181 protein-coding genes, 1 tRNA gene and 17 pseudogenes (1 of these 199 running past the window's edge) are annotated in these 193713 nt (G+C 70.3%); 97 read left to right on the forward strand and 102 right to left on the reverse strand.

What is annotated here, in order from left to right; translation table 11 throughout:
- Both ACZ41I_RS26870 and ACZ41I_RS26875 read left to right on the forward strand, forming a co-directional pair.
- Window positions 1–91, forward strand: the 3' portion of a protein-coding gene (locus ACZ41I_RS26870; RefSeq protein WP_468515235.1) for a dihydrolipoamide acetyltransferase family protein. It extends 1397 nt beyond the left edge of the window; only the last 91 of its 1488 coding nucleotides appear in the window; its start codon lies beyond the left edge, outside the window; its stop codon occupies window positions 89–91.
- Between the two features lie 5 nt (window positions 92–96).
- Window positions 97–360: an acyl carrier protein gene (locus ACZ41I_RS26875; protein ID WP_468515236.1), complete on the forward strand. Its 264-nt coding sequence runs from the start codon at window positions 97–99 to the stop codon at window positions 358–360.
- Here the strand turns inward: ACZ41I_RS26875 and ACZ41I_RS26880 are convergent.
- The 3 genes from ACZ41I_RS26880 to ACZ41I_RS26890 all read right to left on the reverse strand — a co-directional run bounded on the left by ACZ41I_RS26880 (window position 355) and on the right by ACZ41I_RS26890 (window position 3897).
- Window positions 355–1389 carry an alcohol dehydrogenase catalytic domain-containing protein gene (locus tag ACZ41I_RS26880; protein WP_468515237.1) on the reverse strand — a complete coding sequence of 345 codons (1035 nt, stop codon included), beginning with the start codon at window positions 1387–1389 and terminating at the stop codon, window positions 355–357. The two genes, ACZ41I_RS26875 and ACZ41I_RS26880, sit on opposite strands and share 6 nt — an antisense overlap.
- Window positions 1390–1466: 77 nt before the next feature.
- The gene (locus tag ACZ41I_RS26885) at window positions 1467–2942 is read right to left on the reverse strand and encodes a bifunctional aminoglycoside phosphotransferase/ATP-binding protein (RefSeq protein WP_468515351.1); all 1476 of its coding nucleotides are present in this window, start codon (window positions 2940–2942) and stop codon (window positions 1467–1469) included.
- An 85-nt stretch (window positions 2943–3027) separates the two neighbouring features.
- Window positions 3028–3897, reverse strand: a complete 870-nt coding sequence (locus tag ACZ41I_RS26890) for a universal stress protein (RefSeq protein ID WP_468515238.1) — start codon at window positions 3895–3897, stop codon at window positions 3028–3030.
- A 196-nt stretch (window positions 3898–4093) separates the two neighbouring features.
- Here ACZ41I_RS26890 and ACZ41I_RS26895 point away from each other — a divergent pair, with 196 nt between their 5' ends.
- Both ACZ41I_RS26895 and ACZ41I_RS26900 read left to right on the forward strand, forming a co-directional pair.
- A complete protein-coding gene (locus tag ACZ41I_RS26895; protein WP_468318051.1) occupies window positions 4094–4912 on the forward strand; it encodes a universal stress protein in 819 nt (272 codons plus the stop codon).
- A 126-nt stretch (window positions 4913–5038) separates the two neighbouring features.
- A complete protein-coding gene (locus ACZ41I_RS26900; RefSeq protein ID WP_468318048.1) occupies window positions 5039–5323 on the forward strand; it encodes a DUF1876 domain-containing protein in 285 nt (94 codons plus the stop codon).
- 12 nt (window positions 5324–5335) lie between these two features.
- Here the strand turns inward: ACZ41I_RS26900 and ACZ41I_RS26905 are convergent, their stop codons facing one another.
- Entirely contained in the window at window positions 5336–6013 is a 678-nt protein-coding gene (locus ACZ41I_RS26905) for a CBS domain-containing protein (RefSeq protein ID WP_365331988.1), read from the reverse strand.
- A 116-nt stretch (window positions 6014–6129) separates the two neighbouring features.
- Here ACZ41I_RS26905 and ACZ41I_RS26910 point away from each other — a divergent pair, with 116 nt between their 5' ends.
- On the forward strand, window positions 6130–7050 hold the full coding sequence (locus ACZ41I_RS26910; RefSeq protein WP_468515239.1) for a pyridoxamine 5'-phosphate oxidase family protein: 921 nt from the start codon (window positions 6130–6132) through the stop codon (window positions 7048–7050).
- Window positions 7051–7070: 20 nt separating this feature from the next.
- Here the strand turns inward: ACZ41I_RS26910 and ACZ41I_RS26915 are convergent.
- Window positions 7071–7429 (reverse strand): annotated as a pseudogene (locus ACZ41I_RS26915) (CBS domain-containing protein); the annotation flags it as partial.
- Window positions 7430–7661: 232 nt separating this feature from the next.
- Here ACZ41I_RS26915 and ACZ41I_RS26920 point away from each other — a divergent pair.
- From ACZ41I_RS26920 to ACZ41I_RS26945, 6 genes and pseudogenes are all read left to right on the forward strand, one after another.
- Entirely contained in the window at window positions 7662–8537 is an 876-nt protein-coding gene (locus tag ACZ41I_RS26920) for a universal stress protein (RefSeq protein WP_468515240.1), read from the forward strand.
- A 57-nt stretch (window positions 8538–8594) separates the two neighbouring features.
- Window positions 8595–10997, forward strand: coding sequence for a glycoside hydrolase family 65 protein (locus ACZ41I_RS26925; protein ID WP_468515241.1), 2403 nt, complete (start codon window positions 8595–8597; stop codon window positions 10995–10997).
- 395 nt (window positions 10998–11392) lie between these two features.
- Window positions 11393–12223, forward strand: a complete 831-nt coding sequence (locus ACZ41I_RS26930; RefSeq protein WP_468318034.1) for a hypothetical protein — start codon at window positions 11393–11395, stop codon at window positions 12221–12223.
- On the forward strand, window positions 12220–13701 hold the full coding sequence (locus ACZ41I_RS26935; RefSeq protein WP_468515242.1) for an NADH-ubiquinone oxidoreductase-F iron-sulfur binding region domain-containing protein: 1482 nt from the start codon (window positions 12220–12222) through the stop codon (window positions 13699–13701). The genes ACZ41I_RS26930 and ACZ41I_RS26935 overlap by 4 nt, the downstream gene beginning before the upstream one ends.
- Window positions 13702–13965: 264 nt before the next feature.
- Window positions 13966–15249, forward strand: a complete 1284-nt coding sequence (locus ACZ41I_RS26940) for an FAD-dependent oxidoreductase (protein ID WP_468515243.1) — start codon at window positions 13966–13968, stop codon at window positions 15247–15249.
- 92 nt (window positions 15250–15341) lie between these two features.
- Window positions 15342–15431 (forward strand): annotated as a pseudogene (locus ACZ41I_RS26945) (IS5/IS1182 family transposase); the annotation flags it as partial.
- Between the two features lie 426 nt (window positions 15432–15857).
- Here ACZ41I_RS26945 and ACZ41I_RS26950 read toward each other — a convergent pair.
- On the reverse strand, window positions 15858–16037 hold the full coding sequence (locus ACZ41I_RS26950; RefSeq protein ID WP_363219719.1) for a hypothetical protein: 180 nt from the start codon (window positions 16035–16037) through the stop codon (window positions 15858–15860).
- A 47-nt stretch (window positions 16038–16084) separates the two neighbouring features.
- Window positions 16085–16507, reverse strand: coding sequence for an Hsp20/alpha crystallin family protein (locus ACZ41I_RS26955; RefSeq protein WP_468515244.1), 423 nt, complete (start codon window positions 16505–16507; stop codon window positions 16085–16087).
- 232 nt (window positions 16508–16739) lie between these two features.
- Between ACZ41I_RS26955 and ACZ41I_RS26960 the strand changes: the two genes are divergently transcribed.
- From ACZ41I_RS26960 to ACZ41I_RS26980, 5 genes and pseudogenes are all read left to right on the forward strand, one after another.
- On the forward strand, window positions 16740–17315 hold the full coding sequence (locus ACZ41I_RS26960; protein ID WP_468515245.1) for an HdeD family acid-resistance protein: 576 nt from the start codon (window positions 16740–16742) through the stop codon (window positions 17313–17315).
- An 82-nt stretch (window positions 17316–17397) separates the two neighbouring features.
- Window positions 17398–17787 carry a hypothetical protein gene (locus tag ACZ41I_RS26965; protein WP_468515246.1) on the forward strand — a complete coding sequence of 130 codons (390 nt, stop codon included), beginning with the start codon at window positions 17398–17400 and terminating at the stop codon, window positions 17785–17787.
- A gap of 82 nt (window positions 17788–17869) precedes the next feature.
- Entirely contained in the window at window positions 17870–18292 is a 423-nt protein-coding gene (locus ACZ41I_RS26970) for an Hsp20/alpha crystallin family protein (protein WP_399774970.1), read from the forward strand.
- A gap of 203 nt (window positions 18293–18495) precedes the next feature.
- A pseudogene (locus ACZ41I_RS26975) lies at window positions 18496–18690 on the forward strand (IS256 family transposase); the annotation flags it as partial.
- A gap of 195 nt (window positions 18691–18885) precedes the next feature.
- Window positions 18886–19926, forward strand: coding sequence for a hypothetical protein (locus ACZ41I_RS26980; RefSeq protein ID WP_468515247.1), 1041 nt, complete (start codon window positions 18886–18888; stop codon window positions 19924–19926).
- On the opposite strand, the gene ACZ41I_RS26985 is transcribed toward ACZ41I_RS26980, so the two are convergent.
- The 3 genes from ACZ41I_RS26985 to ACZ41I_RS26995 form a co-directional block, all read right to left on the reverse strand.
- A complete protein-coding gene (locus ACZ41I_RS26985; RefSeq protein WP_208030453.1) occupies window positions 19912–20064 on the reverse strand; it encodes a hypothetical protein in 153 nt (50 codons plus the stop codon). The two genes, ACZ41I_RS26980 and ACZ41I_RS26985, sit on opposite strands and share 15 nt — an antisense overlap.
- Before the next feature lie 204 nt (window positions 20065–20268).
- Entirely contained in the window at window positions 20269–20658 is a 390-nt protein-coding gene (locus ACZ41I_RS26990) for a hypothetical protein (protein WP_468515248.1), read from the reverse strand.
- Window positions 20655–21035 carry an STAS domain-containing protein gene (locus ACZ41I_RS26995; RefSeq protein ID WP_399774962.1) on the reverse strand — a complete coding sequence of 127 codons (381 nt, stop codon included), beginning with the start codon at window positions 21033–21035 and terminating at the stop codon, window positions 20655–20657. The genes ACZ41I_RS26990 and ACZ41I_RS26995 overlap by 4 nt, the downstream gene beginning before the upstream one ends.
- 273 nt (window positions 21036–21308) lie before the next feature.
- Between ACZ41I_RS26995 and dnaK the strand changes: the two genes are divergently transcribed.
- The 7 genes and pseudogenes from dnaK to ACZ41I_RS27030 all read left to right on the forward strand — a co-directional run bounded on the left by dnaK (window position 21309) and on the right by ACZ41I_RS27030 (window position 25666).
- Complete coding sequence (gene dnaK / locus ACZ41I_RS27000; RefSeq protein WP_468515249.1) at window positions 21309–23174, forward strand: molecular chaperone DnaK; 1866 nt, start codon at window positions 21309–21311, stop codon at window positions 23172–23174.
- Between the two features lie 2 nt (window positions 23175–23176).
- Window positions 23177–23722 carry a nucleotide exchange factor GrpE gene (gene grpE, locus ACZ41I_RS27005; protein WP_468318639.1) on the forward strand — a complete coding sequence of 182 codons (546 nt, stop codon included), beginning with the start codon at window positions 23177–23179 and terminating at the stop codon, window positions 23720–23722.
- Window positions 23723–23807: 85 nt separating this feature from the next.
- Window positions 23808–23972, forward strand: coding sequence for a hypothetical protein (locus ACZ41I_RS27010; protein ID WP_468318641.1), 165 nt, complete (start codon window positions 23808–23810; stop codon window positions 23970–23972).
- Between the two features lie 15 nt (window positions 23973–23987).
- A pseudogene (locus ACZ41I_RS27015) lies at window positions 23988–24242 on the forward strand (hypothetical protein); the annotation flags it as partial.
- Window positions 24239–24634, forward strand: coding sequence for a DUF2267 domain-containing protein (locus ACZ41I_RS27020; protein WP_399774953.1), 396 nt, complete (start codon window positions 24239–24241; stop codon window positions 24632–24634). The pseudogene ACZ41I_RS27015 and the gene ACZ41I_RS27020, both read left to right, overlap by 4 nt.
- Before the next feature lie 449 nt (window positions 24635–25083).
- Window positions 25084–25302: an ANTAR domain-containing protein gene (locus ACZ41I_RS27025; RefSeq protein ID WP_468515250.1), complete on the forward strand. Its 219-nt coding sequence runs from the start codon at window positions 25084–25086 to the stop codon at window positions 25300–25302.
- A 52-nt stretch (window positions 25303–25354) separates the two neighbouring features.
- Window positions 25355–25666 (forward strand): hypothetical protein, encoded by a 312-nt coding sequence (locus tag ACZ41I_RS27030; RefSeq protein WP_363217255.1) that lies wholly within the window; start codon window positions 25355–25357, stop codon window positions 25664–25666.
- 373 nt (window positions 25667–26039) lie between these two features.
- Here ACZ41I_RS27030 and ACZ41I_RS27035 read toward each other — a convergent pair whose 3' ends face one another.
- The 5 genes and pseudogenes from ACZ41I_RS27035 to ACZ41I_RS27055 form a co-directional block, all read right to left on the reverse strand.
- Entirely contained in the window at window positions 26040–28118 is a 2079-nt protein-coding gene (locus ACZ41I_RS27035) for a SpoIIE family protein phosphatase (RefSeq protein ID WP_399774945.1), read from the reverse strand.
- A gap of 921 nt (window positions 28119–29039) precedes the next feature.
- A pseudogene (locus ACZ41I_RS27040) lies at window positions 29040–29305 on the reverse strand (DUF4235 domain-containing protein).
- Window positions 29306–29308: 3 nt separating this feature from the next.
- On the reverse strand, window positions 29309–29797 hold the full coding sequence (locus ACZ41I_RS27045) for a DUF3618 domain-containing protein (RefSeq protein ID WP_468515251.1): 489 nt from the start codon (window positions 29795–29797) through the stop codon (window positions 29309–29311).
- Window positions 29794–30225 carry a phage holin family protein gene (locus ACZ41I_RS27050; protein WP_468515252.1) on the reverse strand — a complete coding sequence of 144 codons (432 nt, stop codon included), beginning with the start codon at window positions 30223–30225 and terminating at the stop codon, window positions 29794–29796. Before ACZ41I_RS27050 ends, ACZ41I_RS27045 begins: the two co-directional genes overlap by 4 nt.
- A gap of 458 nt (window positions 30226–30683) precedes the next feature.
- Window positions 30684–30932, reverse strand: coding sequence for a hypothetical protein (locus ACZ41I_RS27055; protein WP_468515253.1), 249 nt, complete (start codon window positions 30930–30932; stop codon window positions 30684–30686).
- Window positions 30933–31537: 605 nt separating this feature from the next.
- On the opposite strand from ACZ41I_RS27055, the gene ACZ41I_RS27060 reads away from it, so the two are divergent.
- On the forward strand, window positions 31538–32005 hold the full coding sequence (locus tag ACZ41I_RS27060; protein WP_468515254.1) for a transposase: 468 nt from the start codon (window positions 31538–31540) through the stop codon (window positions 32003–32005).
- Between the two features lie 82 nt (window positions 32006–32087).
- On the opposite strand, the gene ACZ41I_RS27065 is transcribed toward ACZ41I_RS27060, so the two are convergent.
- Window positions 32088–32996 carry an NmrA/HSCARG family protein gene (locus ACZ41I_RS27065; RefSeq protein WP_468515255.1) on the reverse strand — a complete coding sequence of 303 codons (909 nt, stop codon included), beginning with the start codon at window positions 32994–32996 and terminating at the stop codon, window positions 32088–32090.
- 127 nt (window positions 32997–33123) lie between these two features.
- Between ACZ41I_RS27065 and ACZ41I_RS27070 the strand changes: the two genes are divergently transcribed.
- On the forward strand, window positions 33124–33708 hold the full coding sequence (locus ACZ41I_RS27070) for a TetR/AcrR family transcriptional regulator (RefSeq protein WP_468318669.1): 585 nt from the start codon (window positions 33124–33126) through the stop codon (window positions 33706–33708).
- Window positions 33709–34434: 726 nt separating this feature from the next.
- Here the strand turns inward: ACZ41I_RS27070 and ACZ41I_RS27075 are convergent.
- The 6 genes and pseudogenes from ACZ41I_RS27075 to ACZ41I_RS27100 all read right to left on the reverse strand — a co-directional run.
- Window positions 34435–35055, reverse strand: a complete 621-nt coding sequence (locus tag ACZ41I_RS27075) for a LysE family translocator (protein ID WP_399774908.1) — start codon at window positions 35053–35055, stop codon at window positions 34435–34437.
- A 127-nt stretch (window positions 35056–35182) separates the two neighbouring features.
- Window positions 35183–35392, reverse strand: a complete 210-nt coding sequence (locus ACZ41I_RS27080; protein WP_468515355.1) for a hypothetical protein — start codon at window positions 35390–35392, stop codon at window positions 35183–35185.
- Window positions 35388–35657, reverse strand: a pseudogene (locus ACZ41I_RS27085) (transposase); the annotation flags it as partial. The gene ACZ41I_RS27080 and the pseudogene ACZ41I_RS27085, both read right to left, overlap by 5 nt.
- 212 nt (window positions 35658–35869) lie before the next feature.
- A complete protein-coding gene (locus ACZ41I_RS27090) occupies window positions 35870–36373 on the reverse strand; it encodes a hypothetical protein (protein WP_468318675.1) in 504 nt (167 codons plus the stop codon).
- A gap of 141 nt (window positions 36374–36514) precedes the next feature.
- Window positions 36515–37654 (reverse strand): NUDIX hydrolase, encoded by a 1140-nt coding sequence (locus ACZ41I_RS27095; protein WP_468515256.1) that lies wholly within the window; start codon window positions 37652–37654, stop codon window positions 36515–36517.
- 309 nt (window positions 37655–37963) lie between these two features.
- Window positions 37964–38095, reverse strand: a pseudogene (locus ACZ41I_RS27100) (transposase); the annotation flags it as partial.
- Between the two features lie 84 nt (window positions 38096–38179).
- Between ACZ41I_RS27100 and ACZ41I_RS27105 the strand changes: the two are divergent.
- Window positions 38180–38686: an NUDIX hydrolase gene (locus ACZ41I_RS27105; RefSeq protein WP_363217270.1), complete on the forward strand. Its 507-nt coding sequence runs from the start codon at window positions 38180–38182 to the stop codon at window positions 38684–38686.
- Between the two features lie 73 nt (window positions 38687–38759).
- Window positions 38760–39008, forward strand: a complete 249-nt coding sequence (locus ACZ41I_RS27110; RefSeq protein WP_468515257.1) for a DoxX family protein — start codon at window positions 38760–38762, stop codon at window positions 39006–39008.
- Between the two features lie 242 nt (window positions 39009–39250).
- Here ACZ41I_RS27110 and ACZ41I_RS27115 read toward each other — a convergent pair whose 3' ends face one another.
- The gene (locus tag ACZ41I_RS27115) at window positions 39251–39355 is read right to left on the reverse strand and encodes a DUF397 domain-containing protein (RefSeq protein WP_468515352.1); all 105 of its coding nucleotides are present in this window, start codon (window positions 39353–39355) and stop codon (window positions 39251–39253) included.
- A 106-nt stretch (window positions 39356–39461) separates the two neighbouring features.
- On the opposite strand from ACZ41I_RS27115, the gene ACZ41I_RS27120 reads away from it, so the two are divergent.
- A complete protein-coding gene (locus ACZ41I_RS27120; RefSeq protein WP_468515258.1) occupies window positions 39462–39860 on the forward strand; it encodes a transposase in 399 nt (132 codons plus the stop codon).
- Here ACZ41I_RS27120 and ACZ41I_RS27125 read toward each other — a convergent pair.
- On the reverse strand, window positions 39848–40315 hold the full coding sequence (locus ACZ41I_RS27125; RefSeq protein ID WP_468515259.1) for an SUKH-3 domain-containing protein: 468 nt from the start codon (window positions 40313–40315) through the stop codon (window positions 39848–39850). The genes ACZ41I_RS27120 and ACZ41I_RS27125 overlap by 13 nt on opposite strands.
- Before the next feature lie 409 nt (window positions 40316–40724).
- On the opposite strand from ACZ41I_RS27125, the gene ACZ41I_RS27130 reads away from it, so the two are divergent.
- The gene (locus ACZ41I_RS27130; protein ID WP_363217277.1) at window positions 40725–41369 is read left to right on the forward strand and encodes a LysE family translocator; all 645 of its coding nucleotides are present in this window, start codon (window positions 40725–40727) and stop codon (window positions 41367–41369) included.
- A 144-nt stretch (window positions 41370–41513) separates the two neighbouring features.
- Here ACZ41I_RS27130 and ACZ41I_RS27135 read toward each other — a convergent pair whose 3' ends face one another.
- Both ACZ41I_RS27135 and ACZ41I_RS27140 read right to left on the reverse strand, forming a co-directional pair.
- Entirely contained in the window at window positions 41514–41972 is a 459-nt protein-coding gene (locus ACZ41I_RS27135) for a hypothetical protein (RefSeq protein WP_399764914.1), read from the reverse strand.
- Between the two features lie 79 nt (window positions 41973–42051).
- A complete protein-coding gene (locus tag ACZ41I_RS27140; protein ID WP_468515260.1) occupies window positions 42052–42438 on the reverse strand; it encodes a hypothetical protein in 387 nt (128 codons plus the stop codon).
- Window positions 42439–42810: 372 nt separating this feature from the next.
- On the opposite strand from ACZ41I_RS27140, the pseudogene ACZ41I_RS27145 reads away from it, so the two are divergent.
- A pseudogene (locus tag ACZ41I_RS27145) lies at window positions 42811–43599 on the forward strand (IS5 family transposase); the annotation flags it as partial.
- A 32-nt stretch (window positions 43600–43631) separates the two neighbouring features.
- On the opposite strand, the gene ACZ41I_RS27150 reads toward ACZ41I_RS27145, so the two are convergent.
- From ACZ41I_RS27150 to ACZ41I_RS27180, 7 genes and pseudogenes are all read right to left on the reverse strand, one after another.
- Window positions 43632–44063: a hypothetical protein gene (locus ACZ41I_RS27150; protein WP_399775575.1), complete on the reverse strand. Its 432-nt coding sequence runs from the start codon at window positions 44061–44063 to the stop codon at window positions 43632–43634.
- A gap of 142 nt (window positions 44064–44205) precedes the next feature.
- A pseudogene (locus ACZ41I_RS27155) lies at window positions 44206–44295 on the reverse strand (IS5/IS1182 family transposase); the annotation flags it as partial.
- A pseudogene (locus ACZ41I_RS27160) lies at window positions 44289–44417 on the reverse strand (IS5/IS1182 family transposase); the annotation flags it as partial. The pseudogenes ACZ41I_RS27160 and ACZ41I_RS27155, both read right to left, overlap by 7 nt.
- A gap of 72 nt (window positions 44418–44489) precedes the next feature.
- A pseudogene (locus ACZ41I_RS27165) lies at window positions 44490–44573 on the reverse strand (NucA/NucB deoxyribonuclease domain-containing protein); the annotation flags it as partial.
- 399 nt (window positions 44574–44972) lie between these two features.
- Window positions 44973–47636, reverse strand: coding sequence for an FxSxx-COOH system tetratricopeptide repeat protein (gene fxsT, locus ACZ41I_RS27170; RefSeq protein WP_468515261.1), 2664 nt, complete (start codon window positions 47634–47636; stop codon window positions 44973–44975).
- Between the two features lie 128 nt (window positions 47637–47764).
- A complete protein-coding gene (locus tag ACZ41I_RS27175) occupies window positions 47765–48241 on the reverse strand; it encodes a hypothetical protein (protein ID WP_468515262.1) in 477 nt (158 codons plus the stop codon).
- An 82-nt stretch (window positions 48242–48323) separates the two neighbouring features.
- Window positions 48324–49033: pseudogene (locus ACZ41I_RS27180) on the reverse strand (IS5 family transposase).
- A gap of 777 nt (window positions 49034–49810) precedes the next feature.
- Between ACZ41I_RS27180 and ACZ41I_RS27185 the strand changes: the two are divergent.
- Window positions 49811–50689, forward strand: coding sequence for a sterol desaturase family protein (locus tag ACZ41I_RS27185; protein WP_468515263.1), 879 nt, complete (start codon window positions 49811–49813; stop codon window positions 50687–50689).
- A gap of 119 nt (window positions 50690–50808) precedes the next feature.
- Here the strand turns inward: ACZ41I_RS27185 and ACZ41I_RS27190 are convergent, their stop codons facing one another.
- The 3 genes from ACZ41I_RS27190 to ACZ41I_RS27200 all read right to left on the reverse strand — a co-directional run bounded on the left by ACZ41I_RS27190 (window position 50809) and on the right by ACZ41I_RS27200 (window position 54811).
- Window positions 50809–51648: a helix-turn-helix domain-containing protein gene (locus tag ACZ41I_RS27190; protein ID WP_399764927.1), complete on the reverse strand. Its 840-nt coding sequence runs from the start codon at window positions 51646–51648 to the stop codon at window positions 50809–50811.
- Between the two features lie 941 nt (window positions 51649–52589).
- Complete coding sequence (locus ACZ41I_RS27195) at window positions 52590–53315, reverse strand: SDR family NAD(P)-dependent oxidoreductase (RefSeq protein ID WP_468515264.1); 726 nt, start codon at window positions 53313–53315, stop codon at window positions 52590–52592.
- On the reverse strand, window positions 53315–54811 hold the full coding sequence (locus ACZ41I_RS27200; RefSeq protein ID WP_468515265.1) for an FAD-dependent oxidoreductase: 1497 nt from the start codon (window positions 54809–54811) through the stop codon (window positions 53315–53317). The genes ACZ41I_RS27195 and ACZ41I_RS27200 overlap by 1 nt, the downstream gene beginning before the upstream one ends.
- Window positions 54812–55836: 1025 nt before the next feature.
- Here ACZ41I_RS27200 and ACZ41I_RS27205 point away from each other — a divergent pair.
- The 13 genes and pseudogenes from ACZ41I_RS27205 to ACZ41I_RS27265 all read left to right on the forward strand — a co-directional run.
- Window positions 55837–56268 (forward strand): VOC family protein, encoded by a 432-nt coding sequence (locus ACZ41I_RS27205; protein WP_399764935.1) that lies wholly within the window; start codon window positions 55837–55839, stop codon window positions 56266–56268.
- Window positions 56265–58382 (forward strand): PfkB family carbohydrate kinase, encoded by a 2118-nt coding sequence (locus ACZ41I_RS27210; RefSeq protein WP_468515266.1) that lies wholly within the window; start codon window positions 56265–56267, stop codon window positions 58380–58382. The genes ACZ41I_RS27205 and ACZ41I_RS27210 overlap by 4 nt, the downstream gene beginning before the upstream one ends.
- Window positions 58363–59427, forward strand: coding sequence for an NAD-dependent epimerase/dehydratase family protein (locus tag ACZ41I_RS27215; protein ID WP_468515267.1), 1065 nt, complete (start codon window positions 58363–58365; stop codon window positions 59425–59427). The genes ACZ41I_RS27210 and ACZ41I_RS27215 overlap by 20 nt, the downstream gene beginning before the upstream one ends.
- A gap of 65 nt (window positions 59428–59492) precedes the next feature.
- The gene (locus tag ACZ41I_RS27220; protein ID WP_399764944.1) at window positions 59493–60059 is read left to right on the forward strand and encodes a GNAT family N-acetyltransferase; all 567 of its coding nucleotides are present in this window, start codon (window positions 59493–59495) and stop codon (window positions 60057–60059) included.
- Entirely contained in the window at window positions 60060–61082 is a 1023-nt protein-coding gene (locus ACZ41I_RS27225; RefSeq protein WP_468515268.1) for a glycosyltransferase family 9 protein, read from the forward strand.
- Window positions 61079–62161 carry a GNAT family N-acetyltransferase gene (locus ACZ41I_RS27230; protein ID WP_468515269.1) on the forward strand — a complete coding sequence of 361 codons (1083 nt, stop codon included), beginning with the start codon at window positions 61079–61081 and terminating at the stop codon, window positions 62159–62161. The genes ACZ41I_RS27225 and ACZ41I_RS27230 overlap by 4 nt, the downstream gene beginning before the upstream one ends.
- Window positions 62162–62193: 32 nt before the next feature.
- On the forward strand, window positions 62194–63432 hold the full coding sequence (locus ACZ41I_RS27235) for a DegT/DnrJ/EryC1/StrS family aminotransferase (RefSeq protein ID WP_468515270.1): 1239 nt from the start codon (window positions 62194–62196) through the stop codon (window positions 63430–63432).
- Window positions 63433–63505: 73 nt separating this feature from the next.
- Window positions 63506–64501 (forward strand): GNAT family N-acetyltransferase, encoded by a 996-nt coding sequence (locus ACZ41I_RS27240; protein WP_399764956.1) that lies wholly within the window; start codon window positions 63506–63508, stop codon window positions 64499–64501.
- 67 nt (window positions 64502–64568) lie between these two features.
- On the forward strand, window positions 64569–65999 hold the full coding sequence (locus tag ACZ41I_RS27245; RefSeq protein ID WP_468515271.1) for an FAD-dependent oxidoreductase: 1431 nt from the start codon (window positions 64569–64571) through the stop codon (window positions 65997–65999).
- A 27-nt stretch (window positions 66000–66026) separates the two neighbouring features.
- Window positions 66027–66905 carry a sugar phosphate isomerase/epimerase family protein gene (locus tag ACZ41I_RS27250; RefSeq protein WP_468515272.1) on the forward strand — a complete coding sequence of 293 codons (879 nt, stop codon included), beginning with the start codon at window positions 66027–66029 and terminating at the stop codon, window positions 66903–66905.
- A gap of 260 nt (window positions 66906–67165) precedes the next feature.
- The gene (locus tag ACZ41I_RS27255) at window positions 67166–67345 is read left to right on the forward strand and encodes a hypothetical protein (RefSeq protein ID WP_468515273.1); all 180 of its coding nucleotides are present in this window, start codon (window positions 67166–67168) and stop codon (window positions 67343–67345) included.
- 43 nt (window positions 67346–67388) lie between these two features.
- Window positions 67389–67982, forward strand: coding sequence for a D-glycero-alpha-D-manno-heptose-1,7-bisphosphate 7-phosphatase (locus ACZ41I_RS27260; protein ID WP_468515274.1), 594 nt, complete (start codon window positions 67389–67391; stop codon window positions 67980–67982).
- Between the two features lie 116 nt (window positions 67983–68098).
- A pseudogene (locus ACZ41I_RS27265) lies at window positions 68099–68403 on the forward strand (transposase); the annotation flags it as partial.
- A 459-nt stretch (window positions 68404–68862) separates the two neighbouring features.
- Here the strand turns inward: ACZ41I_RS27265 and ACZ41I_RS27270 are convergent.
- Both ACZ41I_RS27270 and ACZ41I_RS27275 read right to left on the reverse strand, forming a co-directional pair.
- The gene (locus ACZ41I_RS27270; protein ID WP_399764970.1) at window positions 68863–70104 is read right to left on the reverse strand and encodes a cytochrome P450; all 1242 of its coding nucleotides are present in this window, start codon (window positions 70102–70104) and stop codon (window positions 68863–68865) included.
- A gap of 449 nt (window positions 70105–70553) precedes the next feature.
- Entirely contained in the window at window positions 70554–70946 is a 393-nt protein-coding gene (locus tag ACZ41I_RS27275) for a hypothetical protein (RefSeq protein ID WP_399764974.1), read from the reverse strand.
- A gap of 579 nt (window positions 70947–71525) precedes the next feature.
- Between ACZ41I_RS27275 and ACZ41I_RS27280 the strand changes: the two genes are divergently transcribed.
- Window positions 71526–71747 carry a hypothetical protein gene (locus tag ACZ41I_RS27280; protein WP_468515275.1) on the forward strand — a complete coding sequence of 74 codons (222 nt, stop codon included), beginning with the start codon at window positions 71526–71528 and terminating at the stop codon, window positions 71745–71747.
- A gap of 175 nt (window positions 71748–71922) precedes the next feature.
- Here the strand turns inward: ACZ41I_RS27280 and ACZ41I_RS27285 are convergent, their stop codons facing one another.
- Window positions 71923–73104, reverse strand: a complete 1182-nt coding sequence (locus ACZ41I_RS27285; RefSeq protein WP_468515276.1) for an acyltransferase family protein — start codon at window positions 73102–73104, stop codon at window positions 71923–71925.
- 207 nt (window positions 73105–73311) lie between these two features.
- A complete protein-coding gene (locus tag ACZ41I_RS27290) occupies window positions 73312–73596 on the reverse strand; it encodes a hypothetical protein (RefSeq protein ID WP_468318725.1) in 285 nt (94 codons plus the stop codon).
- 201 nt (window positions 73597–73797) lie between these two features.
- On the opposite strand from ACZ41I_RS27290, the gene ACZ41I_RS27295 reads away from it, so the two are divergent.
- Window positions 73798–75051 (forward strand): L,D-transpeptidase, encoded by a 1254-nt coding sequence (locus tag ACZ41I_RS27295; protein WP_468515277.1) that lies wholly within the window; start codon window positions 73798–73800, stop codon window positions 75049–75051.
- Window positions 75052–75373: 322 nt separating this feature from the next.
- On the opposite strand, the gene ACZ41I_RS27300 is transcribed toward ACZ41I_RS27295, so the two are convergent.
- Window positions 75374–76081 (reverse strand): AAA family ATPase, encoded by a 708-nt coding sequence (locus ACZ41I_RS27300; protein WP_468515278.1) that lies wholly within the window; start codon window positions 76079–76081, stop codon window positions 75374–75376.
- A 171-nt stretch (window positions 76082–76252) separates the two neighbouring features.
- Here ACZ41I_RS27300 and ACZ41I_RS27305 point away from each other — a divergent pair, with 171 nt between their 5' ends.
- The 4 genes from ACZ41I_RS27305 (at window position 76253) to ACZ41I_RS27320 (ending at window position 80513) form a co-directional block, all read left to right on the forward strand.
- Window positions 76253–77602: a glycoside hydrolase family 5 protein gene (locus ACZ41I_RS27305; protein ID WP_468515353.1), complete on the forward strand. Its 1350-nt coding sequence runs from the start codon at window positions 76253–76255 to the stop codon at window positions 77600–77602.
- Between the two features lie 134 nt (window positions 77603–77736).
- On the forward strand, window positions 77737–78414 hold the full coding sequence (locus ACZ41I_RS27310) for an SGNH/GDSL hydrolase family protein (RefSeq protein WP_468318731.1): 678 nt from the start codon (window positions 77737–77739) through the stop codon (window positions 78412–78414).
- Between the two features lie 30 nt (window positions 78415–78444).
- Window positions 78445–79899 (forward strand): MFS transporter, encoded by a 1455-nt coding sequence (locus ACZ41I_RS27315; RefSeq protein WP_468515279.1) that lies wholly within the window; start codon window positions 78445–78447, stop codon window positions 79897–79899.
- Window positions 79900–80165: 266 nt separating this feature from the next.
- On the forward strand, window positions 80166–80513 hold the full coding sequence (locus ACZ41I_RS27320) for a tetratricopeptide repeat protein (protein ID WP_363219298.1): 348 nt from the start codon (window positions 80166–80168) through the stop codon (window positions 80511–80513).
- Between the two features lie 82 nt (window positions 80514–80595).
- Here ACZ41I_RS27320 and ACZ41I_RS27325 read toward each other — a convergent pair whose 3' ends face one another.
- From ACZ41I_RS27325 to ACZ41I_RS27335, 3 genes are read right to left on the reverse strand one after another with little or no spacing between them, the layout of a single operon-like run.
- On the reverse strand, window positions 80596–81525 hold the full coding sequence (locus ACZ41I_RS27325; protein ID WP_468515280.1) for a M56 family metallopeptidase: 930 nt from the start codon (window positions 81523–81525) through the stop codon (window positions 80596–80598).
- Window positions 81526–81531: 6 nt separating this feature from the next.
- Window positions 81532–81930 (reverse strand): BlaI/MecI/CopY family transcriptional regulator, encoded by a 399-nt coding sequence (locus ACZ41I_RS27330; RefSeq protein WP_468515281.1) that lies wholly within the window; start codon window positions 81928–81930, stop codon window positions 81532–81534.
- Window positions 81931–81966: 36 nt separating this feature from the next.
- Window positions 81967–82167 carry a hypothetical protein gene (locus ACZ41I_RS27335; protein WP_468515356.1) on the reverse strand — a complete coding sequence of 67 codons (201 nt, stop codon included), beginning with the start codon at window positions 82165–82167 and terminating at the stop codon, window positions 81967–81969.
- Between the two features lie 34 nt (window positions 82168–82201).
- On the opposite strand from ACZ41I_RS27335, the gene ACZ41I_RS27340 reads away from it, so the two are divergent.
- Entirely contained in the window at window positions 82202–82846 is a 645-nt protein-coding gene (locus ACZ41I_RS27340) for a peptide deformylase (protein WP_468515282.1), read from the forward strand.
- Between the two features lie 8 nt (window positions 82847–82854).
- On the opposite strand, the gene ACZ41I_RS27345 is transcribed toward ACZ41I_RS27340, so the two are convergent.
- Window positions 82855–84285 (reverse strand): dihydrolipoyl dehydrogenase family protein, encoded by a 1431-nt coding sequence (locus tag ACZ41I_RS27345; RefSeq protein ID WP_363219292.1) that lies wholly within the window; start codon window positions 84283–84285, stop codon window positions 82855–82857.
- Window positions 84286–84416: 131 nt separating this feature from the next.
- On the opposite strand from ACZ41I_RS27345, the gene trxA reads away from it, so the two are divergent.
- Window positions 84417–84791 carry a thioredoxin gene (gene trxA, locus ACZ41I_RS27350; RefSeq protein ID WP_363219293.1) on the forward strand — a complete coding sequence of 125 codons (375 nt, stop codon included), beginning with the start codon at window positions 84417–84419 and terminating at the stop codon, window positions 84789–84791.
- 40 nt (window positions 84792–84831) lie between these two features.
- On the opposite strand, the gene ACZ41I_RS27355 is transcribed toward trxA, so the two are convergent.
- A complete protein-coding gene (locus tag ACZ41I_RS27355) occupies window positions 84832–85833 on the reverse strand; it encodes a LacI family DNA-binding transcriptional regulator (protein WP_468318738.1) in 1002 nt (333 codons plus the stop codon).
- A gap of 794 nt (window positions 85834–86627) precedes the next feature.
- Window positions 86628–87308: a TetR/AcrR family transcriptional regulator gene (locus ACZ41I_RS27360; RefSeq protein WP_399765012.1), complete on the reverse strand. Its 681-nt coding sequence runs from the start codon at window positions 87306–87308 to the stop codon at window positions 86628–86630.
- Window positions 87309–87407: 99 nt separating this feature from the next.
- On the opposite strand from ACZ41I_RS27360, the gene ACZ41I_RS27365 reads away from it, so the two are divergent.
- The 3 genes from ACZ41I_RS27365 to ACZ41I_RS27375 all read left to right on the forward strand — a co-directional run bounded on the left by ACZ41I_RS27365 (window position 87408) and on the right by ACZ41I_RS27375 (window position 91055).
- Window positions 87408–87971 carry an NADPH-dependent FMN reductase gene (locus tag ACZ41I_RS27365; RefSeq protein ID WP_363219296.1) on the forward strand — a complete coding sequence of 188 codons (564 nt, stop codon included), beginning with the start codon at window positions 87408–87410 and terminating at the stop codon, window positions 87969–87971.
- 535 nt (window positions 87972–88506) lie between these two features.
- On the forward strand, window positions 88507–89481 hold the full coding sequence (locus ACZ41I_RS27370) for an alpha/beta hydrolase (protein ID WP_468515283.1): 975 nt from the start codon (window positions 88507–88509) through the stop codon (window positions 89479–89481).
- Window positions 89482–89630: 149 nt separating this feature from the next.
- Window positions 89631–91055, forward strand: coding sequence for an amidase (locus ACZ41I_RS27375; RefSeq protein WP_468515284.1), 1425 nt, complete (start codon window positions 89631–89633; stop codon window positions 91053–91055).
- 330 nt (window positions 91056–91385) lie between these two features.
- Here the strand turns inward: ACZ41I_RS27375 and ACZ41I_RS27380 are convergent, their stop codons facing one another.
- Together ACZ41I_RS27380 and ACZ41I_RS27385 are read right to left on the reverse strand one after the other, a co-directional pair.
- Window positions 91386–91814, reverse strand: a complete 429-nt coding sequence (locus ACZ41I_RS27380; protein WP_468515285.1) for a hypothetical protein — start codon at window positions 91812–91814, stop codon at window positions 91386–91388.
- 126 nt (window positions 91815–91940) lie between these two features.
- Window positions 91941–92612, reverse strand: coding sequence for a helix-turn-helix transcriptional regulator (locus tag ACZ41I_RS27385; RefSeq protein ID WP_468515286.1), 672 nt, complete (start codon window positions 92610–92612; stop codon window positions 91941–91943).
- A gap of 167 nt (window positions 92613–92779) precedes the next feature.
- Here ACZ41I_RS27385 and ACZ41I_RS27390 point away from each other — a divergent pair, with 167 nt between their 5' ends.
- Together ACZ41I_RS27390 and ACZ41I_RS27395 are read left to right on the forward strand one after the other, a co-directional pair.
- Entirely contained in the window at window positions 92780–93193 is a 414-nt protein-coding gene (locus ACZ41I_RS27390; RefSeq protein ID WP_468515287.1) for a hypothetical protein, read from the forward strand.
- 191 nt (window positions 93194–93384) lie between these two features.
- Window positions 93385–93831 (forward strand): type II toxin-antitoxin system PemK/MazF family toxin, encoded by a 447-nt coding sequence (locus ACZ41I_RS27395; protein ID WP_363215568.1) that lies wholly within the window; start codon window positions 93385–93387, stop codon window positions 93829–93831.
- Between the two features lie 27 nt (window positions 93832–93858).
- On the opposite strand, the gene ACZ41I_RS27400 is transcribed toward ACZ41I_RS27395, so the two are convergent.
- Entirely contained in the window at window positions 93859–94722 is an 864-nt protein-coding gene (locus tag ACZ41I_RS27400; protein WP_468515288.1) for a TIGR02452 family protein, read from the reverse strand.
- A 287-nt stretch (window positions 94723–95009) separates the two neighbouring features.
- On the opposite strand from ACZ41I_RS27400, the gene egtA reads away from it, so the two are divergent.
- From egtA to ACZ41I_RS27425, 5 genes are all read left to right on the forward strand, one after another.
- The gene (gene egtA / locus ACZ41I_RS27405; RefSeq protein ID WP_468515289.1) at window positions 95010–96359 is read left to right on the forward strand and encodes an ergothioneine biosynthesis glutamate--cysteine ligase EgtA; all 1350 of its coding nucleotides are present in this window, start codon (window positions 95010–95012) and stop codon (window positions 96357–96359) included.
- The gene (gene egtB / locus ACZ41I_RS27410; RefSeq protein ID WP_468515290.1) at window positions 96356–97702 is read left to right on the forward strand and encodes an ergothioneine biosynthesis protein EgtB; all 1347 of its coding nucleotides are present in this window, start codon (window positions 96356–96358) and stop codon (window positions 97700–97702) included. The genes egtA and egtB overlap by 4 nt, the downstream gene beginning before the upstream one ends.
- A complete protein-coding gene (gene egtC / locus ACZ41I_RS27415) occupies window positions 97702–98517 on the forward strand; it encodes an ergothioneine biosynthesis protein EgtC (RefSeq protein WP_399765036.1) in 816 nt (271 codons plus the stop codon). The genes egtB and egtC overlap by 1 nt, the downstream gene beginning before the upstream one ends.
- A complete protein-coding gene (gene egtD, locus ACZ41I_RS27420) occupies window positions 98514–99473 on the forward strand; it encodes an L-histidine N(alpha)-methyltransferase (RefSeq protein ID WP_468515291.1) in 960 nt (319 codons plus the stop codon). Before egtC ends, egtD begins: the two co-directional genes overlap by 4 nt.
- 104 nt (window positions 99474–99577) lie before the next feature.
- Window positions 99578–99793 carry a dodecin gene (locus tag ACZ41I_RS27425; protein WP_363215562.1) on the forward strand — a complete coding sequence of 72 codons (216 nt, stop codon included), beginning with the start codon at window positions 99578–99580 and terminating at the stop codon, window positions 99791–99793.
- A 16-nt stretch (window positions 99794–99809) separates the two neighbouring features.
- On the opposite strand, the gene ACZ41I_RS27430 is transcribed toward ACZ41I_RS27425, so the two are convergent.
- Window positions 99810–100298, reverse strand: a complete 489-nt coding sequence (locus ACZ41I_RS27430) for a phosphatase domain-containing protein (RefSeq protein ID WP_399765040.1) — start codon at window positions 100296–100298, stop codon at window positions 99810–99812.
- An 81-nt stretch (window positions 100299–100379) separates the two neighbouring features.
- Between ACZ41I_RS27430 and ACZ41I_RS27435 the strand changes: the two genes are divergently transcribed.
- The 3 genes from ACZ41I_RS27435 (at window position 100380) to ACZ41I_RS27445 (ending at window position 104042) form a co-directional block, all read left to right on the forward strand.
- Window positions 100380–101387 (forward strand): LLM class flavin-dependent oxidoreductase, encoded by a 1008-nt coding sequence (locus ACZ41I_RS27435; RefSeq protein ID WP_468515292.1) that lies wholly within the window; start codon window positions 100380–100382, stop codon window positions 101385–101387.
- An 81-nt stretch (window positions 101388–101468) separates the two neighbouring features.
- Entirely contained in the window at window positions 101469–101663 is a 195-nt protein-coding gene (locus tag ACZ41I_RS27440) for an antitoxin (protein ID WP_363215559.1), read from the forward strand.
- Between the two features lie 27 nt (window positions 101664–101690).
- Entirely contained in the window at window positions 101691–104042 is a 2352-nt protein-coding gene (locus tag ACZ41I_RS27445) for an ATP-binding cassette domain-containing protein (RefSeq protein WP_399765046.1), read from the forward strand.
- Window positions 104043–104051: 9 nt separating this feature from the next.
- Here the strand turns inward: ACZ41I_RS27445 and ACZ41I_RS27450 are convergent, their stop codons facing one another.
- The 7 genes from ACZ41I_RS27450 to ACZ41I_RS27480 all read right to left on the reverse strand — a co-directional run bounded on the left by ACZ41I_RS27450 (window position 104052) and on the right by ACZ41I_RS27480 (window position 110305).
- The gene (locus ACZ41I_RS27450) at window positions 104052–104537 is read right to left on the reverse strand and encodes a hypothetical protein (RefSeq protein WP_468515293.1); all 486 of its coding nucleotides are present in this window, start codon (window positions 104535–104537) and stop codon (window positions 104052–104054) included.
- A gap of 31 nt (window positions 104538–104568) precedes the next feature.
- The gene (locus ACZ41I_RS27455; RefSeq protein WP_363215556.1) at window positions 104569–105129 is read right to left on the reverse strand and encodes a hypothetical protein; all 561 of its coding nucleotides are present in this window, start codon (window positions 105127–105129) and stop codon (window positions 104569–104571) included.
- A gap of 80 nt (window positions 105130–105209) precedes the next feature.
- A complete protein-coding gene (locus ACZ41I_RS27460) occupies window positions 105210–106019 on the reverse strand; it encodes a lysophospholipid acyltransferase family protein (RefSeq protein ID WP_468515294.1) in 810 nt (269 codons plus the stop codon).
- Window positions 106019–106789 (reverse strand): GNAT family N-acetyltransferase, encoded by a 771-nt coding sequence (locus ACZ41I_RS27465; RefSeq protein WP_363215554.1) that lies wholly within the window; start codon window positions 106787–106789, stop codon window positions 106019–106021. Before ACZ41I_RS27465 ends, ACZ41I_RS27460 begins: the two co-directional genes overlap by 1 nt.
- 147 nt (window positions 106790–106936) lie before the next feature.
- Entirely contained in the window at window positions 106937–107686 is a 750-nt protein-coding gene (locus tag ACZ41I_RS27470; protein ID WP_468515295.1) for a succinate dehydrogenase/fumarate reductase iron-sulfur subunit, read from the reverse strand.
- On the reverse strand, window positions 107683–109632 hold the full coding sequence (locus tag ACZ41I_RS27475) for a fumarate reductase/succinate dehydrogenase flavoprotein subunit (protein WP_363215552.1): 1950 nt from the start codon (window positions 109630–109632) through the stop codon (window positions 107683–107685). The genes ACZ41I_RS27470 and ACZ41I_RS27475 overlap by 4 nt, the downstream gene beginning before the upstream one ends.
- 1 nt (window position 109633) lies before the next feature.
- Window positions 109634–110305 carry a succinate dehydrogenase gene (locus ACZ41I_RS27480; protein ID WP_468515354.1) on the reverse strand — a complete coding sequence of 224 codons (672 nt, stop codon included), beginning with the start codon at window positions 110303–110305 and terminating at the stop codon, window positions 109634–109636.
- A 119-nt stretch (window positions 110306–110424) separates the two neighbouring features.
- Between ACZ41I_RS27480 and ACZ41I_RS27485 the strand changes: the two genes are divergently transcribed.
- Window positions 110425–111309: a LysR family transcriptional regulator gene (locus tag ACZ41I_RS27485; protein WP_468515296.1), complete on the forward strand. Its 885-nt coding sequence runs from the start codon at window positions 110425–110427 to the stop codon at window positions 111307–111309.
- A 115-nt stretch (window positions 111310–111424) separates the two neighbouring features.
- On the opposite strand, the gene ACZ41I_RS27490 is transcribed toward ACZ41I_RS27485, so the two are convergent.
- From ACZ41I_RS27490 to ACZ41I_RS27505, 4 genes are all read right to left on the reverse strand, one after another.
- A complete protein-coding gene (locus tag ACZ41I_RS27490; protein WP_399765061.1) occupies window positions 111425–113569 on the reverse strand; it encodes a putative bifunctional diguanylate cyclase/phosphodiesterase in 2145 nt (714 codons plus the stop codon).
- A complete protein-coding gene (locus tag ACZ41I_RS27495; RefSeq protein WP_399765064.1) occupies window positions 113566–114378 on the reverse strand; it encodes an SAM-dependent methyltransferase in 813 nt (270 codons plus the stop codon). The genes ACZ41I_RS27490 and ACZ41I_RS27495 overlap by 4 nt, the downstream gene beginning before the upstream one ends.
- A 309-nt stretch (window positions 114379–114687) precedes the next feature.
- Window positions 114688–115644 carry an SCO0930 family lipoprotein gene (locus ACZ41I_RS27500; RefSeq protein WP_399765067.1) on the reverse strand — a complete coding sequence of 319 codons (957 nt, stop codon included), beginning with the start codon at window positions 115642–115644 and terminating at the stop codon, window positions 114688–114690.
- Between the two features lie 465 nt (window positions 115645–116109).
- Complete coding sequence (locus tag ACZ41I_RS27505) at window positions 116110–116367, reverse strand: hypothetical protein (protein WP_399765070.1); 258 nt, start codon at window positions 116365–116367, stop codon at window positions 116110–116112.
- A gap of 46 nt (window positions 116368–116413) precedes the next feature.
- Here ACZ41I_RS27505 and ACZ41I_RS27510 point away from each other — a divergent pair, with 46 nt between their 5' ends.
- Window positions 116414–116542 (forward strand): hypothetical protein, encoded by a 129-nt coding sequence (locus ACZ41I_RS27510; RefSeq protein WP_399765073.1) that lies wholly within the window; start codon window positions 116414–116416, stop codon window positions 116540–116542.
- A 31-nt stretch (window positions 116543–116573) separates the two neighbouring features.
- A complete protein-coding gene (locus ACZ41I_RS27515; protein ID WP_399765076.1) occupies window positions 116574–117338 on the forward strand; it encodes a bestrophin-like domain in 765 nt (254 codons plus the stop codon).
- A 120-nt stretch (window positions 117339–117458) separates the two neighbouring features.
- Here the strand turns inward: ACZ41I_RS27515 and ACZ41I_RS27520 are convergent, their stop codons facing one another.
- Window positions 117459–118262: a hypothetical protein gene (locus tag ACZ41I_RS27520; RefSeq protein WP_468515297.1), complete on the reverse strand. Its 804-nt coding sequence runs from the start codon at window positions 118260–118262 to the stop codon at window positions 117459–117461.
- A gap of 333 nt (window positions 118263–118595) precedes the next feature.
- Here ACZ41I_RS27520 and ACZ41I_RS27525 point away from each other — a divergent pair, with 333 nt between their 5' ends.
- Window positions 118596–119267, forward strand: coding sequence for a class F sortase (locus ACZ41I_RS27525; RefSeq protein WP_363215544.1), 672 nt, complete (start codon window positions 118596–118598; stop codon window positions 119265–119267).
- Between the two features lie 32 nt (window positions 119268–119299).
- Here ACZ41I_RS27525 and ACZ41I_RS27530 read toward each other — a convergent pair whose 3' ends face one another.
- On the reverse strand, window positions 119300–120136 hold the full coding sequence (locus tag ACZ41I_RS27530) for a polysaccharide deacetylase family protein (RefSeq protein ID WP_363215543.1): 837 nt from the start codon (window positions 120134–120136) through the stop codon (window positions 119300–119302).
- Window positions 120137–120555: 419 nt separating this feature from the next.
- Window positions 120556–123837, reverse strand: coding sequence for a bifunctional lysylphosphatidylglycerol synthetase/lysine--tRNA ligase LysX (gene lysX / locus ACZ41I_RS27535; RefSeq protein ID WP_468515298.1), 3282 nt, complete (start codon window positions 123835–123837; stop codon window positions 120556–120558).
- A 230-nt stretch (window positions 123838–124067) separates the two neighbouring features.
- On the opposite strand from lysX, the gene ACZ41I_RS27540 reads away from it, so the two are divergent.
- Window positions 124068–124544, forward strand: coding sequence for a universal stress protein (locus ACZ41I_RS27540; protein ID WP_363215541.1), 477 nt, complete (start codon window positions 124068–124070; stop codon window positions 124542–124544).
- On the opposite strand, the gene ACZ41I_RS27545 is transcribed toward ACZ41I_RS27540, so the two are convergent.
- Window positions 124480–125721 carry an MFS transporter gene (locus ACZ41I_RS27545; protein ID WP_468515299.1) on the reverse strand — a complete coding sequence of 414 codons (1242 nt, stop codon included), beginning with the start codon at window positions 125719–125721 and terminating at the stop codon, window positions 124480–124482. The two genes, ACZ41I_RS27540 and ACZ41I_RS27545, sit on opposite strands and share 65 nt — an antisense overlap.
- 108 nt (window positions 125722–125829) lie before the next feature.
- On the opposite strand from ACZ41I_RS27545, the gene ACZ41I_RS27550 reads away from it, so the two are divergent.
- Together ACZ41I_RS27550 and ACZ41I_RS27555 are read left to right on the forward strand one after the other, a co-directional pair.
- Window positions 125830–126777 carry a LysR family transcriptional regulator gene (locus ACZ41I_RS27550; RefSeq protein WP_468515300.1) on the forward strand — a complete coding sequence of 316 codons (948 nt, stop codon included), beginning with the start codon at window positions 125830–125832 and terminating at the stop codon, window positions 126775–126777.
- A 50-nt stretch (window positions 126778–126827) separates the two neighbouring features.
- The gene (locus ACZ41I_RS27555) at window positions 126828–128252 is read left to right on the forward strand and encodes an amino acid permease (protein ID WP_363215538.1); all 1425 of its coding nucleotides are present in this window, start codon (window positions 126828–126830) and stop codon (window positions 128250–128252) included.
- An 11-nt stretch (window positions 128253–128263) separates the two neighbouring features.
- Here the strand turns inward: ACZ41I_RS27555 and ACZ41I_RS27560 are convergent, their stop codons facing one another.
- On the reverse strand, window positions 128264–129409 hold the full coding sequence (locus tag ACZ41I_RS27560) for a CapA family protein (RefSeq protein ID WP_363215537.1): 1146 nt from the start codon (window positions 129407–129409) through the stop codon (window positions 128264–128266).
- 216 nt (window positions 129410–129625) lie between these two features.
- Between ACZ41I_RS27560 and ACZ41I_RS27565 the strand changes: the two genes are divergently transcribed.
- The 3 genes from ACZ41I_RS27565 (at window position 129626) to ACZ41I_RS27575 (ending at window position 131687) form a co-directional block, all read left to right on the forward strand.
- The gene (locus ACZ41I_RS27565; protein WP_468515301.1) at window positions 129626–130195 is read left to right on the forward strand and encodes a sigma-70 family RNA polymerase sigma factor; all 570 of its coding nucleotides are present in this window, start codon (window positions 129626–129628) and stop codon (window positions 130193–130195) included.
- A gap of 145 nt (window positions 130196–130340) precedes the next feature.
- Window positions 130341–130856, forward strand: coding sequence for a hypothetical protein (locus ACZ41I_RS27570; protein ID WP_363215535.1), 516 nt, complete (start codon window positions 130341–130343; stop codon window positions 130854–130856).
- 174 nt (window positions 130857–131030) lie between these two features.
- Window positions 131031–131687, forward strand: coding sequence for a zf-HC2 domain-containing protein (locus ACZ41I_RS27575; protein WP_468515302.1), 657 nt, complete (start codon window positions 131031–131033; stop codon window positions 131685–131687).
- Window positions 131688–131696: 9 nt separating this feature from the next.
- Here ACZ41I_RS27575 and ACZ41I_RS27580 read toward each other — a convergent pair whose 3' ends face one another.
- Window positions 131697–132560 carry an Fpg/Nei family DNA glycosylase gene (locus ACZ41I_RS27580; protein ID WP_468318776.1) on the reverse strand — a complete coding sequence of 288 codons (864 nt, stop codon included), beginning with the start codon at window positions 132558–132560 and terminating at the stop codon, window positions 131697–131699.
- A gap of 34 nt (window positions 132561–132594) precedes the next feature.
- Entirely contained in the window at window positions 132595–134676 is a 2082-nt protein-coding gene (locus tag ACZ41I_RS27585; RefSeq protein ID WP_468515303.1) for a SpoIIE family protein phosphatase, read from the reverse strand.
- 199 nt (window positions 134677–134875) lie between these two features.
- Between ACZ41I_RS27585 and ACZ41I_RS27590 the strand changes: the two genes are divergently transcribed.
- On the forward strand, window positions 134876–136297 hold the full coding sequence (locus tag ACZ41I_RS27590; RefSeq protein ID WP_468515304.1) for a lipase maturation factor family protein: 1422 nt from the start codon (window positions 134876–134878) through the stop codon (window positions 136295–136297).
- Here the strand turns inward: ACZ41I_RS27590 and ACZ41I_RS27595 are convergent.
- Window positions 136292–136771 carry a cupin domain-containing protein gene (locus tag ACZ41I_RS27595; protein ID WP_363215530.1) on the reverse strand — a complete coding sequence of 160 codons (480 nt, stop codon included), beginning with the start codon at window positions 136769–136771 and terminating at the stop codon, window positions 136292–136294. The genes ACZ41I_RS27590 and ACZ41I_RS27595 overlap by 6 nt on opposite strands.
- Window positions 136772–136835: 64 nt before the next feature.
- Between ACZ41I_RS27595 and ACZ41I_RS27600 the strand changes: the two are divergent.
- Window positions 136836–137239: pseudogene (locus ACZ41I_RS27600) on the forward strand (FadR/GntR family transcriptional regulator); the annotation flags it as partial.
- Window position 137240: 1 nt separating this feature from the next.
- Here ACZ41I_RS27600 and ACZ41I_RS27605 read toward each other — a convergent pair.
- Complete coding sequence (locus ACZ41I_RS27605) at window positions 137241–138155, reverse strand: DMT family transporter (protein WP_468515305.1); 915 nt, start codon at window positions 138153–138155, stop codon at window positions 137241–137243.
- A gap of 63 nt (window positions 138156–138218) precedes the next feature.
- Here ACZ41I_RS27605 and ACZ41I_RS27610 point away from each other — a divergent pair, with 63 nt between their 5' ends.
- Window positions 138219–139178, forward strand: a complete 960-nt coding sequence (locus ACZ41I_RS27610) for a LysR family transcriptional regulator (RefSeq protein ID WP_468515306.1) — start codon at window positions 138219–138221, stop codon at window positions 139176–139178.
- Between the two features lie 24 nt (window positions 139179–139202).
- On the opposite strand, the gene ACZ41I_RS27615 is transcribed toward ACZ41I_RS27610, so the two are convergent.
- Genes ACZ41I_RS27615 through ACZ41I_RS27640 form a run of 6 tightly spaced genes read right to left on the reverse strand, consistent with a single transcriptional unit; the run spans window position 139203 to window position 148655 of the window.
- Complete coding sequence (locus ACZ41I_RS27615; RefSeq protein WP_468515307.1) at window positions 139203–142223, reverse strand: alpha-mannosidase; 3021 nt, start codon at window positions 142221–142223, stop codon at window positions 139203–139205.
- A gap of 38 nt (window positions 142224–142261) precedes the next feature.
- Window positions 142262–144286, reverse strand: a complete 2025-nt coding sequence (locus ACZ41I_RS27620) for an endo-beta-N-acetylglucosaminidase (RefSeq protein ID WP_468515308.1) — start codon at window positions 144284–144286, stop codon at window positions 142262–142264.
- On the reverse strand, window positions 144283–145539 hold the full coding sequence (locus ACZ41I_RS27625; RefSeq protein ID WP_468515309.1) for a glycoside hydrolase 5 family protein: 1257 nt from the start codon (window positions 145537–145539) through the stop codon (window positions 144283–144285). The genes ACZ41I_RS27620 and ACZ41I_RS27625 overlap by 4 nt, the downstream gene beginning before the upstream one ends.
- A 30-nt stretch (window positions 145540–145569) precedes the next feature.
- The gene (locus ACZ41I_RS27630) at window positions 145570–146475 is read right to left on the reverse strand and encodes a carbohydrate ABC transporter permease (RefSeq protein WP_363215524.1); all 906 of its coding nucleotides are present in this window, start codon (window positions 146473–146475) and stop codon (window positions 145570–145572) included.
- On the reverse strand, window positions 146472–147359 hold the full coding sequence (locus ACZ41I_RS27635; RefSeq protein ID WP_468515310.1) for a carbohydrate ABC transporter permease: 888 nt from the start codon (window positions 147357–147359) through the stop codon (window positions 146472–146474). Before ACZ41I_RS27635 ends, ACZ41I_RS27630 begins: the two co-directional genes overlap by 4 nt.
- Before the next feature lie 6 nt (window positions 147360–147365).
- The gene (locus ACZ41I_RS27640) at window positions 147366–148655 is read right to left on the reverse strand and encodes an ABC transporter substrate-binding protein (RefSeq protein ID WP_468515311.1); all 1290 of its coding nucleotides are present in this window, start codon (window positions 148653–148655) and stop codon (window positions 147366–147368) included.
- 213 nt (window positions 148656–148868) lie between these two features.
- Between ACZ41I_RS27640 and ACZ41I_RS27645 the strand changes: the two genes are divergently transcribed.
- The 3 genes from ACZ41I_RS27645 to ACZ41I_RS27655 all read left to right on the forward strand — a co-directional run bounded on the left by ACZ41I_RS27645 (window position 148869) and on the right by ACZ41I_RS27655 (window position 152779).
- Entirely contained in the window at window positions 148869–149915 is a 1047-nt protein-coding gene (locus tag ACZ41I_RS27645) for a LacI family DNA-binding transcriptional regulator (RefSeq protein WP_399765127.1), read from the forward strand.
- Between the two features lie 199 nt (window positions 149916–150114).
- Window positions 150115–151173 (forward strand): M12 family metallopeptidase, encoded by a 1059-nt coding sequence (locus tag ACZ41I_RS27650; RefSeq protein WP_468515312.1) that lies wholly within the window; start codon window positions 150115–150117, stop codon window positions 151171–151173.
- A gap of 256 nt (window positions 151174–151429) precedes the next feature.
- On the forward strand, window positions 151430–152779 hold the full coding sequence (locus tag ACZ41I_RS27655) for an amidase (RefSeq protein ID WP_468515313.1): 1350 nt from the start codon (window positions 151430–151432) through the stop codon (window positions 152777–152779).
- A gap of 7 nt (window positions 152780–152786) precedes the next feature.
- Here ACZ41I_RS27655 and ACZ41I_RS27660 read toward each other — a convergent pair whose 3' ends face one another.
- Both ACZ41I_RS27660 and ACZ41I_RS27665 read right to left on the reverse strand, forming a co-directional pair.
- Window positions 152787–153272 carry a GNAT family N-acetyltransferase gene (locus tag ACZ41I_RS27660; protein WP_468515314.1) on the reverse strand — a complete coding sequence of 162 codons (486 nt, stop codon included), beginning with the start codon at window positions 153270–153272 and terminating at the stop codon, window positions 152787–152789.
- A gap of 61 nt (window positions 153273–153333) precedes the next feature.
- Window positions 153334–153507 carry a hypothetical protein gene (locus ACZ41I_RS27665; protein WP_351240678.1) on the reverse strand — a complete coding sequence of 58 codons (174 nt, stop codon included), beginning with the start codon at window positions 153505–153507 and terminating at the stop codon, window positions 153334–153336.
- Window positions 153508–154001: 494 nt separating this feature from the next.
- Here ACZ41I_RS27665 and ACZ41I_RS27670 point away from each other — a divergent pair, with 494 nt between their 5' ends.
- Window positions 154002–154364 carry a hypothetical protein gene (locus ACZ41I_RS27670; RefSeq protein ID WP_399765137.1) on the forward strand — a complete coding sequence of 121 codons (363 nt, stop codon included), beginning with the start codon at window positions 154002–154004 and terminating at the stop codon, window positions 154362–154364.
- A gap of 60 nt (window positions 154365–154424) precedes the next feature.
- Here ACZ41I_RS27670 and ACZ41I_RS27675 read toward each other — a convergent pair whose 3' ends face one another.
- The 7 genes from ACZ41I_RS27675 to ACZ41I_RS27705 form a co-directional block, all read right to left on the reverse strand.
- Window positions 154425–155927, reverse strand: a complete 1503-nt coding sequence (locus ACZ41I_RS27675) for an SDR family NAD(P)-dependent oxidoreductase (protein WP_363215516.1) — start codon at window positions 155925–155927, stop codon at window positions 154425–154427.
- 384 nt (window positions 155928–156311) lie between these two features.
- Entirely contained in the window at window positions 156312–157643 is a 1332-nt protein-coding gene (locus tag ACZ41I_RS27680) for a wax ester/triacylglycerol synthase family O-acyltransferase (protein ID WP_468515315.1), read from the reverse strand.
- 155 nt (window positions 157644–157798) lie between these two features.
- Complete coding sequence (locus ACZ41I_RS27685; protein ID WP_468515316.1) at window positions 157799–160120, reverse strand: GH92 family glycosyl hydrolase; 2322 nt, start codon at window positions 160118–160120, stop codon at window positions 157799–157801.
- A 133-nt stretch (window positions 160121–160253) separates the two neighbouring features.
- Window positions 160254–160721 (reverse strand): GNAT family N-acetyltransferase, encoded by a 468-nt coding sequence (locus ACZ41I_RS27690; RefSeq protein ID WP_399765147.1) that lies wholly within the window; start codon window positions 160719–160721, stop codon window positions 160254–160256.
- Between the two features lie 42 nt (window positions 160722–160763).
- The gene (gene glgC / locus ACZ41I_RS27695) at window positions 160764–161984 is read right to left on the reverse strand and encodes a glucose-1-phosphate adenylyltransferase (protein ID WP_468515317.1); all 1221 of its coding nucleotides are present in this window, start codon (window positions 161982–161984) and stop codon (window positions 160764–160766) included.
- A 50-nt stretch (window positions 161985–162034) separates the two neighbouring features.
- Window positions 162035–163186, reverse strand: a complete 1152-nt coding sequence (gene glgA / locus ACZ41I_RS27700; RefSeq protein ID WP_468515318.1) for a glycogen synthase — start codon at window positions 163184–163186, stop codon at window positions 162035–162037.
- A 41-nt stretch (window positions 163187–163227) separates the two neighbouring features.
- Window positions 163228–164043 (reverse strand): (2Fe-2S)-binding protein, encoded by an 816-nt coding sequence (locus ACZ41I_RS27705; RefSeq protein ID WP_468515319.1) that lies wholly within the window; start codon window positions 164041–164043, stop codon window positions 163228–163230.
- A 173-nt stretch (window positions 164044–164216) separates the two neighbouring features.
- On the opposite strand from ACZ41I_RS27705, the gene ACZ41I_RS27710 reads away from it, so the two are divergent.
- Entirely contained in the window at window positions 164217–165383 is a 1167-nt protein-coding gene (locus tag ACZ41I_RS27710) for a DMT family transporter (protein WP_468515320.1), read from the forward strand.
- Here the strand turns inward: ACZ41I_RS27710 and ACZ41I_RS27715 are convergent.
- Window positions 165373–166536, reverse strand: coding sequence for a transglycosylase family protein (locus ACZ41I_RS27715; protein ID WP_468515321.1), 1164 nt, complete (start codon window positions 166534–166536; stop codon window positions 165373–165375). The genes ACZ41I_RS27710 and ACZ41I_RS27715 overlap by 11 nt on opposite strands.
- Before the next feature lie 293 nt (window positions 166537–166829).
- On the opposite strand from ACZ41I_RS27715, the gene gndA reads away from it, so the two are divergent.
- Window positions 166830–168269, forward strand: coding sequence for an NADP-dependent phosphogluconate dehydrogenase (gene gndA / locus ACZ41I_RS27720; protein ID WP_468515322.1), 1440 nt, complete (start codon window positions 166830–166832; stop codon window positions 168267–168269).
- Between the two features lie 472 nt (window positions 168270–168741).
- On the opposite strand, the gene ACZ41I_RS27725 is transcribed toward gndA, so the two are convergent.
- Together ACZ41I_RS27725 and panD are read right to left on the reverse strand one after the other, a co-directional pair.
- Complete coding sequence (locus tag ACZ41I_RS27725) at window positions 168742–169086, reverse strand: GNAT family N-acetyltransferase (RefSeq protein ID WP_363216056.1); 345 nt, start codon at window positions 169084–169086, stop codon at window positions 168742–168744.
- Between the two features lie 42 nt (window positions 169087–169128).
- Window positions 169129–169548 (reverse strand): aspartate 1-decarboxylase, encoded by a 420-nt coding sequence (panD, locus tag ACZ41I_RS27730; protein WP_399765163.1) that lies wholly within the window; start codon window positions 169546–169548, stop codon window positions 169129–169131.
- Window positions 169549–170404: 856 nt separating this feature from the next.
- Here panD and ACZ41I_RS27735 point away from each other — a divergent pair.
- The 3 genes from ACZ41I_RS27735 to ACZ41I_RS27745 all read left to right on the forward strand — a co-directional run bounded on the left by ACZ41I_RS27735 (window position 170405) and on the right by ACZ41I_RS27745 (window position 172530).
- A complete protein-coding gene (locus ACZ41I_RS27735) occupies window positions 170405–171793 on the forward strand; it encodes an HNH endonuclease (RefSeq protein WP_468515323.1) in 1389 nt (462 codons plus the stop codon).
- 290 nt (window positions 171794–172083) lie between these two features.
- On the forward strand, window positions 172084–172296 hold the full coding sequence (locus ACZ41I_RS27740) for a hypothetical protein (protein ID WP_468515324.1): 213 nt from the start codon (window positions 172084–172086) through the stop codon (window positions 172294–172296).
- Between the two features lie 102 nt (window positions 172297–172398).
- Window positions 172399–172530 (forward strand): hypothetical protein, encoded by a 132-nt coding sequence (locus tag ACZ41I_RS27745; RefSeq protein WP_468515325.1) that lies wholly within the window; start codon window positions 172399–172401, stop codon window positions 172528–172530.
- A 99-nt stretch (window positions 172531–172629) separates the two neighbouring features.
- On the opposite strand, the gene ACZ41I_RS27750 is transcribed toward ACZ41I_RS27745, so the two are convergent.
- Complete coding sequence (locus ACZ41I_RS27750) at window positions 172630–173382, reverse strand: hypothetical protein (protein ID WP_468515326.1); 753 nt, start codon at window positions 173380–173382, stop codon at window positions 172630–172632.
- A gap of 552 nt (window positions 173383–173934) precedes the next feature.
- The gene (locus ACZ41I_RS27755; protein ID WP_468515327.1) at window positions 173935–174849 is read right to left on the reverse strand and encodes a transposase family protein; all 915 of its coding nucleotides are present in this window, start codon (window positions 174847–174849) and stop codon (window positions 173935–173937) included.
- A 251-nt stretch (window positions 174850–175100) separates the two neighbouring features.
- On the opposite strand from ACZ41I_RS27755, the gene ACZ41I_RS27760 reads away from it, so the two are divergent.
- Entirely contained in the window at window positions 175101–175757 is a 657-nt protein-coding gene (locus ACZ41I_RS27760) for a hypothetical protein (protein ID WP_468515328.1), read from the forward strand.
- Window positions 175758–176025: 268 nt separating this feature from the next.
- Here the strand turns inward: ACZ41I_RS27760 and ACZ41I_RS27765 are convergent, their stop codons facing one another.
- Together ACZ41I_RS27765 and ACZ41I_RS27770 are read right to left on the reverse strand one after the other, a co-directional pair.
- Window positions 176026–176685, reverse strand: a complete 660-nt coding sequence (locus tag ACZ41I_RS27765; RefSeq protein ID WP_468515329.1) for a nucleotidyl transferase AbiEii/AbiGii toxin family protein — start codon at window positions 176683–176685, stop codon at window positions 176026–176028.
- Window positions 176682–177044, reverse strand: a complete 363-nt coding sequence (locus ACZ41I_RS27770; protein WP_468515330.1) for a hypothetical protein — start codon at window positions 177042–177044, stop codon at window positions 176682–176684. Before ACZ41I_RS27770 ends, ACZ41I_RS27765 begins: the two co-directional genes overlap by 4 nt.
- Before the next feature lie 283 nt (window positions 177045–177327).
- On the opposite strand from ACZ41I_RS27770, the pseudogene ACZ41I_RS27775 reads away from it, so the two are divergent.
- The 6 genes and pseudogenes from ACZ41I_RS27775 to ACZ41I_RS27800 all read left to right on the forward strand — a co-directional run.
- A pseudogene (locus tag ACZ41I_RS27775) lies at window positions 177328–177652 on the forward strand (transposase); the annotation flags it as partial.
- 176 nt (window positions 177653–177828) lie between these two features.
- Complete coding sequence (locus ACZ41I_RS27780; protein ID WP_468515331.1) at window positions 177829–179121, forward strand: helix-turn-helix domain-containing protein; 1293 nt, start codon at window positions 177829–177831, stop codon at window positions 179119–179121.
- 13 nt (window positions 179122–179134) lie between these two features.
- Window positions 179135–179893, forward strand: a complete 759-nt coding sequence (locus ACZ41I_RS27785) for a toll/interleukin-1 receptor domain-containing protein (RefSeq protein ID WP_468515332.1) — start codon at window positions 179135–179137, stop codon at window positions 179891–179893.
- A 173-nt stretch (window positions 179894–180066) separates the two neighbouring features.
- Window positions 180067–181905: a hypothetical protein gene (locus ACZ41I_RS27790; RefSeq protein ID WP_468515333.1), complete on the forward strand. Its 1839-nt coding sequence runs from the start codon at window positions 180067–180069 to the stop codon at window positions 181903–181905.
- Window positions 181902–182978: a hypothetical protein gene (locus ACZ41I_RS27795; protein ID WP_468515334.1), complete on the forward strand. Its 1077-nt coding sequence runs from the start codon at window positions 181902–181904 to the stop codon at window positions 182976–182978. Before ACZ41I_RS27790 ends, ACZ41I_RS27795 begins: the two co-directional genes overlap by 4 nt.
- Window positions 182979–183022: 44 nt before the next feature.
- Entirely contained in the window at window positions 183023–183463 is a 441-nt protein-coding gene (locus ACZ41I_RS27800; RefSeq protein WP_468515335.1) for a hypothetical protein, read from the forward strand.
- A gap of 145 nt (window positions 183464–183608) precedes the next feature.
- Here ACZ41I_RS27800 and ACZ41I_RS27805 read toward each other — a convergent pair whose 3' ends face one another.
- The 4 genes from ACZ41I_RS27805 to ACZ41I_RS27820 all read right to left on the reverse strand — a co-directional run bounded on the left by ACZ41I_RS27805 (window position 183609) and on the right by ACZ41I_RS27820 (window position 185988).
- The gene (locus tag ACZ41I_RS27805) at window positions 183609–183938 is read right to left on the reverse strand and encodes a hypothetical protein (RefSeq protein WP_468515336.1); all 330 of its coding nucleotides are present in this window, start codon (window positions 183936–183938) and stop codon (window positions 183609–183611) included.
- Entirely contained in the window at window positions 183917–184357 is a 441-nt protein-coding gene (locus ACZ41I_RS27810; RefSeq protein ID WP_468515337.1) for a tyrosine-type recombinase/integrase, read from the reverse strand. The genes ACZ41I_RS27805 and ACZ41I_RS27810 overlap by 22 nt, the downstream gene beginning before the upstream one ends.
- Before the next feature lie 612 nt (window positions 184358–184969).
- Window positions 184970–185043: transfer RNA gene (locus ACZ41I_RS27815), tRNA-Met, on the reverse strand.
- 474 nt (window positions 185044–185517) lie between these two features.
- Complete coding sequence (locus tag ACZ41I_RS27820; protein WP_468515338.1) at window positions 185518–185988, reverse strand: ATP-binding protein; 471 nt, start codon at window positions 185986–185988, stop codon at window positions 185518–185520.
- A 528-nt stretch (window positions 185989–186516) separates the two neighbouring features.
- On the opposite strand from ACZ41I_RS27820, the pseudogene ACZ41I_RS27825 reads away from it, so the two are divergent.
- Window positions 186517–186570: pseudogene (locus ACZ41I_RS27825) on the forward strand (hypothetical protein); the annotation flags it as partial.
- 138 nt (window positions 186571–186708) lie between these two features.
- Here ACZ41I_RS27825 and ACZ41I_RS27830 read toward each other — a convergent pair.
- The 5 genes from ACZ41I_RS27830 to ACZ41I_RS27850 form a co-directional block, all read right to left on the reverse strand.
- The gene (locus ACZ41I_RS27830; protein WP_468515339.1) at window positions 186709–187113 is read right to left on the reverse strand and encodes an STAS domain-containing protein; all 405 of its coding nucleotides are present in this window, start codon (window positions 187111–187113) and stop codon (window positions 186709–186711) included.
- Between the two features lie 371 nt (window positions 187114–187484).
- Entirely contained in the window at window positions 187485–188663 is a 1179-nt protein-coding gene (locus ACZ41I_RS27835) for a PP2C family protein-serine/threonine phosphatase (protein ID WP_399765174.1), read from the reverse strand.
- A 206-nt stretch (window positions 188664–188869) separates the two neighbouring features.
- Window positions 188870–189214 (reverse strand): MerR family transcriptional regulator, encoded by a 345-nt coding sequence (locus tag ACZ41I_RS27840; RefSeq protein WP_399765177.1) that lies wholly within the window; start codon window positions 189212–189214, stop codon window positions 188870–188872.
- A 955-nt stretch (window positions 189215–190169) separates the two neighbouring features.
- Window positions 190170–191009: an RNA polymerase sigma factor SigF gene (locus ACZ41I_RS27845; protein WP_399765180.1), complete on the reverse strand. Its 840-nt coding sequence runs from the start codon at window positions 191007–191009 to the stop codon at window positions 190170–190172.
- A 1059-nt stretch (window positions 191010–192068) separates the two neighbouring features.
- Entirely contained in the window at window positions 192069–192239 is a 171-nt protein-coding gene (locus ACZ41I_RS27850) for a hydrophobic protein (protein ID WP_399765183.1), read from the reverse strand.
- A 125-nt stretch (window positions 192240–192364) separates the two neighbouring features.
- Between ACZ41I_RS27850 and ACZ41I_RS27855 the strand changes: the two are divergent.
- Window positions 192365–192472: pseudogene (locus tag ACZ41I_RS27855) on the forward strand (CsbD family protein); the annotation flags it as partial.
- A gap of 566 nt (window positions 192473–193038) precedes the next feature.
- A partial coding sequence (locus ACZ41I_RS27860) for a ribonuclease J (protein WP_468515340.1) occupies window positions 193039–193713 on the forward strand: 675 nt, incomplete at its 3' end.

Here is a 193713-nt window from a genome sequence, read left to right on the forward strand (position 1 = left end):
GGCCGCCGACCACCGGGCCACGGACGGCGCCGTGGGGGCGCGCTATCTCACGGCGGTCGGCCGACTTCTGCAGAGACCGGAGGAGCTGTGAGTCAGATGAAGCCACTGAACAGCGCGGAGGCTCTGTCGCTGATCAAGGAGTCGATCACGCGGATCATCCCCGACGCCGACTTCACTCTGATCGAACCGGACGACAAGTTCCGCGATGTGCTCGAACTGGATTCGCTCGATTTCCTCAGCCTGGTCGAGCTGCTGTCCGAGCGTGCGGGCGTCCGTATCTACGAAGAGGACTACCCGGACCTGACCACGCTGTCCGACACGACGCGGTTCCTGGTCGAAAGGACCGCCCAGGGGTCATGACGACTCCCGGTGCAGCACGACTTTGAGGGCGCCTGTGCTGGTGCCGCGCGCGAACGCCTCATAGGCGTCTTCCATCCGGTCGAGTCCGAACGTGTGGGTGACCAACGGGGAGACGGGCAGATGGCCGAACCGCAACAGCTCCAGCAGCCACGGTGTGGAGGACGTGTCGACCTGGCCCGTGCTGATCGTCACGTTCTTGCGCCAGAGGGACTCCAGATGCAGTGACACCGGTTTGCCGTGCGTGCCGATGTTGGCGATGTGCCCTCCCGTGCGGACGGCCCGCGTGCAGAGCACGAAACCGTCCGGGTCGCCGGACGCCTCGATGACCACGTCGGCCCCCGGCCCCTCGGACAGGTCGGCGATCATGGTGCCTGGCGATTCGGCGGCATCCGCCCCCACGCGCTTGGCGTTCTCCAGCCGAGCGCCGGCCAGGTCGACGACGATGATCCTGCGGGGCGAGTAGAGCCGCGCAAGGACCACCGTGGCGAGACCGACGGGGCCGGCGCCCACCACGACGACGGTGTGTCCGGGTCCGACGTGTCCGTTGCGGACCCCGACCTCGTAGGCGGTGGGGAGGAGTTCGGCGAGCAAGACCGCGTCGGCGAGCGGGAGGTCGGGGGGCCGTCGGGTGGTGGAGTGATCCGCGAACGGCACGCGCACCAGTTCGGCCTGGGTGCCGTTGATCAGACTGCCCAGGATCCATCCGCCACCCCCACGGCACTGTCCGTACCTGCCGTCGCGGCAATCCGCGCAGTCACCGCAGGCCGAGACGGACGACACGATCACCTGATCGCCGGGGCGCAGGTGGTGGACCTGCTCACCGACGTCGACGACCTCGCCGACGGCCTCGTGGCCGAGGACCGTCCCCGGCTTCACCTCGGGGAAGTCGCCCCGCCGGATGTGCAGATCAGTGCCGCAGACGGTGGTGGCGTCGATCCGCACGATCGCGTCGGTCGCCTCCTCGATCACCGGATCGGGGACGGTGTCCCAGGAGGTGTGTGCCGGGCCGTGGTAGACGAGCGCTCGCACCGCTTTCACTCCCTCGCTCCCCCACCTCCACGGTCACCCCCGCACTGCACCCGGGCAACACGGCCGCTCGCAACACCTCAGTCCGGCTCCATGTACGGGCGGCGGAAGACCGGTGCCTGACCGGTGCCCCACGGGCGTACGGCCGCCAGCGCCTGGGTGACCGCGGACTCCAGCGCACCACTGGTGTCGACCGGGACGGCCTCGGGCCACGGCGGCTCCCTGGCAGCCATGGCGGTGGCGATGTCGGGACTGGCGTCGGAGATGCCCGGGGCGCGCGTGCTCAGGCGGGCCGCCGACAGTTCGCCCGGCACCTGGCAGTGGAGGGCCACCAGGTCGGCGCTGGTTCGGTCGGCCAGGCTCAGAGCAGCTTCGCGCTGTGCGGCGTCGGACCAGGTGGCGTCGAGCACCACCGATTCACCGGAGGAGAGCAGTGCGGCTGCGCGCTCGAGCAGGGCGGCGTAGGTCCTGGCCGTCCACTCGGGCGTGTACAGCCCTTCGCCGTAGCCCGCCGCGGCGGTCTGCTCCGGCGGGATGCCCGCCAGTTCCTTGCGCATGCGGTCACTGCTGAGCAGGGTGACCCCCAGCCGGTCGGCCAGCGCTCCGGAGAGTGTGGACTTCCCGCTGCCCGGCAGCCCACCGACGAGGGTGAGGCCGACGGCGGAGGTGCGCAGGTGGCGCAGTGCCATGGAGGCGAGCCGCCGCGCCGCCGCTTCGGCACCCGGCGCGCCCTGCCGGGCCTGGATCACCGAGACCTTGGCCCGGACGAAGGCGCGGTAGGCGACGTAGTGGTGCCACAGGGAAGGGGGCGCGGGATCCCCGGAGTATTCGCCGTACCGGGCGAGGAAGTAGGTCGCGGCCTCCGGGGCTCCGAGCTGTTCCAGGTCCATGGCGAGGAAGGCGGCGTCGTCCAGGCCGTCGACATAGCGGAGGCGGTCGTCGAACTCCATGCAGTCCAGGACGCGGGGGCCGTCGTCGAGGCAGAAGACGTCCTCGGCGAGCAGGTCGCCGTGGCCGTCGACGACCCGTCCCTGCTCGATGCGGGTGTCGAACAGCCGCTTGCGACCGGCGAGATAGCGGCGCACCAGCCCCTCGATCTCCGTCAGGCAGTCGGGCACGGCGCCCTCCACGCCCAGCGCGTGAACCTGCGCGAAGCTCGCCTCCCACCGTGCCGACAGCGCGTCCCGCGTGCCCTGCTCGTCCACGTCGCGGCCACGGGGTGCGTGCGCGTGCCATGCCGCCAGTTGCCGGGCGACGGTGCGAAGGACGTCGTCCACGACAGCCCCCGCCCGGACGAGGTGGGAGAGGCGGCGCTCCTCCGGCATGCGACGCATCACCACGAGTGGTTCAGGTGACTCCCCGTCGGGACTGCGGAACTCACCGAGTCCCACGTAGACGTCGGGGGCGAACCGGCGGTTGAGGGCTATTTCGCGCTCGCATCCGGCTCGGCGCGCAGCGACCGTGGTGTAGTCCAGGAACCCCAGATCGACCGGTTTCTTGAGCTTGTAGGCTCGGTCGCCGACGAAGAACAGCGTCGCGGTGTGGGTCTCGCACACCGCAGCACGCGACAGGGGCTCCCCGTCGCGCGGGACGCTCGACCGCAGAGCGGACACGTCGGCACGCGGCTCGCGGAGACCGGGCTCAGTCATGAGGAACCACGGCGACCGGGCAGCGTCCATGATGGACGGCGGCCTGCGCCACCGGACCGAGGTGAGGCGCCAGACCGGTACGGTGCCGGCGTCGGCCCACGACCAGCAGTGAGGCGCCCTCCGCGGCTCGTACGACGGCCTTGGCGGGGCTTTCGAGGCGGATGCTGTCGGCCACGTCCACCCGCGGGTACTTCTCCCGCCACGGCTGCAGCGCTTTGCTCACCTGCTCGTGCGTGACCCGGGTCGTCTCCTCGCTGAAGCCGTGGTCCACTCCCCAGGGCGTACGTGCGCGAAGCGGCACGCTGCGTCCATGGACCGCGAGGACGGGAACATCCCTGGCCGCAGCGGTATGAAAGGCGAAATCCAGTAGGTCGTCCGGCGATCCGCGCAGTTTCAGGGCCACAACGACACGGCTCGCGGCCAGGGCCGGCCTCCCCTGGTCCCGGGGCTCGGCGCGCACCAGCACCACGGGCCGCTCGGCCCGCGCCACGACGGGCATGCTGACGTCCCCCAGGAAGTAGCTCTCGACGGACTCGAGTCCTCGGGAGCCCAGGACGACCATCTCCGATTCGGAGGCCGCTTGGAGCAGGGCGTGCTGGGCGTCGTCGGCGACGAGGCTCTTGTCGATGGCCAGGCCCGGGTGGCGGGCCCGGAGTTCCGCCTGCGCCGTGTCGACGAGTCGTTTCGCCCAGTAGTTCTGATCGACTTCCGCGGGGAGACGAGCCGGTTCCGGGGCAAGCGTCGGCCACGCGTGCAGCAGCCGGAGAGCGAGCTTGCGCCTCCCGGCCTCGTCGGCGGCCCAACGGGCGGCGGCCAGACTCTCGGGCGAGCCGTCGAGGCCCACGGTGACGACTGGTTGCATGGCGGCGGTCTCCGTCTCGTAAGAAGCTGGAGGGGACGGCGAAGGAGTCCGATCGTGTGGACGGTCCGGACATGGCCTGCATACGGGAGCGACGAGTTTCTCCCCTTCGAGGATCTCCCGGTCCTCTCCACGGCGCATATGGACCCCGGGGGCGGACGCGAAAGCGGGGCGCGCGGCAGGAGAGGAGACGGACGCGGTGACGATTCCCCTGGTGGTGGGCGTCGACGGATCGGAGGCGAGCCTTGAGGCCGTCGACTGGGCCGCCGACGAGGCGGCCCGGCACGGGATCCCGCTCCACCTGCTGCACGCGGCCACCGGTGAGCAGGAGGCGTCCGCCGTGATCAGCGCTGCCTCGGCGCGCGCCAGGGAGGGCGCTCCGGCGGTGCGGTTGTCCAGCGAGGTGTCGCACGATGACGCGGCCTCCGCCTTGGTCGACAAGGGGCGTAATGCCTTCGCGCTGGTGCTGGGGAACAGGGGACTCGGAGATCTTTCCGGCATGCTCCTCGGCTCGGTCAGCCTCGCCGTGGCCGCACGCGCCGACTGCCCGGTGGTCGTGGTCCGCGGCAGATCGGAGCACCGCACTGGCCGGTTCGGAAGCGTCGTCGTGGGTGTCGAGGACGGGGAGGGCAGCGGCACAGCCGTGGACTTCGCGGTGCGCGAGGCCCAGGTGCGGCGCTGCCGACTCGAGGCCGTGCACGCCTGGAGCGCACCGTCCGGTGCGTGTACGACATCGCAGGCACCCTCATGGCAGTTGGAGGCCCACCGGCGTCCCCCGGCGCAGGTGCTCGACGACGCTCTGCGCCGGCCTGTGGAAAGGTACGGCGACGCCGCGGTGAGTCGGCACTTGATCGAGAAACCGGCCCGCCAGGCGCTGTTGGAGGCCGCGTCGACCGCGGATCTGCTGATCGTGGGTGCTCGGCGACGACTTGGGCATCCGGGGCTGCAACTCGGCCTGGTCAACCATGCGCTGCTGCATCACGCGCCGTGCCCCGTGGCCGTCGTACCCCAGATGTGACCGCCGCAGGACCGGGCCGCACGACCGGCTTCCAGGGCCGGTTGCCGGTGCCCCGGGGACCTTCGGCCCCGTGATCCAGGGCGGCTGTCGTCGGATCGTGGAGAAGCGCCAGGCAAGGAGAGAACGATGTCGCACACAGGACAGTGGAAGGTACGTCTCGACCTCTTCGAGGATGACGACGGAACGACGAAGGCCCATCTGGTGCTGGACACCGGCACCACCTCGCTCACCGGCCACGGAACCGCGCACTGCCATCCGGCGGACATGAACGTGCCGGAGATCGGCGACGAGCTGGCGGCAGGCAGGGCGCTGGTCGATCTGGCTCATCAGCTGCTGGAGACCGCCGAACGCGACGTCCAGTCCAACGCCCCACAACCCAGCACCCGTCAGACAGCCGGACAACCCCTCTGATGCCCAGCCGCTTCACAGGGTCCCGGTAGGTGTGTCCCGGGCGTCATCCGTCCGGAAAGAGATCTGCGCGGTGACCGAGACCACGCCGTCGACGCCCCGGCACAACTGCTCGATGACGGGGATCAGACTCCTGTGCTCCACGGTGCCTGCCAGGGCGACCCGCCCATCGCGCACCTCCGCGGTCACGTCCCTCGGATCGAGCCCCAACGTGCGCCGCAGAACGTCTCCGGTGATCTCCTCGCGGATGGCGTCGTCGCGGCGGAGGAAGACCCTCAGCAGATCACCACGGCTGACGATGCCCAGCAGCCGATCGGCTTCGTCGACCACGGGCAGGCGTTTGACGTTCTGGGCTTCCATGAGGCGGGCCGCCTCGACCACGGTCCACTCGGGCCGGGCGCACACCGCGGGAGCGGACATCAGTTCCTCGGCCCGGGATCCCTCGGCCTTGGCGCGTTCCCAGGCCTCCAGATGCGGAATGGGGGTCCTGCCGGACGGGTCGGCCTGGTCGGCGCTCTTGCGCAGCAGGTCGGCCTCGGACACCACGCCCATCGGACGGTCGAGCTCGTCCACCACGGGTACGGCGGTGACGTCGTTCTCTTCCAGCAGCCTGACGAGCTCCTTGAACGGCGTGTCGGGCCGGGCCCGGACGACGTCCCGGGACATGAGCTCCTCGACTGTTCGGTGATGCATGGTGCCTCCCGGGTGCGGGACACCCACCGCACGGATACGAGGCCGCCGCCTCGTGCGGCGGTGCGGCCCGCGTGGCAGGTTGGATACAGCACCATTCTGAGGAGAGGGCGGCGACCATGCGAGCTCACCTCGGCGACCAACTCGTCATCGAGAGTCCGGCGACCGGCGCAGCCAGGCGCGACGGCGAGATCGTCGGGCTCCACCACGACGACGGAACACCCCCCTACGACGTGCGCTGGTCGGACACGAACGATGTGACGCTCGTGTTTCCCGGCCCGGACGCCCACATACGCCATCTCGAGCACGAGCAGCCCCCGGGGGTGGGCGAGGCGCCGCCGACAACCGGCGAGGCGGCGGCCGCGTCCACGCTGACCAGGCCGGCCGGGACGGGCAATCCCGGTGACATCGGCCGGCGGGTGGCCGTCGAACGCCGAAGGCGTGGGCTCAGCCGAGAGGAGACGGCCGGCCGCGCGCGAATGTCGCCCTACTATCTGGCCTACCTGGAGGAACAGCCCGCCGATCCGACCTTGGCGACGCTCATCAGACTGGCCGACGCGCTGGGCACCTCGGTCGCCGCACTGCGTGGCGGAGGCATCGATCTCCCGCCCGGTCAGGGCCACGCACTGCTGCACCCTCAGCTTCGGGACCTCAGCCTGGAGGAGTGCCGCACCCTGCTCTCCACGCACGGGGTGGGGCGGGTCGCGGTGGTGACGTCCGAGGGCCGCCCGGCGGTCGTCCCGGTCAACTACGAATTCGTCGATGACGCCATCGTCTTCCGGACCGCGCCCGACTCCGTGACGGCGGCGGCAGCGGAGACGGAGGTCGCCTTCGAGGTCGACCACGTGGACGACGCCCTGAGCCAGGGCTGGAGCGTGCTCGCCGTCGGACCGGCACGGGTGGTGACGGACCCCGAGGCAGTACGCGAGCTCGCCCAACGCGCGCACACCACGCCGTGGGCGGGCGGCGCGCGCGAGATGTGGGTGTCGATCGAGCCCACCAACCTCACGGGCCGCCGGATCACGCCTGCCGATCAGTAGAGGGTCATGGCTCGGACGCGCTGGACCTCCTCGTCCGACCGCAGGAAGACCCGCAACAGGTCGCCACGGCTGACGATGCCGCGCAATCCGGCCTCGGCATCGACGACAGGGAGCCGTTTGACGTGGTGCACGGCCATGAGGCGCGCTGCCCGGGCCAGGGTGTCGTCGGGGCGGACCGTGACAACGGCGCGCTGATCACCTCCTCAGCACTCACACCTTCCGCCTTGGCCAGGCCGGACGGCAGTCGCATCCGCTCGGAGCGGGTGGGCCGGCGATCCCGGAACTCCTCCTTCGGCAGCAGGTCGGCCTCGGACACCACGCCGACGACCCGCCCTTCGCCGCTCAGGACCGGCGCGGCACTCACGTGCCGCTCGTCCATGACCCGCACGATGTCCTAGAACGGCGCGTCGCGCCCGACGGCGACCGCGGGTGTGGTCATCACATCGCTCGGCCGATGCCTGAAGTCAAGCATCACCATGACCTGACAGGTCGCAAACCGGCCGGAGAGCCACCCTGGCCCGGGACCCGGTGGCGTGTCGCGGCGCCGGGCAGGCAGTGCGACGGTATTCACAGGAGGACCTCGACAGCCGGGCGAGAAGGCGGTGACGGCTATGGAACTCCCACTGGTCGTGGGCGTCGACGGATCGGACTCCAGTCTGGCAGCGGTCGACTGGGCCGTGGACGAGGCGGCACGGCACGGTCTGCCCCTCCATCTCGTCCATGCCTCCCTCTGGGAGCTGTACGAGGGAGCCCAACCGTCCTTCAGCACCGAACGTCCGGCCGAGGAGGTCATGGCCGAGCACATCGTCGCGTCGTGCGTGGAACGGGCCCGGCGACGCAATCCCGAGGTCAAGGTGTCCGGAAAGGCGCTGCCGGAGGACGCCGTGTCCGCGCTGCTGCGGACGGCGCCCGAGGCGTTCGCCCTGGTCACGGGGTCACGTGGGCGCGGCGAGACCGCCGGGATGCTGCTGGGATCCGTCAGCCTCGCGGTCGCGGCCCGCGCCGTCTGCCCGGTCGTCGTCATCCGGGGCGCGGAGGCCAACCGCCGGGGAGCCCACGGCCGCGTGGTGGTGGGGGTCGGTGACGCGTCCGGTGGTGCGGGGGCCGTACGGTTCGCCGTCCGGGAAGCCGAGGTGCGCGGCTGCGCCCTGACAGCCGTACGGGCCTGGCGCAATCCGTCACAGGAACCCGTGGACCACATGCTGATCGCTGACGACGCCGCCCGGCTCCGCGAGGAGCGGGCCGCGACCAGCCTCGAAGACGCCCTGCGCGAGGCGGTACGAGAGCACCCTCAGGTGGACGTCCGTCGCAAGGCGGTCGAGGGCACCGCCCACCGGGTCCTCCTGCGGGAATCGGCCGAAGCGGACCTGATCGTCGTCGGCGCTCAGCGCCGGCACGGCCACTTCGGTCTGCAGCTCGGCCGGGTCGGCCACACCCTGCTGCACCACTCGGACTGCCCGGTCGCCGTCGTCCCCCAGCCGGTCTGAGGCCTGCCGCGGGCACCTGGGCCGGCACAGCCTGCGAAGGAGAGGGAAAGGTGGCGGATGTCGGAGTGGACATGGGAGTGGACGGGTTACGACCCCGCCGCCGAGCAACTGCGTGAGTCCCTCTGCACACTGGGCAACGGCTACTTCGCCACACGCGGCGCACTGCCGGAACACCGGGCCGGCCTGGTGCACTATCCAGGCACCTATGTAGCGGGGTGCTACAACCGCCTGGAGTCGACCGTGGCGGGGCGGCAGGTCGTGAACGAAGACGTGGTCAACCTTCCCAACTGGCTCTTTCTCCGGTTCCGGGTGCGCCGCACAGGCGGGACGTGGAGCCCGTGGTTCTCCCCCGGCATGCACACCCTCCTGGACCACCGGCACACCCTGGATCTGCGCCGCGGCACACTCGCACGGTCCTCCCGCCACCGGAACGACGAGCTGGGTGTGCTCAGCGTCGAGCAGATCCGCCTGGTGCACATGGAGGACCCGCACCTGGCCGCACTGCGGACGGTACTCACCGCCGAGGACTGGACCGGACAGATCGAAATCGAAAGCTCTCTGGACGGGGATGTCATCAACGGCAATGTGCACCGCTACCGCGCACTCGACCGCCACCACTTGAACCACGTGCGAACCGGTGCGCAGGAACCCCACACCACCTGGCTGTGCTGCCGCACCAGCACTTCGGACATCGCCGTCGCCCTGGCCGCCCGGACGACGGTCCGCGCGGACGAGGCTGCGGTCTCATCAGTGCTTCGGCCCACCCGCCACCGCGCCGTCCACCGTCTGGTCGTCCCGATCACCCGCGGCAGGTCTGTCATCGTGGACAAGACGGTGGCAGTGCACACCTCGCGGGACAAAGCGATCAGCGATGCCCTCGGCGAGGCCGTCGAGCGGGTGTCCGTGGCGGCGGACTTTCCGGCCTTGCTCGACTCCCATGTCGCGGCCTGGGAGCGGCTGTGGCGACGCACGGACGTACAAGTGCCCGGAGAAGCCGGCCGCATCCTGCGCTTCCATCTCTTCCATGTCCTGCAGACGCTGTCACCGCACACGGCGGAGCTGGATGTGGGCGTCCCGGCCCGGGGTCTGCACGGCGAGGCGTACCGGGGTCATGTGTTCTGGGACGAGCTCTTCGTCCTCCCCTATCTCAACCTGCATCTTCCGGAGGTGTCCCGGGCGCTGCTGAACTATCGCCACCGACGCCTCCCTCGGGCCTGCGCGGCGGCGAGCGCGGTCGGCAGGGCCGGGGCGATGTATCCGTGGCAGAGCGGCAGCAACGGGCGTGAGGAGTCCCAGGAATGGCATCTCAACCCCGCCTCGGGCCGCTGGCTGCCGGACCACTCGCGCCTTCAGCACCACGTGGGTTCGGCGATCGCCTACAACGTCTGGCAGTACTGCGAGGCCACCGGTGACACGGAGTACCTGCACACCAAAGGCGCGGAAATGCTGCTGCAGATCGCCCGCTTCTGGGCCGACTTGGCAGTCTTCGACCATGACACGCGCCGCTACCGGATCCGCGGTGTCGTCGGCCCCGACGAGTACCACGACGGCTATCCCGGTGCCGCGAAGCCCGGGCTCGACGACAACGCGTACACCAACGTCATGGCCGCCTGGGTCCTCACCCGCACTCTGGAGCTCGTGCGGCGCCTTCCCGCATGGCGGCGCGAGGAACTGTTCCAGCGGGTCCGGCTGAGCGCCGGCGCGCTGCCGGAGTGGGAGGAGGTCTCCAGACGCCTGCGGGTGCCCTTCCACCAAGGCGTCATCAGCCAGTTCGAGGGCTACGACGACCTCGCCGAACTCGACTGGGACGCCTACCGCGCACGCTACGGCACCATCCGGCGGCTGGACCGCGTGCTGGAGGCCGAGGGCGACACGGTCAACCGGTACAAGGCGTCCAAGCAGGCCGATGCCCTCATGCTCGGCTACCTGTTCTCGCCCACGGAACTGCGCGCTCTGTTCCGGCGTCTCGGATACCACCTGGACGACGAGATCTGGCGCAGCACCGTCGACTACTACCTCCAGCGCACCAGCCACGGCTCGACCCTCAGCGAACTCGTCCACGGCCTGGTCCTCGCCAGAGCCAGACGGGCCGACGCATGGCAGTACGTCCACGAAGCCCTGGAGGCAGATATCGCCGACATCCAGGGCGGCACCACGGGCGAAGGCATCCACCTCGGCGCCATGGCCGGAACCCTCGACCTGATCCAGCGCGGCCTGACGGGACTGGAGACACGCGAGGACGCCCTCTGGCTGGACCCGGTCCCACTTCCGGCGCTCTCCGAGTACGGCTTCACACTGCACTATCGCGGTCACTGGGGCATCGGCATGCGGCGCCGGAGCGGGCAGCTGGAGATCGCCGTACCCGCCTCGGAGGAATCGCCGATCCGCGTAGTGCTGGCCGACCGCGCGGTGACCATCGCCCCAGGGGAGACGTGCCCGCTCCTTCTGCCGAAGGACTGACGCTGCGGCGGTCGCCGGCTCGGCCACCCTCCACTCACAGGTCGCTCTCCGATGGCTACGGCCCGGGGCTGCCCCGTCGTGCCGAGTGTCGTGGCGGGGTATGGCTGCACGCGTGAACCTGGTCACGCCGCTCTCGGCATCTACTAGGCACGGTCGTGGAGCACAACCGCGCACCTGCGCCCGGGAAACCGGCTTCGTTGCCCCGCTCGCTACGGTCATGGGCCGTAACAGAGCGGTTGGCACCCAGCTGGGGTCCGAGCTAACGATGAGCTCTGCCTGCAGTGCCGCCGGCGCCACACCCCCCGGCAGTGCCCTCCGACGTGGGCATGCGAAAAGCCCGATCCGGCCTTCCACGGCCTGGCTGCGCGACCCGAGCGCAAGGAAGAAGGTCCCACATGTCCAGCGTCGCCCTGCTCGCCCAACCCGGGCACGGCGCCGTGTCGGCCGCAGCAGTCGGCCGGGTGATGGCCTTCCTGGACTATTTCGCCGGCGTCTTCACCCTGCTCTCGCTGACCGCCGTGGTGGCATGCGGGCTCGCGGCCACCGATCGGCTGGTGCTGACCCCCCGGCTGCGGGTGGCCGTGCAGTCCGTGCACCGGGCGAGCGCCGTCGCGGCGCTCGGCTTCCTGGGCACTCACATCGCGGTCAAGGTCGTCGAGCGGCACGCCGCTCCGCAGACCGCGGTGGTCCCCTTCACCGGCGGCACCGCCCTCGCGGTGAGTCTGGGCACCATCGCCTCCGACCTACTCGTTCTGATCACGGCCACCGGCGTGTTCCGCGGCCGGTTCGCCGGCTGCCGCCCCTGGCTGTGGCGGGTGCTGCACTCGACGGCGTACGTCTGCTGGCCGGTCTCCCTGGCGCACGGGCTGACGGCGGGGCGCAAGGCACACGCATGGGTGTTCTGGGGCTACGGCCTGTGCGCGGCCCTGGTGGCGCTCGCACTGCTGGTTCGCTCCCTTTCCTACCTGGGCCGCCGCCGGACCTTGCGCAGGCGTCAGCGCGGCGCCAAGGCGTATCGGCCCGCCGCCGTCCGCCCGGCCGCGCTAGCCGCCCTGTCGACGCGGTCTCCCCGGCCCGCGACCGGCGTCCGCCCGATCGCCCGGCCCGCGGCACCGACGACGGCTCGCCGGTACGCACCGATCGCCGGCGTACCCAAACGACCGAGGCACGCCATGAGACCAGGGCCCCGGCCGCTCCGCCTCGCCCAGCCCAGGAGCAGCGAATGAAGGACGCCCCGCTGGAGCTGCCCGAGGTGGGTTGGCTGGAGGCCGCCCGGTTGACCGCCGGCCTGGACCGCCACCAGCGCCTGGACCTCGCCGCCCACACTCGTGTCCACCGGCCCCTGCGCCCATTGGGCCGGGACGGTCTGCTCGCCCTCGCCGAGGCGGTCGCCCTGTCCGGCCGTGGCGGTGCCGGCTTCCCGTTCGCCCGCAAGGCCCGGGCCGCGCTCGCCACCACCGACCGCACGGGCGCGTCACCGGTCATCGTGGTGAACGGCGCCGAGGGCGAACCGGCCAGCGCCAAGGACAAGATGCTGCTGGCCCGCGTGCCCCATCTGGTGCTGGACGGCGCCTGTCTGGCCGCGGCCGCGTTCGGCGCCGAGGAGATCGTGATCGGTGTCGCCGCGGGCAGCCCCGGAGAGATATCGGTCCCGGCCGCCCTCGCCGAGCGCGAACTTCCCTGCCCGGCCCGGACCGTATCCCTGCCCGAGCGCTTCGTCTCCGGCGAATCCGGGGCCCTGATCCGTGGCGTCAACGGTCTGCCGGTGATACCGGCACCTCTGAAGGCCCGCGCGGCCGGCGGCGCAGCGGGCGGGGTGCGTCGTCGGCCGACGCTGCTCTCCAACGCCGAGACCTGGGCCCAAATCGCCGTCGCGGCCCGACTCGGACCCGACGCCTACGCCTCCGTCGGCACCCCAGAGGAACCCGGCACGGCCCTGCTCACCGTCAACCGGTCAGGCGCCGATCCGCTGGTGGTCGAGGTTCCGACCGGCACCCGGCTGGGCCCGGTACTGGATGCCTGCGGACTCCAGCCGGGCGCGGGAGTGCTGGTGGGCGGATACCACGGCGCCTGGCTGCCGCCGTCGGACGCCATCGACGCGCCGCTCTCCCGTGCCGGGCTCGCCGCCCTCGGCGGGACCCTTGGCGCGGGCGCGATCGTCGCTCTCCCCGACGACACCTGCCCGCTCGGCGAGAGCGCCCAGGTCGCGGCTTGGCTGGCGGTCGAGTCCACCGGCCAGTGCGGACCGTGCAAACGTGGCCTGCCCGAGGCCGCCGAGGCCCTGGCCATGCTGGCCGCTGGTGCCGCCGAGCCCACAGTGCTGGAGGACGCCCGGCGTGCCCTCGGTGCGGCCCAGGCCGGTGGCGTCTGCTCGCACCCGGACGGCACGGCCCGCTTCCTGCTCAGCGCGCTGGACGTCTTCGCCGAGGACGTCGACGCCCACCTGTCCGGCCCCGGCTGCGGCCGCCCCGTACGTGGCGTACTGCCCCTCCCGCCCGCCAAGGGCGCCCGGCTGGAGGTCGACTGGTCCCGCTGCACCGGCCACGGCCTGTGCGCCGTGCTGGCCCCCGACCTCATTCGCCTCGGCCCGCACGGCTACCCCACCTCCGCCACGATCCGGGTCGCCCCGTGGCAGGAGCACGGCGCCCGCCGCGCCGTCAACCAGTGCCCGGCCCTGGCCATACGTCTCCAGCACCGCGTGTGACTCCTCCCGTGAAGGCAACCTGCGCGTACCTGCCGCGCGGGGCAGGCGAGGCCGAACTCGTGATGATGCTGCGCATGGTGAAAAAGCGCGGTTCTGCCAATTGCCCGCCTCTTGGTCAATGTGGTCGATATCGTCGACCGATACCGGCCTATACGTCACACTGAGCGGCGGAGGGGGGACGGGCGCGGCGGCGGTGCGGCAGCGTGCCATCCCGAAGTACGCGCTGCCTTGGGGAAGGCGGTGTCGGGATCAGCAGGGGGATGCGTGACACAGTCGCTGCCGGGACAACGTCCTGCCCGCGAGCAGGGGTTCACCGGCCGTACGGGGCTTCCGGTCGTCGTGGTCGGGGCGGGTCCGTACGGTCTGTCGGTGGCCGCGCATCTTCGGGCGGCCGGGATACCGGTCCGCATCTTCGGTGAGGTGATGGGCAGTTGGCGGCACGCCATGGCCACCGGCATGTTCTTGAAATCGACCCCGGACGCGACCGACCTCTCCGCACCGGAGCCCGGCGGGCGCCTGGCAGACTTCCGCCGGATGCACGGTGAGCCGGAGCTGACAGAGCTGACGCCGATCCCGTGCGACGTGTTCGTGCGGTACGGGATGTGGTTCCAGAAACGGTACGTCGGCGAGGTGGACCCGCGCCGGGTCGTGACCGTCGAACGGGCCCCGGCAGGCCGAGGGTTCCTCGTCCGGCTGAATGACGGACAGGAGCTGCCGGCCGCCGCCGTCGTGGTGGCGACCGGCCTGAACGGGCTCGCCGACATCCCCGAGGAACTGCGGCGTCTCGCCCCCGAGGGACCTGGTCCGGCTGCCCTGGTCTCGCACACCAGCCACCACACCGACCTGTCTCCTTATGCCGGTCAGCGCGTCGCCGTGGTCGGCGGTGGCCAGTCCGCCCTGGAGAGCGCCGCGTTGCTGCACGAGGCCGGCGCCGAGGTACAGGTGCTGGTTCGGGAACCACGCGTGCTGTGGGGGACGAAACCGGCTTTGGCCCGGCCCTGGACACAGCGGGTGGCCAGGCCCGCTTCGCCCCTGGGAACGGGATGGGCCCTGGCCGCCGTCTGCAAGGCCCCGGGAGGAGTGCGCAGGCTTCCCGCGGCCGCGCGCATGCTGCTGTTCCGCCGCGCGCTGGGACCGTCGGGCGGATGGTGGCTGCGGGACCGGGTCGAGAACATCGTGCCGGTCCGTACGTCCACCCGCGTCACCCGGGCGGTAGTGGAGGGTACCGGAGTACGCCTGGAACTCTCCGGGCAGGGCGGGGCGGAGACGACGCTCACCGTGGATCACGTTCTCGCGGCCACTGGCTATCGCCTCGACCTGGACGCGGTCCCGTTCCTGTCGCCCGCGGTGCGCGTCACCCTGGCCTGCGTCCGCGGCTCGAAGGCACCCCAGCTGTCCGCATGGTTCGAGTCGTCGGTGCCGGGCCTGTACTTCACCGGTTCGCTCGCCGCCCCGATGTTCGGCCCGATGATGCGGTTCGTGGCAGGGACGGAGTTCGCCGCCAGGCGCATCACCCGGCACGCCTCCCGGCTCTCCGTACCCGGCTGATCGACGGCGCCGAGAGCGAGACACGGTGAGGCGTCGGCGTACGCCGTAGGCCGCCGCTCCGAGGGCGATCGCCGCCGCGCCCCACGCCACCCACGGTCTGCCGGGCTCATCAGCATGCAGCTGGGGCCCGCAAACGGGCTCCCCGATTCCCCGGCCGACGCCGCCCACCGGCTCAGCACCGCCCGAATGTGCGGAGTCAGGGCCGCCGGCTACGCCTCGCCACTGCATTACTCGCCATGACAAGAGCACCCCAGCGGCCCGCCGCAGTGACCCATGCATCGTTCGAACACCATGGCCTGGCCGTGACTGTTGGGATGCTCCGAGCGGAGCCGGAAGGACTCCCGGCGACATCCCGATCATGGCCTACGTCACGAGCGAGCCGGGCGGAGAGACTGTGAGCCAGCGCGTGGTCGCCGGGCGCGCACGGTCCTGGAAGTGTGCAGGCCCAGAAGAGGCGCTGAAGCGCGACACGGTTCCGGCGGCCGTCAATCGCCCGCGATGGCGCGCCGGTTGCGACCCTGGCGTCGCATGTCGACGCCGGTAACCTCGCCCGCAGTGAGGAGCCCCGCGGCGCGCATGCGTCCGGCTCGATCCCGCGATCACCTGGCTCACGCCGCCTTGCAGTGCTCGTTGGCGCTTAGGACGGTCCGCAGTCGCTGGTAGCGGTCGAGGTCTTCCCAGGTGTCGTGGTCGGGCGGGCTGGGGTTGCGGTGTCCGGTGCTCCAGGCCCAGATGCTGGCGGCGATGCCGACGACGAGCGGGATGAGCAGCCACAGCAGGGCGCCCACGGTTTCAGCCTCCTTCGATGCGATGGGACGGGCGGGCCAGGCAGCTCTCAGGCGGTCAGCTGCTTGGGTCCGCCGCCGGAGATGGCGATCTTGCGGGGCTTGGCGTGTGCGGCCAGGGGGATGCGCAGGGTGAGGACGCCGTTGTCGTACGCGGCCTCGGCGGCAGCCGTGTCCAGGGCGTCGGACAGGGCCAGGCGGCGGGTGAACCGGCCGGTGGGCCGCTCGGTCAGTACGGCACGGGCGTCGGCCGGGATCGGGGAGGGCCGCTCGGCGGTCAGGGTCAGCGCGTGCTGTTCCGTGGTCAGCTCAATGGTGGAGCGGTCCATGCCGGGCAGGTCGAATTGCAGGTAGAGCGCTTCGTCATCGCGCCAGGCATCCACCGGGACGACGGTGCCGGCCGGGGCGGCGGCATGCGCGAGCTGATGGGTGAGCCGTTCGAGATCGCCCAGACCGCCCGTACGCGCAAGCATGTCCAACTTCTCCCTCCCTGAAGGCAGGCCGCAGGGGCTGCGGCCCGACGATCGAGTACCGGCTATTCGTATAACCGACAAGAGATTCACTGACAAGTTCCGACTGCATGAAGTTGACACTGAGCGACTCAATTCACTATCACGGGCAGTGAGTGTTCGGTTGCGCCGATGGCCTTGGCTGCCGGGGCGGCCTGGGCGGTCGGCGCACGGGAAGGCCGGAAGGGAGGAGCTGGTGACCGAAGAGATGAAGAGTGTCCGGCTGCTGGGGGCCCGCGGCGTTTCGGCGGTCGTTTTCGGCGCGCTGACGCTGCTCTGGCCGCAGTTGACGGTGCTGGCCCTGGCCTGGGTGTTCGGCGCGTACGCCCTGGTGGACGGCGCGATGCTCATCGCTACGGCGTGGCGGCACCGGCATGAACGCCGGCCTGCCGCGGCCTGTGCGGCGGCCGGCGCACTGGGGGTGGTGGCCGGACTGGTCACGGCCCTGTGGCCGGGCCTGACGGCCTTGGCGCTGGTAGTCATGGCGGGCGCCTGGGCCATCGTGACGGGATGCCTGGAGTTGTGGGTCGCCACACGGATGCGGCACGCGAGGTGGTTGCGGGCCTCCGCCGTCGTGTCAGTGGCGGCGGGTGTGCTGCTCTGGCTGCGCCCGGATGCCGGCGCCGTTGCCATCGCCCTGGTTCTGGGCGTGTACGCGCTGATCGCGGGCGGCCTGTGGCTGATCGCGGCCTGGCGGGAGTACCGCACCCTTGCCGAGCACGGTTCGCGGTCGTGGACCAGGCCGGCGTCCGGTGCCCGCGTGGCTCACTGACCACTCTGCTCCCCGCGCCCCCAAGGGCGCCGCACCGCAGGCCCGCAGGTGCCTGCGGTGCGCCACGTTTACCGAAAGGCAGGTGAGCATCGTGACGCGGCTGCACACCAACGGCGGCGATCTGGTGGTGCGTCTGCCGTGGCGGTGGGCGCTGGCGGCGCGGCGCCGCAGCGTGCGCCTGCCGCTTGAGTGCGTGGACGAGGTCCGCGTGGAGCCGCACTGGTGGCGCGCGGTCCGCCCGCACCCCGGGCCCCGCTACCGCTTCCGCCCGGGGCGCTGGTGCGTGGGCGAGCTGGAGCACAGTCGTGGCCGGGACTTCGCCGCCTTGAGCACCCAGGGCCCAGTGCTCGTAGTGACGACCTTCGGTCACGACGCCCCCTACGCCCGTCTGGCTGTGTCCACCCCCGATCCGGAGGCCGACGCAGCCTGGCTGCGGCAGACCGCCGCCAACAATTGCCCGAAAAAAAGTTGAGCCGACTGTTGTCAACTTTTCGGCGCAGTGGTACATCGGAAGAGAGCGAAGGACGCGAGATGGACGACAAGGAGGGATGAAGATGCTGATGCGTACAGATCCCTTCCGCGAGCTTGACCGGCTCGTCGAGCGGGTCTGGGGTACGGCCGCGCACCCGGCGGGCATGCCGTTGGACGCCTGGCGTGAGGGCGAGATGTTCTTCGTGGAGATGGACCTGCCGGGCGTGGACCCCGAGTCGATCGACCTCGATGTCGAGCGCAACGTCCTGACCGTGAAGGCCGAACGCAAGCCGGCGTACGGCGAGAACAGTGACACAGTGATCACCGAGCGGCCCGCGGGGACGTTCAGCCGGCAGCTGTTCCTCGGTGAGACCCTCGACACCGACAAGATCGAAGCCTCCTACGAGGCCGGTGTGCTGAGGCTGCAGATCCCGGTCGCCGAGCAGGCCAAGCCCCGCAAGATCGCCGTCAGCGGCGGCAGCGATCGCAAGGAACTGGGCAGCTGACGCGACAGCAACACCACTGCTTCAGGGCTTCGGGCATCAGTCCGGAGCCCTGACGCCGTCCCTGCCTCTCGGGGCATACCGGCCGTCAGACATCGGGGGGCCGACGGCGGGTGACGGTCTTTCTGGCCGTGGCATGGCCAAGCCATGCACGGCAGAGCCCGACGCCGAGGGCAGGTGAGTAGTCCGGTGGGCGCGGTACGCCGTTCTCCACCGTCCGGCTGCGGACCAAGGTCACCCGCGGCGCCGGCTCCCGCACCGCCGCCCTGGCCATGGTCGTCAAACTCGTCGAGTCCGCCCAGCAGCGGTGGCGGGTGGTTGACGCACCCCACCTCGTTGACCTGGTCCGTGCCGGAGCCCGCTTCGAACGCGGCCAGATCGTCGAGCGAACCAGCGCCCTCGTGGCACGAGTGACCCCAGCGCCGCTGAATCTGCATGTGCTGGTGAGCGTTCGTCAGGGCAGGTCGCATGCCCTGGTCCGTCTGAATGACGAGATCGGTCTCCGCCACCCGACGGAGACGCACGCTCCCCGTGGCGGATGTACTTGGGCAGGGGATGTCCGAGGCTGGAGTTCCCGCTGAGGAAGGGCTGTCCAGGTGGAACGCTGGGACCGGGTCGGACGGTGCGCAGGATACGGGGCGGCGCTGGCTGTGTCGCCCTATTTGTTGATCAAAGTGTCGTGGGTCGTCGGCTCGCTACTGGGACTGGCGCCGATCGGCGAGGGGTTCAACCTGGCCGGTTGGGTCCTCCTCAATACCGTGACCATCGGCATGGCGGGCACTGGGATGGCTCTGGCGCTCGCCCTGGCGCGGCCTTGGGGCATGCGGATACCGGGGCGACTGGTGGCCTTCTGCGCCTGGACGGGGGCAGGGTTCCTCGTGTCAATCCTGCCGTACGCCGTACTCAGTACGGTGCTGGATACTGCGCGCGGCGGCGAAAAGAGCGGGAGCGACGACTCCGCCATGCCTGGCTGGGAAGGCGCACTGATCCAGTTTGGCTTCATCGGGATGGGGCTGGGGCTGGCCCTCGCTCTCCCCGCCTACCTGCGGCGACGCTGGCCGGAAGTTTTCACCGCGAGAGTCGGGGACGGTACCCGTACCGCTGCGCCGTGGGCCGCTGCTGTCGCAGCCGTCGTCGGTCTTGCCTGGCTGTACTGGGCAGTTGGCGGCACCCTCGGAGTCACGCACCCGGCCGAGCGGGATACCAATGGGTGCCTGCTGACGGCTGTGGGTGCATTCTGGGCGCTTGCCGGATCCGCCGCCGTCTGGATGCTCGCCCGACAACACCCTGCCCGAGTGCCCCACCGCCTCCTGCTGGCGCTCGGCTGGCTCGGGTCAGGCTCGCTCTTCGCGTGGAGCGGCTGGAAACTGCCCCTCACGCTATTCGTGGCACTGGCCCACCCCCGTGACGTCACCTTGCCGGAAAACCTCGCCGTCGCTGCGGTGCTGCACGCCGCCGCCGTCGTGGCGGGGGTCGGCATGCTGAGAACACTTGTCGGCTCACGCCCACGCACCCCCGCATACAGCCGACGCGAACGGGAACGCCAGGCCCGCGGCCGAGCCACTACCGCTGCCCAGTCTGAGACATCCGAGCACACCGGCCGCACGGCGGCGGGGCCGGCATCAGGAGCCGGGTAGGCGTTCCGGTTCCCCGCCGTCGGCGTCGAACACCTTGGTGAAGGTGGCCCCGCATCGGCAGCGGGAGTGTTCGATCAGCTCGCCGTCGGCCGACACGCTCAGCCCCTGGCTGAGCCGCACGTGTACATGATCACCCATGAGGAGCTGCCTTCCTTGACGTCTCTGATCCCGTCATCGTGGAGGCCGTCCGCGCGGATCGGCAATGCTGCAGCTCACACCTGACAGTCAACCGGGACGTCCATCCTCCATCCGCAGGCTCCCGCCGTAGCGTCCTGGAAGTCGGCGCGCCAGCGTGCCTGGCATACAGTGCGCGCCCGCCTTCAAGAGGGGGCGCGCACGGGGTCACCCTGAGGGCTTCGTGGACGGCGGGGCTGGTTGTGCGCCGGGTTGCGGCTGCGGGTGACCGGCGGCGTGCAGCATCGGCGCGGTGTGCCGCTCGGGGCGATCGGCACCCTGGGCCGGGACTTGGCTGCGCGGCGCCTCGGCGTCACCGGGCAGCGGCACGGGCCGGCGCGCCACCAGGCGACCGACCCAGCGGCGGCCGCAGTGCTCGCAGGGCGGGGCGCCATGCGGCGTATACGGGGAAGGAACGGCGGTGTTGTCGCGGTAGAAGACCTCCCACTCGGCGTCGAGGGCGTCTCGGTAGCGCTGCACGTCGTAGTCGACGCTCCAGCGGTGCCAGCACGAGCCGCAGGTGAACTCCACACGTTCGACAGCAAGTTCGGTGATCACTGCACTGCACCTCCCATCCGGTGTGCGGGAACGATCCGGGGTGCTGACAGGGCCGCGTCGAGGGAGGGATACACGGGCAGGTCTGAAGCGGCGCCGCTGCTGTGCAGCAGCCGCTCGGTCCGCCCTTGCGGGCATACCAGGCGGAGCTCCTCCTGGTCTTGGTCCAGCAGCGTCCGCACGGACATCAGAGCGTCGAGGCCGTCGGCGTCGGCATGGGTCAGTTCGGACAGGTCCAGGATCAGATGACGGTGCCGGTGCCGCGCGTGGACGGGCGCCGCGAAGTCACGCAGTTCCCTGGCCGTGGCCGTGTCCAGGGCGCCGTTGATCTCTCTCACGGCCCAGCCGTTGTGCCAGTGCGCCGCGAGGAACAGTGCCATGATCCGCACCCCGCTCTCTGGGTATCGGGAGTACCGCGGACACCTCCCCTATACCTCGCCCGAACTTGACAACACAAGACTCAAGTTTTATTTCAGGAAGGTAGGCAAGTGGGTATGAAACCGCAGTTCAGGATGGCGAGGAGGTGGCCGGACGTGCGGGTTCGGAGGAGCGGGGGATGCGCGTCCCGAGCCGCCGCTGCGTGCAGGTCCGGTCCGGTGGATGCCCTGCCGGTGAGGCGAAGAACGAGGTGAGGACGAGGAGGGAGAGCACAGATGGCACGTGCGGTTGGTATCGACCTGGGTACGACGAACTCGGTGGTCTCGGTCCTTGAGGGCGGCGAGCCCACCGTCATCACCAACACCGAGGGTGCCCGGACCACCCCGTCGGTGGTGGCGTTCTCCAAGAACGGTGAGGTCCTCGTCGGCGAGGTCGCCAAGCGGCAGGCCGTGACGAACGTGGAGCGCACCGCGCGCTCGGTCAAGCGGCACATGGGTGACCATGCCTGGCGTTTTCCCGAGCACGGAGACGTCGACGGCAAGCGCTACACCGCGCAGGAGATCTCCGCGCGCGTGCTGCAGAAGCTGAAGCGGGACGCGGAGGCGTATCTGGGCGAGGACGTCACGGACGCGGTGATCACCGTGCCCGCGTACTTCGACGACGCCCAGCGGCAGGCGACCAAGGAGGCCGGTGAGATCGCGGGGCTGAACGTGCTGCGGATCATCAACGAGCCGACGGCCGCCGCGCTGGCGTACGGGCTGGACAAGGAGAACGACCAGACGGTCCTCGTCTTCGACCTGGGCGGCGGGACCTTCGACGTGTCGCTGCTGGAGATGGGCGAGGGCGTCATCGAGGTCAAGGCCACCAACGGCGACACCCACCTCGGCGGTGACGACTGGGACCAGCGGATCGTCGACCACCTGGTCAAGCAGTTCAAAAACCATTACGGCGTCGACCTGGCCAAGGACAAGATGGCCGTGCAGCGCCTGAGGGAGGCGGCGGAGAAGGCGAAGGTCGAGCTGTCCTCGTCCACCGAGACGACCATCAACCTGCCCTACATCACCGCCTCGGCCGAGGGCCCGCTGCACCTGGACGAGAAACTGACCCGCGCCCAGTTCCAGCAGCTCACTGCCGACCTGCTGGAGCGGTGCAAGGCCCCGTTCCACAACGCGATCAAGGACGCCGGGATCAAGGTGTCCGACATCGACCACGTCGTCCTGGTGGGCGGCTCCACCCGGATGCCCGCGGTGACCGAGCTGGTGAAGGAGCTGACCGGCAAGGATCCGCACAAGGGCGTGAACCCGGACGAGGTCGTGGCCGTGGGTGCCTCGCTGCAGGCCGGTGTCCTCAAGGGTGAGGTCAAGGACGTCCTGCTGCTCGATGTCACCCCGCTGTCCCTCGGTATCGAGACCAAGGGCGGCATCATGACCAAGCTGATCGAGCGCAACACGACGATCCCGACCCGGCGTTCGGAGATCTTCACCACCGCCGAGGACAACCAGCCCTCGGTGACGATCCAGGTCTTCCAGGGCGAACGGGAGATCGCGGCGTACAACAAGAAGCTCGGCATGTTCGAGCTGACCGGTATCGCTCCGGCGCCGCGCGGGGTGCCGCAAATCGAGGTGGCCTTCGACATCGACGCCAACGGCATCATGCACGTCTCCGCCAAGGACCTGGGCACCGGCAGGGAACAGAAGATGACGGTGACCGGCGGCTCGGCGCTGCCCAGGGACGACATCGACCGCATGGTCCGCGAGGCCGAGCAGCACGCCGAGGAGGACCGTCGGCGCCGTGAGGCGGCCGAGACCCGCAACCAGGGCGAGCAGCTCGTCTACTCCACCGAGAAGCTCCTGAAGGACAACGCCGAGAACATCCCGGCCGACGCCAAGTCCGAGACGGAGACGGCGCTGGCCGAGCTGAAGGAGAAGCTGAAGGACGAGAGCGCGGACACGGCCGCGATCCGGCAGGCGATCGACCGCACCGCGCAGGCCGCGCAGAAGATCGGCACCGCCCTGTATGAGAAGTCCCGGGCCGAGCAGCCGGCCGGCGCGTCCGCGGGCGGTGGTACGAGCGGTGGTTCGTCCGATGATGACGTGGTGGACGCCGAGATCGTGGACGACGACAAGCCGGAGGCTGGCTGACGATGACCGGGAGCGGTCCGCGGAGCACCGACCTGGAACAGCTGCGGCGCCTGGTGGAGGAGCGGACCGCCGACCTGCAGCGGGTGAAGGCCGAGTACGACAACTACCGCAAGCGGGTCCGGCGGGACCGCCTGGCCGTACGCGAGATAGCGGTGGCCAACGTGGTGCGGGCGCTGCTGCCCGTGCTGGACGCCGTCGACCGGGCGTTGGCGCACGAGCCGCTGACGCCCGGCCTGAAGGACATCACTGACAGCCTGCAGGAGCAGCTCGGCTCGTTGGGCGTCACGTCGTTCGGTGAGGTGGGCGATCCGTTCGACCCCGCGTGCCACGACGCTCTCACCCACCATGTCTGCGCCGCTGCGGACCGCCTGGTGTGCTCGGCGGTTCTGCGTCCCGGCTACCGTCTGGGCGAGAACCTGCTGCGCCCGGCGACTGTGGAGGTCACCGGACCGGCCCCGCCGGCGAGGAGTGCACCGCGGCGGGAGTGGGGCGTCCGGGAGTCATCCGCCCCGGCAGACAAGCCGCCCTGGCCTGTCGCGCGTAGCTGACAGGCTTGCCCCTACTTGAGTACCGAGGGAAGCGGGCATCGCCTTCGATGCCCTGAGATCGCTGGCAGGCGGAGGTGACGAAACGATGCAGCACCATGAGTTCCTCGCGCGCGTGCGTGAGCTCGGCGAATACGACAGCATCCTGACCACCCTGGCCGGCGCCGTCTCCGGCGGTGAGCTGAACCAGATCATCAGCCAGCTCCCCTCCGGCTACGCCGTCCTGTTCGGCAAAGCCGATCTGGCCGGCTGAAACCAGGCCCCGGCGCACCCCGAGCACGGCCACACCGCTGGCGTGCCGACCACCACCGGTCCGCTCGGCCAGGGCATGACCAACACAGCCTGCGCTCCGGGCGCCAAACCCCGCAAGATCGCCATAAGCGGTCCCGTGAGGAGATCTCCGGCTGGTCGATGGCGGCCGGGGCCGACAAACCGGCGGAGGACGGGCATCCGATCTCCCCCTCACCCGCCCTCCGCCCCCCACCGGAGCAAAGAAGCCGAAGAAGGGTGGCGGCCGACATGACCCTGCGACGCGAAGCCTTCCTCGACCAGGTGAAGGAACGCGGCGAGTACGAAACAGATCGGGAAGCAGAACGCGCGGCGCGCGTGGTCCTCGCCCTGCTGGGTGCCCACCTGGTCGGCGAGGTACGCGCCCAGCTGGCGGCGCGCCTGCCGGAAGACTTCGCCCTGATCCTGCTCAACCCCCTGCAGAGCGCCGAGCCGCTGCCTCCGGAGAGGTTCGTGCGGGCGACGGCAGCCTGGATCGAGGGGGCCACCGAGCAGACCGCGGCCTGGGACGTCAGCGCCGTTCTCAGCACCGTCGCCGACGCTGCGGGCCACGATCTCCTGGGCCAGATCCTGCTCCAGCTCCCCGCAGGCTACGACCTGCTCTTCGGCCGCCCCCAGCCCACCTGACCAAGCCCCCAACCCGGTGCCGCACACCCGCCGCTCACGGGATACCAGCGACAGAAGGACAAACGCCCGAGTCCCGTACCGACCAGGCGGACGGCTTCTTCGACCCCCTTCCCAGGTATTCCTAGCGGCTCTTCTCCAGCATCTGCGGGAAGTGCCGCTACGGGCGGCGAGGTTGCTACGCGCTGATGTTCGGCCGCGCCGACTCGCCCAGCCGCCTGAGCGGGCTGCGCGCCAACTGTGCGACCAACTTCTGTACCGGGTCGCGCACATGACCCAGCCCCGGCCGGCCTCCCTGCGTTTCACCGCCGGCGCCCGAGAGCTGGGAGTGGGCAGCATGAGCGGAGTCCTGCTCTGCACCGACCGGGAAGACTTCGGCGCGCTGAGTCTCTGCTCTCACCTTCACCAAGGAGTTCGAAACCGCCGGCCGGCTGCCGGCCTCCCACGCGGCCGTGGCCCTGGCCAGCACCCACACCATCAATCAACTCCAACACGCCATCGATTCCCGGCACGCCATCGGCGAGGCCATGGGCATCCTCATGGAACGCCACCACCTCGGCGAGGGCGACGCCTTAGACGTGCTGCGCCGGATCTCCCAGCACCACAACACCAAACTGCGCGACGTGGTCCAGCAGGTCCGGCTCAGTAGTCGGCCGTCTTCCCTGGCCTGAAGCAGGCCGATTCAGTTGAAGCCCTCCACGCCGGCTTGTGTAGATTTCGTGCATGGCTGACGGGGTTGCTCTGCAGGAGCTGTTCACGGATGTGTGCAGCACGCTCGCCCGTGCGGGGTTCGATGTCGCGTCCGCGAGTGCCGCAGAGGGGACGGGCCTGAAGGTCCGCCAGGAGCAGGATGCAGTGGTCGTCGGCTGGCTGCCGTCACCGGAGCTGGATCCGGTGGGGCGGCAGGTCGCGGAGTACGAGGGGATCCGTGCCGCACTGCGACAGGCGTTGCTGGAGATTCTCACGCAGGCCGGCTACGCGGTGCAGGCCGACCGGCACAGCGGAGAGGTGCGGATCAAACCGGTAGAAAGCTGAAGCGGCCGGTGTGCAGATCTGGTGGGATATCCGGCCACCGGCACTGCGGGGGGCGTGCACGCGGCAGGAGTTGTGGCGACTCCGGGGTGTTGCTGGCGTCCGTGCGGGGTGGCGCATCGAACTGGACGGTGATCTTCTCGAAGCCTTTGAAGCTCCGTTGCCGCGTAGGAACGGTAGGCCGTGATGACGTAGACCAGGGCGCCGAGACAGAGCCAGGCGAGCAGGCCGAGACGTCGCTGGTAACCATCCAGCCGCCCCAGCACGCCCACAGCACCCTGCCCGCCCGTCCCTGCTGGGCCCACCTGCACCACGCCACGCATCGCCTCCGTGTGCCCGCGCCTGGCGTCCTCCATACCGCCACTGGCGCCCATGGCTACCGAATCACGGGTTGGGCACGAGCGATGAGCAGGGCGATGTCGTCGTGTCCGGCCGAGTGCTGCAGCCGCTGCAGAAGCCGGTCGCAGGTCTCCTCCACCGTGTTACACGGTTGCGCCAGCAGGCGCAGGAGGGCGTCGAGACGTTGGTCGATGGCGTGCTCGCGGGTCTCGATGAGTCCGTCGGTATAGAGAACGAGCTGGTCACCGGGCTCGAAGGAGAGGGTGGTGGTATCGAAGGGCAGACCGCCGACGCCCAGGGGCGTGCCGGTCGGCAAATCCAGCAGCTCGGGCGCTCGGCGGGACCGGATGAGGACGGGGGGCAGGTGGCCGGCGCAGGCCACGTGCAGCCGGGTGCGGTGGGGGTCGTACAGCGCGTACAGGCAGGTGGCGATGTAGGGGTCGAGACTGTTGGTGATCTTGTCGAGGTGGGTGAGGACCTGGGAGGGGTCCAGTTCGAGCTGGGCGAGGGTGGAGGTGGCGGTGCGCAGCCGACCCATGGTGGTGGCGGCGTCGATACCGCTGCCCATGACGTCGCCGACCGTGAGCGCGGTGCGGTCGCCGTCGAGCGGGAGGACGTCGTACCAGTCGCCGCCCACCTGGCTGATGGCCTGCGCGGGCAGGTAGCGGGCGGCGATCTCCAGACCGGGATGGCGGGGCGGCAGCTGCGGCAGCAGGCTGCGCTGGAGGGTCTCGGCGGACTTGCGGATGTGCTGGTGCAGGACGGCGTTGTCGATGCTCAACGCGGCGGTCGAGGCCAGCTCGCAGGCCAGGGCGAGGTCGTCCTCGTCGAACGGCTGGGGGGTGCGGGCGCGGGCCAGGCCCATGACACCGATGACCTCATTGCGGGCGATGAGAGGGATGGCCATGTCGCTGTGGACCCCGGCCCGGGCGAGCAGGTCGGCGCCCTCGGCGTCGGCGGCGATCCGGGCGTGCTCGCCGCCGCCGATGTGGGTCAGCAGCTGGGGTGTGCGGGTGCGGATGCAGTGGGCCGCCGGGTGGTCGGCGTGGTAGGTGGTGAGCCGGCCGGGCGGGACGATCGCCCTTGCGGCGTCAGTGGGGTAGGCGGTCTTGACCGCCAGGGCGCGAAACAGCGGCGGGCCCTCGCCGGGGTCGGTGCGGCCCGTCTGCAGCACGGAGTCCAACAAGTCGACCGCGACCATGTCGGCGAGGCCGGGCACGACGACGTCGGCGAGTTCCCGCGCGGTGCGCTCCACCTCCAGGGTGGTGCCGATGCGGGATGAGCCCTCCGCGATCAGGCGCAGGCGCTGCTGGGCCCGGTCGGCGCGCAGTGCCGCCTGGTAGCGGTCGGTGACGTCGACGACCACCATGGCGATGCCCAGCACGTGGCCGCGGTGGTCCTCAAGACGGTAGATCGATGCCGTCCAGGCGTGCTCGTGGTCGGGGTCAGCGGGGGTGCGCCCTATGACCTGGTTGTCCACCACAGGGACACCGGTGTCAAGGACCTTGCGCATCGCCGCTGCCGCGGCCCGAAACGGCGCGGCGGGAAGGATTTCTTGGAAGCGGCGGCCGATGTGGTCGGCCTCGTCGGTACCGTGCATGGCGGCCAGGGCGGGGTTGACGACCAGGTAGCGCAGGTCGGTGTCCAGGACGGCCAGCCCGATGGGGGCCTGGGTGACCAGCCGGGTGGACAGGGCCACGTCGCGTTCGACTTGGCGGAGCGTGGTCCGGTCGGTGGCCAGCCCGAGCGCGTAGTGGTCACCGACGTTGTCCGTCAGCCGCATGTTGCGGAACTCCACCATCCGGGTGGAGCCGTCCTTGTGCCGGATGGGAAACGCCCCCGCCCAGCTGCGGCCGGTGGCCATCACCTCCGCAAAGAGCCTGATCGCCGCGTCCCGGTGTTCGGGGTGCAGCAGCAGCGGCGCCGCATACCGGCCGACCGCTTCCTCACGGCTGTAGCCGAACAGGTCCTCGGCCTGCGGACTCCACATGTCGATGCGTCCGTCGGCCTCCACCAGCACCGCGGCGACCGCGAGGAGATCCATCAACCCGCTCGGGTCCGACGGCTCCGTCTCAGGAGGTTCCACGTGCTGCGGGCGCTGCCTGGCTCGGCTCATCGAACTCGCCTCCTTTCTGTGTGGGCAGCATCCCCGCCCGAAGCGGTGCCTCCACTGCGCGGCGCCAACGTCGGGACAGGGCACGCGCCAGGCATTTCCGGTGGTTTCCCTCACCATGCGGAAGCCACCGAAAGACCCATAGTCCACCTCACCACAGGCTGGTCACCACTTCCTGCCTGCCTCATCTGCGCGCCGTGAGGTCCGCGTACAGGTGCATGGCCGGTGGGCTGGCGGGGCAGCGCCAGCGTGCATGATGATTCACCTGCGGGATCGAGGATCAAAGGAAACTCGCAGGTCACCTTGATGGACGCCAGCGGGATCAACACCCTTCTCGCCGCTCACCGCAACCTGGTCCAAGCCAGCGGCTCGCTGCGCCCGGCCGGCCTCGCGGCCTCGGTCATGCGCACGGTGCAGTCGTGGGCGTCGAGACCGTCATCCCAGGCTATGGCAGTCTGCGCGACGCCCTCGCGGCCTGACCCGCAAAACGGCCAGGAACGCTGCGCGGCTCGCTGCGCAGCGGCCGCCGCCGGTGCCAGCCGGCTGTCCCGGCTGTGCTCGCGTCCGGTTCACTCGGGCGGGTCAGTGCGTGCTTACAACTGCTGCCGGCAGCGGTAGATGTGCTGTTCGGCCTCTCGCACGGCGCGCAGAGCAACGTCGTCCGGCGGTGCGGCGGCACGTGGTGCAGTCGTATCGGCGTGGGATGCAGTGTCACGCTGCGGCGGTCGCGCCGTGCAGGGGGCGCGCTGTCGACCCGTGTGGTGCAGGACCGCTGCCCGGGTGATCAGGATCCTGGCGATGACTGCTGCGGCTGTCAGCGTGACCGCCGCGTTCTGACCAGACATCTGTAACGGGCCTTCGTGGGATTTCACGGGCGGACGCGGGGCCGGTATCTGGTCACCGGCCCCGCATCCTTATAGCGGATCAGCCGGGCCAGGTGCCGGTCAGGCTGCGGGCGGCGGCTGCGCCGGCACGGTCCACGACCGCCTTCGTCCCGGCGAAGATCGCGCCCTGCAGGACCGCGGACGTCACCACTTCCCCCAGCCGCGCTCTTCATCGGTGGCATCGGGTGCGTCGTCATCGTGCCCCAGCATCTTCCACGCCTGCTTGAACAGGGCACCGGCGAGCATGCCGCTGGCCGCACCAAGGACGAGACCGACCGGCTTATAGGCGATCTTGGACGCTTTCATCGCTCATCCCTTCCGCCGGCGGCACACCAGCCAGACCAGCACGGCCGCACCGGCGGCCGCCAGCAGCAGGCTGTTGTCCCGAGCCGCCTGAGTGGCCTGGGACGTCTTGACCCGTACCGGCTCGGGTGCCTCCGGGGCCTTGTCCTGCCACAGCTGACCGGCCATAGCTGCCTTCGCGCGGGCCTGCCCGGCGGCCTGGGCGGCCTTGTCCCTGACCGGCCCGGGCGCCCTGTCCGCCGCCAGGGACGCGGCCTCGGCCGCCTTTTCCATCAACTGACCGGCCTTCAAGGCGGCTTGTTCCTTCAGTTCACCGGCCTTGGCGGCGGCCTGGTCCTTCACCTCGGCGGCCTTCCGCTGGGCGCGGGCCTTCAGGTCGGTCTCGGCCGCGAGCGCCTCCACCGTTCCCCCGAGCTCGTGGCGGGTCTGCTCGACCTGCTCGCGCAGCTCCTGCGGGGTCTGGGCGGTCGGCTCGTCGTGAGGCGGCTGGGTCATCGGTGCGCACGCTCCTTGATCTCGGCCACGTCGGCCTTCACGTTCTCCATCGACTCTTTCGGGGCGGGCGGCGCTGCCTGGGCGACCTCTTTCTTCCCCGTCAACGCCATCACCGCGGCGATCGCACCGAGGACGGCGGTCACGATGAGGGCTGCGGCCCACACCGGCAGCACCACCGCGAGTGCGGCGATCAAGGTGGCCACCAGGGCCTGAAGCATCAGGAACCCGACCAGGCCGGCGCCGCCGAACAGGCCGCCTCCCTTGCTGTAACGCCTGCCCTTCTCCTTCATCTCCGCCTGGACCAGGCGCATTTCCCCGCGCACCAGTTGTGTCAGCTGCTGCGAGGCACGCTGCACCAGCTCGCCCACCGGTTCCGTGCCCTGCAACTGCCGGCCCGGGCCCTGGGGCTGCTGCGGACCCGACGACATGAACATCACCTCCCGTCACTTGGCTTGCGACGGCGCGAGTACCCCGAGCAGACCAGTTCAGGACACCTGCCTGCGCCTGCCGGTGCGTCCGGCGTCACTGTGCCCGTCCCGCCGGCCGAGCCGGCACGACGGCTGGCACGCTCATGCCGACGCCGGGGTGAGAGCAAAGCGCGCTCCTACTGGGGCAGGCACAGGCCCTCGGGCGGGAGGGGTCTACCGGACCGAGGGCCCTACCCAGCCACTCCGACTGGGAGCGCTTGGAGTGAACGCGCCAACTGTGCCCTGCGCAAGATCCTGACGCCCGTAGGCGACGCCCACCGCCACGGTGGCCGCCAGCGTGGAGCGCTCCCTGCCCCGCCCTCCCTTCTTCGGACAGGGCGCACCGCCAGGCCCATGCAGCTGGCGGTGACGAGCCTGCGCGCAGTGCGCCACTACGGCGGCCGCCACAGCAGCAGCACTCAGGCGGTGCCCACTTTCCCAGCGATGTCGCTGCCGGGGCCGGGATCGGCCTGGCCGCCGCCCGGCTCGTCCGCCACAGGCCCCGAGAGTTCCTGCTGGGCGGTCGAGCAGCGGACGTACCCGATCCGGATCGGCTTGGCGGCCGGCGCTGCCGGGACGGCCTCGACGGGCGGGCCCGGCTTCCACGGCCGTCGCGGGCCGCGGTCCTCGGGTACGAGGATGTCGAGTTTCTCGCGGAGTGCGGGCACGAGGACTCACGGTTGCACCCTGCCCGGCCGTGATGCGATGTTCGCCGTCCTCACGCGGTGACGCGACGAAGGTATACGCAGCGACTAGCAGGCCCACTACCGCCCCGGCGATGCTCGCGATTCGGCCTCCGGTGTCTAGATCGACCAGGACCGCAACCCCGACAAGAGCGATGGAGACGCCTCCAGCGGCCCACATCACAGCCGTCCCCCCCAATGTCCCCACCCCGTTTGCGAGTCAGCCAACAGGCGCTAACCGCAGGCCAGATGAGCCCCCGCCATGCGTCTGTATTCCCACTCGTGCCCGGCTGGACACCGCCACCACACCGCGACCTGCATCTCGGCGTCGCCGTCTGCTGCGTCAGATCCCCGTTGCGCTTCTGCACTCACATCGCCGCGACCCGCGGATATGCCTCCGCCAGCGACACGCCTGACGAACGCGCCCGGCCGGGAAGAGCAGGACTTCAGCCGGGAGTAGATGCAGACGTTCTTCCGCTCCACGTGCCAGTAGGTCATCACCCGTTGCCGCCGTAGCGGGCGTTCTTCCGCCTCGGCAGCAGGCGGAATTTCAGCAGCTCGGTGAAGGCGAACCCGACCATCGAGGCGCCGTGGGTGTCGACGTCGACACGATCGGCGTTCTCCTGGCGGTGCTGGTCACCACGGCCAGTGTCCAGGACTCCGTGGCCGGCACCCAGCTGCTCGACCGGGTCGCCCCCGACCATCCCGGCATCCGCAAGGTGTGGGTGGACGGCGGCTACCGCCAGCACCTCGTCGAGCATGCCGCCACTTTGGGTATCGACATGGAAATCGTCACCCGCACCCTGGGACCAGGGGGTTCACCCCGATACCGAAACGGTGGGCGGTCGGAGCGGACCTACGGCTGGCTGATGCTCCGCCGCCGCCTGGTCCGCGACTACGAGACCCTCCCGGCCCGCTCCGAAGCCATGGTCCACCTGGCCATGACCGACCTGATGGCTCGCCGCCTCACCGGCGAAGCCCCATCTCCTGACGTGACCCGACATCACCGGATCAAATCCGCATCACAGGATGAAACAACGGGAGAAAACGACCGCTAAGGGCTGACGCAGGCACAAGTACGCAGAGCCGCTGATCACCGGTGCGTGAAGACAGAAGGCCGTTCGGTGGCAGCAGGTCGCGTCAGGCGGGCCGATCACGGAACAGCGCGTCGAACTGCGCCTTACCTTCCTTGCGCAGCCAGGTGTCGAAGTCCATCAGAGCCGGGTGCAGGCTTCGCAGCTTGGGAATGTCAGCCTGCCAGCCGCCCTTGTGATTGGCGAAGTCGTAGCCGGCGCGGGCGTCCGGATCGAGCCCCGTGAGGGCCTCGCGAGGGATCGCCCGGTAGGTGATGGCAACTCCGGTGGTGCGGCTGATCGCGTCGACGATCTGCGGGAGCGTCAGTTCATCACCGGCGATCTCGAGTGCCTGGCCGATGTACTGGTCAGGGTTGGTGAATGCCAGGGCCGCGAAAGCACCGATATCCGTGCCGGCGATGAGTTGGACGGGCACCTCCGGCTTGATCACATCGGCGAGTACGCCATCGCGAACCCCCAGGGTCGGGTCGAAGTGGTTTTCCATGAACCGGACGGGACGCAGGATGGTGGCGGGCAGACCCAGGGCACCGATGCGCCCCTCGATGTGCCATTTACTCTCCCAGCGGCGGATACCCGTTGAGCGCTCGGCGCCGGCGACCGAGGCGTAGACGAGGTGCCGGACATCGGCGTCGATTGCCGCTTCGATCACATTCATGCCCAAATGGATCTCATCTTCCACGGTGAAGCCGGCCGGGGTGCCGGGATAGCCGACGGTCGGTTGAACACTGAAGACGCCGTGCACGCCCCGCATCGCCGAATCGAGCGAAGGGCGGTTTCCCATGTCTCCCGGGACGGTCTCGGCGCCGGCCTGCACCAGCGCTTGTGCCCGGGGGGCGGCCGGGTCGCGGACGAGGGCTCGCACCTGCCAGCCGGCGGCCAGCAACTGCCGCGCCGTGGCGCCGCCCTGCAGGCCGGTAGCCCCGGTCACCAGCACGGTGGGATTCGGTGTCGTCATTTCTACCTCCGGAAGAGCGCCGGACGTTGCCGGGCTCGGAAGCGAGAGCCGCTTCAACTGGGGAGTGTCCCCAGTTACGTATTGGTACTATATGGGGAGTCTCCCCAGTTCGTAAACAGAGGGCGCCATGACCACACCTCCACCCCAGCCCGCGCTCCGGGCCGACGCACGGCGCAACTACGAACGACTGGTCAGCGCCGCTCGCGAAGTCTTCGCCGCGCGGGGAGTCGACGTCCCCATGGACGACATCGCCCGCCACGCCGGCGTCGGGAACGCCACTCTCTACCGCCGCTTCCCCACCCGGGAGGCATTGCTGCAGGCCGTGCACCGAGACCAGATCGAGGCCCTGTACGCACGGTCGCAAGAACTGCTCGCCGCACGGTCCCCGGATGAGGGGCTGGCGACCTGGCTTCGGGAACTCGTCATGCAGGGGAGCACATCACGCAGCCTGGCCACGGCACTGGTGATTGCCCTGCGCGACGAGGGCTCCGACGTGTCCTGGTGCCGGGAGACGATGTACGCCGCTGCGGCGGCCCTGCTCGACCGGGCCCAGCAGGCCGATACGATCCGCACCGACGTCACAGTGGGCCAGGTACTCAAGCTCGTCAACGCCGTGGCCTTCGTCGCCGAAGGCGAATCCGACAGCGAACAGCAGGCCGATCAACTTCTGGCCGTGGTGATGGACGGCTTGCGGCATCGGCAGCGCCCTTAGACCATGTAGGACACGGTCTCGGCTTGTCGTTCGGACACCGGTTCCTGTGGCTGCCGGGAGCTGGCCGAAGGCGGTTGTGGGTGCCGTGTGAGAACCTCCGGGCCTGAGCTACGACCTGGCCGTTTGGGAGGGCGAGAGGCCGGCGGACGACAAGACCACTGGCCGGGTCTTCAACGACCTCTACGACCGGTACATCGAAGCGGACACCGACCAGCCGCCGACCGAGCGCATCGCCGGCTACGTCGCCGCGCTTCTTGAACGGTGCTGTGACGCGACTGGGGACGAGAACGACGCCTCTCCCTGGCCTGCCGGCCTGTTGATCCGCGAGGCCAGGGGGCCGCTGATCCACTTCCCGATGAGCTGGAGGATGGCTGAGGAAGCCTCCGCTTTCGCCGCTTCCCTGGCCCCGTCCATGGAGCAGGTGTGCTTCGACCCGCAGCAGAACAGGCTCAGGCCCTGACGGTCTTCGTCAGGCGCCTGTACCCGATACAGGGATTGCTGCAAGGCCAACGAAGCCGAGGAAATGCTCGGCCCTGCGCGCGTAGCGGCGATGCAGGCGACGGCACCCGGCGATGCGATGACGAATGCCACGCTCGCACAGCCAGCGCCGCAGGTAGGCATTGCCGTATGCCTCAGAGCCTTCGCCAGTAGGTAGTGGCAGGAAGAACGGTTGAGCACGTTACGCCTCGGCGGTCCGGTCGGACTTGACCACGGTGTCAGCCGTCGTCAGCTCTCGATGGCCATCCGAACACCAAGGAGGACCAGCACACTGCCGGAGACCCGCTCGAGGCGCTGGCGTACCTTGGCCCGGGAGATGATCTTCTTCATTCGGCCGACGAACCATACATACAGTCCGTAGTAGCCGACCTCGAAGACGGCCCAGATGGCCGCCAGGCCGATCATGGTGGGCAGATGAGGGGCGCCTGCGGGCACGAACTGTGGCAGGAAGGACATCGCGAACACTGCGGCCTTGGGGTTGGCGAGGTTCAGCAGGAGGCCCGAGCGGTACGAAGCCCAGCCCGAGCGCAGAGCCTGTGCATCCTGGCTCTCCTCTTCTCCCTGCTCGCCACGGGCGTCCAGCAGCGTCTTGATACCGAAGCCGACCAGCGTCACGGCACCGACGATCCGCATGATGTCGTACGCCAACTGGGAGGCCGCGAGCAGTGCGGTGAGCCCGAGTGCCGCAATGACACCCCAAATGAAGACGCCAGTCTCATTGCCCAGCACAGTGAGGAAACCGGCACGCCGGCTGCGCAGGGACTGTCGGATGATCAGCATCGTGCTCGGGCCGGGCGAGGCCGCGATCAGGGTGCAGGCGCCGATAAAGGCGAAGAGGGTGCTCAGCATGCGCCCCATCGTGGAGTCCCGCTGCCGATCATGTCCATCCGCCCCCTTGGCGGACGGGGGTGAGACCATCGGATGCGGTGGCTGCGGGAGCGGGTATGCCGGCGGTGAGTGAACCAGGCGCGGCGGATCAGGCTGCGGACGGTGATGACGGCGGCGGCGAGGGCGAGGAGATGCCACGCATCGCCGGCGGCGTGCGCTCCACCAACCAGCGGTTGTTGGCCTGGATGGGCGTCTTGGCGCCTCGTTCGGCGATCTGGGCGACTACTTTCCGGGAGGCCAGGTCATCGTGGACGACGCGGTAGTCGTAGCCCGCACCCGGGCTCAGCCGGGCCCCCATTGAGGGCGCGGACGCAGACGGAGTCGATCGCGCACCGTGACCAGTCCAGCCCGCCCCGGGGTCCGAGTTCGTCCAGGACCAGGCGGTGGAGCTTGGCCCACAACCGGGCCTCGGTCCACTCAGTGAATCGACGGAAGGCTGTCACGCCTGACAGCCCGAAGCCCGGTGGTAGTTGGTTCCAGGTGCAGCCCGAGGTGGCCACGAAGATGATCGCAGCCAGCACCTCGCGGTCCCCTCGCCGACGATGCCCTCCACCCTGCGGACGCGCCGACCGCTGCCGCGTCGCACCGGACGAGCGGCTGCGGGACGGGGCTGCGCTCGTCAGGACCTGCGAGGAACTCGTGACCGTCATCGACCTCCGCGGCGGGACTTCCCCCGCTGTTCCCCCCGCAGCGGGCCGTCCTCGCGCACACGCGTGCGGTCCGGCCGACCGGGCGCGGCAGGACAAGCTCGCGCATCGCCCGGCTCTGCCGGACTCTAATTGCGTGTCCGCTTCTCGATCTCCCGCTGTACGTGGACGATCGCGGTGCGCGCGGCTTCGAGCCTGATGCCCTGCACGCGGGCGAGAGCGAGGTGGTCGTCGAGCAGGCTCCCGTCCGCGGCGAGCTTGTCTGCGTGGTTCCGCGGCAGCACGTTCGCTCGGTAGCCCTCCAGCTCCGCGACGACCACACCGAACGGAAGGTCCGGGGAGCGCTGTTCGGCGATCCTGAGCCGGCTGACCACATCGACCAGCTCGCGCAACTCGTCCGTGAGGCCATCGACGGCCGTCGTGAGCGACAGCCGGTTCAGCACGAGGAGCGCATCGCTCGCCGTGTCGTAGTCGGGCTGGTGCCACTGGAGGATCTGGTCGCGGCGGCGGTGGTTGACGACGAGCCAGGTGCTGACGACCAGGGCGACGAGGGCGATCACCGCCCCCCAGGTCCAGGAGGAGGAGAAATCGCCGGCGCCGGAAGAAGAACTGGAAGAAGAAAGCGGCAGCATGGTGTTGTCCTTCCTGAGGATGGATGCTCACCAGGTCGCCTCTTCCACAGGATCTGGTGAGCGTCGGTGTTCTCCACACCGGTGCAACGGTGTGTTCCGGCCGCGGCCTCGGTCTCTCGCACAGTCCGGGGCCGCGGTGTTCTAGGGGATGCGGCGGCCGCGCAGATACGGCGGGTACAGCAGGTCCGCCGTGCCCCGGCGGAACAGGGCAGGCGGTTTCCCGGGCCCTGACCTGCGCACCTTGCCGGTCTTGAGCACGAAACCCTGAGTCTCGTCCACGACCTTGCGGTAGAAGTTCCCCGCGTTGAGCTCGCAGCCCCACACGGCCTCGTAGACCTTGCGCAGGTCAGTGATGGTGAAGAGGTCGTCGCAGAAGGCGGTGGCGACGGTGGTGTGTTCCAGCCGGGTCCGGAGGTGTTCAAGCCCGTGCCGGAGAATCTCGCCATGGTCGAAGGCGAGGCTGCTGTTGGGGCCCCACAGCGATTCCTCGACCTCGACCCAGTCAGCCTCGCGGGCGTCGCTCGCGCCGGTCACTTCCGGAGGATCCGGCATGACCGCCAGAAAGGCGGTCGAGATGATCCGGCCCCGGGGGTCACGCTCCGGGTGCGAGTACGTGTGCAGTTGTTCCAACCGGATCCCGGAGCCGTTCAGCCCGGTCTCCTCCCGGAGTTCCCGCTTCGCCGTGTCCTCCAGGGACTCTCCCGGCCGGACGAATCCGCCGGGCAGGGCGAGCATCCCGCGATACGGCTTCTTGCCGCGCCTCACGAGCAGGACCCGCAGCTGCTCCGAGCGGATCGTGAAGATCACGATGTCGGCCGTCGGCTGCGCCGCGACCCGTGGCCGCCTGACCGGAGCGGGTCCCGGATCGCTCCCGGCGATGATCTCCACCAAGCGGCGCGCATCGACGACGGTTCCCTCCGGGACGTCGATGGGCAGGTCCTTCGGCGGCTCCGCGTAGTAGACGGCCATGCCGCGTTCGTGGACGCGCCCCAGTTCGTACGCGGTGGTGCGACCGATGTATCCGCCGGGATTCACGACGTACACCAGGTCCGAGGTGAAGATCTTCGCAAGGGTCGCCGCCTGGAGGTCGTGGTTCGAGGACTCGGGCGGGTCGGAGGCGAAGCGCACGAACTCGTCCTCGTGGTTGACGATCTGGCAGTCCGGCGGGCTCTTCACGGTCAGCCCGGCTTTCGCGAAGGTCCGGGCGGCTGCCAAGACTTCGGGGTAGTGCTGGCGGAAGCTCCCGATGAGAGCGACGGAGCCCTTGGTGGAGATACGCATAACGAGACTGTGCCAGCCGAACACCGCCGATCCGAACTCCCAATAGAGCCTCCCTGACAAGAACCCGGCCGTTGTCCGAGGTGAGAGCCGGTTTTCCGACAATGTCTCAGAACGAAAAGAACCAGCGGAGGTTGACGGCCACGCCTGTCGCGACACCAGGGCCCTTTGATCGGGATGCACCATTCGAACGACCAACGACCGAGCCGCCCCGGGCCATCCGCCAAGCTGCGGACGAGGTTTGACGGCATGACTTGCGGCCCGCGGGTGACACAGCGCTGAACGCCCCGCAGCCGGCCTCACGGAGCAGCTACGTTCCGGCAGGTCCCGCCACGGCACCCCGGTCCGTATCCGGTGCAGTATCCCGTTGATCACCTGCCGGTGGTCGCGCCAGCGGCCGCACCGGCCGTTGTTCACCGGCAGCAGCGGCTCAAGCCGCTCCCACTGGCCGTCCGACCACTTGCCTCACCCCTCCCTGCTCCGGTCAACGCGCCAGGAGGGTGATCGGTACGCCCCTACAGTGGGGCCATGGCAGCAGACCAGCACCCGGATGTCGTCATCAGCAGCGGCGTCGAGATGCCCGTCCCCTCCGACGGCGAGCTGTGGGCGGTGGGAGCGGTGATCCTCGACGAGCAGGGCCGGGCCTTCGCCCAGAAACGCAGCCCCGACCGGCGGCTCTTCCCTGACTGCTGGGACATCGTGGGCGGCCACGTCGAGTCCGGCGAGACCCTGCTGGACACGCTCGTGCGGGAGGTCCGGGAAGAGACGGGGTGGCGTCTGCGCCGGGTCCGGTGCCTGCTCAGCGTCACTACCTGGACCGGCGACGACGGCGACGGGCTGCGGCACGAGGCCGACTACCTCGTTGAGGTCGACGGGGATCTTGGCCACCCCGCCCTGGAATGGTCCAAGCACACCGCCTATGACTGGTTCGGCCCCGAAGACCTGCACCGGCTCAAGGAGAACCGCGCCCCCGGGGAGTTCCTCATCCACGACCTGGTCGCCGCGGCGCTACAAGACCGCCCGGACATGCTCTAGTGCTCTGCGCGGCCAGGGTGCCTGACTGCCCGACTTCATCGGCCACGAGTACCCCAGGAGCCAGGCGGACAAGTTGCGCGTGCCCCGGTCCTGGATGCGCCCGCTGGGCACACTGTTGGCGGCGGGCGCGCTGGGACTGCTGGCCGGGTTCGCCGTGCCGGTCCTCGGCACGCTCGCCGCCGCCGGTCTCGTGCTGTACTTCCTCGGTGCGCTCTGCGTCCACCTGCGGGTCCATGACTACCGGTTGGCGCCCTGGGCCGCGTTCTTCTGCCTGCCTGCGGCAGCCCTGGTCGTGAACCTGGCCTACCACGGCTCCTGGTGACCCAGTGGTGAATCGGGACCCGTCCCTCAGGAGGAGCTGCACCGGCAGGAAGGGCCGCAGCCGTTCCCATTCCGCGTCAGACGCCACGCTGATCGCGCCCCGTGCCCCGTGCCCAGTGCAACGGACCCGGATCCAAACCACGTCACATGATCGCCCGGCCAGCTCCTGGTGGTTGCTGTGTGACGAACCTTGATCAGGCAGAACGGGTCAGACGGCGCCGAAGGTTCCTTCCTTGACACCCATCAGGAAAGACGAGAAAGAGCCGGCGGGAAGCTCAGCACCGGGCCGCTCGGAACCTTGGAATCACGGACGGGGACCAGGCACGTTGGATTGTGGGAGGAGATCAGAAAGCAGGACTGCCCTGACGGCTACGGCAACGTTCGCACCTACGTGAGCAGGACTCTGCGCGGCAAACCCCAGCCGGTCGGACCCCGGCCGCCATGGGTCCGCGCCGTGACCCGCTGGCTCCTGACCCACACGGACGCCCTGGTCGAAAGCGACCGGATCCAGCTCAAGGCCGTGCTGGCCAACTGCCCCCAGCTGGACGTCCTCGCCAAGCACGTGCGGGCCTTCGCCCCCATGGTCACCGACCTGCAAGGCGACCAACTGCCGGAGTGGATCGAATCCGCCAGAGCAGCTACCGGCCTGCCCAGTCTCAGCCGGTTCGCCCAGCACCTCGAACGCGACCTTGATGCCGTCGTCGCCGGACTCTCCCAACCGTGGAACTCCGGTGTCGTCGAGGGCCATGTCAACCGGATCAAGATGCTCAAGCGCCAGATGTTCGGTCGCGCAGGATTCGAGCTCCTGCGCAAGCGAGTGCTGCCCGCCAAATCACCATATCAGTGGGCCTGATCCGACTGTCTGTGATCGTCATCGATCCTGCGGGGCATCACGCCGAGGATCAGATTTTCGAGGGCGTGCGGCATCGGCCCGAAGCTGGCGACCCAGGTCTCGACAAGGTAGATCTCACTGTCCTCATCGATACCGAGAAAGAATCGGCCGTGATCGAGCTCGCCGAGCGGAAAGAGACGTCTCCCCAACGAGTCGCTCCATTCGGAGAACCGGTCATCCTCTCCCCAAGCCAGCTCCGGCTCCAGCTCGAACGGTTCCCGGGCGCGGTTGATTCCCGGGCCGCCGATGCTCACGGTCAGCCCTCCGAACTCCTGGAGGAACCTCTCGGCAGCGTCGTGCATGACGATCCCGACCGCTTCGAACCTGGACCGCCAGCCCGTCGTGTCGACCCGCCTGCCCGCCGTCCATCCAGAAGCCTCCAGGACTTCCAGCACCTCCGGCGACCACTCGTTCATGACAGGCTCAGCCCCATGGCTCGAAGCATGAGGTGATCATCCCAGTAGACGACCCAAGGGAACAGCGTGTGACCGCACCACAAGAAGTGGGCCAGAGCCGGTTCGCGGATGTCGTTTCGACGTGGTCCGGGGAGTCACTCGCGGGGGTTAGCCATGATCAATGCCGCTCTGCCCGCTAGGACCTGTCCGGCCGATCACGCGGAGAGCGTCGACGTGAGCGTGGGTGATCCGGTTGCAGTCGTTGATGTCGTCGGCCGGCTGGAGTCAGGGTGCACAGAGACACCGAACGGCAGGGCCGTATCCTGAGGCAGGCGATGCAGGCACCGCCGATGCGTCGCAGCCGCCCGTCGAGCCGGGCGCCGCCCCACTCCGGGTACCTGGTACCCGGCAAACGATCAGGAGTTGACCGGTGATCAGTCTGGCCGCAGTAGGGGGAGTGGCCCTGGTCGAACTGGGCATGGCTCTGACTCCGGGACCGAACATGATCCACCTCGCCTCTCGCGCGATCACTCAAGGCCGCAGGGCGGGTCTGGTCAGCCTGAGCGGGACCGCCGTGGGATTCCTGTGCTACCTGCTGGCCGCGGCCGCGGGCCTGTCCGCGTTGTTCGCCGCCGTGCCGCTGGCGTTCACGGTGGTCAAGCTCGCCGGGGCCGCCTACCTGGCCCACCTGGCCTGGGCCATGCTCAAGCCCGGTGGCCGCTCACCCTTCGCCCCGGCTCAGGACCTGCCTCCGGTCTCTGACGCCCGCCTGTTCTCGATGGGGCTCCTGACCAACCTGCTCAACCCCAAGATCGCTCTCATGTACGCCGCTCTTCTGCCCCAGTTCATGGATCCGCAGGCGGGCCCGGACTGGGCGCAACTGCTCCAGCTCGGTGGTGTGCAGATCATCGTGGGGATCTCCGTGAACGCTCTGATCATGCTGGGCGCAGCACGGGTGTCGGGGTTTCTGGCCGCCCGGCCCCGCGTGATGACCGCTCAGAGGTTCGCGTCAGGCGGCTTGCTCGGCGTCTTCGCGCTGCGCACCGCCCTGTCCCGTACGCCTGTCTCGGCCTGAGCCATACCCGCGCCCCTGACGCCGGTAATGCTGGGGTCAGCCGAACATGTCACAGTCCGCCCGCTGCCTGGAGTGACGAACACGGAGAGCGGGCGGCAGTGCCCGTCCACGCTCGGGGCGGGCGTGCGCAGGGCGCTGTGGCGGTCAGGTCTGGCACTGGGAGGTCGCGGCGCCGGTCCAGTTGCTCCAGGCGCCTCCTGCGGGTTTGACGTGGACGCGGATCTCGACTTTGGCGTTGACGACGAAGCAGACGCGGGTGGTGCTGCCGATTTCGGTGGGGCCGGTGGTGGTGCGGCGGGGGACGAGGGTGCGTCCGTTGCCGATTTTGACCCAGTGGCCGCCGGAGACGACGCGGAAGAAGGCTTCGTAGTCGACGTAGGCAGCGTGGGGGCGGGTGTTGGTCAAGACGACGTGGGCTGTGATCTCGCGGGTGTAGATACGTCCTTCCTTGCCCTTTTCGGCGCTGATGCAGCCGTTGGCGGCGATGCCCTGGGTGGAGACGGATCCGCCGCAGGCGATGGCGGCGGCGTGGGCGTTGGCGGCGGGAAGCAGCAGGGCGAGCGCGGTGGCGGTGGTCAGGGCTGCGGTGCGCGTCAGGCGCATGGGGAGGTCCTTCCGGCGGAGGGAGGTCTCACACCACGAGATCTTTTCACGCACCGCACCCGTGCCGGCCTGCTGGTGGTTAGGAGGAGTATCTCTGCGGCTCAATAGCCTTGAGCAGGCACTCGCGGTCGGCCCCGCTGATCAGCCCGCCCGGAAGAGTCTCGTCCGCCAACAAGGCGCGCAGCGCGGAAGCGTGTGCAGCGAAGGCGGCCCTGCACCATTCGCGTTCGGGGTGATCGCATTCGTTGCCGAGCAGCAGGACCTGGCGTTCGTTGTCCGCGTCGACAAGTTGAGACAGCTCCGCGGCAACGACCAAAAGGTCGACCAGGCCGGAGCGCACCGCGATGTCAGGAAGGGCTGCCAGGCGGATCAGGAAGGGCAGGGCGGCCGACATCGCGGGGCTCACGTGAAAGACGCTGTTCAGCAAGACGTTGTCCAGAACGCGCAGGGCCTCGGGGCCGGCCACCTGATCGAGGAGACCACGGAGCAGGGCCGGGAGCCCGGCAGGGCACCCGGGGATCTGTGACCAAGCGACATCGGTGCAGCCCAGAAGCGCGGGGTGGTCGTCAACTTGCCCTGTCTGCGGGTATTCGCGGAGGAACCGAGCGACGGCAGCCTCCTTGGCCGCCGTATCCACTACGCACATCCTCTGCCCCTGCCCTAGCTCGCACGACATCGCCCCGAACGGCGTCCACCGGATGAAACTCTTCCCAGGGCGAGCGCCGAAGGCAAGCGCCGAGGTCACATCCGATGCCTCCTCCTCTGGGGATGGTGCCGTGACACCGCATTTCGGGACAGTCCTGACAACGGCTAACAAAATGAGATGGATCGGCATTGGTTGCCGTGTCCGAGGCGGGAGTTGAACGTTCGGCTCGGCGTGGGGACATCGCCGTGGATCGTGTCGGATGAGCTGTGGGACCGCCTGGAGCCGCTGCTGCCGCAGCGTGAGCGCCGCTTCCGGTATCCCGACCGCAAGGCATTACCGGACCGGGAGGTGCTGTGCGGGATCCTGTACGTGCTGCACACCGGCGTCGCGACGGCTGCGGGACTGGAACGAGGCCGGCGTGTGGCAACCGCTCCACGAGGTCCTGCTGACCGAACCGAACGCAGCCTCGCGGCTGGACTGGTCCCGCTGAGTGGTCGGCTCTTCCCATGTCAGGGCGCTAAAAGGGGGAGCCACACGGGCCCCTCGCCGGTCGACCGGGGCCGGGCAGGATCGAAACACCACCTCATCACCGACGGACACGGCACCCCGCTCGCCGTCCTGCTGACCGGTGGCAACCGCAACGACGTCACCCAGCTCCTGGCCTTGCTCGATGCGATCCCGCCGGTCCGCGGCCGGGTCGGACGACCGCGCCGCAAACCCGACTCGCTCTTCGCCGACCGTGGCTACGACCACGACATCTACCGAGACCAGGTCCGCGCTCGCGGCATCGTGCCGGCCATTGCCCGCCGCGGAACACGACACGGCACCGGACTGGGTACCTACCGCTGGGTGATCGAGAGAAGCTTCGCGTGGCTGCACGGCTTCCGACGTCTGCGGATCCGATGGGAACGCAGAGCCGACATCCACGAAGCGTTCCTCAAACTCGCCTGCTGCCTGATCACACACCGACAACTCAGCTCAGTGCGTCAGCCGTTGCAAAGGAGAGGGAGCGGCTACCCCGGAGGCAGCGCGCGCTCCCTGCGGTTGCGCTTCTCCATAGCCGCGCCCACCCAGATGCACCAGGCGACGCAGCTGGCCAGGAGGAGGAAATAGGTCATGAATCCGTTGGTGTCGCCGAAGAGCCACAGCACCAGTGCGGGGGGCCCAAAAACGATCAGCGGGCCGATGACCCACCAGGTCAGATATGTGCGCAGTATCTCCCCGCCGACGAGCGGCGTCTCCTCGTGCACCGCGTAGTGGGTGACCGAGGTACTGCCGTTCCCGTACTGTGTGTAGGACGAGTCGCCGACGGTCAGGCGATGCCGACGCAAGGGGATCACCGGCAGAAAAAGCAGCACGGCCCACTGGGTGGCGTGGTGGCTGCCGTCACGATTCGGGTAGCTGAAGCCCCGATACGTGGTGCCGAATCCGTTCCACGTCGACATTCTTCGCATCCTCCTCGTCGTCTCCGGCCTGAACTGTCTCACGTCTGGTGGGATTGGGGGTCGGATCAGCCGTGATCCGTACGTCGTAGGGCCTGTCCAAGCAGCCGAACCCTCTGGAGACCGAGGGCAAGGCCAAGTACGCCGGCGGGATCGCGTCGAGCAGGGGCAGCAGTTGGGTGCCGTCGCTGCAGTTGCCGCCGGTCAGCAAGATCGCGAACGGGGTGCGTCCGGCAACGGCTTACGGCCCGGACAACGGAAGCGGCGCTCACACTGCCGCAGCAGCGGCTCCAGGCGGTCCCACAGCTCATCCGACACGATCCACGGTGACGCCCCCACGCCAGACCGAACGCACATCTGGCCGCGCCATGCGGTGATACGTCCGCCCTGGGCCTTATTCTCGCTGACCTTTGCCCAGGTGATTTCCCGTGGGTTGGCGGGGAGGTGGGTGCCACCTTCGTAGGTGGAGGCGAACGGGTGCTCGTCGCACGAGGTACGGCCGGCGCGCTGCATGTCCGGTGGTGCGGCACACGGGCACACCGCTTCCGGTTCTTGTCCTCCTGCGTCTTGTTGATCACCCAGTGCAGGGGCTGAGAATTGTCAATTCCTGTGGATCAGTTGCCTCGCTTGCGCCCTGGGGGCGGCGGGGTGCTCGACGAGCTTGACGACTATGGTGACGACGATGCCATGACAGCGGAGCTTCAAGGTGTACACCCGAAGCCCGCGTCGGGATCCTGCATCGTGATCCAGTTCCTTCCATTGTGTGGCTTTACAACCGCTAACACAATGAGGTGGATGGCTGGGACCGCCCGCCTGAAGCGTCTGCTACTGCGGCGTGAACGACGCACCTGGGATCGGCGACCCTGAGACGCCTGACCGCCAGGCACCTGTCTATCAAAGACCAGGTGATCTTCATGTTCTTCCCCACCGAGCGAGGAAATTCCGGAGGGTGAGGGTGTCGGGGTGGTCGGGCCCCAACACTCGTTCCATGTCTGCAAGCAGCCGCTCGAACGCAACAACCGCTCCGGCCGCATCCCCAGCCTCCCACCGCGCACGGGCGAGGAGATCCCGGAGGGTGAGCGTGTTGGGGTGGTCGGGCCCCAACACTCGTTCCATGTCTGCAAGCAGCCGCTCGAACGCAACAACCGCTCCGGCCGCATCCCCAGACCGCCCCCGCCAGTACGTCAGGAGTGTACGAGCGGTGAGGGTGTCGCGATGGTCGGCGCCCAGCACACGCTCTCGGCCTGAAAGAAGGTGCTCCAAGGCAGCAACGAGGCCGGCCATGTCCCCAGCCTCCCTGCGCAGACGTGCGATGTTGTCCCAGGTGTCGAGGGTGTCAGGGTGGTCGCGTCCGAGCGCACGCTCCTGGTCTTTGAGTAGCTCTTCGAAGGCGGTGAGGGCGCCAGCCGCATCCCCAGCCTCCGCTAGCCAGTAAGCGAGGTGGTTCCGCGTGTTGAGCGTGTCGGGATGGTCAGGCCCCAGCACACGCTCCTGGTCGGGCAGCACTTCCTTCGAGGCGCGGATGGCACCAGCCACGTCCCCCGCCCACGCTCGGCAACGGGCAAGGCTGAACCGGGCGGTGAGGGTGTAGGGATGGTCGGGCCCCAGCACACGCTCCTGGTCCGTGAGTAGCTGCTCGAATGCGGCAGCGGCACCGGCCGCATCTCCAGCCGCCCCTCGCCAGTACGCAAGATTATGCCGAGCAGTGAGGGTGTCAGGGTGGTCGGGCCCGAGCAACCGCTCCTTGTCTGCCAGCAGGTGCCCCAAGGCGGCAGCGGCACCGGCCGCATCCCCGGCCTCCCCCCGCCAACAGGCTAGAAGGCCCTGAGTACTGAGGGTGTCAGGGTGGTTGGGTCCGAGCAACCGCTCCCGGTCTTTAAGTAGTTGCTCGAATGCGGCAGCAGCGCCAGCCGCATCTCCAGCCGCCCCTCGCCAGTACGCAAGATTATGCCGAGCAGTGAGGGTGGCTGGACGGTCCGATCCCAGCACCCGCTCTAGACTTGGGAGCAGTTGCTCCAAGGCACTGACGGCGCCGACCGCATCCCCCGCTACCCCGCGCCAGTTGGCGAGGGAGGCCCGCGTGACGAGGACGATGGCGTCATCCGAACCCAGCACCCGCTCCTCGTCGGGAAGCAACTGTTCCAGAGCGATGGCCGCGCCGGCCGGATCCCCGGCCTCCCCCCTGATGGAGGCAAGGTGGTGCCTGGTGCGAAGGGTGTCAGGATGATCGGGCCCCAGATACCGCTGGATGGTGTCGCTCATGCGCTGGTAGTAGCCATGTGCGGCCGTGGCCTGGCCACACTCCCGGAGACTCCTACCAATACGGAAAAGCACTCGGTGGGCATCGGACTGGTACAAGGCATCTTTCGCATGGAGAATGAGCGCCTCGGTGTTGGCGCGGAGGCTCTGAGCAAGCGAGGCGTCGCGTTCGATCTCGGGCCAGGCAGCGATCAGGGCGTCAGCGGCCGTGCGAGCGAGTTGGCCATGCTGGTCAGCGAGGAGATTTTCTCGAATGGCACGCTGGACCAGCTGGTGGATGCGGACTGCTTGACAGGTGCTGCCAGGAGTGTGGTCGACCAGGCTGAGCCGATGCAGGGCCCGCAGCGCCTGAATAGCGTCCTGGGCGGTGACCTCTACGACATGTGCTTGCCCCAGGGTCGCGATGGTGCGGTCCTGGCTGAGGTAAGCGAGAGCTGGCTCACTGACCAGGACGGGTTCGGGGATGCCGTTGGGGTCAAGCATTGCGGCGAGCTGCAACATGGGGCGGGCCAGTCCTGCCGGCGGGAGCCGGTCAGCGCGCTGCAGAGACAGTGACCACGCGGCGGTGACGGTGGAGGTCTGGTCGTCAGGCAGTCCGGAGCGGTCGGGCAGCGCACTCGTGAGGCCACGGTCACGATCTGCAAGCAACGCGCGATACTCGCTGCAGTCCAGACCGGTATCAACGAGGTAGGCAACGGCTTGGGCTAGTGCCAGCGGCAGGTGCCCGAAGCTGTCGGCGAGGCCGGCGAGCTGGTCGATGGACTCGTGGCGGCCGTGGCTGGCCAGAGCGGTGGTGAGATAGGAGGTCGCCTCGTCCACCGTGAACAGGCCGACCGGCACCAGGCGGGCATGACCAGTGAGAGCGGCATCGCGGCGGCGGGTAGTGATCAGGGTGTTGCCGTGCGTGCTGCTCGGAGGCCACAGGCCGCGCAGGTCGGCTGGGTCGGCAAGATCATCGAGTACCACCAGCCAACGGCGCGTCATGCCAGGCTTGGGCTCCAGCCAGGCCAGGAATGCTCGTGCTGCGGGCTCTGGGTCGGTGGGCTCGGCGCCAAGTACCTCGACCGCAGTCTGGGCATAGCTGGCGATGATCGCGTCCCGGCTGGCAGCCGTAACCCATACCAGCAGGTCAAGCTGCCCCGTCTGCAACAGAGCCCGGGCGTGACGGGCAGCGAGCTGGGTTTTCCCGACTCCGCCCAGGCCTACCAAGACCTGGATGCCGCCGCCTCCCGAGTGCTCCAGTTGCCGGGCCGTGGCGCGGTCCTGGAAGTTTCCAGCCGGCCGAGGCAGGGCGCCGACCTGGTGGGGCCAGGTCACGGGAGGCCGCGGTGCGGCGTAGTAAGTGACCTTGTCGATCCGCGCGGCGGCAATACTGTGATCGCTGGCCGTAATACTCCCTAGCACACCGAGAACGTCGGCTGCCGGGGTTTCACTTGCCGGTCCGCTCAGTCCTGAGGTGGATCCGGCGTCGGATGAGGGCCGATCTGCGCACCCCCGTGAATGACCCCAGCCGCGATCGAGCCGCCGTCAGCGCGGATCCCCACATGCCCCCCCACGGCCATCCCACCCGCTCCGGCACTCACCTGAACCTTTGGCACGTGCTCAGCCAACAGAGAACGAAGCTGCTCGGCGGCCTGGTCACGCTCCGCCTCGTCCAGATGCTTCAGTGCGGCCTCGATGCGGGCCTGCCAGGAGGCCTCCTCACGGATACGGGCCCGCTCAGCCTGAGCCGGGTCAGCGACCTGCAGGGCGGCTGCCGTCTGGTCGAGCCGCTCCAGCTCCGCCAGCTCCCACTCAGCGTCGCCCCTCCCGAACCAGCGCGCGACCGCCTGCCGGAACCCAGTCCATGCATCCGTACCCGCCGCCTGCACCACCGCAGTGCCCCCAGCCGCAGCCAACGCCGTCAGCGACTCCACCAGCATCTTTCCGGCCTCCTCACCTCAACGGCCTCTCTCAAACCGTAACGCCACATGCAATACCCCGCAGGTCAGCGCCTTACAGCGGCTAACGCAACGACCTGAGTTGTCGGTGGGTGATCAGGCAGCAGGCGAGTTTAAGGAAGGCTTCGTGGATGTCAGCTCGTCTCTCCCAGCGGATGCGGAGGCGACGGAAGCCGTGCAGCCACGCGATGGTCCGCTCGACCACCCACCGGTAGGTGCCCAAACCGGTGCCGTGGGGTGTGCCGCGCCGAGCGATGGCCGGGACGATGCCTCGGGCGCGGACTTGGTCGCGGTAGATGTCGTGGTCGTAGCCGCGGTCGCCGAACAGCGAGTCCGGTCTGCGACGGGGCCGACCGACCCGGCCGCGGATCGGTGGGATTGCGTCGAGCAAAGGCAGGAGCTGGGTGACGTCGTTGCGGTTGCCGCCGGTCAACGAGACGGCAAGTGAGGTGCCGCGTCCGTCGGTGATCACGTGGTGTTTAGAGCCAGCCCGCCCCCGGTCGACCGGCGATGGGCCCGTGTGGAACCCCCTTTTAACGCTCTGACGTGGGAGGAGTCGACCACACAGCGGGACCAGTCCAGGCGTGCGGCAGCGTTCAGCTACGCCAGCAGCACCTCGTGCAGCCGCTGCCAGACGCCGGCCTCGTTCCAGTCCCGCAGGCGCCGCCAGCACGTCATGCCCGAACCGAAGCCCAAATCAAACAGATAGTCGCGGCGCGGATTTTTCGCATCTCGCGAGTGCATGGGCGGGGCGGGCGGCCGCGATGGGATCATAGGTCGGGCGCGGGATGCACTCCCGACGGAGGACGGCCGTGGCCCGCCCCAATAAGAGCCGTAGTAAACAGCCCGGCACCGATGGGGGATGCGGTACCGGACCTGCGAATCACCGTGTTCGCTGGTACCGGAGTAATTGTCAAACAGTGTGGTTGACGTTCACGGCCGCCTCCCCGTTTCGGAGGCCACAGCCGCTCATCAAGTCGACGATCAGCATGGAGGGATCGCGCGCAGTTTGCCGAAGGCGTTGGCCTGGGTGGCCAGACCCGCACCGTTGCGCTCCATGAGGCGGAGGTGAAGCCGTCAACCACCTTGTGGTCGAAAGAGTTCATCCGTCGGCTGGCGAGCGCCGGATGGAAATGGTGCTCCAGGAGGGAGTCGAGGTGTCGCACCGACGCGACAGACAGGTGCCGTTGCCCGGCCTCCACTCCTCGACGTACTCCTCGAACCTCATCGACCCGTACTTCTGGATGCGCTCCGCCTTCGACTGAGACCGCGGTGCCGCCTTCTTCTCAATTGTAGATCTCCGTCAAACGCCCAATGACCTTGTCGCGGACCACGAACCCCGACTCCTCACATCTGCTTGCCGGCCGCCGACCGGTACCGGATCTTGTAGGTGTGGGGGCACTTCGACCGCCGAGACCGCGGATGCTCCGTCGCCCGCACCCTCATCTGCTCGAGGAGCCAAGGGCGGCCGCACTGCCGCAGCAACACCAGGCACCGAACGGGCAACATGAGTCAACCCCCGAGCGGGAGGCCCGCCTATCATTCCTGTCCATGTCAAACCTCCCCGACGTCGTATTCTGGTCCATACCCGCCTTTGCTCTGCTAACCGTCGTCGAAATCATCCTCGTCCGGTTGCACCCCGACGAGGAGGACGCCGGATATGAGGCCAAGGACGCGGTGACCAGTGTCAGCATGGGGCTCGGCAGTCTCTTCTTCGGCTTCCTGTGGAAGTTCCAGGATGTCGCGATCTACAGCCTCATCTACGAACTGACGCCGCTTCGGGTGCCGTTACTGTGGTGGACCCTTCCGCTGATGCTGATCGCGCAGGACTTCTTCTCCTACTGGTCCCACCGAAGCCACCATGTCATCCGGATTCTGTGGGCCTGCCATGTCGTCCACCACTCCAGCCGGAAGTTCAATCTGACCACCGCGCTGCGCCAACCCTGGATGACGTTCACCGTCGGGTTCTTCTTCCTCCCGATGGTCGCTGTCGGTGTGCACCCGGCGGTGCTGGCATTCTGTTCCTCCTTGAACCTCGTCTACCAGTTCTGGGTTCACACCGAGCGCATCGACAAGATGCCCCGATGGTTTGAGTTCACCTTCAACACGCCGTCGCACCACCGTGTGCACCACGCGTCCCAGGGCGGCTATCTGGACCGCAACTACGGCGGGGTCCTCATCGTCTGGGACCGGCTGTTCGGAACGTTCGTCGCGGAAACCGAGCGGCCCGTTTACGGGCTGACCAAGAACATCCGGACGTACAACCCCCTGAAGGTGGCCGCGCACGAATACATGGCCATCGCCAAGGACGTCAAGATGGCCGACGGTTGGAGCGAGCGGGTCGGTCGCGTGTTCCGCAACCCCGGGTGGAGCCCGCAGGACGGGAAACCCAGCTGGGCTCCGTCCATGGCCAGGGAACCCGTCGAGTGAGACCGCTACGATTTTCCGGTCAGCTTCCGCTGAGGCGCTCCGGGATCGATGGCGGATCCGCCTGTCCCGGAGCGCTTCACCGCCACAGGGTGTGACCGGGGGACATGGCTCCGGGAGTCTCAGGCCGGAAGGGATCGCTGCCGGTACTGCAGCGGTGAGCAGCCCAGGTGTTTCTTGAAGACGCGGGCGAAGTTCTCCGGATTGGGGAAGCCGCAGCGGCTGCCGACCTGGGATATGAGTTCGTTGCTCGCGGTGAGGAGACGACACGCGGTTTCGATACGTAACTCGGTCAAGTACTGTACGGGCGTTTTTCCCGTGGCGGCGGCGAACTGGCGTACGAAGTGGTAGCGGCTGAGCAGGGCCTCTTTGGCCATGTCTTCGAGTGTGATATGCGACGCCAGGTGGTCGTGCATGTAGTTGGTCACTGCGAGGAGTCGCTCCGGATTCAGGCCCGGAGTCTCCGACTTCATGTCCTGGTGCGGGTGGAGCAGATGGGCAGTCAGGTAATGCGCCGCTCTGTACGCGTAGTGCTCACCCACCCCCGCATGGTGGGCGCGGAGTAAACCGGGGGCCATGGCCGCCGCCACGGGGTCGAAAACCCGTGGAGTCTCCAGGGCCGACAGATCACGCAGGGTGACTTCCGGATGTTTGTCTGCGTAGCACCGAAAGTGCTGCGTGGGCAGGGCGATGAACGCCACCTCGACTCGTTGTTTCCCCGACCGCGGCCGCCAGAGCCGAACCGCGCTCTTGTCGACGAGGCGAGAGGTGTCTCCGCACGCGAGTGTGGTCTGGTGCCAGCCTGAACCGTCCGGGTATTCACACTGGCATAAGCCTTGCAGAGGAGCCACGATGGTGAACCAGTCCTGGCGTGGTTGATAGGTCAGACGTCCCTGATCAGGGATCAATCGCCTCTCGATGGTCAGGGAACTCCAAGGCGGGATGCCGCGGGGGTCGGCCATTTCGTGTCGCCTTTCTGGTAGCTACTGCTCGGGCACCCACTACCTGAGAGCGTTCTCACGGTCTGGTTGAGTGGGTGAGATCGCTGGTTATCGAGTGGTGGAGATCTCCGACGGGTGCGGTGCGCACGGATCGAGGCTCCCGATGCAGACGGATGACTTTGCCAGTCTTCGCCTTGAACCGGAGCCTCAATGTGCCGCCAGTCTGCCACTGTCTGTCTCGTCAAGTCACTTGCAAAGGGGCAAAGTTCAGCCGTGTCGTGGCCCGATCGACCGGCGACGGCTGCCGGCCCCACGCTGTCGTCGTGGCACGTGTCACCGGGTGGCGGAGGCGCTGCTGATCGCCGCTTCCACGGTGGTGGCGAGACGCGCTCGTATGTGGCGATGGGGCAGTGGAATGGGAGCGGGAGACCGCCCAGGGACCCGGGCCAGGGTCGACGTCCGCCTGGTGGCCCAGCCGAGATGACAGGAGCTGATCCGTCCGATGCCCGGTTGAGGCTCCCCTGTTGCTCGGGACCCGCTGATCAGCTGGTCAGAGAGGGGGACAGTTTTCACGTTGGCCATGGCCGGATAGTGGTCGAGGTTCTGGCGACCACCGATTCCGGCTCGGCCTCCGGACTCACGACCGCCGCCGCGCCGTTGGGCATCGGACGCGGGACGGTGAGAGACGACGACAGCCACGGTCCGAGTGCTTCGAGCCGATCGTCCTGATCGCGCGTCGTCAGTACTTCGCCGACGCCTGCACCCACCACCACGGCCGGCCGGACCGGACCCACGTCTGGAGAGCCCGCACGCGTCCACGCCCCACGGACGGAGATGACTGCGGCTTCTCGGCTGCGATCCAGCCGCCGTGCTCGCAAGCGGTGCACGACCCGAGCGGGGTCGAGGTACCCATGTCGGCGACCACGGCGTCCGCGCTTGACGGGTTGTCGGCAGCGGATCAGTCAGTCCGCCTCATACGCACGTTTCGCGAGAGCGTCCGCAGCCGTGTAGCCACCATCCACCGTGATTTCCGTTCCGGTGACGAAGCGAGCCCCGTCGGTGAGCAGGAACGCCACCACCGAGGCGATGTCGTTCGGTACACCATTGCGCCGCAGGGGAGTCAGTTCGGCTGATTCCGCGGGTGCGTCGGCATCGATGTAGCAGGGCGAGACGGCGTTGACGCGGATTCCGGACGGCCCGAGCACGTTGGCGAGGCTCTTCGTCAGGTTGGTGAGCGCGGCCTTGCTCGCGGAGTAGGCGAGGGAGGTGAAGGAGCCTGTCGTCCCGGCCGTGCTGGAGATGTTGACGATTGAGCTGTCGGGCGGCATGCCGGGGGCGAGCGCGATCGCGGTGGCCAGCGGGCCCCGGAGGTTGACGTCCAGCACGCGGTCCCACGAGTCCAGGCTGGACTCCCAGGAGGCAAACTCGATCACTGCGGCGTTGTTCACGATCCCGTGGAACGGGCCGCTGTCGGCCAGTCGGCTGAGCGTGGCCGCTGATTCCTCCCGGTTCAGGTGGTTGAGGTGCACCATCTCCTTGATGCCGAGAGCAAGGAGTTCCTCCGCGTCGGACGCGCCAGTGTGGTAAGTGCCGACGACGGTGGCTCCGTGCTTGGCCAGGTCGAGCGCGATGCCCCGGCCGATGTCCTTCGAGGCTCCGGTGACCAGGACGCGCTTGTCCGTGAGCATCACGCGTCCGCCTCTGATGTCACCAGGTGCGGCTGCCGGCCGTGAGTGGCGGCCAGGACATGGGCCAGTCGACGCGCGAGAGCCAGGGTGGTGAGCGAGGGGTTGGCAGCACCCATGCGGGGAAAGGTCGCCGGCCCGCAGGCGTAGAGACCCGGGACGGCGGCGAACGCGTGGCGTTCGTCGAGTACGCCCCCCAGCGGCAGCGTGCAACCCTCGTGGTCCTCGGTACCCAGCGGGCTTGACCACGTGAAGGGCCCTTCGGACGTCTCCGCGCCGATCGACTCCGGCAGCACGAACGCGTTGGTTCGAACCGGGTGGTCGAAGTCGTCGAAAGCCAGAGGCGTAGCGGTGAGACCGAACCCGGCGGCCAGCTGGTTCCAGACCTCTTCCAGCACCTCGCGCTGGCGTTCGATGACACCCCGGTCGGCGTGGGCCAGGTCCGCGGTGACGGTTGTACGCCACGGGTATGTGCCGGTCGGCTCGCATGTGACGTGACTACCGGTGCCGGGCATCTGCTCCCCGGTGAGCCGTACGTCGAACAGAAGGAGGCCGGGCTCGGGCCGTTCAACCGTGATGAACAGGTTCGACCGGGTTTCGTCCTTGCACGCAGTCACATACGAGCCGGGTGTGACATCTGACAGGCCACGAGGCGCCCTGTCGTCGCCCGAGTCGCGCACCCGCAGAAAGAAGCCCTGGACGATGTGGTCAGTGAGCCCGGCCAGCCGGGGCGGGCGGCTCGGGTCGATCGCACACAGCGCTTGGATGGCCAGTCTGCTGCTCTCGATGGTCCCGGCGGCCAGGACCACCGAGTCGGCGGCGATCCGGCGGCCCTTGGCGTTCGTGCCGCTTTCCCGGACGTGGACGCCACAGGCCCGCCCGTCTTTGATGTCAGCCGAGAGGACTTCGGTGTCGCACAGGAACCGGATACCGCGCGGGCCGTCCAACGCGGCGCCCGTTACCGGGTGCCGCCAGTGGTCCAGCGGCGAGTAGGCGTACCAGCGGCCGTCGTCACCGAAACGGGTTTCGGCCCGCGGGGTGCGCACGAGGCGGAAGTCTCCGACCTTCAGCACCGGTTCCTGTGAGTCGAGTCGGCTCGGATCCACTCCGAGGTCTGCCGCGACCCGCTCGTAGAGCGGTACACCGCCCTGCCAGGAGTCGCGCAGGTCTGTCGCAACCGATTCCGGCCAGTCGGTCAGAGCCCACTCCTCGACCGGCAGGGACGCGCCGTACCAATACAGTGAGCGTCCACCCAGGCGCTTCCGCAGACCGGCGTTGACGGCGTAGTGCGGGGCGGATTCGGATGCCCAACTACGCTGGAAGTGAGGGTCGTCGGCGGCATCGAGGAAGGTGCGCAGCGCTTGATCGGGGTTGTGCGCGGAGTTGATGTGCAACAGATCACGCGCGGGTCCAGCCTCGATGACCAGGACATCGTCGACACCGAGAGTGGCCAGGTGCCGGGCCACTTCGAGGCCGGCGAGCCCGCCTCCGACAATCACCACCCGACCATGCGGGTCTTCGGTGTCCGGTGCCGTGGGCCACTGCCATTCGGCGAGATCTGCGGGGAGATCAGGTGTCGACACAGTAGTTCTCCCTACTGAGTTCGTCGGGTCCGTGCATCTGGCCTGCGGATCGGAGGGTGTGATGTGACCGGGCGCGAAAATCCGGGTGAGTGAGGCGGGCACGTCGAAAGCTGTGAACCGAGGGAATCGCGCCAATTCCCTGGAAGTGACGCGTGTTTCTCCACCTGGGGGTGGAATGAATATCGAGCTGCATCCTCCGTTCCGGGGCCGTGCCTGTCAACCCCCGCCTGCCTGCGTTCCGATGGGCCTCAGAATTCCTGATGGAATCCGTCAGCCGTGACAACTGTGGTAGCCGGCCACGCCCAACCCTAGGCAATCAAGCGGGTTGCAGTTGGCCGGAGTTGCGCGGTCCGTGGCTGATATTGCGAATGTCTTTCCCGTGCGACCGCAGTGCCCGGGGATGTCCGCAGGGCGTCCTTCCGTGGAGGTCGCGTGGCGAGCAGCCCCACCGGCACTGGCACGCCTCAGTCTGAACGCCGTCTCGACATGCCGTCTCAACTGCGCGAACACCGGGCCGTGTCATCATGCGGCCCCTACAATCACCCGCAACATCGGCCATGGAACGCGCAACTCTGGTCAACTGCAATCCCCTTGATTCCCTAGAGTTGTGCCCAGGCAGCGAACAATGGGCTCGCCTGCCATGGTCGGCGTGCTTTTTGCATCACGAGGGAAGGGGATGCGGCGGACGTGGCGGCGGCCTTCCTCAGGAGTCCTGGCTCTTTCTGGCCACCGTGTCGAGACGGCACATCCTGAATGTCCCGCTGACTGGCGCAAAAGAGACCCGTCTCTTCCGTCAGGAACGTGCTCGGCCGAATACGGTCTGCCGACCTCGTGCCTCAGGGACACCACTGTGACAATCGGAGGGTGACTTGAGCTCCGTGAAATCGGATGCGGACGTATCAGACGGAGAGACTTCGTCACTCCTGAAGGAAGGTCGCGACGTGGCCGGCAAGTCGCTGGGCCGTGCCCATGCATGCACCTCGGTCACGGCCTTCGACCACATCAGGCTGGACGTGGCGGACATCGACATCGCCGAACGGTTCTATGCGGAGGCCCTCGGGCTGTCGATCGTTGTGCGCTACGAACTGGCCGATCGGGTCATCCTGCAGATGGCGCCGGGCGGCAGACCAGCGGGCGTGGAACTGTGGCAAGAGCGAAACCTCGTGCCCACGCCGCACCCTACGCAGCATGTCGCGTTCCGCGTCGCCGACGTTTCGGCACTGGTGGAACACATTCGCGCACTCGGCTACCGAGTGGTCACCGAACCGCACCGAATCGAGCAGGAGACGGTGGCGTTCGTGGCCGACCCCGATTGCCACACCATCGAACTCAACGACTTCCTGGGCCGCCCAACAGGAGGAGCACCGGCATGACGGCCGACACCTCGACCGCTACGTCCTACCTGAAACAGCTCACCACGGCCCTGCCCGAGCTCAATCTTTCCCGGGTCGTCGACTGGGGGGCACGGCTGGCTCGGCTGGGCGGCGACGGCCGGCGTCTGCTGGTGGCCGGCAACGGCGGGTCCGCGGCGCAGGCCCAACACCTGACGGCTGAACTCGTGGGCCGATTCCAGGCGGAACGCGAGCCGATGTCCGCGTTGTCGCTGCACGCCGAGACGTCTTCGGTCACCGCGATCAGCAACGATTACGGCTACGAGCAGGTCTTCGCCCGGCAGGTCCGGGCGCACGCCCGGCCCGGCGACATCGTGCTGCTCATGTCGGGCTCCGGCCGCAGCGCAAACCTGTTGCGCGCCGTGGAGGCCGCGCGTGAGGTCGGCGCGGTGACCTGGGCTCTGACGGGACCGGTACCCAACCCGTTGGCAACGGTGGTGGACGAAGCGGTGACCGTGGAGGCGCAGGCGCTGTCCACGGTGCAGGAATGTCACCTCGTCGTGATTCACCTGATGTGTGCTGCCATGGACGCCGCCGTCGCCGCCGTCTCCGCCGTCTCCGCCAAGGACGACACTGCCACGCACGCCGTCGGTTCCACCCCGTCGGTGCCGCCGCCCTCGTCCGCCTCGTCATCGGAGCCGGCAGGGGAACGACGGCCTGGTGCGGCACGTGGAGACGGTACGAACCTTGTGGTGGTCGGCGACGCCTTCCTCGACCGCGACCACATCGGCCGTGTGGAGCGGGTCGCGTCCGACGAGCCGGCCCTGGTGGTCACCGGCGGCACCACGCACGCACGCCCCGGTGGTGCCGCGCTGGCCGCTGTACTGAGCGCGGGACAGGGCTACCCGGTCACCCTGGTCACCGCGCTCGGCCAGGACGCGGTGGGCGACCAACTGCGGACACTGCTGGACGAAGCGCGAGTGACGGTGGTCGATCTCGGGCTGGACGGCTCGACCGCGGTGAAAACGCGGATCCGCGCCGCCGGGCGCACCGTGATGATGCTGGACGAGCACGATGTCTGCCCGCCGGTCGGGCGGGAGGGCGACACTGCACTCGCCGCCGCACGGCGCGTGCTGATCGAGGCCGACGGCGTCCTGGTGTCCGATTACGGTCGAGGAGTCGCCGCACACACCGGCCTGCGTGCCGTACTCGCTGAGGCGGCCCGGAGAACCCCGTTGGTCTGGGATCCGCATCCGCGCGGTACGGTGCCGGTCGCCCATACCGCGGTCGTGACGCCGAACAGCCGGGAAGCCCGGGTGATCGCCTCCTTCACAGGCGGCGACACGTTGTCCGACGACGTCGAAGCGGCACGTGCCGTAGGACGCGAGTGGGGGCCGGTCCAGGTGGCGCTCACCCGGCACGAGCATGGCGCTGTCCTGCTCGCCGACGCGGATCTGCCGCCGCTGGTCGTACCCACGAAGGTTGCCGCGGGACTGAAGGCCGACCCCTGTGGTGCCGGCGACTTCTTCGCCGGTCACCTCGCCCTCATGATGGCCTGCGGCAAGTTGCCCAGCGAAGCGGTGGCATCGGCGGTAGAGGCGGCCTCGGCGTACGTCGCGGCAGGTGGTCCCAGGACCGTGGCCCACCCGTCCGACGGCGGCTCGCCCAGGGCGGGGCTTTCGAGCGCCGGGCTCGCGACGGGCACTCAAGGCGCGATCGAACTCGCCGACGCGGTCCGCGCCAGTGGCGGTACTGTGGTCGCCGCCGGTGGCTGTTTCGACCTGTTGCACGCAGGACATGTCCGGCTCCTCGAACAGGCGCGCGAACTGGGTGACTGCCTGATCGTCTGTCTGAACAGCGACGATTCGCTGTCCAGGCTGAAAGGCCCGTCGCGCCCGATCGTGCCGGCGGCACAACGCGCTCAGGTGCTCGCAGCACTCGCATCCGTGGACGCCGTCCTGGTGTTCGAAGAGGACACTCCTGAAGCGGCCATACGCGCGCTGCGACCCGCGATCTGGGTCAAGGGCGGCGACTACTCGGGGATGCAGATTCCGGAAGACGCACTGGTCAGCTCCCTGGGCGGACGGACCGTCGTCGTCCCCTTCGTCGCCGGCTGGTCGACGTCGTCGCTGATCGATGCGGCACGGACACGGTGATGACGAATCCCCATCCCCTTCACTTCCGCACGGCCTCTCCGCCTCGGCCAACGCGGACCGGACCACAAGGACGGCAGGCGTGAGCCAACGGAGCGTGCTCGTCACCGGAGCGGCCGGGTTCATCGGGAGGCACGTGGCACGGGCCTGTCTGAACGCCGGGTACCTGGTGACCACGGTGGACCTCGCCACGCCGCCGGCCGACGTGTGCCGGGACACCACCGTCCACACCGGTTCGTTCGACGACCCGGCGATCCTCCACGCCGTGGATGCCGGGCAGTTCGCAGCAGTGGTGCACCTCGGCGCGATCAGCAGCACCGTCGAGGAGAACTGGCAGGCCCTGGAGCAGACGAACGTCACCGGGCCCGCGGCGCTGGCGGAGAGCTGTGAGCGCAGCGGCACGCGTTTCGTCTACGCGTCCTCGTCAAGCGTCTACGGCGAGATCGCCGACCGGCGGCCCCTGCCGGAATCGGCATGGGGGTCTTCGGCGTGCTCCGGCCCGCTGAATGCCTACGCCCGCTCGAAGGCCTTGTTCGACGCGCGCATGACCACGCGGTTCGATGTCGACGGCGAACCGGGATGGGCGGGCCTGCGGTTCACCAACGTCTTCGGTACCGGGGAGCGGCACAAGAAGTCGATGGCTTCCATCATCGGCCAGCTGCTCCTCGCAACCGCGCGGCAGGAACCGCTCAGGGTCTTCGCCGATACCTTGGAGGCGTGCCGGGACTATGTTCCCGTCGCCACAGTCGCGCAGACGTGCGTCCTCATGGCTGATCCCGCATCGCCCTCCGGCATCTTCAACCTCGGATCGGGCCACGCGACCAGCTTCGCCGAGTTGCTCCGCTGGTGTGCGGAGTTCGCGGAGGCACCGCTGAACGTGCGGTTGGTGCCGAACCCCCACATCGGCCGTTATCAGTACTGGACCTGCGCCGACATGTCCGCTCTGGACGCGGCGCTCCCGACGCGGCCCCGGCCGGGCCCGCGCGATCTGCGGAGCGCTGCCCATGAGCTGTACCTGCATTTCAAGAATGCGGAAAACCGTAGCTGAAGGTACGTCAGCCCTGGTACGGGACCAGCCGATCGATGGAATCACCACAGGAGGATGGAGAACACATGGGTCTGGAAACGGTTGTGGTGAGCAAGGATCAACTGGACATGCTGATGCCTCTGATTGTCGAGCAGCAGCATGACTGCGGAAAGGAGGTCGATCTGGCCAGTACCCGCACCTTCTTCGAGGGCATTGTCGGCCAGGAGGCGAGCTTCCAGATCATGGCGGTCGAAGAGGGCACCGCCGTGGGTCTGGTGATGGTCGATCCTCTTCCCAACCTCCAGTTCGCCGACAATGTGGCCTATGTGCACGACGTCTATGTGACCGAGTCCCTTCGCGGCAGCCGGGGCATCGGTGCACTTCTGGTAGCCGCAGGCTTCGTTGAGGCGATGCGGCGAGGCTACGAGTTCGCCGAAGGCGAGACCGAGCCGGACAACCATCCCGCGCGGAAACTCTACGCCCGTATGGCGAAGAAACTGGGAGTCGGCTGCAAGGAAGTGGACTCGGTGCGTTACCTCTTGGACCTTCGTCCCGCCATCGAGCGGGTGCGCAACGAGCCCGACTTTCAGGACCAACTTGCCACCCCTCGGCTCCTGGGCCGTCTCAGTGCGCGATCGGGAGCCGACGGCTGAATGCGTACGGCAATGGTCGTCATAAACGAAGGCGTAGGCAATGGAATAATTGCGGCGCCACTGCTGGCGGCGTTCGAGCGGGCTCATCCGGGTTTGCGCTACTTCATGGCACCGAACATCGCACTCGACACCGAATGGGTACGCAGGGCAGTCGGCATGCAGGGTGCCTCCGGGACCTTTCCGGCCCTGTGGCGACGGTTCCTGCCGGCTCACCGGGAGGAACTTTGGGACTTCCTCGACCGCAACGGTGTGACACTGGTCGTCAACCTGAGAATGGAGTCTGCCGAAGAGGACGGAAACTACTTCGAGTTCCGGGCGGACGCCACTGAAAGAGGAGTCGAGTGCTGGGATCTGCACGAACTCGGCGAACGGCCGCAACGGCTGCCCTTCGGTGAACAGGCCGCCGGACTCCTACGTGCGCACAATGTCCCTGTCGACCCGAACCCGGCCTGGCTCACCGACCGGCGACAACCACGCCCCGGCGTGGCCGGCTGCTACGTCGGTGCCAGTGCCGCGGTCAAACGTTGGCCCGCGGACGAGTGGTCGACTCTGATCACGCGGCTGGACGACCGAGGGCTCGACGTCGAAGTCGCGGTCGGCCTCGCAGAGGGCGAGCAGGTACTGGCACGGCGGCTGTCGTCGGCGCCGGGTGTCAGCGACACGGTGTTCCTGAACTCGCTCGAAGCCCTCCGTGACTGGATCGCCGGACTGGACGTGCTGGTCAGCAACGACACGCTGGCAGCCCACCTGGCGGCCGCACTCGGTTGCCCGGTGGTGACGCTGTACCTGGCGACTGCCGGTGACATCTGGTCACCGATGGCGGCCCCTGAGGTCTCGCGGATCGTGCAGAGCGCGGTCGCGCTGTCTTGTTCCTACATGAAGCCGAACGGCACCTGCCGGCGCTACTACACCGGCTGCCCGGCGCCGTGCGCGTCCGGTGTCCGACCGGCTGACGTGCTGATCGAACTGGACCAACTGGAGTGGAGTATGCGGCAAGCCGGTCACCGGGAGATGGCCAAATGACCCGCCGACGCGCGATCGCGGTCCTCGGGGGCCGGCCCGGCAATGCGGGAGCCGACGTCCTCCGGCTGGCGGAGATGATCGGCAAGGAGCTCGCTCAGCGCGGTTACGGCCTGGTGAGCGGCGGCGAGGGAGGCGTGGCGGCCGCGGCCAACAGGGGCTGCCAGGCGGTCGGCGGCGACACACTCGCGTTGTTGAAGTGGAACCGTCTGTCCGACGCCGAGGACGGGACCACCTGGGCCCTGCCCACGTCGATGGACTTGGCCCGGAGCAACATCCTCAACTGGTGCGGCGACGGCATGATCGCGTTCGAAGGACGTTACGGCACGCTCACCGAGATCGGTCTCGCCCTGGACACGGGACGCCCCTTGCTGGTTCTGGGCAACCATCCGTTCCTGACCGCCGAGGCGTTCGCGGCGCCCACATGTCGCGTCGTGCCGGACCCGCGGCCGGAGCACGCCGCCGAGCTGGTCGACCTGCTGGAGACCCTGATCGAGGCCGGCGAGCAGGCATCGGTGCGGCCCGGTGCCGCCGTTGTCGAGGACGACCAGGTCGACGAGAGCGGTATCGGGCTGCGACGTGCGATTCCGGAGGACATCGAGCTGTTCCGCCGAACGTTCAGCGACGCCGCCGTGCTGGCGTGGCGAGCGCTGGAACCGACCGACGGGGTGCTCAGCCGATTCCAGCACGAACGCTGCCTGGTGATGCTCGAACGGAATCGCCCCATCGGTTTCCTGGAGTACCGCAAGGAGGCCGATCCGGAGTTCGACCACATCCAGGTCGCGGCACTGGCCGTGTCCGACGCGGCCGACCGGGGCCGGGAGATCGGGACACGGGCGCTGAGACTGTTCGCCGGGTCGGTGTTCACCAGCGGCGGGCACCGCATCACCGCGGCGCCCAATGCCGACAACGCGGCTGCCGTGCGATGCCTGGAGAAGGTGGGTTTCCGGCGAGTCGGCCGGATGAGGGCGTACGAACACCACCGCGGTACGTGGCGGGACGCGCTGCTGATGGATCTGGTCCCGAGCGACTTGGCCACCGGGTCGTCGAAGCCACCACGGACCGCGGTCGGGCACAGGTAGCAGGACAGAGTCGCACGAGAGGAGGGATCGCCATGGCAGGACCAGGAGTTTCCCGTATCGGCCCGGAAGAGGAGGCCGAGGTGCTGAGCGTCGTACGTGAGCGAGAGCTGAGCCGGTACCGATTCGACGACCACGACGGGTCCGCGCTGCCGTCGAAGGTTTCACGGTTCGAGCAGGAATTCCGCGCCCTGACTGGTGCGCGCCACTGCCTGGGCATGAACAGCTGCACCAGTGCCCTGTACGCCGGGCTGCTGGCCGCCGGCATCGGTCCGGGCGACGAGGTGATCGTGCCGGGCTACACCTTCATCGCCTCGATCGCCGCGGTCGTCCACACGGGCGCCGAACCGGTGCTCGCCGAGATCGACGAGAGCCTGCTTCTCGATCCGGTGGATGTGGCCGCGAAGATGACCCCGCGCACGAAGGCGGTGATCGCCGTCCACATGCTCGGAGCGCCGTGCGACCTCGACGCCCTGGACGCCGTCACACGTGAGCACGGGGTGCTGCTCGTGGAGGACTGTGCGCAGTCCGGTGGTGGCACGCACCGCGGCCGGCACCTGGGCACGGTCGGTGGATTCGGCGCGTTCAGTCTCAACGTCTTCAAGACCTTCACGGCAGGCGACGGCGGCATACTGCTCACCGACGACGACGATCTGTACGAGACGGCGTTCGCCCTGCACGACCACGGGGCCGCGCCCTTGCGGCAGGGTGTCACCGATGGGCCGCCGCTGTTCGGCCTGAATCTACGGATGCACGAGTTGACCGGTGCGTTCGCACTCGCCCAGGTGCGCAAACTGCCTGACATCCTGCGGACGTTGCGAGCCAACCGGGACAAGCTGGCGGACGCGATCGGAGACTTGCCCGGAGCGACGCGTCGCCGACTGCACGATCCGGACGGAGACTGCGCCACGGTGCTCGCGTACACCTTCGCCTCCGCGGCCATGGCCGACGAGGTGGCAGCCCGACTGGGCACGATCACCCTGAGCCGGTCGGGCAAGCACAACTACGCCAACATGTCCCAGCTGCGCCCGGCGCCGGCGGATTCCGGGACGCGCCGGCCGGATCGTGCCGTCCTGCGTCGGTCGTATCCCCCGGGCAGCCTGCCGCGTACGGACGATCTGCTCAGCCGCAGCATCGCGTTGAGTGTCGGGGTGGTCGACTCCTATCTCGGCAGCGGAGTGGGCATCGACGCGACCGCCGGGGACGACACGATCGAGACGGTGGCGCGGCTGTTCAGGACCACGGTGGAGGACGTGGCCAAGGCAATGTCATGAGCGGGGCCCGGGACCTGAAACCGGTACCGCCGGCCCACACCGAGCAGGCGTTGCGGTGGAAGGAACACACCGGATGAATGCCGTTGCGTTCGAGTACGGTGCCCGGGCGACGACGGACTTCCTGGACGCGCACCGGCTCTCGGTGCGGACACCTTTCCAGACGAGTGGTTGGTGGCGGGCGTGGATTCGTGAGGCGGCGGAGGCGGAGGGGACGATCCCGGTACTGGTCCGCATCACACGCACCGACCGGCCCACCCTGGTGGTTGGCCTGCAGTTGCACCAGGACGGCAGCACGACGCTCCTGCGCCCGTTGTCCTGGCCGTGGGCCGACTATCACGAGGTCGCCGAGGTGGGGGACGGGCCGTTCACCGGACCCGGGCCCGACATCGGCAGGCTGGCCGAGGCGATCGACGCGTGTCAGCGGGAGTTCGGCGCCCGGCTGGAGCTGAGCAACCTGATCGCCGATGGACCGCTGCTGCGCGCCATGTCCGAGCTGGGCGCCACGCTCCGGCCGTCAGAGACGGTATTCCGCCTCGACCTCACAGACCCCGACGTTGTCCGACGCGTCAGCGACCGGCGGGACATGCGGCGAAAACGCCGCAGGATCGGGCGGCTCGGCAAGCTCCGGCTCACCTGCGCGGACACCTCGGCGCAGCTCGCCGCCCGCCTGCCGGCCTTCATCGAACTGCATACCCAGCAGTGGGGTGACCGGCCGGACGCCGTGGCGCCGTTCGACGGCGGCGTGGTCGACCGGACGTTCGAGGCCGTCGCGGCCGAGCCGTCCAGCACCGCGCGATTGCACGAGCTGTGGCTGGACGAAACGCCGATCGCCGGGTGGTTCGGCTTCTGGCACGACCGCACGTACTACGCCTACCGAGCGGCCTACGACCTGGGTCACGGTCGCGACTCGCCGGGGCACCTGCTGACAGCCGCGATGGTCAGCGAACTCGCCGTCCAAGGGACAAACACCTTCGATCTGACCCGCGGTGCCTACGCCTACAAGCTCGAACTGCCCTGCAGCCGCGCGCCCACCATGACGGCGAGTCGGGAGCGACCGTGCCGGGCGTGACCAGGTTTCCTCACCGCCGAATGACAACGCTCAGACCGCAAACAACCTTGGGGTGTCAGTGGAATCGTTGGCCGACGTCGAGACACTCGTGGTCGGTGCCGGAATGGCGGGCCTCGCCACGGCGGCGGAACTCGGCCGGCGGGGCCGGGGTTCGGTAGCCGTACTGGAGGCCGGACCCGACCGGGGACGCACACACATCCAGAACGCATACTCCTCGACCGAAGCGCTCCAGCTCTGGCTGCGCCCGGAGACCGACCCTGACTTCCACCGTCCCTATCAGACAGCCGACGGGGCCTACCGCGGCTTGGCCGGCCTGCGTCGACGGGTCGGCGGCCGCTCGCTCTACTGGGGTGGCGTACTGCTGCCCATCGAGCGCTGGGCCCTCTGCGAGCACTGGCCGGAAGCGATCGTCACCGAACTGACAGAGACATGGGACGGGGGGCCGTCGTTGTACCAGCGGGTCGTCGACGATGTGGTCGGCTGGGGGGCCGAGCCTCCTGGAGCACCCGGGCTGACCCTTGGCGCGCTGGAGTTCGATCGCACGCCGCACGCCACCCGCACGGAACGCGCCGGAAAGTGGAGCGCTTTCAGCCCGTTGGCATGGTGGGAAGACGACGGCGACCCCAGGGTGCGCCGCGTGCCGATCCTCGCCGGCCATGAGGTTCTGGGAGTCCGTGTCGAACACGGCAGGGCGACCGGCGTGCTGGTACGCACCGCGGACGGTGAGCTGGGCGACCTGCGTGCGAAGCGGGTGGTGCTGGCCGCCGGTACGATCGTCAACAGTCGGCTGGCGATCCAGGCACTGGCTGACACCGATGCCGCCGCACCGCGTGAGCTGCCGGGACTCGTGGACAAGATCTCACAGGGGTTCACGGTCGCCTTCACCGATACCGAACGGCTTCCCGATGCCGTCCGGGCGGCCGCTCACGAGGGCCACGTCTACCACCGGACCGGTACCGCCGGTACCCGGTCCAACCACTTCGTACGCTTCACCGAAGGGGTGAACGGCGCGATCAACCTGGACAGCTGGACCATGGGCGAGCAGCGCCGCGGCCCGCACGGCCAGGTGCGGTGCGACGGCCACCACGCATGGCCCTGGCCGACGACCGTGCACGCCCCGTTCGACACGGCCGATGAGACAGTGCTCTCCGCGCAGCGATACCTGCTCGGCGAACTGTGGGCCGAAATGGCGCGACTCCTCGGTGTCCCGGCCGAGCCGCTTCAGTTCTCGACGCGGCATGGTTCGCCCGACCTGGCCGACCGGCTGACAGCGGTTCGCAGCCCGACACCACTGACCTACAGTTTCCCGCTCGGTTCCGAGCAACACGAGGCCGGAACGCTGGCTTTCGGTGAAGTCCTCGACATCAACCACCAGTTCACCGCCGTAGAGGGTTTGTACGCGTGTGGGCCGTCGGTAATGCCACGTACCGGAGCGGCGAATCCGTCGATGACGACACTCGCGCTCAGCAAGCGGTTGGGAGCGGCACTCGCCGGGTGACAGGCAGCGAGCAGAGAGGGAATCCAGATGCAGGGCATGGCGATCGCGGTATCCGGCACCGAGTTCACGGACACCGACGGCGTGGACGGACTGATCGAAATGGCCAGGTCTGCCCAGTGCGACGCGGTGGAGTTCTGGTACCCGAAAAACGCCCTGCGCGACGGTGTCGACGCCGCACTGCGCAAGCTGGACCGTGCCGGGCTGCGGACAGCCTGCGTGTCGACCCCCAGCCAGCTCTACGGTCCCGGCGAAGCGGACTCGGTCGCTCTTCTCCAAGAGGCGATCATGCTGGCGGCACGAACCGGTTGCAACCGCGTGAACACCTACTTCGGCCACGCGCCGCTGGTCGACGACCAGCGTGCGATCGAGGCATACGCCCGCGCGCTGGCACCGGTCCTCGACCTCGCCGCGACGGAGAACGTGGTGATCGTGCTGGAGAACGAGTTCGACGCATTCGGCTGGGACCCGGCGGGGTCCGACATCAGCAGGCGGCCGGCAGCACTGGCGGCGCTGTTCGCTCGGGTCGACTCACCCTGGTTCGGCTTGAACTTCGATGCCGCGAATTTCTTCTGCGCGGCGGTTTCCCCGGTCCGCGACGCATTGCCCCTGCTCCTGCCGTGGGTGCGCTACGCCCATGTGAAAGACGTACGTCGAGCGTCGGTGGCAGAGCCCCCGCGCGACGGCTGGATCCGCTACACCGATCACGGCAGGGCCTATGACACGGCGCCGCTCGGCACCGGGGAACTGGACTGGCCGGAGCTGATCGGAAGCCTTGCGAGCGCGGGTTACGACGGCCACCTCACCCTCGAACCACACTGCGTGCCGTCGATTCTCCTGACCGAGACGGCCGGGGCAGCCGGCTACCTGCGCGAGATGATCAAAGTTCACGCGCCGTCCCACCGATGAAACGGAGAATCCCTCTCGCCGGGGCTGATCTGCTCCCGCGTGTGCTGCGGCAGGCGGCCGTGTGGGGGTCCGTCGGGCAGGACACCGAGGTCTTAGCGGTCGCGTCAGCCACCGGTCGTCAGTGACGGGAGCGTTCTGGGAAGGACCTTCGATGAGGAGTACATCGCCTTGCTCAGCCGACACCGTGAATCCGTCCCCGCCCTGCGGCACGTCGCCACGCTGTTCCGTGCCGTTCCCGCCCCCGACCCGACGGAGGGGTCGTGACCTCCACGGCCGCCGAGCCGTCGCTGTGGCGGAACCGCGACTTCGTCACGCTCTGGAGCGGTCAGGTCGTCTCCACCCTCGGCGCCCGGACGAGCGCGACAGCGATGCCGCTGCTCGTACTGGCCACAACCGGCTCGCCCGCCGACGCGGGCCTGTCGCAGCCACCGCGTTCGTGAGGGCGACCGACCTGTTCCACGCCGTCGGCACCCGTGCAGCGGTATGACCGGCCCGGAGCACACCAGCGCCGTTCGGCGGCCGGCGGTGTTCCTCGACCGCGATGGCACCCTCACCGAGCCCCGGCACTATCCGTCCCGCCCCGAGGACCTGGTGCTCCAGGCGGGCATCGGGCCACCGCTGCGCGCTCTCCAGCAGCATGGTTTCGCCCTGATCGTGGTCACCAACCAGAGCGGGCTGGCCCGCGGCCTGATCGACGAGGCCGCCATCGCGCCGATGCACCAGAGGCTGCGGCAGCTCCTGGCCCGCCACCGGGTACGGCTGGACGGGATCTACCTGTGCCCGCACCATCCGGACGGTGTCGTGCCGCGTTTCTCCGCCGCCTGTGCGTGTCGCAAGCCCGCCCCGGGGATGCTCCACAGGGCAGCCGACGACCTCGGTTGCGATCTGTCCTCCTCGTGGATGGTCGGCGACTCCGTCTGCGACATCGACGCCGGCCGCCGCGCCGGAACCCGCACCGCCCTCGTCGGACCACGGCCCCTCGCCGGCACCGTGCCGACCCTGCACCGGACCACGACTGTCCAGGCGCTCACCGCCATTGCGGGCTCCGAGATCCCCGGTGTACGAGGATTGAGTTGACTCCGTTGCCGAATAGTGTGCCCCTCCAGTCCGACGGAGACTCTTACTGATCGTTTCAGAAACGAGATGTACTCGGTGGTCTTGTGCCTGGAAATCTTGTTCGGCCTGGTGTCAGGGTGCGCTCCGGTCTTGTTCCGGATGACCTGTGGGAGCGTGTGGCTCCGCTCCTGCCTCCTGTTCCTGAACGGCGCCGCCGCTGTCCCGGCGCTTGCGTGTTGCGGACCGGTGTCGCATGGCGCGACGTTCCCACCGAGGTCGTGGGCTGCTCCGGGGTGACGGCGTGGCGCCGACTGCGGGACTGGACCGAGGCCGGCGTCTGGCCCGCCTGCACGCCGCCCTGCTGACCGAGCTGCGCCATACGGACCTTCTGGAGTTGGACGACTGCGCCGTGGACGGGTCCAAGGCGGCAGCGAGAGTACGGGTGTCCGGTCGGTCCTCGGGGGCCCTTCGTCAAGAGTGCGACGGCGCCGGACAGAGGTGGTGCTCCATCCTCTGGATGCTCTCCGCCTTCGACTGAGCCTGTGGTGCCGACTGCTTGCCGGCCGCCGACCGGTACCGGATCTTGTAGGGGTGGGGGTTACGACGGGGCTCCGCTGCCCGCACCCGGGCTGTCGCCGGTGCCGCTGAAACCACGCGGAAGAGTGCGCTGACCTGGGAGTACCCGGGTGGCGGGTGGCGGCCCGGATGTCGACTGGGCCGCCGAGGGAGTAGCCGGAGACCGCGAAGGCGTCCAGACTCTCGGCGACGGCGGCCACGAGCTGGTCGGCCAGGTCGTCGAGAGACGGCAGCGTGGTACAGCAGGGGCGTCGCCGCTGCCGGGTAGTTGATGCCGACGACCGACCGGACCAGGTACCTGGCGGTCGCCGCGCCGACGGGACTCTTACCAGGTGACAGGCAGGCGAAGCATGCCCTGGACGGTGTCACCGGCTTTGAAGGGGATGCGGTCGGCAGGCTCGGCGAGTTGGAGGCCGGGAAAACGGGTGAGAAGGCTTTGGAAGGCGATCTCGAGTTCGGCGCGGGCAAGGTTGCTGCCAAGGCACTGATGGATGCCGTGACCGAAGGAGAGATGGTGGCGGGTGGGGCGATGCCAGTCGAGGCGGTCGGGGTCGGGATAGACGGTGGGGTCGCGGTTGATGAGGGAAGTGGCGAGGATGACGCCGTCGCCGGCACGGATGGTGTGGCCGGCGATCTCGATGTCCTCCACGGCCAGGCGCAGGGCACCGTCGTGGACGGAGAGATAGCGCAAAAGCTCCTCGACAGCAGCCGGGATGAGCGAGAGATCGGCACGCAATTCGGCCAGCTGCTGCGGGTGCTGGAGCAAGGTGTACGTCCCCAGCGAGATCATGTTGGCCGTGGTCTCGTGGCCGGCCATCAGCAGAGCCCAGGCGAAACCGGCCAGCTCTGCCCGGTCCAGGACGCCCTGGGCGAGCTGCTGCTCGATGAGTTCATCGATGAGTCCGTCGCCGCGGTCATGCTCCTTGCGGTCGATGAGCCGGCCGAAGTATCGCTCGAGCTGCGCGCGGCCGTCGGCAGCATCGGCGGGTGTGGCACCACGCAGCATCCGGCGGGCCTGCTCCTCGAAGAAGCCATGGTCCTCATAGGGCACGCCGAGCAGCTCACAGATCACCATGGAGGGCAGCGGCAGGGCGAACGCGCTGACCAGATCGGTGGGGCCGCCCCTGTCGGCCATGGCGTCCAGGAGCTGGTCCACAGTCTGCTGGATCTTCGGCCGCAGCAGGGCGGTGCGCTTCTGGGTGAAACTGGGGATCAGCATCCGGCGTTGGGCAGCGTGCTCGGGGTCGTCGTATCCCACGAGCGTGATACGGCGGGCGTTGAGCGCGGCAAAGCGGGCCGTGGACACCGGGAAGCCGGGCTGGGTGCGGTCGGAGGACAGACGAGCATCGGCCAGCAGGGCCCGCGCTTCGGTGTGTCCGGTGACCATCCACACGGTCCGGCCGTCGTAGAGAACTGCCCGTGCGAGCGGGCCGTTCTCAGCGGCTGGGCGGTAGCCTGCGGGTGGCTGGTAGGGGCAGCTGCGGTCCTGCGGGAAGGGGATCGGGACACCGCCCGGCGCCGGGGCTCCGGGTGTCCCGATGCTCGCGTCTGTTCCTGTGTCAGTCATCAAAGCCTCGCGTGGGTACGGATTGCGTCGTGATGATCTCCACTACATGCCGCGACGGCGCCACCGTCTATGCGCCTTTCGGCCACATGATCCAAGCCAGTTGAGGTTCGAGTACGTCGCCAGGATGGTCGAACCGGCGGTCACCGTCAGCTCGTCGTACGTGGTCCTGCCGGTGGTCAGGCGCAGTACGGCCGCTGTGCTTCACCGGCCGTACGTCGAAAGCGCCGCTCATGCTGTGGCAGCAGCGGCTCCGTACCCATATCGCACCGAACGCTCAACTCCCGTCGCAGACACGGCGATCGGCTCCGGTTCCCCCTCACGGTGTCAGCCGCTGTTGGGGAGGCAGCCCAGGGCCCAGGCAGAACGTCCCGCCGGCAGGCAGCCGGCGGGACGTTCCTGTGCCCAACCGTCGGAGGGCTTGGCGAGTGAGCGTCGCTCAGCGCCGAAAGCTACGCGAAATTCTTGGCCAGGGGGCCGTTCGCCGGCTTCGTGACCTGGAACGTCTTGGAGTACGCATGCTTCTCGTTGTCACTGTCCACACAGGTGACCTTGGCGGTGGCCGACGTTCCGTTCTTCGGAATCCCTGTGAGCACGACCGAGTACGGCTCGGACTCGTCGTTACCGGGAAGCTCGTCAGAGTCCGCGTTTCCCTTCTTGGGCGTTATCGTGATGGTGTCCGGTACCGAGTCCCCGAATTTCGCACAGCTCACCGTTCCCGAGACGGTGACCTTCACTGCGGCGTGTGCCGTACCAGTCACTACCACCGGAGCAGCGAGTGCCAGCGAGGCCACGACCGCGACGGAGCCGAGCGTCTTCCTTGTGTTGCTGCTGATATTCCGCATTTCAGACTCCCAATGTCCGGACGGCTTTACTGAGAGCACATGTTTACTGGGAGCACATGACCGCTTACGGCGCAAGCCACGCCGCCGATTCGCGCGCTGCATTCGCACGAGATGGCGCTGAGCGCCATTGGGGAGGCCGCTTGGTTCCGGCTTCGCGCGCCAACTTCCTTGCGACGGAGCACTTCTGCAGGCGTGACGTACATTTCGACCCTAGCGAGCTGTGGGCACTGTGTCCACTTTTGACCCAGAGTCTGCGATCAGTCGACACCCAAGGCAATCAAAGGCGACGTTCGCGTGCGGAGGCGGACCCGTCAAAAGTTTCTCGGCAGCCAGTCGACGGCGCTGACGGCGGCGTTGACACTGACAGGCCGAGCCGAAGCAGCCCCGCGGCCGGCGCCGCTCCGGCAGCGAGGTCCTTCTCCGGTTGTCCCGCAGACCGAGATGGCGCAGGGAGGTCAGCCACCCCATTACCTCCGGCAGCCGAGGCTGGACGGCCGGTGCGGGCGACACGACGGTCCGCGACGAGCGGGGCACGAGCCTCGTACGGCTCACGGCACCGGCAAGCGGGCAGAAATCACCGTGGATGGCCCGCTGGCAGTGCTCGGCGTCACCTCATCCTTCCGACTGGTCCTGCACACCGAGCGCACTGACGACCCGGAGCTGACCCTCGCCGAGGAATACGCACGTGCGTCCGGGGTCAAACTGGGCCGGCGCCCTGGCCCCGCCGGCCGAGAAGGGTTCGGGCACGCGCACATGGCGGCCCGGCGGGCGGGAGCGCGCCGGGCACTGCGGGCGCAGTGAAGGTAGTGGTCACGGACAACGCTTGCCCCACCGCCGCTGATCCAGCCGCGCCACCGTTTCGAAGACATCCGCAACGAACTCCGACAACTCCCCCCGGAGCCGCTCCCCCTCCCCCAGCTTCGCACCGCGAAGACTCCCACCACGAGGGAAGATCACTCAACGTAACGACGCACTACTAGGGGGCCAGAGCGGCCGCCCACTCCGTGCCAGGGGCGTTCGTCGTCGTGCTCGGGGCCGCGGCCCTGGCGCCCGCGGACCGGCCCCAGCGGCGCATGGCGGGGTTCTCGACCAGGACGTGCAGCAGCCAGGCGAGAACGAGGCTGATCGCCAGGGTCAGTCCGGCGTCGACCAGAGCCCCGTGCGCGCTGAGCGGCTTCATCCAGTTCTCGCGGTGGGCGGCACCGATGGGCCCGTACGAGACCACGAGGAAGTGCACCATGTAGAAGGTGTACGAGACCTCACCCAGCCAGACGAAGACCCGGTTGTTGAACGGTGTCCAGCGGCTGCGCACATCGGCCGTGGCCAGTGCGGCGATCGCCAGGGCGAGGGGAAGTGCGGTCGGAGCCACCGAGCTGTACACACCCGGCAGATAGGCGCCGCCCACGAAGGCCGCGGCCGCGAGGAGCAGGGCCGCACCGGGCTTGAGGCCGATCCAGCGCTTGTTCAGGACGATCAGGGCCATCAGGATCCCGAGGACGAACTCCAGGAGCCGGGTGACGGGGAAGTAGTACGTGAACCAGGTCGCCCACCAGGAGTTGGTCGTCAGCGGCATGTACGGCTGCGTCGGCAGCAACTGGGCGACGAAGGGCACCGCGAAGATCCCGACGGTCGAGGCGGCCACCCAACCCCACAGCCGCTGCGGACGGATGCGCCGGGCGAGCACCAGGATCCAGGGGAAGGCCAGGTAGAACAGCATCTCACAGGCCAGCGACCAACTCGGCGTGTTCGAACCGTAGTTCAGGATGACGTCCTGCCGTGGTATCCAGCCCTGAACGAGGAAGAGCGTGGGGGCGGTGTTGGCGGCGGTCACCGTGATGCCCGCGGAGATCATCAGGAGTACGGCGGCGGCCAGGGTGACGAGGTGGCTCGGGTAGATCTTCCAGAAGCGCCGGCGCCAGAAGCTGCGCCGCGTGTCCTCGGAACGGGCCACCCAGGTGAGGATGAAGCCGCTGAGGATGAAGAAGAACGAGACTCCCGTCGGTCCGCTGGACTCGAAGAAGCGCTGGTATTTCGCCAGTCCGTGGTTCTGGAGCCGGGGGATGACGCTGGTCCCGACATGACAGAGCAGCACCATGAAGGCCGCGACGAACCGTATCCCGGTCAGTGACGGAAGCCTGGACTGTTCGTTCGTCCGCAAGGGCCTGAATCTAGCCGTTCGCATGTGGTCTCCCTCGGCCAAGTTTGTGTGGATCCGCAACGTGCGAGGCCCTCGTGGAGAACCGCTGGTGCGCGCGTGGAGCCCGCCCGGCTGGGCGGCGGGAACTGCATCGACGCTCCACGGGAGTTCGAGCCCGGCCCCTGAGGGTGGGGGCGTCCCAGCCCTTCGGCGCGTTGTCCGCTTCGATCAGTTCCGAGGATGGTGGTCAGCCATGCGTACGCGTGAACTCACCATGACCGGAGCGTTCGGGTCACACCCCTCGACGCCGAGCTGTCCCTGCCCTGGCCGAAGAATCTCGACCTCGTCCCGTCCGAGCGGGACCGGGTGGTGCGCGGCCCCCACGTCGTCGCGGTCCCCCGGCACGAGGCCCCGCACGTACGTCCCTACCGGCTCCTCCACCGCGACCGCGCCCGGTGCACCGGCGCCGAGCCGGCCGCGGTCCTGGCGGACGAGGGCGTGAACGTTTGCCATCACGGTCGAGGAGTGGGAGCGGCGGGCGCCGTCGAACAGTGTCTCGGCGAGGCTCCCGATGACGCGTGGCCTTAACCACAAATTGCCCACTTTAGGACATATGCGCGCCCATAAATGTTAGACAGATACGTGCCTATAAGTGGATTCAAGCGGGTTGCCCCCCTCCGGCGATCAGCTCGCAGGTACGCAAGGACGAGTGGCATGGGAGAAGTTTTGATCACGGTACGTAAACCACGCAGCGGACTGCTCGCTACGGCCGGTGTACTCGGCGGCATACTCTCAGTCACGGCCCTCGGCGGTACCAGCAACGCTGCGACCAGCAACAACGACGCCGGGAACCCCCCGAAGTCGCAGACGCCGGTGAATCAGGCGGCCGCCCCGGATGCTTCCGACGCCCGAATCAAGATCACGCCCGGGCAAGGTGCCTACGGCGTGGGGGTCAACGACCCCGTCAAGGTCACTGTCAGTGACGGCAAGCTCACCAAGGTGACCATGACCGCCGTCGCGACCGGTGCAGAAGTCCCGGGCACCCTGTCCGCCGACGGAACCTCCTGGACGACGAACGGCCGGCTGGAGCGGGCCACCAAGTATCAGGTCGCCGCAGAGGCCGAGGACGCCAAGGGCCGCTCCGCCACCGGGAACGCCACGATCACCACGGTCTCCCCGGCCAACGACTTCATCGGGCACCTCTCCCCCGCGAACGGCTCGACCGTCGGCGTGGGCATGCCGGTGACGGTCAATTTCGACAAGGCGATCAGCGACAAGGCCGCCGTGGAGTCGGAGATCCAGGTCAGCTCCAGCAGCGGCCAGCGGGTCGTCGGTCACTGGTTCAACGACCACCGCCTGGACTTCCGCCCCGACACCTACTGGAAGCCCGGCTCCACCGTCACCGTCAAGCTCACCCGCCACGGCATCCAGAAGACGATCACGTTCAAGATCGGCCGGAGCCAGATCAGCACGGTCGACGCCAAGACCAAGCAGATGACCGTCGTGCGGGACGGCAAGACGATCAAGACCATCCCGATCTCGTCCGGCAGCCCGGAGCACCCGACGTACAACGGTCAGATGGTCATCTCCGAGAAGTTCCGGCAGATCCATATGAACGGTGCGAGCGTCGGCCTCAGGGAGAAGGACGGCAAGCCCTCGTACGACATCAAGGCCGTACCGCACGCCATGCGCCTGACCGACTCGGGCACCTTCATCCACGGCAACTACTGGGGCGCCGACTCGGTCTTCGGCAAGGTCAACACCAGCCACGGCTGCGTAGGTCTGAAGGACGTCAAGGGCGGCGGCGACGGCACACGGCCCGCCGCGTGGTTCTTCGACAACTCGATGATCGGTGACGTCGTGATCGTCAAGAACTCCGAGGACAAGACCATGCTGGCCGCGGACAACGGCCTCAGCGACTGGAACATGCCGTGGAGCGAGTGGGTCGCAGGCAGCGCGACCCACTGACTCCGCCGCGTGGTGCCCGAGGTCGTGTCGCGTCCGGCGCCGGGCCGGTACGTCGTCGCGTCCGGCTTCGGCGAAGCGGCCCAGCGGTACCGCAACGTGCGGGCCGACCCGCAGGTGCGTGTCCAGGTCGAGGCCTGGTCGGCGCTGCGGCTGACGTCGCCAAGAGCAGGGCCTAAGCAATCGCTAGCCTCGCCTCGACTGCGGCGTGATCGCCGTCATGGATCCACAGGTGACAGCTGCAGTCGAGGTCGGTGCCGGTGCCGGTGCGGCGAAGGTGCGGGCGGGGTTCGCCCCGTACGGTCATGCGGACGTGCTGCCACACTCAGTCGAGCACATGCCGCAAGTAGCTGTGCGGATCGGCGAGATAGCGGCGCCAGTGGTCGACCAGCGCCAGTTCGTCCCAGGTCGTTCGACGCAACCCGTGCTCGCCGACCTCGATGATGTCCGCACCGGGCAGTGCGGTCAGCAGCGGCGAGTGGGTCGCGCAGATCACCTGGCCGCCGTTCTTCACCAACTGGTCGATGTGCCCCAGCAGCTCCAGGCAGGACGTGAAAGACAGGGCCGCTTCGGGCTCGTCCATCGCGTACAGCCCTGCCTGGAGGAACTTGCCTCGGAAAGCGGCGAGGAAGCCTTCGCCGTGGCTGACGGAGTCCGGTGCGAAACCCTCGCGGTCCAGCGCGTCCAGAGCCGTCTCGGCACGCAGGAAGAACCCCTTCCGGGCAGCCCAGCTCCCCAGCATCCGACGTCCACGCGGCGCCGCGTCGAAGCGGATGCTCTCGCCCAGCACCGACTTGGGGCGATAGCTGGCATAACGCCAGTCGTGCGAGCCGCCCCAGGAATCCAGGCCGAACCCCTCAGCCAGGGCCTCGACCAAAGTGGACTTGCCCGAGCCGTTCTCACCGACGAGGAACGTCACCGGCGCGGTGAAGCGCAGCCCGCCGACGATGAGGTCGCGCACACACGCCACCGACCAGGGCCACTCCTGATCGTCGTGGTCGTCCACATGCGCGTATGCACGTTCGACAATCATGCGGCGAGTCTCTCACGGGTGTCTCGGCCCCCAGCGCGTGACCATCGCCCGGGCACCGCTGGCCGAGGACGGCCCCGCACCACCCTTGAAGACACGACCGACTGCTGATGGGATGCGCGACACATCGCACCCGACGGCCCGGAGGTTCCCGTGGTGCTGCGAACCGCCTTGATGGCGAGCGCTGTTGTCGCCGCGCTGCTTGTCCCCACGACCGCCCGTCCCCCGCAGGCCGCGCGCGGCATACCCGCTCTCACCGACGAACACGGGCGTGTCCTCACCCTGCGCGGCTGGAACATCGAGGACAAGGCGAACCGGGGTGAGAAGGCCCTGACGGCCATCACCGAACGTCACTTCCGCGACATGCGGGCCAGGGGGTTCAACTTCGCCCGGTTACTGGTCTTCTGGGATGACCTGGAACCTCAGCCCGGTCGGTACAGCCAGACGTATCTGCGGAAGATCGAATATCTCCTGAACTGGGCCGCTCGCTATGACATCAAGGTCGTGATCGACGCCCACCAGGACGTCCTCGGACCCGCTTTCGGCCACCGCGGCATACCCGAGTGGGCGACCAGGACCGATGGACTGCCGTTCACCGCGCATCCGGACGACTGGTTCGCCGAGTACTTCGAGCCGGCCGTCCAGCGCGCCTTCACCCACCTCTATCAGGACCACGACCTGCAACGCGCCCAGGCCCGGGCATGGCGGGTCCTCGCGGGCCGCTTCGCCCACCATCCAGCCGTCCTCGGCTACGACCTGATCAACGAACCCATGGGCGAGCTGCAGCAGGGGGAGGACCTGCCGACGGCCGCCCGCCGGATCGAGCACGATCAGCTCACCCCCATGTACAACCGCCTGGCGGACTCGGTGCGTTCGGCCGACCCGGACGCCTGGGTCTTCGTCGAACCCACCCCGGTCGTGGGTGAGGGCGTACCGACCGGCCTCGGGCGCATCGACGATCCGAAGGTGGTGTACGCGCCGCACTTCTACAACGCCGCCATGGAGGCGGGCGCCGACTATGATCCGGGCGCCGGCTGGATCGAGACCTACGAGCATGCCGTCACCGAGTACCCGAAGCGGTACAGGGTCCCGATCGTGGTCGGGGAGTGGGGGCCGCCCAACAGCTCCCTGCCGAACATGAAGCAGTTCTACCGGGACGCGATGCGCTCGCTGGGCCGCTACAGCTCCGGATGGGCGGGCTATGTCTGGTGCTACGGCGGCGGTTACTGCGCGGTCGACGATTCCGGCGCCTTCCGCACCAACAAGGAGCTGACCGCGCAGCCGTACGCGGAGTCGGTGGCAGGCGCGATCCGCTCCGCCTCGTACGACCCCGACGATGCCGAGTATCGGCTGACCTACAGAGCGGCACCGCGCGGCTTGAGGTTGACAGAACTGTCCCTGCCCTCGCGCGCGTGGCGGATCACGACGGACGGCGACGCGGTCGTGCTGCGCAGGGCGGCAGGCAGGGCATGGGTCCTGGCCGCTCCGGGCAGCGACGTCACCCTCACCGTCAAGCCCCGCTGAACAGGGCCGTCCGGGAACCGACTTCGAGATCGGCCGCCGGGCCGGCCGCGATACCCGGCACCACCTCCTCGACGACCTGGGCCATGAGAAGCCGCCCTTGAGGAAAACATACGGTCGACTGTACGCTCTTCTGCATGGAGCAACCCGTATTCAACGAGGCGACCGACCCGTTCTGCCTGGACGAGGCGGAAGCCGTGGCATTGCTGACTGGAGCCCCGTGGGGCAGGTATGGCGTCATCGGAGACAGCCTTTCGGCGGGGACCGGCGACCCCACCCCGGGCTACCGGGACCAGGGCTGGTCGGACCGGGTTGCCGGTGTCTTGCGGTCGGTCCGGCCGGATCTGGAATACCTCAATGTCTCCGAGATCGGGGCAACGACCGCCGGGACGCTCAAGAACCAGGCGGCCCGCATGGTCGAGTTCTGTCCGGACCTGCTCCACCTGCCCTGCGGGGCCAACGACATCGTGCGGCGCAGTCCGGACTTCGGTGAAACAGAGCGAACGCTTCGGCAGATGTACGACCTGGCGAAGGGCACCGGCGCCTTGCTGACCACTTTCACGCTCGGCAGGGCGTATGTCGTCCCGGTCTTCCCTGACTGGCCGGAGCGAATTGCCAGGGTCAACGAGATCGTGCGCGGGCTGGCCGCCGAATACGACGCCATCGTGGTCGACATGTGGGATCACCCGGTCAACGATCGCGACAACCTGCTCAGCGAGGACCGTATTCACTTCTCGACCTCGGGTCAGGCCGTCATGGCGGCCGAGGTGGTCAAGAAGCTGGCCGGCTCTCTGGAGCGCATCACATCGGCATGATCCTCACCCGAAACAAAGAGGTCTCTTATCGTGGCAAGTAGTCAGCAATCAGCCAGTCGGCCCTTAGTGACCGAGAAAGCTGATGCAATTCCGTGGACGACCATATCGGTTGTGCTGACCGCACTGTTCATGGCGGTCCTGGACTCGTTCATCGTCGTGGTCGCCGACCCCTCGATCGCGGCGGACCTGCATGCGTCCGACAGTGATGTGCAATGGGTTCTGGCGGGTTATCAGCTGAGTTACGCGGTCTTCATCATCACCGCCACTCGCCTGGCCGACCTGTACGGCCGCAAGCGCATTTTCCTCCTCGGGGTGGCCCTGTTCACCCTGTCATCAGTCGCTTGCGCGCTCGCACCGAACGCGGGCAGCCTCATCGCCGCGCGTGTGCTCCAGGGCCTGGGAGCAGCCCTGATGGTTCCGCAGGTGTTCGCGTACGTCACCGTGCTGGTGCCGGCGGCGAAGCGGCACAGCGTGTACGGCGTACTCGGCATCGTCATGGGTATGGCCACCATCGGCGGGCAGATCGTCGGCGGACTGCTGATCGGCGCCAACCTTTTCGACTCCGGCTGGCGCATGGTGTTCTGGGTGAACGCGCCGATCGGAATCGCGATGTTCCTGCTCGCCGTGCGATATGTGCCGGAGACGGGCTCAGCCGCCAACCGCAGGCTGGACGTGCCCGGCGTCCTGGTGCTCAGCGCGGCCCTCTTCCTCCTGGTCCTCCCGCTCATCCAGGGGCAGGAGGCAGGCTGGCCAGGGTGGGTGTGGGGGTGCTTCGCGGGCAGCGCGGTCGCGTTCGGCTTGTTCGTCGCGATCGAGCGGGGCCTGGAACGGCGGGGCGGGGATCCGCTGGTGCCGCTGACGCTGTTCGGACAGCGCTCGTTCGCGCTCGGAATCATTCTCGTCCTGACCCTGTACGCCCTTATCTACTCGTATTACCTGGCCTTGTCGGTGACGTTGCAGCAAGGCCTCAACATGTCGGCGCTCGGCGCCGGCCTGGTCTACGCACCGGCGGCCACCGCGTTCTTCGTGTTCAGCATGGTGGCGAGCCGGACCATCCCGAAATACGGACGACGTGTCCTCGAGGTCGGGGCGATCATCATGGCGAGCGGTTACCTGGCGACCGGCCTCTTGCTGGTGTCCGGCCCGCGGATCACTCCGCTGCTCGTGATCCCCACCCTCGTGCTGCAGAGCGTCGGTGGCGGACTGGTCATCACACCGGCGCTCAACACGGTGCTGAGCCGCGTCACGCCGGAGTCCGCCGGTGTCGCATCAGGGGTCCTGTCCACGGCCCAGCAGTGCGGCGGAGCGCTGGGCGTCGCCGTCATCGGAGCGGTCTTCTTCAGCTCGTTCCATCCCACGGCAGTCGGCAGGGTTGCCGCCGCCGGCCACGCCTTCGCCATCGCGTCCTTCGGGACGCTCGTCATCGCCGTCATCGCGGGCATCGTCGTCTTCCTTCTGCCGAAGCGGCCAGCGGCCCAGGGCTGACTGCGTGGATCACCAGGCATGGCCAGGGCTGTCGGCAGGTGGAGTGGAGATGCACCTGGGTGACGTGGATGCGGGAGCTGCGAGTCCTGTCAAAGACGTCGCCGAGACCCTCTGTGCGCGGGCTGGAACGCCCCTGACCGCGGATGAACTCGGCCTCCTTCCACCCCGACGGGTCTGGCGCGCCGTGCCGGTGATCCAAGTTGGTGGAATATTAAACAACTGTGATCCGTTGTGGCCGTCGAAGGAGGTCACGAGTGGAGACGCAAGTGGAGACCACGTACTACGACCACGGCACGCCGGCCGAGCGCTGGGAGCGCGCGCGGCAGTTCTTCGACGCCAAGGACTACACCGGCGCGGCGCGGGTGCTGACCGGGCTGGTGGAGGAGGTGCCGGAGCAGACCGGCCCCCGGCTGCTGCTGGCCCGCGCCTACTACCACTCGGCCCGACTGCGCCTCGCCGAGGCCGAGTTGCGGGTCATCGTCGAGCGTGACCCGGTGGAGCACTACGCCCGCCTGATGCTGGGCCGTACGCTCCAGCGGCAGGCCCGGCACGAGGAAGCGGAGCAGCATCTGCGAATCGCCTCGGCGCTCGCGGGCGACTTCCCGCAGGAGTGAACTGGAGGGAGGGGGGCGCAGGCCACTGCGGTGGGGCGGCAGGCGTGGCGCACGAAGAAACCAGGTGATCCGTCCCCCGGGATCAGAGCGAGGCCGTCGCGCGCAGGAGCAGGAACAGGGTGACGGCGGAGTTCGCCGAGGACATCGCGGACACCAGCGCTCCGGCGGCGGCGCCCCACGCGGCGAGGCCGACCGAGGTGAAGGCCGGCGGCCAGGTGCGGGCCACGGGTGCGGGGACCAGCAGCGCGGCGACCCGGCGCGGCACCGGACCGGTGGCCGCGAGCGCGGCGAGGGTGGGGGCCGGCGTGCCGGCGGAGAGCAGGGCCGCCGTGCCGATGGCCCGTGCGACGGTGCGCCGGTCCCCCACCGCCCGGGCCGCCTCCTCGTCCGCCCAGCGCTCGGCCGTGTAGACGACAGCGGTGCGCAGCGGCCGCAGGAACGGGTTGGCGCGGGCGGCCAGGTGCGCGGCGAGCAGCCGGCGGTGGTGGCGGGCGGTCAGGTGCGCACGTTCATGGGCGAACAGGGCGCGCCGCTCGGCGGAGGTGAGCCCGGCCAGCAGCGCGGTGGTGACGACGATCCGTCCCCGGCCGCCGGGCAGGGCGTAGGCGTACGGCGTGCTGTCGGGCAGCACCGCCACCGTCCGGCCCGGCAGCGCGGCGACGGCCCGGCGGGCGCGGCGAGTGACCCGGAGGTGCCGGCGCAGCGTACGGACGCAGCCGCCCGCGACCAGGGCGAGGGCGGGGATGGCGGCCCGGCCGGCGATCTCGTCGTACGGGACGGCGGCCCGTACCTGCGGGTCGGACCAGCCGTCCGGGAGCGGGTTGCCGGGCAGCTGAGCGGTCCCGACGACCATGAGCAGGGCCAGACAGAGCGTGCTGCAGACGGCCATGACGACGGCGACCGCCGTCAGCAGCCGGGTCGCGGTGCGCGGATGCAGCCGTGTCTCGGCGAGCCGGGCGACCGGCCAGGCGGACAGCGGCAGCACCAGCGGCAGGAAGACGAAGACCCCCATGACCGGTCAGTCTTCCGTACCCGGGCCGCCGGTGTGCGGGGCGTCGAGCAGGGCCCTCAGGATCTCTTCGTCGCCCGGCGGCAGGGCGGTGACGAAGCTGGCCAGGACCGCCTCGCGGTCCCGTTCGCCGTCCAGCAGACGGCGCATGCGCAGGGCCGCGAGCCGGGCCACGTCGGCCGTCGGCGTCCACAGGAAGGAGCGGCCGTGGCGTTCGCGGGAGACGACGTCCTTGGCGAGCAGACGGGTGAGGATGGTGACGACGGTGGTGTAGGCGAGGTCGCCGCCGAGGTGCTGCCGCACCCAGGCCGCGGTGACCGGTCCGTCCGCCTCGCGCAGTGCGCCGAGGACCTGGCCCTCCAGCTCCCCCTGCCCGCGCCGCCGGCCCCGGCCGCCTTCCCGCACCATCTCCGTCTCCCTCCGGCGTCGGCGTGTCGGCCCACGCTACTTCATGCCGGGCGCACCTTCGTATGCGCAGGTGCGGCGTCCGCGTCGGTGTGCGATCCGCCCGAGGACCATGTCGACGGCGAGGGAGGCGGCCGACGGGATGCCGGGCAGCGGCACGAAGGAGCCGAGTACGGCGACGATCCGGTGGCCGGGCCGCCAAGGGGCGGAGTTCTCCGGGGTTTTGGTGACCGATACCACAGGGAGTGCCGGGAGGGCATGGCATGCTGACGCGATGGCACCTCCCCGTGATCACGCGCCGCTCGCCGAGCGGGTCGAGGAACTCCTCGCCGCCGGCGGCCCCCTGCCCATCGTCGCCGCCGGGCAGCCGGTGCTTCGGCGCGGTACCGAGCCGTACGACGGTCAGCTCGGCCCGGCCCTGCTCGCCCGCTTCATCGAGGCCCTGCGCGTCACCATGCACGCCGCGCCCGGTGTGGGCCTTGCCGCGCCGCAGGTCGGTGTGGCCCTGCGGATCGCGGTCATCGAGGATCCGGCCCCGGTACCGGAGGAGGTGGCGGTGGCCCGGGGCCGGGTCGCGCAGCCGTTCCGTGTCCTGGTCAATCCGGTGTACGAGCCCGTCGGCAGCGCGCGTGCGGCGTTCTTCGAGGGCTGCCTGAGCGTGCCGGGCTGGCAGGCGGTCGTGGCCCGGCACGCCGAGGTGCGGCTGCGCGGCGAGGACGAGTACGGCCGCGCGCTGGACGAGCTGTTCACCGGGTGGCCCGCGCGGATCGTCCAGCACGAGACGGACCATCTCGACGGCATGCTCTATCTGGACCGCGCCGAACCGCGCTCCCTGTCCACGAACGAGGCGGTCGCCGCGCTGTGGAACCAGCCGACGCCCCGGGCGGCGGCCGACGCGCTCGGCTTCGAACTGCCGTAGAGCACAGCTCAGTTGTCCCGGTACGCCTCCAGCAGCCGCAGCCACACCTCGCTCAGCGTCGGGTACGACGGGACCGCGTGCCACAGCCGGCTCACCGGGACCCGGCCGGCGACGGCGATGGTCGCCGAGTGGATGAGTTCGCCGACGCCCGGGCCGACGAAGGTGACCCCGCGCAGGATCTCGTCCTCCAGGTCGACGACCATGCGGGCGCGGCCCTTGTAGCCGTCGCCGTACAGGCCGGCGCCCGCGACGGAGGAGAACGCGACGTCGACGGCGCGGACGCGGTGGCCGGCCTGTTCCGCCTCGGCGAGGGAGAGGCCGACCGCGGCTGCCTCGGGGTCGGTGAACACGACCTGCGGTACGGCGTGGTGGTCGGCGGTGGCCACGTGCGCGCCCCACGGCTCGTCCGGCACGGGGTCGCCGGACGCGCGGGCGGCGATCGCGGCGCCGGCGATGCGGGCCTGGTACTTGCCCTGGTGGGTGAGGAGGGCCCGGTGGTTGACGTCGCCGACCGCGTACAGCCAGTCGGTGCCGGTCACGCGGAGGGTGTCGTCGACGTCCAGCCAGGAACCGGGCTCCAGGCCGACGGTGTCGAGGCCGATGTCGTCGGTGTGCGGAACGCGGCCGGTGGCGAAGAGTATCTCGTCGGCCTCGATCCGGTCGCCGGCGGAGGTGACGGCGACGACGGTGCCGTTCTGACGGGTGACGGACTCCACGGAGGTGCCGGTGCGGATGTCGGCACCCGCGTCCGTGAGCGCTTCGGCGACCAGTTCCCCGGCGAACGGCTCCATGCGGTTCAGCAGGCCCTTGCCGCGCACCAGCAGGGTGACCCGGGAGCCGAGGGCCTGCCAGGCGGTGGCCATCTCGGCGGCGACGACACCGCCGCCGACGACGATCAGCCGGCCCGGGGCGGACCGGGCGCTGGTGGCCTCGCGGCTGGTCCAGGGCTTCACCCCGTCGAGGCCGGGCAGATCGGGCAGCTGGGCGCGGGTGCCGGTGGAGACGGCGACGGCGTGCCGGGCGGTGAGGGTGGTGACCGTGCCGTCGGGGGCGGTCACGGTGACCGTGCGGGGTCCGGCGAGGCGCCCGTGGCCGCGGTGGAAGTCGGCGCCGGTGCCCTCCAGCCAGGCGACCTGGCCGTCGTCCTTCCAGTGGGAGGTGTACGCGTCCCGGCGGGCGAGGACGGCCGGCGTGTCGAGCGGGCCCTGGGCCGCCCGGGCGAGACCGGGCAGGCGGCGCGCGTCGGCCTGGGCGATGACCGGCCGCAGCAGGGCCTTGCTGGGCATGCACGCCCAGTAGGAGCACTCGCCGCCGAGCAGTTCGCTCTCCACGAGCGCGGTGCTGAGCCCGGCCGCACGGGTGCGGTCGGCGACGTTCTCCCCCACGGGCCCGCCCCCGATCACCACGACGTCGTACGCGATGGTTTCCGTTTCCGTCATGGGGTCAGTCTGGTGGGTGGTGTGCGCTACGGCCACACGGGTAGGGGCGCGGGACACGTCGCGGAATACGTCACCGGGTGGCCGTGTTGTGCCCACGGCTTCGCCCGCACCTAGGAATGAGGGAGCACACCATGAGCAGCACCGTGGAGCTGACCAAGGAGAACTTCGACCAGACCGTCACGGAGAACGAGTTCGTTCTCATCGACTTCTGGGCGGAGTGGTGCGGGCCCTGCCGGCAGTTCGCGCCCGTGTACGAGAAGGCGGCGGAGAACAATCCCGACCTGGTGTTCGGCAAGGTGGACACCGAGGCGCAGCCCGAGCTGGCCGCGGCCTTCGGCATCCAGTCGATCCCGACGCTGATGATCGTCCGGGACAAGGTCGCCGTCTACGCCCAGCCGGGCGCCCTCCCGGAGCCCGCCCTGGCGGACATCATCGGGCAGGCCCGCGACCTGGACATGGACGAGGTCCGCAAGAGCATCGCGGCCCAGCAGGGCGGCGCCGAGTAACCCCCGGCAGGGTACTCACGGGGAGCGGGACGGCGCCGGGTCAGCTGGACTCGCGGCGGATCACCGAGGCACCCAGGACCGTGTGCACCTCGGGCTCGCCGCCGGGGTCGCGCACCGCCCGGTCGACCAGTTCGGCGAGGTCGCGGCCCGAGGGCAGCTCGATGTGGACGGTGCTGAGGCGGGGCCGCAGCAGCCGGCCCAGCATCAGGTCGTCGGCGCCGATCACGGCCACGTCCTCGGGGATGCGCAGCCCCTCGTCCTGCAGGGCACGCATCAGCAGCATCGCGTACTCGTCGTTGTAGGCGAACACCGCGTCCAGGCTCAACTCCCCCCACTGCGAGGCGAGTTTCGCGGCGGCTTCCTCCGTGTACGCGAGCGGCAGCTCCGTCACGGCGGCGTCGGTGCCGTGCAGCGCCTGACGCACTCCGGCGAGCCGGGGCCGGGAGTAGACCTCCAGGCCCGACTCCTCGGGCACCACGACACCGATCCGGCGCCGGCCCCGGGCGTACAGATGGGCGCCCGCGCTCTGGCCGACGGCGTCGTGGTCCATCAACAGGGCGTGCGCGCCGTCGACGCGTTCGGGGCCGAGGGTGACCACGGCACGGGCACCGGAGCGTTTGAGGACGCCGACGCCCTGCGGCCCGAGCTCCGCGCCGGGCACCAGGACGGCGACCGGCCGCAACTCCGCCCAGGCACGGGCGGCTTCGTCCCCCTGGAGGCCGACGGTGCCGTACTGCACCACGGTGTAGTCGAGCCGGCCGAGCGCCCACTGCAGCTCGTTGAGGAACCTGCTGTACAGGGGGCCCACCGGGATCGCCGGGGCGGGCATGAGAACCATGCGGCTGTGCCCGGCACGCAGGCTGCGGGCGGCGGCGTGGGGGACGTATCCCAGTTCCCGCGCGGCCTCGCGCACGCGCCGGCGCGTCGGTTCGCTGATCCGTACGGCGCTGGTGTTGTTGAGGACGTAGGACACGGTCGCGCGCGAGACGCCGGCCAGGCGGGCCACATCGGCACTCGTGGGCGTGTTCGGTATCTGCACCATGACACTGCGCATCTTTACAGAGGGGCGGGAGCCGGGAGCAGGCGGGGCGACGTCGTTCACCGTTCCACGAGATCCGGCCCACCGAGCCCGCGCTTCCCGGGGGCACTGTCACACACCGTCTCCCGCGCGGACACGCCACAGCCGCTGCTCGACATGTTCACGGCCCGAGGCCCCTGCCCGGCCGACGCCCAGCGGGCGGTCAGCGCGCCGACCGCCGGGCGGCCGGGGTTCCGCGGCACCGACGGGGCAGGGGGCCGAGCTGGCGCGGGGGCGGCTGACGGGGCTTACGTGGCGGCGGCGCTGGGGTGGCCGGCGGGCTTGCTGGGCGGCGGGGCGGCTGACGGGGCTGACGGGGCTTACTGGGCAGCGAGGCTCGGGCGGCCGACGGGGCTTGCCGGGCGGCACGACCAGCGATCGACGAGGCTTACGGCCGGCGGAACCGGGCGGCCCACGAGGCCTGCGGGGCGGGACCGGAGCAACCGACGGGGCCACCGGCGCAGCGCGACCAGGGCGACCGACCAGGCCTACGGAGCAGCGCGCCCAGCGATCGACGAGGCTTACGGTCGGCGAGACCGGGCCACCGGCGAGCCACCGGGGCAGCGCGACCAGGGCGACCAGGGCGACCTTAGAGGCTTGTGGGGCAGCGACGCCAGGGAGGCCCACGAGGCCTGCACCCCGCGTCACCCGACAGCACCCGCCCCCACCCACCTGGCGAACCCACACCTCCGCACAACCCACGACGCCCGCCCCCGCCTCGCCCGGCGACGTGGTCCCGCCGATCCGCCGGCCTGTTCTCAGCGGGGCGGTGGCGTGCCGGTCACCCGGGCGACCAGGTCGATCCAGCCGGCCTCCAGCCGCTCCATGGGCAGCCCGCACTGCCTGGTGTGGTAGTGGATCAGCGCGGGGTCCAGTGAGGCCAGCAGCGTCTGGGCGAGCAGTTCGCAGTCGGCGTCCGGCACGATCTGCCGCAGCAGCATGAGCACATGGGTGCGCAGAGCCTGGTGCGCCGGATGGGAGAACCGGCGGGTCGGCTCCGTCTGGGCGGCGAGTTGCAGGTCGAGTCGCTCGTCCGAGCGGTACAGCACCGCCACGCCGAACGCCCGCAGCCGCTCCAGGGGCGGCGCCCCGGGCCCCAGCGGCGGGGGCCCGCCCAGGAAGTCGGCCTGCAACTGCTTGGCCGAGTGGTCGAGCAGGGCCATCAGCAGCCCGGTGCGGTCACCGAAGCGCCGGAACACCGTCCCCTTGCCCACCTGGGCCGCGGCGGCCACCGCCTCCATGGTGACCCCGGCCACGCCGTGCTCCGCGATCAGCCGGGCGGCGGCATCCAGCAGCCGGGCCCGGTTGCGCGCCGCGTCGGCACGCAGGCACGGCCCCTCGGGGGAGGCACCGACCTCCAGCAGTCGAGGTCCGTCAGGGGGCTCAGGAGACGGCGGGAAGGGGGGCAAGGCGCTGGACATGAAGCCAGCGTAAAGCATCCGGAACAAAACTGGACCGCGGTCCGTTTAAGGTGGTAGAAATCTAATCGGACCCTGGTCCGGATCGTAACAGCGATGTTTCAGCCCCTTGGAGTTCCCATGTCTGTCCGCATCCTCGCGCTCGTCGGCAGCCTCCGCGCCGGTTCGCACAACCGCCAGCTCGCCGAGGCGGCCGTCAAGCTCGCTCCCGCCGGCGCCGAGGTCGTGCTGTACGAGGGCCTGGCCGAGATCCCCTTCTACAACGAGGACATCGACGTCGAGGGCAACGTGCCGGCCACCGCCGCGAAGCTGCGTGAGGCCGCGCAGGCCGCCGACGCCTTCCTGCTCTTCTCGCCCGAGTACAACGGCACCATCCCGGCCGTCCTGAAGAACGCCATCGACTGGCTGTCCCGTCCGTACGGCGCCGGCGCCTTCGGCGGCAAGCCCGTCGCCGTCATCGGCACCGCCTACGGCCAGTACGGCGGCGTGTGGGCGCAGGACGAGGCCCGCAAGGCCGTGGGCATCGCCGGCGGCAAGGTGATCGAGGACATCAAGCTCTCCATCCCGAGCTCGGTGACCCGCTTCGCCGAGACCCACCCGGTCGACGACGCCGAGGTCGCCGCCCAGCTGACCGAGGTCGTCGCCCGTCTGCACGGCAACGTGGGCGAGGCCGCGGCTGCCTGAGGCGTGTCACCGTGAAGGCCGAGGCGTATCACGTGAAGGGGGCCGGTTCCGTCCGGCCCCCTTCTCCGTGTGCGCCTCCCTGGTCTCGCAGTGGCCGCCGTCCCCGCCGGCCGGCGGAGGCCGCCCGCCCCCGCCGAACACGAGCCGTTCCCCGGCGGGCCGAGGGCGGCACCGGCGGTCACCCGCCACGCCGAGCGCGGCCGGGCTGCCCGCGCCGGCCCGGTACGGCACCCCCGGGCTGACGGACGGGCCGCCGGACGGCTCACGGGCGGGCCGTCGGACACCTACCCCGTGGCAGGTCGGTCCGGGCCCCCACGGGGTAGGTGTCCGACGGGCGCACAGGGCGCCCCGCGGAGCCGCTCGCCCGGCAGCGACCACGCCGCATGCACGGCAGTGGCCCTGCCGCACGTACGGCGCCGCGCTCCGCCGCTCGTACGCCTCGTAAGGCCGCGTCAGGCCTCGTGGGCCGCGCAGGCCTCGTGCGCCGACACGTCCTCTCGGTGTCGTACGTCACCACGCCACGTCAGGAGGTCCCATGCCGCCGCTGGTCCCGCCGCCCTTCGACCCGGAACTCGCCGCCGCGCTCGCCCTGCTCGGGGACGCGGCCGCGCCCGGATTCTCCCTGGAGGAGCTGGCGTCCGCCCGGGCCACCGGCAGCGAGCTGCTCGGTCTGCTGGACCTCACCCTGGACGGCGCCTTCGAGGTGGAGGACCGTGCGGTGCCGGGCCCGCAGGGCGCCCCGGACGTCTCCCTGCTGCTCTGTCGCCCCGCCCGCACCGAGTCCACGGCCCCGCTGCCGGTGCTCTACCACGTGCACGGCGGCGGCATGATGCTCGGCACCGACCGGGCCGGCGTGGAACAGCCCCTGGAATGGGCACGCGAGCTGGGCGCGGTCGTGGTCTCGGTGGAGTACCGGCTCGCGCCCGAACATCCCCACCCGGCGCCGGTGGAGGACGTGTACGCGGGTCTGCTGTGGACCGCCGGGCACGCGCGGGAGTTCGGCGCCGACCCGGACCGGATCGTCGTCGTGGGTGCCAGTGCCGGCGGCGGCCTCGCCGCGGCGCTCGCCCTGCTCAGCCGGGACCGGCAGGGCCCGCGCCTGCTCGGTCAGGTGCTGCTGGCCCCGATGCTCGACGACCGCAACGACACGGTCTCCAGCCACCAGATGGCCGGCGTCGGCCTCTGGGACCGCACCGCCAACGAGACCGGCTGGACGGCACTGCTCGGCGACCGCCGTGGCGGCCCCGGCGTCCCGCCGTACGCCGCCCCCGCCCGCGCCGGTGACCTGTCCGGTCTGCCCCCGGCCTATCTCGACGCGGGCTCCGCGGAGACCTTCCGGGACGAGGTGGTCGCCTACGCGTCCCGTATCTGGCGGTGCGGCGGCGAGGCCGAACTCCACGTCTGGCCGGGCGCGTTCCACGGCTTCGACACCCTCGCTCCGCAGGCCGCCCTGTCCCGCGCGGCGCGGGCGGCCCGACTCGCCTGGCTGCGGCGGCTGTTGGGGCGGTGAGGGCGCGCCTGCGTTCCTGAGGCCGTCTCAGGAGGGCCGGAACGCGGGCGGCCGCCGTCGCAGACATCCGTGCGAAAGCCGTACGCACGCCCCCTTCCGACGTTACCGTTCAGTAGACACCGTTCCCCGGAGTCTCCCGGAGGCCGCCCATGCCGCACGACCACTGCGCCGGACTCGTGGAGTCCCGGCGTGCGCTCGCCGCGGGAGAGGTGAGTTCCCGTGCGCTGGTGGAGGCGGCGCTGGGCCGGATCGAGGCCACGCAGGGCACGTTGAACGCCTTCCGGATCGTGCGGGCCGAGGCCGCGCTCGCCGAAGCCGACGCCGCCGACCGGGAGTTGGCCGCCGGGGCGCGGCTCCCGCTGCTCGGGGTGCCGGTGGCGGTGAAGGACGACATGGACGTGGCCGGCGAGCCGACCGCGTTCGGCTGCCGGGGCGCGTTCCCGCCGGTCGCCGAGGACGGGGAGGCGGTACGGCGGCTGCGTGCGGCCGGTGCCGTGATCGTCGGCAAGACGAACACGTGCGAGCTGGGACAGTGGCCGTTCACCGAGGGAGCGGCGTTCGGGGACACCCGCAATCCCTGGCACACCGGGCACACGCCCGGGGGTTCGTCCGGGGGCTCGGCCGCCGCCGTCGCCGCCGGACTCGTCCCCGCCGCGCTCGGCTCGGACGGCGCCGGATCGGTGCGCATTCCGGCCTCGTGGACCGGCCTGATCGGCATCAAGCCGCAGCGCGGCCGTATCTCGACCTGGCCGCGCGGCGAGTCCTTCCACGGCATCACGGTCAACGGCACCCTCGCCCGGACCGTCGCCGACGCGGCCCTGCTGCTGGACGCGGCGAGCGGCAACCACGACCGGGACCCGCACCGGCCGCCCGCGCTGACCGTGGCGGACGCGGTCGGCCGCGACCCGGGCCGGCTGCGCGTCGCCCTGTCCCTCAAGCCCCCGTTCACCGCCGTACCGGCCCGGCTGCACCCGGAGATCCGTGCCCGGGTCGTCGAACTCGCCGAGCAGCTCGCCGCGTTGGGGCACGACGTCGAGGAGGCCGATCCGCCGTACGGGCAGATCGGGTTGACCTTCGTGCCGCGCGCCACCGCCGGTATCGCCGACTGGGTCCGCGAGGCCCCCGACCCGGCGCTGCTCGACCCGCGCACCCGGGAGGCGGCCCGGCTCGGCCGGCTGCTCGGCGGGGCCCCGCTGCGGGCGGCCCGGCGCGCGGAGGCGGTGCTGCACCGCCGTATCGGCGGGTTCTTCGGGCGTTACGACCTGATCCTCGCGCCGACGACGGCCGCTCCCCCGCCCCGGATCGGCGCCCTGTACCGGCTGCGGCGGGGGCTGGCCACGGACCGCGCGATGATCGCCGCCTGCCCGTACGCGTGGCCGTGGAACGTGCTGGGCTGGCCGGGTGTCAACGTGCCCGCGGGGTTCGTCGGCGACGGCCTGCCGGTGGGTGCGCAGCTGCTCGGGCCCGCCCACAGCGAACCGCTGCTGGTGTCCGTCGCCGCCCAGGTGGAGGCGGAGCTGCGCTGGCACGAACGGTGGCCGCCGGAGCCGGCCCCTGAACCGCGGGCCGCCTGAGGCCGGTCCGATGAGCGTTCGATCAGCTGCCGCCCGCCGGGAAGCGCACCTGTCCGCGTCCCTGTGCCGGCGAAGTCCCGGCACTGCATGCCGGGGAACGTCCGCCGCTGCCCGAAGGCCGCCGACGGCGGCGATGGCCGAGCGCACGAGCCGGCTCGGGCCCGTCGGCGGCAGCTGCTGAGCCGCGTCACCGGCCGAGTCCGTCGCAGCCGGTGTCGCTGGAAACGGTCACATCACGGCTGGCGGCACTCGCCATCCGGCCCGCCCGCCGCGGCCCCGGTCCGCGGCCCTGCGTGATCGGCCGCCGGGTTGGGGTGCATCGGGGTGCCCTCACACCGCGAGCAGGCCGACTCCCAGGGCCAGCAGGGCCACCACCTTGAGCGTCTCCAGCCCCACGTACCAGAAGTGGCTGCGGGAACGGGGCAGTTCCTCCCCCGCGAGGATCCGGTCGGACCGGCGGTTGAGGGAGGGCCGGACGACGGCCAGCTGCGTGAGGAGCAGCACCGCGACGACCGCCGTCAGAGCCGTGATCCCGGCCGGGGCCCCGCCCAGGGCGAGCGCGGCGATCACGACGAGGGCCAGCACCACCTCCACGGCGTTCAGTGCGCAGAAGACCAGTCGGCCTATGCCCAGGCCGACCGGGATGGTCACGCCCGGTGCGCGGAACTTCAGCGGGGCCTCCAGGAAGGAGATCGCCAGCACCATGCCGAGCCAGACGAAGGTGACCGCGCTCGCGGTGGCGGCGGACGTGGCGTTCATCGGCGGGGCCTTTCTCCGCCGGGGCCGGCGGGTGGAGTTCGGCGGGAGTGGTTCCTCGGGGGCGGGCCGGACCGCCTGTTCGGCGCACGGTGCGGCGGCCTGAGCGCGCCTGTCGACCCGGCGGGGCTAGGCGGCGGTGGTCGCGGCCAAGTGGGCCACGCAGGAGTCGGGGTCCGCGAAGGGTTCCAGGCCGGTTGCCGTCAGCGGGGCGTCCAGCCGGGCCAACGCGCCCTGCATCAGGCCCAGATGGAGCGGGCACACCAACCGGCCGTGTTCCTCGGCGAGTTCCAGGAAGGGGCAGTGCCGCAACCGGATCCGCCGGGGCGGTCCGCCGGTCCCGTCCGCTCCTTCGGGCTGCGGCGCGAAGCCCAGCTCGTCCAGCAGCGCGAGGAGTGCGGCCACCGAACGCCCGGCCGTCGGCTCCTCGAACGGTGGCGGCGGCTCCACGAGGAAGGCACCCCACGCCCGGCCCGTCTCCATCGCCTCCGTCCGCGCCGTCGCCGGGTCGGCGGATGCCCACCTGCTGAGCAGGATGCGGGCGAGGAGCCGGTAGTCACGCGTGCCGCCGCGGTCCATACCCGGACGCGCGGTGTAGACGGTGCGGGGCCGGCCGGGTCCGGGGGATCCCTCGGCGCGGCGCTCGACCAGGCCGTCGGCCACCAGGGCGTCCAGGTGGAAGCGCACCGTGTTGGGGTGGACGCCGATGCGCTCGGCCGTCTCCGCGACGCCGAGCGGTGACGGCGCGGCGCGCAGTACGTCCAGCACCTCTCGGCGGCGCGGGCTCTGCCGCGTGGTCATGTCCGGGCCCCTCTCCCACCTGCGCGTATTTCTTACGAATCCTACACGTATAAATTGTAGGGTGGTCGGGGGAAGGGCAGTGGGTGCCGGTACCCCCGGGACATCCGGGGCCAGGGCACCCGGGGCCAGGACGTCCGCAGACGCGGAAGAGCCGAAAGGATCACCAGATGACATCGCGGTCCGCGATCCGCACTGGGCCGGCCGGCCGCACCACGGGGGACGCACGCGTGCTGTGCGACGCCCGGGCGCTGGCCGAGGCTCCGCCGGTACCGGGCGGAGTGCTGTGGAAGCTGTCCGAGAGCGAACGGCAGCTCGACGCCAACGTGGTCCGGCTCGCTCCGGGCGGCCGGATCACCGCCCACACCGAATCGCAGCTGGATGTGATGGTTCTGGTCGTGGCCGGGGGCGGTGTGCTCGGCGCGGGCCCCGCGGACGAACCCGAGCCGCTCGCCGAGGGCGCCCTGGTCTGGCTGCCGCACGGCGCGCCGCGCAGCATCACCGCCGGTGAGGCGGGGCTGACCTATGTGACCGTGCATCAGCGCCGCCCGGGCATGCGGATCGGCACGCGCCCCGACGCCTGACCGCCCGTACCGGCCACGCCCTCGCGCGCTCGCCGGTCACGCACACCCGGCCGTCGACGCGCCGCCGGCCCATGACCCGGTTCACCAAGCACAGCCGCCGGTCACCGCCGGCCCGGCCCCGCCGCACAACGTGCCGACGTCGGGAGGCCCTTGCGCTCCCGGTACGGCCCACCAGGGCCTAGGGTGCCTGCGTGACCACGTATACCGATGAGAACGTCCCCGGCCGGTACGGCCCCCACGCGACCACCGAGGCCGACCCGCGCGAGGTCGGCCGGGTGCGCACCGAGTACTCCCCGGCCCACGACGGCGACCCGGACCCCGGCGAGATCGTCTGGACCTGGGTGCCGTTCGAGGAGAACGACGGCCGGGGCAAGGACCGCCCGGTGCTGGTCGTCGCCCGGGAGGCGGCCGGCACCTTCCTCGCCGTACAGCTGTCCAGCAAACGGCACGACGGCGACCGGGAGTGGGTGGCGATCGGCAGCGGCCCGTGGGACCGGACCGGCCGGGACTCCTGGGTGGACGTGGACCGGGTGCTGCGGCTGCACGAGGAGGGCATGCGCCGTGAGGCGTGCGCGCTGGACCGGATGCGGTTCAACCTCGTCCGGCAGCGGCTGCACGAGCGCTACGGCTGGACCTGACCGGCCCACGGCGCGTCGGCCCGGCCCTCAGGGGAACGCCCGGGTGAACGCCTCCCGCACCACCGCCCCCGGCGTCCGGTCCAGCACCCCGAACACCACGTGCTCGAAGGTCCGGGCGAACCGGCCGCCGGGGCCGAGCAGCGCCCGGAACGCCTCCGCGACCTGCGCCGGGTCGTTCTGGAACACGCCGCAGCCCCAGGCGCCGAGCACCAGACCGCGATAGCCGTGCGCGGCGGCCGTCTCCAGCACCCGCTCGGCCCGCACCGCCAGGGCGCCCGGCAGCTCGGCGGCGCGCTCCGGTTGCGTACGCCGTACGACGCCCGCGTTGGGGGCGGCCGCGGTCAGAAAGCCGACGAGATACGGCTCGGCCAGCAGCCGGCCCCGGTCGTCACGGAAGACCGGGACGGCCGGTGAGTGGATCACCCGGTTCGTGTAGAACGGGTCGCGGTGGGCTCGGTGATGGTCGTAGAAGGAGCGGGCCGTCAGCAGGCACGTGTACAGCGCGGAGGCGCGGCACAGGGCCTCCTCCTGGGCCTGCGCGCCGTTGAGAAAGCCGCCGCCCGGATTGCGGGCGGACGCGAAGTTCAGTACGGCGACCGGAGCGCCGGCCAGCCGGCGGGCGGCTTCGAGGCTGCTCTCGCCGGTGACCTCGACAACGGTGTCGACACCGGTCCCGCCCTTCTGTGACACGGAAACCGGTTCCGGACCGAGCATCCGCGTACCATCCCGCGCGGCCTGGATCTCCGCCGCGAGGGACACCTCCCGGCCGTCCGGCGCGCGGTACCGGCCCGCCGCCACGATCTGCTCCGTCTCCGCGGCGATGCAGCGTCTTTCCGTTCGCCCGCGGGGCGCCTCAGCCTTCGGCTCACTCGCCGGCAGGCGCGCGCTCACGGCGCCACCCCCGTGGACGCCGTGACCGCGGCCCGCGCGGCCTCCCCCGTCGTGCTCATGCATGCATCCTGGGCGATGCTGGTGATGCGGTGCAACGGAGTTTCCCGCCCCCGGAACGGCCCGGAACAGCCCGAAAACGCCTACGAAAACGGAGATGACCGATCCGGAACGTCCGCCGGGGCACCCTTGTGCGAAGCGGCTCAAGGGTTTTGGGTGGGACCCGTGCCTGCCCGGCCCGGTGCTTGAACCAGGCCGGTGGCATGGTGGAATCTCAGGAGGATCCCGACATGTCCGATTCGCAGAGTGACGGTGGCGACTGTACGGACCACCGCACCGCCATCACCGAAGCCGAGGTGGAGGCCCTGGTCCGGGGCATCTGCTTCAAGACCGGGCCACCCCGCGCGCTGGGTGTCGAGCTGGAGTGGCTGATACACGAGCTGCGCATGCCGCAGCTCCCCGTGACACCCGAACGACTCGAAGCGGCGTACGCCGCGCTGCGGGCCGTGCCCCTGCGGTCGCCGCTCACCGTGGAGCCCGGCGGCCAGCTGGAGCTGAGCTCGCCGCCCGCCGCCTCCCTGATGGAGTGCATCGGCACCGTCTCCGCCGACCTGGACACCGTCCGCGCCGTCCTCGCCGAGCACGATCTCGGTCTGGTCGGCATCGGCCACGACCCCTGGCACACCCCCCGCAGGTTCCTGCACGAACCGCGCTACGACGCGATGGAGACCTGCCTGGACCGCACCGGCCCCGCGGGCCGCCACATGATGTGCACCTCCGCCTCCGTGCAGGTCTGCGTGGACGCCGGTCATGAGGAACCCGGCCCGCTCGGGCACGAGCGGCGCTGGTGGCTGGCCCATACGCTGGGGGCGGTCCTGGTGGCCGCGTTCGCCAACTCCCCCCTGCTCGGCAGCGAACCGACGGGCTGGCTGTCCACCCGGCAGCTGCTGTGGTTGGAGATCGGCGCCGGCCGTGCGGGCGCTCCCCCGCTGGACGGCGACCCACGGGCCGCCTGGGCCCGGCATGTCCTGGACGCGCCGGTGATGTGCGTGCGCCGGGACAGCGGGCCGTGGGAGGTGCCCGAGGGGCTCACCTTCCGCGAGTGGACCCGTTCCCGGTCGCCCCGGCCGCCCACCCGGGCGGACCTCGACTACCACCTGACCACCCTGTTCCCGCCGGTGCGGCCGCGCGGCCATCTGGAGCTGCGGATGATCGACGCGCAGCCCGGCGACGACGGCTGGATCGTGCCGCTCGCGGTGACGGCGGCGCTGTTCGACGATCCGGAGGCCGCCGAGACGGCGTACCGGAGCGTGAAGCCCCTCGCGGAGCGGGCCCTGAACCTGCCCGCCCCGCACAATCCGCTGTGGACGGACGCGGCCCGGTACGGGCCCGCCGACCCGGAACTGCGCGAGGCCGCGGAGCTGTGTTTCGCGGCGGCGCTGGAGGCGCTGCCCCGGCTCGGCGCCACCGCCGAGGTGACCAACGCGGTGGCCGCGTACCGCGACCGCTATGTCGCCCGGGGCCGCTGTCCGGCCCACGACCTGCTGGACCGGCTGGACGGCGGCGACCCGCGCCCCGCCCGGTCCGGCCGCACCGGGGGCACCCCCACCGCCCACGGGAGGAAGGACATCCGCACATGACCGCCCCCGAGACCGACACCACGACGGCAGGGACGACGGAGCCGGACACCGAGGCGCTGCGGGAGCGCGCGCTGACCTCGCTGACCACCGCCCGTGCCCGCACCACGCTGCTGACCGGCTGTGTCGAGGACCCGGACCTCACCGCCCAGCACTCGCCGCTGATGTCCCCGCTGGTGTGGGACCTCGCCCACATCGGCAACCAGGAGGAGCTGTGGCTGCTGCGGGCGGTCGGCGGCCGGGACGCCATGCGCCCCGAGATCGACAGCCTCTACGACGCCTTCGAGCACCCGCGCGCCGAGCGGCCCGCACTGCCGCTGCTGCCACCCGCCGAGGCCCGGCACTACGCGGCCGAGGTGCGCGGCCGGGTCATGGACCTGCTGGAGAAGGCGGACTTCCACGGCACCCGGCTGACCGAGGCCGGTTTCGCCTTCGGGATGATCGCCCAGCACGAACAGCAGCACGACGAGACCATGCTGATCACCCATCAGCTCAGGAAGGGCCCGCAGGCGCTCACCGCACCGGACCCCGGACCGGCTCCGCTGTTCACCGGTCCCGCCGAAGTGCTGGTGCCCGGTGGCCCGTTCACCATGGGCACCTCGGCCGAGCCGTGGGCGCTGGACAACGAACGCCCGGCGCACGCCCGGGAGGTGGCACCGTTCTGGATCGACACCACCCCGGTGACGAACGCGGCGTACCAGGCGTTCATCGAGGACGGCGGCTACGACACAGAGCGCTGGTGGACACCGGAGGGCTGGACCCACATCAAGCAGCACACGATCACGGCCCCGCTGTTCTGGCGCCGGGACGGCGACCGCTGGCTGCGCCGCCGTTTCGGGGTGACCGAGGCGGTCCCGCCGGACGAGCCGGTGCTGCACGTGTGCTGGTACGAGGCCGACGCCTACGCCCGCTGGGCCGGGCGCCGGCTGCCCACCGAGGCGGAGTGGGAGAAGGCCGCCCGGCACGATCCGGCCACCGGCCGCTCGATGCGCTACCCGTGGGGCGACGCGGACCCGGCGCCGGAACACGCCAACCTGGGCCAGCGGCACCTCAGGCCCGCCCCCGCCGGCAGCTATCCCGCCGGTGAGTCCCCGCTCGGGGTACGCCAGTTGATCGGTGATGTGTGGGAGTGGACGGCGAGCGACTTCCTGCCGTACCCGGGGTTCCAGGCCTTCCCGTACAAGGAGTACTCGGAGGTGTTCTTCGGCTCCGACCACAAGGTGCTGCGCGGCGGGTCGTTCGCCGTGGACCCGGTGGCCTGCCGGGGCACGTTCCGCAACTGGGACTACCCGATCCGGCGGCAGATCTTCTCCGGGTTCCGCACCGTCCGCTCGGCGGCCGTCTGATGTGCCGTCACCTGGCCTATCTGGGGCCCGAGGTACCGCTCGGCCGGATCCTCGTGGAGCCCGAGCACAGCCTGTTGCGCCAGTCGTGGGCGCCCCGGCGGCAGCGCTACGGGACCGTCAACGCCGACGGTTTCGGGGCCGGCTGGTACGCCCCGGACGATCCGGTCCCGGCGCGCTACCGGCGTGCGGGACCGATCTGGGCGGACCTGTCCTTCGCCGACCTGGCCCGGGTGGTGCGCTCCGGCTGCGTACTGGCCGCCGTACGGGACGCGACGCTCGCGGGCGCGGACGCGGAGGCCGCCGCGGCGCCCTTCGCGTCGGGCCGGTGGCTGTTCAGCCACAACGGCGTCCTCGCGGGCTGGCCCGACTCTGCGGCCCCGCTGGTGTCCGCGCTGCCCCCGGTCGAGCTGCTGTCGCTGCAGGCCCGTACCGACTCGGCGTTCGTCTGGGCGCTGGTCCTGCACCGGCTGCGCTCGGGCGACGAGCCGGAACAGGCCCTCGGTGAAACGGTTCGGCAGCTGGCTGGGGCGGCCCCCGCCTCCCGGCTCAACCTGCTGCTGACCGACGGCGCGACGATCGCCGCCACCGCCTGGGGCGACACCCTCTGGTACCGCACGGAGCCAGGCCTGAGCACGGTCGTCGCCTCCGAGCCCTACGACGACGATCCGCTCTGGCAGGAGGTCCCCGACCGCACCGTGCTCACCGCGAGCCGCGCCGGCGTGCTGCTCGCACCGCTGGAGGATCCCGCGTCCTCCCCCACTCTCGACTGCGCTCGAGCGGGGGGACCCCCATCAACGAAGGAGCCCTGTACGTGAGCCCCCTGCACGTCACCCGCACCCTCCCCGAGGACGCGACGGACGCCGCGCTGCGCGCCGACGTCCGGCACGGCCTCACCGTCAATCCCAAGTGGCTGCCGCCCAAGTGGTTCTACGACGCCCGGGGCAGCGAACTGTTCGAGCAGATCACCGAGCTGCCCGAGTACTACCCCACCCGCGCCGAGCGCGAGATCCTCGCCACCCGGTCCGACGAGATCGCCGCGGCCAGCGGGGCACGCACACTGATCGAACTCGGCTCGGGCTCATCGGAGAAGACCCGCTACCTCCTCGACGCGCTCGCCCCGGCGGCATACGTCCCGGTCGACGTCAGCGAGAGCGCCCTCACCCAGGCCGGGAAGGCGCTGGTCGCGGACCACCCGGACCTCGCCGTCCACGCGCTGATCGCCGACTTCACCGCCCCGCTGACCCTGCCCGCCACCCCCGGGCCGCGGCTGCTTGCCTTCCTCGGCGGCACGATCGGCAACCTGCTGCCCGACGAACGCGCGCGGTTCCTGGCCTCCGTGCGCGCGCTGCTCACGCCGGGTGACGGGCTGCTGCTCGGCACGGACCTGGTCAAGGACGAACGGGTGCTGGTCCGGGCGTACGACGACGCGGCCGGGGTGACGGCCGCGTTCAACAAGAACGTGCTGTCCGTCGTCGACCGCGAGCTGGGCGCCGACTTCGACCCGGACGCCTTCGACCATGTGGCGCTGTGGGACGCCGAGCGGGAATGGATCGAGATGCGGCTGCGCTCCCGTACCGCACAGACCGTGAAGGTGCCCGCGCTGGACCTCGCCGTGGACTTCGCGGCGGGCGAGGAGCTGCGCACCGAGGTGTCGGCCAAGTTCCGCAAGGACGGCGTGAGGGCCGAACTGGCCACAGCGGGCCTGGAGTTGACTCACTGGTGGACGGACGCTCAGGGTCGCTTCGCGCTGTCGCTGAGCGTGCTGCGGTGAGCCGGACGTAAGGAACGGGACGCACGGCGGGCATGTGACCGCCGTGCGGTCCGGGCGCGGATGCGGCACCGTGGAGTACGGCGTGACACGAGAGGAGCACCCGCATGTCGAACCACACCTACCGGGTCACCGAGATCGTCGGCACCTCGCACGAGGGCGTCGACCAGGCCATCCGCAACGGCATCGCCCGCGCCGACCAGACCCTGCGCAATCTGGACTGGTTCGAGGTGACGCAGATCCGGGGCCAGATCGAGAACGGACGGATCGAGCACTACCAGGTGGGCCTGAAGGTGGGTTTCCGCATCGAGGACGGCGACTGAGGGCGGCCGCCGGCCGTCAGGTACGCCCTTCGCGTTCCTGCGCCTCTTCCAGTGCGGCGGACTTCGCGGCCCAGCGGGCCCGCACCACGGTGAACCCGGCACGTTCGGCGTCGTCGCAGACCAGCTCGTCGTCGTCCACGACGACCCGCACCTCCCGGTCCCGCGCGAGCCGGCGCAGGATCTCCAGCTTGGTGAACCGGGCCGGCCTGCGGTCGGCGTTGCTCCGCATGTGCACCCGCCCCTCGGGCAGCCCGTGGTGCGCGAGCCACTCCAGGGTGTCCCGGCGGTACCGCTCGGGCCGGCCCGTCAGATAGACGACCTCGCACTCCCGGGCGCTCTCCACCGCCAGCGCCACCCCCTCGGCGAGCGGCGGATCCGCGGGCGCGGCGGCGAAGAACGCGCCCCACTCCCGCGGCCGGCTCTCCAGGAAGTGCTGCCGGTGAGCGGTGTCGGCCAGGGTGTTGTCGAGGTCGAACACGGCAAGCGGACGCCTGATGTCTGTCACAGGGTCACCCTAGCCAGGCGTTTCGGGACCGACGCCGGAACGCCTCGGGAATCATCCGGCCGTCAGGGTGTTGAAGCCTGCGTGAGCAGTACGACGATCGCGCGGACCCCGTTCTCCGTCCTCGACCGTTCCCGCGCCCGGCAGGGGCGTCCGCCCGCCGAGGCGCTGCGTGACACCCTCACGCTGGCGCGCGAGGCGGAGGCGCTCGGATACCACCGCTTCTGGGTGTCCGAGCACCACGGCGTGCCCGGCGTCGCCGGCTCCGCGCCGACCGTGCTCGCCGCCGCGGTCGCGTCCGCGACCCGCACGATCCGGGTCGGCACCGGCGGCGTGATGCTGCCCAACCATCAATCCCTGGTCGTCGCCGAGCAGTTCGGCGTCCTGGAGTCCCTGTTCCCCGGGCGGATCGACATGGGGCTCGGGCGTTCCGTCGGCTTCACCGACGGGGTGCGCAGGGCGCTCGGCCGGGACAAGGAGGACGCCGAGGACTTCGCGACACGGCTCGGGGAGCTGCTGGGCTGGTTCGAGGGAACCTCGCCGACCGGGGTGCGGGCGCGCCCCGCGGAAGGTCTGCGGGTGCCGCCGTTCGTGCTGGCCATGGGCGAGGGCGCGCGGATCGCGGCACGTGCCGGACTGCCGATGGTGATCGGCGATCTGCGCGGCCGGGAGAGGCTGCTGCGCGGCATCGACCAGTACCGTGCGCTGTTCCGCCCCTCCCCCTGGGCGTCCGAGCCGTACGTCGTGATCTCCGGCACGGTCGCCGTCGCGGGCACGGAGGAGGAGGCCCGGCGGCTGCTGGTACCGGAGGCCTGGTCGATGGCGTACTCCCGCACCCACGGCACCTTCCCGCCCCTCGCTCCGGCCGAGGAGATCGAGGCCCGCCCGATGACCGCGAAGGAGCGCGGCTTCTACGAGGCCGCTCTCGCCGGCCACATCGCCGGCACCGGCGAGCAGGTCGCCCATGCGCTGGAGACGGTGCTGAAGGAGACGGGGGCGGACGAGGTCCTGGTCACCACGAGCACGTACGACCGTCCGGCGCTGCTGGATTCCTACCGGCGGCTCGCCGGTCTCCTCACGCCGGGCCGCTGAGGTCCCGCGCTCCCGAGATGCGAACCCGGCCGGGGCCGGTGACCCTGGGAGGGGAAGCCGCAAGCGACGAGGAGGGCTGCCATGTCCTTCATGGACAAGATCAAGGGGATGCTCAAGGGCCATGAGGACATGGCCGACAAGGGCATCGACAAGGGCGGCGACTACATCGACCAGCGCACCGGGGACAAGTACCAGTCGCAGGTCGACACCGGCCAGGACAAGCTGAGGGACGAGTTCGGCACCCGGCCGAACCGGGACAACCCGCCGCAGTCGTAGCGTACGGGGGCGGCTAGAGTTCCCCCCATGCACAGCCCCCGCGACCCGCACGACCCCTGCGTCCGCGTACGCGGAGCCCGTGAGCACAACCTCAAGGGCGTCGACGTGGACATCCCCCGGGACGTACTGGCCGTGTTCACCGGCGTGTCCGGCTCGGGAAAGTCGTCCCTGGCGTTCGGCACGATCTACGCCGAGGCTCAGCGGCGGTACTTCGAGTCGGTCGCGCCGTACGCGCGCAGGCTGATCCACCAGGTCGGGGCGCCCAAAGTCGGGGAGATCACCGGGCTGCCGCCCGCGGTCTCGCTGCAGCAGCGCCGCTCGGCCCCCTCCTCCCGTTCCTCGGTGGGCACGGTCACCAATCTCTCGAACTCGCTGCGCATGCTGTTCTCCCGTGCCGGGGAGTATCCGGCGGGCGCGGACCGGCTCGATTCGGACGCCTTCTCGCCGAACACGGCGGCCGGGGCCTGCCCGGAGTGCCACGGCCTGGGCCAAGTGCACCGCACCACCGAGGAGTTGCTGGTGCCGGACCCCTCGCTGTCCATCCGCGAGGGTGCCGTCGCCGCCTGGCCCGGTGCCTGGCAGGGCAAGAACCTGCGTGACATCCTCGACGCGCTCGGCCATGACGTGGACCGGCCCTGGCGCGAGCTGCCCGCGCGGGAGCGGGAATGGATCCTGTTCACGGACGAGCAGCCGGTCGTCACCGTCCACCCGGTGCGGGACGCCGACCGCATCCAACGGCCGTACCAGGGCACGTACATGAGCGCCCGCAGGTATGTGCTGAAGACCTTCTCGGACACCAAGTCCGCGTCGCTGCGGGCGAGGGCGGAACGGTTCCTGACCAGCGCCCCGTGCCCGGTGTGCGGGGGCAGCCGGCTGCGGCCCGAGGCGCTCGCGGTGACCTTCGAAGGCCGGAGCATCGCCGAACTGGCCGCGCTGCCGCTGACCGACCTGGCCGCCCTGCTGGACGGCGGCGGCGAGGCGGGCACCGAGACCGTCCGGGTCCTCACCGAGGACCTCACCTCCCGGATCGCACCGGTGGTCGAGCTGGGCCTCGGCTATCTGAGCCTGGACCGCGCCACTCCCACCCTGTCGGCCGGTGAGCTGCAACGGCTGCGGCTGGCCACGCAGCTGCGGTCCGGGCTGTTCGGCGTGGTGTACGTGCTGGACGAGCCGTCCGCAGGACTGCACCCGGCGGACACCGAGGCACTGCTGACCGTGCTGGACCGGCTGAAGGCCGCGGGCAACTCGGTGTTCGTGGTGGAGCACCATCTGGAGGTGGTGCGCGGCGCCGACTGGCTGGTGGACGTGGGCCCCGGCGCGGGCGAGCACGGCGGACGCGTGCTGTACAGCGGGCCGCCGGCCGAGCTGGCGTCGGTCGAGGAGTCGGCGACGGCCGCGTTCCTCTTCGACGAGTCACCGGGTCCCGCACGTGCAGTCCGCGAGCCGCGCGGCTGGCTGACGGTGGGTCCGGTGACCCGGCACAACCTGCGCGCGGTGACGGCCGAGTTCCCGCTCGGCGCCTTCACCGCCGTCACCGGGGTCTCCGGCTCCGGAAAGTCCACGCTGATCGGTGAGTTGACGGAGGAGCTGGCGGGGGTGGACCGGCTGGTCCGGGTCGACCAGAAGCCGATCGGGCGCACCCCGCGGTCCAACCTGGCCACCTACACCGGTCTGTTCGACGTCGTACGCAAGGTGTTCGCCGAGACGCAGGAGGCGCGAGCGCGCGGGTACGGCGTGGGCCGGTTCTCCTTCAACGTGGCGGGGGGACGCTGCGAGACGTGCCAGGGCGAGGGGTTCGTGAGCGTCGAGCTGCTGTTCCTGCCGAGCACGTACGCGCCCTGCCCGGACTGCGGCGGTGCCCGCTACCACCCCGGGACACTCGAAGTGTCGTACCGGGGGCGGAACATCGCCGAGGTGCTCGATCTGACGGTGGAGGCCGCGGCGGAGTTCTTCGCCGGCATCCCGGCCGCCGCCCGCAGCCTGGGCACCCTGCTCGACGTGGGCCTCGGCTATCTGCGGCTCGGTCAGCCGGCGACCGAGCTGTCCGGCGGCGAGGCGCAGCGGATCAAGCTGGCGAGCGAGCTGCAGCGCGGGCGGCGCGGGCACACCCTCTATCTGCTGGACGAGCCGACGACCGGCCTGCACCCTGCCGATGTGGAGGTGCTGATGGAGCGCCTGCACGGGCTGGTCGACGCCGGGCACACCGTCGTGGTGGTCGAGCATGACATGACGGTGGTCGCGGGCGCGGACTGGGTGATCGACCTGGGCCCCGGCGGAGGTGACCGGGGCGGGCGGATCGTGGCGGCGGGGGCACCGGAGCGGGTGGCCCGGGCGGAGGGCAGCGCGACGGCGCCCTTCCTGGCCCGGGTCATGCCCTGAACGGGACGCTCAGGTACTGAGCAACCGGTTGAAGAACGAACGATAGCGGCGCAGCGCTCCGCGGAGTTCCTCGGTGTCGACCCGCTCGCCGTGGCTCCACTGGGCCTCCAGGTCCTTCTTGTGCTGGGCGAAGGTGGATGCCAGGGCCTGCATGACATCCGCCACGAGTGTGTCGGCGTCGTGCACGGCCTCGCGGGGATCGTCCACGAACTTGTTCTGGGTCTGCTGCCACCGGTCGCGGAACCGGCGCTCCTCGTCATCCGTCAGCAGCTGCGGAACCTCCTCGTCCGAGGCGGTCGGGGCCTCGGGGGCCTCGGCGTCGGCTCCACCCGTGACGGAGTCGCCACCCGCGCCCTCCGACGCGGTGCTCTCCCCGGGATAGACGGGGGCTCCTGAGGATGCCGGCTCCGCCTCCGGGCCGGTGGTGGACGGCTGGGCGAGGTCCTCGGTGGACAGACCGCCGGTGGTGCGGTCCTCGTCCTCGTTTCTGTGCATGGCGTTCCTCCATGCGGGGTCGTGGTCGTGGTCAGGACCGGGCGGGCTGCGCCCGGCCGCCGCCGTCGGAGAGCAACTCGTCGAACAGGGCGCGGTAGTGCACCATGGCACCCCGCAGCTGCTCGGTCGTCGCCTGCTTGCGGGTGGTGAGGGTCTCCACCTCGTGCGCGGCCCGGTAGTGCTCCAGCGTGGCGCCGTGCTCCACCGAGAGGTCCTTCAGCTGCTGCTCGAATCCCTCGGTCGGGTATCCGCGCTCGTGCATCAGGGAGGTCACCAGCCGGTCCGCGTCGTGCACCGCGTCCTCCGGCCGGTCGACGAACTCCTCCTGGACACTGCTCCACTCCCGCGTGTAGCGGTCCCGTGAGACGGTGGGCAGCGGTTTGATCTCCAGCGAGTCGTGTCGCCGCTCGCGGGCCCTGAGCTCACGCTCTGCGGCGAGCCGGCTGTCGGATCCCTCGACCGTCCGTTCGTACTCCGGGCCGAAGCGCTGACGGAGGTGACGGCGGCGCATCAGCAGTGCGGCCGCCACAGCGGCCAGAGCGACCACCACCACGATCGGGATGATGATCGCCAGAAGCGTTCCCGTGGACATGGCCACACGCTCCTCAGGGAGTAGTGATGTGCACTGTCCGTCTTCCCATTCGCCCGATATGTAAGCTTTCTCGGCGATGGTCAGGCGGAGAGCAGGGCCTCGTGGGTCCAGGCGGGCTCCGGGGCGACCGGCTGGGCTGCGCGGGCGAGGGACCGGCGGTCGGCATGGGTGCCCGGCGGTATCACCGGGAGTGTCTCCACCTGCGCGATCAGGCCGCGCGTACGGGCCACCCGCCACAGGGATGCCAGCAGGGTGTCCTCGCCGACGAACGCCGCTGCCGTGCCGGCCGTACCGCCGTCCTGGGTGTAGCGGAGCCGCACCGGCTGCACGGGCGCGCCCGCGTCCAGCGCGGCCTGGAAGACCGCCCGGTGGAAGCGGCCGTGGGCCCGGCCGCACCAGGTGCTGCCCTCGGGGAACGCGGCCACGGCCGCCCCCTCGCGCAGCGACCCGGCGATCCGGGCCACCGTCCCGGGCAGGGCACGCAGCCGGTCCCGCTCGATGAACAGGACCCCGCCGCGCGCGGCCAGCGCGCCCGCCACCGGCCACTGCCGGATCTCGGTCTTGGCCAGCATCCGGGCGGGCCGTACGGCGGTCAGCAGCGGGATGTCCAGCCACGAGACATGGTTGGCGACCAGCAGCAGCCCGCCGGCCGGTGCGGCGGGACCGGTGCGGCGGACCCGGACCCCGATGGCCCGCACGATCGCCCGGCACCACCGCCCGACCCACTCGGCGGGGATCCTCCCGCCGAGCGGTGACAGCGCGATCCCGGCCAGCAGCAGGACCACGACAGCGGCCAGCCGCAGCACGGCCCGGGGTACGGCCGCGGCGGCCGGGGCCGGCTCCACACAGGCGCCCGGGGTGCAGGGCGCGCTGGGCAGCCAGACGCTCATCAGGCCGGCACGAGGGAGAGGAAGTGCCGCAGATAGCGCGGGTTGACCCGGCGCATCGACAGCAGCACATACAGGTCGGCGACCCCGAAGTCCGGGTCGTGCGCGGGCGCGCCGCACACCCAGGCACCGAGGCGCAGGTAGCCGCGCAGCAGGGCGGGCAGCTCGCTGTGCCCGGCCGGGGTCTCGGCGTTCGGGACCCACGGCAGCAGCGGCCGTACCCGGAACTCCTCGGGCCCGAGGTGCTTGGCACTCACCCGCTCCCAGGTGGCCGTCGCGAGGGCGCCGCCGTCGGCGAGCGGCACCGAGCAGCAGCCCGCCAGCCACTCGTGCCCGCGGTCGGTCATGTAGCGGGCTATCCCGGCCCAGATCAGGCTGATGACGGCGCCGTCGCGGTGGTCGGGGTGCACACAGGAGCGGCCGACCTCGACCAGTCCGGGCCGGATCCCGTCGAGCGCGGCCAGCTCGAACTCGCCCTCCGAGTAGAGCCGCCCGGCGACCGCGGCCCGCTCCGGCGGCAGCAGCCGGTAGGTGCCGACGACCTGCCCGGTGGCGGTGTCGCGGACCAGCAGGTGGTCGCAGTGGGCGTCGAAGGCGTCGACGTCCAGTCCCGGCTGCGGCGTGGCCAGCAGGGCCCCCATCTCACCGGCGAAGACGTCGTGCCGCAGCCGCTGCGCGGCCCGCACGTCGTCCTCGTCACGGGCGAGGGTGACCGTGTAGCGGGTCGGTGCCGCGGGCTGTGGGGGGCGGTCGAGGGTGGAAACGCCGGTCATGGCTCTCTCCTGGTCATGGGCCGGTTCGGCGACGGCGGCGGGCTGGGCGGTATCGGCCCGCCGCTCCTTTTCTTCCGACGCCGGTTGGCGTGCGCGTGACCTGAGCGGGGAGAGCGGATGTGGGAATGCTGAACGCCGGGAGCGGCGCTACCTCTTCCCCGCCTTCCGGGTGGCCCTCAGCCACTCCTTGTTCATGTGGGTGATCGACATCAGCGGAATGCCCTTGGGACAAGCGGTCGCGCACTCACCCGTCAGCGTGCACCCGCCGAACCCCTCCTCGTCCATCTGCGCCACCATGTCCAGCACCCGGGTCTCCCGCTCGGGCGCGCCCTGTGGCAGCACGTTCAGGTGGTTGACCTTGGCGGAGGTGAACAGCATCGCCGCCCCGTTGGGACACGCGGCCACACACGCCCCGCACCCGATGCACTCCGCGTGCTCGAAGGCGAAGTCGGCGTCCGCCTTCGGCACCGGCGTGGCGTGCGCCTCCGGCGCGGACCCGGTCGGCGCGGTGATGTAGCCGCCGGCCTGGATGATCCGGTCGAAGGCGGAACGGTCGACCACCAGGTCCTTGATCACGGGGAAGGCCGCCGCCCGCCACGGCTCGATGTCGATCGTGTCGCCGTCCTCGAAGGACCACATGTGCAGCTGGCAGGTCGTCGTCCGCTCCGGTCCGTGCGCCTCGCCGTTGATGACGAGCGAGCACGCGCCGCAGATGCCCTCGCGGCAGTCGTGGTCGAAGGCGACCGGTTCCTCGCCGGAGAGGATGAGCTGTTCGTTGAGGACGTCAAGCATCTCCAGGAAGGACATGTCGGACGAGATGCCGTCCACCTCGTATGTGGACATGGCGCCTTCGGCGTCGGCGTTCTTCTGGCGCCAGACGCGCAGGGTGAGCTTCATGCGTAGCTCCGCTGGGTGGGATGGACGTACTCGAAGACCAGGTCTTCCCTGTGCAGGACGGGTGCCACGCCGGTGCCGGTGAACTCCCAGGCCGCCGCGTAGCCGAACTCGTCGTCCTTGCGCGCGGCCTCGCCGTCCGGGGTCTGGGACTCCTCGCGGAAGTGGCCGCCGCAGGACTCGGCGCGGTGCAGCGCGTCGAGGCACATCAGCTCGGCGAGCTCCAGGTAGTCGACGATGCGGTTGGCCTTCTCCAGCGACTGGTTGAACTCCTCGCCGGTGCCCGGGACCTTGATGCGCCGCCAGAACTCCTCGCGGATCTGCGGGATGCGCTCCAGGGCCTTGCGCAGTCCGGCGTCGGTGCGGGCCATGCCGCAGAACTCCCACATCAGCTCGCCGACTTCGCGGTGGAAGGAGTCCGGGGTGCGGTCGCCGTCCACGGACAGCAGCAGGTTGAGCCGGTCCTCGGTCTCGGCCAGCACCTCCTGCACCACGGGGTGTTCGCCGGTGACCGGCTCCTGGTGCGGGTTGCGGGCCAGGTAGTCGTTGATGGTGGCCGGCAGCACGAAGTAGCCGTCGGCCAGGCCCTGCATGAGCGCGGAGGCGCCGAGGCGGTTGGCGCCATGGTCGGAGAAGTTGGCCTCGCCGATCGCGAACAGGCCCGGGATGGTGGTCTGCAGGTCGTAATCGACCCACAGGCCGCCCATCGTGTAGTGCACCGCCGGGTAGATCCGCATCGGCACCTCGTACGGATCCTCGTCGGTGATCCGCTGGTACATGTCGAAGAGGTTGCCGTACTTGGCCTCGACCGCCTTGCGGCCCATCCGCTCGATCGCGTCGGCGAAGTCGAGGTAGACGCCCTGGCCGCCGGGGCCCACTCCCCTGCCCTCGTCGCAGACGTTCTTCGCGGCGCGGGAGGCGATGTCCCGCGGGACCAGGTTGCCGAAGGACGGGTAGATGCGCTCCAGGTAGTAGTCGCGCTCGTCCTCGGGAATCTGGTTCGGCGGGCGGGTGTCGCCCTTGGCCTTGGGCACCCAGATCCGGCCGTCGTTGCGCAGCGACTCGCTCATCAGCGTCAGCTTGGACTGGTGGTCGCCGGTGCGCGGGATGCAGGTGGGGTGGATCTGCGTGAAGCAGGGGTTGGCGAAGTACGCGCCGCGCCGGTGCGCCCGCCAGATGGCGGTCGCGTTGGAGTTCATGGCATTGGTCGACAGGTAGAAGACGTTTCCGTAACCGCCGCTGGCGAGTACGACGGCGTCCGCGAAGTAGGTGTCGATCCTGCCGGTGACCAGGTCACGGGCCACGATGCCGCGGGCCCGCCCGTCGACGACGATCAGGTCCAGCATCTCGGTGCGCGGGTGCATCTCCACGTTGCCCGCGGCGATCTGCCTGCTGAGGGCCTGGTAGGCGCCCAGCAGCAACTGCTGGCCCGTCTGGCCGCGGGCGTAGAAGGTGCGGGAGACCTGGACACCGCCGAAGGAACGGGTGTCGAGCAGGCCGCCGTACTCACGGGCGAAGGGCACGCCCTGGGCCACGCACTGGTCGATGATCTCGACGGAGATCTGTGCGAGGCGGTGGACGTTGGACTCGCGGGCGCGGAAGTCGCCGCCCTTGACGGTGTCGTAGAACAGCCGGTGGATCGAGTCGCCGTCGTTGCGGTAGTTCTTCGCCGCGTTGATGCCTCCTTGCGCGGCGATGGAGTGGGCGCGGCGCGGGGAGTCCTGGTAGCAGAACTGGACGACGTGGTAGCCCTGTTCGGCCAGGGTGGCGCCCGCCGAGCCGCCGGCCAGGCCGGTGCCGACGACGATGATCGTGTGCTTGCGGCGGTTGGCGGGGTTGACCAGCTTGGCCTCGAATCGGCGCTTGTCCCAGCGCTCGTGGATCGGGCCGGACGGCGCCTTGGTGTCGGTGACCGGTTCGCCGGTCGGGTAGTTCACGTAGTCGGTCATGTCAGCTCACCACTCCGGTCATGACGCCCACGGGTACGGCGATGAAACCGGCCGTGAGCAGCAGCGCGAGGACGTTGGCGACGGTCTTCAGGGCGCGGTCGCGGGCGCGGCTGCCGACGCCGAGGGTCTGCGCGGCGCTCCAGAAGCCGTGCCGGATGTGCAGACCGAGCGCGAGCATCGCGACGATGTAGACGACGTTGCCGTACCAGGTGGAGAAGGTGTCGACCACGTTCTGGTACGGGTGGCCCTCCTGGAAGCCGCCGGAGTGCACGGTGCCGGTGGTCAGGTCCAGGATGTGCCAGACGATGAACAGGCCGAGGATGATGCCGCCCCAGCGCATGGTGCGGGTGGCATAGCTCGCCCGGGGCCTTGTGTGCACGTACTTGCTGGGCCGCGCCTTGATGTCGCGGCGGCTGAGCTGGTACGCGGACGTGGCGTGGGCGACCACGGCGACGACGAGGACGATCCGGATGAGCCAGAGCGTCCACTCGTAGTGCATGAAGGGTTCGCCGATGGTGCGCAGCCAGTGGGCGTAGTGGTTGAACTCGCCCGCCCCGAAGTAGATCTTCAGGTTCCCGATCATGTGCGCGACCAGGTACAGCAGCATGATCAGGCCGCTGACGGCCATCACCGCCTTCTTGCCGACGGAGGAGTCCCACATCGTGCGCGCCATGGACGTCCGTCGGTCCGTCCGCGTTGCCAGAGCCATGGACAGCACGCTAGGGGCGCACCACCCGATCGGTCCAAGACATGGTCCAGCTTGTTTCCATAGGCGGGAACTATCATTGCTGTATGCAGTTCCAGCAGCTCCAGTACTTCGTCGCCGTCGCCGAGACCCGGCACTTCACGCGCGCCGCCGAGCTGGTGCATGTCGCCCAGCCGTCGTTGTCGCAGCAGATCAAGGCGCTGGAGCGGGAGCTGGGCGCGGATCTGTTCCTGCGCGCCCGGGGCAACATCACGCTCACCGACGCCGGCGAGGCGCTGCTGCCGCTGGCCCGGCGCATCCTGGCCGACGCGGACACGGCGCGGTACGAGGTGCAGGAGCTGGTGCAGCTGCGGCGGGGCCGGGTACGGCTGGGGGCGACGCCGAGCCTGTGCACGGGTCTGCTGCCGGATGTGCTGCGCGCCTTCCACGACCGGTATCCCGGCATCCAGTTGCTGATCGAGGAGGGCGGCTCGCACGACCTGGTGCGGGAGCTGGCGCGCGGCGCCCTTGATCTCGCGTTGATCGTGCTGCCGCTGCCCACGCCGGCGCCCGCGCTGTCGACGGTGGAGCTGCTCCGGGAGGAACTGGTGGTGGTGTCCTCCCCCGAGGCACCGGCTCCCGGCCGGGGAGGACGGGCCGTGCACATCGGCGACCTGGAGGGTGAGCGGCTGGTGATGTTCCGGCACGGGTACGACCTGCGGGAGCTGACCGTGGCGGCATGTCGCTCCGCCGGGTTCGAGCCGGAGTTCGCGGTCGAGGGGGGTGAGATGGATGCGGTGCTGGGGTTTGTCCGGGCGGGGCTCGGTGTCGCCGTGGTTCCGCAGATGGTTGCCACCCGGGCTGGGCTGGGACTCAAGGTGACTCCGCTTGCCCGTCCCGGGCTGCATCGGACGATCGCGTTGGCTCACCGGAGCGATGTGGCTCCGCCGCGGGCTGCCAGGGAGTTGCAGCGGATGCTGCTGGAGCGGTGATGCCGGGCCGCTGACAGGGTGCCACCGCGCAGGCGGTGAGGCCGGCTGCAGCTCCCCAGGGACGCGGGGAGCCGCGTGACCGGCCACGACGGACCCGCAGCCGAAAACGGACCGGTCAGCCCGTTGCGTCCACCAACGCCAGGTCGTGGAGTCGTTCCGGTGGGCCCGGGCGGGCGTAGTACCAGCCCTGGGCGGTGTCGCAGCCCAGTATCCGGAGTTGTTCGGCCTGGGCGCCGGTTTCCACGCCCTCGACCGTCACGGCGAGGTCGAGGCTGTGGGCGAGGGAGACGATGCCCTCCACGATCTTCAGATCGACCGGATCGGCGGGGAACTGCTGCATGCCCCGGGTGAAGGAGCGGTCCAGCTTCAGGATGCGCACCGGGAGGCGGCGCAGGTTGGCGAGGTTGGAGTAACCGGTGCCGAAGTCGTCCAGGGCGATGTCGACGCCCATCTCGGCGAGCCGGTGCAGGGGTTTGAGCAGATCGTCGTCGGCTCCGATGAGCGCGGACTCGGTGACCTCCAGGCACAGGGCTTCCGGAGCGACCCCGGCCCGCTCCAGGATGTCGACGGTGTCCTGGACCAGGCGCGGATGGCTGAGCTGGCAGGGCGAGAGGTTGACGTTGATCCGCAGGGGCCCGGCGGCCTCGTCCTCGCCGTGCCGTTCTCGCCAGGCGCGGGCCTGCCGGATGGACTCCTCCAGGACCCAGCGGCCGAGCGGCACGATCAGGCCGGTGTGCTCGGCGAGCGGGATGAAACGGTCGGGGCCGAGCACGCCGTGCTGCGGATGCAGCCAGCGGACCAGGGCCTCGGCACCGCGCACGCTGCCGTCGCCGAGGTGGACGAGCGGCTGGTACTCGATGAAGAACTCGCCGCGCTCCAGGGCCGTCGGCAGGGCCGTGGTCAGACCGTGGCGGGTGATGGCGCGGGCGTCGGCCTCGGGGTCGGCGAGTTCGGAGCGGTTGCCGCCCGCCGACTTGGCCCGGTACATCGTGATGTCCGCGCTGCGCAGCACCTCGGCGGCGGTGCGCTCGCCGGCCGGGCCCTCGACGATGCCGAGGCTGCCGCGCACCATCAGATCGCGGCCGTCGATGCTGATCGGGGTGACCAGCGCGTTCATGATCCGCTCGGCCAGCTCGTCGACCTTGCGCGCGGTGCCGGGGCCGGTGGTCAGCGCCACGAACTCGTCGCCGCCTAGCCGGGCGACCATCTCGCCGGGCGCGGTCGCGCAGGACTGCAGCCGGTCGGCGACCTCCACCAGCAGCCGGTCGCCCGCCGCGTGCCCGAGGCTGTCGTTGACGGTCTTGAAGCCGTCCAGGTCGAGATAGCACAGGCCGAAGTGCTGCCCCTCACCCGCGTTCAGCACCTTCTCCAGGCGCTCGAAGAACAGCGTGCGGTTGGGCAGGCCGGTGAGCGCGTCGTGCGTCGCCTCGTAACGCAACCGGAGATTGAGCAGCCGGCGCTCGGTGGTGTCCTCCATGAGGGCGAGCTGGTACTGCGGTCTGCCGTCGGCGTCGCGCAGCAGGGAGACCGTCAGGTTGGTCCACAGGACCGTGCCGTCGGGCCGGTTGAAGGCTTTTTCGAGGTGGTAGTGCTCGCGCTCGCCGCGGACGAGTTCGTCGTAGAGCTTCCAGGTCTGCGGCGCGTCCTCCGGGTGCACCCAGTCCTGGACGCGGCGTCCGCGCAGGGCCTGGCCGGACTGCCCGAACATGCGCAGCAGCGCCTCGTTGACCTGGAGGACATTGCCGTCGAGGTCGGCGATGCCGATCCCTATGGCCGCGCCCTCGAAGACGGCGCGGAAGCGGGCCTCGCTGGCGTGCAGCGCCTGCGCGACCACGCCCTGGGCCTGCAGGGCGGCCTGGGCGATGGATTCCTGCTCGGCGAGGGTGCGCTCGCGCAGCGCCACGGCGTACCCGGCGGCCATCGCGTGCTGCAACCGCGAGGAGCGCAGGCGGGGTTCGTCCTGCGGACCGTCCCCGGCGCAGTACAGCACCAGATAGGCGTCGACGCAGTCCAGCGTCCGGGCGAGTGCCTCCGGGTCGGTGCAGTGCGCGCCGACCAGCGCGGCGCCGACCGCCTTCGCGCCGTCCGCGTCGAAGCCGTGCGCGCGCAGCAGCTCGCTCAACCGGCGTGCGAGGGGCAGGAGTTGTTCCTCGAACTCGGCGCGGGTCAGCGATGTGGAGGTCACCGGGTAGACCGCCCGGCTCCAGATCGTGGTGAACCGGCGCAGTCTGTCCTCCGGCCCGTCCGGCTCGGCCCTCACGCCGTACGCCCCACGCCGGCGAATCCGGAGAAGGCGAACGGATCCTCGTCCTCCGGCGCCGACTCCGGCCGCCAGTGCGGCATCGGCACCAGTCCCGGTTCCACCATGTCGTACCCCTCGAAGAACCGCGCGATCTCGTCGCGCGAGCGCATGATCAGCGGGTTGCGAATGTCCTTGTATACGTCCACCGCGCCCTCGGCCCGCTCGGCAGGCACCGGGATTCCCTCGTACGAGGCATGGGTGAGGATCAGCAGGCTGCCGGGCGCGAGCGCGTCGCGCAGCTCGGCCACCGCACCGTAGGGGTCGTCCGCGTCTTCCACGAAGTGCAGTATGGCAACGAGGAGGAGCGCGACTGGCCGGTTCAGGTCGATCAGCCGCTCGACCTGGGGACTGGACAGGATTTCCTGCGGCTTGCGCAGGTCCGCGGCGACGACGTCCGCGGTGTCGTCGGCCGCCAGTACCGCCTGGCTGTGTGCGACGGCGACCGGGTCGTGGTCGACGTAGACCACGCGGGCACCCGGTGCGGCCGCCTGGGCCACTTCGTGGACGTTGCCGAAGGTCGGGATGCCGGAGCCGATGTCGAGGTACTGGGTGATGCCCTCGCCGGCCGCGAACCGTACGGCGCGGCGCATGAACGCCCGGTTGGCCTGCATGATCTTCGGCAGCCCCGGCATGAACTCCATCGCCTTGCGGGCCGCTTCCCGGTCCACCTCGAAGTTGTGCGAACCGCCCAGGTAGTAGTCGTAGATCCGCGAGACGCTCGGCACCGAGATGTCGATGCTCCGGGGGGCCCAGGCGGGGCGCTCCATGTATCACTCCAAGGCGTAGGCGACAGGGACAGGCGATCCGGTGTTCGAGCTGAGGCTACTGATCGCCCGCGAAACGGGCGAGTCAAACCGGAAATTGACCGTCCGTTCCCGGTCACTGCCTGGGAAGTCACTGTCGCGTGTGCCGCGTTTTGCCCGTCTTGCGAATGCGGGTTGCGGGGGCCGGCCGGCACGGCGCCCGTGCCCCCTTTCGGGCACGCAAAACGGTCCGCCCCCTCCGTGCGGTGCGGAGGGGGCGGACCTGCGGTGGCGCTCCGGGCCGGGCGGGGCGATCGACCCTGGGGAGGTGATCTAGTTGCCCGGCGCGCCGACCGGCTTGCCGTCGGGCGAGACGGCGTACCAGGTGCCGCCCACGCCCTGACCGTTGGTGTCCCCGGGGGCCTTGTCGCCGGAGAAGGTGTAGATCGGCCAGCAGTTGACGGTCATCTGCTTCACTCCGTCGGGACGGGTGAAGCCCATCAGGCCCTTCTTCTTGACGCCCTGGGTGTCCTCGGGCTTGACGACGCCGACGGCCGGCCACTTCTCCAGGCAGGCACCGGTGCAGTTCGAGACGGACTTGGGCCAGGCCTTGTCCTTCATGAAGCGGTAGACCGTCCTGCCGTTCTTGTCCACGACGATGTCGCCGAGCTTGGGGTCCTTGCGCACGGACAGCCCCGGCAGGGAGGACAGGGAGGCCTTCTTGCCGTTGGGGGCGAGCGCGAACCACTTGCCCCCCACGCCCTGGCCGTTGACGTCACCGGCGTTGACGTCCTTGACGTAGCGGTAGGCGGGCCAGCCGCCGATGGTGAGCTGCTTGCTGCCGTCGGCGCGGGTGACCTCACCCAGCAGCGCCTTGTCGATGCCGGCGCCGGCCGTGGCGTCGTCGGCGGGTACCGGCGGCCAGGTGGTGGCACAGTCACCGTTGCAGTTCGACTTGGGCGGGTTCGCGGTGTCCTTGTCGAACCGGTACAGGGTGAGGCCGGAGCCGTCGGTCAGTACGTTGCCCAGGTCCGGGTTGGCGGCCACGGTCAGCTTGCCCGCGGGGGCGGCCTTGGTCGGGGAGCTGGAGGCCTGGTTGCCGTCGGCACCGTAGCCGTTGCCCGTTCCGGTACCGGCACCGGTGGTCGGGCTGCCCGCGGGTGCCGTGGCCCCGACGTTCTGGGCCGCCGACGCCGGAGTGGTGCTGTTGTCCTGACCGCACGCCGTCGTCAGCGCCAGCACCGAAGCGGCTGTGGCCACCAGTGAGGCGGTCCGCCAGGAGGTCTTCATGTCCAACTCCCCATTATCGCCTGGATGTTGCAGCGCTCTGCTGCGCCGCCGCACGGCCATTGGTACGCACCGAGGGGGTCGGAGCGTTCAACGGGGACGAGAAGTTCTTCGGGAAATTCTTCGGGCAATTCCTTCCGGACCCCGCCCGGTCGTGTGACGCGCGCCGCCGCGGGAGGCTCGTACAGGCGTACATGTCGCGCCAACTGCACACTTCACCTATTCAAACCATTGATCGCATCATGTCCTCCCTTCGGAGCAATCCCGGCGCACTCCGGCATACGGCCGGGTTCGGCACCCCATGATCTTCGTCGTGCATGGACCCGAAGCGACCCGACGCGCGCCCGCCGTACGGGCGTTGGCTCTGGTGACGCTGACCTGGACCCTGGTGGGCTGCCCGGTCGGCAGTGCGTCGGCCGACGCCTGTGCGTACGCCTCCACGGGCCCGGACGGCACGGTGGCGACGGCCTACGCCGGCAGCCACCACTGGCCCGCACCGCCGCCGTGCCCCGAGCCCACCCCGCCGACGCCCAGCCCCACACCCACACCCACACCCACGCCGCCCCCGTCGCCCAAGCCGCCGAAGCCGACGCCGGCTCCGCGCCCGGTGCCGAAACCCACCCCGAAGCCGAAGCCGCCGCCGAGGCCCGCCCCGGCTCCACCGGCACCACGGCCGGCACCACGACCGACACCGACGCCGACGTCCACCCCCACACCCGCGCCCACGCCGACGCCCACCCCCAAGCCGACGCCGAGGCCGCCGGCGACGCCCGTGAGCTATCCGGCGTACCACCCGCACCCCACCGCACACACCGCGCCCGGCCACACCTCGCCGGTCACCTACGTCCTGCTCATCACCGTTCCGGCGATCGTCGCCGTCGCGGCCCTGCGCCCGCGCTGACGCGTCGGCCGCTCACTTCTGGAGGCACCTGTTGTCGGATTGGCTTGTTCTCGTCCTCGCGATGCTGGCGGCCTGTGCCGTGGTGATCGTCGTCACCGTCGTACGGCACAAGCGGGCTCCCGAGGACGAGGACCCCAACGAGACCCCGGACGTCATCGAGTACATGACGATGTGGATCGGCGTCGTGTACGCCATCGTCCTCGGTCTGGCCATCGCGGGCGTGTGGGAGGCGCGCAGTTCGGCCCAGGACTATGTGCAGTCCGAGGCGCAGGCGCTGCATGAGATCTCGGAGCGGGTCCGGGTCTATCCGCCGGAGGTCCGTGACCGGATCCGGGACGATGTCAACACCTATGTCGGCTACGTCGTGCATCACGAGTGGAAGACGATGGCCCGCGACGGGCGCGTCACCGACCACGGCGGCGAACTGCTGCAGAAGGTCCGCCAGGACGTCACCGACTACCAGCCGAAGAACGACTTCGAGGCGCAGACCTACCAGCCGCTGCTGGACCAGATCTCCGCCGCCGACCAGGCGCGCAACGCCCGCGCCGACTCCACCGGGGCCACCATGCCGCCGGTGGTGTGGTGGGGACTGCTCACCGGGGCGCTGGTCACCGTCGGCATGGTGTTCGCGCTGCAGATCCGGCGCACCAAACGCGAGTTGGTACTGGCCGGGCTGTTCTCCGCGACCATCGCGTTCATGCTGTTCCTCATCTGGGACTTCGACGCCCCCTACAGCCGGGGCATCGCGGTGACCGCGGAACCGTTGGTGAACCTCTTCCCCGGCGTCACCGGATAGCCCCCGGCCGAGCCGCGTGCCCGAGGCCGCCGTCGCCCCGGTTCCCGCCAGGGACCGGGGCCATCGCCGTGTGTCGTGCGCTGTGTGAAGAGGCGGGGCGGCGGGCCGGGAGACAGGGCGTCAGACCCTCCTCACGTGTCGCCGGCGGAACAGGAACGTACCGCCTCCGAGGACCGCGGAGGCCACGAGTCCGCTGCCGATGGCGACATCCTCGGGCGTGGCACCGGTGGAGATGCTGCCGCCGAGACCACCCTGGACGCCGCCGATCACGGTGAACGCGTCCGGCCGGGTCAGGCTTCTGCCGTCACAGCGGACCGTGATGGCGTACCGGCCGGGGCGGGCGTCGTGGTCGATCCAGGTGGTGCCGCGGGAGGTGTCGTCGTGGAACGGGTTGAGCTGGGTGGGAGGGAAGACGCGGGAGGTCGCCGTGCCGCCCCGGCAGCCGTCCACGCTGATGGTGAGCCGGCCGCCGGCCGTGACCACAGTGGGCACGACGTGGATGTCCCAGGGGCCTCGGAAGTCGTCACCCCGGCCGCCGTTGCCGCGGCCGCCGAATTCTTCACCACGTCCGAAGTCGTCACCGTGGCCCCGGTCACGACCCTCGTCTCCATGGCCCCGCTCACCGTGGCGGTTGCCGTTGCTGAAGTGACCGTTGAGGTTGAAGTTTCCGCTGAAGCCGCTGTCCGGGTCGAAGCCCCCGCCGGGCAGCACACCCACGCCGGGTGCGATGCCCACGCCGGGCGCCACGCCGACGCCGGGGTTCACTCCCACGCCGGGGTTCACTCCCACGCCGGGGTTCACTCCCACGCCGGGAGTGGACGGGCCGCCGCCGTTGCCCATGCCGTCCGCGACGGCCACAGGGGCGGCGAGCCCGAGCATGGCGACCGCGGTGCATGCCGCCGCCAGGGCACGTTGATTTCGCATGTGATCCTCCGCGGGAGGCGCCCCGGGTCCCGTTCCCGGTGGATCGGCGAGAAAACACCTCCCGGGAAGACCCTCAAGCTCGCGGAACACGCCCGCATGTCGAGAATCGTCCGTCCTGGTGAGACGACACGCCGACGAAAAAGCACACAATCTGATATTCCCGCAGGTCACGGACCGTCAGAAAATTCCTGGGAACGGCAACTCGGATGGCGCACCACAAGGCCTCTCGGCCACCCGTTCGCCACTTGCCCCGTCGTCCGGCGCCCGCGCGGGATTTAGCGTTTTCCCAAGCGTGCGGGACGTGGCGACGACCGCGTCGAGAGGGGATGGCGAATGTCTGCGTCCGAGCTGGCCGAGCTTGCCGAGGCGGAGGAGCGGCGGAAGAGGCGCGCCCCGTGGGGCGTGATAGCGCTTCTTCTGCTGACCGGCCTCGCCCTCATCCGGAACGGTTCGGGGGAGTTCGACGTGGGTCCGCCGCAGCCGGCTTCGGCGGCGGCCCCCGACAGCCGGGCCGGCCTCGGCACCTTCACCGCGGGTCCGGCGCCGCTCGCGTTCTCCGCCGTCGACCGGGTCCGGATTCCCGCGATCCAGGTGGACGCCCCGGTCACACCCGTCGGCCTGGACGCGGACGGCTGGGTCGCTGCTCCGCCGCCGGAGGACCCCAACCTGGCGGGCTGGTTCACCGGGGCGGTCTCCCCCGGCGAGAACGGCACCGCCGTCATCGTCGGGCACGTCGACAACAAACAGGGCCCCGCCGTGTTCTACGGACTCGGGGCCGTGAAAAAGGGAAACCGCATCGAGGTGCTGCGCAAGGACGGAAAGACCGCGGTGTTCGAGACGTATGGGGTCGAGGTCTTCTCGAAGGCCGGTTTTCCCGGTGGCCGGGTGTACGGCGCGAAGGGCGCACCGGAATTGCGGGTCATCACCTGCGGCGGCGGTTTTTCCAAGCAGCACGGTTACGACGGAAATGTCGTCGTCTTCGCCCGCCTGGTCGCGGTGAACTGAACCACCGCGGCCGGGCGGACCGGTGGCCGTGCTCACACGCGTCTGCGGGGCACCGTGAGGTGATATCCGGAGTCGAGGAGATAGGGCAGCCATTCACGGATCGCGTGGACGGTCTGCGAGCGATCGCCCCCGGCGTCGTGGGAGAGCACCACGACGCCGGGGGCGGCGCCGTTCTCCACCCGGTCGATGATGACGTCGGTACCGGGCGTCTCCCAGTCGGTGGTGTCGACCGTCCAGGCCATCGGCTCCATGCCCATCTCGGCGCCCAGCTGGAACGCGGCCCGGTTCCAGGCGCCGTAGGGCGCGCGGAACCACTGCGGGCGCTGGCCGTAGGTGTCCTCGATGATGTCGCTCGTGCGCTCCATCTCGGAGCGGATCTCCTTGCGCCTGAGGGTCGTCAGCAGCGGGTGCGTCCAGGTGTGGTTGCCGACGACATGGCCTTCCTCGGCCATCCGGGCGACCAGCTCCTTGTACTGGACGACGCATTCGCCGCACACGAAGAACATCGCCCGCACGTCGTACTTGGCGAGGGTGTCCAGGATGTGCGGGGTGTACTGCGGGTTGGGGCCGTCGTCGAAGGTCAGCATCATGTGCCGGCCGCGCCCGGAGATCCGCAGGATGGGCTCCTTACGGGTCTTCAGTCTGCGCGGCGCGGATCGTGGGGGTCCGTCACCGGTGAGCGGCTGGAGCCGGAAGGCGGACGACTTGAGCGCCTGACGGGCCTGCGGGCCGGCGACGGGAGCGGCGGCGGTCCCGGAACCCTCCCCGGCGCCGCTCGCCAGGAAGGCTCCGGCAGCACCCGCGGCCCCCAGCGCGGCGGCGCCGCCGAGGAGCATCCGCCGCCGCGTGAAGAGCTGATCATTCTGCATGACTCATCAGTCGCCCCGCCGGACTCCGGCGCACCGCAACGGCACCGGTGCGGCGGCAGGAATACACCCGGACGGCGGACCGCGGGACGGTGGCGGTCCGCCGCACGCGCTTCCGGCAAGCAGTCACCGCGCACAACTGCCGTGAGGGGCAAAGGGGTCGGGCCGAAGCGGCCGCACAGGGGGTACGGACACGGGATCGGGCGGCACACCGCGCGGCGCACCCGCAACCGGGGGCTGACCGTCGCCGGGCCGGCCTGCTGCCGGCCGTGCACAGCGCGTACGTGGCCGCGCTGCCGGTGTTCGCCGGGCTCTCGGCGCGGCGTTCGGACAGGGCGGGGTGCCGGCCAGGGCACCCCGCGGGTCCAGCGGTGCCGGACGCACCTCGCCGACGGGGCCGCGACTGGTTCGGGACCCGGGCGTCAGCGGCGGCGCACCAGCGGGAACGGCAGGGTCTCGCGGATCGTGAGGCCGGTCAGGAACATCACCAGCCGGTCGACGCCGATGCCGAGGCCGCCGGTCGGGGGCATCGCGTACTCGAGGGCCTGGAGGAAGTCCTCGTCCAGTTCCATGGCCTCCGGGTCGCCGCCGGCGGCCCGCAGCGACTGCTCGGTGAGCCGCCTGCGCTGCTCGACGGGGTCGGTCAACTCGGAGTAGGCGGTGCCGAGTTCGGTGCCGAAGGCGACCAGGTCCCAGCGCTCGGCGAGCCGTGGGTCGGTGCGGTGCTGCCGGGTCAGCGGGGAGACGTCGGTCGGAAAGTCCTTGAAGAACGTGGGGAGTTGGGTGCGCTCCTCGACGAGTCGCTCGTACATCTCCAGGACGATGTCCCCCGGCCCGTCGTCGGCGGTGTACGGCACCCCGGCCCGGTCGCACAGCCGGTGCAGCCGCAGCAGTTCGCAGCCCGGGCCGATCTCCTCCCCCAGCACCTCGGAGAGCGCGCCGTGGACCGTCTTGACCGGCCATCGCCCGGAGATGTCGTACTCCTGCCCGTCCTTGCGGGCCACCGGGGAGCCGAACGCGGCGGTCGCCGCGCCCTGGATCAGTTCGCGGGTGAGGTCCAGCATGACGTCGTAGTCGGCGTGGGCCTGATAGGCCTCCAGCATCGTGAACTCGGGGTTGTGCTTGTAGGAGATGCCCTCGTTGCGGAAGGTGCGTCCCAGTTCGAAGACCTTCTCCAGGCCGCCGACACACAGCCGCTTGAGATACAGCTCGGGGGCGATGCGCAGGTACAGGTCGAGGTCGTAGGCGTTGATGTGGGTGGTGAAGGGGCGGGCGTTGGCGCCGCCGTGGATCTGCTGCAGCATCGGGGTCTCGACCTCCACGTAGCCGCGGTCCAACAGGCCCTGGCGCAGGGCCTGTACGGCGGCGGAGCGGGCCCGGATCACGGTGCGGGCGGCGGGGCTGGTCGCCAGGTCGAGGTAGCGGCGGCGGACCCGGGCCTCGGGGTCGGTGAGGCCGCGGCGTTTGTCGGGCAGCGGGCGCAGGCATTTGCCGGTGAGCTGCCAGGAGGCGACGAAGACGGTGGGTTCGCCCTTGTCGCTGAGGCCGGCCCGGCCGGTGGCGGTGATGTGGTCGCCGATGTCGGTGTCCGCCGTGAAGCGGTCGAGAACGGCGGTGCCGGATCCGTCGCGGGTGAGGGCGATCTGGTGGTCGCCGGACCAGTCCCGCAGCACGGCGAACACGATGCCGCCGAAGTCCCGGACCAGCATGAGCCGTCCGGCGACGGTGACGTCCTCGCCGGGGGGCACGTCGGCGAGGGCGTGGGTGGGGGCGGGGACGCCGACCGGATAGGGGTCGGTGCCGGTGGCGTGCAATCGGTCGAGCTTGTGGTGCCGGACGCGGACCTGGTCGGGCAGGCCCGCGCCCGGGGCGGCGGATCCGGCCTGGTCCCCTCCGTCGAGGCCGAGCGCCGTCAGAGGCGGCAGCCCGTGTGTGGTGGCGGGCCGGTGCCCCGGCTTCGGGTGCCCCTTTCCCCAGAGTTTGCGCAACGACGGTACGGAGACGAAGCCTTCGGCTATGCCCGAGGCGAGGCCGATACGGGCGAGGGAGGCGGTCTCGCCGTAGCAGATGAACCGCGGATACCACTCCGGGTGGTATTTGGCGTTGGAGCGGTACAGGGCCTCCAGTTGCCACCAGCGGGAGAAGAACAGCAGCAGGCGGCGCCAGAGCCGCAGGACGGGTCCGGCGCCGATACGGGCGCCCTCCTCGAAGACGGACCGGAAGACGGCGAAGTTCAGCGAGATCCGGCGCACGCCGAGCTTGGGGGCGGCGGCGCACAGTTCGGCGACCATGAACTCCATGACTCCGTTGGGGGCGGCGCGGTCACGGCGCATCAGGTCCAGGGACATGCCGTCGCGGCCCCAGGGGACGAAGGAGAGCAGGGCGAGGAGCCGGCCGTCCTCGCCGAGGGCCTCCACGAGCAGGCAGTCGCCGTCGGCGGGGTCGCCGAGCCGGTCCAGGGCCATGGAGAAGCCGCGTTCGGTCTCGGTGTCCCGCCAGGCGTCGGCCTTGTCGACGATCTCCTCCATCTCGTGTTCGGTGAGGGTGGCGTGGCGGCGGATGCGGCAGGTGGCGCCGGTACGGCGGACCCGGTGCACGGCCTGCCGGGTGACCCGCATGTCGCGGCCGTTCAGATCGAAGGCGGCCACCTGCACGATCGCCTCGTCGCCGAGCTGGAGCGCGCCGAGGCCGGCGCGGGCGTAGGCGCGGGCGCCGTCCTCGGAGGCGCCCATCACGGCGGGTGCCCAGGCGTAGCGGCGGGCCACGTCCAGCCAGGCGGCGATGGCGTGCGGCCAGGCCTCCGGGTCGCCGACCGGGTCGCCGCTGGCGAGGCAGACGCCGGCCTCCACGCGGTAGGTGACGGCGGCCTTGCCGCTGGGCGAGAAGACGACGGCCTTGTCCCGGCGGGTGGCGAAGTAGCCGAGGGAGTCCCGGTCGCCGTAGACCCTGAGCAGCGCCCGGATGCGGGCCTCCTCGTCGTCGTGCAGGGCGGCTTCCAGGCGCTGGGAGCGGAACAGCGTGGCGGCGGCGTTCAGCAGGGCGAGGGCGCCGAACAGGCCGAGCAGGAAGGTGACCTTGCGGGGTGGGTGGCCGGCGAAGGAGCTGTTCGGTACCAGTCCGCCGCACACCCGGTCGGCGGCCCACGCCAGGTGCTGGCTCGCCGGCAGCGAGCCGGGGAACAGCAGGACCAGGCCCCAGCCGATCAGGATCGCGAGGACGAGCCCGGCCACCAGCACACCGAGGGCCCGCCACAGGGCGGCGCGGCGCGAGGCGGCGTAGAACTCCCCGCGGGCCACGACGAGCAGGAGCAGCAGCAGGGCGCACAGCACCAGGGAGGGCAGCGATTCGGCGTACATGCCGAGGGCCACGCCAAGCACGTCGCTGAGGACGAGCAGGCCCAGATAGACGACGACCAGCCACCAGGCGACCTTCTTGCGGGCGGCGGTGGCGCCGGCCAGCAGGAACAGGAAGACGGCGTAGGCCAGGTTGGCGCTGATGGGCACCAGCAGCAGGTCGAGGGCGTGGGCGACCGGGCGGAGCAGCCGGCGCAGTGGCTCGATGAGCGCGAGTACGGCGCACAGCAGGCCGAGCGCGGCGAAGAGCGTGCCGAAGGCCTCGGGCACCCAGCCGAGGCGCCCGCCGACGGGCGGGCGTATCGGGGCCGTGGGGTCCCTCCGGGCGAGGCGCTCGGCGCTGGCGGTCATGGTTCCGACTGTAGGAAGCGGGCGCGCGGCTCGCCCGTCGAAACGGAGCAGACCGGCGCCCCGGGCCCTCTCGCTGCACCGCGTGCTGTGTCGGTTCTGCGGCGTTGTGGTCCAGCGGTGCCGGGCCGGGCTCCTTCGCTGCGGCCTCGGAGCCGCCCGGGCGGTCGCCTTTCCGGTGCGCGGCAGCCCCGTGGCCCGGTGGGAACCGGCCGTTCCGATAGCCTCGGATCGTGACGGAACAGCACGAGCAGCGCACGCCCTCGCACCGGTTCGAGCGGGGCACGGACGGGCCGAAGGTCATCGTGGTCGGGGTGGACGGCTCCGACTCCTCGCTGCGTGCCGCGGCGTACGCGGGCGGCCTCGCCCGGCGGCAGCACGCGCTGCTGGCCGTGGTGTACGTGCAGCCGGTGCTGGCGGCCGGAGCGGCGCTCGGGGCGCCGGTGGCGGAGACGACCGACGAGATCGCCGAGGACCTGATCCAGCAGATCCGCGAGGCGGCCGAGCGGGTCAAGGGGATATTCGAGGTGCGCTGGGAGTTCCACACCTTCCGCGGCGACCCCTACAACGGGCTGGTGCAGGCGGCCGACGACCTGAAGGCGGACGCTGTGGTCGTGGGCGCCTCCGAGCAGGCGGGGCACCGGATCATCGGCTCTGTGGCGGTGCGGCTGGTGAAGGCGGGACGCTGGCCGGTGACGGTCGTGCCGTAGGGCGCCGCAGCAGCAGCGGGGTGGCCAGCAGCAGTACCCCGGCCACGGCGATCGCGGTGCGGGGGCCGGTGAGGGTGGCCAGCAGACCCCACAGGGCGGTCAGGGCGGCCGTGGTGGCCTTGCCGGTGACCGACCAGGCGGAGAGGGTGCGGACGACCCGGTCGTTCGGGGTGCACTCCAGGCGGCGGGTGGCGTACACGGGGCTGTAGACGGCCGAGCAGGTGATCACCCCGAACTCCAGGACCATCACCAGCAGCAGGCCGGGCAGCCCGGGCCGGACGAGGGCCAGCCCGAGGGGCCACACGGCGCGCAGGGTGCCCGCGGTGAGCAGCACCCGGTGCTGTCCGTGGCGGGCGACGAGCGGGCCGGCCGTCCGGGAGCCGATGAGGCCGCCGAGGCACGGCACGGCGAAGGCGAGGCCGTACTGCCAGGGGGCGAAGCCGAGCGGGCCGAGCATGAGCACGGCGAGCGGCGGCATGGCGACCATGATCAGGGCGTTGGCCGCGAGGTTGTTGAAGAACAGCGGCCGCAGCGCCGGGCTGGTGAGGATGTGCCGCCAGCCGTCCAGCAGGTCGGCGGCCCGCAGGCGTGTGGCCCCGGTGCGGTCGGGGCGGGGCTCGCCACCGCCGACGGCGCGGATGCCCAGGGCCGACAGCAGAAAGCTGACCGCGTTCGCCGCGACCGTCGTGACCGGGCCGAACAGGCCGATCGCGGCGCCGCCGAGGGGTGGTCCGAGGACCAGCGCCGTCCAGTTCGTGGATTCGAACCGGGCATTGGCGGTGAGCAGCCGGTCTGCCGGTACGAGGCCTTTCAGGAAGGCGCCGGAGGCCGCGTTGAAGGTGATGTCGGCCGCTGCGACGATCACGGACACCGTCAGCAGCTGGCCGAAGCCGAGGCTGCCGAGCGCGTAGGCGGCGGGGAGGGTGAGCAGCACGGCACACCGGACCACATCCATCACCACCATGACCGGTCGCTTGCGCCGGAACTCCACCCATGGCCCGAGCGGCACCGCCGCCACCGCGCCCACGGCGGGTCCGGCCGCGGCGAGCAGCGCCACCTGGGCCGGCCCGGCGTGCAGCGCGATGACCGCGATCACCGAGAAGGCGTCGAAGGCGAGCCAGGTGCCCACCGCACTCACCGAGTACGCGGCCCACAACCACCCGAACTGTCGTCCCATGCACAACCTCCCGTTGCCCCGGGACATGAAAACGGGCAGGTCGGGCCCGGATCAAACAACCGGAAGGAGAGGACGTACAACCGATGGTTGTACGAGTAGGGTGAGCGAGTGGATCTCAAGGCCGTGCGCACCTTCGTGACCGTGGTGGACACCGGGCAGTTCCAGGAGGCGTCGGCCGTCCTCGGCATCACTCAGCAGGCGGTGTCCAAGCGGATCGCGGCCCTGGAGAAGGACCTCGGGGTGCGGGTGTTCACGCGGACCGCGCGCGGGGCGGAGCCGACCATCGACGGCCAGGCGTTCCTGCCGCACGCCAGGGAGCTGCTGCTGGCCGAGGAGCGGGCCCTGGCCTCGGTACGGCCGGGGCGGCGGGCGCTGCGCGTCGACGTGATCGGGGCCAGACTGGCCCCGGCGGCCCTGCTGCAGTCCTTCCACGCGGCACATCCCGGCACGGCTCTCGACGCCGTGACGCTCTTCGACGCGGACACGGCCGTGGCCGCCGTGCGCGCGGGCACGATCGACGCGACCATTCGCGCGGTCACCACACGGCTTCCCGAGGGGCTGCGGTCCGTCCGGGTGCTGGACGAGCCGGTGCAGCTGCTCACCGGAGCGCGGCACCCGCTCGCCGGGGCCCGCTCGGTGACACCGGCGCAGCTGGCCGGGCACCGGATCTGGATGCCGGGTCTCGTGGACGGCACCGAGTGGGCCGCGTACTACACGGCGCTCGCCGCCGAGTTCGGGCTGACCATCGACCCGGTCGTCGCCGACTTCGGCGGGGAGCCGCTGCTGGACGCGGTCGCGGGCTCCGACTCGATCGCCACCTTCGTCTGTGAGCAGATCCGGCTCTCCCGGCCCGCCGGCCACGATCTGCGGCGCATCCCGCTCATCGACCCGACGCCGGTGTACCCGCACTCCCTGGTCTGGAGCGCGGCCAACACACATCCGGGGCTGGCCGCGCTGCGCGCCCATCTCACCGCCCGGCCGCCGGCCCGGCCCGCGTCGCGTACCTGGACACCGGCCTGGGCCGTGCGTGGCGTCTTCCCTGTGGGGCGCCCCTGAGCCATCATGATCCGCCGTCAGCCGTTGCCGTCGGCGAAGAGGTGAGGCACATGGCCAGGCTCCGTGCGGGTGAGGGGATTCTCCGCCGCAAACCCATCGAGCACATCGAGGAGACCGAAGTCGGCGAGGGCGCCCGACTGGACCGTTCGCTCGGGCTGTGGCAGCTCACCGCGATCGGGGTGGGCGGCATCATCGGTGCCGGCATCTTCACGCTGGCCGGAACCGTGGCCAACGGCACGGCCGGGCCCGCGGTGCTGGTGTCGTTCCTGATCGCCGGTGTGGCGAGCGCCTGTGCGGCGCTGTCGTACGCCGAGTTCGCCGGGCTGATCCCGAAGGCGGGGTCGGCGTACACCTACGGCTACGCGGTGCTCGGCGAGTTCGCGGGCTGGTTCATCGGCTGGGACCTGCTGCTGGAGTACACCGCGATCGTGGCCGTGGTGGCGATCGGCATCTCGGGCTACTTCGGCTTCCTGGTGGGGGAGATGGGCGCGAAGCTGCCGCACTGGATGCTGGGCGCGCCCGGCACCGGTTCGGGGCACCGGTTCGACCTGTTCGCGGCGGTCCTGTGCCTCCTGATCGCCTGGCTGCTGAACCTGGGCATCCGCAGCGCGGCCCGCTTCGAGACCTTCGTGGTGGCGCTGAAGGTGCTGGTGGTGCTGCTGGTGATCGGCGTGGGGGTGTTCCACATCACCACGGTGAACTACCACCCCTTCTTCCCGTACGGGATCGGCGGCGCGTTCACCGGCGCGGCGACCGTGTTCTTCGCGGTGTTCGGCTACGACGCCATGTCGACCGCGGCCGAGGAGTCGAAGGACGCGCAGCGGCACATGCCGAAGGCGATCGTCTACTCGCTGGCGATCTCGATGGTGCTGTACGTGGCGGCCTGTCTGGTCCTGACGGGCATGCAGAACTACCGGCACATCGACCCGAAGAGCGGCTTCTCCACCGCGTTCAAGTCGGTGGGCCTGGACCGGCTGGCGGACGTGATCGCGGTGGGCGCGATCATCGGAATCCTCACCGTCATGTTCACGTTCATGCTCGGTGTGACCCGGGTCTGGTTCTCCATGTCCCGGGACGGACTGCTGCCCAAGTGGTTCGCCAAGACGCACCCGACCCGGCATGTGCCGACCCGAGTGACCTGGATCGTCGGCCTGGCCTCGGCCGCCATCGCCGGGTTCGTGCCCATCGGCTCGGCGGCCGAGCTGACCAACATCGGCATCCTGCTGGCGTTCGTGGTGGTGTGCACGGCCGTGATCGTGCTGCGCTACCGGCAGCCGGAGCTGCCGCGCACCTTCCGTACGCCGGGGATGCCCGTGGTGCCCGCGCTGGGTGTCGTGTTCTCGATCTGGCTGATCACGTTCCTGCAGTGGCAGACCTGGGTGCGGTTCGCGGTGTGGTTCGTGGTCGGGTGCGTGATCTACTTCGGCTACTCCTACCGGCGTTCGGCGCTGGCCGGGCGCCGGCCCGCCGAATGAGCAGGGGCTGATCACTCCCCCATGACCAGGCCGTCCTTGGCGGCCCCGCGGCTGAGCACCACATTGCGGATGCGGTCGCGCACCGCGGCCGGCTCGGTGCCGTCGGCGACGGCCCGGTTGAGGTTCAGCACCCGGCCGGTGCCGACGTCGTAGAACTGCGGGACGAACTCCGCCTTGGTGACCTGCCAGCGGGCGCCCTCTTGCGCGGGCGGGGCGAAGGTGAACCGGCCGATCGTGGACTCGTTGCCGCGCGGGTCCCGGGCGCCCTTGCCGTTGAACATCTCGCCGGCGATCTGATGACCCATGCCGTAGATCACCCAGGTGCCGTTGATCTTCTCGTACGCCTGCGGGACATGGGCGTGGGTGCCGAGGATCAGGTCGATGTCCGGGCGGCCGCCGGTGGTGGAGGCGGTGAGCCGGCGGGCGAGGCCGAGCTGCAGCCGGTCCGGCGCGTCCTGCCATTCGGTGCCCCAGTGCACGGAGAGGACGACCACGTCGGCGCCGGCCTGCCGGGCGGCGCGGGCGTCGGCGATCATCCGCCGCTCGTCGATGAGGTTCACGGCCCAGGGCCGGCCTGCGGGCAGCGGGATGCCGTTGGTGCCGAAGGTGTACGCCAGGTGTGCGACCTTGGCGGGACCGGCCTTGAGGAGCGTGACCGAGCGGGCCTCGTCCTCGGAGCGGGCGGTGCCGGCGTGCCGGAGGCCGGCCTCGTCCATGCCGTCCAGGGTGCGGCGGATGCCGTCGGCGCCGTCGTCCAGCGAGTGATTGGAGGCGGTGGAGCAGCCGTCGTAGCCGGTCGCGGCGAGGCCCTGGGCGATCTGCGGCGGTGTCCTGAAGGCGGGGTAGCCGGAGTACTCGCCCTCGGCGCCGTAGACGGTCTCCATGTGACACAGTGCCAGATCGGCCCGGGAGACGACCGGTTCGACGCCGGAGAGCATGGGCCGGAAGTCGAAGCCGTCGTCGCCGGAGTCGTGGGCCGCCCGGTCGAGGACGGAGGTGTGCGGCAGGACGTCACCGGAGGCGACGAGGGTGAAGCCGGCGGCGGCCCCGGGCGGGCCCGCACTGCCGGCCTCCTGCCGGTCATGATTCTGGCAGGCGGCCGCGACCGCCAGGACGGCGGTGATCGCCAGGGCCACCTGTTGCCTGCGTCCGAACATCAGCTCACCCCAGGAATGTCGTATTTACCGACAATGCCGTGTCGGGCATATGGGTACGAATCTGGCTCACCGGATAAACGACCCGAGCGCTGTCATTAGCCCGTTCAGTGCTGTGCCGGACCGTTCGTCCGACCGTTCGCCGACGCGATCGACCGTCCGCCGCACGGCCGCGCGCCCGCCCTGTCCCCGGGCCGCGCCCTGCGCTGCCATACGGCCATGACGGCCGGAACCTCACTCACCCACGGGACGGCGGCACCGACCCCCAGGGCGACGACCGCCGAGCACGAACTGGCCGCCCTCCAGCGGGAGCACGGCCGTCCGCTCTTCGCCCTGCTGCTCAGGCTCTGCGACGGCGACCGGCAGCGGGCCGAGGATCTCGTCCAGGAGACCCTGGTACGCGCCTGGCAGCACCCGGAGGCGCTGCACGCCACCGACTTCGACTCCGTACGGCCCTGGCTGCTGACGGTCGCCCGGCGGCTCGCGATCGACGCCCGGCGGGCCCGCCGGGCACGGCCCCCGGAGACCGGCACCGAGATCCTGGAGAACGCGCGGGTGACCGCCGATCACGCCGAGCGGGCCGCCGCGATGCTCGACGTCCGCGAGGCTGTGAAGACACTCACGCCGGAGCACCGTGACGTTCTGGTACTCGTGTATTTCCTCGGGGCCAGTGTGGCGGAAGCGGCGCAGACCCTGGGCGTCCCACCCGGTACCGTGAAGTCCCGCGCGTATTACGCGCTGCGCGCGCTGCGCCGGGTCCTTCCGGGTTATGCGGCCGACCTGCACTGAAACCGGCAACAGAGCAAAGCTCTCGTAAAGCGCCTTGCTGTGGCCCCCGTTCGGGCAATGGGCTGTCCTCATCCGCGTTCCGGGCGACGGGCTGCGACCCGGCGGACTCGGGCGACGCGCACGCACCGGAGGAAGGCAGGAAGGGATGCTGCACAGAGGGCACGAGAGCACGGACGGCACCGACGGCGGTGAACTGGCCGTCCCCATGGCCTGGTTGTACGCCGAGTACATCGCCGACGAGCTGCTGCGCACCGGCGATCTGATGCCGCCGACGTCCTTCGAGTTCCGGGCCGGCCGGGACGCGCTGGCGCTCACCGTCTTCCTGTCCGACACCGACGGGGAACTGTCCGGCATCCGGGTGATCTCCCAGCTGGAGAACTGGCTCTCGCTGACCGCCTACGACCAGCCCTGGCAGGACTGGGTGCGCGAGCGCATGGCCGAGCTGACCGAGACGGCCGACCGGGCCGGCACCCGGTCGCCCGACCTGGCCCTCGCGGCGGACGCGTGGCGGTGGCTGGAGGAGACCGAGCTGCTCGCACCGGACCTGGACGCGGTGCCGGGCGGCGGTGCGGTGGGCGACGAGGACGACGGGCCGAAGGTGTGGACACCGGCCTGGCGGCTCGGGCTGCCCCTCGGGCACCTCGCGATCCATCTGTTCTGATCACCCGTTCCGAGCCGCTGGGAAGTTTTCCGCGATCCGACCAATCCGCGGCCCGCGCGGCTCCGAATCTCTTGTCCGGGATTCTTTGGGTGGCTTGAGTGATTCGGCTGTCGGCTGCGTACGGATGGGTGCACGGAGTAACCCCACCCCCACCCATCGGCACGAGGATTCGGCATGAGGTCCCTGGAAAGGCATCGCGACGTCGGCGCGTACGCGCTCGGCGTGCTGGACGAGGCGGAGGCCTTCCGCTTCGAGGACCACCTCATGGAGTGCCCTCAGTGCGCGGCACAGGTGACCGAATTCGGTCCGGCCACACGGCAGTTGATGCTGTACCGCCGGGCCACGCCGCGCTTTGTGCACCCCATGGCACAGCCCGGTCCCCGGCTGCTGGACCGGCTGCTCGGCGAGGTCGCGCACCGGCACCGGGCGCGCCGACGGCGCTTTCTGTACGGCCTGGCCGCGTCCGTGGTGCTCGCGGTCGCCGGTCCGGGAATCGTGGCCTTCACCGGCCATCAGGAAACGACCGCACACGTCACCGCGGCGACCGATCCGAGAACCGGGGTCTGGGCCGAGGTCACGTCCGACGACGGGGACACGGGCAGCCGGCTGCTGCTGCGGGTGAAGGACGGCACCGGCCCCCATGCCTGCCGGCTCGTCGTCGTGGGCCGCGACGGCACCGAGCAGGTCGTCGGCACCTGGATGGAGCCCGGCCACGACATCGGCACCTTCTCCGCGCTCGGGTCGTCCACGATGCACCCGCAGGAGATCGCCCGCTACGACGTCCGCACGGAGGACGGGCAGCGTCTGGTGTCCGTCGAGGCGCCGCAGTGACGCCGGGGCTCATTTGAGCAGCCGGGACAGTCTGCGGTCCGCCAGGGGCTTGCCGCCCGTCTGGCAGGTGGGGCAGTACTGCAGCGAGGAGTCGCTGAAGGAGACCTCACGGACGGTGTCGCCGCACACCGGGCAGGGCTCGCCGGTGCGGCCGTGGACGCGCAGTCCGCTCTTCTTCTCGGCCTTCAGCCGTCCGGCGGCCACCCCCCGGGAGCGCTCGACCGCCTCGGTGAGCGTGCCGCGCAGCGCCTCGTAGAGCCGGCGGGTCTCCTCGGGGGTCAGCGAGGCGGCGAGCTTGAACGGGGACATCTTCGCGGCGTGCAGGATCTCGTCGCTGTAGGCGTTGCCGACGCCGGCGATCAGGGACTGGTCGCGCAGGGCGCCCTTCAGCTGACGTCTCTCGTCCTTGAGCAGGGCCGCGAACCGGTCCTCGTCGAAGTCGGCGGCCAGCGGGTCCGGGCCGAGCCGGGCGATTCCCTCGATCTGCCGCGGATCGCGGACGAGGTACACCGCGAGGCGTTTCTGGGTGCCGGCCTCGGTGAGGTCGAAGCCCTCGCCGGTCTCCAGCGCCACGCGCAGTGCGAGGGGGCCCTTGCCCGGCCTGGGCGGGCCGTCCGGCAGCCGGTCCTTCCACTGCAGCCAGCCGGCCCGGGCCAGATGGGTCACCAGGTGCAGTCCGCTGTCCGCCGCCAGGTCCAGGAACTTGCCGTGCCGGTCCACGGCCGTGACCTCGCCGCCCTCCAGGGCGGTGACCGGAGGGTCGTACGTCTTCAGGACGCTGACGGCGACCGGCAGCACCCGTGCCACCCGGCGGCCGACCAGGTGCTCGGTGAGGAAGTCCTTGAGCGCTTCTACCTCGGGCAGTTCCGGCATACGTCCAGAGTGCCATCCGGTACCGACAACGCCCTCAGACAGTGCGCCGGAACTCGCACCACACCGCCTTGCCGCCGCCGCGTGCCTCCACGCCCCACGCGTCGGCGAGGCTCTCCACGAGGAGCAGGCCCCGGCCGGAGACGCCCTCCTCCCCCGCCTCGCGGCGGCGCGGCAGGGCGCTGGAGGAGTCCTCGACCTCGATCCGCAGCCTGTGGACCCCGTTGCCGAGGGCCCGCAGCGTCACGATCGCGGAGCCCTCGGTGTGCATCAGCGCGTTGGTGATCAGCTCGTCGGCGACCAGCTCGATCTCGTCGGCGCGGTCACGGTGGCCCCAGGAGCGGACCGCGGCCCGGATCAGGTGCCGGGCCTGGGTGAGCGCCTCCGGGTCGCCGGGGGCCACATGCTGCTGGAGCCGGCCGCCCGCCCGCGGGGCCTCCGGGACGCGCCGGCGCAGCAGGAGCAGTGCCACGTCGTCGTCGCCGCCCCGCTCCTCGGCCAGCTGGATCAGCCGGTCGGCGAGCGCCCCCACGTCCTCGGGACCGTCCGCGACCAGTGCCGTCAGGCGACGCATGCCGTCGTCGAGGTCGGCTCCGGGCTGTTCGACGAGCCCGTCGGTGCACAGCAGCAGGGTGTGGCCGGGGTCGAGTTCCAGGGTGGAGACGGGGTAGTCCAGGCGGCCGAACTCGGCGGACAGACCGAGCGGCAGGCCGCCCTCGACGGGGACCCGGCGGCAGGTGCCGTCGCCGTGCCGGATCAGCGGGTCGATGTGCCCGGCACGGACGGCCTGTACGACGCCGGTGGACAGGTCGGCCTCGGCGTACAGACAGGTGGCGAAGCGGTCGGTGTCCAGTTCGTGGAGGAAGACCGAGGCACGGGCCATCACGGTGGCCGGCGGGTGCCCCTCGGCGGCGTAGGCGCGCAGCACGATCCGCAGCTGGCCCATGACGGCCGCCGCGTGCGTGTCGTGGCCCTGGACGTCACCGATGACCGCGCCGACCCGGCCGCCGGGCAGCGGGATCAGGTCGTACCAGTCGCCGCCGATGTCCCGGCTGAGAGTGCGCCCCGCGGCGGCGGAGAGGTAGCGGACGGCTGTGTCGGCGCCCCGGACGCTGGGGATGGTGCGGGGCAGCATGGCCTGCTGGAGGCCCTGGGCGACGTCCTTCTCCTGCTCGTAGAGCATGGCCCGCTGCAGGCTCTGCGCGATGCTGGAGCCGAGCGCGACCAGGACGGCGCGCTCCTCGGTGGAGAAGCCGCGCCGGTCGCTGTAGAGCAGCCCCATCGCGCCGATCGGGCGGGCCTGGGCTATCAGCGGCAGATAGGCGGCCGAGGTGATGTGCAGGTCGGTGAGGTGCGGCCACAGGATCGGGTAGCCCCGGGCGAACTCCTCCGGGGACTCGATGAACCGCGGCAGGAGCGTGCGGACGACCTCGCTCATCGGGTACGGCTCGTCGATCCGGGTGACCTGGGTGCCGGGGACGGAGGCACCGGCGGGTCCCTCGGCGACGAGCCGGATCCGTCCGGCCTCCACCAGTCCCATCACCAGGCTGGCCGCGCCGAGGTGACGGATGCCGTGGGTGTTCTGAAGGGCGTCGATGACGTCGTGGACGCTGCGGGCGTGGGCGAGGGCGGCGGAGACGGCCTGGACGACGTTCGTCTGCTGGCGGAACGCCTCGTCCTGGGCGGCCCGCAGACTGCGGTCCGCGCTCTCGGCGAGCTCCTCGGTGGCGTCACGGACGATGCCGACGACCCGGCGCGGGCGGCCGGTGTCGTCACGGCGGATGTAGCCCTGCGTGTGGGTCCAGCGCGGGGTGCCGTCACGGCGGCGGATGCGGAAGTAGGCGCCGTAGTTCTCGCTGCCGTCCTTGATGGCCCGCGCCACCGCCGCGTCGAGGCGGGCCGCCTCGGGCGGCGGCACCCGGAGGGCCAGCGACTCGGGGCGCCCGTCGTACTCCTCCGGCAGCAGGTCGAACACCTCGTGCGCCTGGGCGTCCATGTGGAACAGACCCGTGTCCAGGTCCCAGTCGAAGGTGCCCATGCGGTTGAGCGCCAGGATCGGATCCGGGTGGGCGGGCCAGTCCTCGGACAGTGACACGGCACTCGCTCCCCGCTCTGCCATGGGGCCACCTTGCCAGGATTCGTGCGAATCTTCGACCTGATCGTTCCGAAACCTGGCACATATCCTCACCGCACACGTAACGTCACTTTGAGTGACTTCCCCTCATTGTGTGCATCGCGCCCGTTCGGCTGGCAACTCGGGTAAGGCCATGATGAGGACGACACCGGCGGTGTAGCCGCGACGAAGGGTGCGCACGGTCGTGAACTGGTTCACCGCTGACGACTACTGGCTGAGCCGGCTGGTCTTCCAGCGGGCCCTGGCCGCCGTGTACCTGGTCGCGTTCCTCACGGCGGCGCTGCAGTTCCGCGCCCTGCTGGGCGAACGCGGCATGCTGCCGATCCCCGGCTTCGTGGCCCGGATCCCCTTCAAACGGGCCCCGAGCCTGTTCCATCTGCGCTACTCCGACCGCTTCTTCGCGGGCTGCGCCTGGACCGGCGCCGCGGTGTCGGCGGCCCTGCTCGCCGGCGCCGACTCGCTGCTGCCGCTCTGGGCCGGGATCCTGCTGTGGCTGGTGCCGTGGGCGCTGTATCTGTCGATCGTCAACGTGGGCCAGACCTGGTACGCGTTCGGCTGGGAGTCACTGCTGCTGGAGACGGGCTTCCTGGCCGCGTTCCTCGGCAACGACGAGGTGGCACCGCCGATCGTGGTGCTGTTCCTGCTGCGCTGGATCCTGTTCCGGGTGGAGTTCGGTGCCGGGTTGATCAAGATGCGCGGCGACGCGTGCTGGCGGGAGCTGACCTGCCTGTACTACCACCACGAGACACAGCCCATGCCGGGCCCGCTGAGCTGGTTCTTCCACCATCTGCCGAAGCCGCTGCACCGGGCGGAGGCGGCCGCCAACCACATCACCCAACTGGTCGTCCCGGTGTTGCTGTTCACGCCGCAGCCGATCGCCTCGGCGGCCGCCGCCCTGATGATCGTCACCCAGCTGTGGCTGGTGCTGTCCGGCAACTTCTCCTGGCTGAACTGGATCACCGTCGTGCTGGCCCTGTCCGCGCTCCGGATCCCCGGGTCCGCGCCGTCCGTGCCGTCGGCGCCGCTGTGGTACGAGGTGCTGGTGCTCGCGGTCACCGCGCTGCTGCTCTTCCTGAGCTATCACCCGGTGGTCAACATGATCTCCCGCCGGCAGGTCATGAACCGCTCCTTCGACCCCCTGCACCTGGTGAACACCTACGGCGCGTTCGGCAGCGTCAGCCGGGTCCGGTACGAGGTGGTGGTCGAGGGCACGCTGGACGCCGTACCCCGGGAGGACTCGGACTGGCGGGAGTACGAGTTCCGGGGCAAGCCCGGGGACACCCGGCGCTGGCCGCGCCAGTTCGCCCCGTACCATCTGCGCCTGGACTGGCTGATGTGGTTCGCGGCGCTGTCCCCGGGCTATGCCGGCGACTGGTTCGGCGGTCTGGTGGAACGCCTGCTGGAGAACGACCGCGACACCCTGCGCCTGCTGCGCCGCTCCCCCTTCCCGCCGGACACCCCGCCCCGCTATGTCCGGGCCCGCCTCTTCCGCTACCGCTACACCACCTGGCGTGAGCTGCGGGAGTCGGGCGCGTGCTGGGAGCGGTCGTATGTGCGCGAGTACCTGCCGCCGACGCGGCTGGCGTCGGTGGCCCGGCGGTCATGAGCGGCCGTGCGACCGGGTCCGGTAGCGGCTGCGGAACTCGGCCAGCAGCTCGTCGGTCGGCTCGGCCCCGGCGTTCACGGCGGCGTGCACGTCCCGGAAGTAGTTCTCGTAGCCGGCCGGGGTGTAGAGGCACAGTGCGCGCGCCGGGACCGGCCCGGCGTTGCGGAAACCGTGCGGGGTGCCGCGGGTGGCGGCGAGCAGGTGCCCGGGGCCGGCCGTCACCTCGCCGTCGCCGGTGTGCAGGGTCAACTCGCCCTCCAGGACGTAGAAGTACTCGTCGTGTCCGTCGTGCACATGCGGCCTGGCGCCGATGGTGCCGGGGGCGAGGCTGAACTCCTCGAAGGCGAAGTGCCCGCCCGTGTGCTCGCCGGTGAGCCGGAAGAAGTGCGCGACGCCGGCGACGTCGATGAGTTCACCGTCCTCGGGGCGGCGCAGCAGCGGACGACGGGGCACAGCGGCCTGGTGATCGGTCATGTTGCCATTGTGGCCTCACAGACGGTAGACGGTGATGGCGGTGCCCTCGAACAGGCGCCGGCAACGGCGCGTCCTGGAGTCGACGGCGACCGCACTGGCGCCGCCGCCCGCATCACGACCGGCCAACTGGCCGCGGTCGAAAGTACCTTGGCGGCGATGAACGCCACCGACGACCCCGAGGAGATCCTCGCGCACGACCTCGCCTTCCACCGCGAGATCGCCTCCGCGGCGGGCAACGAGACCATGGCCGCGATCCTGGAGGGCCTGTCCTCGCGCACCTTCCGCGCCCGCGTCTGGCGCGGCTACCAGGAGGAGGGCGCCTTCACGCGCACCCGCCGCGAACACGCCGCCATCCACCGCGCCCTGGCCGCGCGGGATCCCGAGGCGGCCCGGGCGGCGGCGGCCGCGCATGTGGGCGAGGTGGAGGAGTGGCTGCGGGCGCAGCCGGCAGGGCAGGCCGGGGAGTAGGTCACACCCGGACCGGCGGAGCCTTCTGCCCCTCGGCGCATGCCGCGTCCCTGGCCCTGCCCGCCCCCCGGCGACCGGCCAGCGCCACCCCCACGACCGTCAGCGCGCCGCCCAACAGCTCCACCGGCTGCGGGCGTTCGCCCAGCCAGACGAAGGCGACCGCGAGGGTGGCCACGGGCACCAGGTACAGGGCGGCGGTCGCCGCGGTGACGGTGAGCCGGGCGACCGCGTAGCCCCAGACGACGAATCCCGCGGCCGAGGGCAGCGCGCCCAGGTAGACGGCGGCGAGCAGCGCGCCGGAGGGGGCGTGCAGGGCGGCGCCGATCGCCGCGGGGGCGAGCGGGAGGACCAGGGCGGTGCCCGCCCACATCGCGTAGCCGGCGACCTCCAGGCCGGTGTACGTCCGCAGCAGCGGCTTGATGCCCAGGTGGTAGGCGGCCTGAGCACCGGCGGCGGCCACCACCGCCCAGGCCGCGGTGCAGTAGCCGGTGTCACCCCCGGCGAGCGCGATGACGGCCGCCCCGGCCAGGGCCACGACGGACCCGGTGACTTTGCCGAGCGTCAGCCGCTCACTCAGGAACACGGCCGCGAGCAGGGCGCTGATCGCCGGGGTGACAGCCACGATCATGCTCGCGGTACCGGCCGGCACATGCAGCTCGCCCCAGTTCAGCAGCAGCTGGTAGGCGCTCATACCGGATGCCCCGACGAACATGATCCGGAGCAGATCGCGGCGGGCGGGCCACCGTATCCGCAGCAGGGGGGCCACGGCCGCGAGTGCCAGGGAGGCAACGGCCAGGCGCAGGAAGGACAGCTCGGCGAAACCGTAGCCGCGCAGGGCGACCCGGATCGCGGGGAAGGCGGAGGACCACAGCAGCACCGTGGCGGCGAGGGCGAGGAGGGTCTTGTCGGGCTTCACGTCTTCGACTGTGCTCCCTAGAATTGAAAAGGTCTATTTACTCTTTCTTCCATGATTCGGTAGGTGAGCTTCTTGTTGGAGGTGCGCAGGCTCCGGGTGCTGGCCGAGTTCGCGGCGTGCGGCACCGTCGCGGCGACCGCCGAGGCGCTGCATCTCACCGGCCCGGCGGTGTCCCAGCAGCTGGCCGCCCTGGAGCGGGAGACGGGGCTGCCGTTGCTGGAGAAGCAGGGCCGCACGCTGCGGCTGACGGGAGCCGGGCAGCGGCTCGTCGACCACGCCCGGGTCGTGCTGGGCACGCTCGCCGCCGCCGAGTCGGACCTGGTGGCGCTGCGCCGGGGCGAGCGGGCCCGGGTGCGTATCGCCGCGTTCCCGTCCGTGGCACGGCGGCTGGTGCCCGAGTTGTGGCCCGACCCGGACGGGCCCGCCGGGGCGGCCGGACCGCTGATCGAGCTGGTCGAGCGCGAGCCGGACCAGGCCGAGGCCGCGCTCGGCCGGCGCGAGGCCGACCTCGCGCTCACCCACTCGTACAGCCTGCTGCCGCGTCCGCTGCCCGCCGGCTGCGAGCGCCGGGACCTGTTCGAGGAGCCGGTGTATCTGGTGCTGCACCCGGCCGAGGCCGCCGAAAGGGGCCTGGCTCCGGGTGCCGCGGCCGACCTGGCCGGGTTCGCGGAGCTGCCCTGGCTGCTGCCGGGCCCGGACACCGCGTGCCACGAGATGGCCCAACGGGCGTGCGGGGCGGCCGGGTTCGTGCCCCGGCCGGTGGCAGTGGCGAGCGACTTCGCGGTGCTGTGCGCGCTCGCCGCCCGCCGGGCGGGCGTCGCTCTCGTGCCCCGGCTCGCCCTGCCCGATCCCGGCCCGCCCGGCCTCAGCGTGCATCCGCTGCGGGTTCCGGTACGGCGCAGCATCCACGCCGTCTACCGGACCGGGACGGGCGGACACCCGGGCACCCGCCATGTCCTCGACCGCCTGGCGCGCCTCGCCGCGGATCAGGAACCGGTCCCGCCTGCGCCTGAACGGGTGTGAGGCGGTGGCGGCGCCCGGCTCCGGTCAGGCGCGCCGCAGCCGCAGCGTCACCAGCTCGAACGGCCGCAGTCGTACGGTGATCCGCTCGCCCTCGCGCGCGGGCGGCTCGGTGTCACCGCCCGGCCGCTCCAGCAGGTCCGCCGCCGTGACGTCCGCGACCTCGAAACCGGCCGTGAGGGTGGCCCGGGCCCGGCCGCCGTGGGCCTCGTGGAAGCGGACCACCACGTCACCGCTGCCGTCGTCGGCGAGCTTCACGGCCGTGACCACGACGGCGTCGTTGTCGACGGTGACCAGCGGGGCGACCTCACGGGCGCCCGTGAGGTGCCGTTCCGGCAGGTTGATCCGCCAGCCCTCACGCACCGCTTCGGCGATCGAGGCGCCGGGGACCAGGGCGTGCCGGAAGCGGTGGACGCCCTGGTCGGTCTCGGGGTCGGGGAAGCGCGGGGCACGCAGGAGAGAGACGCGGAGCGTGGTCGTCGTACCGCGGTCGCCTTCGGTGCGCACCGTGCGGGTCACGTCGTGGCCGTACGTGGAGTCGTTGACGACCGCCACGCCCCAGCCGGGTTCCTCCAGGTGGACGAAGCGGTGGTTGCACGCCTCGAACTTGGCGGCCTCCCAGGAGGTGTTGGTGTGCGTGGGGCGGAAGACATGCCCGAACTGGGTCTCGGACGCGTACCGTTCGGCGTGCAGGTCGAGCGGGAAGGCCAGCTTCAGGAACTTCTCCGTCTCGTGCCAGTCGACTTCGGTGTCGACCACCAGCCGACGCTCGCCGGGCGGCAGCGACAGCACCTGGGTGACCCGGGAGTCACCGAAGGAGCGGACGATCCGCACCGAGATCCCGTCCGCACCGGCGCCCACCTCCTCCGTGTCCGTCAGGTCCGTGACCGTGTTGCGGTAGAACTCGTCCACGTCCCAGGCGTCCCACATGTTCGGGAAGTCCTGGTGGAGCTGGAGGAGGCCCGCGGCCTTGCCGGGGGCGACGGTCTCGCGGTCGGCGGTGATGTCGTAGGCGGAGATCACCAGACCCCGGTCGTCGATCTCGACGCGCAGCAGGCCGTTGTCCAGCAGGTACCCGCCGCCCTCTCGCGGGACGAGCCGCGTGTGGCCCGTCACGGCCGGGACCGCGGCACCGCCCGCGGCGACCCCTGCCTTCTCGTGCGGCGCGGCGTTGAAGACGAGGTCCCGGTCCCCTTCTCCGGCCAGTGCCCGCTGCGCCGCGCCGATGATGCCGTTCAGTTCACCGGCGACCTGCTCGTACGTCGCCCTCGCCTCCCGGTGCACCCAGGCGATGGACGAGCCGGGCAGGATGTCGTGGAACTGGTGCAGCAGCACCGTCTTCCAGATCCGGTCCAACTCCTCGTAGGGGTAGGCGAATCCGGTGCGTACTGCGGCCGTGGCCGCCCACAGCTCCGCCTCCCGCAGCAGGTGTTCGCTGCGCCGGTTGCCCTGCTTGGTCTTCGCCTGGCTGGTGAGGGTGGCGCGGTGCAGTTCCAGGTACAGCTCGCCGGCCCAGACGGGCGGCTCGGAGTACTCGGCCTCGGCCTTCTCGAAGAAGGCGCGCGGTGTCTCCCAGACGACGGTGGCCGATCCTTCGAGGTCGCGCAGCCGGGCCGCCTTGGCGACCATCTCGCGGGTCGTGCCGCCGCCTCCGTCGCCCCAGCCGGTGGGCGCGAGCGAGTGCCGGGCGCGGCCCTTGTCCTTGAAGTTCCTGGCGGCGTGGGCGATCTCGCTGCCCTTCATGGAGCAGTTGTAGGTGTCGACGGGCGGGAAGTGGGTGAAGATCCGGGTGCCGTCGATTCCCTCCCACCGGAAGGTGTGGTGCGGGAAGGTGTTCGTCCGCGACCAGGAGATCTTCTGGGTCAGCAGCCACTTGGAGCCCGCCGCCCTGATGATCTGGGGCAGTCCGGCGGCGAAGCCGAAGGTGTCCGGCAGCCAGGCCTCCTCGTTCTCGATGCCGAACTCGTCGAGGAAGAACCGCTTTCCGTGCACGAACTGACGGGCCATCGCCTCCGAGCCCGGCATGTTGGTGTCCGACTCCACCCACATCCCGCCCGCCGGCACGAACCGCCCCTCCGCGACGGCCTTCTTCACCCGCGCCCACACCTCGGGCCGGTGCTCCTTCACCCACGCCCACTGCTGCGCCTGGGACATGGCGAAGACGAACTCCGGTTCGTCCTCGATCAGCGCGGTCATGTTGGCGGTCGTACGGGCCACCTTGCGCACCGTCTCGCGCAGCGGCCACAGCCACGCCGAGTCGATGTGCGCGTGCCCGACGGCACTGATCCGGTGCGCGGACGGTACGGCGGGGGCCGACAGCACACCGGTGAGCCGGTCACGGGCCCGGTCGGCCGTGCCGTTCACGTCCTGCAGATCGACGGCGTCGAGGGCCCGCTCGACGGCACGCAGGATGTCGTACCGGCGCGCGGAGTCCACGGGCAGCTCGGCCATCAGCTCGCCGAGCACCTCCAGGTCCATGACCAGCTGCCACACCGACTCGTCGAAGACGGCCAGGTCCATGCGGGTCAGGGTGTACTGCGGCGCGCTGCCGGCCGTCTCCTTGTCGCCGAGCTTCGTGGGCAGGAAGGGGTGGTAGTCGAGGATGACCGGGTTGGAGGCGGCCTCGATGTGCAGGCGGACCTCCTCGCCGCCCTCGGCGGGCGCGCCGATGCGCACCCACTGGTTGCGGGGGTTCAGGCCCTTCACCGGGGTGCCGTCGGGCCGGTGGACCAGGCCCTCGCACTGGAAGCCGGGCATGTTCTCGTCGAAGCCGAGGTCGAGCAGGGCCTCGACGGTCTTTCCGGCCCACGCCTCGGGCACGGTCCCGGTCACCCGGAACCAGCTCGTGCCCCAGGGCGCACCCCAGCGGGCACCGATGTCGATGGGCTCCGGCTCGGCGGCGAGTCCTTCGGCGACCGGCACGGGTTCGCCGGGCGCGTGCCACACCGCGACCTGCAGCGGCACGGACTCGGGGTACACGGCGGGGCGGATGCGTTCGTCGAGGACGCGCCTGAGGCGGGCTTCCACCAGAGTGCGGTCGTCATGCATGCGGGGCGCTCCCTGCGGGGTCCGGGTGATCGCGGTCGTTACCAGGGGTGGGTGACGGTGACGGGGGTCGAGGTGGTGTAGAGCTCCCCCACGGCGCGCAGTTCGAACCGTGCGACGGCCTCCCCCTGTTCGGGCTGCAGGCCGGTGAGGCAGTAGGCGCGCTGGCAGGTGCCGCCGAGGAAGCGGCGGCTGCCGTCGGGCAGGAGGCGGTGCAGCTCGTAGTGGCGGACGGCGCCGGGGGCGGCGTGCCAGGCGAGGCGGAGGTCGCCGCCGCTCGCGGCGGTGACGCGGGCGCCCGTGGGCGCGGCGGGAGCGGTGACGGTGTCCCGGACGGCCAGGCCGCCCAGGCGCCAGCGCACCGGGCCGTCGGTGGCGGTGAGCCGGACGCCGAGGGCATGCGCGGTGCCGGTCAGCCCGGTGAGCGGGACCGTCACGGTCTGCCAGCGGTTGACGCACTTCACGCCGGTCTTCTCGTGTACTGGGTTCACAGCCGGATACCTGTACGGCGGAGTCGTCCCCGCCTCCCTCGGCTCGGCCGTCGCCACCGCCAGCTCCGCGTTCACAGCACCCGCATCGGTCCGGAACGTCAGCTCGACAACCGTGTCCACACCGATCGGCAGCCGGGTCGCGTACAGATCCACCACCACGGGTTGATCCAGTTCACCGTCCACCAGCACACTGCTGCCGCCGCGCCAGGCATCGGCGAAGTCGAACGAGACCGTCGGCCGCTCCCCCGCCGTGCGCACCACCCAGCGCCGCGACGGCAGCCGGTCCTGGAGCCCGAGATGGTTCCAGGCCGCGTCCGAGGTGACCGCCCCGTCCTCGTGCCAGCGCAGTCCGTGCCCGGTGTTGAACACGGTGGCGAACGGCAGCGAGGTCACCGTCGAGCGGTCGGCGACCGACACCGCCGGCGCCCGCCACGGATCACTCGCGTCCGGCCGGGACGGGTCCAGCGACCGCCCGGTCCAGAACCGGTCGTCGGCGGCGTGGAAGTCCTCAGGGGCGCGCCGGCCCGCAGGCAGGTGGTTTCGGGTCCACTCGGGCCGGTAGAAGCCGATCGAGGCGATGTGCGGCTTGCCGGCCGGCACGATCGCGTCCCAGTCCACGGACGTACCGGACCCGTTCGACTCGACGTCGACACCGGCCCACAACTCGTACCGGCTGCGGCCGAGTCGGCCTGCCTTCGTGCCGGAGGCCGCGAGGGTGGCCGCGCTCCACCGGAAGTCCACGAACATGTCGTCGGCGGCCTGGAAGAACGCCTGGTTCTGGCTGTTCAGCTCACCCTGCCAGCCGACCGTGCCCTGCACGGTCATCGCGTCGTACCAGGTCACCCGCTGCCCCTTCGCCGCAGCGCGCGCCTTCAGCTCGTCGACGAAGCCGAGCACGGCCTGGCCCAGCGCGGTGTTCCCGCCGCCCGTCTCGGCGTTCAGGAACCAGCCGTCGAAGCCGTAGGCCGCCGCGACCGCGACGAGTTGCGCGGCGAGCGGATGACGCCCCGCGGTGTCCTTCTGCACCAGGTCCCGGGTCCACCGCAGCTGCCCGCCGTACGCCACCGGGGGCAGGAAGACGGTGCCCAGCACCGGGACGCCGTGCCGGTGGGCCGCGTCCACGACCGGCGCGCTGGGCGCGAGGATCAGGCCCTCGCCGGCCGAACCGCCCCAGAAGACCAGCTCGTCCAGATACGCCCAGTGAGTGAGGGCGTAGTAGTCGGCGGTCGCCGAACCCTGGGAGGGGTTGCTCGACGTCGGCCCGAAGGAGACCAGGGCCTGGACGCGGGCCTGGCCGGAGCGGGCGGTGGTGTTCGCCGGGGCGGGGGTGAAGCGGGGAGCGAGCGGCACGGACGCGGCGTTGAACGCGAGGTCGGTGTCGTCGGCCGCGCGCCAGCTCTTCAGGCTGCGCCAGGTGATGCCGCTGCCCGGGCTGCCGGCGGGGAGCGAGTCCGGGTACCAGTAGGAGGCGTACGGCGGGGTCGCGGCGGCCCTGGGGCGGGCGGTCGCGACGGCGGGCACGGGGAGCAGCGCGGCGGCGCCGGCGACGAGGACGGTGCGTCTGGCGGGGTTCACGAGCGGGTGCCTCCGTGTGGGGTGGGGAGAACCTGGTCGGGAATGACGACTTCGGTGATGCCGCGCGCGGCGAGGTGGTCGTGGTCGTCCGCGCGGTTGTCGAGGACGGTGGTGGGGCGGGCGCCGTCGGCGACCAGCCGGAAGAAGGCGTCGAAGACGGCTCCGCCGGGGGCGCAGCAGGAGCGGCGGCCCGGATCGTCGGGGACGACGAGGGCCGTCGTGCGCACGGCGGGGGCGGGGTGCGGCCGGCGTGCCGCCTCGGCCAGGACGCGTGCGATGTCCTTGGGCCGCCGGTCGTTGGTGAACAGGCCGAGCCCGTATTCGAGTGCGGGGAAGTCGGCGAGGTCGCGTGAGACGTCGTGGGAGCACCACCAGGTGACGCCCCACAGGTCGGGGCAGTCGAGGGCGTGGGCGACGGTCGCCTCGGCGAAGCCGGCGGCGTGCTCGGCGGGCACGAGCGGCGCGGGTGCGCCGACCTCCTGCAGCCACACCGGCCGATGGGGGGTGTCCGCCCAGGCTTTGCTCAGCTCGGCCAGGTAGGCGGCGTGGTGCTCGGCCGGCACCGAGGTACGGCCGTGCCGCTGGGCGGTGCCGTTGAACACCCAGGAGTGCACGGCGGTGACGTCGCCGAGGCGGGCGGAGTGACCCGGAGTGAAGGGCTGGTCGTCCTGGTACCAGGCGGCGTCGTAGGAGGCGTGCAGATGGAGCCGGCCCGGGGCGCCCTCGGCGCAGGCGGCCAGCATCCGTACGAGCCACCGCTCGGCCTGCTCGGCGGTGATGCGGTCGGGGTCGGGGTGGGGGCCGGCGGCGAACTGGTTGACCTCGTTGCCGACGGTCATGCCGATGAAGTTCGGCCGTTCGGCGAGGGCGGCGGCGAGGGTGCGGAGGTAGGCGGCCTGGCCCTCGACCACGTCGGGGTCGGTGAAGAGGTTGCGCCGGTGCCAGGTGCGCGTCCACGCGGGCAGGAAGTCGAAGCTGCTCAGGTGGCCCTGCAGGCCGTCGACGTTGACGTCGAGGCCCCGTTCGGCGGCCGCGTCGGCGAGGGCCACGAGCTGCTCGACGGCGCGCGGGCGGATCAGTGTGCGGTTGGGCTGGAAGTAGGGCCACAGCGGGAAGACGCGGATGTGGTCGAGGCCCAGCGCGGCGATCGCGTCCAGGTCGGCGCGCACGGAGTCGAGGTCGAAGTCGAGCCAGTGGTGGAACCACCCGACACTCGGGGTGTAGTTGACGCCGAAGCGCACGGCAGGAGGCATGGAGTGTCCTTGTGGCGTACGGATGGTCGGTCAGCCCTTGACGGCGCCCTCGCCGACCCCGCGGAAGAAGTACCGCTGGAGGCAGGCGAACAGGACGATGAGCGGGGCCACGGCGATCACGGTGCCGGCGGCCACGAGGCGTTCGTCGCCCGCGAAGGTGCCGTGCAGATAGTTCAGGCCGATGGTCAGGGTGAATCTGGACGGGTCGCTGAGCACGATCAGCGGCCACAGGAAGTCGTCCCAGGCGCCCATGAAGGCGAAGATCGCGACGACGGCCACCGTGCCCTTCACCGAGGGCAGGGCGACGCGCAGGAAGCGCTGCCAGACGTTGGCACCGTCGACGTAGGCCGCCTCCTCGATCTCGTAGGGAAGGTTGCGGAAGGCGCCCCGCATCAGCAGCACGTTCATCGCGCCCACCGCGCCGGGCAGCACGACGCCGACGAGGGTGTTGTTCAGGCCGAGTTCGCGCATGGTGGTGAACTGGGCGATGACGATGCCCTCGACGGGCACGAGCATCGCCAGCACGAACACCAGCGTGGTCACGCGCCGGCCACGGAAGCGCAGCCGGGCCAGGGCGTACCCGGCGAGTGCCGAGCCGACGCAGTTGGTGACGACGTTGGCGGTGGCGACCTTCAGGGAGTTCAGGGCGTAGTCCCAGACGGGGATGGTGTCGGCGACCCGCGTGTAGTTGTGCAGGGTCGGGTGTGCGGGCAGGAAGCTCGGCGGTGAGCTGTAGATGTCCTCCGTCGGGCCCTTAAGGGAGGTGGCCAGCTGCCACAGGAACGGGCCGGCGGTCAGCGCGAGGACGGCCAGCAGCAACAGGTAGCGCCAGAGCAGCTCGCCGGCGCGGACACGGCGGCCGTGCTGGTCGGTGACGCGGGGTTCCCGCTCCGGGGCGAGGGTCCGCTCGGGCCGTACCTTCTCCAGGACGCTCACGGCTCCTCCCTGCGGTCGGCGCGCAGCACGAGCAGCATCAGCGCGACGGTGACGGCGAACACGACGACGGAGAGCGCGGAGGCGTAACCGACGCGGCCGGTCAGGCCCGTGCCGGTGCGCTGGACGAGCATGACGAGGGTGGTGTCCTCGCCGGCCGGGCCGCCGCTCGGGCCGGCCATCAGGTACACCTCGGAGAACACCTTGAAAGCGGCGACCGAGGAGAGCGCGGCCACCAGCACCATGGTGGAGCGCACGGCGGGCACGGTGACCGAGACGAAGCGGCGCACCGGTCCCGCGCCGTCCACGGCGGCGGCCTCGTGCAGTTCGCGCGGCACGTTCGCGAGCGCGGCCAGGTAGATGATCATGTAGTAGCCGAGGCCCTTCCACACGGTGACGGCCATCGCGCTCAGCAGGAGCAGCCACTGGTCGCTGAGGAAGCCGATCCGGCCGATGCCGACGGTGCCCAGCAGCGAGTTGACCAGGCCGCGTTCGTCCAGCAGCCACACCCAGATCAGCCCGACCACCACGATCGAGGCGACGACCGGGGTGTAGAAGGCCGAGCGGAAGAAGGTGATGCCCGGGATGTTCTTCTGCACCAGCAGGGCGAGCAGCAGCGGCAGGACGACGAGAGCGGGTACGACGCCGACGATGTAGAGGGTGCTGTTGCGCAGGCCGGTCCAGAACATGTCGTCGTGGAGGAGTTCGCGGAAGTTGGCGAGGCCCACGAAGCGGCCCGGCAGCAGGGTGCGGCGGTCGGTGAAGGAGTTCACCAGGGTGGAGACGAACGGGTAGAGCACGAAGGCGCCGGTGACCAGCAGCCCGGGCGCGGCGAACAGCCAGGGGCTGAAGGGAAGCTGGCGCCCGATGCGGACAGGCGTGGCCATGGCCGGTCAGCCCTGCTGCAGGAGGCGGTCGGCGGCGTTGACAGCGTTGTCGAGTGCCTGCTTGGGGCTCTCCTTGCCCTGGAGTGCCTTGGCCACCTCGTTGCGCAACGCGGTCTTCATCTGGTCGCTGAACAGCACCGGCGTGTAGTTGACGGCCGTCTTCAAGGACCTGGCGGCGGCGATGCGGACCCGGGTCTCGTCGGTGCCGTCCTCCTTGGTGAAGTAGGGATCGTTCAGGGATCCGGCGGTGCTCGGGAAGATGGCGACCTTCTTGGCGAAGGATATCTGGTGGTGCGCGTCGGTGACGAAGTGCGCGAAGGCGACGGCTGCCGGGGTGCGCCTGGTGCGGGAGTTGACCATCACGCCCATCACGTACATGTTGACGTGCCCGGTGCTGGTGATCTGGTCGGTGATGCCGATGTTCCTGTACAGACTCGGCGCGTTCTTCTTGAAGTTGTCGAGGTCGAGGGCGCTGCCGGGGTTCATGGCGACGGCGCCGGTGAGGAACTTCTTGCCGGAGGACTCCGGGGTGGCGGTCAGGGCCTGTGGGTCGAGGGCCTTGGCGTCGTACAACTCCTTGTATCTGGTGAGGAGTTCGACTCCCTTGGCGTCGTTGAAGGCGAACCCGGTCCCCTCCTTGTTCATCATCCGCACGCCATAGCGCCCGAAGTCCTCGATGGTGGGCACATTGGCGAGCGTGGCGACCTTGCCGTCGCTCTTCTTCGCCATCTGCAGGGCGTCGGCGAAGAGTTCGGCGTACGTCTTCGGCGGCTTGGCGGGGTCGAGGCCGGCCTTCTCGAACAACGACTTGTTGTAGAAGAGCGGCCCGGTGTTCAGATACCAGGGGAAGGCGTAGGTACCGCTCATGCCGGGCACCTGGTGGCCGGCCCAGGCCCCGGCCAGGTACTCGGACCTGTATGTGCTCGCGGCCTTGTCGAGGTCGAGGGCCATGCCCGCCTTGGCGAGCGGGGCGACCAGGTCCGGGGAGACGTTGACGACATCGGGCAGGGTGCCGCCGGCCGCGTCGGCGCTGATCTTGTCGGGGTAGCCCTCGGCGGGCTGGTCGATCCATTTCACATGGGTGCCGGGGTACTTCTTCTCGAAGTCGGCTATGAGGCCCTCGAAGTACGACTTGAAGTTCGCGCGCAGGTTCCAGGTCTGGAAGGTGATGTCGCCCTCGACCTTGCCCGATGCGTCGGTCGAGCCGCCGCCGTCACCGCCCGAGCCGCAGGCGCTCAGCGGCAGGACGAGGGAGAGGAAGGCGGCAGCGGCGAGGGCTCTGCGGGATGTGGGCACGGTGACACGGCTCCCTTGCGGTGTCGGCGGCGGTGATGCCAGCGACCTTGCCCGGGCCGTTCGGAGAAAGTCAATGCACGGTTCTCAGCTAAAGAAATCCGTACTTCATTAGCCCAGGTGAGGGCGGCGTCGGCGGAATCTTGCCAGTGTCGCTAATGCGCTTTAGGGTCATCGCACTCAAGCGCATTAGTCTTTGGTGAGACGAGGGATGACGTGGCGTCGAAGCGATCACCCGCGCGGCGGCCGACGATGAAGGACATCGCGCGCCGCGCCGGGGTCTCCGAGAGCGCGGTCTCCTTCGCCCTCAACGGCCGTCCGGGTGTCTCCGAGAGCACCCGTGCCCGGGTCCGCCGGGTCGCGGAGCAGCTGGGCTGGCGTCCCAGTACGGCGGCCCGCGCGCTCTCCGGTGAGGGCGCGGCCACGGTCGGTTTCGTCCTGGCCCGCCCCGCGCACACCCTGGGCGTCGACTCCTTCTTCCTGCAACTCGTCTCCGGCATCCAGGAGGTGCTGGCCGAGCGCCATCTGGGCCTGCTCTTCCAGGTGGCCGAGGACGTGGACGAGGAGTGTGCGGTCTACCGCCGCTGGTGGGCGGAGCACCGGGTGGACGGCGTGCTGGTGGTGGACCCGCGCGCCGAGGACCCGCGCCCCGGCCTGCTGGACGAACTGGGCCTGCCCGCGGTGGTCATCGGTGGCGCGTCCGATGTGCGGCACCCCGGGCTGTCCACGGTCTGGGCGGACGACGCGGGCGCGATGGCGTCCGTGGTGGACGAGTTGACGGCCCTCGGCCATCGCCGGATCGTGCACATCGCGGGCCTGCCCGGCCTGGCGCACACCGAGCGCCGTATCGCCACCCTGCGCGCGGAGGCGGAGCGCCGGGGCCTGACCGGGGTGAGCTCGGTGACCACCGACTACTCCGACACGCAGGGAGCGGCCGTGACCCGCCGGGTGCTCGGCGGCTCCCCCGCCCCGACCGCGCTGATCTACGACAACGACGTGATGGCCGTGGCCGGCCTCGCCGCCGCGGCGGAACTCGGCTTCCGCGTCCCGCAGGACGTCTCCCTGGTCTCCTGGGAGGACTCGGCGCTGTGCCGCATGGTCACACCGCGGCTGTCCGCGCTCTCCCGCGACAGCGCCGAGTTCGGCCGGACGGCGGCACGGGAGCTGCTGGCTCTGCTGGACGGTGAGGCGGCGCGGGCGGTGGGGGTGCCGGTGCCGAGGCTGACGGGGCGAGGCAGTACGGGAACGGCACGGCAGGCATGAAGAGGCAGTGTTTCACTGTTCAACCGCCCTTTTTCCTATGCTATTTAACCATTCAACACTTGCAGAATGGGTCGTCCGGAAAGATGCTGGAATCACCAGATCAGGCATTTCACCCAGAGCCGTAACACCGTGGTGGCGACCAGCGTCACGCCGCCGTGCTCGCCCTCGCGGTGGCAGACGCGTACCCGAAGGAGCCACCATGAACGCGCCGGCCGAGAACAGGGCCATGCCCCGCTACTGCAACCAACCGCCGCAGACCCAGCCCGTGTTGCCCTCGGACCTCAGTCCGAACCGGTCGAGGGCCATACTTCTGGTCCGCGCCAAGTGGATCAACGGCACGGTCCTGCACTACGCCTTCCTCGACCAGGGCGGTGACGTCGGAGGCCCCGAGCAGCTGGACGAGGTCCGGCACGCCTTCCAGGCCTGGAAGGCGCTCGGGATCGGGCTCGAGTTCCAGGAGGTGGAGGATCCCAGCGACTCCGAGATCCGCATCGTCTTCCAGCAGAGCCAGGGCTCCTCGTCGTACGTCGGCCGGGACAATCTGGGGATCAGCACCAGAGAACCGACCATGACGTTCGGCTGGGACCTGACCACGCCGTACGGCAAGGCCACCGCGCTGCACGAGACCGCGCACGCGATGGGCCTCGCCCACGAGCACCAGAACCCGTTCGCCGGCATCGTCTGGGACGAGGAGAAGGTCTACGCGGACCTCGCCGGACCGCCCAACAACTGGCCCCACGAGGTCACGTTCAACAACATCCTGCGCAAGCTGTCGCCGAACGAGGTGACGGGTTCCGCCTGGGACCCCGACTCCATCATGGAGTACAGCTTCGGGCCCGGACTGATCCTCAGCCCGGAGGCCTACCGAAGCGGCATCCCCGAGACACTGAGCCTGTCCGCCACGGACAAGGCGCGCGTCCTGCAGTGGTACCCGCCACTGGCCGCCCGGCCGCAGCAGCTGCAGGCGTTCCAGTCGACACCGCTGCAGCTCGCCACCGGACAACAGACGGACTTCGAGATCGTTCCGTCGGAGACCCGCAGCTACCAGATCGGCACATTCGGCAACAGCGACGTCCTCCTGGCCCTGTTCGAGGAGACCGCGGACGGCGGCCTGCGGTACGTCACCGCCGACGACGACAGCGGACAGGACCGCAACGGACGCCTTGAGACCAGGCTCGTCAAGGGCCACCGTTACCTGGCCCGGGCCCGCCTGTACTCCGCCTGGGGCAGCGGCTCCGCCGCGCTCATGTACTGGTGAGCGGTGGCACGGCCGTGGGGTCAGCCGTGCCGGTCCACCTTGAAGACCCACACGTACCGGCCCGTCTTCCGGGCCGCCTCGGCACGTCGATCATTGCCTGTCAACGGGGCTGCACGGGGCTGGATTTCACGTAATGGTCGGACGACCGTGGTGTGAGTGGGAACGGCCTCTCGACGTGGGCGGCCCGGCCGGGCACAGTTCTCCGTGCGCCGTGATTCCTACCACCGAGTAGCCGACGACCGACGAAGGAGTGCCCGTGGGTGACTGGGCCGGACGGACCGCCACCGAGATAGCCGCCGCCGTACGCGAGAAGCGGGTGACGCCCCGTGAGGTGGTGGCCGGGCACCTCGCGCGGATCGAGCGGTTCGACGGACGGATCGAGGCGTTCCGGAAGGTGCGGGCCGAGGCTGCGCTCGCCGAGGCCGACGCGGTGGCCTCCCGCACCGATCTCGCCGAACTGCCGCTCGCGGGCGTGCCCGTGGCCGTGAAGGACAACCTCGCGGTGCGCGGCGAGTCCCGCCGCGACGGCTCCGCCGCCACCCCCGACACCCCGGCCGTCGAGGACCATGTCACGGTGGCCCGGCTGCGGGCGGCCGGCGCGGTGGTGGTGGGCCTGACGAACGTGCCCGAGCTGTGCGTCTTCGGCACGACGGAGGGGCCGTACGGCACCGCTCGCAATCCGTGGGACACCTCCCGTACGGCGGGCGGCTCCTCCGGCGGCAGCGCCGCCGCGGTGGCCGCGGGGCTCGTCCCCCTCGCGCTCGGCAACGACGGGATGGGTTCGCTGCGCATCCCGGCCGCGAACTGCGGTCTGGTCACCCTGAAGCCGGGGCACGGTGTGCTGCCGGCCGGGATCGGCAACGGCGACTGGTTCGGCATGGCGGAGAACGGTCCGCTCGCCACCACGGTCGAGGACCTGCGGCTGATGCTGGACGTCCTGGCGGACTCCGGGGTTGCCCACGCCACGGAGCCCGGACCCCGGCGGATCGCCGTGGCCCTGCGCAGTCCGCTCGCCGGAGTCGGCGTGAGCAGGCCGTACACGACCGCGGTCCGGGAGACGGCCGCGGTGCTGACGCGGGCCGGCCACTACGTACGGCGGGCCGAGCCGCCCTATCCGCTCTCGCTGGGCGTGACCGCGCTGCGGCACTGGACGGCCGGCACCGCGGCGGACGCCGCGGGCCTGGACCGGACGCGGCTGGCCCGGCGCACCCGGGTGCACGCCGCGGTCGGCCGGCGGTTCGTCCGCTCGGTGCGCACCGGCGACAGCCGGGAGCGGCTGCGCGCCCGGCTGACGCCCTTCTTCGCCGAGTACGACGTCCTGCTCACCCCGGCCCTGGCCCGCCGCTCCCCCGCGGCCGGCCCGTGGCACGAACGCGGCTGGCTGCACAACGTGCTGGCCAACACCGCGTACTCCCCGTTCACCCCGCCCTGGAACCTGACCGGCTGGCCCGCGATGTCGGTGCCGTCCGGAGCCCTTCCCTCGGGCGCCCCGTGCGCCGTACAGCTCGTGGGCCGCCCGGGTTCGGAGGCGGTCCTGCTGGAGCTGGCGGAGGAACTGGAGCGGCTGCGCCCCTGGCGGCGTACGGCACCGGTGACCGGCTCCTGAGCACCGGCTATTCGAGTGACCGGTACATGATGTGCAGGCCCACCCTGCCGTGCCGGGGGTGGTCGAAGGCATCCGGGACCGTGCCGAGGACGGTGAAGCCGAGGGAGGTCCACAGGGCGACCGCGGGGTTCGTCTCGACCACGGCGTTGAAGACCATCGCGCGGTAGCCGTGGGCCCTGGCCTCGGCCAGGACGTGTTCGGCGAGGGCGCGGCCGATGCCCTCACCGGTCCGGTCGGGGTCGACCATGAAGCCCGCGTTGGCCACGCGGGCGGCGGGGCCACCGTAGTTGGGAGTGAGGTAGGCCGAGCCGACCACGGTTCCGGTCGCGTCCTCGGCGACGTAGACGCGCTTGGCCGGGTTCATCCACAGGGCGCGGGCGTCCTCCTCGGAGGTCCCCGGGTCCCAGGCGTAGGTTTCGGCGGCGGCGACGATCCGGTGCCAGAAAGGCCAGATCCGCGGCCAGTCCCCGGCCGCGGCTTCTCTGATCAGCATGGGCGTGAGTCTGCCAGGTCACGCCCATGCCGCGGCGATCGCGAAGGTCCGGCCCCGGGTGTCAGTCCACGCTGGGCAGGATGTGCGGCTCGGCAAGGTCGTCCTCGTAGCCCGCGAGGCGGATCGGGGCCGAACGGGCCCACACATCGAGGCTGCCGAGCTCTTCGGGCCGTCGGCCCGCGCGCTCCGTGCGTTCCTTGGGGCGCTGTTCGCGATTCGTCTTCTCCGGTGTCACCGCGCACTCCTTATGTGTCGGTCACCCTCGAGGGCCTGCCGGACAACCTGTGCTTCGGCACTCGACGCCCGCTCGGGTCTGGATGGAAGGCCAGTTCGGACGCGGTGGCGCCGGTACGTCATGCAGAGCAGGCCGTTGTCAACCGGCTCACCCCGGGACGGACGATGGGTGTGGGTGGGACCCCGTAATGCTGTCCGTCCCCTCCAGATTAACCAAATGAGCGGCCTGCCGCTCGATAGGGAGTGCAAACAAGATGTAACTATCGGACGCCGAATACCCCCTCAATGCCCCCCAATATGCAGCTATTTGGCACTGGGCGCATCACACGACCAGCACGACGAATCACCCGCTCGGCCCACGCGTACGAACACACCTTCGAGCCGGCTCGGCTTGCGGCCCGGGCCGCGGTGCAGTTCAAGTGCCGTTGGCCGGGCCGCAAGCTCGCCATGGTCTGCTCATGAGCCGCAACGGCTGTCTCGCGGAAGGACTGACGCATGGAGCTGCGCAGTGTCGAGGAGCTGATGGATCTGCTGTACGCCGGCCGGCACCAGCACGCGCTGCGCACCGCCGCGCTGCTGCGCCGCAGCCGCCCCGCCGACAAGGAGCTCCAGGTGGCGGGGCTGGTCCAGGACATCGGCGCGACCGAGGCGGTGCGCTCACTGCTCGGGGAGCGGGTTTTCCGGCTGGTGCGCGGGGACTGCGACCCCACCGCCCCCGCCGACGACGATGTGCTGCGGCTGCGCCAGGCCGACGCGGAGAGCCGCACCGCGGGCTTCGACGCGGGTGTGCTGGAGGACTGGCGTACGGTGCTGGAACTGGTGGCGGCCCGGAACTCCAGGCTCGGCGCCGTCGACTGACCGGGAGGACGGTCCCGGCCTGCGGCCGGTGGCTGACGGCGCGTCACCACCGTCGCCCGCTCACCATTTGCCGGGCGCGTAGTCCTTCAGGAAGACGCCGTACAGGTCCTCGCCCGCCTCGCCGCGGACGATCGGGTCGTAGACGCGGGCGGCGCCGTCGACCAGGTCGAGGGGGGCGTGGAAGCCGGCCTCGGCGAGGCGCAGCTTGTCGTAGTGCGGACGCTCGTCCGTGATCCAGCCGGTGTCGACGGAGGTCATGAGGATGCCGTCGGTGTCGAACATCTCCTGGGCGCTGGTCCGCGTGACCATGTTCATGGCCGCCTTCGCGGCGTTGGTGTTCGGGTGCCCGGCGCCCTTGTAGCCGCGGCTGAAGACGCCCTCCATCGCGGAGACGTTGACGACGTACGCACGGCCGCTGGAGGCCTTCTTCGCGGCGTCCGCCATCGCCGGGCGCAGGGCGCTGATCAGGATGAACGGGGACGTGTAGTTGCACAGCTGGGTTTCGAGCAGCTCGACCGGCGAGATCTGGTCGATGGTCTGCACCCAGGTGTTGGTGTCGACGACGTCGGGAACGAGGCCGCCGGCGTCGATGGCGGTGCCGTCGATGTGCCGGGCGATGCTCGCGTTGCCCGCGACGAGGGCGAGGTCGGCGACCTTCTGCGCGTCCAGGCCGCTGGTGCCGACGGGCAGCGCGGCGATGCCGTCGACGGCGCCGGAGTTGAAGGCGCCGATCACGTGGTGGGCGGGGAGTTCACCGGCGGGCAGCGGGGCGCTCTCGCCCTCCACCAGGGCCGCGTACGCGGAGGGCAGGCGGCGTACGGTCTGCGTGGCGTTGTTGATCAGGATGTCCAGCGGGCCCGCCTCGGCGACCTGCTCGGCCAGGGCCACGGCCTGGGCCGGGTCGCGCAGGTCGATACCGACGACGTCGAGCCGGTGCAGCCAGTCCGCGGAGTCCTCCATCGCCTTGAAGCGCCGGATGGCGTCCTTGGGGAAGCGGGTGGTGATGGTGGTGTGCGCACCGTCACGCAGCAGCCGCAGCGCGATGTACATGCCGATCTTGGCGCGGCCGCCGGTGAGCAGGGCCCGCTTGCCGGTGAGGTCGGTGCGGGCGTCCCGCTTGGCGCGGTTCTCGGCGGCGCACTTCTGGCAGAGCTGGTGGTAGAAGTAGTCGACCTCGACGTAGCGCTGCTTGCAGGTGTAGCAGGAGCGGGGGCGCTGGAGTATGCCCGCGATCTTGCCGGCCTCGACCTTGGAGGAGGGCAGGATGCCCTCGGTCTCGTCGTCGATGCGCTCGGCGGAGCCGGTGGCGGTGGCCTCGGTGACGGCGCGGTCGTGCGCGGTCTTGGCGGCGCGGCGCTCCTGGCGGCGGCGCTGCTTGACCGTGCGGTAGATGTGCGAGGTGGCCCGGCGGACCTTGATCGCGTCCGGGTGGTCGACGTCGAGCTGGTCCAGTTCCTCCAGCACGCTCAGGCAGACGGCCAGCCGCTCGGGGTCGATACCCGGCCCGTAGACCACCTCGTCCGTGGCCATGGAGGCCATGGAGCCGTCCTCTGTCACCGTCATCGCGCTGCCGCTTCCCTGATCACCCGCGCAGCGCTCCGACTCGCGCCCGCTTTCGAACGGGGAATTTTACGGAGCGCACGGCCCGGCCGCCAAACCCGATCCGTTCCGTGGTCGTGATCGGGCGTGCTCGCCGTGGCCGGCTTGCGGTCGTGCGCTGGGGGCGCAGGCAACCCAGGGCAAGCCCCGGGCCCCACCGACCGACCCACGGCGACCTATGGCGAGCCCTGCGCCCCACCAACCGACCCGCAAGCCCCCACGGCGCCCCTCCCGCCCACGGACCCGCGAGCCGCCGACGGTGGACGTGCCCCGCGGGGGCCACCCGCACCCGGCGACGAAAGCCGCGCGGGTGGTGCGGGTGGGAACCCCTCCCGGCCGGAGGCCGGATCAGGCCTCGCAGACCGACAGCAGCGTCGACACCTCGGCCGACACCGCGTGAGCGAACCGGTCCAGGTCCGGCACGGCCTCCGCATCGGCCACCAGCCCGTAGTGCACACGCCCCCGGTACGTCGAGATGGCCACCGCCAGCGCCTGGCCCGGGGCGAGCGGAGCCAGCGGATAGACCTCGGCCAGCTCGTGCCCGCCGAGCCGCAGCCCCACCCCCGGCAGCGGCACGCTGGTGACGAGGATGTCGAACCACAGCCGGGCCGCCTGTCCGACGAGCGGCCCGCCGAGCCGGTGGCCGAGGGCCGGGACGTGATCGGCGAGCAGCGCCACGGCGCCGGCACCCCGGTCGGGCCCCGCGTCCTTGTTGCGGAGCATGGCCGTGCGCACGGTGTCGAGCCGGCCGAGCGGGTCGGGCTCGTGCACGGGGAGCCGTATCAGATAGCCGGAGAGCCGGTTGCCCTGTGGGTGGGCGGTGCGCGGGCGGCGCCGGGAGACGGGGATGAGCGCACGGGGCGCCACCCCCTTGCTGCCGTCGCCCCGCTCCTCCAGCCAGCGGCGCAGCGCCCCGGCGACCACGGCGATGAGCACGTCGTTCACGGTGCCGCCGGCGGCCTTGCGCACCCGGTGCACGTCGTCGATGTCCACGACGACCCCTGCGGTACGGCGGGTACCGCTCGGGGCCGAGGTCAGCGCGGAGACCGGCCGCATACCCAGGGTGGAGCGGGCGAGCGAGGCCCCGATGTCCAGCGCCCGGCCGACGTCGGACAGCGCGCCCCTGACCAGCCCGGGAACGAGCCCGGGCAGCTTGCGGATGTCGGGCAGCAGGCCGCGCGGAGGCTCGATGGCGCGGGGTGCCCGCTCGGGCATGTCCACGGGATCCAGCACACCGGCGGCGAGTTTCAGCGCGCGCAGCCCGTCGGCGAGGGCGTGGTGGAACTTGAAGAGGACGGCGAAGGAGACACCGTCCTCGCCGGGCAGGACGTGCGCCTCCCACGGCGGCCGGCCCCGCTCCAGGGGGCGCTCCATGAGCCGGCCGGCGACCGCGTGGAAGTCGGCGGTCGGCGCGTGCAGCCGTACGTGGTTCAGCGGGTCGAAGTCCGGGTCGGGTTCCCGGGTGGCGCCGCCGAAGGCGAGCGGCTGCCACACGTCGCGGATGCGCAGGCGCAGCCCGGGTACGGCGGCGGCGCGGGCGGCGAGCAGGTCTGCGGCATGGGCACCGGCCGTGGGCGAGTGGCAGCCGAAGACGCCGAGGGCGCCGAGGTGCATCGGGTGCCGGTCGGACTCCATGTTCCAGAACGCCAGGTCGAGGGGAGCGAGCAGGTCGGAAGTCAAGGGCTTGCCTCACGCGTCGACGACGGGTGGATCTACGGTCTTTCGCAGTCAATCCCCGTCGACCGATTACGGTCAAGTACGATCAGGCTACGCTCAGTTAACGGCAGATTAAGTCCCGCCCCTGCAAAGCGGGCGGGACCTAGGGATACCTGAGCTCACTTCAGGACGGGCTGCGCCGCCTCGGGTGACGTACCCCACTCAGACGGGCGCGGGCCGACCGTGAACGCGAGCGAGCGCAGGGAGCGCAGCGCACCCGTCGTCAGATACGTCCGCTCGTGCGGTGTTCCGTCGGCACGGACGGTCTGGATGTAGCGGTCGGTGGCGGAGGTGCCGGGCGCGGCGATCGTCAGCCCGCCGCTAGGCCAGTACCGGCGGTCCAGGGTCAGGTCGACGCGGTCGAAGACCGGGGTCGACAGGCCCCAGGTGCTGTACCCGGGCTGGATCGGGAACAGCCCGATGGACGACAGCACGTTCCAGGCGGACATCGTGCCCAGGTCGTCGTTGCCGGTCATGCCGGTGGGCCCGTCGGTGAAGAGGGTCAGGGCGGCGTGCACCACGTCGGTGGTCTTCCACGGCTGCCCGGTGGCGAGGTAGGTGTAGGGGGCGATGAGGTCGGGCTCGTTCATCGGGTTGTACTTGTCGGCGTTGTAGTACGCGTACGCGTTGCCGTGCACCCACACCTCGCGGGCGGTCCTCGCGGGGTCGGCGAGCAGCCGGTCGTAGGCGAAGAAGGAGTCCAGGCGCTCGTTGGCGGCGCGCTCTCCGCCGATGAGCCGCACCATGCCGGGCACGTCCTGCGGCACCAGCCACTGGTACTGCCAGGCGGTGCCCTCGTGGAAGCCGGTGCCGAGCGCCGGGTCGGCCGAGCCGGTGAAGGCGCCGGATGCGTCGCGGGCGCGGAAGAAGCCCGTCGACGGGTCGAAGATGCTCCGGTAGTTCTGGGCGCGGGCCGCATACCGGTCGGCGTCCGCCTCATGGCCGAGTCCGCGGGCCATCTGGGCCAGCATCGCGTCGGCGAGCGCGTACTCCAGGGTGACGGAGGCGCCGTGGTGGTAGTCGGAGTCGCCCAGCTTGGCCAGCGGACGGTCCTTGATGAACGGGGCGAAGCCCTGCGTGAGGTACTCGGCGTTGGCCTCACGGCCGATGCCCGGGTAGTCGGCGGGCGGGACGCCGTCGGCGTTCTTCTTCAGCGCGCGGTAGGCCCGCTCCTCGAAGCCCTTGAGCAGCCCCGTCTGATACGCCGTGGTCAGGAACGGGGTGACCGGGTCGCCGCTCATGACGTTCGTCTCGACCGGACCGTAGCCCCACTTGGGCAGCCAGCCGCCGTCCTCGGCGATCGCCACGACCGAGCGGGCCATGTCCCGGGCCTCGTGCGGCGCGAGCAGCGCGAGGAGCTGGGCCTGGGTGCGGTAGGTGTCCCACAGCGACCAGTTCTGGTAGTACGTGAACCCGTCGGCGCGGTGGGTACGGCGGTCCCAGCCGAGGTACCGGCCGTCGGCGTCGCCGCCGATGTTCGGCGCGAGGAACGACCGGTAGAGCGAGGAATAGAAGGTCCGGCGCAGGGTGCCCGTGCCGCCCCGCACCTGGACGGCTGCGAGCCGCTTCTCCCACTGCTCACGTGCCCGCTCGCGTACCGCGTCGAAGGACCGGCCGCCCTCGGCGCGCAGATTGCCGGCCGCGCCGCCCGCGTCGACGTACGACAGGGCGGTGGTCGCCTCGACGGTACGGTCCTCGGTGGTGTCGAAGCGGACGTAGGCGCCGCCGTGCCCGCTGCGGGAGCCCGGGGTGACGGTCTTCCCGTCCCAGGTGCCATAGGCGGTGAAGGGCCGGCTGAAGCGGGTGATCGTGTGGACCGTGTAGGGGCCGGTGTCCCGGCAGAAGCCGCGGCCGGTGACCTCGGTGCGCACGGTGTGGTCGTCGAGGATCTCGACGGTGCTGGAGACCGCCTTGTGCAGCGACTGGGCGGCGTTCAGCAGGACGTTGGCCTTGCCGGTGGCGGGGAAGGTGTAGCGCTGCACGCCGGTGCGCTCGGTCGCGGTCAGCTCGGCGCGGATGCCGGAGGACAGGCCGACACGGTAGTAGCCGGGGCTCGCCGTCTCGTCCTGGTGCGAGAAGCCGGCCGCGTACTGGCTGTAGTCCGTCTGCGTGACGTCGCCGGTGGTGGGCAGCACGGGCAGGTCACCGCCGATGCGGCAGCCGACGCCCGAGAGATGGACCAGGGAGAAGCCGCGAATGCGGTTCTGTGTGTAGTCGTAGCCGGTGCTGTGCCCGGTGTCCGGGGAGAGCTGCACCATGCCGAAGGGCACGGCCGCGCCGGGGAAGGTGTTGCCCTCGTCCTGGCTCCCGATGAACGGGTTGACCAGATCGGTGAGGTGGCCGTCGGTCCGCTCGGCAGCCCGTGCGGCGGGGGTGGCGATCAGCGCGGACGCTGCCATCACCCCGGCCAGGCACAGCCGTGTGCGCCGGGTCCCTCTCATGTCGGATGACCTCCGGAGGTTCGAGTCGTTGCCTGCATCCTGAGGGGCGAACGAGCCGAACCCGGGCATTCCATGGGGGTTACCCCCAACGCGTCGCACAAGGTCATGTGTGCGAACGAACCATGACAGACGGTCAGAGCGTCAGCTTGAACCCCTCGTGGCTGCGGGCGAAGCCGAGCGCGGTGTAGAAGCGGTGCGCGTCCTCACGGCTCTTGTTGCTGGTGAGCTGAACGAGCGCGCAACCCCTCGCGCGTGCACGGCCCGTGGCCCGCTCCATCAGGGTCCGTCCGAGCCCGCCCCCGCGCCGGTCCGCGCGGATCCGCACCGCCTCGATCAGTGCCCGCTCGGCGCCGCGCCTGCCGAGCCCGGGGATGTACGTCGCCTGCAGGCAGCCCACGACCGTCCCGTCGGCGCTGTCGACGAGGACCAGCATCTCGTTGCGCGGGTCCGCCTCGATGGCGGCGAAGGCGCGCTCGTAGGCCTCCGTCACCTCCACCGTCTCCGGATCCACCACCCTGTCCTCGTCGGCGAGCAGGGCGAGAACGGCGGGCAGGTCGGCGCGGGTGGCGGGACGGAACACCAGTGCTGAGGCAGCAGACATGGCGCGACCCTATCGGGTGCCTCCCGCCGCGCAGCGGCCGTCCTACGGCACCCGCTGCCCCTTCCCCAGGGCGATCACGCCGCCCTTGGAGACGGTGTACAGCTCCGCGTCCCGCTCCGGGTTGACGCCGATGGTCGCGCCGGGCGGAACCTCGACGTTCTTGTCCAGGACGGCACCACGCACCACCGCGCCCCGGCCGATGCGCACGTTGTCGTGCAGCACCGAGCCCTGGACCACCGCGCCCGGGTCGACCCGTACGCCCGGGGACAGGACCGACCGGGTGACCTGACCGCGGATCAGGCAGCCCGCGCTGATGATGGACTCGCCGGCGATGCCGCCCGCGTTGAAGCGGGCCGGGGAGAGCTGGCCCGAGTGGGTGTAGATGGGCCACTGGCGGTTGTAGAGGTTGAACGCGGGACGCTCGGCGATGAGGTCCATGTGCGCCTCGTAGTAGGCGTCGAGGGTGCCCACGTCCCGCCAGTAGCCCTGGTCGCCGGAGGTCTCGCCGGGCACGTGGTTCTCGCTGAAGTCGTACAGCCGGGCCTCGCCGCGGGCGGTGAGCTGGGGCAGGATCGAGCCGCCCATGTCGTGCACCGACTGCCCGTCCTCGGCGTCCCGTTGCAGCGCTTCGACGAGGGCCTTGGTGGTGAAGAGGTAGTTGCCCATCGAGGCGAAGACGGTCTCCGGGTCGTCCGGCAGGCCCGGGGGGTCGGCGGGCTTCTCCAGGAAGCGCTCGACGACACGGCCGTCCGGACCGGGGGTGATCACGCCGAAGGACGAGGACGCCGCGCGCGGCACCCGGATCCCGGCCACGGTCACGCCCGCGCCGCCCTCGATGTGCTGCCGGAGCATCTGCCGCGGATCCATCCGGTAGACATGGTCGGCGCCGAACACGGCCACGTACTCGGGCCGTTCGTCGTGGATCAGGTTCAGCGACTGCAGGATCGCGTCGGCGCTGCCCAGGTACCAGCGCGGGCCGAGGCGCTGCTGGGCCGGGACCGGGGTGACGTAGTTGCCGAGCAGGCTGGACATCCGCCAGGTGGTGGTGATGTGCCGGTCCAGCGAGTGCGACTTGTACTGGGTCAGCACGCAGATGCGCAGGATGTCGGCGTTGACGAGGTTGGACAGGACGAAGTCGACGAGACGGTAGGTGCCGCCGAAGGTGACGGCTGGTTTGGCACGGTCGGCGGTCAGCGGCATCAGGCGTTTCCCCTCGCCGCCCGCCAGTACGATCCCGAGCACGGAAGGTCCTCCACGACGCATGGCCGCTCCCCTCACCCTCGTTGAACCATGGCTGCCCCGAGCGGACGGGACTAAGCCCGCTTGAGGATCTCCTCGTACAGCGCGGCCGTCCGCCGGGCCACGGTGTCCCAGCCGAACTCGCCGACCGCGCGCTCCCGTCCGGCCTCGCCCATCCGCCGGCCGACCGCCGGATCACCGAGGACGGTGTCCAGGGCACGCGCGAGACGCGTCTCGAACTCCTCGTCCACGTCGACCAGCACACCGGTACGGCCGTCGTCCACGACCTCCGGGATGCCGCCGACCCGGGAGGCCACGACCGGGGTGCCGCAGGCCATCGCCTCCAGGTTGACGATGCCGAGAGGTTCGTACACCGAAGGGCACACGAACACGGCCGCGCGGGTGAGGAGTTGGATCACCTCGGGGCGCGGCAGCATCCGCGGGATCCAGAACACGCCCGTCCGGACCCGGCTCAGCTCCTCGAACAGCTCCCGGAACTCCCGGTCGGTCTCCGGGGTGTCGGGGGCGCCCGCGCACAGCACGACCTGGGCGCCCGGGTCGATGTCCCGTACCGCGCGCAGCAGATGGGGCACGCCCTTCTGGCGGGTGATCCGGCCGACGAACAGGACGTACGGGCGGGTGGGGTCGATGCCGTGCCGGACGAGGGCGTCGGTGCCGTGGTCGGGGCGGTACAGGCGGGTGTCGATGCCGTTGTGCACCACGTGCACGGCGGCCGGGTCGAGCGCCGGGTAACAGGCGAGGACGTCCTCGCGCATGGCTCCGGACACGGCGATGACCGCGTCGGCGGCCTCGACCGCGGTGCGTTCGGCCCAGCCCGACAGCGCGTATCCGCCGCCCAGTTGCTCCTCCTTCCAGGGGCGCAGCGGCTCCAGGGAGTGGGCGGTGAGCACGTGCGGGACGCCGTACAGCAGCTTGGCGAAGTGGCCGGCGAGGTTCGCGTACCAGGTGTGCGAGTGGACGACTTCGCGGCCCTGGAGGGCGGCGGCGACGGACAGGTCCACGGAGAAGGTGCGCAGCGCGTCGTTGGCGCCGTCCAGCGCGGACCAGGGCCGGTGGCGTACGACCCCCACCCCGCGTCCCTCGCCCCAGCAGTGCACCTCCAGGTCGACCAGCGAGGTCAACTCCCGGGCCAGGAACTCCACATGGACACCGGCGCCGCCGTACACATCCGGGGGGTACTCCCGGGTCAGCAGTCCCACTCGCACCCGACAACCCCCTGGTCTCGGCGGCAGGTTCCTTTTCATGGTCACCCAGACGCGGCCCGTGGGGAAGAGCGCGGCGGCCGGGTGAAGCAGCAGTCGCCGCAGACCCCGCCGCCGGGCACCCGGTAGTACAGGCAGCAGCTGCGGCGGCGGAAGGCCGTGCCGGTGCGGGTGCCGGTGGTGCGCAGGAGGGGGTGGGCGAAGAGTTCGTCCGTGAGGGCGCGGGCCCGGCCGGCGGCGTCGGTACGGCCGTGTGCGCGGGCCCAGCGGTCCAGTTCCCGGGCCGCCCCGGCGAGCGCGGAGCCCGCGTTGCCCCACAGCAGTCCGGGCGCGCTGCCGTACCGGGCCCGCAGGGTCTCCGCCAGCGGTTCCAGGTGTCCGTGCAGCACGGTGGCGGCGAGGGTGGCGGCGTCGCCGGGCCGCGGGCGCAGCCGGGTCAGGAACAGGTCGTCGGGGGCGGCGGCCGACGGGTCCCAGCGCAGCAGGCGCGGATCGAGATCGGGCGACCTCCCGTACAGGACGGCGCAGCCGAGGGCCACCGCCCACAGCCGGGCGGCCAGCCCCTGCTGGGCGAGGGAGGCGGCGACGCGCGGCTCGGGTGTGCGCAGCCGGTCCGCGACCGTGGCCACGCGCTCCGTCAGGGCGTCGCGGTGGACATCCGAGGTCACCCGTCCGTAGGTCTCCGCGAGTGTCGGCAGCCGCCCGGGATCCGGCCCGCCGGCGGCGTCGGCCGGGTCCGGGGCCGTACGCAGGACGAAGAAACCGCCGAGCGGGCGGAGGGCGGCGAGAGCGGGGTCGAGGTCCACGACACGTACTCGTACCAGGCGCGTTCCCGGGCCGGAGCCCCGGGTCTCCACCATGCGCACCCGTCCCGAGGATGATCACGCGGCCGGTGTACTCCATCGGCAGTAGGACGCATGGCGTGCTCAGGTACGACGACGGGGGGAGCGCGGGCGGGCAGAGTGTTGGCCATGCGATCCGACCGAACGCCGCGCCGGGCCCAGGGCTCCCGCCGCGCGCAGAGGAGACGCCGATGAGCGCCCTCGCGTGGTCCGTGCTGCTGTCGTTCGTGTCCGCCGTCGCCTACGCGGCCGGCGCGATCGCGCAGGAGCAGGTGGCCGTGTCCTCGCCCGCCCGCGCGTATCTGCCGCTGCGCCGGCCGGGCTGGTGGGGGGCGCTGCTGCTCAACGGCCTCGGCGGCGTGCTGCACGTGGTGGCGCTGGCCTACGGCCCGCTCAGCCTCGTCCAGCCGCTGGGTGCGCTGACCATCGTCTTCGCGCTGCCCATGGCGGCGCTGTGCGTCGGCCGCACGGCCGGGGCGACCGCCTGGCGCGGCGCGGTCATGGCCACGGTGGGCCTCGCCGGTCTGCTGTCCCTGGTCGGTTCCTCCGACGCCCACTCCCTCGACGCGGTCCAGCGGTTGGCGGTCGCGCTGGTCACTGGCGGCGCGGTCGTGGCGCTGCTGTGCGCGGGTCTGGCCGCGCACCGGCACCCGGCGGTGCGCAGTGTGCTGCTCGCCGTCGCGTCCGGCGTGGCATTCGGCATGTCGTCGGTGTTCACCAAGACCGTCGCCGTCGACTGGACCCGCGGCATCTGCCTGTCCGAGCTGCCCTCGCTGGCGGTGATCGGCCTGTTCGCCGTCGCCGGCGTCCTGCTGTCCCAGGCCTCCTACCGGGGTGGCGGTCTCGCCGCCCCGCTGGCCACGCTGACCGTGGTCAACCCGGTGCTGGCGGCCGCCGTCGGCATCGTGATGTTCGGCGAGACGTTCCGCTACGGCGGCACGGGCACCGCGCTCGCCGTGAGCTGCGGGGCGGTGGCGGCGGGCGGCCTGATCATGCTGACCACCGAGCGGATCGGGCACGGCGGGGCGCCCGACCTCGCGGATCCCCTTGCCGATTCCCTTGCGGACGCCGCCGCGCCGGCTGCCGCCGTGGCGGACGTCCGCGTCGGCGTGCCGCGGCAGCGGGTGACGGCAGCACCGGCCGAGCCGGAGCGGGCCGTGCCCCCGGAGGCCGACGGGGTGCTCGACGCGCCGGAGCTGCCGGACCTGCTCACGCCGGAACCGGGCACCGCGCAGCAGGCCGACGGCTCCGCGCCGCCGGCCGACACCGCGCTCCCCGCGTCGCACGCCGCGCTGCCCGGGCACGTCCCTGTGCCGCTGCCCGTCCTGGAACCGCCCCGTACCTGCGTCAGATCCTGACGCCGCCGGCCCGCAGATAGGCGAGCGGGTCGATGTCCGTGCCGAAGCCGGGTCCGGTCCGCACCTCGAAGTGCAGGTGCGGACCGGTCACGTTTCCGGTGGCTCCCGAACGGCCGATCCGCTGCCCCGCGCCGACCGTCTGCCCGGTCCGTACCGAGATCGCCGACAGATGGCCGTACTGGGTGTAGCGGCCGTCGGCGTGCCGGATCACCACCTGGTAGCCGTACGAGCCGCCCCAGCCCGCGGCCACCACCTGCCCGGTCTCCGCTGCCTGCACGGCGGTGCCGGTCGGCACGAGGAAGTCGACGCCGGTGTGGTAGCCCTTCGACCAGTGCGCGCCGGCCACGCGATAGCCGGTGCCGATGGGCGCGTCGACGGGGGCGACGAGCGTGCGGCTGGTGGACCTGGAGTGGTGCGGGGCGGTCCTGTGCTCCGACGGGGCTTTCCTCTTGCGGGAGTCGGTCTCCTTCGCCGGGGACGTGGCGGAGCCGGCGGCCGTGCCCCGCAGGTCGAGCCGCTGGCCCGGCAGTATCAGGTCGGGATCGGACCCGATCGTCGCGCGGTTGCCGGCGTACAGCCCGCGCCAGCCGCCCCGGACGTGGTGCTCGCCGGCGATGCCGGAGAGGGTGTCGCCGTGCACCACCGTGTACATCTCGGCCCGGCCGGCCCTCGACTGCGGGGTGGTCTGCGGCCGTACGTCCGGTACCGGAGCCTTCTTCCCGGCTGTCACGGGCCGGGTCGTGGCGCTGTCCGGGTGCGGGCCCCGGCCGGCGTCGCCCCGGCTCAGCCCGGCCCGCACCGAGCACACCGGCCAGGCGCCCGGCCCCTGCCCGTCGAGGACCCGCTCGGCCACGGCGATCTGCTGGTCCCGGGTCGCGCGGTCGGCGCGCGGGGCATAGCGGGTGCCGCCGTACGCCTCCCAGGTGGACTGGGTGAACTGCAGCCCGCCGTAGTAGCCGTTGCCCGTGTTGATGCTCCAGTCGCCGCTGGACTCGCAGGCGGCGACCTTGTTCCAGGTGGAGGCGTCGGCCGCGTCGGCCGTGCCTGCGGCGACCAGCGGGATCGCGAGGCCGGCGCCGCCCGCCGTGACGGTGAGTGAGGCGCGGTTGATCCTGTTCGGCTGGTACCGGCGATGCCGGCCGCGTACGGCCATGTCCGAATTCCCCTCGGCATGCGTCAGGAGGGGCAAAAGTAAGCGCCGCGAACAGGCCATGACAAGACGGAAAACCGGCCTCCCGCACCGGCCAAGTGGCCGGGAACGGCCCTGTCTTGACCTCGATCGCCGCAAGCCTGCGGGTGAAATCGCCGGACGCTGAGGCCATGGGCTCCGTCACCCGTACACAAGCGTGGCGGGCCGGATGTGCGTTCGCCGGAGCGGCACGTCAGGATGGGCGAGGCCCCGTACTGACGGAGCCGTAGTCACGAGGCAACCAGGAAGCAGGCGGTATGAGCACTTCAGCGCAGATCGGTGTCACGGGCCTCGCGGTCATGGGCCGCAACCTCGCCAGGAACTTCGCCCGCAACGGCTACACGGTCGCCGTGCACAACCGGACGGTTTCGCGGACCAAGGCGCTGGTGGAGGAGTTCGGGCACGAGGGCGACTTCGTCGCGGCCGAGACGGCCGAGGACTTCGTGGCGGCCCTGGAGCGCCCGCGCCGCCTGGTGATCATGGTGAAGGCGGGCGAGCCGACCGACGCGGTGATCCAGGAGTTCGCGCCGCTCCTCGAACCCGGAGACATGATCATCGACGGCGGCAACGCGCACTTCGCGGACACCCGGCGCCGGGAACGGGAGCTGCGTGAGCAGGGCATCCACTTCGTCGGCACCGGCATCTCCGGCGGCGAGGAGGGCGCCCTGCACGGGCCGAGCATCATGCCGGGCGGTTCGAAGGAGTCGTACGACTCGCTGGGCCCGATGCTGGAGAAGATCTCGGCGAAGGCCGCGGACGGCGCGCCGTGCGTGACGCACGTGGGTCCGGACGGCGCCGGGCACTTCGTGAAGATGGTCCACAACGGCATCGAGTACGCGGACATGCAGCTGATCGGCGAGGCCTACCAGTTGCTGCGTGACGTCGCCGGGTACACGCCGGCGCAGATCGCGGACATCTTCCGCACCTGGAACACCGGCCGGCTGGACTCCTACCTGATCGAGATCACCGCCGAGGTGCTGTCCCACGTGGACGCGGCGACCGGCAGGCCGTTCGTGGACGTCGTCGTCGACCAGGCCGAGCAGAAGGGCACCGGCCGCTGGACGGTGCAGATCGCACTGGACCTGGGCGTGCCGGTGTCCGGCATCGCCGAGGCGGTCTTCGCGCGGTCGCTGTCCGGGCACGCGGCGCTGCGGGACGCTTCGCGGGGTCTGGCGGGGCCGAAGCCGGCCGCGCTCGGCGAGTCGGAGGCGGCGGCGTTCGCCGACCGGGTCGAGCAGGCGCTGTACGCGTCGAAGATCGTGTCGTACACGCAGGGCTTCCACGAGATCGTCGCGGGCAGCGAGGAGTACGGCTGGGACATCGACCTCGGTGCGGTGTCCTCGATCTGGCGGGGCGGCTGCATCATCCGGGCCGCGTTCCTGGACCGGATCCGGGCCGCGTACGACGCCCGCGCCGATCTGCCGAGCCTGCTGGCGGACGAGACGTTCGCGCGCGAGATCGCGGACGCGCAGGACGACTGGCGGGAGGTGCTGATCGCCGCGACGCGGCAGGGGGTGCCGACGCCGGGGTTCGCGGCGGCGCTGGCGTACTACGACGCGTTGCGTGCGGCTCGCCTGCCGGCGGCTCTGACGCAGGGCCAGCGGGACTTCTTCGGGGCGCACACCTATCGGCGGGTGGACCAGGAGGGTGCGTTCCACACGCTGTGGGGCGGAGACCGGACCGAGGTGTCCGCGTAGTTTTTGTCCGCCTGCGGGGCGGGGAACGGGCGTCGGGCGACTGCACGCGCGTTGTGGCTGGTCGCGCCCGCGCGGCGGAGCCGCAGGTGACACGGCCCCGCGCCCGTTTCAGCTCCCGGTGTGGTCAGGTGAGCGGAGGTCCCGGCTCGGGATTCGGTACGGGTTCCGGGCCCGGCGGGATCGGGGACGGTGAGGGTTCCGGTGGGCCCGGGGCCGGCGGGGCCGGGGGCGGGGTCGGGTCGGGGCCCGGCGGGGGTGGTGTGGGCTGCGGGCCCGGCTCAGGGGGCGGCACCGGGGTCGGGTAGGGGTCCGGCGGGGTGGGACCTGGACCCGGTGTCGGCCCCGGCGGGACCGGGCCGGGGTGCGGGTTCGTCATGGTGTCCTCCAGGCAGTCGCTGGACGTCGCCTCTGGACTACTCCCCCGCCTACCCGGCAGCCCCTCGGCCACTCACCCGACAGGGCGAGCCGCCGTTCAGAACCGGCCCGGGTGGGCCCGAAGCCAGTCCTTGGCGGCCGCCGTCAGCTCGGGATCGGCCGGCGGGGCGACCTCCGGGTGCCGCTCCGCCCACCCGACGACGTACGGGCACAGCGGCGCCACCGGGACGCCCTCGCGCTCGGCGAGGGCGTACAGCTCGCGGGCGAGGGAACCGGCGATGCCCCTGCCCTCGTGCGCGGGCTCGACGATCGTGTGGACCGGGACCAGGGCGCGGGCGGGCGACTCCAGCACGAAGTACTCGATGTGGCCGACGACAACGCCCTCGCCCACGGCCTCCAGACGGCCGGCCGCCCGGTCGTCGCGGATCTCGGTCTCGCTCATGGCCTCGGCACGCTCCTGTTCCGGTCCGGCACGGTCCCTCGGTCAGGCCCGGACGGCCTGCGGGCTGCGCTGCTGGTCCGAGCCGGGCACCGGCTCGGCGGGGTCGGCCCCGAGGGACACGATCCGGTTGCCGCCGTCGACGTGCACGATCCGCGGCTTCAGCTCCCGCGCCTCGGCGTCGGTGACCTGGGCGTAGCTGATGATGATCACCAGGTCTCCGGGATGCACCAGATGGGCGGCCGCTCCATTGATCCCGATCACCCCGGATCCGCGTTCACCCTCGATGACGTACGTCTCCAGCCGGGCACCGTTGGTGATGTCGACGATGTGCACGAGCTCGCCGGGCAGCAGGTCGGCGGCGTCGAGCAGGTCGGCGTCGATGGTCACCGATCCCACGTAGTGCAGGTCGGCCTGGGTGACGGTGGCGCGGTGGATCTTGGACTTGAACATGGTACGAAGCACGAAGAAACTCCCGATTCGTCTGCTCCCTGCCTGCTTTTTGCGGGTCAAGGGCGTCGTGGATTGTACATCGGCACGCCTTTCAAACGAAGGCTCACCAGAACATCGTGCGCCACGGCGAGCAGGCTTCTCACCTGCGCGATCTGCGCAAATCAAGCTGCCGCGGAGCCGTCGACCAGGAGGGTGCACGGAAGACTGTCCCGGTCCCATGCTGAGGGGATGCCGACTTACCTGATGAGTCATCAGGTAAGTCGAGGGATCCAGAGCAACTTGATAACTCGGGTCAGCGGCGGTGAGGTAGAGGACCAGGGCCGACCAGCACGCTTCTCCACCACACGCCTGAGCGCTTCCGCGTCATCTCCCTTTTTCGACCCGCCCAAGGCGAGCCTCCGGGCGCAGTGAGACGAGACCCCGCGCGGCGATCATCGACCGCCGCTTGGCCGCGCGTCCCGCCTGGGCCACTCCCGCCAGTGCCGCGGTCCGAAGGCGCCGTCCAGATCGCCGTGTGGCGCCGTGGCAGTGTCGCAGTCGGGGGCGTGATAGGGGTAGTCGGGGTCATCGCTGTCGTGGACCCGAGGCGCCCGACTCTCGATGACCGCAGCCGCTTCGTCCCATAGCGCAGACCCCAAATGGAGTGCGCATGGCCCGGGCAGGCCGACGGCCTGGGGCGATGGTGTAGATCAGCCCCCGTGTGACACCGTCGGTACCGTACCCGCCGGAGCTTACGACTGCTTCTGCTCTTCAGCGACGACACGAAAGGTAAGGACTGCATCGATCGCCGCGCAGGCTCAAGCCACGAGCTTGTCGGGTTAGATTCACTCCAGGTCCTCGTCCGTCGCCTTGGAGTCAACAGCCTCACATGTTCGTAGAGTTCGATGCCGTCTCGTTCAGCCCCGTGGGTGACCAACATGTGGTGTGCGGTGCCACCCCCGCCGGGTTCGGCACGCCGGTCTACGTCCAGGACCCGGACGCACAGCCTAACGACGTCTTGAGGAGCCTGCTTCAGCGCTACCCGCGGTTGCCGAAAGGGTTGAAGTCCGCCAGCGAGCTCAAGGCCGCAGGGCTGCGAGCGGGGAACTTGTTCCGTCCCGACGCCTACGTACTCGGGCCTCCGCAGCTGATGGTCATCCCTGGGACGCCCACGAGCACCGGGCGCACGACGCCGGAACAGGAAGAGACCGTATACCCGGCGTCGCCTGTCTACCGCGCGGATCAAGCCGTCCCCTTCTCGGCGCCACCCGATGCCGACGAAGCCCAAGCCATCCGCCGTGCTGCGATCCGTTGGGCACAGGACGTCCTGGACGACCCGGACACGGTCATTCTGGCCGTCAGCGCCATCGGGTCCCCTGCTCCGTCCACCCCGCCCCTGGAACGGGCCGTGCCCTTTGAGATTGCACTCACCTCGGCCGATGGCCACAAGAGATGGCATCAATTCATCAACCCCGAATGGGAAACGACATACCTGCAGCAGCTTCGCCCCGGCCACCCCGACCCTGCGGAACTCGAAGCCGCCCCCCGTTTCCGCGAGGTAGCTGACACCCTGCTGCGCACACTCCAGGGCAAGCGCGTCGTCACCTACGGACGCAACCTCCAGTACGCCGCGATCTACGCGGCGCTGGAGTACGCCTGGCTACGGGACGGCCTCCCCTACGGTGCCCTGTGGCCGGACACGGCCACCACACTCGCGAAGTTGAACCGCAGCCGCTGGGAGTGCGCGCGTCTGCGCCACGGCGAGTTCGACAGCGACTGGGATACGGCCGCCGGTCACTTCGCACTGCCGGCCGAGGAACCGGCCGCCGATGCACTCGACCGCTGCCGGATGACCGTTGCCCTGCTGCGCCGCATGGCAGATCCGGCTCGGCGCTACGCGCAGCTGAATGCCCGGGCGGAGCGCGCCGTGCAGGACGGCAAGAGCCACCGCCCCCGCCCCCAAGGTGGTCAGCGGCTGAGCCGCATCGCCGCATCCCGCCACGCGGTGCTCGAGCGCAGCCAAGGGGGCTGCGAGAACCCCCGCTGCCCTGATCCCCGCTACACCTCGGCACTCAGCCGCAATGGCTCCTACCTGGTGGAAGTGGATCACATAGACGATCACGCCAAGGGAGGCGCGGACCTTCCCAACGCCATGATCGCCCTGTGCCCGAACTGCCATGCCTTGAAGACCCGTGGGACGGTAACCGACGAGTTCCGTGCTCTCCTTCGCGCTACGGCCCTCGCCAGGCACCAGGAACTGCTCGCCGCGGCTCGATGAACCTACCCCTTCATCGGCACCGACAAGTTGGCCGATGGGTGTGCGGTGCCTAGCGGATCTCGTTGAGAGCGTCTTCGCGCAGGTGTAACCGCACATCTCCTGGCCCAGGAGACTGCGAAGCACTGGTTGCACGCGAAGACAGCATGGTCTCCGCTACGTGCTCCTGGCGCTGAGCCGCGCCACCGAGAACTGCACCCTCGACGAGCTCAGTGCAGCTGTTGACTGTGCCCCCGACTGGATGACGGACGATGGCGCCCGACTGATCGAACATCTGAGGGATCTGGCGATAGATGACGACGCTGGCGCCCTCAGCGAGGGCCACAGGATCATCAAGGGCCCGCGGCCACATATACGAAGACGCCAACGGCAAGTTCTCGCTGTGGGTGCGCGCCGGCTGGGTCACCGCCGCCGAGGGCAACGTCATCGACTACGAAGCCGTTTACGCCGAGATCGAGAGCGACAACAACCAATTCACGATCACCGACGTGACGTACGACCGGTGATCCTGCGAACCCGTCCGCCCGGAGGTCGAGGACCGCACCGGCCTGGACATGGTCGAGTCGGGCACCACCTACGAGCGCATGACCGCGCCGATGGCCGAACTAATGCGGAAGCTGAATGCCCACGAGAAGATGTACGGCAACCCGGTCGCCCGGTGGATGGCCCACAACCTCGAAGCCAAGCACCCCACCGACCACCCGGACCGCGTCCGGCCGGTCAAGCCCGACCTGAAGTAGTCCGGCAAGCGGATCGACGACATGCTGGCTCTATGCTTCACGATCGACGGATCGCTCGCCGTCAACGAGGGCGACGCCGTCGCCGACATCTTCTGAGCCTCAGCCCGCAGACCCCCAGTTGCGGCGCTGACTCCCACGAGGGCCGGGCCTGCTGTGGGCCGTGAAGAGCGGCCCCGCCGAGGTCTCCAAAACCAGGGGCGTTGAGCTGGCGATGTCTGCACGGGAATAGCCAGTGGATCGGTCCAGGTGGAGCACGGTGGCGCCAAGGCTTGGCTCCTCTGCCTTGCGGACCTGCCTTCTCCGCCATACAACCTGCGGCTGCGTTGCTGCCTCAGGTGTGAACTCGTACGTGACGTGATCAAAGATCAGCAACCCGTCGATCAGCGGCTCGCTTTCCTTAATGGGGTGCAGGATGCAAGCGAAGGCGATGGGGCGCTCTTCCCACCACGCGATGCGGAACAGTTCGGAACGCTGCCAATCGGATGCGAAGCGTTCATTGAACGGCTTCGCTGTCCCCCAGACCCGGATCAAGCTGCCTCGCACGCCGTAGTAAGCCGCGTACTGATCCATGGCGATGCAGATCGCATCTTGGATCTCCGGGTCGTGGATGTTGAGGCCGCGCATCGTGCGCTCAACGCGTTTCACGCAACTGTTGTGTGCATAAGCCAAATCTTCCACCTGACTCCATGTCCCCACCGGTGGCCAGGTCTTTCGGCCGCGTTGCCACCTCTGGATCTCGAACAGGTACTCCTGAACAAGGGCTTTGAAGAACTTCCGCGTCGTCCGACTCTTGCCTGGCAGGTCCGTGATCCAGTCTGGTCCGTCGTTCGTCCGGCGTCTGAACAGAGCCATGTCCCACCCCCTGGAGCACGTCGCCCGATTATGGCAGGCCCTGCACCGGCTTGCCCCCTCAACTTCGCCCGACTCTGGAGGCTCGTATGCCCGTCCAGCGATTGGCTGCCACCTGCATTCGGCCGCAACGAGCTCCCCTACGCCTGCATCATGATGAAGACCACCTCGCTGCCCGAGGCGCCGCTGCGCGTATACGGGCCGGACGGGCTCGGCGATCCGCGTGAGAACCACCCGCTGCGGGGACAACGACAGTTGGCGGGACGCTCGTTGGGAAAGGCTCCGACGGCCGCGTGCCCTGGCTGCGCGCAATCCCAAGCCCCCGCCGCCTTCCGGCGGGGCTTCGTCGTCTCACGAACGGCAAGCCGGAGCACAGCAAGACCGCGCCGAACACCACGCACCAGGGCCCATCCCGAACGCAGGCCCTCCCACCGGAGCTGGCCGACAGGGGGTTCCTCACCTCTCACAGCCCCTATGAGCGGGGTCCTGACGGTAACGGACTCGGGAGAAATTGAGTTTCAGTCATGCTGACCTGCCGGCTCGGCTGGTGGGTGATCAGCAGGCGATGTCGCGGACGAGGGCGAGGTCGGTGCTCGTCCAGCGGTGGGTAGCCCGATGCGCGGATCGGTCGGAGACGAGTGAGGCGATCGCGAGATGGGTCTCGGCGTAGGTCTCGCGGCGTCCGGCAAATCGCCGCAGGGTTGCCCACTGGCGGAGTTCGGCGTTGGTGTGCTCGACACAGATCCGCGCCGAGGACTGGCGCCGCCGCGCTTCCCGCCAGGCGTGCTTGTCACCGTCGCACGCCTCGTCCCTGGGCTTCTTCGGCGGGGCGCTGACCTGGCCGGGGAACTCCTTGGCCAGCCCGAGGTAGCCGGAATCGACCTTCGCCTTCACGCCGGGATGGATACGGAGCTGCTCGGCGATGCCCTCAGTGCGCACGGCGGTCTGGTCGTGCATCCGGCCCGGGCGGACCATGCCGGACAGCAGCAGGCGGCCCTGGTAGTCGCTGAACGTGGTGGTCTTGATGGTGTTCTGCTTGCGTTTGCCGGAGACGAACGCCCGGCGCCCGGGGCGGCCGGCCTGCGGGCGGCGGACCTGGGTCTCAGCCCCATCCAGCCGCAGCTCAACGCCCTCCGCCTCGGCATAGGCGATGTGGAGCGCGGCATTTGCCTGACGGTCGCCACCATGGTTGAGGCGACGGAACTGCCGGCGTCCCGAGGAACGCTCGACAGGACTGACCCCGCACAGCGCAGCGAAGCACGCCTCGCTGTCCAGCCGTTCCGGGTTGTCCCCCACCGTGATCAGCAACGTAGCCGCCGTGTCCGGACCGATCCCCACCACGTCGAGCAACTGCGGGGCATGGCACTCCACGAGCCGCGAAAGACGAGCCTCCACGTCCCGGATCTCCTCGGAGAGCTGACCGATCCGGTGAGCCAGCAGACCCAGCGTGATCCGGACGGCCTGCACCACCGACTCCGCGCCGACCTCCTCGCAACCACGCGCATGGGTGAACTGTGCGCAGGTAGTGGAACCCGCCCGCTCCCTCGCTGCCCGAACGTGACCGACTCGAAGAGTGGATTGAAGGCACCGAAGAGCTGCCAGACCTCGCACAACTGGGCAGCCGCACCCTGGACGGAGCTGTCTGGGTCGTACTCAACGAGTACGTCTCCGATCACGCCGCCGGGAAAGACTGGACCGGCCAGGCAGAACAGTGGCACGTCGTGCACAGTTGGCTCGTCGAGGACGCCCAGCACGAACAGGTCATGGAGTTCCTGAGTTCGCGCAGTCTCATTGGCCGCTGGATGCCGGAACCCCCCGCCTGGCATGCCGTCTACCTAGGCGAGCTTCCCCTGCTCGAACACGACACAGATGACGGCAACACGCTGTCCCACACCGACTACTCAATTGGCGACTCCGAACCACCCGCCACACCCAACGGCGGCCCCATTACGAGCGGCGCCGACAGCGGCTCTCCCACAGTTGTCGATCCCAGCAATCTGGACGACGAGGAGATTTTCGACCTTCTGGAGCAGTTCAAGGGCCGTCGCACGAAGACAGCCCTCACTGACGAGGACCGGCTTGCCAATCTACACAAGCTGGCCGCCCAGTGGTCCAAACCTCTACCGGTCCCCGCGTCCCCAGAAAGGCTCGCCCGCACCACCGACGGCTCCCCCCTCAGGGCCTATCCCGCCTTCCAGGAGTACTCATGGAGCAGCAGCGGTCATGACTGCTCCATGGAAGCCCCTGCCGGCTTGGCCCTCCCCTGCACGCGGCTCATGAACGGAGCGTGCTGGGCATGTTTGGCGAACGTCAGCCCCGCAGCAGTGACCACCTGCGCACCTGGCGCGAGTACAGCCAGACCGCGCTCCTTACTCTAGATACAGGCGGGCTCGCAGCGTCCCGGCTCCTCTCCGAGGTTCGGCGGAACCCGGGGCTCTGACTCCCGCGTACGGCCGCTGCCCGGGGTCTGCCCATACCGCAGCCCGGTTTCACCGTGAGCCCACTGCGGGGTATCGCTCGACTGCCCTGCACATCCGCCGTGCAGGGCAGCCACCCACCGTGGTGGGCTCCGGGTTGGAATCTACTGGCTGCACCGCATGCGCTCGCTGCAACGGCGGTAGAGGGGCTGGACACGATGACCGCCTCTCAGGCGTTCTCGTCATGGATCCGCGCACCCAGATCCTCCGCCCACTCCAGCGCCCACGCCTTGAGTTCTTCGATCTGCCGGGAGGTGAGCCCGTACGCGGTGTAGTCCTCATCCTCGTACCAGTCCGCGCCGATAAGCCGGTCCCTAAGGTCTTCAAGGCTGAACTCGTCGTGGGCGCGACGGCGGCCCAGGGATTCGAGGTCGGCGGTGGAGCGGTGGCGGGAGGCGGCCTGGACGTCGATGAGGTCACGGACGGTGCCGCGGTCGGCGAGGGCACGGACCTTGGTGCCGATCACGTCGTCGAGGGAAAGAACGGGGCCGTAGGGGGTCTGAGCGGGCGGAGCCCAGAACGCCTCCTTGAGGACGTCGACCTCGCACTCCTCGCCGGTGTCCGGATCGGTGACGAGGAACCGGCCGCTGAGCGGATCAGTCTGGACGTGCGTCGTCCTCCATCCGCGCTCGCTGAGACCCGCTGTGAGTGAGGCGACGATCTCCCGCATCGGAGCGGGGTTCTCGGTGGCGACGTCGAGGTCACGGCTGAAGCGTTCGACCAGGCCGTGGGCCTGCACGGCGTATCCGCCGGTGAGGACCAGGGGGTAAGGGGAGCCGATGTCGAGAATGTCGGCGAGGAGACGCTCGTGGAGCGGAGTGAGCTTCACGCGGCGGTAGGGTCGGCCGGAGCGGTGCGGAGCAGCTCAGGGAAAGCGTCCTCCCAGACCTCGCGGATGTAGGGGCTGATCAAGCGCCGCAGCACGGGCCACTGCTCGGTGAGCAGCCGGTGGTGCAGGAGGGCCATCAAATCCTCACGGCGTCCTTCGGCGAGGACGGTCCGGTAGAGCGTCATGCGGGACTTCGGGCGGTCCAGGCTGTAGCTGGTCCGCCCGGACCAGACGATGTGGAGCGGCAGATCCACGTTGCCCTCGACGGGGCCGGCCAGCTCCTGCAGACGCTCGGGCAGTCGGCTGCGGTAGCGGTCTCGCAGCACCTCGGCGCGGGGGGCGGTGATCGTCGGGTCCATGCATCCAGTATCGCTGCTGGGAGGCTGCGGCGTGGCGGATACGGGGCTCCGCTGTCGTACGCACGGGTCGGGCGCCGCCCGGCCCTCCCTCGGACGCGCATCATGGCCTACCCGTGCAGCCCCCCAGGTGGCGCGGCCACCGGCTGCCCTGCCGACCTTGGACCAGCCCCGCTCGCAGCCGCGGGTGATCGTGGCGCAGCAGGTCACGCGGAGGACCGCCGCGATGGAGTCGGCTGCGGCTTCCGTCTCGGCGTCGGGAATGACGACGGTCCCGAGGAGGCCCATGGCGCCAGCGCAGTGGACGAGAGGGCACCCGGCGGGCGACGGTCAGGGCATCCCGCTCGCGGTGTCGCTGACCGGCGGTAGCCGTGGGCGACGTCACCCAGTTGCCGCCTCTGCTCGACAAGATCCCGCGGGTAGCGGGACCGGTCGGCCGCCCGCACCGACGGCCTGATGCCCTGCTCGCGGACCGCGGCTACGACCATGACAAGTACCGCCGTCTTGTGCGGGCTCTCGGCATCACACCGGTGATCGCCGAGCGGGGCGAGGACCACGGCAGTGGCCTGGACGTCTTCTGGTGGGTGGTCGAGCGCACGATCGCCTCCCTTTTCGGCACGACTTCCAGATAGTCCGTTTCTCCGGTCCTCCCTGCCGCGCATGTCGCGTTCCCATGTCGGAGAAGGAAACGGGAAACAGCATCGATCGTCTTGTCCGCCCCGGCCAGACTGCCGCACGCTACGTGCAGCGCCGACTCGGCCGATGGCGGAAGGGGTTGGAGGTTTCCGTGCCACAGCCGTCCACCGGGTTCGGCGAGGAGTTGAGGAAGCGGCGTCTGGAGGCGGGGCTCAGCCTCACCGCCCTGTCCGGCTCCGTGCACTACAGCAAGGCGCAGTTGAGCAAGGTGGAACGGAGCCTGAAGGCCCCCAGCCGTGACCTCGCCCGCCTGTGCGACGCCGCCCTCGGGGCCGGCGGGGCCCTGCTGGCCCTGCTCGCACCAGAGACCACCGACCCGCCCGTCGATCCGGCGCCGGGCCATGTCCACGAGGAGGACTGGATCATGCAGTTGTCGCCGGACGGACCGAACACTTTCCAGCCCTTGAGCCGACGGGAAGTCATGGGTGCCGGTGCCGTCTCGATGATGGCGTGGCGGTCCGACAGCGTGGGCCTGGCCTCGCCAGCCGCGGGCGCGGAAATGCTGGAAGCCTCCCGCTCACTGTTCACCCACTACCGCAGACTCGGCCAGGCGGTGGCGCCCGGTCTGCTCCTGCCCGTTCTGATCGCCCAGACCCATACCCTGCGGGAACTGTCCACCCACTGTGACAGCGGCACCCGTCGCCACCTGCTGGCCCTCGGCTCCCGGTACGCCGAATACGTCGGCTGGCTGGTGCAGGAGACCGGGGACGAGCGGGCGGCTCTGTGGTGGACGCAGCGCGCGGTCGACCTGGCGGCCGCCGGCGGCGACCGGACACTGGCGGGTTACGCGCTGGTCCGCCGGGCCCTGATCACGCTGTACCGGGACGACGCCGAGCAGACGGTCGCTCTGGCCCGTTGCGCGCAGAGCGGGGCCTTGCCCCCGCGCATCCGCGGGCTCGCCGCACAGCGCGAAGCCCAGGGTCACGCCCTTGGGGGTGACCACCGGGCCTGTCTGGAGGCGCTGGACCGCGCGCGTGCACTTCTTGCTCTCCAGGGCGAAGGGACTGACGAGCCGGTGATCGGCACCATGCACCTTCCTGATCCGGTCGGCATGGTCACCGGCTGGTGCCTGGTCGATCTCGGGCGGCCGCGCGAGGCGAGCGAGGAACTGGACCGACAACTCGCCCTGGTGGGCGGGGACGCGGTCCGCACCCAAGTCAGGTACGGCGTCCGCCGCGCACTCGCCTATGCGTCGGCCGGCGAGATCGACCACGCCTGCGACCTGGCGACGCACCTGCTCGACGGGGTGGAGGCCGTGGGTTCCGCCACCGTAACGACAGACCTGAGGCGGCTCGCCCGCGCCCTGGCGCGCCACGCGAACCATCCCTCTGTACGCCGGCTGGGACCGCGACTCAGCACGTTGTCGCGCCCGTCCACCATCTGAAGGAGTCACTGGCATGCCCCACGTGTTCATCAACTACCGCACCGGCGACGGCGAGCGGACCGCGGCCCTCCTCGACCAGGAGCTGTCACGTCGCTTCGGCCAGGACCGCATCTTCCGCGCGTCCAGGTCCATCATCGCAGGGGACGCCTACCCCGAGGCTCTCCAGACCGCGTTACGCCACAGCTCCGTGCTGCTGGCCGTCGTAGGACCGGACTGGACGAACTTCCGCAGTCGGCTGCAGGATCCCGACGACTGGGTGCGCAAGGAGATCGAGGCCGCGTTCGAGTGGGGGCTCATCGTCGTTCCCGTGCTGGACGGCCGCAAGACCGACCGGCTGAGCAAAGCAGTCCTGCCCCCGGAGCTGGCGCGGCTCGCCGATCTGCAGTCCGTACCGTTCGACAGCACCCACGACACCGAGGCCGGCGTCCGACGTATCGGTGATCTGGTCGCCGAGCTGGTGCCCGAGCTGCGGGACCTGCTCGAGCCCGGCGAGCCGTCGCCGGCGTCGACCACCGTGCACAACACGATCGGGGACGTGAGCGGAACGGCCGTCCAAGCGGGCGACTTCAGCGGTGACGTCGGCGGCACGATCGTGAAGAACTCCCACGGCACAGTCCACACGGGCAGCGGCAGCATCTACAACAACTCACGCCACGTGTCGGGCGACCGCTACATCTCGGGCACCGGGACGACGTACACCGAGGGCGACCACCACGGGGACGTCCACCAGCGGTTCGGGGAGCCGGAGCGGCCCCAGGACGACCGACGGTGAGCACAGAACACACCACCCGGGTCGAGAGCACGCGGGGCTTCACGCACACGGGTGACGGCCACATGTTCGTCAACCTCGGCGCCACTGCCCAGGAACCCCGAAAGCCAGTCTTCCGGCAACTTCCCGATGACCAACTTCGCTGGGTCCGACGGGTGTTGGTCGCTCCGGTCAATATGGGAAAAGCCCGGACGACGCTCGAGGAAACGGGCACCGTCATCCTCGACGGTGCTCCCGGCAGCGGCCGCTCGGCCACGGCTCGCGTACTGTTGCGCGAACTCCACCGTCCCGGCGGGGCCTTCCGTGAACTCCTCCCCGACGAGCTGGACGAGCTGCCGCGGCACGACCCGGCTTTCGTCGACCCAGGCGACCGGCTGCTGCTCGACCTGTCCACCGCGAAGGCCGATCCGTGGGATGCGGCGCGGGGCAACCTGCCCGCCCTGCGCCAGACGGTGCACGAGCGGCGGGCCCATCTCGTCGTCGTCATGCCGCACCACGGGGCCCTCGATCCCGACCTCCAGCACTACCGTGTCGAGATCGGACCGCCGACCTCTCCCATGGAGGTTCTCAGACGCCACCTGCGCACCCAAGGCGTGCCATGCGAGCAGTTTCTCCGGAACGACGTCACCGTCGACGAGTTCCTGAGTGAACGCAAACCCATGCGGGAGATCGCCGACTTCGCCGACCGCATACGCCGGGCCTGCGAGACGGCCGGGCCCGGCGAGGGGTTCCCCGAGTGGTGTACGGCCGCGAAACGTGCGCGCGCCGGGCGCCGCGCTGAAGTCGCCGATCACGTCGCCGGTTTGCCCGACGCCTCCCAACGCGCCCTGATGATCGCCGTGTCCATGCTCCACGGCGCGCACGCCGACGTCGTCCACCGGGCGGCCGCGCTTCTGCTGAGCACGGTCGGGGCCCCCGAGGAGGAGACTCCGCTCCTCCAGCGCAAGGACCTTGCCCAGCGGCTGTCGGAGATCTCGGCCCGCTCCGGGCCGGACGGTCGCGTGCGGTTCACCGAGCTGGACTACGACTCCGCCGTCCGCGCCCACTTCTGGGACCACATGCCCGACCTGCGACCGCACCTCGGCGCGTGGGCCGCACGGGTCGTCGGGTCGAGCGACCCGCATCTCGTGCCGGACGTCCGTGACGGACTGGTGGCCCGGCTGGCGGGTGAGTACCTGCGGACCGGGCGGGCGGACGCGCTCGCCGCGCTCGCCGAGCGGTGGAGCGCGCAGGGGGCGGGCAGAGCCGGGTCGGAGGCCGCGGTCCAGGCGCTCACCTGCGGTCTCACGGACCCCGCACATGGCAGGGACTTCCGCGAACGGATCTACAACTGGTGCGCGTACGGCCGGCTGACCGATGAGTTCGCCCAGGTGCTGGTCCAGGTCTGCGCCGACGTCCTCGCGCTGGACCATCCGGACCACGCCCTGATCCGGCTGCACCATCTCGCCCGGCGTGATCTCAGCACGGCCCATGCGCTGCAGCCCCTGTGCGACCTGGTGGCCGGCAGCCGGCGTTTGCGCCGAAGGTTGCTCGACCGGCTGGCACGCGGCAACCTCGCACCGGCCGACCTGGCCATCTTTCTGCGCGTCAGCGATCCGGAACCGCTCACGGACCGCTCCGTCACCACCCGCGCCCTGGTCGACGAGGACGGGGTACGACACTCCCTGATCACGTGCTGGCGCGCCGTGCTGATCCACGCCGTGTCACGGAAGGACGGACCACGCGTGGCACCACGGGCAGAGATACAGAACTGGCTGCGCTGGGCGGACGAGAGCGCCGGTGACCGGGGGGAGGTCCTCCTCGACCTGCTGGTCGCTGCCGCCGACCGATGCGGGGAGGACCGGGGCGCGGCGTTCGCCGCGTTGTACACGTCCGCGCGCCGGGCGGAGTGCGCTTCTCCGGGCGCCGGCTCCCACTCCGCCGAGACGACCGACCTGTTGCTCCACAAGATCGGCGTGGCGCAGAACCTCGGTAATGCCGCCCCGCCGGCATCGGCCAGAGGGAGTCGATCATGACGACCGCACGCAGGACGACGACCGTGTTCCTCACTGTTCTGTGTGGCCTGCTGCTCACCATCGTCGGCGTGGTGCAGCGATGGCCCGGCTGGACCTGGCCGGTGCTGGCCGCGCTTCTTCTCGTGTTGCCCGCGGCAACCTTCCGGGTGGCCTCACAGCGCCGCGGCCCGGTGCCAGTCAGCTTCGAGGAGCAGCTCACGGCCGCCCCCGTGGAGCGGACCGAGTACCGCGTCAACCGAGTCGCGCTCCCGAGCCTCTGGGACGACTACCACTTCGTCTTCTCGGCGACCGTTCGATGGTGCTTCACCGACGAGCCGGGGCGCGGCACGGTCGTCAACCCGGCCGGCCTCGCCATCGACGCGGTCCTCAGCCGGGCCCGCGCGATCGCCGAGAAGCGGGCCCCGGCCCACGCCTCGCTCCTTCAGCACGAACTCGGCGGCGCACTCAGCCGCATGTGCCCGGATGCCACGGGCCACCTCCGGGCGATGGCGGAGGACATCAGCCTTACGTTGCCCGACGAGGACCAGGAGCGTCTGGACCGGCTCGCCGGCGTGCGCAAGGACGAGGCGGTCTGGGAGCACCAGCGCAAGTACGAGCAGAGCAAGCGCCGGTATCTGGGCGAGGACGTCCTCAAGGACACCGGCAGCGCCGTCGTGTGGTGGCTCACCAAGAACGACGAGCAGGTGGCGAAGACCGTGGCCGACCTCCCCTTGCTGGCGCAGCTGACCTCTGCTGCCAACGACACCGACATCCCCGAGCGCCTGCTCGAGATGCTGCCGAACCGGCCGGGAGGACCCGGGACGCCGGACGTCGGCACGGAGTCTGCCGATCTCCTGGCCCGTGAACCCTCGGCCGCGGACCATCTGGCGGGGTTCTTCGAGGCCATGGGCTTCACGGAGGACGACGACCGGCGGGCGATGCTGGCCCGACAGTTCTCGCAGCTCATCGAGCAGCACAACCGCCACGAGACAGCAGAGGACCTCCTACGCCGGTTCGATCCGCCGCGGCCTCCCACCCCCGAGACGGGAGCGGAACCGGCCCCCGACCCCGGCCCGCCGACCGAGACGGCCTGACCGCCGACCGGAATATTTCATCCCTGCGCATCCAGGAGGACGCGATGAACGCCGAACTGGCCGCGATGGCGGCATCGGGAGCCACCACCCTGGTCTCCCTCATGGTCACTGATTCCTGGACTCACGCCCGCGCACTGATGGGCCGGTTCCTGGCACGTGCGGGCGCGGACACCGTCGCGATCACCCGCCTGGACGACGCGCGTGCGCGGCTGCTCCTCACGGGCACCGCGGCGAACGAGCGCGCCGCGTCCGGCATCGCGGCCGAGTGGCAGACTCGTCTCTGCGGGCTGGTGGAAGCCGGGGCGCTCACCGGCGAGGAACTGGGTGCTCTCGGGGCGTCGCTGCGCCGACTGGCGGCCGCCGCAGCGGGCCGCCCAGCAACGGTGCACAACACCGTCTCCGGCGGCACCCAGCACGGCCCGATCGTCCAGGCCGGCACCGTCACCGGCCTGGCCTTCCCGCCGGATCCGTCCCCGCGCCGGTAATAGGGCTGAAGACCGGACCGGGTGTCCTGTCGACGCCGGGCTCCCGATCTCTTACGCCGCCTGCCGTATTTCACTGGTGGTCGGTCCGCGAACGGACGGGCCTGCCGCTGGACCCCTACCATTCGCCGAAGGCTGCGTTCGCACATCAGGCGCACCCCCAAAGCGTCACAGGACCCCGGACCGCATGAGGCGTCGACCGCCTCACCGGGCCAGCGCAACCCACCTCTTCCATCGGCTCCGTGTAGTAGCCGCTCGGACCACGCAGTAGATAGCCCTCCTTCGTGGTGCCGTGCTTCTCCTCGTACCGCTCCATCGCCTCACGCACGGAGCGCGGCAGGGGAACCTCCCGGAACTCCCCCGCTTTGCGATGCTTCAGCTTCGCCGGCCTGTGCGTGTTGGAGTGGATCTGCTCGTGCACCCGGTAGACATCGCCCGCCACGACATCGTTGATGTTCACCTGGTTGCCGCGCCCCACCCGTCCGTCTCCAACTCGTCCAGGAAGCGCTCGACCACGATAGGCGTAACCAAGTTCAGTTTCCGCGACCCGAGACGAGGAATGATGTGCACGTTGATGGAGCTGTCCACGTGCCATCCCGTCGAGTACTCCGTCATCTTGCGCTGACGAGGCCGCCACTGCTTCGCGTATTCCGCGATCGTCTCCTGACCGAGTTCGCGGCGAACCTCGGCGACGGATGGCGCCGTTGTCTTCTTCTCCGTGTAGATCTGCGTGAGACGCTCGATAGCGTCGTCCTGCATGTCGCAGCCGGCCTCTTCACGCTGCTTGCCGAGAGCGTCCCGGAACCGAATCGTGTACGGGTGCGGGCAACGGGTCGGCCTGGAACAACCGCACTCCTTGAAGAACGACCCCATCCCACGGGCGAGCTGTCGAGCCACGCATCGAGCCTTCCGAGCAGGGCGCAGCGGGGCAGCAGGCCCCCTGCCGCGGTGCAGGTGAGCAAGCCGGAAACCGTCCGGTCTGATGCTGACCTTTTGCTGACCCGGAGGCGACGATCAGGGCTCTGACCTGCAGAAACACCCAAACGCTAGATCTTGGACTTGAACATGGTACGAAGCACGAAGAAACTCCCGATTCGTCTGCTCCCTGCCTGCTTTTTGCGGGTCAAGGGCGTCGTGGATTGTACATCGGCACGCCTTTCAAACGAAGGCTCACCAGAACATCGTGCGCCACGGCGAGCAGGCTTCTCACCTGCGCGATCTGCGCAAATCAAGCTGCCGCGGAGCCGTCGACCAGGAGCGTGCACGGAAGACTGTCCCGGTCCCATGCTGAGGGGATGCCGACTTACCTGATGAGTCATCAGGTAAGTCGAGGGATCTACGTCGGTACCGACCAGTCCACCCTGGCAGGACAAGGGCGCTGCGCCTACGGCGGCACAGGGGTACCAGCCGCTGCGGCGGATGAATCGGGCGCCCTGTTCGCCGAGAGCCAGGTCCGAACCGGCCCACATGCAGTGAAGGCCCGGTGGACACCGGGCCTTCACTTTTGAGTAGCGGGGACAGGATTTGAACCTGCGACCTCTGGGTTATGAGCCCAGCGAGCTACCGAGCTGCTCCACCCCGCGTCGGTACGGTGAACTGTACGGCACCGAGCGGGATCGGCCCAATCGACTTTCGCCCCGGTCCGGATTCCGAATTCCCGCAGGCCCCAGTGCGTGACCGAAATGTCCCCTCGGACGGCGTTGGAATACGGGCACACCTGGTGAGTAGTCTCCATGAGCTGGCCGGCGGTGGCCTGGTCCGAGCCGGGCAGGTGTGGCGTCAAGACCCATCAGTGAACAGCCCCCGCTATCAAGGGTGATCGGCCTCCCCCGTGCCGCCACCCACGAGGACCTTCTGGCGCACGCTTTGCAGCAGGTTCAGACCGGCGGCGTCCACAAGCCCAGTTCCCCGGGGATCTCTCACCGGACCAGGCAGGTTCTTCCTCCACACTCACACAGCAGTACCCCTGCACCAGGGTGCCGCAGGGAGCGGGCGGTGGCAGCCGGCACGGCCGTGATGGTGAACGCGGGCGAGCCTGCGGTAGCCGGCCACATTTCCTAGGGGTTGTGGCGGGTGCCGGCCGGGCCGGAGGCGAGGGCGATGCGGGCGGTGATGCGTTTGCCGACCGGCTCGCGCCGGGCTTCCACGCCCTGCGCGACGGCCATCACGATCTCCAGACCGTGCTGCCCGATGCGGTCGGGGTCCGAGGCACGCGCCACCGGCAGTACCGGGTCGGAGTCCCAGACGACGACCTCCACCATTTCGCACATGATCCGCAGTTCCATCAGTACGGGTCCGGGCGCGTACTTGCGGGCGTTGGTGACCAGTTCGCTGACCACCAGCTGGGTGAGGTCCACGGCACGCTGAGAGACCGTCACACCGTGCGCGCTCTGAGCGCGGGTGAGGAAACCTGCGGCCAGTTGACGGGCCTGGGCGATGCAGGTCCCGTCCCCCTCCAGCGCTACGCCGATTTGCAGAACTTGGGCGTCAGGCGCGGTGTCGTCCTCCCCTTGCGGGTCTGATCCCATCACAGCCCGCCATTCATTCCCCGTTCACGATGCCCGGCACGTACCCCCGCAGCCGGGGTTCACGCCTTGCCCGCCTTGTTGACTGTGCCACGCAAAGAAGCCGCCTGTACCGTGCCGGGCGGCACTGCGTACGAGGGTGTGAATATGCCAGGATCACCACACTCCACCAGGCCCTGGACGCTTCCACCACCCCCACTGGCGGCCCGCATAGACGGTGGCGGAGTGCCCGGCCCGGCATGGCTGACGGAACCGCTTCCGGGACCGATTCGCGGTCCTGCTGCCCGGGGTCGTCCGGTGACCTTGCGTGCGCGGCGGCCAGGGCGGCGAGAGGGGTGACCAGGCGATGCAAGGGGGTGGGTCCGGCTCGTAACCTGCCGCCCATGACGACCCGGACCCAGCCTTCGACGCCCCGTGAAGCTTCGAGCTGCTGCTTGCCGGGAACCAGCGCTTCACCGCGGGCGCCCCTGAGCACCCGAACCAGGACGCCACCCGTCGCGCTCAGACCCGCCGGTCCAGCACCCCTTCGCCGTGCTGTTCGGGTGCTCGGACTCGCGGCTGGCCGCCGCGATCATCTTCGACCGGGGCCTGGGCGACCTGTTCGTGGTCCGCACCGCCGGGCACGTCGTGGGTGCCGAGACACTGGGACCGTGTGCTGGCCGAGCGGGTCGCCGAGGTATCCACCACGGTCTGACCGGCCCCGGCTCATTCCACAGCGGTTCCTCAGCGTGCGGGACCGGGCCAGTGCGCCAGGCCGTCGAGGGCCGGCGACTGGCAGGTGGCCTCCTGCGGCGAGTCGTAGAACTCGTAGGCGTCGGCCAGGCCGCCGTGCGCGAAGACGGTGCGCATCCGAGCCGAGGGGCACGTGATCCGCAGCGAGCCCTCGCGTTCCCGGATGCGTTTGGTGAGCGCCACGACGGTGCCCAGGAACATCGAGTCCAGGAAGGGCACGAAGCACAGGTCGAGGACGAAGTGGCGGTGCCCCTCACCCAGCAGCTGGATGACTGCCTGACGGATCAAGGCGTGGGTGTGGATGTCCACCTCGCCGTCGACCTCGACAACGGTCCAGCCGTTGACGACTTCGCAAGCGACGGCGATCTCCTCGGTGCGGACGATGCTCCAGCGCATGGCCCGTCCCTTCTCGCGGCTCTGCACGAAACGCCAGGCCCCCTGCGACGCATTGCACGCCTGGTCAGCGAGGGTTTGCGTGCAGATGCCGCCTGCCTCCATCCAAGGCGTTTTCCGGTTGATCGCAAGCCGGGCATCCTGGTCCGATGCGGGCTACAGCCGAAGCGGGTACGGGCCTTCCGTACGCCCCCTGCACGGCCCGCCTCACGTCCGCTTCCGCCTGCCGCGTGACCGACACAGCCGGTGGTCGTGGGTACGGCATCGCGCCATGAACATCCGCCCCCGGCGGATGCAGTGCAGGCCCGGACCCGTCGGCGCCCCGCCTGGTCACCCTACGCCGCCGCCCCACCGACGACCTGACCGTGCAGGTGCTACCCGTCTTCGCGCCGCGGACCGTGCCAGTCCAGGATGAGGACAGTGGCGTCGTCCCTGAGGTTTCCCCGACAGGCATCCAGTACCGCGGTGGTCAGGCTGCGCACGGCTTCCCTGGGATGTGAGGTGCGGGTGTCCCACACGAGGCGGGCCAGGTCGACGGCTCCGGCGCCGCGTTCCTGCATGCCGTCAGTGAGCAGGATCAGACGGTCGCCGGGGAGAAGATCGAGCTGCTGGAGGTGGTAGGAGGCAGGGGCTGCCACCCCGAAGGGGAGGTTAACCGCGAGCTGTACCTCTTCGACCTCGGTGGCGCCTTCGCGTAGGCGCAGGGGCCGGGGATGCCCTGCGTTGACCAGTTCGCAGGTCCCCGTTGTGAGGTCGATGCACAGCAATTGGCCAGTGGCCAGGCCGCGGCTGTGGGTCAACAGGGCGTCGTGGGCGTGTTGCGCCTGCTGGAGTGCGTCACAGCCGCTGCGGCGGGCGCCGCGCATAGCGCCGACCAGGAGTGTGGCGAGCAGCGCGGAGTTGGTGTCGTGGCCCATGGCGTCGGTGATGGACAGGTGCAGTGTGTCGCGGTCGAGTGTGTAGTCGTAGGTGTCGCCGCCGATGTCGTCGGCCGGCACCAGCCCTGCCGCGAGGGTGAACTGGGGAGCCTCGCAGCAGGAGGCCGAGGGAAGCAGTTGGTGCTGGATCTCGGCGGCCAGGCTGATCCGGGTGGTGCGCCGGCCCGCGTGGTACAGGTCGGTGAAGCGGCGGTCCGTGACGATGATGTAGGCCAGTGCGTGCGCCGCGTCTTCGATCTGCGCGAGCACGGTGTCGTCGGCGTTCTGCAGCGTAGCCTCCAGCAGACCGATGCAGTCGCCGCGATTGGTGACCGGCGAGATCACGCGCCGCCCGCCCTGGCCGTCCGGTTCCACGCGCTGGCACTGGGTGCGCAGGACTGCGTCGTAGACGCTGCCCTCCAGGTCGATCCGCTCGGCAGCGCCCCCCATGTCATCCTCGGCCTGTGTGGTCAGGCGCAGCAGCCGCCGACCCACGAGGTCGACGAACAGGAACGACACACGCTCCGCCCCGAAGCGCTTGCGCAGGTCATTCGCAAGTACCTCGACGGACTCCCCGGGCGGTGCCGCCTCAGCGGCGGCCAGAAGCTGCCCCAGTTCCAGATCCCCGCCATCCATGGCAACCTCCTATCGGTTGCCGGTCCTTCTTCCCCCGGTTCGCCCCCTCGTCACCCACTACATGCATCACGCCCGCTCGCGGTTCTCTCTTCCGGCGGGGTTCGGTTGACGCGTTGAGCCCGTCCGAGCTGCCGAACGGCGGTGCGGTCCCTCAGCGGTCTCGTCCGCCGACAGTGCATCGGTTCCCTCAGGTTCGGGCGTTCCGATCAGGCTGATGTCTTCGGCTGAGGCCTGCCGCCCTCGGCGCGCAGTTGCTCGTTGATGCGCTGCGCCTCTTCAAGCTGGTCTTCGAGGATGACGATGCGGCAGGCGGCCTCTATGGCGGTGCCCTGGTCGACGAGTTCGCGGGCTCGGGCGGCGATGCGCAGCTGGTACCGGGAGTAGCGGCGATGGCCGCCTTCGGAGCGCAGCGGGGTGATCAGGCGGTGTTCACCGAGGGCACGGAGGAAGGCAGGGGTCGTGCCGAGCATCTCGGCGGCCCGGCCCATGGTGTAGGCGGGGTAGTCGTCATCGTCGAGAGGGCCGACGGGACGGGAACCGGCAGGCGGCATAGACCTCTTCTTTCGGGGACGCGTCGGGGGGCCCGGGTGCCAGTACGGCACCCGGGCCCCGAGCTTTCAACACCATCTACCGGCGCTCCGCGCCGGCCTTCTTTTTCCGCAGGTGCCGCCTGGGAGGGCGGGGCTGCGGGGATCGCGAATGCGTGACCGGGGACCACCTTCCAATCCGGGGCCTTGCGTCGTACCCGGGCGGACTGCTTCCTCGCCCGGGCGATCCTGATGGCGTTCTGCTCCTTACCTTTCGATTGCGCGGATACCGCGGGTGTTGCTCACAGCCCCTGGGGCCGTGTCCTTCTGGTCTACCTGTACAGCAGTTCGTGCCTGCTGTACCTACTTCGACTTCTGGGTACGGAGACAACGTTAACCCCGCATCGGCGGGATGTCTACTGTCGCCATGACAGTTTTTCTCCATGGAGGGTGTGTGTGCCTCTACCGCAGGTAAAGCAGAAGGAGTGCCCACTCGAATGGCGGTCCCCCTGCCTGCACGGCAGTCCACCAGCTCGCTGATCACCAGCTGGGTCAGGGTGCACGATCCGCTCGGAGACCCAGCCGAGGGGCCGGCCGCACCCTGAACTCCATCGCGGCGCCCGGGGCACCACAACACTCGTGTAGGTGCCAGGACCATCCCCGCGCCTGCTTCGAGGGCCTCAGCGTGGTGAGAGCCTGCGGCGAAATCGACCGGGACAGGGCCCCTCCACTTCTCGATGCCGCAGCTGCTCACGGCGTCGCCTCGTACCGGACGGTGCTGGACGTCGACCACGTCACGTTCATGGACTCCAGCGGCATCAACGTCTCTTCCAGATCGTCGGTCTCGATGACGTCGTAGCCTGTCACCCCACCGCTCGCGACGCCTTGCGCCCCTGGCCTCGGGGGCCGTGGTGCCAGATGACGCCGGATGCCCGCCACGGTTGTGGCGGGCATCAGGCCGGGTGCGGACAGTCGGCTGTCAGCCGGTGGGGAGCAGGCCCTCGCGCAGGCGAGCGAGGCAGCGGGACAGGAGCCGGGAGACGTGCATCTGGGAGACGCCCAGGCGCTCGCCGATCTGGGCCTGGGTGAGTTCTTCCACGAAGCGCATGTGGATGATCTGCCGGTCGCGCTCATCCAGGTCAGCGATCAGCGGGGCCAGGGAGTGGAAGTCCTCCACCAACTCCAGGTCGGTGTCTTCGACGCCGATGAAGTCCTGGAGGACGCTCTCGCCGTCCTCGCTGCCGCCGATGGCGGCGTCCAGGGAGGAGGAGTTGTAGCCGTTCGCGGCCAGACGGGCCTCCATCACCTCGTCCTCGGGCAGGCTCATCAGCTCCGACAGTTCCTTGACCGTCGGCGTGCGACCCAACCGGCTTCGCAGTTCTTCCGTGGCCCGGGCGAGCTGGACGCGGGCCTCCTGCAGCCGCCGGGGAACGTGCACGGCCCAAGTGGTGTCGCGGAAGAACCGCTTGATCTCCCCGACGACGTAGGGGATCGCGAAGGAGGTGAACTCCACCTCGCGGGACAGCTCGAACCGGTCGATCGCCTTGATCAGGCCGATCATGCCGACCTGGACGATGTCCTCCATCTCCTCCGGTCCGCGGCTGCGGAACCGCCCGGCCGCGTAACGGACCAGGGACATGTTCATCTCGATCAGCGTGCTGCGCGCGTAGCTGTACTCGGGCGTGCCCTCCTCCAGCACTGCCAGCTGCTCGAAGAACAACCGGGAGAGTTCGCGGGCATCCTTGGGCGCCACCCGGGTGGGGTCGGCGACTTCGGGCAGCTCGGTGGTCTGCGTGTCCAGCGTGCTCATGAGCGCCATGAGGTCCCCTCCCGGATTCGAACTCGTGCCACGGCCCGCTGTGAAACGGCCGACGACGCTTCGGCTACCCCTTCACTTTCCACCCATGCCTGCCACCACGCGATCGAGGGGCAGGGCTGTGAGCCGGCACGTCTCCCCGCTGAGAGGCCACCCGCCCGGCCCGGCCGGAGAAACCGCCTGCGTTCCGGAGTCGGCCTGCGGCCCTCGTGCTGCGGGTGGAGCAGGGGTTGCGACCGGAACCGGGGCGGCGCCCCGTCGGCACAGGCCAGTAAGCGGGTCACGGGTGCAGTGGCGTCGGGGTCCTCGAATGGGGCCCCGGTCGGGGGCGTCAGGGGGCGAACAGTAGTGGCGTCGGCCGCCGACGGCGTGCCCCACGGAGTCGAGGAGACCGGCAGCACTGGGTCGGAGTCCCACACCTGGACCTCCACCAGATCACCGGCGATCCGCAGATCCAGGAGGATCGCGAAGCCCTCGCCGCCTGACCGAACCGGCCGCACGCTGCCCCAGTGGGATGCGCCACAGAATCACGGAGTGCGGCAAGCTCGAGTGCCTCCTGACACCGTCGCCGAGGCCGTCATCACCTGGGCCCACCGCCACCAACCCCTGCCTGCACCGGTCATGCAAGCACTGGATGCCCTACGCCTGCACGTGGCGCCGGGAGCGGCAGCGCGTCGCGGACGCTGAGGTCGCCCTCCTCGATCCGGAGGCGTGGCAGTTGCCCCAGCAATGCCACGCAGATGACGGCAGCGTCGGGCGGCGCGGGGTGCTCCTGGTCGACGCCCTCTCCGACGGCTGGCAGGTCCGCCGTTGCCCCCGCGGCAAAGACGTCACCGCCTGCTTCCAACCGCCCACACCAGCACAGGCGACATAAGCGGAGGCAGGAATAGCCAGGGGCCGCGCAGGTTTCTTCAGCGCGTACCCGTCCTGCCTCCACCGCACCACATTCACCATTTCCCCTTCAGACTCTTCTGGCGCTCTTTCATTGTGCGATCGTCAGCCAAGCCCGTAGGGCCTGGCCGGTATCAGCCAGGCCCTACGAAGGGGTGAGTACCAGTCAGGTCACCATCGATACCAGCGGCCGCGGCCACCCCCGGCGCTCGTGGAGCGCATGACGAAGCCGAGCAGCCACAGCACCAGGACGGCGAGGGCCACCCACCAAAGCATCTTGACAGCGAAACCGGCACCGAAAAGGACGAGTGCGAGAAGCAGAACGAGCAGCAAGGGAATCATGATTATCGACCTCCTGAGCCGCCGTATGCCCCGCCACTGCTCCTTCATTCCGCAGCTCTGCCCCGTTTGTGCAAGGAGAGCCGGGGCACGGGTGGGCTACAGCGAAAACAGCACCGAAGCAATTGGGAAGTGCTATCGGCAATGACCGCATGGCCGCCGAAGGACAGGCGGAAAAGAGCACGGCCGATGCCCGTGAGGCCAAGGAGAAGGCCAAGGAGGCCTTCGGGCACTGACGACATCTCGGCCCACCTGGGCTGCGCTGCCGCGTAGTGGGCGAGGGCCCCACCGGCCCGGGCACGCCTGACCCACGGCGACACCTGTGAAGGGCCATGCGCCTGTTGCGTCATTGCCCGGTCAGCCCACTCCGTCCTCAGGAATGGGGGATGGTCTCCCTGTCGCAGTGGATGGGGAAGATCTGGCCGAGCAGTGCGGTGTCGTCGTCGAAGCGGCCGTCACCGAAGCTGTGCAGCAGCCGGTCAGGGCCTGGAGCGCAGCGGGCGGGGGCTTGCCGGCGTGGTCGGCGGCGAAGGCGAGCAGGGTTTCGTCCCCGTACGGGCCGGTCGGCGTGGTCTTCACCGGTGCGCGCCTCGGTGATGCTGTCGGTGGAGAGCAGGTTGGCCGGGGCCGGCCCGCTACCCCGTGCAGGAGGCCCTCCTGTCCCGGGGGCCGGGGCAGCGGGCAGATGAGACGGTTGCCGACCTGAGCGCCAGTACGTCTCCGGCGTCGGGTCGTATCGAGCGCTCGTTGGATCACACAGGCAGTGGATCGCCCTGTCCCGATCTCCGGGTACCGTCAGGGTATGAGTCATCCGCACCCCGAGCTGAAGGCCGCACCGCCCCTTCCCGAAGGAGGGCTGCGGGTCATCGCCCTGGGCGGCCTGGGTGAGATCGGCCGCAACATGACCGTCTTCGAGCACGCGGGCAAGCTGCTCATCGTCGACTGCGGCGTACTGTTCCCCGAGGAGACCCAGCCCGGTGTGGACGTGATCCTGCCGGACTTCACCTCGATCCGGGACCGGCTGGACGACATCGTGGCCGTAGTACTCACCCACGGCCACGAGGACCACATCGGCGGCGTGCCGTACCTGCTGCGGGAGCGGTCCGACATTCCCGTCGTCGGCTCCAAGCTGACGCTGGCGTTCCTGGAGGCCAAGCTCAAGGAACACGGCATCCGGCCGCGCACGGTGCGGGTGCGGGAGGGCGACCGGCGTGGCTTCGGGCCCTTCGACTGCGAGTTCGTGGCGGTCAACCACTCCATCCCCGACAGCCTCGCGGTCGCGATCCGCACCCGGGCCGGGATGGTGCTGCACACCGGCGACTTCAAGATGGACCAGTTCCCTCTCGACGACCGCATCACCGATCTGCGCGCCTTCGCCCGCCTCGGCGAGGAGGGCGTGGACCTGTTCCTCACCGACTCCACCAACGCCGAAGTACCCGGCTTCACCACCTCCGAGCGAGAGCTGAACCCGGCGATC

It is taken from the genome of Streptomyces sp. NPDC030799, assembly GCF_055572255.1.

What these genes read in the sequence shown, in the direction of transcription:
- ACZ41I_RS26875 (WP_468515236.1), top strand. Translation starts at nt 97, where the DNA reads ATGAAGCCACTGAACAGCGCGGAGGCTCTGTCGCTGATCAAGGAGTCG.
- ACZ41I_RS26890 (WP_468515238.1), bottom strand. Translation starts at nt 3,897, where the DNA reads ATGCAACCAGTCGTCACCGTGGGCCTCGACGGCTCGCCCGAGAGTCTG.
- ACZ41I_RS26900 (WP_468318048.1), top strand. Translation starts at nt 5,039, where the DNA reads ATGTCGCACACAGGACAGTGGAAGGTACGTCTCGACCTCTTCGAGGAT.
- ACZ41I_RS26905 (WP_365331988.1), bottom strand. Translation starts at nt 6,013, where the DNA reads ATGCATCACCGAACAGTCGAGGAGCTCATGTCCCGGGACGTCGTCCGG.
- ACZ41I_RS26910 (WP_468515239.1), top strand. Translation starts at nt 6,130, where the DNA reads ATGCGAGCTCACCTCGGCGACCAACTCGTCATCGAGAGTCCGGCGACC.
- ACZ41I_RS26920 (WP_468515240.1), top strand. Translation starts at nt 7,662, where the DNA reads ATGGAACTCCCACTGGTCGTGGGCGTCGACGGATCGGACTCCAGTCTG.
- ACZ41I_RS26925 (WP_468515241.1), top strand. Translation starts at nt 8,595, where the DNA reads ATGTCGGAGTGGACATGGGAGTGGACGGGTTACGACCCCGCCGCCGAG.
- ACZ41I_RS26930 (WP_468318034.1), top strand. Translation starts at nt 11,393, where the DNA reads ATGTCCAGCGTCGCCCTGCTCGCCCAACCCGGGCACGGCGCCGTGTCG.
- ACZ41I_RS26935 (WP_468515242.1), top strand. Translation starts at nt 12,220, where the DNA reads ATGAAGGACGCCCCGCTGGAGCTGCCCGAGGTGGGTTGGCTGGAGGCC.
- ACZ41I_RS26955 (WP_468515244.1), bottom strand. Translation starts at nt 16,507, where the DNA reads ATGCTTGCGCGTACGGGCGGTCTGGGCGATCTCGAACGGCTCACCCAT.
- ACZ41I_RS26970 (WP_399774970.1), top strand. Translation starts at nt 17,870, where the DNA reads ATGCTGATGCGTACAGATCCCTTCCGCGAGCTTGACCGGCTCGTCGAG.
- ACZ41I_RS26985 (WP_208030453.1), bottom strand. Translation starts at nt 20,064, where the DNA reads ATGGGTGATCATGTACACGTGCGGCTCAGCCAGGGGCTGAGCGTGTCG.
- ACZ41I_RS26995 (WP_399774962.1), bottom strand. Translation starts at nt 21,035, where the DNA reads ATGGCACTGTTCCTCGCGGCGCACTGGCACAACGGCTGGGCCGTGAGA.
- dnaK (WP_468515249.1), top strand. Translation starts at nt 21,309, where the DNA reads ATGGCACGTGCGGTTGGTATCGACCTGGGTACGACGAACTCGGTGGTC.
- grpE (WP_468318639.1), top strand. Translation starts at nt 23,177, where the DNA reads ATGACCGGGAGCGGTCCGCGGAGCACCGACCTGGAACAGCTGCGGCGC.
- ACZ41I_RS27010 (WP_468318641.1), top strand. Translation starts at nt 23,808, where the DNA reads ATGCAGCACCATGAGTTCCTCGCGCGCGTGCGTGAGCTCGGCGAATAC.
- ACZ41I_RS27020 (WP_399774953.1), top strand. Translation starts at nt 24,239, where the DNA reads ATGACCCTGCGACGCGAAGCCTTCCTCGACCAGGTGAAGGAACGCGGC.
- ACZ41I_RS27030 (WP_363217255.1), top strand. Translation starts at nt 25,355, where the DNA reads ATGGCTGACGGGGTTGCTCTGCAGGAGCTGTTCACGGATGTGTGCAGC.
- ACZ41I_RS27035 (WP_399774945.1), bottom strand. Translation starts at nt 28,118, where the DNA reads ATGAGCCGAGCCAGGCAGCGCCCGCAGCACGTGGAACCTCCTGAGACG.
- ACZ41I_RS27045 (WP_468515251.1), bottom strand. Translation starts at nt 29,797, where the DNA reads ATGACCCAGCCGCCTCACGACGAGCCGACCGCCCAGACCCCGCAGGAG.
- ACZ41I_RS27050 (WP_468515252.1), bottom strand. Translation starts at nt 30,225, where the DNA reads ATGTCGTCGGGTCCGCAGCAGCCCCAGGGCCCGGGCCGGCAGTTGCAG.
- ACZ41I_RS27065 (WP_468515255.1), bottom strand. Translation starts at nt 32,996, where the DNA reads ATGACGACACCGAATCCCACCGTGCTGGTGACCGGGGCTACCGGCCTG.
- ACZ41I_RS27070 (WP_468318669.1), top strand. Translation starts at nt 33,124, where the DNA reads ATGACCACACCTCCACCCCAGCCCGCGCTCCGGGCCGACGCACGGCGC.
- ACZ41I_RS27075 (WP_399774908.1), bottom strand. Translation starts at nt 35,055, where the DNA reads ATGCTGAGCACCCTCTTCGCCTTTATCGGCGCCTGCACCCTGATCGCG.
- ACZ41I_RS27080 (WP_468515355.1), bottom strand. Translation starts at nt 35,392, where the DNA reads ATGGGGGCCCGGCTGAGCCCGGGTGCGGGCTACGACTACCGCGTCGTC.
- ACZ41I_RS27090 (WP_468318675.1), bottom strand. Translation starts at nt 36,373, where the DNA reads ATGCTGCCGCTTTCTTCTTCCAGTTCTTCTTCCGGCGCCGGCGATTTC.
- ACZ41I_RS27095 (WP_468515256.1), bottom strand. Translation starts at nt 37,654, where the DNA reads ATGCGTATCTCCACCAAGGGCTCCGTCGCTCTCATCGGGAGCTTCCGC.
- ACZ41I_RS27105 (WP_363217270.1), top strand. Translation starts at nt 38,180, where the DNA reads ATGGCAGCAGACCAGCACCCGGATGTCGTCATCAGCAGCGGCGTCGAG.
- ACZ41I_RS27125 (WP_468515259.1), bottom strand. Translation starts at nt 40,315, where the DNA reads ATGAACGAGTGGTCGCCGGAGGTGCTGGAAGTCCTGGAGGCTTCTGGA.
- ACZ41I_RS27135 (WP_399764914.1), bottom strand. Translation starts at nt 41,972, where the DNA reads ATGCGCCTGACGCGCACCGCAGCCCTGACCACCGCCACCGCGCTCGCC.
- ACZ41I_RS27150 (WP_399775575.1), bottom strand. Translation starts at nt 44,063, where the DNA reads ATGTCGACGTGGAACGGATTCGGCACCACGTATCGGGGCTTCAGCTAC.
- ACZ41I_RS27175 (WP_468515262.1), bottom strand. Translation starts at nt 48,241, where the DNA reads ATGCTGGTGGAGTCGCTGACGGCGTTGGCTGCGGCTGGGGGCACTGCG.
- ACZ41I_RS27185 (WP_468515263.1), top strand. Translation starts at nt 49,811, where the DNA reads ATGTCAAACCTCCCCGACGTCGTATTCTGGTCCATACCCGCCTTTGCT.
- ACZ41I_RS27190 (WP_399764927.1), bottom strand. Translation starts at nt 51,648, where the DNA reads ATGGCCGACCCCCGCGGCATCCCGCCTTGGAGTTCCCTGACCATCGAG.
- ACZ41I_RS27195 (WP_468515264.1), bottom strand. Translation starts at nt 53,315, where the DNA reads ATGCTCACGGACAAGCGCGTCCTGGTCACCGGAGCCTCGAAGGACATC.
- ACZ41I_RS27210 (WP_468515266.1), top strand. Translation starts at nt 56,265, where the DNA reads ATGACGGCCGACACCTCGACCGCTACGTCCTACCTGAAACAGCTCACC.
- ACZ41I_RS27215 (WP_468515267.1), top strand. Translation starts at nt 58,363, where the DNA reads ATGCGGCACGGACACGGTGATGACGAATCCCCATCCCCTTCACTTCCG.
- ACZ41I_RS27220 (WP_399764944.1), top strand. Translation starts at nt 59,493, where the DNA reads ATGGGTCTGGAAACGGTTGTGGTGAGCAAGGATCAACTGGACATGCTG.
- ACZ41I_RS27225 (WP_468515268.1), top strand. Translation starts at nt 60,060, where the DNA reads ATGCGTACGGCAATGGTCGTCATAAACGAAGGCGTAGGCAATGGAATA.
- ACZ41I_RS27230 (WP_468515269.1), top strand. Translation starts at nt 61,079, where the DNA reads ATGACCCGCCGACGCGCGATCGCGGTCCTCGGGGGCCGGCCCGGCAAT.
- ACZ41I_RS27235 (WP_468515270.1), top strand. Translation starts at nt 62,194, where the DNA reads ATGGCAGGACCAGGAGTTTCCCGTATCGGCCCGGAAGAGGAGGCCGAG.
- ACZ41I_RS27240 (WP_399764956.1), top strand. Translation starts at nt 63,506, where the DNA reads ATGAATGCCGTTGCGTTCGAGTACGGTGCCCGGGCGACGACGGACTTC.
- ACZ41I_RS27250 (WP_468515272.1), top strand. Translation starts at nt 66,027, where the DNA reads ATGCAGGGCATGGCGATCGCGGTATCCGGCACCGAGTTCACGGACACC.
- ACZ41I_RS27260 (WP_468515274.1), top strand. Translation starts at nt 67,389, where the DNA reads ATGACCGGCCCGGAGCACACCAGCGCCGTTCGGCGGCCGGCGGTGTTC.
- ACZ41I_RS27270 (WP_399764970.1), bottom strand. Translation starts at nt 70,104, where the DNA reads ATGACTGACACAGGAACAGACGCGAGCATCGGGACACCCGGAGCCCCG.
- ACZ41I_RS27275 (WP_399764974.1), bottom strand. Translation starts at nt 70,946, where the DNA reads ATGCGGAATATCAGCAGCAACACAAGGAAGACGCTCGGCTCCGTCGCG.
- ACZ41I_RS27290 (WP_468318725.1), bottom strand. Translation starts at nt 73,596, where the DNA reads ATGGCAAACGTTCACGCCCTCGTCCGCCAGGACCGCGGCCGGCTCGGC.
- ACZ41I_RS27295 (WP_468515277.1), top strand. Translation starts at nt 73,798, where the DNA reads ATGGGAGAAGTTTTGATCACGGTACGTAAACCACGCAGCGGACTGCTC.
- ACZ41I_RS27300 (WP_468515278.1), bottom strand. Translation starts at nt 76,081, where the DNA reads ATGATTGTCGAACGTGCATACGCGCATGTGGACGACCACGACGATCAG.
- ACZ41I_RS27305 (WP_468515353.1), top strand. Translation starts at nt 76,253, where the DNA reads ATGGCGAGCGCTGTTGTCGCCGCGCTGCTTGTCCCCACGACCGCCCGT.
- ACZ41I_RS27310 (WP_468318731.1), top strand. Translation starts at nt 77,737, where the DNA reads ATGGAGCAACCCGTATTCAACGAGGCGACCGACCCGTTCTGCCTGGAC.
- ACZ41I_RS27325 (WP_468515280.1), bottom strand. Translation starts at nt 81,525, where the DNA reads ATGGGGGTCTTCGTCTTCCTGCCGCTGGTGCTGCCGCTGTCCGCCTGG.
- ACZ41I_RS27330 (WP_468515281.1), bottom strand. Translation starts at nt 81,930, where the DNA reads ATGGTGCGGGAAGGCGGCCGGGGCCGGCGGCGCGGGCAGGGGGAGCTG.
- ACZ41I_RS27340 (WP_468515282.1), top strand. Translation starts at nt 82,202, where the DNA reads ATGGCACCTCCCCGTGATCACGCGCCGCTCGCCGAGCGGGTCGAGGAA.
- ACZ41I_RS27345 (WP_363219292.1), bottom strand. Translation starts at nt 84,285, where the DNA reads ATGACGGAAACGGAAACCATCGCGTACGACGTCGTGGTGATCGGGGGC.
- trxA (WP_363219293.1), top strand. Translation starts at nt 84,417, where the DNA reads ATGAGCAGCACCGTGGAGCTGACCAAGGAGAACTTCGACCAGACCGTC.
- ACZ41I_RS27355 (WP_468318738.1), bottom strand. Translation starts at nt 85,833, where the DNA reads ATGGTGCAGATACCGAACACGCCCACGAGTGCCGATGTGGCCCGCCTG.
- ACZ41I_RS27360 (WP_399765012.1), bottom strand. Translation starts at nt 87,308, where the DNA reads ATGCTTTACGCTGGCTTCATGTCCAGCGCCTTGCCCCCCTTCCCGCCG.
- ACZ41I_RS27365 (WP_363219296.1), top strand. Translation starts at nt 87,408, where the DNA reads ATGTCTGTCCGCATCCTCGCGCTCGTCGGCAGCCTCCGCGCCGGTTCG.
- ACZ41I_RS27370 (WP_468515283.1), top strand. Translation starts at nt 88,507, where the DNA reads ATGCCGCCGCTGGTCCCGCCGCCCTTCGACCCGGAACTCGCCGCCGCG.
- ACZ41I_RS27375 (WP_468515284.1), top strand. Translation starts at nt 89,631, where the DNA reads ATGCCGCACGACCACTGCGCCGGACTCGTGGAGTCCCGGCGTGCGCTC.
- ACZ41I_RS27380 (WP_468515285.1), bottom strand. Translation starts at nt 91,814, where the DNA reads ATGAACGCCACGTCCGCCGCCACCGCGAGCGCGGTCACCTTCGTCTGG.
- ACZ41I_RS27385 (WP_468515286.1), bottom strand. Translation starts at nt 92,612, where the DNA reads ATGACCACGCGGCAGAGCCCGCGCCGCCGAGAGGTGCTGGACGTACTG.
- ACZ41I_RS27390 (WP_468515287.1), top strand. Translation starts at nt 92,780, where the DNA reads ATGACATCGCGGTCCGCGATCCGCACTGGGCCGGCCGGCCGCACCACG.
- egtA (WP_468515289.1), top strand. Translation starts at nt 95,010, where the DNA reads ATGTCCGATTCGCAGAGTGACGGTGGCGACTGTACGGACCACCGCACC.
- egtB (WP_468515290.1), top strand. Translation starts at nt 96,356, where the DNA reads ATGACCGCCCCCGAGACCGACACCACGACGGCAGGGACGACGGAGCCG.
- egtC (WP_399765036.1), top strand. Translation starts at nt 97,702, where the DNA reads ATGTGCCGTCACCTGGCCTATCTGGGGCCCGAGGTACCGCTCGGCCGG.
- ACZ41I_RS27425 (WP_363215562.1), top strand. Translation starts at nt 99,578, where the DNA reads ATGTCGAACCACACCTACCGGGTCACCGAGATCGTCGGCACCTCGCAC.
- ACZ41I_RS27440 (WP_363215559.1), top strand. Translation starts at nt 101,469, where the DNA reads ATGTCCTTCATGGACAAGATCAAGGGGATGCTCAAGGGCCATGAGGAC.
- ACZ41I_RS27445 (WP_399765046.1), top strand. Translation starts at nt 101,691, where the DNA reads ATGCACAGCCCCCGCGACCCGCACGACCCCTGCGTCCGCGTACGCGGA.
- ACZ41I_RS27450 (WP_468515293.1), bottom strand. Translation starts at nt 104,537, where the DNA reads ATGCACAGAAACGAGGACGAGGACCGCACCACCGGCGGTCTGTCCACC.
- ACZ41I_RS27455 (WP_363215556.1), bottom strand. Translation starts at nt 105,129, where the DNA reads ATGTCCACGGGAACGCTTCTGGCGATCATCATCCCGATCGTGGTGGTG.
- ACZ41I_RS27460 (WP_468515294.1), bottom strand. Translation starts at nt 106,019, where the DNA reads ATGAGCGTCTGGCTGCCCAGCGCGCCCTGCACCCCGGGCGCCTGTGTG.
- ACZ41I_RS27465 (WP_363215554.1), bottom strand. Translation starts at nt 106,789, where the DNA reads ATGACCGGCGTTTCCACCCTCGACCGCCCCCCACAGCCCGCGGCACCG.
- ACZ41I_RS27470 (WP_468515295.1), bottom strand. Translation starts at nt 107,686, where the DNA reads ATGAAGCTCACCCTGCGCGTCTGGCGCCAGAAGAACGCCGACGCCGAA.
- ACZ41I_RS27475 (WP_363215552.1), bottom strand. Translation starts at nt 109,632, where the DNA reads ATGACCGACTACGTGAACTACCCGACCGGCGAACCGGTCACCGACACC.
- ACZ41I_RS27480 (WP_468515354.1), bottom strand. Translation starts at nt 110,305, where the DNA reads ATGGCGCGCACGATGTGGGACTCCTCCGTCGGCAAGAAGGCGGTGATG.
- ACZ41I_RS27485 (WP_468515296.1), top strand. Translation starts at nt 110,425, where the DNA reads ATGCAGTTCCAGCAGCTCCAGTACTTCGTCGCCGTCGCCGAGACCCGG.
- ACZ41I_RS27495 (WP_399765064.1), bottom strand. Translation starts at nt 114,378, where the DNA reads ATGGAGCGCCCCGCCTGGGCCCCCCGGAGCATCGACATCTCGGTGCCG.
- ACZ41I_RS27500 (WP_399765067.1), bottom strand. Translation starts at nt 115,644, where the DNA reads ATGAAGACCTCCTGGCGGACCGCCTCACTGGTGGCCACAGCCGCTTCG.
- ACZ41I_RS27520 (WP_468515297.1), bottom strand. Translation starts at nt 118,262, where the DNA reads ATGCGAAATCAACGTGCCCTGGCGGCGGCATGCACCGCGGTCGCCATG.
- ACZ41I_RS27525 (WP_363215544.1), top strand. Translation starts at nt 118,596, where the DNA reads ATGTCTGCGTCCGAGCTGGCCGAGCTTGCCGAGGCGGAGGAGCGGCGG.
- ACZ41I_RS27530 (WP_363215543.1), bottom strand. Translation starts at nt 120,136, where the DNA reads ATGCAGAATGATCAGCTCTTCACGCGGCGGCGGATGCTCCTCGGCGGC.
- lysX (WP_468515298.1), bottom strand. Translation starts at nt 123,837, where the DNA reads ATGACCGCCAGCGCCGAGCGCCTCGCCCGGAGGGACCCCACGGCCCCG.
- ACZ41I_RS27545 (WP_468515299.1), bottom strand. Translation starts at nt 125,721, where the DNA reads ATGGGACGACAGTTCGGGTGGTTGTGGGCCGCGTACTCGGTGAGTGCG.
- ACZ41I_RS27555 (WP_363215538.1), top strand. Translation starts at nt 126,828, where the DNA reads ATGGCCAGGCTCCGTGCGGGTGAGGGGATTCTCCGCCGCAAACCCATC.
- ACZ41I_RS27560 (WP_363215537.1), bottom strand. Translation starts at nt 129,409, where the DNA reads ATGTTCGGACGCAGGCAACAGGTGGCCCTGGCGATCACCGCCGTCCTG.
- ACZ41I_RS27565 (WP_468515301.1), top strand. Translation starts at nt 129,626, where the DNA reads ATGACGGCCGGAACCTCACTCACCCACGGGACGGCGGCACCGACCCCC.
- ACZ41I_RS27570 (WP_363215535.1), top strand. Translation starts at nt 130,341, where the DNA reads ATGCTGCACAGAGGGCACGAGAGCACGGACGGCACCGACGGCGGTGAA.
- ACZ41I_RS27575 (WP_468515302.1), top strand. Translation starts at nt 131,031, where the DNA reads ATGAGGTCCCTGGAAAGGCATCGCGACGTCGGCGCGTACGCGCTCGGC.
- ACZ41I_RS27580 (WP_468318776.1), bottom strand. Translation starts at nt 132,560, where the DNA reads ATGCCGGAACTGCCCGAGGTAGAAGCGCTCAAGGACTTCCTCACCGAG.
- ACZ41I_RS27585 (WP_468515303.1), bottom strand. Translation starts at nt 134,676, where the DNA reads ATGGCAGAGCGGGGAGCGAGTGCCGTGTCACTGTCCGAGGACTGGCCC.
- ACZ41I_RS27595 (WP_363215530.1), bottom strand. Translation starts at nt 136,771, where the DNA reads ATGACCGATCACCAGGCCGCTGTGCCCCGTCGTCCGCTGCTGCGCCGC.
- ACZ41I_RS27615 (WP_468515307.1), bottom strand. Translation starts at nt 142,223, where the DNA reads ATGCATGACGACCGCACTCTGGTGGAAGCCCGCCTCAGGCGCGTCCTC.
- ACZ41I_RS27625 (WP_468515309.1), bottom strand. Translation starts at nt 145,539, where the DNA reads ATGCCTCCTGCCGTGCGCTTCGGCGTCAACTACACCCCGAGTGTCGGG.
- ACZ41I_RS27635 (WP_468515310.1), bottom strand. Translation starts at nt 147,359, where the DNA reads ATGGCCACGCCTGTCCGCATCGGGCGCCAGCTTCCCTTCAGCCCCTGG.
- ACZ41I_RS27650 (WP_468515312.1), top strand. Translation starts at nt 150,115, where the DNA reads ATGAACGCGCCGGCCGAGAACAGGGCCATGCCCCGCTACTGCAACCAA.
- ACZ41I_RS27660 (WP_468515314.1), bottom strand. Translation starts at nt 153,272, where the DNA reads ATGCTGATCAGAGAAGCCGCGGCCGGGGACTGGCCGCGGATCTGGCCT.
- ACZ41I_RS27670 (WP_399765137.1), top strand. Translation starts at nt 154,002, where the DNA reads ATGGAGCTGCGCAGTGTCGAGGAGCTGATGGATCTGCTGTACGCCGGC.
- ACZ41I_RS27675 (WP_363215516.1), bottom strand. Translation starts at nt 155,927, where the DNA reads ATGACGGTGACAGAGGACGGCTCCATGGCCTCCATGGCCACGGACGAG.
- ACZ41I_RS27685 (WP_468515316.1), bottom strand. Translation starts at nt 160,120, where the DNA reads ATGAGAGGGACCCGGCGCACACGGCTGTGCCTGGCCGGGGTGATGGCA.
- ACZ41I_RS27690 (WP_399765147.1), bottom strand. Translation starts at nt 160,721, where the DNA reads ATGTCTGCTGCCTCAGCACTGGTGTTCCGTCCCGCCACCCGCGCCGAC.
- glgC (WP_468515317.1), bottom strand. Translation starts at nt 161,984, where the DNA reads ATGCGTCGTGGAGGACCTTCCGTGCTCGGGATCGTACTGGCGGGCGGC.
- ACZ41I_RS27705 (WP_468515319.1), bottom strand. Translation starts at nt 164,043, where the DNA reads ATGGTGGAGACCCGGGGCTCCGGCCCGGGAACGCGCCTGGTACGAGTA.
- ACZ41I_RS27710 (WP_468515320.1), top strand. Translation starts at nt 164,217, where the DNA reads ATGAGCGCCCTCGCGTGGTCCGTGCTGCTGTCGTTCGTGTCCGCCGTC.
- ACZ41I_RS27715 (WP_468515321.1), bottom strand. Translation starts at nt 166,536, where the DNA reads ATGGCCGTACGCGGCCGGCATCGCCGGTACCAGCCGAACAGGATCAAC.
- gndA (WP_468515322.1), top strand. Translation starts at nt 166,830, where the DNA reads ATGAGCACTTCAGCGCAGATCGGTGTCACGGGCCTCGCGGTCATGGGC.
- ACZ41I_RS27725 (WP_363216056.1), bottom strand. Translation starts at nt 169,086, where the DNA reads ATGAGCGAGACCGAGATCCGCGACGACCGGGCGGCCGGCCGTCTGGAG.
- ACZ41I_RS27735 (WP_468515323.1), top strand. Translation starts at nt 170,405, where the DNA reads ATGTTCGTAGAGTTCGATGCCGTCTCGTTCAGCCCCGTGGGTGACCAA.
- ACZ41I_RS27740 (WP_468515324.1), top strand. Translation starts at nt 172,084, where the DNA reads ATGACGACGCTGGCGCCCTCAGCGAGGGCCACAGGATCATCAAGGGCC.
- ACZ41I_RS27745 (WP_468515325.1), top strand. Translation starts at nt 172,399, where the DNA reads ATGCGGAAGCTGAATGCCCACGAGAAGATGTACGGCAACCCGGTCGCC.
- ACZ41I_RS27750 (WP_468515326.1), bottom strand. Translation starts at nt 173,382, where the DNA reads ATGGCTCTGTTCAGACGCCGGACGAACGACGGACCAGACTGGATCACG.
- ACZ41I_RS27770 (WP_468515330.1), bottom strand. Translation starts at nt 177,044, where the DNA reads ATGGACCCGACGATCACCGCCCCCCGCGCCGAGGTGCTGCGAGACCGC.
- ACZ41I_RS27785 (WP_468515332.1), top strand. Translation starts at nt 179,135, where the DNA reads ATGCCCCACGTGTTCATCAACTACCGCACCGGCGACGGCGAGCGGACC.
- ACZ41I_RS27790 (WP_468515333.1), top strand. Translation starts at nt 180,067, where the DNA reads ATGGGAAAAGCCCGGACGACGCTCGAGGAAACGGGCACCGTCATCCTC.
- ACZ41I_RS27795 (WP_468515334.1), top strand. Translation starts at nt 181,902, where the DNA reads ATGACGACCGCACGCAGGACGACGACCGTGTTCCTCACTGTTCTGTGT.
- ACZ41I_RS27800 (WP_468515335.1), top strand. Translation starts at nt 183,023, where the DNA reads ATGAACGCCGAACTGGCCGCGATGGCGGCATCGGGAGCCACCACCCTG.
- ACZ41I_RS27820 (WP_468515338.1), bottom strand. Translation starts at nt 185,988, where the DNA reads ATGGGATCAGACCCGCAAGGGGAGGACGACACCGCGCCTGACGCCCAA.
- ACZ41I_RS27830 (WP_468515339.1), bottom strand. Translation starts at nt 187,113, where the DNA reads ATGCGCTGGAGCATCGTCCGCACCGAGGAGATCGCCGTCGCTTGCGAA.
- ACZ41I_RS27835 (WP_399765174.1), bottom strand. Translation starts at nt 188,663, where the DNA reads ATGGATGGCGGGGATCTGGAACTGGGGCAGCTTCTGGCCGCCGCTGAG.
- ACZ41I_RS27840 (WP_399765177.1), bottom strand. Translation starts at nt 189,214, where the DNA reads ATGCCGCCTGCCGGTTCCCGTCCCGTCGGCCCTCTCGACGATGACGAC.
- ACZ41I_RS27845 (WP_399765180.1), bottom strand. Translation starts at nt 191,009, where the DNA reads ATGGCGCTCATGAGCACGCTGGACACGCAGACCACCGAGCTGCCCGAA.
- ACZ41I_RS27850 (WP_399765183.1), bottom strand. Translation starts at nt 192,239, where the DNA reads ATGATTCCCTTGCTGCTCGTTCTGCTTCTCGCACTCGTCCTTTTCGGT.